This window comes from Mesorhizobium sp. M5C.F.Ca.ET.164.01.1.1, assembly GCF_004792125.1.
Lineage (GTDB): Bacteria > Pseudomonadota > Alphaproteobacteria > Rhizobiales > Rhizobiaceae > Mesorhizobium > Mesorhizobium wenxiniae.
The window spans coordinates 114,388-328,974 of sequence record NZ_SRTG01000004.1 but is presented as its reverse complement, the minus strand read 5'-3'; the positions used below and the strand labels follow the sequence as shown (position 1 = coordinate 328,974).

Genomic DNA, 214,587 nt, shown 5'->3' with positions numbered 1-214,587 from the left:
CGATAAAGGACTGGGTCACGCCCTCGCCCTCGTTGAGCCAGACCATAGCCTTCATGCCATCCGGCAGCTCGTTGACCTGGTCGATGTATTGAACGTCGACCAGATTGAAACCGGCGCTTGCGACTTCTGTGGCGGACCCACCTGCTGCGAAATGAAGTGCCATTGATAATCCTTTTTTTCTTAGCGCCCCGCGGTGCCTGCCTACTCGACGGCGTATATTAGCGCCAAATCACATACCCACACCCCTCTGATAGAATTTTTGAGATTTTTGGTATTGCATCGAGTGCCGCAGGCCGGACTTCACCGCACAAAGTTCGCGCTCCTGCCAAGGTCGAATTCGTGAAAAACAATCCGTAGACAGTCTTGAAGAACTACCAGAACATTCTTTTTTTGTTCCTGGGCGTGCCGATCCGTTCGACGCGCTTGGTAACGCAAATATCAACATTTGTTTGTTTCTGGCTGCTGCCTTCACTGTTTCCTGCCGCCGCATTTGCTCGATTTTTGCGCTCTGGCGTGGCAGTGACAATGGAGGCGACGCGCTGGCCGCCTCATAGCCAGTTTGGACTATTTGTTTGAACAATCTTGCCGCGGGCGATCGCAGTTTGCGATTTCTCGCCGCCGACGGTCCCCATCCGCGTTTGAGTTCGACGCAACTCATCTTGTCGTATTTCGCGGCATCAACGGGTGTGCACAAGGCAGATGAGCAACTCGGAAGAGGCTGTCCGTTTCGCCTGGTGCAATAATGCCTTCCACGGGCAGCGACAAACCGATACAGCCCGCGCCGACTCTGATCGTTGCGAGGTTCGTTGTCTCCCCTGCCCGCGGCAAGCCGCTCAAACAAACTCAGCGCCGCCTCGTTATGGAGCCGGTTGGGGCCAGCGCTGTAACGCAGCACGGCCAACGTCCGTAAGCGCATAGACGCCGCGCTCGGCCCTGGCGAACCAGCCATAGACATTGTGAAGCAGGATCTTGGCGGCGCGTGGTGAAATGGTTTTCAAGTCGCGCGGGCGCTTCGGGCCGTCGACCATCGCAGCGGCGCAGGCCAGCGCATCCTGCCGGTAAGCGGTCATTATCGGTGTACGCGAGCCACCGCCGACCACAGGGTCGCCGCGCCGGCGACGATGCTCGTCCACGAGGCGCGATCTTCGTCTCGGGTCTCGCCGGGGCGGCAAGGCGGCCGGGCTGAGCAGCAATTCGACGTTGCCGGCGCAACCAACCCCCAGAAGTCCGAACCCGAGCCGCCGGCAGAGTGCGCGGAACCGGCGATCATGCTCGCGGCCTTTGCCGCGGGCAGACATCCGCGCCGCGAGCCAGACCTCATCGCATGAAGCAGCACGATCGACACCTTGAAGTATGAGTTCGAGGTTGAACTGCAATTTCAATTCGCAGATAACGACCACAGGCGGCTCGCCGTCACGCAGTCCCACGACATCGCAGCCGTCGACTTCGCCTTTGACGGTGAATTCCAGGCTCTCAAGAAACCGCTTCACCGGGATGTAGAGAGACGTTTCCTGCATGCCGGAGCCATAACCGATTCGTGACTGGCTGGCACAGCATCACCGAAGGGCATGCCGCTCTGGGGCAGATTTGCCGCTCGTCGAACGCATGGAAGTGTGGGATGCATTAAGCAGTTCGCTGGGGACTGCCCGGCTCGGCCGCTAAGCCCTCAGCACCCTTGCCTCGCCTCCGCGCTTGCGCGGAACCAGCATGTCCCTGGCCAGGAGGCGGCTTACCCGGCAGAACGCCATGAACGCCCGGCAGGCATCCTCGGTCTCGACCAGGTCGACCGTGGCGCCAAAGCAGGCATTGAACGCGGCCTGATAGACCGGGCCCTGCCGGCGAACCGGCCAGCCTTGCAGGAAATCCAGCGCCTGTTCGACGCTGTAGATTTCCTCGACCGGCAGGCCAGGCGCTGTCGTGATGCGCACCGGCACCTCGAATTGCAATCTGTCCATTCGTGTCTCTCCAAAACGCGTTCCCCACTTGTTGCTCAGAAATATGTCGTCAGTGCGGACGAACACCCCGGCACAGGCTGGACAGGCACAGGATGAAGCCGCAAGACATGAATATCGGCGGCTTGAGCCCATCGCCGGCAGTTCGTCCTTGAACCTGGCGCCGTCCGGTGCCAAATCTGAGAGACTTTTCGCGCGGGCTCATCAGAAGCCCTTTCTTCCGGCAAGACGGACACAATGGTCACCTATCTCGACGCCGCCGCGGCACCACTCAGAAACACCGGCCAGATCCGCCTCTACGGCGAAGAGGGCTTTGCCGGCATGCGCAAGGCATGCGACCTCACCGCACGCTGCCTCGACGAACTGGTGTCGATCGTCGCGCCGGGCGTTACCACTGAAACCATCGACCGCTTCGTCTTCGAATTCGGCATGGATCACGGCGCATTGCCGGCGACGCTCAACTATCGCGGCTACACGAAGTCATCCTGCACCTCGATCAACCACGTCGTCTGCCACGGCATTCCCGACAACAAGCCGTTGAAGGACGGCGACATCGTCAACATCGACGTCACCTACATCCTCGATGGCTGGCATGGCGATTCCTCGCGCATGTATCCGGTTGGCACGATCAAGCGCGCCGCCGAGCGCCTGCTCGAGGTCACGCATGAATGCCTGATGCGCGGCATCGCCGCGATCAGGCCCGGCGCCCGCACCGGCGCCATCGGCGCCGCCATCCAGACCTATGCCGAAGGCGAGCGCTGCTCGGTGGTGCGCGATTTCTGCGGCCACGGCGTCGGCCAGCTCTTTCACGATGCGCCGAACATCCTGCACTATGGCAGCGCCAGCGAGGGCGTCGAGATGCGGCCGGGCATGATCTTCACCGTCGAACCGATGATCAATCTCGGCCGGCCGCACGTAAAAGTGCTGTCGGACGGCTGGACAGCGGTGACGCGCGACCGCTCGCTGTCGGCGCAATATGAGCACACGATCGGCGTCACCGAGACCGGATGCGAGATTTTCACGCTGTCGCCGAAAAACCTCGACCGCCCCGGCCTGCCGGCCTAGTGTTTCTCTCGGCGCCGGACCTTTCCGGTCAAGGGGATGCAGGCGGTCTATGGGGACAAAGAGCGACGAGCGGAGTTTCTTCTCCGAAAATCAGATCCAGCCTCCAGTAAAAACCAAGGCGACCGAAGAAAAACCGCATTATCTCGGTCTTCGCGACCGCTTGCGCCAACGGTTCGCGGCCGCGGGTTCCGACGCCCTCCCCGACTACGAATTGCTGGAGCTCTTGCTCTTCCGCCTGATCCCCCGCGCCGACACCAAGCCCGTCGCCAAGGCGCTGCTGGCGCGTTTCGGCACGCTTGCCGAGGTGCTTGGCGCGCCTGTCGCGCGACTTGAGGAGGTCAGGGGTATCGGCCCGGCAGTGGCGCTCGATCTGAAGATCGTTGCCGCGGCCGCCCAACGCGCGGCACTTAGCGAGATCAAAGGCCGCGAGGTCTTGTCGTCCTGGACGCAGGTTCTCGGATACTGCCGGTCGGTAATGGCCTTCGAGGAGCGCGAGCAGTTCCGTATCCTGTTTCTCGACAAGAAGAACGCGCTGATCGCCGACGAGGTGCAGCAGGTCGGCACCGTCGACCACACGCCGGTCTATCCGCGCGAAGTGGTCAAGCGCGCGCTCGAACTCTCCGCCACGGCGATCATACTGGCGCATAACCATCCGTCAGGCGATCCGACGCCGTCGCGCGCCGACATCGAGATGACCAAGCTGGTCATCGAGACGGCCAAACCGCTCGGCATTGCCGTCCATGATCACATCATCATCGGCAAGAAGGGGCATGCCAGCATGAAGGGCCTGCTGCTGATCTGACGCCCTGCTTGAAGATGCGTCGGCTTCTCGCCGAAAGCGTCCCGTCTCGTGTCATGACACGCCAGGCAGCGAGGGGCGCGCCGCGAGAGCGCGGCTTCCAATCGCGATGGCGAGCGCGACGACGATCAGTATAGCCGCGACCGCAAACGTGATCCGCATGCCGGCGGCAACGGCCTCGGGGCGCGCCGTTGCAATGTCGATCGCGACTGAGGGGAATGCGAACACGGCGCCCATAGCGGATGCACCGGTGATGAGCCCGAGATTGCGCGACAAATTGAGCAAGCCGGAAACGACGCCCCGCTGATCCGGGCGGATATCCGACATCACAGCGGTGTTGTTGGCGGTTTGGAACAGCGCATAGCCCGATGTGATGACTGCGATCGGGGCGATGTAGCCGGGGATGCCTGATATTGCCGGCATCACGGATAGAATGAAGCAACCGGCGGCTATCGCGATGAGCCCAATGATGGTCATGCGCCCAGCGCCAAAACGGTCGGCTATGCGACCAGCTGGCACACCGGTCAGTGCGGCGATAAGCGGACCGACCGACATGACAGTGCCAACGAGAGCCGCGTCGAGCCCGAGCGCACGAGACAGATAGAACGGCCCGACCACCAGTGTCGCCATCATCACCGTCGCGACGAGTGCGCTCGTGGCGAGGCTCGTACTCAGCGTCGCATTGCGGAATGCGGCCAATCGGATCAAAGGCGACGCCACTCTTGCCTCCACAAGCACAAAGAAGCCGGCTCCGAAAACGGCTGCCACCAACAGAGCCATATTGAGCGGACCAAAACTGCCACGCCCGATCGTCATCGCGAGCGCATAGGCGCCAAGCGCCAAGGCAAGCAGCAGCGTGCCCACAACGTCGAAGCCGATCCGATCCGTCTTCGGCCCCCGGCGATCAGCCGGCAGGTAGCGATAGGCGAGAACAAGGCCCAGCAAACCCAGCGGCACGTTGACGAGGAAGATCGCCCGCCAACCCGCTCCGGCAATCAGAAGACCGCCGAGCGACGGACCGAGAGCGGTGCCGATCGCCGACATCGTTCCGAGCAGCCCCATAGCGCTGCCGGTCCTTGCCTTCGGAACGGTATCACCGACGAAAGCCATGGTGAGGGCCATCATGATTGCCGCCCCCAAGCCCTGCACCGCCCGGGCGGCAATCAGCAGCCAGAGCGTCGGCGCGACACCACATAGGACCGAAGCCGTCGTGAACAGGAACAGTCCGGCCAGCAGCAGGCGCCGGCGGCTGGTGACGTCACCGAGCCGTCCGACGCTGACGATCAGGGTGGTGATGGCGAGGAGATAAGCCAGCACGATCCACTGGACTTCCTGGAATGAGGCGTTGAACGCCTGCGCCAAGGTCGGCAAGGCAACATTGGCGATGCTGATGCCAAGTGAGGACAGCAACATCGACAGCGAAAGGCTGGCGAGCGCCCACCGAACTGAGGGTGCCCGTTCCATATTTTCGGCGTCGATTGGCTTCAACGTGAACTCCGTTTTCTGGCGGCTCCCGAAACGGAGCTGACAGACAGGTAGCCCCTTGCTTGATGTGGCGTAAGGCGCGTCATTTGCACTTGATCATTGCGTTTGACGCTATGTCAGGGCGGCCCGACCATGGTACGATCCGTTGATGTCGCATCCCGATCTCAATCTGCTTGTCACCCTTGATGTGCTGCTGACGGAAGGCAGTGTGGCACGCGCCGCCAGAAGGCTGCGGCTAAGCCCGTCGGCGATGAGCCGGGCGCTGGCGCGATTGCGTGAGACGACGGGCGATCCGCTGCTGGTCAGGGCTGGACGCGGTCTCGTTCCCACACCCCGAGCCCTCGAGCTCCGCGAGCGCGTCGGTCAGCTTGTGCAGGACGCCGAAGCCGTTCTGCGTCCTGTTGAAACGCTCGAGCTGAAACGGCTTGTGCGGACCTTCACGCTCAGAAACCTGGACGGCTTCGTTGAGAATTTCGGACCGTATCTCATTGCGCGCGTCGGCCAACAGGCACCGGGCGTGCGGCTGCGGTTTGTCCTGAAGCCGGACAAGGACAATACGCCCCTGCGCGACGGCAGCGTAGATCTTGAAACGGGCGTCGTCGGAAAGACCACGGGACCTGAGGTGCGCGCGCAAGCGCTGTTCCGTGATCGTTTCGTCGGTGTCGTCCGCATGGGGCATCCATTGTGCAAGCTGACGATCACCCCTGCCCTTTACGCAGCAGGCCGGCACATCCTCATCTCCCGTCGCGGGCTCGACAGGGGGCCGATCGACGATGCCTTTGAGCCACTAGGGTTGAAACGAGAGATCGTGACGGTCGTCGGCGGTTTTTCGGAAGCTCTGGCTCTGGCGCGCGCCTCGGACCTGATCGCCAGCGTTCCCGAACGATATACGGGGAACCTGCGCGACGGAATGTACTGTTTCCCTCTGCCGGTTCCCCTGCCGGAAATCACGGTTTCACTTTTGTGGCACCCGCGGCTCGATCCCGATCAGGCGCACCGCTGGCTGCGCGGGTGCGTTCGAGACGTTTGCGCCGGAATAACTCACTGGATTTCTTAGTGGTTGAGGCGAGCGTTGCTGATCCGATCACGGCAACTCGGTGTTGCAGGTGCCGGCGATCTGGCCGACCGCCTCGCTGAATCCGGCAAGGTCGAAATCGGCCTCGCCTCGCCCCGACAGCAGCCCGAACCGCCAGGACAGCTGGAGCCGGTCTGCGGAAACCAATCGCCTGATCCCGTCGGCACCATCCCGAACCAGCCTCCTCCCCCGCGGGCCGACCGACCAGCTTTCGTTGACCTTGCTGCCCTTGTCGACGGTCACCGACACGGTGATGGTCCGGCTGGCGGAGACGGCATCGTTCAACTGCAGCCATTCGCTCCAGCGCGGTTCGCCATTCGCCCGACAGGCAATGGTCAGGATCGGGCTGTAGCTTAAGGCGCCGCCGCCCGTGATGAGCTTGTTGGTAGCATGGAGCGAGGCCGTGACCAGGCCATCGCTGCCGGTGTCGAACCGCCAATTGTCAAGGACGCTGTCGGCCCGGGCGATACCGCAGACCGAGGCGAAGAGGAACGCCGTGGCGACCGCGCCTCCGATGCCGACGAATAGTTTCAACGATCCCTCCAACGACCCTGCACTTTGCAACTCGGCGCAGATAATGATCAAAACATCGTATCGCCAGCCGGCAACCGCTGCTTGGGCGCGAATCTGTCGCTTATCGCATCGGCCCGAGAATCGGGATCGATTCTCGGACGCACGATGCGCAGATAGTGAAAGTTCGTTCAGAGTTTCTGCGTCCAAGTGGACGCACGTCGCTTTACGGCGACTATGAAAAAGGATGCATTGATGGCGGTCTTTCATAATTCGGCGCAATGCCGTGTTGTTCGGCGCCCTTGGCAGCTTTTTCTTCGCTGCAGCCTTCTTCTTGGGTTCTTCCGCATCATCGCCATTGCGTTTTCGGCTGACCGGAAGACCGCACTAGAATTTCGACGGGAAATCGAGCTATGATGCATTTGGCATTTCCCGGGGCGGCTTCGCGCCCTTGGAATGCCGGGAGGAAACGGGATATGGCCATCGCGCTTGTACTCGTTTTGGTAGTCGTGGGCTCAGTGTTGTTTCACTTCCTGAGCCCATGGTGGTGGACGCCGATTGCCTCTAACTGGGACTATATCGACAACACCATCATCATAACCTTCTGGATCACCGGCGTCGTCTTCGCCGCCGTCGTCCTATTCATGGCCTATTGCGTCTTCCGCTTCCGTCATCGGGAAGGGAACCAGGCGGCATACGAACCCGAGAACAAGCGGCTCGAATGGTGGCTGACGATCGTCACCGCAATCGGGGTCACGGCCATGCTGGTTCCCGGCCTGTTCGTCTGGAACCAGTTCGTCAGCGTCCCAAGCGACGCAACAGTGGTCGAAGTCGTCGGCCAGCAATGGCAATGGAGTTTCCGCCTGCCCGGCAAGGACGGCAAGCTCGGCACATCCGACAGCCGCAACGTCAGCCCTGAAAATCCCCTGGGCGTGAACGCCAGTGATGCCAACGGCCAGGACGATGTCGTCGTCGAAGCCGCCGATCTGCATCTGCCGGTCGGCAAGCCGGTCAAGATGCTGCTCCGCTCGATCGACGTGCTGCATGATTTCTATGTCCCTGAATTCCGCGCCAAGATGGACATGATCCCGGGCTCGGTCACCTATTTCTGGTTCACCCCGACCAAGACCGGAACCTTCCAGGTCCTGTGCGCCGAACTTTGCGGCCAGGGGCACCCGTTGATGAATGGCGTGGTCATGGTCGACACGCAGGAAGATTATCTGGCGTGGCTCGGCGAACAGCAGACTTTCGCGCAATTGTCGGCCCCCCAGCAGGTGGGCTCGGCAGAGTAGACGCCGGGAAAGACGGCGACGTGGGTTGAAAATTGCGGCAGGGCTCGAAACTGTCGAGTCTGCCGAAAAGGGCACGGAGTGTTCTTATGGTCGATATCACACCTGCAGATGCGGTACCGCCGGCCGAAGTCGCGGAGATGGAACTCTACCATCCGCACAGCTGGTGGACCAAATACGTCTTCTCGCAGGACGCCAAGGTCATCGCCATTCAGTATTCGGCGACGGCCACGGCAATCGGCATGGTGGCGCTGGTGCTGTCGTGGATGATGCGGCTGCAGCTCGGCTTCCCCGGCACGTTCGACTTCATCACCCCGGAAGCCTACTACCAGTTTATCACCATGCACGGCATGATCATGGTGATCTACCTGCTCACGGCACTCTTCCTGGGTGGCTTCGGCAACTACCTGATCCCACTGATGGTCGGCGCACGCGACATGGTCTTTCCCTATGTCAACATGCTGAGCTACTGGATTTACCTGCTTGCCGTACTCGTTTTGGTGTCGAGCTTCTTTGCGCCCGGCGGACCGACGGGTGCCGGCTGGACGCTCTACCCGCCGCAGGCGATCATGACCGGCACACCAGGCGGCCAGGACTGGGGCATCATCCTGATGCTCGTCTCGCTGATCCTGTTCATCATCGGCTTCACGATGGGCGGCTTGAACTATGTCGTGACGGTGCTGCAGGCCCGCACACGCGGCATGACGCTGATGCGCCTGCCGCTGACCGTCTGGGGTATCTTCACCGCGACCGTCATGGCGCTGCTCGCCTTCCCGGCGCTGTTTGTCGCCTGCGTGATGATGCTGTTCGACCGTGCGCTCGGCACCAGCTTCTTCATGCCGGCGATCGTCGAGATGGGTGAACAATTGCAGCACGGCGGCGGCAGCCCGATCCTGTTCCAGCATCTGTTCTGGTTCTTCGGCCACCCCGAGGTCTACATCGTGGCGCTGCCGGCCTTCGGCATCGTATCCGACCTGATCAGCACCCATGCGCGCAAGAACATCTTCGGCTACCGGATGATGGTCTGGGCCATCGTCGGCATCGGCGCGCTGAGCTTCGTGGTCTGGGCGCACCACATGTATGTCAGCGGCATGCATCCCTATTTCGGCTTCTTCTTCGCCACCACGACATTGATCATTGCCGTCCCGACCGCGATCAAGGTCTACAATTGGGTGCTGACGCTGTGGCGCGGCGATATCCACCTCACCGTGCCGATGCTTTTTGCCCTGGCCTTCATCGTCACCTTCGTCAATGGCGGGCTGACCGGATTGTTTCTCGGCAACGTCGTCGTCGACGTTCCGCTATCGGACACGATGTTCGTCGTTGCCCACTTCCACATGGTCATGGGCGTCGCCCCGATTCTCGTGATCTTCGGGGCGATTTATCACTGGTATCCGAAGGTCACCGGCCGGATGCTGAACGAGGCAATGGGCCAGTTCCATTTCTGGGTCACCTTCCTCGGTGCCTATCTGATTTTCTTTCCCATGCACTACATCGGCCTGATGGGCGTGCCGCGCCGCTACCACGAACTGACCAGCACGGCGGTGATGACCGAGTCGGCCCACGATCTGAACGCGTTCATCAGCATCATGGCGTTCCTCGTCGGCTTTGCCCAGGTCGTGTTCCTGTTCAATCTGATCTGGAGCATCCGCCACGGCCGCGAGGCCGGCGGCAATCCGTGGCGCGCCACGACGCTGGAATGGCAGACGTCGGAAACACCGCCCGCCCATGGCAATTTCGGCAAGGAACTGCCGATCGTCTATCGCTGGGCCTATGACTACAGCGTGCCGGGCGCCAAGGAGGATTTTATCCCGCAAAACGTGCCGGGCTCCTTCGGATCCTCCAGGGAGCCGGCATGAGTGTCATTCTGGTCTTCCTCCTCGTCATCGCCGGCTTTGCCGGATGGTGGCTTTCCCACCAGCGGCTGATGGCCAAGCCATGGCTCGAGCAAGGTATGATCGGTGATGTCATCGGCCTCGAAGGATCGCCGCTGCCGACCGCCAAGATCGGCCTCGGCGTCTTCCTCGCCGTCGTCGGCTGCCTGTTTGCACTCTTCACCAGCGCCTATTTCATGCGCATGGCGCTGTCGGACTGGCAGGCGCTGCCGCTGCCGCGCGTGCTCTGGTTCAACACCGGCGTGCTGGTCCTGAGCAGCATCGCGCTGCAATGCGCCTCGGTCGCTGCGCGCCGGGGCCAGATCGACACGGTCAGGCTCGGCCTCGTCACGGCAGGGCTCACCGCGCTTGCCTTCCTGATCGGACAGCTTGTGGCATGGCGGGAACTGACCGCCGACGGCTACTTGCTGACCGCCAATCCGGCCAACAGTTTTTTCTACCTGATAACCGGGATGCATGGCCTGCACATCCTGGGAGGGCTGGTGGGTCTGAGCCGAACAACTGCCGGTGCCTGGAACGGAGCACGGCCGGAGCGGCTTCGCCTCAGCGTCGAATTGTGCGCCATGTACTGGCATTTCCTGCTTTTCGTCTGGCTCGCCATTTTCGCGCTTCTGGCCGGCTGGGCCGCGACTTTCATCGAGATTTGCCGACAGTTGCTGACCTAGGAGGGCCGGACGGATGGCAGACACGACACTGACGCATACTGGCCAAGCACAGCCGCGGCCGGCGGGCTTGCAAGGCGTCGCCGCCGACTGGTCTTCGGATCAGCGCGCGTTCAAAAACGTGTCCTGGGGCAAGGCCATGATGTGGATCTTCCTGCTCAGCGACACCTTCGTCTTCGGCTGCTTCCTGCTCTCCTACATGACCGCGCGCATGTCTACCCGAGTGCCGTGGCCCAATCCGAGCGAGGTCTTTGCCCTTCACATTGGCGGCTCGAATATTCCACTGATCCTGATCGCCATCATGACCTTCGTGCTGATCTCGAGCAGCGGAACGATGGCCATGGCGGTGAATTTCGGCTATCGCCACGACCGCCGCAAGACTGCGATCCTCATGCTCTTGACCGCAGCACTCGGCGCGACCTTCGTCGGCATGCAGGCCTTCGAATGGACCAAACTGATCACCGAAGGGGTACGGCCCTGGGGCAATCCGTGGGGTGCGGCGCAGTTCGGATCATCCTTCTTCATGATCACCGGCTTTCACGGCACCCATGTGACGTTCGGGGTGATCTTCCTGATCGTCGTGGCGCGAAAGGTCTGGCGCGGCGATTACGACACGGGGCGGCCTGGTTTCTTCACCAGCCGCAAGGGCCGCTACGAGCACGTCGAGATCATGGGGCTCTACTGGCATTTCGTCGACCTGGTCTGGGTGTTCATTTTCGCATTCTTCTATCTTTGGTGAGAAGCAGCATCTTTGAGAGGCAGATATGGCTGAGGTAACCGCAAACGGCCTGGCGCAACACACGCTTCACGGAGCTCAAGCGCATGATCCGGCGGCAACCGGCACCGCCCCCGCGGAAGTTCATCAGGAGCACCCGATCAAGCTCTATCTGGTGGTCTGGGCATGGCTGTTCATCCTCAGCGCCTGCTCCTATCTGGTCGATTATGTCGGCCTCCAGGGCTATCTCAGATGGTCGCTGATCCTGATCTTCATGATGCTCAAGGCCGGGCTGATCGTCGCGGTCTTCATGCACATGGCCTGGGAACGGCTGGCGCTGACATATGCGATCATATTGCCGCCGATATTGGTGCTGGTGTTCGTGGCGATGATGGTCTTCGAATCGGATTACACGCTTCTCACCCGGACCGTGTTTTTTGGGTCCGAGCCCTGACGCGCAATCCACGTACAGGGTTTGTCGACGGCGTCGCCCGTCAAGAGCAGGAAGCGCTATTTTGGGGCCGCTCCTGTGCGCCTTGAAACAATCGACAGCTGGCCCATTTTTGTTGGTAGGGGAAACGACAGAAGCAGAATGATTGTCCTCGTTTCCACATGCGTCGCGAACTCCAGCGAGGGAGGCTCAAGATGACGATCGCAAACAGACTGAAGGACTTTATCGACGAGAAAGGAATTTCTTACGACACCGTCGAGCACCACCGCACCTCGACAAGCAGGCAGTCCGCCATAGCGGCGCATGTGCCCGGCAGCATAATGGCCAAATCGGTGGTCGTTCACCACGACGGTGGCTATGCGCTGGCCGTGGTGCCCAGCACGCACAGGATCGAGCTCGGCACGTTGCAGGACGTCATGGACCAGCGAATCGGACTCGCCTCCGAAGACGAGGTGGTTTCGCTCTTCGAGGATTGCGACACCGGCGCCATCCCGCCGATCGGCGCGGCCTACGATGTGCCGGTGATCCTCGATGAAAGCCTCGGCAATGCCGCCGACATCTATTTCGAGGGCGGTGACCACAGGACGCTCGTGCATGTCAGCGGCAAGGATTTCCGCAACCTGACCAGCGACGCACAGCAAGCCCGCTTTAGCTACCCGGCTTACTGAAGGCTCAGCCCTTGCCGTACCGGCGCGCTCGCCGGTGCGGCAAGGCAGGATTTTTTCAGCTCGCCGGTTTGGTGGAAGCCGGCGATTCCACTACTTTGCGATAGACGTGCCAGGTGGCGTGACCGAGGATTGGCAGCACGACCGCCAACCCGGCAAACACCGGCAGCGAGCCTATGATCAGGGCGACGGCGACGATCAGGCCCCACACTGCCATCACGATCGGGTTCGCCAGGACCACGCGCACCGAGGTGTGGATGGCTTCATAGGCGCCGACGTCGCGGTCGAGCAACAACGGGAACGCGACGACCGTGGTGCACAATACGACCGCGGCGAAGACGAAGCCGATGGCGTGGCCCAGGATAATCAGCGTCCAGCCGCGTCCGGTGGCGAATATATCACTGATGAAGCTGGAGAGCGATTCCGGCGGGGCCGGGCCGAACACCTGCTGGTAAAATATCTGCGCGGTCAAAAGCCAGGCGATGAAGATCGCAAGCAGCATAATCCCGACCGCCGCGATGGCCGGCAGCGCCGGAGAATTCCTGACCTCGAAAGCGTGGCCCCAGGAGGCGTCGAGCCCGGCTTCCCGCCTGCGGCTGATCTCATACAGGCCGATCGCCGCGAATGGACCGATCAGCGCAAAACCTGACACCAGCGGAAACAACAGCGGCAGCGCATTGTTGCCCGACGTCCAGACCGCGAGCACGACGCCGACAAGCGGATAGATCAGGCAGAGGAAAACGATATGCGACGGTTTGACCATAAAATCGTCGACCCCTCGCTTAAGCGCGTCGAAAAGGTCGGAAACGCCGATCTTTCGTATTCTGGTGTGCTCCAGCGTCTCGCTGGCGCCTGCAATCACGTGAAAACTTGCCATGACCATTCCTCCAGACCAGGTCCGGTAAGGTCGCGATTCAACGGTGCTGCCGTTCAGCGTAACTGGCCACGCAAAACCGCGACCTGCACCATGGTCAACATACGCTCTTGCATGGGATTTGTCGCCGCCCTTTGTCTGAGGGGACGGCTCCGGTGATCCGGCTAGCTCTAACGGCCTTCCTTCGATATCCTCCAAGCCGGGTTGAAGGGTGAAGGTCATGGATGGAAAGACCGTTCTCATGCTCGGCCTTGGCGTAGTTATCCTGCTGTTGCTGGGGTTCTGCGCAGTGCCAACGTGAGGTTTGAGCAGGTTCGGGGCGGACCTCGTTCAGCAATCGCCGATTGGTTGTCTCAATCCGGCAGGCAATCCGAAAACATCAGGATTCGATGCAGCAACGAGGCAGGTCACGCCGTCAATTTCCGGCTGACGTGAGGATACGCATGGCAATGGTATCGGCAAGCAGCACGGCAAAGATCGCGAAAAGATAGAAAATCGAATAGGCAAACAGCGCCTTTGCGCGTTTCATCTCCCACCCTTCAATACACCTTTTGTCGATCAGAAGCTTCCAGGCATGCCAGATGAAACCCGCGCCCAATGCGGCCGAAACGAGCCCGTACGATCCGCTCGCGAATCCAAAAACCCAAGGGAGCACGCCGATTGGTGCCAGGATCAGTGAATAGACGAAGATTTGTTTTCTGGTCGAAGCCTGACCGGCCACGTTCGGCATCATGGGAATGCCGGCGGCAGCATAGTCGCCGATCTTGAACAGCGCTAGCGCCCAGAAATGCGGCGGCGTCCAGAGGAAAATGATCAGAAACAGGATGAGACTTTCAACCCCGACGGCGCCGGCGGCCGCCGCCCACCCGATCACCGGAGGAAGGGCACCCGCGGCGCCGCCTATGACAATATTCTGCGGCGTCGAGCGTTTCAGCCACATCGTGTAGATGACGACGTAGAAGAAGATGGTGAAGGCCAGCAGCGATGCGGCAAGCCACCCCACCAGCACGCCGAGCGTCATGACCGAAAGTACGGAAAGCACCAGGCCGAAGCCGAGAGCTTCGCCTGGCATGACCCGGCCTGACGGGACCGGCCGCTTTGATGTGCGCGACATCAGCGCATCAATATCGGCATCGTACCACATGTTGAGTGCCCCGGCCGCTCCCGCTCCAACCGCAATTGCGCCAATTGCAATCACGGCGATGACCGGATTCATCACCCCAGGCGCCACCAACAGGCCGACGAAGGCGGTAAAAACAGCAAGCGCCATGACGCGTGGTTTCAGAAGCGCGAAGAAATCACTGACCGTCGCTTCAGATATCTGGATACCGGTATCCTTGAGGCCTCTTTCCCGCGCCGACATTTCAGGCGACCACCGATGGGGACAGGCAATCTGGCCGCGCCATTGGCCGGCGGAAGAGCCAGGTTACTTCCTGGCGGAAGAACCGGGTTACTTCCTGGCGGAAGAACCGGGTCATTTGGAAAATTGCTTCAGATAGGCGATGACGTTGGCGAGATCTTCATCCTTCTTGAGGCCGGGAAACGCCATCTTCGTACCTTTGATCATGGCCTTCGGGTCGCGAAGGTAGGCCGTCAGCGTGGCGTCATCCCATTTGACGCCGGATTTACCCGCCTCGGTCATCGGCTTGGAGTATTTGAACCCCGGATGCGTGCCGGCCGTCCGGCCGATAACGCCGCTCAACGACGGACCGATCTTGTTCTTGTCCTCGTCGACGACGTGGCAGGCCTTGCATTTGGCGAAGACCTTCTCACCCGCGGCGGCATCCTGTGCCTGAGATTGGCTCGTGATAAACGTCGCAACGGACACGACGGCGAAAAACGCGATTGCACGCATGGCATTCCTCCCCGATCGCCAAATCTGTCTTGGACGATCTGCGCGTGCCGACACGGCATGCGCCCCTTGCACGACAGCGCGGAACATCCACGTCTCCCGCATGGAATTGCGGCATCTACGTACCACAGAATCTGGCCCTCAGATAGAAGAAGTCGACCAGCAGGATTGCTGCCGGGGTGACGAGGCAGATCGATTGGCGTCGAGCGCAACCGGAACGCATACGGGGTAAAGGCGTTAGACCAGCTACGGTAAACATCTGGAAGATCAAAAATCAGAGAAGCGTCAATGAACGACGGGAGCGTCCTGGAGGTGCGCCACGGCACCCGCACGATCGACGGCGACACGGTCTTTTACAGAGAGGCAGGCCCTGAAGCCGCGCCGGTGTTGCTGCTTCCGCATGGTTATCCCTGTTCATCCTTCCAATATCGCCGGCTGATGCCGGCGCTCGCCGATCGGTGGCGGACGGTCGCGCCGGACTTCCCCGGCTTTGGCTACAGTGGAACCCCCGATCCGGCACGGTTCGGTTATGATTTTGACGCTTACGCGACTTTTCTGGAGCGGTTCACCGACGCGCTGGGGCTCGGCAGCTACGCGCTGTGGCTGCACGACTACGGCTCGCAGATCGGCCTGCGGCACGCCATAGCGCAGCCATCGCGGATCAGGGCCCTCATCATCCAGAATGGCGACATCTACGCGGATGCTCTTGGCCCCAAATACGAAACGATCCGGCGTTTCTGCCGGGATCCTTCACCAGCGAACCGCGCGCCGCTCGAAAAGGCGGTGAGCGAGGACGGCTTTCGCGCCGAGTTCGTAGGCGAAGTCAATGGCGATGTCGCTCGACGTGTGCCGCCCGATCTGTGGAAATTGCATTGGCCGCTGATGGATACGCCTGTGCGCCGTGCGCTTTCAGTCGGACTGATGGAGAAGCTCAAGGCTAATCTCGACTGGTTCCCTCGTTACCAGGGATACCTGCGCGAGCAGCGGCCGCCGGCAATGATCCTTTGGGGACCGAAGGACGAATACATGCCTGAGCCGGCAGCGCGGGCCTATCTGCGCGATATCCCCCAGGCCGAGCTGCATTTGCTGAACGACGCCGGACACTGGCTGCTGGAGACCCATTTCGAAGTCGCCCTGCCGCTTGTGCGACGGTTTCTCGGCGAGGTCCTGCATTCCCCCGCACAGAGGAGCACTTCATGACCGACAACGCCACAATTGCCCGGATCTGGCGGGGAAGGACACGCCGTGACCTGGCAGACGCCTACGAGCCCTATCTACGCCGCGAAGGCATTCCGCCGCTTCAGGAGAAGGCACTTGGCTTGCAATTGTTTCGCGAAGATCGCGAAGAAGAAACAGAGTTCGTGACAATCTCGTACTGGCCAAACGTCGAAGCCATGGCGAGCTTCACCGGCGGCGACCCGCACAAGATCCACCACCTGCCGCGTGACGAAGAGTTTCTCATTGAACTGCCCAGGCGAGTGACCGTGATGCGGATCCTCGTCAGTCAATTGCCTCGCGATTAGGGGGGGCGGCCTTACGACGTCGACGGCAACGAAAAAGGCCGCCTTCGTGGGCGGCCTTTCACAATTCGCAGAATGCCGTGTCATTCCGCGTCCTTGGCAGCTTTCTTCTTCGGCGCGGCCTTCTTCTTGGGCTCTTCCGCATCGTCGGCCTGCTTGGCGTCGGCCTTCTTCGCAGCGGCTTTCTTCGCCGGCTTCGCCTTGGCCGTCTCGGTGTCCTCGTCGTCGGCCATCAGCTCTTCCTTGCTAACCTTGACGTCGGTGACCGAGATCTGGCCGAGCAGATGGTCGACCACCTTCTCCTCGAATAGCGGCGCGCGCAGCGTGTTCAGCGCTTCGGGGTTGCTGCGGTAGAATTCGAAGGCTTCCTGCTGCTGGTTGGCCGGGTAGCGGCGCACCTGCTCGAACAGGCCACGCTGCAATTCGTCGTCCGACACCGTCACGCCGGCCTTCTCGCCGATTTCGGCGAGAACCAGGCCGAGACGCACGCGGCGCTCGGCAAGCCGCATATATTCGGCGCGCGCCTCTTCTTCCGTCGTCTCCTCGTCGGCGAAGGTGCGGCCGGCGGCTTCCAGATCGCGATTGACCTGGTTCCAGATGTTGTTGAACTCGGCCTCGACGAGCTTCGACGGTGCCTCGAACGAGTAGGCGGCATCGAGCTGGTCGAGCAGCTGGCGCTTGATCTTCTGGCGCGTCATCGAACCGAACTGGTTCTCGATCTGGCCGCGCACCACTTCACGCAGGCGCTCCAGCGACTCCAGGCCGAGATTCTTGGCCATTTCGTCGTTGATTTCCAACGCACCGGGCTTGGACACTTCCTTGACGGTGACGTCGAAGGTCGCTTCCTTGCCGGCCAGATGCGCCGCCTGGTAGTTTTCCGGGAACGTGACCGTGACCTGCGTCTCGTCGCCGGTCTTGCTGCCGATGAGCTGATCCTCGAAGCCGGGAATGAATTCCTTGGAGCCGAGCACCAGCGGCTGGTCCGTGCCGGCGCCGCCGCTGAAGGCTTCGCCGTCGATCTTGCCGACATAGTCGATCGTCACTCGGTCGCCTTCGGCGGCCTTGCCGGCCTTCGGCTCATAGGTGCGCGCCGATTCGGCGACACGCTGGACCTGCTCGTCGATTTCCGAATCCGGCACGTCGAACACCTGACGCGTCACCTTGATGTCGGAGAAATCCTTGATCTCGATCGGCGGGATGATCTCGTAGTTCAGGCGGAACTCGAAGTCTGCGCCGCCGGCCAGGATCTTCTCGGCCTCCTTCTCGTCCTCGGTCATGATCACTTCGGGCTGCATGGCGGCCTTTTCGCCGCGCCCGGTAATGATCGAACGGGTCGAATCGTTGAGGATCTCGTTGACCACCTCGGCCATGAACGACTTGCCGTAGACCTTGCGCAGGTGCTGCACGGGCACCTTGCCGGGGCGGAAGCCGTTGATACGGACCTTGTTCCTGGCATCGGAAAGCCGCGCCATCAGCTTGGCTTCCATGTCACCGGCCGGCACGGTGATCTTGATCTCGCGCTTGAGACCGGAGTTGAGCGTTTCGGTGACCTGCATCATAGAACCTTTGTTTCCACCAATGAGGCAGCCAAACGGCTCCTGCCGTTTACAGCCTGCCGGTATTATCTTGCCGGGAATGGCTTTTGGTGCGGGACTTGGCGATCTGTCCGCCCAACGCGGCTCAAATCCTTCAGAAATACGCTCCAAAATGTGAATAAGTCTTTGTTTATCCTACTTCTTATCACATTCTGCAGAAGCGGATCGTCGCATCCCGTCACATTCGACACGCCTTTTGTCACAGGCGCGGCTAATTTTCAACCATCTTCGCGTCTACAGCGCCGCGCGTCCTCTTGGACGCGCAAAGGACGTTGTAGCACCTTGATTTTGACGCGTGATCCTTTCCGAAAATCGATTTTCGATTTTCGGGATCATGCGCCGGCGAACGGCCCTATTTTGACCGCGACATTGACAGAACGATGGCCCAGCGCAGCGATCCTGACGCAGAGAAGCCCGCCACGTTGCGAGTGGCGGGCCGGCCGCGAGGCCAGGAGAGTATTGTCAAAGCCTCCACGGCGGATGCGATACTCGCGTTTGCGCAGTCTTCTCAGCGGCGTGCGATCAGCAAGCAAAGCTCACGTAGGTCGCGATCGTATGTGCCGCCGCTCCCGAGCACGTCGACGCAGCGCTTCTTCATCCGTATCAACTGGCTGCTGGACATCTGCGCGACCAGGCTCACGCCGTGAGTGCCGGGTGTTCCAGGAATCCCGGCTGTGCTAAGAAGGGTTCCGCCGCCCACGCGGACACCGCTCGTCCCACTAACATTGTCACCCACACCCGCTGTAATGCCGGTGCCGCCCACATTGGCGCCTGCACCGGCAGTGATACTACCAGAGCCACCGACATTGGCACCCCCACCAGCGGTAATGCCTCTGCTGCCGCCAATCGATGCCCCGGCGCCGGCATCCACTCCGCTGCTACCGCCGATCGAGGCGCCGGCTCCCGCGTTAACACCGCCGCTATCCCCGATCGAGGCGCCGAGACCGGCAGTAATGCCCTTGCTGCCGGCAATCGATGCACTGACGCCGGTATCCACCCCGCTCCTACCGCCGATGGAGGCGCCGAGACCAGCGGTAACGCGCCTGATGCCGCCAATCGATGCACCGGCGCCGGCATTCACCCCGCTACCACCGCCGATCGAGGCGCCAGCTCCCGCGATGCCGCCACTGCCGCCGATCGAGGCGCCGAGACCGGCATTTACGCCGTCTCGGCCGCCAACTGATGCGCCGGCTCCGACGCTAACGCCGCCTGCGCTGGAAGGAAAAGACAGAGATAAAATAAGTGCACCACCGGCCAAAGCTGTGGCGAAACACTTAACGACATTTGCCATGACACTCTCCTTTGGTAGTTACCTCAGCAGCAGTTTCAAAGCCTGCAACTTTGGCGACAACGAACTCAGAGAGTTTTTGAATTGCTGACCCGGAATTTGTTTACGATCGTGACTTACGGGTAGCAAAAAATTCCGAATCAATTTGAAAGAATTGTGAATACATTCCCAGGCAGAAAAACCTGACCGCCGATGAGTTCGTTCGCGCCGCCGTCGCCTACTTTGGACGGGAGATCCGCGCCGTGGCCGCCGATGGCACCATCTGGTGCTTATCTTGGCCGACAGCTTTGCAAGAAACCCTAAATATGATCCGTCAGTTCGAGGCGATGCCAGCGCGTGGCGCGGCGTGATGTCCACGGTCCACCGACAGGGGACTTGCCCAGGCGACTGGCATAGACGGCACGCGGGGGCCGAAAAACCTCGAAAATCTAAGTCTTGAACTTATGACACAGCTTGTGACATAGACGTGTTACGGTGACACAAAGCCAGCGGGTATGGCGGAATTGGTAGACGCACCAGATTTAGGTTCTGGCGTGAGAACGTGGGGGTTCGAGTCCCTCTACCCGCACCACGATTTTGCGTGTATCTCTCATTAATTCTTGTTATCATCCAACAGCGCATCGGCTTCCCCGCGTTTTTGTAGCTCCAGCTCCAGGCGGCGCCAGATCGGCAGATAGAGATCGGCCTTGTCCATCAGGCGCGCGACCGTGTCAGCGAGTCGGCTGCGTTTAATGGGTATTACGTTGGAACCTAGCTTAGCTAGGCACGCGCCCCCGTGTCTCTAGCTTGGAGCATTTAAGTGCAGACGAACAACTCGCCGGTCGTCAGGTGATTCAGCCCATACCTGCCAACGTCGCGTGGGTCGAAATCGCGAGCAGTGATCATTTCGACATTGAAACCGGCCGCCTTCAAGCGGTCCTCTATGTCGAACCCATATAGCCTTACGTGATCGATCTGGCCAAACTTTTCAATCCGAGATTCTGGCGTTGTGACCGTGGGGTCCTCGTAGGTCTTTCTGCGCCATATCGGGACAGCCACGACGCATGTTCCGCCTTTCGTCAGTACCCGGCGCAACTCCGAGAACGCCGCGCGATCGTCTGGGACATGTTCCAGAACGTTTGAGCACCAAATGAATTCGAAGCTCTCGTCCGAGTAGGATAATTTTGTGATGTCCTCGACCTCCATCGCCAATCCCGGTTCAAGGTCACAACTGACATACCTGCGGGAGATGCTTCTGAGCCATTTTTCAATTGGCTTCTCTGGGGCGAAATGAAGGGTGCTTTGAAGGTCCTTCAGCTTCGACCGAAGAGCAAAATAGCCAAGACGGTGACGCTCCAGGCTACCGCATTTCGGACAGTATGAATCGGCTGACGGCTTGCGCGGATTAAGCCGTGGCCGGAACTCACTTCCCTCCCAGCCGCAGAATAGACATTCACGTCCCTTTCCAAGGTCCGAGAGAGCGTAAACCAAGCGCCGTCGTACGAAATCTACTATCGTCACGTTCACTGCCCTTACCTGCGATCGATGGCTGACCGCATAGAGCACGATTGTTGGAATCGCAAGTGTATCGGGAAGAGCCGGCTGGCCGTTCAACTTACAAGCGATTGCCGTCCGGCCTCTGCTTGTTCGACCACCAAATCAGGCATATCGAGCCTATCTTCACGACCGGGACGCGCCGATCCCGATGGCGCGAGCCCACCATCGTGCAAAGCCGGAAAACTCGACCTTCCGGCGGTCCAAGAATGGTATCGGATCAAAAACGGCCGAGGCTCTAATCGCCACTGGATGAAAGTTCAGTGGCAGGTCAGAAGCTATCGTTGACGGATCTCGGTATTTTCACCGGCCTGTCACGCCGGAGGTCTAACCGAAAAAAGTTTTACAATCTTCTCCTAACCCATTGAAATCAAACGAACGGATTTTCGCCGGTTTCACACAGAAGCCCTTGGAATCCAAAGGAATGGGCTAGCTAGTCGGCAGTTCCGAAATCGCGTGTGCTTTCAAAGGGGTCAAAAATCTCAGGTGCACTCTACCCGCAGCACTGCTCCCCTAGAAAAGTGGATTAAGGTTCCAGTGCCGAAAGCGTAGGGTTCGTGTCCCTTCATCGCACCAAGTTTTTCGCCAGAAGGCCTGGAAACGCCGCGTTCTCCCAGGTGCGATCTGTTCGGCAGAGCATCAAATGGCCCTTGCGAAAGCTGATCCTGCTCAAGATGACTGCCGGGAACCAGCCTCGGCAAAACACGTTGCTAAGTCATCGACCTTCACAAAAAGGATCCGTGCGATGGCGAAAGACCTATCTCGCGAGGAAGAGAAACGCGGCACCGGAAAGGTCTTCATGTGGGGCGCCGTGATCATCGCTCTGCTTTTTGTTGCCCTAATGGCCGTGTTCATCCTTGGGCCGTTCTGGTCTTAGCCGCCATTTTTGGGCATCGTGAAACTGCAGGCCGCTTACTCCTCAAAGACCTGGCGCGTGAACCACTCGGTCAAATTCGCAAGTTCAGGTCCCAGCACGCGATCGTCGCCGACCGGCGGCACGATGCTTCTGATATCCGCGACGAACGACAGAAGCGCCGGAGGCGCCACACGCTCGGTTACGTGCAGCGCCTGCGAGGCGATCACCGCCAGCATCGCCATCGCGGCATCGATGCAGCGGCCGGCGCGTGCTTCCTTCGTCCAGGCGAGGAACACCGTCGTCGCTACATCGTCCTGGCCGGCGCCGGCCGATTCCGTTCCCGGGATGAAGGTGCGCTGCGCCGCGAGTTTCGCCTGCTCCAGATAGCCCGTGATCGCCATCGGCACATAGCCGACATTGCCGTGACCATCGCTGTCACTCCAGTCCCGCCCCGTCAAAAGCAGATCGGGCAGGAGCGATACCTTGCCGTTCAAAAGCTTCGAGGCGTGGCGGTCGCATAAGAGGCAGATATCGGCCCATATCGCTGCCAGATCATCCAGGGCGGGTGTTGCCATGAGCCGCCCGTGCTGATGCAGCGCCCGAGCGGGTGCCCGTCGTCAGGCGGGATGTAGACCGGGTTGTCCGATACCGAAGCGAGCGACACAGTGGCCGCCCGCTCTGCCGACGCCAGCGCGCGATGCGCCTGCCCCAGGATGCGAGGAACGATTCGGTAGCTGACCGGTGCCTGATAATTGCGGCGCCCGGTTCCGGCGCCTGCAAGAAACTCTCTCAATCCGCGCAGGGCCGTTGCTTCGTGTTCATCGCCCCAAAGCGCGTCGAGCGCCGGATCGTAATGTTCGAGCGGCGCGCGAAACGCCTCGATGGAAAGTGCAAAGACTTCTTCGGCAAGGCGAATGCGGCGGCGAGCCGCCAAGGCCGCGTCGGCCACGAGCGCGGCAGCGCAAGGCGAGCCATTGATCAAAGATCCCCGTTCCTTGATTTCCAGTTCGAAGCGCGTCGAAAGTTCCGCAAAGAGCGGATAGAGGGCGAGGATTTCACCGGCGCCACCTTGGCCGGAGGACGGCACCATGGGCATGGGTTTGCCGCCCAGCATCGCGGCGACGGCGAGCGCCATGCGCGGTGTCGTCGCGGCGTTTCCTTCGAGGAAATTGGCCAGGCGGGCGAGCACGATCGCCCGTACCACGCGATCTGGTAAAGGCTCGCCGAACGATGTGGCGGCTGCGAACGCCTTGATGCGCGCATGGCGACCCCGCTCGCCAGGTTCGAGCCGCCTGCTCGCCAGTTCTCCCATAGCGGTGGTTACGCCATAGATGACCGGTACAGGGTCGGTTTCAATAAGACGTAGGAACGACGCGCGACACTCTGCGATGCGCTGCAAGGCCTCGCCGCTGATTTGCACCGTGTCTTTCTTCCAGGCGACGCGGAAAACGGAGCTGAGATTTATGTCTTCGCGTGTCGTCAGGATAGTTGTCATGTTTGATGCTGTCCGAGCGGCCACGCTTTCCCAATTCTAATCCGGGCCAATTCTAATAAAGTGGTTCCTCAAACAGCGTCTTGTCGCCGTCCATCAGCGCCTTGATCTGCCCGGCGCCATCGGCTGCGATTGCGACGCGGATGCCGAACGGCCGCACCCGCATATCGTTCTGGATCGCTATTCCCTCGCCTTCCGGCAGGTAGAAACGTTCGATGCCGTAATCCGGCGCGATCGTCGTGGCTGCGCTGAGATCCCACCCCGCGGACACATGCCCGACGATATCGGTTTCGTCGGATGCTGCCGGCGCCGGCGCTTGCCCGAACCAGGCCGCGGTCGCCTCCCAATAGCCGTCGGCGCCCTGCTTCAGCCTGACGACGATCGGCGTGTCGTCGCTCGTGAGCTTGCCGGCTGGAATGTTGGCGATCAGCTTCACCGGTATGCGGGAAATATCGTAGCCAAGGCGAATGAAGTCGCCGCGCAGCAGATCGCGCGGATCGATCGGTTCGACCCTAAGCAGCACTTGCTTGCCGTCGCGCAGGATCGCCGCCCGACCAGCGATGATCCAGCTCAGGAAGCCGGTCTGGACGAGCGCCAGCACCACCGCCGAGATGATCAGTCTTTTACCGGTCATCATGCCGCCGCTCCTTCTCCGCTCGGGGACCTCATGCGCTTTTCAATGCGGAGGATGACAAAGGCAAGGATGCCGAGAAGCACTGCTGCCGCGAGAAAGAAGCCTGCCGTGTCGAGCATCGACTGCAACATCACCATGTAGATGATGGCGAGTTCGAAGGCGAAGCCGGCATAGGCAACCCAGCGCAAGCCCCTGCTGTCGCGTCCGCCCAGCACGATTGCCGCGACAATGCCGGCAAGTGCAACGGCCGAGGCAATGGCGAAGCCGCTGTTGTAGCTGCTTAAATCGGCTAATTCGAACTGGATCATCGCCAGGCCGGTGAGAAATCCGACCAGCGCGTGCAAGGGCAGCCGGCCGCCCAGCTGCAGTATCCAGTCGACGGGCTCAGCAGCGAAGATCGCAGCCGAGAAAAGCAGCACCGACGCGACGACGAGCGGCACAGCGACCTGCAGTGTTTCGTATTCCGTAAACAACAGCACGAGATAGAAGATGGCCGACAAGATGATCAGGTGGCGCGCCGCCTGGCTGCGGCTCCAGAACGAAATGGCGAACAACACGCTCGCCATGACGACGAAGAGGTGCGGAAATTCCGCACGCCCGAAATAGTCGAACCCTCTCAGGAACAGCCAAGCGTCGGCAATGCCGACAGAAGCGACGGTCAGCGGGTTCGAGCGCAGCGCTACCGCCGCCAAGGTCGTGCCAGCGCCCCAGGTGATCAAGGCCGATGTCTCGTCGCCGGATAAATGATACATTTGGCCGATCAGCGCGATCGATCCGCCGAATGCCGCCGCGGCGACCATCCAAAGTGCCTCGCCGAGCGCAGGATGGTCGCGCGTCTTCAGCACCGCGCCGCCGACATAGCAGGCGAGGATGATGGCGAAGAGCGCCGCCACCCGCGCCAGCCGCGGGATGGCTTCCCAATTAGCGGCGACGAAGATCAGGATGGCGGCGCCAAACAGCAGCGCCGCCATCATAGCCAGGATCGAACCGAAGCTCAGCGATGTCCGTTGATTGGCCTCGACGTCGCGCGTCAGCGCGCCGGCCGTCGAGGCATCGATCAGGCCAGCCTGCAGCCATCGTGCGATATCGGCCCTGACGCGTGACGAATAGCTCGCCATACCTTCTCCCCCAGCTCGGTCTTTTTTTCAGCCGATCCGGCCAAACCGTTGACGCAACGGCATTTTCCGATTCGGGTTTATCTATGTCGAAGAAGCGAGCGCGCGTTGATTGTGCATTGCACAATTTGCATTGCTGCCATGCACCAATAGCGCTTTTAAATCGATATGACCCCACCTATCTTCACGGCGTACACAAAGACGGAATGATCCGAAAGAAAGACGAAACGAGAATACCATGAACCTGATCCGCAACTATCGCAACTGGCGCCGCTACCGAGACACCGTTTCCGAGCTGAGCCGCCTGAGCAACCGCGAACTGACCGACCTCGGCATCAGCCGCAGCGACATTCACTACGTCGCCCGCAAGGCGGTCTAATCCTCTTCGGACCGCAAATGGTCCGAACCAGTTTGAATTGAAAAGAGAACGACAATGAACCTGATCCGCAACTATCGTAACTGGCGCGTTTATCGCTCGACGGTTACCGAGCTGGGTCGCCTTTCGAACCGCCAGCTGCATGATCTCGGCATCGTCCGCGAAGAGATCAAGAGCATCGCCCGCAAGGCGATCTAGTCAAGGAATTTCGCCAGGGTCGACCTCCTCCCCGACCCTGACGAATACGGTCAGCCTTCACCTCCTCCCGAGGGTTGACCACAAAAACGGCGCCCGCCGCACCTCCTCCCGCGGCGGGCGCTGTTTCCAAGAGCGAAACGTTCGTCCGCGAGGCGAAACGAATTTCGTCCCAAAAGGGTTTCGCCCCCTTCACCAGGCGAAAGGAATTTCGTCAAAGCCGACCTCCTCCCCGGCGATGACGAATACGGTCGATCTTCACCTCCTCCCGGGGATCGGCCAGCAAAACGACACCCGCCGGACCTCCTCCCCCGGCGGGTGTTGTTGTTTTCAGAGTCGAAGCAGTCCGAGAGCCGTTTGGCGGGAGACTGTCGTCAGTCCAGCGCACCGCTTTCCAGCACGCCCCGTTTCTTCCACTGGCTCAGCGGAAAAATGTCCGGTGCGCCGCCCATCGGCGCATACCAGGAATCCACCACCCATTCGGTGCCCCCGCGGTCGCTGATCACCGCCGTCCAATGGGGATAGCGCCCGTCGACAAACAAGCCTCGCGAGGCGTTGTCCTCGACCTTGTGAAACCTGAGCAATTTTCGCTCGGCAAGATAGACCAGCAGCGCATGCGTATTGGTCGATTCGTCGACACAATCCATCTGGCCCCTGATGCGCGATGCACCGAATTCCGACTGCGGCAGATCGCGAATGCCGATGGCCCGGAAAATGCGCTGCTCGAAATAGCGGACCGCCTTCGAAATAGCTGAGCGCTCGGCTTGGGGCGAACCCGCACCCGCACGCAGGATAGAGCGGAAACGCGCGCCGTCACCGGGGCCAAGCGCCAGCATCGTGCGATAGTTGCAGCTGTAGCCGTGGCATATGGGGATCCGCTTGGAAGCCGTCGCGGCCAGTTCGCCGGCGGCCGCTGATCCGCTCATGGCGATCACGACTGTCAAAAAGGTAGCTCCGGCAAAGATCCCGAGACTCCCGTCCATTCTCCGATAGTAGACGATTGCAGCACTTGGCGCCAACAGTGCGACGAACTCATGCAATTGCAATCGCAGCTACAAGGGATTATTTCGGCGCTCATGAACAAGAATCCCATTCACGTCATCGGCGGCGGTCTCGCCGGCTCCGAAGCCGCTTGGCAGGCGGCCGAAGCCGGCGTTCCTGTTGTTCTGCATGAAATGCGTCCCGTGCGCGGCACCGATGCGCACAAGACGGATGGGCTGGCCGAGCTCGTCTGTTCCAATTCCTTCCGTTCCGACGATGCGCAAACCAACGCCGTCGGTCTGCTGCACGCCGAAATGCGGCTGGCCGGTTCGCTGATCATGAGCGCTGGCGATGCCAACCAGGTGCCCGCCGGCGGTGCGCTTGCCGTCGACCGCGACGGATTTTCCGAAGCGGTGACCAAAAAGCTCGAAGCGCACCCGCTCATCACCATCCAGCGCGAGGAAGTGCCCGGCCTGCCGCCGGCGGATTGGGACCAGGCGATCATCGCCACCGGCCCGCTGACCGCACCGTCGCTCGCCCAATCGATCGCGGAAGTGACCGGCGCCGATGCGCTCGCCTTCTTCGATGCCATCGCGCCGATCGTCCATTTCGACACGATCGACATGGACGTTTGCTGGTTCCAGTCACGCTACGACAAGGTCGGGCCTGGCGGCACCGGCAAGGACTACATCAACTGTCCGATGGATAAGGAGCAGTACCTTGCCTTCGTGCGGGCACTCGTCGACGGTCAGAAAACCGAATTCAAGCAATGGGAAGGCACGCCATATTTCGACGGCTGTCTGCCGGTCGAGATCATGGCCGAGCGCGGCGTCGAGACGCTGCGTCATGGGCCGATGAAGCCGATGGGGCTGACCAATGCGCACAACCCATCGGTGAAGGCCTATGCCATCGTGCAACTTCGCCAGGACAATGCGCTGGGCACGCTCTACAACATGGTCGGCTTCCAGACCAAGCTGAAGCATGCCGAGCAGGTGCGCGTGTTCCGCACCATCCCGGGCCTCGAAAACGCCGAGTTCGCTCGCCTCGGCGGCCTGCACCGCAACACCTATATCAATTCGCCGACGCTGCTCGACCATTCGCTGCAGTTGAAATCGCGGCCCGGCCTGCGCTTCGCCGGCCAGATCACCGGCTGCGAAGGCTATGTCGAAAGTGCGGCCATCGGCCTGCTTGCCGGGCGCTTTGCCGCCGCCGAGCGGCTGGGCCACGCGCCGGCGCTGCCGCCGATGACCACAGCCTTTGGCGCGCTGCTCAACCATATCACCGGCGGTCACATCGTTTCCGACGACGAGCCGGGAAAGCGCTCCTTCCAGCCGATGAATATCAATTTCGGCCTGTTTCCCCCTGTGGAAGCGCCGAAAGCCGAGGGAAAGCGCCTGCGCGGCAAGGATAAGACCGTCGTCAAGCGACGTGCGGTGACGTCACGCGCGCTGGCCGACTGCCGCCAATGGCTGGGATTGCCTTCGCGGGCGGAAGCAGCGGAGTAGCAGTTACGGAGTTCGTGTCAGCCTTCAGGCGTCCGGCCAGCCTCGCGTCGCGCGACGCAAGAGCAGCCAATGGCGGCGCCAGGCCGAGAGCTGCGCCACGCGCTTCAGAGGTGAATGAGGAGAACTTCCCATCTTGCCGAGATACGCGCGCGACAAGGCCAGCGGCAAAAATGCCGGTCGCAGCGAAACCGGCAAAGCCGATGCACCGCTTTCGAAAGCGGCAAGATGTTCTTGCGCCAGCGCGATCATCGCGGCGACGGCGCGTTGCGCTCCAGGGCCACCATCGCCCGCAACGAACTCTTCCGGCGAGGACCCTGCGGCCGCCAGAATGTCGGCCGGAACAAAGCATTGCCCGCGCTTGCGATGCAGCGGCAGCAGCAGCAAAAAGCCGGTCATCGCCTGTGCACAACCGGCCCTGCCGGCAAGTTCGGCAAACCGTGGTGCTTCGACGGGATCAAGCACCATCGCTGCAAGCTGGATGAGCGCCGCTGCGGTCTCGCCGCAATAGCCTTCCAGATCGGTCCGCGACGGCATAGGGTCGTCATAGAGATCGAAGATACGGGCTTCGAGCATGTTCTCGAAGGCAGATTTCGGCAGGCGGTGGGCGGAAATCGTGGCCGTCAACGCGTCCGCAACCGGATGGCCGGTGCCTGCCCCGGCGTCCTCGGCTGCGATGACATCGCGCCACCATTGCAGCCGCACTTCGCCGGGCAGCGCCTCGCGGACACGGTCGCGGATGCCTGATATCTCGGCATTGAAGGCATAAAGCGAAAAAAGTGCCTCACGCTTGTCTTCAGGCGCATAGAGCGCGGAAACATAGCGGTCATGGTCGGCGCCTCGCACCGTTTGCATGACGATTTTGGCGTTCTCGCTCACGTCACTCGACGGCAATCAGTGCGGCGGCCACCGCACGGTTTTCCGCCAGAAGAACATTGTAGGTCCGCACGGCCGCGCCGGTCGACATCGAATCGGCCGCAATGCCCGCCGCTTTCAGCGCGGTACGCAACGCGGCCGGCAACGGCTTGAGATCCTTGCCGGCGCCGACCAGCAGGATCTCGACCTTGTCAGCTTCATTGAGCAGCTTGGCGAAATCCGCCGCCGTCAGTGCCAGGGGATCGGCCGGCTCCCAACCGTAGATGCCCGACGGCAGGCACAGAAGCGAGCCGCGATGCGACATGTCGGCGAAACGAAACCCGCCATTGCCATAGGCGTCGATCGGCGCGCGGCCGGGGAAATGCGCTTCGCGGATGACGATGCCTTTGATCACCCCGTTGGCCGCCCGTCAGGTCGCCAGGGCTTTGCCGCCGCTCACCGGCTTCTCCTCATCGGCCGTCGCGGCCTGCGGCCGCAGCTTGAACAGGATGAGGAGTGGTGCGGCGATAAAGATCGACGAATAGGTTCCGAAGACCACGCCGAACAGCATCGCCAGCGTGAACGAGCGGATCACCTCGCCGCCGAACAGCACCAGCGCCAGCAGCGCTAGCATCGTAGTCACCGAGGTCAGCGTCGTTCTGGACAGCGTCTCGTTGATGGCGTTATTCAACAATTGCGGCAGCGGCATTCTCTTGTATTTTCGTAGGTCTTCGCGAACACGGTCATAGACGACGATCGTGTCATTGAGCGAATAGCCGATGATGGTGAGTATCGCCGCAAGCGACGACTGGTTGAATTCGAGACCGGTGATGACGAAGAAGCCGATTGTCATGACCACATCGTGGACTGTGGCGATGATGGCGCCGACCGCAAACTGCCATTCGAAACGGAACCAGACATAGATCAGGATTCCGAGCAGTGCGATCAGCATGGCAATGGTGCCTTGCTTGGCGAGTTCGCCGGAAACCGTCGGTCCCACCACCTCGACGCGGCGGAAATCGTAATGGTCCTGCAACTCGCCGCGCACCTTGTCGATGACGGTCTGTTCGGCGTTCTCGCCGCCCTCCTGCGTGCCGACGCGAATCAAGACGTCATTCGGGTCGCCGAACTGCTGCACCTGCACTTCGCCGATGTTGAGTTCCGAAAGCCTGCCGCGGATGTCGGCGATATCAGCGGTGCCATCCTTGGCCTGGACCTCGATCAGCGAACCGCCCTTGAAGTCGATGCCGTAATTGATGTCGACAGTCATGAACAGCACGACCGCCAGGATCGACAGCACGCTGGACAGCGCGAATGTCCAGCGGCGGATGCCCATGAACGGAATTCTCGTGCCCGGCGGGACGAAGGTCACCGGCGCGCGCGGTAACTCCTTCGGGCGGGCGCGGCGAAGCCAGATCGACACCAGTAGCCGGGTGAAAGTGAACGCGGTGAAGACGGTGGTCAGAATGCCGATGGCGAAGGTTACGGCAAAGCCCTTCACCGGTCCGGTCCCGAGCCAGAACAGCACCACGGTCGCGATCAGCGAGGTGACGTTCGAATCGACGATGGTCGCCAGCGCTTTCGAAAAGCCGGTATCGATCGCCTGGATGACCGAGCGACCGTTTCGCCGTTCCTCGCGAATGCGCTCGTAGATGAGAACGTTTGAATCGACCGCCATGCCGATGGTCAGCACGATACCGGCGATGCCCGGCAATGTCAGTGTCGCGCCAAGCAACGACAACAACGCGATGATCATCGCCACATGCACCGCCAGCGCGATGTTGGCAATGAAGCCGAGGAAGCCATAGGCCACGAACATGAAAACGACGACGAGGATGGAGCCGATCACGCCGGCGACCTTGCCGGCGTGAATGGAATCCTCGCCGAGCCCAGGCCCTACCGTGCGCTCTTCGATCACCGTCAGCGTCGCCGGCAGCGCGCCGGCACGCAACAGCACGGCGAGGTCGTTGGCGCTCTCGGCGGTGAAGTTGCCCGAGATCTGGCCGCTGCCGCCAAGGATCGGTTCGCGGATCTGCGGCGCCGAAATCACCTGATTGTCCAGAATGATGGCAAACAGCTTGCCGACGTTTTGTGAGGTCGCCTGGCCGAAGCGCGCCGCTCCCTTGGAATCGAAGGTGAACGAAACCACCGGCTCGTTGGTCTGGGAATTGTACGTCGCCTGCGCATCGACGAGATTTTCACCCGAAACGATGACGCGGTTCTCGATCAGATACGGAACCGGTGGATCATCCTGCGAATACAGAACCGAGGATCCCGCCGGCGGACGACCGTTGAGCGCGTCCTGCACCGGCATGGTCTGATCGACCATCTGGAAGGTCAGCTTGGCGGTCTGGCCAAGAATATCCTTCAGCCTTTGCGGATCCTGCAGGCCCGGCACCTGGACCAGAATGCGGTCTTCGCCTTGGCGTTGCACGATCGGCTCGGTGGTGCCGAGTTCGTTGACGCGGCGCTCGACGACCTCAAGCGACTGCGCCAGCGCCGTGGACGTGCGGTATTTGATGCCGGCATCGGTGACGGTGAATTTGAGCAGGCCGGGCTCGGAATCATCCAGCGACATCTCCTGGACCGAGCCGCCGCTGAACAGGCCGGCGGCCACCGGGTCAGTCAGTGTCTTCAGCGCCGTCTTGGCGGCATCGACCTGGCCGGGATCAGTGATGCGGACCTGCACGGTCCGGCCTGATCCGGCAAGGCCGGTATAACCGATCTTGGCATCGCGCAGCAGCGTCCTGATTTGGTCGCGCGTCGTCTCCAGCCGATCCTTGGTCAGATCGTTCGGATCCATCCTGAGCAGGATATGCGAGCCGCCCTGCAGATCGAGGCCGAGCGTCATCTGGCGCTTCGGCACCCAGTTAGGAAGCTGGGCCAGCGTGCTGGCAGAGAAAAGATTGGGCGCGGCGAGGATCACTGTGGCGGCCACGGCCAGCCAGATCAGGATCATCTTGAAGCGCGAGAAATAAAGCATATGGCGTCGTCCGTCAGGGCATTCTGGCGGATCGTTCCGCCTGGAATCGGGTTATATCTTGGCGTTCTGGTTCGCCAGCGGCTCGTCGTTGGTCCGCACATGGGCAATTATCGAGCACGGGTCAGTCACTTTGGTGCTGCCATCGGGCCTTCTTCAACTATTGTCAATCTTGCCGGCAAGGGGCCGGCGCGCAATGGCATCACGATATCGTTGGCGCCCTGTGACGAGTGGCCAGCCAAGATTTTCGGTCAGGGCGTTCCTGGCGGATCGTTCCGCCGACAATTCGGTTATTTCTTGGCGTTCTGGTTCGCCACCGGCTCGCCCTTGACGCGCACATCGGCGATCGTCGAGCGCAGCGCCGTTACCTTGGTGCCACCGCCGAGATCGATCTCGAGTTCGTTGTCGTCGATCACCTTGGTCACCTTGCCGACGAAACCGCCGCCAGTGATGACCGTGTCGCCGCGACGAACCGCCGCCAGCATCTCGCCGCGCTTCTTCAACTGCGTGCGCTGCGGCCGGATGATCAGAAAATACATGATCACGAAAATCAGAACAAACGGCAAAATGCTGATGAACATATCCGGGGAGGTGCCGACGCCTTGGGCATATGCCGGTGTCACGAACATCGAGGTACTCCTGAATTTTGAAAAACAGCCGCCAAACCGTCCTGGGGAAATTTGGCGGCCCCGTGAAATTTGGCCGGAATATAGTCGGTAAAGTTACCAATGCAACTGCGGCCAGGCATTTCAGCTGCTTTTCCGGCTGGTTGAGCCGTGTTAGAGCATGATCCCAAAAAATGGAGTGCGGTTTCGGAAAAGATCATGCTCTAACAAAAGGTTGGAGCCGGTTCCGAAACCGCCGGAATCAAATAGGTTCCGTTGTCACACTCCTGAATGCAAAAACAAAAAGACAAGAGATGAGCGACAGCACCATTGAAGCCCTGAACAAGAAGCTAGACCGTCTAATCGAGGCGGTCGCCCGCCTCGCCCCGCCGCCGGTGCCGGAAACCGACCTCGGCGAGGCCGATTGCTTCGTCTGGCAGGCTGATCCCGGCTATATGGAGTCGGTGCTCAAGGTCAACCGCGTCGACATCGGCCTGATCCGCGGCGTCGACCGCGTCCGCGACATACTGGTCGACAACACCGAGCGCTTCGCCTCCGGTTACGCAGCCAACAACGTGCTGTTGTGGGGCGCACGGGGCATGGGCAAGTCCTCGCTGGTCAAGGCCGTGCATGCGGCGGTCAATGCCTCGGCAAAGCTGGACCTGCCGCTCAAGCTCATCGAGATCCATCGCGAGGACATCGACACGCTGCCGAAGCTGATGAATTTGCTGAAGGCAGCACCTTACCGGTTCATCCTGTTTTGCGACGATCTCTCCTTCGACCACGACGACACGTCCTACAAGTCGCTGAAGGCGGCGCTGGAAGGCGGCGTTGAGGGCCGCCCGGCCAATGTTATCTTCTACGCCACTTCAAACCGGCGGCACCTACTGCCGCGCGACATGATCGACAATGAGCGCTCGACCGCCATCAACCCGTCAGAGGCGGTCGAGGAAAAAGTCTCGCTGTCCGACCGTTTCGGCCTCTGGCTCGGCTTCCACAAATGCTCGCAGGACGAGTATCTCGACATGGTCGACGGCTATGTCCGCCACCACGGCCTTGCCATCGATCCCGAGACGCTGCGCGCCGAGGCGCTGGAATGGGCGACGACGCGCGGCAGCCGTTCGGGCCGCGTTGCCTGGCAATTCACCCAGAATCTGGCAGGCCGGCTCGGCAAATCGCTCAAAGATTAGGGACGAAGACGGAAAAAACCCGCCCCTTGCGGAGCGGGCTGAGCCGGCGGGCCGGACTGGAGGTCAGGCGGCGCGCAATTGCTTTTCTTGTTCTAATCGAGATAGGTCGACGGATCGACTTTCTTTTGTAGGTCGAAGGATCGACTTTCTTTTATTCAAGATAGGTCGAAGGATCGACCGGCGCTGAATTCTTGCGCACTTCGAAATGCAGTTTCGGCGAGTCGGTGGTACCGCTCATGCCGGACTGCGCGATTTCCTGGCCGCGCTTGACCTTCTGGCCGCGCTGGACCTCGATCGAGCGGGTGTGGCCATAGACAGTGACCAACCCGTTCTCGTGGCGTACCAGCACCGTATTGCCGAATTCCTTGAGGCCATCGCCGGCGTAAATGACGACACCGTTCTCGGCCGCCTTGACCGGGGTTCCTTCCGGCACCGCGATGTCGACACCATCCTTGCCGCCGCCAAAGCTGGAGATCACGCGGCCGCGTACCGGCCAGCGCATCTTGCCGATACCGGTGGCGTTTGGCGCCACCGCGTCGTCGTCCTCGGCCTGCTGGATGACCTTGGCATCCTTCCTCGGCGGCGTGTAGGCGGCGAGCGTCTCCGACGGCGTGGTCTTTGCCGCAGGCGGGGTGGTGGCAGTCGTTACCGGATCGACCTTTGCCGGCTTGGCACCGGCAACCGTCGCGGTTCCGCCGGCCGGCACCTTCAGGGTCTGGCCGATCTTGAGCAGACCGTCTTGCATGCCGTTCGCCTGCTTCAACGCAACCACGCCGACGCCGGTCTTCCTGGCGATCGCCGACAGCGTATCGCCCTGCTGGACCGTATAGGTGCCGCCGGCACTAGTCGTCTTGGGGGCGGCTTTTCCGTCCTTCGGCTGGCTTGCTGCGGCCGATGCATCCACCTGCGCGGCGGACTTGCCCTCCTTGAGCTTCGGCTGCTGCGGCAGCACGGCCACCATCTCCGGCGCCTTGGCCGGCAAATCGTGCTTGGTGTCGTTCGCAGGCTTGGCGTCCGCAAGCTTCGGCGCCGGTTTCTTGCCCGAATAGGCATAGGCCGGGATGACGAGCTTTTGGCCGGTCTTCAGCCCGTTGGTCGCGCTTAGCCCATTGACCTTCATGAGGGCATCGGCGGGCACGCCGTAGCGCCGCGACAGGCCGGAAATGGTCTCGCCGTCCTTGACGACGATCTCGGTAGCACGCGGTGCGCCGCCTGCCGTCGCCATGCGCGGAGCATCAGACTGTGCGTCCTTGAACGGCTTTGCCGCTGTCCCCGTTGCGATCCGGTCGACCTGGGGGGCGGCTGGCGCAGAAGCGGTGCGAGCCGGACTGGCGGCGGGCGCCGGCTGCGACTGGCTGACCGGCGGCAATTGCTGCGTCGTAACCGGCTCGAGGCTTGAGCGGCTGACCGACTGGGTATGGCTGCCGTCGAGCGGCGCGGCCGACACCGGCGCATCGCCAGGATAAGGCTGTGCAGCGTCCTGCTTGTCGATGATGGCGCGCTGGTTGTTGGTCGAGGAGGTAAAGACGTCATCGACGCTGTTGAACCGCGAGACCTGGGAACTGCATCCCGCCGCGGTGCCCGCAACCATGAGGACAGCGAAACCACGCGCCAGGTTGCGTCCGTTTGCCTTCAAAATACTGAATTGCATCGCTTTTACCCGCAGATACCCGGTACAGACTGACCGTGATTAAAGCGCGTTAATGTTACTGGTCGGTTAAACCTCTAGAATCAGACGCAAATTTTCTTAAAATATTTAAGGCTGGACCTGTCGGGCTGAGGTTCAGGTAAGGCCCCGGTCGCGGACGGGCGCGAAGCGACCAGACCGGTCGGTTGCGGCCATCACCTGAACTATCGACAGATCCCTAGATGACCGCGGCTACGCTGCGCAGGATCGGCTGCAGGCGGACGAGGCCGATGTCCTCGCGTTCGAAGCGGCTGCCGACCTTGGTCAATTTGGCCAGCACCTGCTCGCCCTCCTCGGGTCCGATCGGGGCGATGACGATGCCGCCGCTCGACAATTGGTCGAGCAGGAACCGCGGCAGGCTGTCGAAGGCCGCCCACGCGACAATACGGTCGAACGGCGCTTCATTGGCCAGTCCGTTGGAGCCGTCCGCTTGGCGCACGATGACGTTGCCGATGCCGAGCGCCTCGAAGCGCTGTTTGGCCTGCTCGGCCAGCGTCTTGTAGCGGTCGATGGTGACGACCCGCGCGGCAAGTCGCGACATCACCGCCGCCGTGTAGCCCGACCCGGTGCCGATCTCGAGCACCCGGTTGCCCGGCTCGACTGCAAGCGCTGCGATCACCGCGGCTTGCAGATCGGCGCCCTCGATCGCCTCGCCGCATTCGATCGGCAGCATACGGTCCGACCAGGCGATCGGATGGAACTGCGCGGAAAGGAAGCCGCGCCGCGGCGTCGCCTCGAAGGCGGCGATCAGCGCCTTCGGCACCACGCCCTTGCCACGCAGGCGGAGCAGGAAAGCGGCGAAGCCTTCGCGGTCGTCGAGCGTCGGACCGTGGTTCAGGTTCATGCGAGCGCCTTGGTCAGTTGATCGCGGATTTCATGAGCGGTGAGATCGAGCTGCAGCGGCGTTACTGACACCAGCCGGTTGCGCATGGCATAGAGGTCGGTGCCTTGCTTGCCCTCGACCGGCTCGCGGCCGAAGCGCAGCCAATAATAGGGAAGTCCGCGGCCGTCGCGGCGCTCGTCGACCCACAGGCTGTGGACGAGCTTGCCTTGCGAGGTGACCACCGTGCCGGCGATCTCTTCGGGAAGGCAATTGGGAAAATTGACGTTGAGCAGCACGCCGTCCGGCAGCGGCATGGCGACAAGCTTCTTGAGCAGCGCCGGCGCCAGCGCCTCGGTGGTCTCGTAGGGTACGACGCGATCCTCGCCGACATAGGAATAGGCCTGGCTGAAGGCGATCGAGCGCACGCCGAGCAGCGCGCCTTCCATGGCGCCGGCGACGGTGCCCGAATAGGTAACGTCGTCGGCGATGTTGGCGCCGGAATTGACGCCGGACAGTATCAGGTCGGGGGCTGCCGGCAGGATCTTCTTCACGCCCATGATGACGCAGTCGGTCGGCGTGCCGCGCACGGCGAAGTGTTTTTCGCCGATCTTGCGCAGGCGCAGCGGCTCCGAGATCGACAGCGAATGCGCGTAGCCGGACTGGTCCTGCTCCGGCGCCACCACCCAGACGTCGTCCGACAGCGTGCGGGTGATGCGTTCAAGCGATGCAAGGCCCTCGGCATGGATGCCGTCATCATTGGTCAGGAGGATGCGCATTATTTCGATTCGATCTTTTCCAGACCGCCCATGTAAGGCCGAAGCGCTTCAGGAATGGTTACGCTGCCATCCTCATTCTGGTAGTTTTCGATGACAGCAATCAGAGCGCGGCCGACGGCGGTGCCGGAGCCGTTCAGCGTGTGAACGAAGCGATTGGCCTTGCCGTCCTTGTCCTTGTAGCGGGCGTCCATGCGCCGCGCCTGGAAATCGCCGCAGACCGAGCAGGACGAAATCTCGCGATAGGCGTTCTGGCCCGGCAGCCAGACCTCGATGTCATAGGTCTTGCGCGCGCCAAAGCCCATGTCGCCGGTGCACAGTGTCACGGTGCGGAACGGCAGACCGAGACGCTTCAGCACGGTCTCGGCGCATTCGGTCATCCGCTCGTGCTCGGCAAGCGACGAGTCCTGGTCGGTGATCGACACCAGTTCGACCTTGTAGAACTGGTGCTGGCGCAGCATGCCGCGGGTGTCGCGCCCGGCCGAGCCGGCTTCCGAGCGGAAGCACGGCGTCAGCGCCGTGTAGCGCAGCGGCAGCTTTTCGTGAGGCGTGATGTCCTCGCGCACGAGGTTTGTAAGCGGCACTTCGGCGGTCGGGATGAGCCAAAACTGTTCATGAGTCTCGGCACGTTCAAATATTTCATCCACCAAGTCCGGCAGGGGGACCCTTCCCTCGCAAAGTTTTCGGACATCCTCAGCGGTCGTGTACTCGACCAAGGTCTCCTTGCCCAATTTTGAACGGCCCGGAATATCCGCACCGATAAAGAGATCCTCTCCAAATTTCGGCAGTTGCCCGGTGCCGTACATCACCTCGTCCCGCACCATCAGCGGCGGTTGGACCTCCTCATAGCCATGCTCGGTCGTGTGCAGGTCCAGCATGAACTGGCCGAGCGCGCGCTCCATCCGCGCCAGTCCGCCCTTCAGCACGGTGAAGCGCGAGCCGGACAGCTTCGCCGCCCGCTCGAAATCCATCATGCCGAGCGCTTCGCCGATTTCGAAATGCTCCTTCACCCAGTTCGGGCGCGTCGGCACCTTGCCGACGATGCGCTTGACGACATTATCGTGCTCGTCCTTGCCGATCGGCACGTCGTCGAGCGGCACATTGGGCAGCACCGCCAACGCGTCGTTCAGCGCCTTGTCGAGTTCGCGTTCGCGCGCCTCGCCGTTCTGGATGAAGGCCTTGATCTCGCCGACCTCGGCTTTGAGTTTCTCGGCAAGGGCGGCGTCGCCCGAACGCATGGCGTTGCCGATCTCCTTCGAGGCGGCGTTGCGGCGCTTCTGCCTGGTCTGCAGCTCGGTCAGATGTTCGCGCCGCGCCTCGTCCCTGGCGATCAGATCATCGACCGCGGACTGCGCGTCATCGCTGGACCACGAGCGCTTCTTGAGCGCCTCGACAAGGGCCTTCGGGTTGTCGCGAATCCATTTGATGTCAAGCATGGTCTTGAACGCTCCTGAGCTAGGCCAGAGGGCGTAAACCGCATCCTTGACCGATGCAAGACGTCAAAGTCGAGTTCCTTCACGCCCCTGTCCGGCAGGGCAGAGGTGGGCGCTGTCCCGCAAATTTTTGAAGATAAAGCTACCCGCCTCAAGCAGCCTACGTCGACGACGCGTCCGCTGCCTTTTCGGCCGCCGCTTCCGCAGCCTCCCGCTTCTCGCGCGCCAGACGTTCCCGTTCCTTGCTGCGCTCGATCAGCCGGGCCGACCAGATTGAGACCTCGTAGAGAATGATCGTGGGGATGGCGAGGCCAATCTGGCTTATCGGGTCGGGCGGTGTCAGCACAGCAGCCACCACGAAGGCGATGACGATCGCCCATTTGCGCTTTTCAACCAGCGCCTCGGACGACAGCATGCCCACCCGCGCCATCAGGCTGGTCACCACCGGCAACTGGAACACCAGCCCGAAGGAGAAGATCAGCGTCATGATCAGGCTGAGATATTCCGACACTTTCGGCAGCAGCGAAATCTGCACCTGGTCGTCGGTGCCGGCCTGCTGCATGGCGAGGAAGAACCACATCACCATCGGCGTGAAGAAGAAATAGACCAGCGACGCGCCTATCAGGAACAGGATCGGCGAAGCGATAAGGAACGGCAGGAAAGCGCTGCGTTCATTCTTGTAGAGGCCGGGCGCGATGAATTTATAGATCTGCGTGGCGATCAGCGGAAAGGCGATCACCATGCCGCCGAACATCGCCAGCTTGACCTGGGTGAAGAAGAATTCCTGCGGCGCCGTGTAAATCAGCTCGACTTTGTGCGGGTCGAGCCCTGCCCATTGGGTCGCCCATTTGAACGGGATAACCAACAGGTTGAACAGTTGCTTGGCGAAGAAGAAGCAGAACAGGAAGGCGACGAAGAACCCGGCGATCGACCACATCAGCCGCCGGCGCAACTCGATCAGATGCTCCATCAGCGGAGCCGCCGATTTATCGATCTCGTCCTTTTCCGAAATGCTCACTTGGCGGCTCCCGCCATCTTTTTGGCGGCTGCAGTCGGCTTCTTCACTGCTGCCGGTGCAGGCTTCGGCTCGGCCTTTTTAGCTGCGTTCTTCGTCGCGGCAGGTTTTGCGGCTGCTGCCGCTGGCCTCGCTGCGGCCTTGGAGGCCGGCATCGCTTTCGCTGGCGCGGCCTTCTTCTTCGCTGCCGCGGCCTTTTGCGGTGCAGCCGGCGTCGCCGTCGCGACAGGCGGTGTCACCACCGACTCATCTGTCATCGCCGGGAAGGTCGGCGCCGCCGGCGCCGCTTCCGGGGCGTTGACGCCCGGCAGCACCGTCGCGCCATTCTTCAGCTCGGTATCCTGCGGCGTCGAAGCAGCTGGCGTGACCGGGTCGACTGCTGGCTTCGGCTTCATCACCGCGTCGACGCCTGAACGGACATCGGCTGCCGCCTGCTCGAACGGGTTGAGCTGTTTCCTGATCTCGGCGGCCGGGTTGAGGCTTCTGAGTGAGTCGACCGACTTCTTGACGTCGTCAAGCTCGGCCTCCTTCAGCGCGTCGTTGAACTGTTTCTGGAAGTCGGCTGCCATACCGCGCATCTTCGCCGTCGTGCGGCCGAAAGTGCGCAGCATCTTTGGCAAATCCTTGGGCCCGACGACCACGATCATGACGATCGCGATCACCAGCATCTCGGTCCAGCCGATGTCGAACATGGCGATGCGTTCCGACTAAAGTTTTGGGCTCAGCTCTTGCTGGCCTTTTCCTTCACTGCCGAAACGGTTTCGTCGGCACGGTGTTCAACGGTGCGCTTGTCCTCGGCAACCTCGTCGTCGGCCATGCCCTTCTTGAAGCTCTTGATACCCTTGGCCATGTCACCCATCAGCTCGGGAATCTTGCCGCGGCCGAACACCAGCAGCACGATCACCAGCACGATCAGCCAGTGCCAAATCGAAAATGAACCCATAACAATCTCTCTCGAAAGTTTTCTCTGACGATGATCTATGCGCTTTCGCGTCGGGATTCAAACACAACCGCGACAGAGTTTTATAAATCAGTGGCCGAAGTCACGCACTTTCGGCGCCATAGCCCGCTACCAATCGGCGCAGCCGCGAAATACCAACGGCTTTCGGCACGTCGTTTGGGTCAATCTTCCTCGACGCGCGGCGTCAACAGGCCGAGTTCCTCAAGGTCGATGTCGGTCAGCGGATCCTCGTCGTCGGTCAGCGCATCCGGATCGGCCGGTGGCAGCGGAATGGTAAAATTCGACGGCATGCGGCCCGAAAGCAGCCCTGCACCCTTCAATTCCTCCATGCCGGGAAGGTCGCGGATCTCCTCCAGCGCGAAGTGGTCGAGGAAGATGTCGGAGGTGCCGTAGGTGACGGGACGGCCGGGCGTGCGGCGCCGGCCGCGCATCTTCACCCATTCGGTCTCCATCAGTGTGTCCAGCGTACCCTTCGAGGTCTCGACGCCTCTGATGTCCTCGATCTCGGCGCGCGTCACCGGCTGGTGGTAAGCGATGATCGCCAGCACTTCGAGCGCCGCGCGGGAGAGCTTCCTCTGCTGGACCGTGTCGCGGCTCATCAGGAAGGCGAGATCGCCGGCGGTACGGAACGCCCAGGCATCGGAGACGCGCACCAGATTGACGCCCCGCCGCGCATAAATCTGCTGCAGCTCGGCCATCGCCGCGGCAATGTTGATGCCGTCAGGCAGGCGTGCGGCAAGCTGCTTTTCGCTGACCGGCTCGGCGCTGGCGAAAACGATCGCCTCGGCCATACGCACGGCTTCCGCCATATGCAGCCGCTCGCCAGGGTTCAGGGACAAGTTCTGGGTCTGGCTTTCTGCCGATGCCCCGGCGAGCACGCCCTCTTCGGTCTCGTCGTCGACCTTGAACGGAATGACCGAAGCGTTGGCGCGTTCACTCATGATGCCACCTCGACTGCCCTGATACCTTGCGCACGGCCGCGCAGATAGAGCGGCGCGAACACCTCGTCCTGCCGCATTTCCATTTTGCCTTCGCGCACCAGTTCCAGCGTCGCCGCAAACGAACTGGCAATCGCGGTACGCCGCTCGTCCGGGTCGATCAGGTATTCGACCAGGAAACTGTCCAGCGCCCTCCAATCGGCAAGCGAGCCGATCAGCCTGTTCAGGATGTCGCGTGCATCCTTGAGTGACCACACACCGCGCTTGGCGATCGTCACATTGGTGATCGCCTGCTTCTGGCGTTGCGCCGCATAGGCGGTCAGCAGATCGTAGAGCGAGGCCGAATAAGCGTTGCGCTTCTCGACGATGACCATTTCCGGCATGCCGCGGGCGAACACGTCGCGCCCGAGCCGGTTGCGGTTGACCAGCCGTGCCGCCGCGTCGCGCATCGCTTCCAGCCGCTTCAAACGGAATTGCAGCACCGCCGCCAGTTCCTCGCCGCTTTCGCCGTCGTCGCCGGGTTGCTTTGGGATCAAAAGCTTCGACTTGAGAAACGCCAGCCACGCCGCCATCACCAGATAGTCGGCGGCAAGCTCCAGCCTGAGCGCCCTCACCTTCTCGACGAAGGCCAGATATTGCTCGGCCAGCGCCAGGATCGAGATGCGCGACAGATCGACCTTCTGGTTGCGGGCAAGATGCAGCAGAAGATCGAGCGGGCCCTCGAAACCGTCGACATCGACGACCAGCGCGGGATCGCCGGTCAGCCGCGAATCGTCGTTCTCGGCCCACAGACGGTCCATCGGTGCGGCCTTGCCGGCCTTGTTGTCCAATGTTTCCGCCACTTCCTGTTGCTTTCCTTTGCTTCTATCTTCTTGTTTGACCATGATCTGTTCCGAACAACCGGCTCCGATTTTTCGGGATCATGGTCTAGGCCACCGCATCGAAATAGGTGGCGAATTCGGCGCGTATCTCGGCTTCATCAGCCCGATCGCGGTTCTTGATATAGGTCAGCGCCCGTTGCGCGCGTTGCAGCGACGTGCCTTCAAGCCCCGTTGTGCGCGACGCAATGCCGGCCATCTCCTCGAAAACGCCATTGCAGTGAAGGACCAGATCGCAGCCCGCCGCAAGGATCGCGGCCGCCTTTGTCGGGAAATCCCCAGAAAGTGCCTTCATCGAGGTGTCGTCGCTCATCAGCAGCCCGTCGAAGCCGATTTCGCCGCGGATGATCTCATCGATGACCTTGCCGGATGTCGTGGCCGGGTTCTTCGGGTCGATCGCGCTGTAGACGACATGCGCCGTCATCGCCATCGGCAAATGATTGAGCTCCCTGAACGGGGCGAAATCATGCCGCTGCAAGTCGCTCATCGAGGCATCGACGGTCGGCAGTTCGAAATGCGTGTCGGCAAAGGCCCGCCCATGCCCGGGAATATGCTTCATCACCGGCAGCACGCCGCCCGACATCAGGCCCTCCGCCGCTGCGCGACCCAGTTCGATGACGGAACGAGGCTCCTTGCCATATGCGCGCGCGCCGATGACGTCGCTGGCGCCCTCGATCGGAACGTCGAGCACCGGCAGGCAATCCGCCGTGATGCCGTAGCGCAGCAGGTCGAAGGCATGCAGCCGTGCCATCAGCCAGGCGGCGCGGTTGCCGGCGTCGTGGTCGTTGCGCCACAGGGCCCCGAGCGCGCCACCGGCCGGATAATTCGGCGCCAACGGCGGGCGCAGGCGCTGCACCCGGCCGCCTTCCTGGTCGATGAACACCGGGGCGTCCGGGCGCTCGATACAGTCGCGCATCGCGGCGACCAGATCGCGGATCTGCTCGGTCTCGGCGATGTTGCGCGCAAACAGGATGAATCCCCACGGGCATTCATTGCGATAGAAATTGATTTCTTCGCGTGTGAGCGATTTCCCGGCGCAGCCGAGGATCATGGATTTTGATTCGGTCATGGGCAGGAGTTTAGAGCTTCACGCGGACAAAGGGAATCGCATCGAACCACATGCGGCCAAGACCCCTTCCACACAAAGAAGTCCCTTCCACAAAGAAACCGGCGCGGTTCGTGACCGCGCCGGTTCTTTCCGCCCAAGGGCGGGAGACTTGAAATGGCTAGCGCGACACGAAGCAGTTGCCGCCGGCAGCCTTGTAGCTGGTGCACAGGTTGATCGCATCGTTGCGCGACTTCGCCGGGACGCGGACGCGATAGAAAGTTCCCTTGCCGGCGATCTCCGCCTTGACGATGTTGGCGGTATGGCCGGAAAGCACGCTGCCATAGCGGCGCTGCAGATCCTGATAGGTCGACTGGGCGCTTTCGACGGTCGGCTGCGAGGCGATCTGCATCGACCATGAGCCACCGCCGGTCGAGCCCGCCGCCGGATTGATGGACGCAACCTGGTCGGGCTTGACCTCGCCGACGACGTCGACCGGCTGGTCGGACGGACGCTGCGGCGCGACCGGAACCGAGGCCGGCGTATTGGCAGGCTGGGCGGTTTGGGCCTCAGCCTCAGGCGCAGCTGCCGGCGCGGCCGTCGGATTGACTATTTCCGGCTTGGCTGTTTCCGGCTTGGCGGCTTCGGTCTGGTCGCCGCCCACTGGGTCGCCACCCAGTAGGTCGTCACTTGCCTGGTCGGTAACAGGCGGTACCGTACCGGTCTGTTGTTCTGCGTCGTCGGCCTGACCCGTCGGGGCCACATGCTGGGGCGCCGGATCGACAGGCTCGACGGCAGCCATCTGCGGTGCCGCAGGCGCCGGATCCTCGCGCGCAACCAGCGAGCCATCGGGTTTAACGACCATGGTTCTCACCTTGCGCGGCGCAACCGCGACGAGGTCGGGGTCGATGCCCTGGTCGGCCTCTTGCAGAACCTGGGCGATACGATCCTCGGATTTGGATGCCGGCACGGCGGCGACGTCGGCATTCCCGGCCGCTTGCGTGCCGCCGGCCGCTTGCGTGCCGCGGATCGCGTTGGCGCCTTCAGCGGCGGCGGATTCGGCATTGCGGGTCGCATCGGCGGCTTCAGCCGTGTCGATATCGTCAGGCGAAAGATCGACCACACGGCTCTGCGGCGGCTCCTTGGCCGCCACGTCCACCGGCTCTTCGGTGTTGGTGACCAGTTTTTCCTGGACCGGTTCGGCAGGCTTTGCGCCACCCTTGGCCACGGCGTCATAGACCTTATTGTCCTGGTTCGGCACGACGGTGCCGCCCGGATTTTCCGGCCTGACCTTGATCGGTGCGTTGTCCGCCTTCACGATGACCGGCGCATCGGTGCCGCCGGCGCCGCCGAAAGACAGCGCAAAGGCGCCGAGACCGCCGGCGAGCGCCACGGCGCCGACCACTGCGGCGACCAGCAAGCCGCGGCTCCGCGGCCTCGCGGCATTGTGATCAGCCAAGCCGGGCACCGACATGGCCTCATCCAGTTCGGGGTCGTAGTCGAGTTCGTCCAATCCAAAGTCGTCGGCCTGCGAGGCCGGCCGGCCGTTGGGCAAGTCGGCCAGATCGAAGCCGCTGGCGGCATCGGCATAAGGCGCACTGACAGACGCTTGTGCGGGTCTCGCCGCATAGGTGCGCGTTTCAACGCGGTCGGGCTCATAGCCTGACTGGAACCCGGCCGCCGACTGGAACCCGGCCGCTGACTGGAACCCGGCCCCTGGCTGAAATCCGGCATTGTAGGATTCGTCGTCATAGGCCGCGCTGCGCGCCGGGGCGGCAGCGACGTCTACGGCATTCATTTCCGTGAGAAGGCTGGCGAATTCGGTGTCGAGATCGTCATAGGCAGGCGCCGCCGGTTCGTCGTCATTGAAGTCGAGGTCCGGAATATCGAGGTCGTCCGCCAGCGCCACCACGCGCTCGGGCACATCGACCGTCTCGACATCGGGCATCTCGTCATACGCCGAAGACTGTTCGCCTTGCGCCGGCGCAAATGCCGCATCGGCGGCACCGTCTTCGGCCGGCTCATCCTGATAGGACGGTGCCGTAGCTATTGGCGGAGTCGCATCCGTGGTCTTCACCGAAGTCGTGGGCTGGGCTGCAAAGGCGGGCTGCGACTGTGCGACCGGCGTTACGCGGCTCCACGAACGGGCCGGCGTCGGCGGGGCGGAGGGTGCCGCCATCCAGCTTAGCGCATCAGCCGGATCCTGCTGGGGAGCGGCGGCAGCAACGTCATCGCCGTCGCCATGATCCAGACCGATGTCCTTGGCGAACGCGGTATGCAATGCGTCATCGTCGAAATCGACATCGGCCTGCCCGGCGGCATCTTCAGCGCTGAAATCCTGGCCCTCGAGCTCATCGAGGAGAACGCTATCGAGATCGGCGTCGGCGGCGTGAACCGCGCTACTATCCGGCGACCCCAAAGGGTCTTGCTCGTCGAGGCTCCAGTCCAGTTCTTCGACGGGATTCGCTGGTTTGTCGGCGACCTTTTCAGTCGCGGCTACAGGGTGCTGAACCTTAGCGGGTTCGTTGGCCGCGGAGGCCGCCACGGGGGCAGCCCGTGTGCGCATGGTGCCCAACAGCGCGTTCAGCTCGTCTTCGAGGCTCCGCTCGTCAGCGATGGGGGCTGGCGCCGCCGGCTGGACTACGGCGGCCGGCGCCGTCGGTTGGGCAGCAACGCCGGAGGCCTGCGCAACCGGCTTTTCGGCTTCCTCGGCAAGCGCATCCTCGAAGCTCAGGTCAAAATCGGCGTCGAACGCATCTTCCGGGGTCTCGGCGGAAGGCTCGTGCTTGGCGACGATAGCCTCCGGTTCGTCAATTTCTGGCTCGTCAATTTCGACCGGTTCAGCCGTGCGAACGTCGAAATCCATGTCGACATCGACCATGATATCGTCGAAATGGCCGGCAAAGTCCTCATCGGACTCGTCCGAAACAGCCCGAACAGGCGCAGCAGGAGCTTCAACAGCGGCCTGCTCCATCGGCCCATGTTCGTCGAGCATCAACTCGTCTTCGAGCGAGCTTGCGACGGCATTGTCGAATTCGTCGTCGAAGGCGGGTTCGGCGGCCGGCGCGGAAACGTCGGCGGGTTCGGCAGCCTGCTCCATCGGCACGTGTTCTTCAAGCATCAGCTCGCCTTCGAGCGAGCTTGCGACCGCATTGTCGAATTCATCGTCGAAGGCGGGGTCGGCGGCCGGCGCGGGGATTTCGGCGGCTTCGCCAACCTGCTGCATCGGCACCTGCTCGTCGAGCATCAGCTCGTCTTCGAGCGAGCTTGCGACTGCGTTGTCGAATTCATCGTCGAAGGCGGGTTCGGCGGCCGGCGCGGATGCATCGATGGCGGCAGTATTCTGTTCGGACTCGTCCGTCGCCTCGTCGTCGACCAGTAAATCCTGTTCGAGCGACGCGGCAAGCTCGTCGTTCCCAAGCTTGTCGTTCACTGGCAAATCGTCGTCGAATGGCGACACATCTTCGAGCGAACTTGCGAGCCCATCGTTGGAATCGTCATCGAAAGCCGCTTCAGCAGCCGGCGCGGATGCTTCGGCAACGACAGAACGAATGTCGTCGGCAGCAACGGCATGGGCAGTCTCGTCCGTCGCATCGTCGTCCAGCAGTAAATCCTGTTCGAGCGACGCGGCAAGCTCGTCGTCCCCGAGCTTGTCGTTCCCAAGCTTGTCGTTCCCTGCCAAATCGTCTTCGAAAGGCGACACGTCTTCGAGCGAACTGGCAAGCGCATCGTCGAAATCGTCATAGAACGCAGCTTCAACAGCCGGCGCGGATGCTTCGGCAACACCAGAACGCGCGTGGTCGGCAGCAACGGCATGGGCGGTTTCGTCCGCCGCATCATCGTCCAGCAGGAAATCCTGTTCGAGCGACGCGGCAAGCTCGTCGTCCACGGCGTCGGTGGCCTCGAAAGCCGGCTCGCGAATCTCGGTTGCGCCGTCGTTGTCGTCGGCGCCGAATTCGCCCATCAACTCCTTCTCGAGATCGATGTCGAAATCGCCCTCGTCCGCCGGCTGGCTGGCGGGGGCCGCCTTCGGCTGGGCCTGCGGCTTGACCGGCTGGCGCGGGTCGAACCCCATGATCCTGGTCAGTTCCGCGAACGGATCATCGTCGGCGATATCGTTTTGGGCGGCTGCTCTCAGCTGGGTTCTGTCTGCCATTATTGTTCCCGAACTCGCACTCATTCGGACGCCATGGACGTCGCGCAGGGTTGGCCCTTACCAGCGCAATGTGGGCAAAAGGTGACAGGTTTTTTAGTCAAACCTAACGCATTTCGGTGGGCGCATCGGCCCCGATCAGCATCAGGCCGGACGTCAAAACGTCCGAAACAGCCTGCACCAGCCCTAGTCTGGCATGCGTCAATTGTCGGTCGTTAACCTTAACAAAACGTAAGTCCGGATTCTCGGTGCCGCGGTTCCAATGTCCGTGGAAGCTGGAGGCGAGATCGTAGAGGTAGAATGCCAGCCGGTGCGGCTCGAGCGCAAGTGCCGCGGATTCAATCAGCCGCGGATATTCGGCAAGCTTCCTGATCAGGCCGATCTCGCCTTCGTCGGTCAGCGAAGCGGTGGCGGCGGCCATCCGATTGCGGTCGAAGTTGGCTTCGCCCAACTGTTCGCTCGCCTGCCGGAACACCGAATGGCAGCGCGCCGAGGCGTACTGCACGTAGAACACCGGATTGTCCTTCGACTGCTCGGTCACCTTGGCGAAGTCGAAATCGAGCGGCGCATCGTTCTTGCGGTAGAGCATCATGAAGCGAACTGCATCTCGACCGACTTCTTCAATGACTTCGCGAAGAGTGACAAAATTGCCGGTCCGCTTTCCCATCCTGACCGGTTCGCCCTCGCGAAAAAGCCTCACCAACTGGCAAAGCAGCACTGTAAGCTTCACCTCGTCGCCGGAAATTGCCCGGGCGAGCGCTTCCAGGCGCTTCACATAGCCGCCGTGATCGGCGCCAAGCACATAGATCAGCTCGACGAAACCGCGATCGACCTTGTCCTTCAAATAGGCGACGTCCGCGGCGAAATAGGTGAAGGTGCCGTCGGACTTGACCAGCGCCCGGTCCATGTCGTCGCCGACCGCTGTCGAGCGGAACAGCGTCTGCTCGCGATCCTCCCAGTCGTCCGGCTTCTCGCCCTTGGGCGGCGGCAGCTTGCCCTTGTAGATATGGCCCTTGAGCGTCAGGTCGTTGATGGCCGAACGGATTTTCCGGGCGTTGTCGGCGTGCAGCGTGCGCTCCGAGAAGAAGACGTCGTGATGCACATTGAGCAGCGCCAGATCCTCACGGATCATCGCCATCATCGCATCGATCGTCCTGTCCTTGACGATCGCAAGCGCTTCCTCGTCGGGCATCTGCAGCAGGGAGCGGTCGAATTCGCTGGCCAGCGCCTGCCCGACCGGCACCAGATAGTCGCCCGGATAAAGCCCGGCAGGAATCTCGCCGATATCGTCGCCGAGCGCCTCGCGGTAACGCAGCATGGCAGAACGGCCGAGCACGTCGATCTGCGAACCAGCATCGTTGATGACATATTCCTTGGTCACGTCATAACCTGCGAAGGCCATCAGATTGGCGAGCGCATCACCCACCACGGCGCCACGGCAATGGCCGACATGCATCGGTCCGGTAGGGTTAGCCGAGACATATTCGACATTGGCTTTCTTGCCGCCGCCGACCGTCGAGCGGCCGTAATTGCGGCCTTCGCCGAGCATCGCGGTCAGATGCAGCTGCCAGAACGCATCCTTGAGTCTGAGATTGACGAAGCCCGGACCGGCAACGTCCGCAGCGGCGATGTCGGAGTCGGCGCGCAGCGCCTGCGCCAGCCTTTCAGCCAGTGCGCGTGGCGACTGGCCGGTCGGCTTGGCCAGCACCATTGCAGCATTGGTCGCAAGGTCGCCATGGCTGGCGTCGCGCGGCGGCTCGACGGCGATGCGCGACAGGTCCAGCGAACCGCCGTCTTTGTCTTTTAAATCAAGCGCTTTGACAGCTCTGGTGATTCGCGCGTTGAAATCGGCGAAGATGTTCATTGGGATGGCTCTGGGGTGTGGCTCTGGCAGCTTTGCAGGGATCCGGCTTATTGGCCGGCAAAATCGAGCTCGGCCTAGCTTAATTCAGGCGTATGGTCAAACAAACGGCGGTGTTCTTTCAAAGCGTAGGTATCCGTCATGCCCGCCAGGAAATCGGCGACGCTGCGCGCCTTGATGCGATCGTCGGCCCGGTCGAGCCCTTCGCGCCAGCCGTCGGGCATGGCGCGCGGATCGGCGAAATAGACCTCGAACAGGTCGTTGACGATCTGCTCGGCCTCGTTACGCACGCGCATGACCTCGCTGTGCCGGTAGAGATGCTTGTAGAGAAAGGCCTTCAATTCCTTTTCGAACGCGGCCATTTCGGCTGAAAAGGTCACCATCGTCTCGCCCGCCGCCCTTACCGCGTCGGCGCTGTCCGGCTTGATGCGGGCCAGATTGGCGGTGGTGGAAACGATGACATCCTCGACCATCATCGTGATCTGCCGCCGCATCAGTTCGTGCCCTGTCCTCACATCGTCCAGCGCCGGATAGCGCTGGCGCACGCCTTCGAGAATCGAGCCGGGCAGCGAGACCATTTCCAGCATGTTCAGCGTCAGGAAGCCGGATCTCAGGCCGTCGTCGATGTCATGGGTGTTGTAGGCGATGTCGTCGGCGATCGCTGCGCACTGCGCCTCGATGCCGGCGAAGCGGTCGAGTTCGAGGTCGTGCAGCTCCGAATAGTCGCGGATCGCTGGCGGCACCGGCCCCTTCAGACCCTTTCCGCTGGCGTCAGTCAGCGGTCCGTTGTGTTTTACCAGGCCCTCCAGCGTTTCCCAGGTGAGGTTCAGCCCGTCGAATTCGGCATAGCGGCTCTCCAGCCGCGTCACCACGCGCAGCGACTGCGCATTGTGATCGAAGCCGCCCCAGGCGATCATTTTCTCGTTCAGCGCGTCCTCGCCGGTATGGCCGAAGGGCGTGTGGCCGAAATCGTGCACCAGCGCCACCGCCTCGGCCAGGTCCTCGTCGCCGCGCAGCGCCCGCGCCAGGGCACGCGCTATCTGCGCCACCTCGATCGAATGCGTCAGCCGGGTGCGGTAATGGTCGCCCTCATGCGCGACGAACACCTGCGTCTTGTGCTTCAGCCGGCGGAATGCCGTCGAATGGATGATGCGGTCGCGGTCGCGCTGGAATGGTGTGCGGGTCGGGCTCTCCACCTCGTCGAACAGCCGCCCGCGCGACTTCGCCGGATCGCAGGCATAGGCCGCGCGCGGCCGATAACCAAATCCGATGTCGCCCAACTCATTTGTCATCGCCGCTGCCGCAGTTGACTTGCCCCCTCGCGCTTCATACCTATCATGTGAAACCGAAAGCAAGGTGACGCCCATGGGCGCTGACGCCAAGACCGCTATGAAAGTCGAGATGACCGACGCCGCCGCAAGGCGGATCGCCAAGATTGTATCTGGCGAAGCCGGTAAGACGGCGTTGCGCGTTTCGGTCGAGGGCGGCGGCTGCTCCGGTTTTTCCTACAAGTTCGACCTGGTCGACACGCGCAACGATGACGACGTCGCCATCGAGAAAGACGGCGCAACCGTACTGATCGACGACCTCTCGCTGGTCTATATGGGTGGCTCGGTGATCGATTTCGTCGACGACTTGATGGGCCAGTCGTTCCAGATCAGGAACCCGAATGCGGTCGCCTCGTGCGGCTGCGGCACTAGTTTCAGTATTTAGAAATGCCTGCCATCGGCGCGGTCCGTCAGGTCGCGCTTTCAGCCGGGCGCGATCTCGATGCAACGCTGGCGTTCTGGCACGACGTGCTTGGCATGACGGTGCACGCGCGCTTCGATCCGCCCGGCATCGCCTTCATCATGGCCGGCGACGTGCGGCTGCTGTTCACCGATGGCCTGCCGGCCGGCACCGTCTATCTCGACATATCGGGCCTCGACGATTTCTACGCCTCAGCAAAAGCCGCCGGTGTCCCCTTCACCGCGCCGCCGATGCTCGTCCATCGCGACACCGAGGGCCTGTTCGGGCCGGCGGGCGAAAGCGAATGGATGGCCTTCCTAAAGGACCCGGCAGGCAATACGATCGGCCTCGTCGAAGGTCATCCGCCGGAACAGCAATGAGGCCGTCATGAAAATCGTCACCTGGAACATCAACGGCGTTCGGGCCCGCATCGGCAATTTGACCCATTGGCTGACGGAAAGCGCGCCTGATATCGCCTGCCTGCAGGAGATCAAGACTGTCGACGAGCAGTTTCCGCGCGCGGAGATCGAGGCGCTCGGCTACAACGTTGAAATATATGGCCAAAAAGGTTTTAACGGCGTCGCCATCCTGTCGAAGCTGCGCTTCGACGAGGTCATCAGAGGCTTGCCGGGTGACGACACCGACGAGCAGGCGCGTTTCATCGAGGGCGTGTTCTCGACCGACGAGGGCGCGTTGCGCGTTGCCTCGCTCTACTTGCCGAACGGCAACCCGATCAATGACGAAAAGAAGTTCTCCTACAAGCTTTCCTGGATGGCGCGGCTGGAGCGCTGGGCCGAGGAACGGCTCATGCTCGAAGAGGCGCTGGTGCTGGCCGGGGATTACAATGTCATCCCCGAATACATCGACGCGAAATTCCCGGAGAACTGGCTGAGCGACGCGCTGTTCCAGCCGCAGACGAGACAGGCGTTCCGCCGGCTGAAGAATCTCGGCTTCACCGAAGCCGTGCGCGCGGTCACCGACGCGCCGGACATCTTTACTTTCTGGGATTATCAGGCCGGCGCCTGGCAGAAGAACAACGGCATCCGCATCGATCACTTGCTGCTCTCGCCCGAAGCCGCCAACCGCTTTTCCTCGGCCTCGATCGAAAAGCATGTGCGTGCCTGGGAAAAACCCTCCGACCATGTGCCGGTGGCCGTCGAACTGGCTTTCGCGCCAATCTGATCATTTCGAGGCTCGGACCGCCGGATTCCCGGTTGATGGACCGTCATATCGCCACAATCGGGGTTTCCGCTGCAATCCGGGTTCGGCCGGGGTTTCAAGATGACGATCAGATTTGCGCTTTGCCCATGTGCCGCCGCGCTCGCCCTCGCGGCGACGCCGGCTTTTGCCGATCCTGAATGCCTGGCCAACGGAAAATCCTTCCAGATCGGCCAAGTCGCCTGTCTGACGCTGTCCGGCCGGAGCCATCTCGCCCGCTGCGACATGGTGCTCAACAACACGTCATGGACAAAGATTCGGGACGAATGCCCGCGAACGACGCTGGCGCCGTCGGCCACGCCAATTTCAACACCTGAGTCCGGTCTCGTTCCGACGGAACCCACCGAGAACTGATCTTCCGACTTGATTTTTCGAAGTAGCCAGTCCTCCGACTTATTGCCTTCCTCACTATCGGCTTCGTGGCTACTGGCTTCTTGGCTACTGGTCGCCGCCGCCCTTGGTGAGGATGTCGTCGGCCAGCGAAATCGCGGTGCGGCGGTCGGCCTCGCCCGCGGCGGCAAACGCCTCTTCCTGCATGCCGCGTATCCATGGCTGGTCGGAAGGTGAGGCCCGTTCGAGCGCCGCGGTCATCATCGCCAGCCCCCGAACGATCTTACCGCTCTGGAAAAGCAGATGGCCGAGCGTTGCCTGCGCGCCGGCATGGCCCTTTTCCGCGGCGAGTTGGAACCAGCGTCCGGCCTGCTTGATGCTGGCCTTGACGCCGCCCTTGCCATTCAGGAAGATCTGGCCCATCTCGAACTGGGCATTCGGGTTGCGGTAATTGGCGGCGGCGCGCATGTAATATTCCTGGGCCGCCACCTCGTTCTCTGTGATAGGGCTGCCGGGGATGCCCTTCCTCAAATAGTCGCCGAGCGCCACGAGCGCGTCCGACACATAGCTCTCTTCCGGCGAACCGGGCTCGACGTCCTGGTCGGCAATCTCGCTGAAGAACTTGAACGCCGCGTAGTCGTCGCGCTCCACGCCGTCACCCTCGGCATACATACGCGCAAGCTTCCAGGTGGCGCCGATCTGGCCGTTTTCGGCCGCGTATTTGTAGGCCTCCGCGGCCTGTTCCTTGCGGCCGTTCTTATAGGCGGAGAAGCCGAACTGAAACACCGCCCACGGGCTGGACTGCGGCTTCACGCCGGTCTTGTCGTCGAACACCTTGTCGTCGAAGGCCATGGCCTGGCCCGCGGCGCCCAAGGTCGCGCCAAAAGTGGCGATAGCGACCAGTGCCGAAAAGACAGACAACCTCAGCAACTCAGATATCCGCATAACAATGTGTTTCTTTCGCACCTCCGGGATGGGTGACCGCGCCGTCGCGGGCAGGCCCCACCGTTTGTGCATATTTCCAGATCGCGCCCGACTGATAGTCGGTCGCGCGGGCCTTCCAGGCCTTTGCCCTAGCCGCCAGTTCGGTGTCGGACAGCGCCACCTCGATTGTGCCGTTCACCGCGTCGATCGAGATCAAATCGCCATCCCTGAGCAGCCCGATCGGACCACCCACGGCGGCTTCCGGCCCGACATGGCCGATGCAGAAGCCGCGTGTCGCGCCCGAAAAACGTCCGTCGGTGATGAGAGCCACCTTGCCGCCCATGCCCTGGCCATAGAGCGCCGCCGTCGTCGATAGCATTTCGCGCATGCCCGGACCGCCGCGCGGACCCTCGTAGCGGATGACGAGGACCTCGCCTTCGCTGTAGCTGCGATCCGTAACCGCCTCGAAACATTCCTCCTCCGAATCGAAACAGCGCGCCGGACCAGAGAATTTCAGCTCCGACATGCCCGCGACCTTCACGATCGCGCCTTCGGGGGCAAGGTTTCCCTTCAAGCCCACGACGCCACCCGTTTGGGTGATCGGTCGGTTGGCGGGACGGACCACATCCTGGCTATCATTCCAGGCTACGTGCTCCATATTTTCGGCTAAAGTGCGGCCGGTCACCGTCAGGCAGTCGCCGTGCAGATAGCCGTGGTCGAGCAACGTCTTCATCAAGAGCGGAATGCCGCCGGCCTCGAACATGTCCTTGGCGACATATTTGCCGCCCGGCTTCAGGTCGGCGATGTAGGGCGTCTTCTCGAAGATCCTGGCTACATCGAAGAGGTCGAACTTTATCCCGGCCTCATGCGCGATCGCCGGCAAATGCAGCGCTGCGTTGGTCGAGCCGCCGGTGGCCGAGACCACGGTCGCCGCATTCTCCAGCGCCTTCAGCGTGACGATGTCGCGCGGGCGGATATTCTTTGCGATCAGCTCCATGATCTTTTCGCCGGAGGCGAAGTTGAAGCGGTCGCGCATCTCGTAGGGCGCCGGTGCCCCGCAGGAATATGGCAGCGCCAGACCGATGGCCTCGGCGACGGTGGCCATGGTGTTGGCGGTGAACTGGGCGCCGCAAGAGCCGGCCGACGGACAAGCGGCTTGTTCGATTTCGAGGAGCTCGGCGTCGCCGATCGTGCCGACCGAGTGCTGGCCGACGGCCTCGAACACATCCTGCACGGTGATCTGCCGGCCCTTGTAGGAACCGGGCAATATCGAGCCGCCATAGATGAAGATCGACGGCACGTTGAGCCGCACCATGGCCATCATCATGCCGGGCAGCGACTTGTCGCAACCGGCAAGGCCGACCAGCGCATCGTAGCAATGGCCGCGCATGGTGAGTTCGACCGAATCGGCTATGACCTCGCGCGACACCAGTGACGATTTCATGCCCTGGTGGCCCATGGCGATGCCGTCCGTGACGGTGATGGTGCAGAATTCGCGCGGCGTGCCGTTCGCCGCGGCGACGCCCTTCTTGACCACCTGCGCCTGGCGCATCAGCGAGATGTTGCACGGTGCCGCCTCGTTCCAGCAGCTCGCGACACCGACCAGCGGCTGCGCGATCTCGGCCGCCGACAATCCCATCGCATAGAGATAAGAGCGGTGCGGCGCGCGCGCCGGACCGACGGTCACATAGCGGCTGGGCAGCTTGGCCTTGGAGATGACTCTGGCGTTCATACTCTTCCTTGCCGCGGGCGGTGCGACCTGCCCCATTGCCGAGCCTCTTTGGGCACGTGTTCCGGGACAAATTCGAGTGCGCCGGGTTTATGGCGGGAAATAGGCAATCTCCCCGGGCGTCCTTGTGGTGCGAGGGTTGCTCAGAAACTGTTGCCAAAACGTCACAATCGCGGGAGGCAGAGGGGTGCCGCGTTTTTGTAACGCCGCCTGCGTGTCAGGAAGCCGCTCGAACAAAAAAGCCGGGCAATGCCCGGCCTTTTTGCTATTGAAAACTTATGTTTAGAACTTGACCTTAACGGAAGCTGAGCCGGCAAGGAGCAGATCGTCGTCGTATGTGTAGGTGATGGCATTTGCCGTGTCGCCAACACCGGTGAAGGTCGACGACCCACTGGTCAGAACACCGATCGAACCACCAAGTCTGACCTCGATCTTGTCGTTCGGCGAATAAGAAATGCCGCTGGCCACGGACCAGGTGTCCGACTGATAGCCGGAGGTCGTCGAGGTTCCACGATCCCAGGTCAGCGAAACCGCGCCAGACAATTGGTCGGAAAACTTGTGAGCTATGCCACCCGAAACCGTCCAGCCGTCGCGATAAAGCAGGTCGAAAGAAACGGGCGAGGGAGCGCCGGTCACCGGACTGCGCACGCCATTGATGGGAATGACGCCAAGCCTGCTCCATTCCTGCCAGCGGATGGAACCAAAGGCCAGCCAGCCAGGCGCTATACCGCTCTGCAGCTTAAGTTCCACAGCTTGGGGTATCTCGGCCGAGGCGGAGACAGGGAAGACCCCGGTAGCGCCTGGAATCAGATCCGCCGGAAAGGCGCCCCTAAAACCGGTGGTGTCGACAGTTCCCGACAGCTCGTCATATTTGTAGCTCGAAGAGTACATCAGGCTTCCGCGCAAGGCGATTTCGGGAATTTCATAGGCGGCACCAACACGCCAGCCCCACGCCTCGTCAGAAAGCTTGAACTCGCCGATGCCGGTATTGCCGAAGGCCAGCAGTGTCTGGCGGGACAGAAACGCATCGACCTCCTGGTAGGAGACGCCGCCGATGAACCGCATGGAGCCCTTGCCGACATTTACCTTGTAGGAGCAGGTAAGGCCGAAATCATTTGTTTTGACGAAGTATTCAACCGCCGTTGGCGAATAGGCGTTGTTCATTCCGAAGTCTGCCTCCGCACCATACGGTTCCGTATAGGTGGCAAGGCAATCCACCGGTTCAAAGATGTTGGCCTTGATACCGATGCGCGGCACCGCATAGTCGCCACCAACATCCACTGACGAAGACGACAACGCAACCGGGTTCGGCGGGGAATCCAAGCGCTGCACATTCTTCAATTTGCGCTGTGGCGAAACATATGTGACGCCAGCATCGAACGAATATGGCGCGGCATCAAACAACTGGTCGATGTTGACACCGCCCCGGTCGAAGCCGCCGGCGTTCGCAACGCCCGAAGTCAATAGAGAAAAGCACCCCGCCCCCAGCAGCGCTTTCCGACGCAAATTGTTCATGAATCTCCTCCCGAATACGAATGGGATTAAGCTAGAACCAATTCAGGTTAACGGCGCAACAATGAATTCCCGATGCGGTACATGTACACCTTCGCCGACCGCATTTTAGACAAAGTGACAGCTTTCGCCGCAAAGCCGGAAAACGGCCCGTTTGGTTGCAAATCGACAAAAAATTCAGAAAACTCGCGTGGAACGACGCCAAAACGGCCGGTTTTGCGAAGACAAGGCCACATTGTTACATTATGGCAACAATGGGGCTAAAACATTCCGTTTACGTCAAGATTTACGCTGCGGAATGCCTATTTCGCGTCAGGAAGCCGTCCGAAAACCAAGGTCGCAGGACTCGCGAATCCTGAGCATCGGACCCAAAAGCGGAAGCGGGTTTTGGTCAATCCGACCCTCAGCCAATTCGATTCTCAAACACCAGAATAAGTCAACCGGCTTCGCGCACTCGTGTCAGCGCCACCGAAAGCTTTTCTTGCGCCTCGCGATACTCGGCGAGTTTGTCGCGCTCGGCTTCCACGACATCTTCCGGCGCGTTGGCGACGAATTTCTCGTTGGACAGTTTCTTGTGCAGGCGGGCGATCTCTTCGGTCACCTTGACCAGTTCCTTCTGCAGCCGCGCCGCCTCGGCGGTAAGGTCGATCAGGCTGCCGAGCGGCAGACAGATGGTCGCCTCGTTGAGCACGATCTGGGCGGAGCCCTTAGGCGTCGTATCGACCAGCGAGATGTCGCCGACCCGCGCCAGTCGCTTGATGGCCGTTGCCTGGCGCTCAAGCCTTTCGTGGGTCGCGGTATTGGCGCCGATCAGCATCAGGGGCGCGATCGCGGCCGGCGGCACATTCATTTCCGAGCGCACGGAGCGGATGCCTGAGACGAGCTCCACCAGCCAGTTGATGTCGGCGGCCGCTGCCTCATCCTCAAAGTCTGGCGACGGCCACGCGGCATGGCAAAGCAGCGACGGCCGTTCCTTGCCCTTGCCTGATGTCTCAGCCCACAGCTCTTCGGTCATGAATGGCATCATCGGATGCAGCAGCTTATAGATCTCGTCGAGCACGAAGGCGACACAAGCCCGGCTTTCGGCCTTGGCAGCCTCGTCCGGACCTGTGAACACCGGCTTCAGCAGTTCCAGATACCAGTCGCAGAACAAGTTCCACACGAAGCGGTAGGCCGCACCTGCAGCCTCGTTGAACCGGTATGAGGTGATTCCTTCGGTGATTTCGCGCGCGGCGCGTGTCAGTTCGGTCAGGATCCAGCGGTTGACCGCCAGCTTGGCGTCGTTCAGCCAGAACTCGTCGTTCCTCGCGACGTCGTTCATCTCGGCAAAGCGCGTCGCGTTCCACAGCTTGGTGCCGAAGTTGCGGTAGCCGGCGATGCGGGCCGGATCGAGCTTCACGTCGCGCCCTTGCGCGGCCATCACCGTCAGGGTGAAGCGCAGCGCGTCGGCGCCATATTCGTCGATGAGATCGAGCGGGTCGATGACGTTGCCTTTCGACTTCGACATCTTCTGCCCGTTCTTGTCGCGCACCAGCGCATGGACATAGACGGTGTGGAACGGCTCTTCGTCCATGAAGTGCAGGCCCATCATCATCATGCGGGCGACCCAGAAGAAGATGATGTCGAAGCCGGTCACCAGCACGTCGGTCTGGTAGTAGGTTTTCAGCTCCGGCGTCTGGTCCGGCCAGCCAAGCGTCGAGAACGGCCACAGCGCCGACGAGAACCATGTGTCGAGCACATCCTCGTCGCGGGTCAGGATCTCGCCCGGCTTGAAGTTCTCGAGCTTGTCCTCAACCCAGGCCTTCCATGGCCCTTCCAGCGCCAGATAATATTCGACGGCGGCTGCGAGCGCCTCCTCCTCGGTCTTCTCGACGAAGACGCGTCCATCCGGTCCGTACCAGGCCGGGATCTGGTGACCCCACCAGAGCTGGCGCGAAATGCACCAGGGCTGGATGTTCTCCATCCAGTCGAAATAGATCTTTTCCCAGTTTTTCGGCACGAAATTGGTACGGCCCTCGCGCACCGCACGAATAGCCGGTTTGGCGAGCTCCGCCGCGTTCGCATACCATTGTTCGGTCAGGAACGGTTCGATCGGCACGCCGCCGCGATCGCCATGCGGCACGGCATGGCGATGCGGCTCGACCTTTTCGAGGAAACCGCCCGCCTCCATCAGCTCGACGATCTTCTTGCGCGCGACGAAACGATCGAGGCCGTTGAGTTCATCCCAGACGGCCTGGCGCTCGGGCGTCACCTCCAGCCCGGCGAGAAAGTCGTCATTGTCCGTGAGGGAGACCGCCGCCTCTACGGTGAGGACATTGATCGCCGGCAGCTTATGGCGCCTGCCGACCTCGAAGTCGTTGAAGTCATGCGCCGGCGTGATCTTGACCGCGCCGCTGCCTTTCTCCGGATCGGAATATTGGTCCGCCACCACCGGGATATTGCGGCCGACGATCGGCAGGACGAGGTTCTTGCCGACCAGATGCCGAAAACGCTCGTCGTCGGGATGCACCGCCACCGCCGTATCGCCCAGCATCGTCTCGGGGCGTGTCGTTGCCACCGTGATGAAGGTTTTAGGATTTTCCGGATCGAAAACCTCGCCCTCGACGGGGTAGCGGAAATGCCAGAGGGTGCCGTTGACCTCCTGCTGTTCGACCTCGAGGTCGGAAATCGCAGTCAAGAGCTTCGGGTCCCAGTTGACAAGGCGCTTGTCCTTGTAGATCAGGCCTTCCTTGTAGAGCGTGACGAACACTTCGAGCACCGCCTTGGATAGGCCCTCGTCCATGGTGAAACGTTCTCGGCTCCAGTCGGCCGAGGCCCCCAGCCGCTTCAACTGGTTGAAGATCGCGCCGCCGGATTCAGCCTTCCACTCCCAGACTTTCTCGATGAACTCGTCGCGCGTCAGGTCGCGGCGGTGGATCTGCTGCTCCATAAGCTGGCGCTCGACCACCATCTGCGTAGCGATGCCGGCGTGATCCATGCCGGGCTGCCACAGCACGTTCTTGCCGCGCATACGCTCGAAGCGCACCAGAATGTCCTGCAGCGTGTTGTTGAGTGCATGGCCCATATGCAGCGAGCCGGTGACGTTCGGTGGCGGGATGACGATGGTGAAGGCTTCCGCGCCCTCCTCGGCGCCTGCGCCGGCACGAAACGCGTCGGCCTCCTCCCAGATTTTGGCGATCTTCGGCTCGACGATTTTAGCGTCGTAGGTTTTTTCGAGCATAGGGAAATGGTCCGAGCTGTCGAATTTTTGCTGGTCCGGTGTAAATCGGAAGGTCTTGGCCAAGTCAACCGCGAGGCGGCAGGCGAGCGGGCTCGCCTGCCATACAGATAGATCTGACAAGATCACAGGCAATGCCACTGCCGAGGCCGTAGGCATTAAATCGCACATCAACAAAACGCCGCCAGCGGCGGCGTTCCCCATCCGCCAACCGTCGGAATTGTTACTGCGCGCCGCGCGCTACGCGCTCGATTTCCTCGCGCACCAGCCGCTCGACCAGCGTCGGCAGATTGTTGTCCAGCCAGTCCTGCAGCATGGGCCTGAGCATCTCCTCGGCCATCTCGTCGAAGGTTTTCTTGCTGCGGCTGGCGAACGCATCGGAAAGCTCGCCGAAGGCGGCGGCGACCTGCCGGCCCGTATGTTCGGAAAGGATCGCCGGACGAGTGGACGGTGCCTCGCTTGTCGCCGGGCCCGCCAACCCGCTTCGCGGCGGGGCCGGCTCGAAAGCAGGTTCGGCCGCGTCCTCGAAAACCTCGGCCTTCGGTTCGGCGTCCGGCGTCCGTCGCACCTCGGCCCTGTCCGGCTTGGCCGCGGTCATCGCTTCGCCTACTGAGGCGATCTCACGCCGCCAATCGGCGACGATGCTGTCGGTCGTCTCCGCAACCCTTCCCGTCGCAGGCGCATCCGGCTCCGGCTTGGCGGCCGGGGCCGGTTCGGCTGCAATCCTGGCACCAGCAAGCGTCACGGGCGCTTTGACCGGAGTCGGGTCGGAACGCAGCGGCGGCTCCATACGTGCGAGGACCGGCTCGGCGGCCGACGGTGGCGCCTGCACCTCGGTCAGCGTGACCGGCCTCCTGGCGTCCAATCCCGGACGCAACTCGGCGCGAAACGCACCCGCCTCCGGCGGCGCCCCGCCAGCCTCCGGTGGCGCCCCGCCTGGCGCCGGTGGCGCCCCGCCTACCGCCGGTGCCGGCACGGCAACCGACGCTAAATCCTGCAGCAGGTCGTCCGCTTCGTCCGGCTGCTTGCGGCCGGTATCGTTGTCTTCGATGATCCTCCTGATGGAAGCCAGTATCTCCTCCATGGAAGGTTCGCGCTGTACGCTGCTTGCTGTCGCCATCGTCACATCCGCCGCCCTTGTGACTCGTTGCAGATTTCCAGTCCGGCCAAAGCCGGATTCGAATCATGGCAACAGCGTAACCGACGGATCGCCTTACGAGAATCCCCAATCTGAGGGCGCGTTGGATTTCAACAGATTAGAGCCCGCGCGTTCCTTTGAACGGCGGGCTCTAATGCCTTGAAACTGGACGGAATTGAAACTGGTGGAGCGATCAGCGGCCGTCTGGCGTGCGCAGGCCGATCCACTTGTCCTTGACCGCATTGTAATGCTCTTCGGGTCTGTATTTCGTCACCTGAAGGGCGAGACGATCGACCGAAAGACGACCGATCGCCGAGAGGATGGCATAGCTCGCCACCACCAAATCGCGTTCGGAACTGGCCTGGTTGATCTTGGCGGTGATGAGGGTAGCTTGGGCGTTGAGAACGTCGAGCGTGGTGCGCTGGCCGACATTGCGCTCCTCGATGACGCCGCTCAAGGCAAGCTGCGCGGCGGCGATCACCTGCCTGTTGGCCACCACGGTTTGCTGGGCGGCGATGTATTGCGTCCACGCCGAGGTCACGGCTTGCCGCACGGTGTCGCGGCTTACATCGACCTCGATCCGGGCTTGGCTGAGCGATTCCTTGTTCTGGCGCACTATCGCCGACGTCCGCCCGCCCGAATAGATCGGTATAGTCAACGTCGCACCGATGCTGGCCGAATTGGTCTTACCATCCTGCCCAGTATCGGCAGAGCCCGGGGCCGTCCTGCGAAAGGCGCTGGAAACGCCGGCGGAAGCCGAAAGCTGCGGCAGCAGCGCGCCTTCGGCCGATTTCACCGTAAACGCCGCCGCGTCAACCAGATGCTGGGTGGAGAGGATGGCCGGGTGCTCGCTGGATGCGATCGCGATCGCCGCATCGAGGTTCGACGGCAACAGCTTCGACAACGGCGAAGCGCCCCTGAGCCTGCCCGGCTCGTCGCCGACGATCTGGCGATAGGTCGCAGCGCTTGCCAGCGCCTGGGCGCGGGCGGCGGCCAGTTCCGCCACGGCAGAGGAGCGCTCGGCATCGGCCTGTGCGACGTCCGTGCGGGTGCCTTCGCCGACTTCGAAGCGCGAGCGCGCGGCGCGCGCCTGCTCGGTCAGGAACTGCAGGTTCTGCTCCGTCAGCACCGCCACTTGGCGGTCGCGAATCACGTCCATGTAGGCGCTTGCCGCGTTGAACAGAATATTCTCTTCGGTGTTGCGCAGGCTCTCGACCGAGGCGCGGACCCGCGATTCGGCGGCGGCGACGTTGTTCCTGGTCTGAAAGCCGTCGAACAGGGTCTGGTCGATCTGGACGCCGAAGTTGCCGGTGGTTAACGAGATGCCCCGGTTCGAGCCGAGATTGGTACGGGCATCGAAATGGCTTCTGGAGAAGTCGATATCCGCAGAACCGGTGATGGTCGGGCGCCAGCCGGACTTGGCGATGGCAACGCTCTCATCGGTGACGCGGACGCCGGCACGAGCCGAATTGAGCTGGGAATTGTTCTGGTAGGCTTTTGAAAGTGCACCGAGAATAGTTTCCGCCGAGGCGGCCAGCGGAGAAAGCGCGGTCGCCGAAACGAGGACGGCGGCAAAAAGGCTCTTGCGTAAAGACGGCACGTTATTCCCTCATTCGTTTTGCATGGGAACCACACCGCGCCGGCTTCTCCCATTTGAGCAGCCGGCGCGGTGCGTTTCAGGTTCCCTGCTGTCAGCCCCCAAAAGAACACCCCGGTTATGCGGATCAGCAACGATTGTTCAAGCGCAAGCGAACATGACATCGCCTTTGCTGCAAGCCAAAATCATTCAGAACTCAAACGCACGAATACGTTCGAATCCCGGTAGTGGCTTAATTGCCGCATTAAATGCGCCTCTTCCGGTTACACCCCCCCCTGTTTTCAGAAACAATCGGGCCACACCCGAATTCCCCTGCCCTTCGACGGTGACGAGCCGGCCGCCTTCCGCAAGCTGGTCGAGCAGCGACTCCGGCACTTTCTCCACGCTGCCGCCGATGAAAATGACGTCGTAGGGTGCTCCCGCGGCATGGCCTTCCGGCAGCGGTCCCGTGACCACGCTGACATTGTCGCAGCCAAGCGCCGAAAGAGTCGACATGGCGGTCTCGGCCAATGCCGGATCGCTTTCCAGCGCAACGACGGACTTTGCCAGCCGCGACAGGATCGCCGCCGCATAGCCGGTGCCGCAGCCGACATCCAGCGCCGAATCGCCAGGGCCGATCTCGGCCAGCTGTATCAGCTTGGCCAGCGGCGAAGGCTCCATGAGGTAGCGGGGGCCATCCGCTGCATTGGCAATGCGGATGTCCTCGTCGATATAGGCCAGATCGCGCTGGCCGGGGGCGACAAAGGCCTCGCGCGGCACGACAAGCATCGCCTCGAGCAGCGGCGCGCTGGTCACGTCGGTGGTGCGGATCTGGCCATCGACCATCTTCACCCGACGTTCGGCAAAATCAGCGCTCATGTTCCAACCAATCCGCCCAAAACCAATCTGCTTGCCGCGCCAAGACCGCGGCTCATTTCGACCGGAACTCAAGCCCCCTGGCGCTGGTGCGCGGGAGCTTGGGCATTTGGAGGCCTCGCCCGGAATCGAACCGGGGTGCAAGGATTTGCAGTCCTCTGCGTAACCACTCCGCCACGAGGCCTCATTGCTCCCGGCGTTCCACCCGGTTCCAATAGGTTGCGGCGAAAATGCCGTCAAGCGGCCATGGTGCATTCCGGACGGTTTCCCCTCGGCCATGATGCCACGCATCGCGTCGTCGATACGCATGCTGCAATCAAAATATTAGTTAACTGTTAAGTACGGAATTTTGCTAAGGGAAGCCCGGGGCCTGGAACCTCGCGTCGGGTAAGCAGAAGGTCCGCCATTTTGAAGGAGTTGCAAGGGCCGGAAAAAAGCGTGCCGGGCATCAGCCGGGTTGAGTCGAGCCGGAAAGACCGCCCCTTCACAGAGGCTTGCCACGCGGTGCAAACCGTCAGTTCGGCCGCCGCCGCCGTTCCCACCACACGACGAGCCGGCGCCGGTGGCGGCGCACCAAGGCGAACTCGTAGGAGAGCACCAGCAATCCGATCGGTATCATCCAGAATCCCAGGATCGGTAGGAAGCCGAGAATGCCGCCGAAGATCAGCACGACGCCGATCGCAATTCTGAGGCCGCGCGAGCGCGGCATGGTGAACTGACGGCCGAAGACCGATATTTTCCGTGCCGGTGGATGGTTGTGGCTTGCTGCGCTCATGTCTGGTCGGTGGTCCGTGCGGGCAAAGTAAAAGCACCAGCTGACGAAAGCCGCAACCACGGTTTCGGTTCCGCGCACCCCGTCAGACGGCTCATATGAGGACGCGCGCACATGATTGCCAGAAATCGTCGCGCGAAAAAGCGCCGAAAAATACGAAATGCTTCTTTGCAAAGCCGAAACGGGTTTGCTATAGGCTGCGCCACTCACATGAGAGCCTCTGTTCCCCGGTAGCTCAGTGGTAGAGCAACCGGCTGTTAACCGGTTGGTCGCTGGTTCGAATCCGGCCCGGGGAGCCACCGCCCCTTCTACGCCATGGCGCGATGCTGCGCGCCAGCGTGCAATTTCTCCCATACTCTTCGATCTCGATAGTCCTGCTTCCAGAGTGTCAGAACATCGAGGATCCTCGTCTAGGCTATCCGCCCGCGTGGTCGTTGCCACCGTGCGCGGCGACGAACATGGCGACGGCCGACCGGCAATAGGATTCGATTTCGTTGTCGTCCTCTGCTCTCGCCTCATCGAAGCGTGCGGTAATCAGGAGATCGGATCCTTTGAAAAGCGCGGCAAACAAGCGGGCGGACCGGAGAGGGTCGGGCACGTTCAGAACCGCCTTCGCGTGCAACTGACGCAACAGGGCCTCGATTTGGGCGATGACATGGGCAGGGCCGGCTTCGTAATGGAGCTTGCTTAACGACTTTTGATTCGTCTTGTCGGCCATTACCATGGCTTCGACACTGCGGACGTCTGATCTCAACAGGGTGCGAAGCAGTGATGATCCCACCGCCATGAGTTGATCTTCGACCGAACCGTCGACGCCGTTAAGAAGGGTCTGTGGTGCAAACAACTGATGGCAGCCGGCCGCGATGGCCGCGCTGAACAGCGCCTCCTTGTTCTCGAAGTGCCGATAGATGCTGAGCTTGGATACCTTCGCTTGCTGCGCGACCTTGTCCAATGTCGTTGCTTGAAAACCCAATTCCACAAAGAGTTCGGACGCGGCGGCGGCTATCGTTTGGCCAAGCGCCTCGTTGGCGGGCCGGCCGCGCCGCCCCCGGCTGTTTTCGGTCATCTTAATTTCTGTCCTTGACAGTATCCTAATTCTTGAATTACGATACCACGCAGTTTCATAAATACGCAAGCCAAAGAATGGATTTTACCATGGATGACGTGATCATCATCGGCGGCAGCTTTGCCGGTCTCGCTGCCGCCCTGCAGCTCGGCCGTGCCCGCCGCAAGGTCACCGTTCTCGATACCGGCCGGCCGCGCAACCGCTTTGCCGGCCATTCGCATGGTCTGCTTGGCCACGATCACAAGCCTCCACTGGACATCCTGGCCGAGGCGCGGCAGCAACTGACGCGCTATCCAACGATCCGGCTGGTCGATGCCCGGGCCGAGAGCGTGTCTGGCGCAATCGACGATTTCAGCGTCGTCACTGACGATAACGAAAGCCTTGGCGCGCGCCGCCTGATCCTAAGCTACGGCGTCGTCGACCAGATGCCTGATGTTCCGGACTTTGCCGAAGGCTGGGGCACGTCCATCGTGCCCTGCCCCTATTGCGACGGCTTTGAAGTCGCCGACCAGCATTGGGGCCTCGTCTGGTCCGGTCCGCAGTCGCACAATCAGGTCAGGCTGTTCCGCGATTGGACCGACACGTTGACGGTCTTGACCGATGGTCACGACATTCCGCCCGATATCCGGGCCGATCTGGCGCGTCGCAACATACCTGTCGTCGATAGCCGGATCACCGAGATCGCGCATCACGAGGGCCATAGCGCCACCGTCAATCTCGACACCGGCCGCAATGTCGCAGTCGACATCCTGTTCGCGCATCCGCGCAACAAGCCGTCCGCAAGCCTGCATGAATCACTGGGCCTCGCCACGGTCGACACGCCCCTCGGCATCGCCCTCAAGGTCGATGAGCGCCGCGAAACCAGCATGCCCGGCATCTACGCCGCCGGCGACCTCGCCAACCCCGGAATGCCCTCGGTCACCGTTGCATCATCGCAAGGTGCGCTGGCGGGTATCTCCGCCCAGCAGTCGATGCTGGTTTGAGAGCACAGATTGGAGATGAGCATGGCCGTCGAACCGGACAGCGCGGGTGTGCGCTTCCCTCCGCCCTTCGTCTATCTGGGAGCGCTGCTGTTAGGGCTGGCGGTGGAGCGGTTCGTCACTGCGCTCTTTCGGCATCGACTGGCGGTTGCTGGCGGCGACGGGCGCTCTGCTGTTCGCTGCCGGCGCGGCGATAATGCTTGCAGCGGCGGGGCTGTTCCGGCGGCTGGGCACCAACGTTCCCCCGTCGCAGCCAACGACCCTCATAGCAACGACCGGTCCCTATCGGTGGACCCGCAATCCCATGTATCTCGGCATGGCGCTTATCTATAGCGGCCTTGCCATCGGCCTCGACGGGCCGATCGCCTTCGCCTTGCTCCCGTTGGTGCTGATCGCGATCCAGACGCAGGTGATCGCCCGCGAGGAGCGTTATCTCGAAGCGAAGTTCGGCGACGACTACCGCCGCTACAAGGCCGAGGTTCGCCGCTGGCTCTGACCGTCGCGAGATCACCGCACAAGACGGCGACGGGATACGCATCAAGCAGCATCACGTTTGGCGGCGCGATATACTCCATAACCGACTTTGATGAGCAAGCCCTCATCGCACATCCGGGCTAGGTAGCAGCGGGGAATGCCGATTGCTGTCAGTTCAGCCGTTCGCACCTCGCCACGCTCGCGAGCGAGGGCCGCAACTCGGTCTCTCAGCGTCGGCTTTGGCCCGCCAGCAAGGCGTAGGGCTTCTGCGCGGTCACGATCACGTTTGCGCATCTTCGTCACCGAGGGCGCATTCTGGCGTAGGGGAATCGCGAATTCGAATTTCTCAGCTTCGTCGATCCCGGGGAGCCACCGTCTTTTGTACGCCAAGGCTCGATATTGCGCGCCGACGCGCGATTTTTCCCTACGCATCGATCCGATTCGTTCGGCTGGAATGGCGCAAACAGCAGAGATGCAGATCGAAGTCAGTGGTAATCTAGCGTAGCACCCTCCCCTCGCCTAGGCCTTCAAAGCCCCCATCGTAGAGTCGGCGGCGACATCGGGAAAAGACATGCACCCGGCGCCATTGCGCCGAGACGATCCGTTTCAGAGATTTGGCCAACGACCGAGTCCGGCGCAAACCTTCCCGTTCGAGAACCGGAAGCGTTGATCGAAACAGTTCTCACAGCTAGGACGCGGCTGGCTGTTTTGCGCCCCCATGGCGCCGTTCGAGCTGCGTCGACCGCCTTCCAAAAGCAGGCATAGATATGCCGCCGAAGTTCAGCTGAAACCTCATCATCAATGCCGCAACGCATGGCCGAAGCGCCAAGATGAGCCTTGGACAGGAAGGCGGCTATTCCGTGGTCACGATCCGCGATGAAGGGCCGGGTATTCCCGAGGAACTTATTGACCAGGTGTTCGAGCCTTTCTTTCGGGTCGATGCTGCGCGCCGCAAGATCATGCCGGGCGCCGGGCTCGGCCTTGCCATCGCCAAGGAGATCATCGAGCGCTTCGGCGGGACCATCACGATCGCAAATTGCAAAAAGCCAAAAGGTCTGGTTCAAACTGTGAAATTGCCACTCACTTCATCTCAGGATCGCCTATAGCCTGCCGGCCGCAACCTATCGCTATGTGGGCGGACCAATACTGGACATGAGCGCGTGCGCTTATCCGATGATCTCAGCGACCGTATTCTTGCTGATACGAGCAGCCTGTTTGGGAATCTCTAGTGTGACCGCCAAGCCGCCGGTGGCCGCCGGCGAAGCTGTAACCCGGCCGCCATGTTGCTCGACCGCCTGCTTGGTGATGGCTAAACCAAGGCCAAAGCCGTACGGCGCAGCCGCTTCGTTTCCGCGCGCAAACGGCTGGAAGATACGGTCGAGCTCACGCCCAGGAACACCAGGCCCTTCATCCGTGACGGTCACGCGAAGCGCACCAGCAACAATCTCGGAACGAATGAGGACGCAGGAGTTGTCGGGCGAATATTTCAAGGCGTTGCGGATGACATTCTCGAAGGCGCGGTAGATCAGCTCCCCGTCGACCTCGGCGACGAAGGCTGCGGCGCCGTCATGGGACACGGCAATCCCACGCGCCTGGGCCTCAAAAGATGCATCGTCGACGATCTCGTTCAGCAGATCCATGACGTCGAGTGTCTGCACGGCGCGATCGCCAGAGCCGGCAGTCAGGCGCGCGAGCGTAAGGATCTCGCCGACCAGCCCGTCGATGCGTTCGATCTCGCGGTCCATGCGATCCATGATGGCTTCAAGCTTCGCCGGATTCTGCCGAAGCACGCCAATAGCCGCCTGAAGCCGGGACAGTGGCGAGCGCAGTTCATGCGACACGTCGTGGAACAGTCGCTGCTGGACCTCCTGGAGCTCCTGCAGGCGCGCAGCGCTGGCATCGAAGTCATGGGCGAGAGCCGTCACCTCGTCCTTCCGGCCATCCATTCTATCGCCGATGCGGACGTCGAACCGGCCATGGGCAAGAGCGCTCAGGCCATGGCGAAGATGGGCTACGGGACGGATGAGATAGCGGGCGAGCCAAAACGCGGACACGGCACTGGCGACGAGGGCCGATATCCATGGCACCAACTTTGGCCAAGTTCCGGCAACGACACCGGGCTCCGGGGTGGTGGATATCACGCGGATGCATCTGCCATCGGCAACGACGCCGCGCATATTCCTGGCATCGATACCGGTGCAAGCGGTCTCCGGACCGGCCTCGGTTATGGACAGTTCGACAGGCCGAGGCGTTGCTCTTGCGGCCCGCGCGAACGCCTGGGCGGCCTCTTTCCCGTCTTGCTCGATCAGCCGTTCGGCCACGTCAAGGGCGAAGGCCCGCTGCTGGCGCGCGATGTCCTGGGACAGTGGGCCCACATCGAGCAAGGCACTGATCGCGAACACACCTGCAATCGATGCTGCCATCATCAACCAGGTGATGGTGAAGAATTTCCAGAACAGGCCGCGCATCATCGGTCCTGCAGGAGCTGATAGCCCTGTCCCCGCACGGACTGTATCCAGGACTGGCCGTCTTCTCTGGTACCGAGCTTCTGTCTGACGCTGCTCAAATGAACGTCGATCCGCCGGTCAAAAGGCGTCAGTGGCCGCCCGAAGGCATGCTTCGATATCTCCTGCTTGGAGACGAGCTGGCCGGCATTGCGGGCCAGCACCTCGAGCAGGCTGAACTCGGTGCCTGTCAGCTCCAGATGCTCGCCGCCCCATTCCGCGGTCCGGTTTCCCGGATGCATGACGAGCTCGCCCACCCGTATGACATCCTGCGAGATGCCGCCACCAGAGGAGCCGACACGGCGCAATATGGCCTTCAGCCGTGCCGCGAGCTCGCCGGGCGAGCACGGCTTCGGCACATAATCGTCGGCGCCGAGATTAAGCCCGGCGATCCGGTCCGCATCATCGCCCTTGGCCGTCAGCATCAGGACGGGCACCTGACTCAGTCGCCTGATCCGCTGGAGGACGTCGATGCCGTTCATGTGCGGCATCATGATGTCAAGGACGATGATGTCGACGGCGCTCGACGCAGCCTGGGCGATCGCGGCGCGCCCGTCCTGCGCTGTCGCGACCTCGAAACCCTCTTCGGAGAGATATTCCTTCAGGAGCGTCGTGAGATCGACGTCGTCGTCGATGAGGAGCACCTTTGCCATCCTGGAAGCCTGTCGTTCCTTCAGGACACAGCCATACAAGACAAATGCCTGTCGGACAGTGGATTTTACCTATCTTAACACTGGCTTGACCCTACTTAACATTCGACCTGCTACGGACGTCAGAAATCGTCGGCTGTCCGGACAGGTCAATGAAAACTGCACTCGAAAAGAAACTTCTGCCGTGCGTGTCAGTCGCACTCAGTCTGCTTCTGTCCGGCTGCGCCACATTTGCAGAGCTTCAACCCGCAGACCTCAAAATCGCGAATGTCTGGCACGCGACAGTGCCGCATGGCGGCAAGACATCCAGCCTCGTGTCGTGGTGGTCGACCTTCAACGATCCGTCGCTGACCTCTCTCATCGGCTATGCCGAGGAGGAGAACCCCAGCCTAGCTTCGGCCGCCGCCGACATCGATAAGGCGCGCGCGACACTGGCTTCCGCACGGGCGAGCCTGTTTCCGGGGCTGGACGGCTCGGCCTCCGTCACGCGTTCCGGCACGGACGGCGATGCCTACAACCGCATTGCCGCCTCGACGACCTCGAGCGGCGGCCTGGACGCGTCGTGGGAAATCGATCTGTTCGGCAAGACGCGGCGAAAGAGCGAAGCGGCGCAGCTTCGGGTCCATGAACAGATCGCCAATTGGCACGAGGCGCGGGTCTCTCTCGCCGCCGAAGTGGCCGACTACTATGTGCAGTACCGGGCCTGCCGGCAGCTCGAGAACGCTTACAGCGTCGAGCTCGCCTCGCAACGGGAAACGATTCGTGCCACGGAAACGGCCGCCACCTCCGGCCTCACATCCACCGCCGATCTCGCGCTGGCGCGGGCAAGTGCTGCCGCCTCTTCCTCGACGCTGACGGCGCAGCGGGCCGAATGCGAGGTGCTGGTCAAATCGCTCGCCCAGGTCACCGGCGGTGACGAGGCAAGGGTTCGGCAGTTACTGGCCAAGGGCAAGGCGGACATTCCGACACCCAAAAACCTCAAGCTTGCGGCGGTGCCCGCGGACACGTTGCGACAGCGCCCGGACATCGGAGCGCTCGAACTGGAGGTTGCCGCGTCGATCGCCGATGTCGGCGCGGCGAAAGCCGATCTCTATCCTAGCCTGAGCCTCGGCGGCTCGGTGACGATCAGCGCTTCATCGCTGACAGGTGAATCTCTCCCCTGGTCCTTCGGCCCCGCGCTGACTATTCCCTTGATTGACGGTGGATCGCGCCGCGCCGTCGTCAAGGGCGCGATCGCCGACTACGATACGGCGGTCGCGAACTACAAGTCCGGTGTGCTGAGCGCGGTCGCAGAGGTGGAAACCGCGCTCGTGCGGGTGGACGGCGCCCGCAGGCGCATCGGCGATGCCAGCAGCGCGGCCCGTAACTACCGGACCTACTTCAACTCGATCGATTCGAACTGGCGGGCGGGCGGCGTCAGCCTGCTCGACCGGGAGGAAGCCCGTCGCTCGGCGCAGTCGGCGGAGATCTCGCTCATCGAAATCAGGCGCGATGCGGTCCGCTACTGGATCGCGCTCTACAAGGCACTCGGCGGAGGCTGGGACGCCGGCGTCGCCTCGCCGCAGCGCCAGACAAAGACACAAGGACTTTATTGATGCAGCCTGCCCATCTCCTGGTTGCCCTGCTCGCCGGGGCAAACCTTGCTCTCGCCGCCACGCCCTCGCATGCGCAGCAGCAGGAAACCGCGGCTCTGACCGTGGCCGTCGTGAAGCCGGCGGAACGCCAATGGGCGGAGACCGTGCCGGCGAGCGGCTGGCTGAAGCCCTGGCACGAGGCGATCATCGCCTCGGAGATCGGCGGTCTTCGCATCACGGATGTCCTCGTCGATGTCGGGTCGATGGTCTCGAAGGGCCAGCCGCTCGTCCGGCTGGCGGACGAGACCGTGCTTGCGGATTTGCGCAAGGAAGAAGCGGCGCTCGAAACGGCAAAAGCCGATCTCGCCAAGGCGAAGGCGAATGCGGACCGTGCGCGTAAGGTGCAGGGCAGCGGCGCGCTTTCGGACGAGAAAGTCACGGAATACCTGATTGCCGAGCAGACTGCCGAAGCCAGCCTCAAATCAGCGCATGCCACGCTGGAAAGCCAGAAGATCAAGGTCGATCAGACCACAATCGTCGCGGTCGACGACGGACTGATCAGCTCCCGTTCCGCACAGCTCGGCGCCGTGGTTTCGTCCGGCACCGAGCTATTCCGGCTTGTGCGGCAGCAACGCATCGAGTGGCAGGCCGAGGTCTCTGCGCGCTATCTACCGCACATTAGCCAGGGCCTTGAGGCTGCAATTGAAAGCCCCGGTGATGGGCGGATCGAAGGGAAGGTCAGGCTGGTCGGCCCGACCGTCAGCACCGATACGGGCCGCGCTATCGTCTATGTCACACTGCCGCCCGAGGATCACCCTCCTGTCGGCATCTATGTCACCGGGCAGATCGAGTTGCAGTCGACGAGCGCCCTCACGGTGCCCGAGACGGCGCTCGTCTTCCGCGATGGCATCAATTACGTCTTCACGGTCGATGCGGACCGCCGCGCCGCGCGGGTACGGGTCGAGACCGGACGGCGCAATGGCGCAGAGGTGGAAATCCTGTCCGGAATCGATCGATCCGCCTCGGTTGTGAAGTCCGGTGGCGCCTTCCTTTCGGACAAGGCTCTGGTGCGGGTCGAGGGAGAAGCCCAATGAACTTCTCCGCCTGGTCGATCCGCAATCCCATACCCTCGATTCTGCTCTTTGTGCTGCTGACCGTGGGCGGCCTGCTCGCCTTCGAGCGGCTCGCCGTCCAGAATTTTCCCGACATGGACCTGCCGACGGTCAAAATCACCGCGACGCTAGAGGGTGCTGCCCCGTCGCAACTGGAGACCGAGGTCGCCCGCAAGATCGAAGACAATCTCGCCTCGCTCAGCCTGCTCGATCACATCACCACGACCATCACCGACGGGTCCGTGTCGATCAGCGTGTCCTTCGAACTGGAGAAGGACAGCGAGGCCGCCCTCAACGAGGTCCGCAACGCCGTGGACAGCACGACGGACCTGCCGGCAGACATGGAATCGCCGAGCGTCACCAAGGTCACGGTGCAAAGCTCGCCGCTGATCACCTATGCCGTGCGTTCGACCCGGCTCAACGAGACGGAGCTGTCCTGGTTCGTCGACAATGACATGACCAAGGCACTGCTGTCCGTGTCCGGGGTCGGTGAGGTGAGCCGCATAGGCGGGATCGACCGCGAGGTGCATGTCGATCTCAACCCGCAGATCATGGGATCGCTCGGCATCACGGCCGCCACGGTCTCTTCCCGCCTGAAATCCGTCCAGGCGGACAGTTCGGGCGGCCGTGGCGAGATCGGCGGCAACAGGCAGACCATCCGCACGCTCGGCACCGTCGCGTCGGTCGAGGATCTGAAGGCCCTCGCGATACCGTTGCCGAACGGCAAGCTGGTGCGCCTCGACGAGATCGGCACGGTGACAGACAGTTTCGCCGACCGCTCTTCGCTTGCCTATCTCGATGGACAACCGGTGATCGGCGTCGAGATAAAGCGGTCCAACGGCTTTTCGGATACCGGCGTCGCAGCTGCAATCCAGGCCGCGATGCAGGACTTTGCGGCCGCCAATCCCGACGTGGAAATTATCGAGGCCTATAGCACGGTCGGGCCGATCATCGAGAACTATGACGGTTCGATGCACATGCTTTACGAGGGCGCCATTCTCGCCGTCGTCGTGGTCTGGCTGTTCCTGCGCGACTGGCGGGCAACCTTCCTGTCGGCGATAGCACTCCCCCTGTCGGTCATCCCGACCTTCCTGGCGATGTATCTGGCGGATTTCAGCCTGAACACGGTGACGCTGCTCGCGCTCTCCCTGGTTGTCGGCATCCTCGTCGACGACGCCATCGTGGAAGTCGAGAATATCGCCCGTCACCTGAACATGGGAAAATCGCCGATGGATGCGGCGCTGGAGGCTGCAGACGAGATCGGCCTTGCCGTCATCGCCACGACCTTCACGCTGGTCGCCGTGTTCCTGCCGACCGCCTTTATGAGTGGCATTCCAGGCCTCATCTTCCGCCAGTTCGGCGTGACCGTGGCCGTGGCGGTGCTGGCTTCGCTTCTGGTTGCGCGCCTGCTCACCCCGATGATGGCCGCCTACATGATGAAGGTGCATTCGTCCGAAGAGGAGAACGGGCGTATCATGCGCGCCTACATGGCCGTCATGAAAGCGTGCCTCAACCACCGAAAGCTGACTGTCCTCGGCGTCTGCGTCTTCCTCGGCCTCTCGTTATCGACGATTCCTCTTCTCAAATCGGGATTCCTGCCGGCGTCCGACGATGCGCAAACCAAGGTCACGCTCACACTGCAGCCCGGAAGCACCATCGAACAGACAGACGCGTTGACTCGCCAGGCCGCAGACATCGTCGGGAAACTGCCGAATGTCACCCGCGTGTTCTCAACAGTCGGCACCGCGTCCTCGGGAGGGGGACTCGATGCCTCCACGACAAACGACGTCAGTTCGGCGACGCTCGTCGTCAACCTGACCCCGATCGGCGACCGCGACCGGAAACAATCCGAGATCGAGAACGACATCCGGCAGGCGCTTGCCGTGCTGCCGGGCGTGCGGGTCGAAGTAGGGACGGGCGGAAACGGGACGACGCTGGAAATCACGCTCGCCAGCGACGATGCCGATGCCCTCGATCAGGCCGGCAGCGCGCTCGAGGAGCAGTTGCGCACCCTGGAAGCCATCGGGGCCGTCACGTCCAGCGCCTCCCTCAAGGCGCCCGAGGTCCAGATCGTGCCTGATTTTACGCGAGCGGCGGCACTCGGCGTCACATCGGAGGCAATTTCCGAAGCGGTCCGCGTCGCGACCAACGGCGATTACTCCACGTCCATGGCGAAGCTCAACCTCCCGCAGCGCCAGATCTCGATCCGGGTGCGGCTCGACCCCAAAAACAGAATGACGCTGGACGATATCGCCAACCTTCGCGTGAGCGGTACGAACGGCAATGTCGACCTTGGTTCCATCGCCGAGATCCGCATCGGCGGCAGCCCGTCCGAAATCAACCGCATCGACCGTTCGCGCAACATCACCCTTTCGGTCGAGCTCAACGGCCGCATCCTCGGCGACGTCTACCGCGAAGCACAGGCGCTGACCGCGCTCAAGAACCTGCCGCAGGGTGTGAGGCTTGTCGAACAGGGCGAGGTCCAGCGCAGCTCTGAATTGTTTGAAAGCTTCGGCATCGCCATGGCGATCGGTGTGTTCTGCATCTATGCCGTGCTGGTTCTGCTCTTCCACGATTTCCTGCAGCCCCTCACCATCCTCATGGCGCTGCCGCTGTCGCTCGGCGGAGCGCTTCTGCCGCTCATCGTCACCGACACGAGCTTCTCCCTGCCGGCGGTCATCGGACTGCTCATGCTGATGGGCGTGGTGACGAAGAACTCCATCTTGCTGGTCGAATACGCCATCATGGCACGGCGTGGCGGCATGGCGCGCTTCGATGCCCTGGTGGATGCCTGCCACAAGCGGGCACGCCCTATTATCATGACCACGATCGCCATGGGATGCGGCATGCTGCCGGCGGCCTTGAGTCTCAGCGGCGGCGATGGAAGTTTCCGCCAGCCCATGGCGATCGTCGTGATCGGCGGGCTGCTGACCTCCACATTCCTCAGCCTGCTCGTCATCCCGGTCATCTTCACCTTCGTCGACGACTTCCTCGAATTCCTCCAGCGGCCATTCCGCGGGAGACAAGGGAAAAAAACGCAACCGATGCCTGCGGAAGCTGGCTGACTGGTTGTGCGATCGGAGGTGGCGCGGCGGGTGTGCGCCGGCCAGGTCAACGTCAACGGCGGAGCTTCGACGCGCCTTTCGGTAGCTGCGGGATGTCCGGATCGGCCGTGAGAACGGTCGGTACGGCCTTGATGATTTTCTCGAATATCGGTCGCTGTAGCAGCCGCAGCGCAAGGTATGAGCGCGATGGAATTCACGCAGGTGAAGCTGCAGGTCGAGCCTGGCGTTGCAGCGGTCTCGTTAGATGGCCCGGACAGAATGAACGGCGTTACCGTCGTCATGGAGCGTGAGTTCTAGGCAGCCATGAGGCAAGTCGACGCTGACCCCCAAGTGCGCATCACTGTCCTGACTGGCGAGGGGCGGGCTTCTACGCCGGCATGGACGTGACGAAACTTGAGGCCCTTGCTGAGGCAAGCGCGGCACCGGTATCGGAAGTCGCCGTCAGTTCCGGCACGGCTCGGAGGAGGTTTTCAGCCGCGCCTTCCGTCCGCTTGCTGATGACTTCAGCCTAGAAGCTGTCCATCCGAAACCGGCCCCAATCGAGACATTCGATCTGTCGATCCCGGGCGCCAGCTTTCTCTGGCGCTACTTGCCAGTTCCAGAGCACAAGTCCCACCTCTTCTGCGCCAGCGTACCTAATCCCACTCCGGCTCTCGTCAGCATCTTGCACCCTCAAGAGCCGTTCGTATCATGCCATCAAGCCGCTTTGGGAACGGCCGCACGATAGCGGCCGTAACGCACCTTCACGAGCAACCCTTCCTCGCGCAACGAGGAACACCGATGTCGGTCAGGTCTCTTGTCCGGACTTCACCCTTCTCAAGAGCGAGCCGGACGGCGCGTTCCCTCAATGTCGGCTTCGGACCACCGGCAAGCCGGATCCGCTCGGCGCGATCGCGATCACGCTTCCGAAACTTGATAGTGGGCTGTGGCGTAGTTTCGAGGGGAATCGGCAACTCATAGTTCGCATCTTCGTCGATCCCGGGGAGCCAACGCCATTTCTACGCCAAGGCGAGTTATTGCGCGCAAGCGTGCGATTTTTCCCAAGCTCGATCCGCTTCGCTTCTGCTGGCTGGCCCCCAAGCGGCAGGGAAGCCGGTCAAAGTCAGTGGTAAGCTAGCAGAGCCCCCTGCCCTGACCAGGCGCGCTCTCTCCGGCAGACCTTGGGGAACCTGGCCGGCCCGAGCACGTTGTGGCCGGTCAGCCCGGGTTACGCATGCAACAGCTTTTCCAAGAATTCGGCCATCCGACATACCTCCCGTTTCCGGTTATTGCGGCGAGGCTTCTGCTGGCGTCGATCTTCGGTGCTGCGATCGGTTTCGAACGCGAATGGCGAAATCGGCCCGCCGGGCTTCGCACCCATATCCTGGTCTGCGTGGCAGCGGCTACTTTCGGTATTCTGACGATTGAAATCGTTCACGCGCCGATGTTTCTGCAGGATTCCGTGAGGGTCGATCCGATCCGTGTCGTCGAAGCGGTTACCGCTGGCGTAGCGTTCCTTGCTGCCGGATCGATTTTGTTTTCGAGAGGCGAGGTCCACGGGCTGACGACCGGTGCAGGCATGTGGCTGTCTGGGGCAATTGGCGTGGCGTGCGGGCTAGGTCTGTGGCAGGTGGCGGCACTCGGCACGCTATTGGTGCTTGTCGTGGCAGGCCTTCTTTATAGTTTTGCGGCCAAGTCCGGGATTCGCGAGAACACCGGACAAGAAAAGCCCATTTCGGAAGAGTCCAAGCGGCGCAAAGGCTGAGGACAAATGCCCGCGCGCAAGGGGCCGAACGGCGGCGTGCGTGGCGGACCCCAATCCGCCAGGCTGGCGCCTGGGCATTCTACCTCACCCCTTAGCGGCGCCGGCCTTCCCCCTTGTCTGGCGCGTCGGACTGACAAGGAGAAGCCCGCGCTCCTCCTCCGAGCGCGGGCCGACCGGGTTACAGCCCGACCTGCAGCGGGCTAAAGTTGGGGGGAAGGCCCGCTGGTCCCGGAAAAGCATTAGCGCACGCTAATGTCACCCTTAACGAACACAAACGGAGACGGAATCCCAGTCATTCTTCCTCCCAAAAATCCTGCAGCGAAGCAGGGCTATAGGTTGCGGATTTTTCCCAAGAAGGCGTCCCTTCAGCCGCCGTCAGCAGGTGCTGCCGGAGCGGGTGCTGCCGGAGCAGGTGCGGCCGGCTCTGCCGGAGCGGGCGCGGCTGGCGCTTCGACCTTGGGCGCTTCGACCGTAGGCGCTTCAACCCTGGGCGCTTCAACCTTTACGTCGACGTCCTTTCCGGTGCCCCCGCCGTTTATGTTGATAACGCCGGTGAACAACAGCAGCATCACGATTGCGATAACTGCGAGAACGACGGCGACAGCGGTGCCGGCGCCATTTCCGCCTGAGTTAACAACGGTGGGACCGTCAGCCATGACTATCTCTCCCATTCTGAATTATCACTGGTCGGCAACGGAACCGGCGGGCACTTAGTTCCGCCGCCGGGCTATGGTCCATGATGCAGTAAGACTGAAGTCTTTGCGTTAAAGACAGAGGGCTGAGGCTGGCAACCAAGATCTTACCAACGGATTGGTATTGGCCGCCGAGCAAAGTCCCTTCATCGGTGGTTCCGGGTGCCCGCTGTATCCCTCATCGGCGGGCGCCCGATATGACTCTAACAGCGGAAACAACTGTGCCCCTTCCCCAGAGCAGACAGAATGTCGATGAGGTCGCAAGCCGACCCGCAAATGACAATCAAACGCCTGAGCCAACAGATTTCTCGGTGGTTGATCTCATTCCGTCGAGCGACAACGAGGTCGCTGCAATCGCCAGGCGAACAGAGCGCCTGGCCCTTGTCGTTATTATAGCGATGGCGATCTTCCTGATCTTTGCACCGGTGATCTTCATTGCCCTGATGTGACGTATGGGATTTGAGATGTCCCGCTTTAGCCCTCGTCCCAGACTCCTGCAGCGAAGCGTGGCGTACGTCCTCCTCGCCGCGCAAGTGCTTCACGCGGGCTTTGATCCCCGGCTTGACCCATTGCGTTGCCGGCCGCCTATCTGCCGATCCGGGCGATTGATGAGCAAGCGAGACGGAAGCAGCGCGTAGGCTGGGAGGCGACCTGTATCTAGCAGACCCGCCGCTGCATTTGCGAAGCGACGGGCCTCCACCCCATTCCCCCAGACCTGACCAAGCAATTGCGGTGCCAGACGTGTTGACCCATTGCGGCGCACCTTATGACCTTTGCGCAGCGGAATTACCAATACGTACTTCGTTCGAATGTTTCGACTCCATTAGCTTGAGCGCATGTATTCCGCCAGCCAGGTGAGCGCCCCCCGAAGGCTCGCTGGTCAGGCCCAGCGGCCTCCCCCCACAACCAAAGCCGCTGGGCCGCCCGGCTTAGAGCGAAGAGCGCTGTCTCGCATATTAGCAACCCTCTTGACACAAGACCTCGCCTGCAACGGTCAAACGAATGGCAACTTTCTGTCTGAATGTGTTTACGGTCCATTCTCGGAGATCCACGCATGTTTTCGCGCGGGAGACACAGTAACTTCCCTTTTAAAGGCGTCGAGATGCTACGAGCACCGCAAAGCCAGTTCCTGAAGCCTGAAGATCGGGCGATCTGCCAGCGGGTGGTCGACCAGATAACCGCCGACGCTAAATGGTACAGCAGCTCGATAGACGGCCAGATTCTGGCCTCGACCACGCTGACTCTCTTTCAATCCGGGGTCGTCAATGAAACTAATTTGCTGGCGCATGTTCGCGCGCGCCGCCACGACTTCACTAAGCTGACCGGTTAGCGCTTCCCCTTCGGCGTGATCTCTTCGATCTGGCCTTATCGCCGATCTCTTCGCCATAGCTTCCGCCTTGGCCTTGTCCTTCGTGGTCAGCACCGTTCGCCAGTGCGGTTTCTCGAAGACACTCACGATGTAAGTTGTCGCCGGTTTGTCGGCCATCGCGCTAACATAGCTGGATAGGAATATACGCCAAGCACGGCACTTCCGCGATCACGCCATATCCACGGCCGCAAGCTCTGTTAGCTTCTTGGTGCGGCGGACCCCAATCCGCCAGGCCGGCGCCCTACAGGCAATCTACCCCAACGCCCCCCAAGCGGCGCCGGCCACCTTCCCGGGAGCCACGATCAGCCGTTCATCCCCGGAATCTTTCCGTGAACCAGTGGATCTTGCCGTCCGGGCCTTTCATCGGCTTGTGGATCATCAATCGCTTGGGCAGGTGCTCGGGATGCGCTTCGAGCAGGGATGGGGCTTTGCGAAGCCGAGTCAGACGCCCCACTGGTTCTGTTTCGAGCACCGTGCCGAGGGGGAGCGTTTCCTCTGACTAGAGCTCCTAGTCGTCTGGTAAGGACCCCAGTCCGAAAGGAATAGCATCTTGCCCTCCTTTGGCCGCAGCTTCTAAAGCTTTCATCTATTCGGCTGATGCGCCGATCCGCTGGAAATTGACAATCTGCCCCAGCTCTAAGACCGCTTCATGCTGGCGGTGGCGTCTCCAAACTTCGGATGAAGGGCTGTCCTATTTTGTTGCGCGCAGGCTCATATCCGATCGTGGCAAGGGTTGCTTTCCTTGCCGCGTTGGCCGGCGTTCTCCTGCTGCTCGCCCTTTTTCCGGAGTGGCTCCTGCGGAATTTGGGAGTAACCTTCACGCATCATCGCAAGCTCATCCACGTCGCCGCATTCACCGTTTTGGCGGCCTTGGCAAGTGTCGGCTGGACGAAACACAAGGCAAAGCTGTTTGTTCTCCTCGCTTTTTCGGGCGTGGCGATTGAAGTTGTTCAGGGCGCGCAACTGATAGGGCGCGGTCCGGATGTATTCGACTGGATTGCCGACTGTGCTGGCATGGCCTGCGGGATCACAATCGCAAGCTGGACAAAACGGCACCGGGTGAGAAACCCGCCGAAACGACCCGGCGAATATCCCGATCGCGAGATCGATTGTCAGAAGGCCATGGAGCCAAGCTTTCAGGCGATCGTCGATTGCATGCTGGAAGCGGGCTGGGCCCGCGGAGAGATCATGCGCTCGCTACGCCGGCTGATCTCCGCAGACAACATGACGCAAAAGGAAAATGCCAAGGTCGAGGCGCAGCTTGCGATCGCACGCGCCATGAGCCGCGCCGGCCGGCCTCTCTAGGATCAGCAACTCAATGAATTGCCTACAGACAATGGCCGAAATGGCGGCGAGCCTAACTGTCCGCAATCAGACAGAGCGTTGAAGGCCGCCACGTTTGGCCGGAAATCGTGTTCGTCAGGGTTTCAGGGAGGAATTCTCGATGACTCACTCTTTTCCCACAGTCACGGTTGATACAGTCGCCGAAATCTACGTTCTTTCCAGAGGCAAGGCCCGCTTCCTATCGATCGGACAGGCAATCTGCGCCCTTCGGAAACTCATGCCGGCTTGCAAGGCGACCGACCACGAGTTGGAGGAGATATTGGCAGCAGCGTGCGTGATTCACGGCGTGCCCGTAGCTTTCGACGCCAAAACAGCCGATGGCGCATGGCTCCATTCGTAGGGCCGGAGATGCGCTCGCAAGCGCAGTGGCCTCCGCATCGGACGATCATGAGGGATTGTCCTACTCAACGAACGGCGAGATGACGACCGAAGGGGAACAAAGCCATCTGCTGTCGAAACTGCCGGAGAGGAATTAGGGTAAGCTGAGCGTGGGCTGTGGTGATCGGCCTCGGCTTTGATTGTAACGTGGCATGTGTTCCGAGTTGTTGCTTTCTTTCTCGCCGTCATCACCGGAAACTTCGCTCCATAAGCTGTTCCAAAGAAGAAGCCCGCCGCTCCTTCCGGCACGGCGGGCTGTCCCTTCCAGTCGCTTAGGTCATTCGATGACTTTGATGATCTTGCGTGTGCCTGAGTCAACGACAACGGTCCGGTTGTCGACCACCACGTACCTGTATTTGGTGTCGGGAACTTCATGAAGCTCGACCGTCTCGGGCAGGGTTGAGCCGATATTGAGCTCCACTCCAGGGATTTTCACCGACGCGAGCGGCTGCTTCTTCACATATTCTCTGATGACGGTTTCCTGTTCAGGCTCGATGATTACGTCCTGAGCAGCAGCAGCGCCGATACCTGCCAGCATTAGAAATCCCGCGGCTGCAGTGGAAAGATGCATTCTCATGAGTGCCTCCTTTATGTGAGATCTGTTCCGCTGAACGCGTCTTCGCGCCAGGCTCACCAAACCTCAGGCAGCCGCAAATGTTCCTTTTGCGGGCTTTGGTCTGATTGCGTGACAGGACCTAAGTCTCGCCTGTTTTGGCGTGATAGGACGGACATCGCGCCACCGGAACCGCCCCTGCGCATAGTCGTTGCTCGCTGCTTATGTTCCGCTTGACGAACACTCCCGAAACCGAGGCGGAATCCGGTTATTCTCCCTCCCAAAAATCCTGCAGCGACGCGTGGCGGAGGTCCTCCTCGCCGCGCAAGTGCCTCACGCGAGCTTTGATCCCCGGCTTGACCCATTGCGTTGCCGGCCGCTTCTTCATGTCCTTCGGCGCCTCGCCAGCGTGTTTCTGGACGCGCTTCCACAGCCGCTCCCGCATCTCACGATTGACGCTGACAAAGGCACTGCCGACATATTTGCGGGTGCCAGGCTCGGCCATCAGCGCGAATGCCGGCTTTCCAGCCTCACGCTCGACGCCGAGCAGCTCAAATTCCCCGACGGTGTAGCATTTCGTCTTCAGCCAGTTGGTCGAAGGGCCGCTGCGATACTTGCTGTCCCGACGCTTGGACACCATTCCCTCAAGGCCGGCCTGGTCGACCAGGTGATAGATCGCCTTGGCGTCGCCCGGCAGCGCCTGGCTGAACTGGATGCGGATGTCAGGCGGGATGATGCCGGCAAGGATATCGCGGCGCTCTTGCAGCGCCATGTCGCGCAGGTCGTGGCCGTTAAGGTGCAGCAGATCGAAGGCGACGAAATAGAGGTCATGCTGTCGCCGCGTGATGGCCTTGCGCAAAGCCGCGAAATCCGACAGGCCGGCATCATTGAGCACGATGATCTCACCGTCGATGATGGCGCTGTCCACGGCGAGCGACTTCGATGCGGCGACCAGGTCGCGGTATTTCGCCGTCCAGTCCAGGCCACGGCGGGTGAAAATGCGCGTTCCGCATTCGTCAATGATCATTTGCGACCGATAGCCGTCGAACTTGAGCTCATGAAGCCACACGCCGCTTTCGGGAGGCTTCTCCACCAAAGTCGGCATTAGTGGCGGGACAAACTTCAAACGCATGCACTGACTCGCAAAACTGCGATTCAATTAGCATACGCTTAAATTAGTTCCCATTTTAACGAATCGTTGACCGCGCTGTCCCAGAATAGGACGGCGCGGTCAAACCCAACCGGACTGCGCAGGCGGCTCCGGCAACTCAGCACCCCGCCTCACATTGCCGGAGCCGCTACCACACTCCTCTAGAATACCCGCAATGGTTGAATTAACTGTTACCGCACGTGCTTTCCAGTGCGCTTTCCCAGTCGTTAGACTTTGATGGAACCGGGCCTCGTTCGGCCCCTGCCTTCACGGATGACGCTGAGACAGTCCATCTGGTGAAGAAGCATGGACGGCCACGATGACATCAGCAACGCCTGGGCCGCCCTCAAGCCCGTGCGTAAGGCTATTGAACAGCCATGCCCCTGCCGGCGTGCTGCCGAGCGAAGAGCCGTCCTGTTGCTTTACCGCCCCGAGCCGATCCACGAGGGCGAGGCTCTTGCGAAAGCCATCATTGAGACGGTCGAAAGCAACGACGGTCCTGTCGACGTCGCCGACGACAGCGACGCGGAATGCGTCGCGCGCGCCGGCATCGTGCCAGTCACCCGCTTGGCCAAGAGGACGCCATCCTGCTCGTCGCCATTAATGGCGAACTCCATGCTGATCCTTCTCGCGAGGTCAGCATCAATGCCCGACGCGGTCAGATTTGCGAATGTCCCGCGCTGTGCCCTCCTCTGCCGCTACCCACTCGGCAGCCCGCAGAGGCCGGGGCCGGTTTCGTCTCCTCGATATTGTCGACGTTGGCTGCGTTCATAGCGGATTCGCGCGGGGCTGTTCGACCCAGCGTGGCCCCGCTCTCCGGGCTCTGACCTAGTAAGACCCATCTGTCGAATTGGACAGGTCCTCGAATGCGCGAATTTCCTCAAGCCGTGCCTCAAGCGCCGCCCTTGTCGCAGTAACGGCATCGCTGCCGGCCAGGAACTGCTTGGCGGATTGTCCATGCCGGCGATTTTCACAAGGGCGTCGCCAAGTACTACATTGGTTACGCCGTCACGCCACCACGACCGGTTTTCGGTGCCGTCATCCAGGGCATGGCTGCAGAGACGTCCTCGAGAATCTTGGCCGATCTCGCGAAGCCGGCGAAAGCCTCGCGTGCAACTGAAATGGGAACTTGGCCATCGTAGGCGCGCTGGCAAGCTCGGGACGCAGTGTCAAAGATTGGCCCTCTGCGATTCTTCGGCCATTCCTGCAGGAACTCGAAAGCGTCAGCTAAGCATTCGATTTCCTCTACCATAACTCCCCTCTCTTGACGAAAACAGGCCGGTCGAAAGTCCTGTCGTTCATTAGAACCTCCATTCAACTGAACGAGTGTTTGAGCTTCCACGAGAGCCGTGAGCGACGGCTGCGAGGAAATATGTGAAGACCGCTTTTTGCTGTCAAGGAAGGACCAATTCGGGACTGAAGCAAAACGCATCGCAGGACTGGGACCGCATGCGGAATGTCGCTGTGTACCGCTGTGACCTGCAGCCGGGACGCTCTGAACTCCATTGCTCCCGATGAAAACCGAACTCTCGCAAAGACCGCCTGGTGGCACCATTCGCGGCGCCGGAAAGACGCAACAGCAGAAAGCCCGCGCCCTCCGGGAGAGGACGCGGGCTCGTCGGGGCCACCGATCTCGCAGCATTTGTATGAGGGACAATACTACGCTGCTGGCACTAAACTTTTGTCGCAGGACAGTGTTCCACCCTCTAAGGAAAAAACCGCAGGTTTGGGTTGGCCGCTATAGAAACTCCTCCCGACGAAGGACCGCGTACACTGCCCCGCCCACCATCGAGAGTATAGAAAGAACCAGGGGCGAGGCGACCGGCTATGGCTCGCCGACGACGGCGTCAGCTTCGTCTTGTTTCTCGTTCAAATTCTCGTTTCGATCGCCTTCCTGACGCTGCAAGATGGCCCGGTCCGACCATTTCGGCTGCTTTCGGTTTCAAGGCTCAGTAGCAACGCCCTGGTCCTTGGACCGCTTCAGCAGCGCACGCGACGCTCGTACCAAGCGTTGTGACAGGGCCAGTGTGTAGCGAAGGTCCTCAACGAGCGCCCTCCGCGTTCGGCGGTCTGCCGAACGCGCGCCGCATGGATTTTGTTGGTTTCCCAGATGGGTTCTTCCACGGTGTCTGAACTCCCAGGGCTGCGTCGTGGAATGGAGCGCTGGCCATTTGCATGGTCTGCGTAAGAACATGCTGTGCTGATTACAACAAGTTCTGCCCAGGCAAAAAAAGCCCGCCGTACCTCAGGTGCGACGGGGCGATCAAGCGGTCACCAAGCACGGCTTGGGAGGCTGGGATGTGCCCGGTGCGCGCGGACGGAAAAACCATACGCGCCGGCTGCCCGGCGTCTACCAACCGGCGGTTGGAAGAGATTTGTCCAGCAGCGAGCGCAGATTTTTCAATCTCCACCCTACCAGGACGTCGCGTCGGCCGAATAACAACCCGCGCCTCTGCTGGAACAAAGACACGAACCCTATTCGGCGCGCGCACCATGGCTCAGTACAGCGCGCATGAACGCGGACTGTTTGTTCCAACAGGCTCCGATCGCTTCCGCCCGGTCAATTCGCCCGGAACAAAATTTTTCCAGAGGTGGTTTTCCCCGTGAAGGGACAGACTTTTCGAAGGAGACGTCTCGTGAAGAAAGTTCTGATCACCAGTATGCTGGCCATCGGCGTTGGCTGTGGAGCAGCGCTCGCTCAGGAACAGCCGGCGCAAACCCAGTCGGGCGCCGACACCAACTGCCCGGCCGGTTCTGCCGGTTGCCCGGAAGGTGCGATGGACGAACAGTCCCAAGGTAAGGCCGGCGCCACCACCGAGGAGCAGGCTCAAGGCAAGGCCAAGATGCAGACCGATGAGCAAGCCCAAGGCAAAGCCGGTGTAACCACCGAGCAGCAGACTCAGGGCGAGACTGGCACCACAACCGACCAACAGGCGCAGGATAAGGCCAAGGTCCAGACCGAGCAGCAGACCCAGGGCGAGGCCGGTGCCACCACCGAGCAGCAGACTCAGGGCATGACCTCTACTCAGGACGAGACTTCGACCGGCGCGATCAGCAGTGTGACCGTTGAACAGAAGACGGAAATCACCCAAATCCTCAAGCAGGAAAAGGTCGAACCGGTTGCCAGCGTCGATTTTGACATCTCAGTGGGTGTCGAGGTTCCGCGGCAGAAGGTCAAACTGCGCCGCCTGCCACCGCGAATCGTCGAGATCGTCCCGGCTTACGAATCCTATGAGTATTTCGTGTTGGCCGATGGCCGAATCGTCATCGTCGACCCGGATACGCTCACGATCGTCCTTATTTTGACCTAACGGCCTTGTACGGCGTGAAGGGGCTCGCCGCACTAGCGGCGGATCCCTCCACATGCATCGATTGAGGTTTGAGAGCAGTCTCCATTCATCGGACGGCAAGGGCTATTTACGTCGCCGGTACATCCCGCTGTCCAAGCTGACGGCTTTGCGTGTTGAGGATCCTTCCAGCCTTTACCCCATGGATTACCCCTCGACGGCGCCTTTCATGCTCAAAAAGGCCTGAGATAGGGCTTCAGTCTGACCGCTGGCAGACTATGGGCTGGCACAGGCAGTGCTTTAGTCCGGGACCGCTATCGCAAAAGCCTGAGATGGGAGAGTTTTCAGGAACCGAGCTCCTGCAGGCCTCGTTGCGATGCCAAGCCGTGACATGAGGCTGCAATGGACCCCAGCATTCACCAGGCACGTTGGCTGCTTTTTCCGGTATTGGCTTGGTGTTCGGGGTCGCGGCCGTCGGGCTTATTATCGGCTGATGGGCCCGATCAATGAAGGCAACACACTTGCGCAGTAATGAGTCCCTTCCTGCGCTAGCGAGACCCACCGGTTTCTCCCCGTGAGACTGGTGGGTCTTGACACCGCCTGATGATGGCGAAAGCGTGATAGATGGTGCAGAGTACAGAGGATTGGCTCGGGCGAATTCGAAACAGGTGGAAATGCAACGCAGACCGTGACGGTCAGAGGATTATTCTGGCGTGCTATTGGCAAATTCATTGACCACAGACGCGATACGGCCGCAACGCCGGAGGCTTCGTGAGACAAGAGTTCTCGCCATTATGAATGTGCGGCCTGCGTGCTCTCAATCCCAGCGCAGGCTCAAATCTCTTCGAAGGCTTCGCGTCGCCATCTGCCTCACCGCATCGACCTTGATTCTCGTCGTGAGCCCCTACCGTGTGGCACAGGACGGCCTGTCCCTGATGCTTAGCCCGCAGGCCGCCCAGGCACAAGGGAACTCTGGGAACTCGGGGAACTCCGGGAACTCCGGGAACTCCGGGAACTCTGGGAACGCAGGGAACGCTGGAAACTCCGGGAACGCTGGAACTCCCGGGAGCTCGAACTCCAATGCCAACGCGGGCAAGGGCAAATCAAAATCATCGAAAGGCAATCCCCCCGCAAATCCAGTTGCCGCGGTAAATCCCGCCAACAAGCCAAAAGTATATGTCAACGCGACTACTGGAGACCGGATCGAAGTGCGCGGGGCAAGTGTGGGTGTGGTGCATTCCAACGGGCTCAGCGAGCGCATCGACGGCGGCCATTATGAAATGCGGGATGCCATGGGCCGCACCATCATTCGGCGGCAGGCAACGAACTCCGATCGGGCAAGACTGCTCGGCATGATCGAGTGATGGCGAGTTCACAGGCCGCAAGGCTACCTTGCTTCACGCAGGATGGCGGGCAGGCGGCTCGGTCGCGTCGCGCAGTGTCATCGCGGCTTCGGTCCGGTTGCTCACATTGAGCTTGGCGAGAATTCGCGTCATGTGATGCTTTATGGTTTTCTCGTGCAGGTTCAGCTGAAGACCGATCCGCTTGTTGCTCAATCCGGCGGCAACGAGCGTGAGGATCTCTCTTTCGCGACTGGTGAGTTCGGCCAGCACGTCGGGTTTCGCGGTCGCGGTTGATTTGCTAGACAAGTCGACCAACAAACGCGCCGACAATTGCGGGCAAACATACCGTTCGCCCATCGCCACCGTGCGCAGTATCGCGGCCAGAGTTCTAGACCCGACACCCTTCAGGACATAGCCTCTTGCCCCGCTCTGCAAGGCGGTCATGACGTGCTGGTTTTCCTCCGAAACGGTCAGCATCACGATTTTCAGATCCGGGTGCCGCTCCAGAGCCGGTTCGATCGCGTTGAGGCCCCCTCCAGGCACCGAGATGTCCATCAGGAGAATATCGAGCTGCTGGTCTTCCGATATCCGCAAGGCGTCATCTCTATTGCCGCCTTGGGCAACGATCTCGAACCCGCCGATCTGCTCGAGAGTGCGCACCACGCCTTCCCTGAACAGCGGATGGTCGTCGATAATGGCGAGCTTTATGGCCGCTGCCATCACGCCTGTCCTATTTCGACTATGTTGAGAACCATTTTCACCACCGTGCCATTCTGTGAAGATGTTACACCAAATTGGCCGCCGAGGCTTTCTACCCGCTCACGCAGCCCGATGAGCCCAAGCCTTTCAGGGTGGATGATCTTCGGGTCGAAACCTGGGCCGGTGTCGGAAACCTCGATAGAAACGCGCTCCCCGTCGAAATGTTTCGCGACCGATTGACCGGCACCCCCGGCGTGGCGGAAGCCGTTGTTCAGCGCCTCCTGAATGAAGCGAAAGATGCAGATCTTGGCCGCTGGTGACAAGGGTGCGTGCCCCCCGGTCATGGACAGCATCACTTTGACGCCGGTTCGCTCTTCGTGCGCTCGCACGGCAAGCTCGAGGATTTCCGGCAACTCGGCATTCTCGACATGCGGCAGCATGAGGCCCTTGCTGACATTCCTGATTTCTCGCATCGCATCGTCCAAATTCGCTTTGACCACCTGCAATTCCCGTGCGCGCGCCGCAGCCGGCGTGGCAGAATCGGCAAGTACGGGGCTGTCGATCCCCAGCGCCGCGAGGGCAACCAGTTGCGCCGGCCCGTCGTGTAGGTCCGCGCCGATCCGCCTGAGGTAACGTTCGTTAAGCGCCGTGGCGCGCTGCGAAGCACGCTGCACCCGCAGTCTCAACATTCTGTTTTGAACAACCAGATCGGAAAGTTCGGCAATGCGCTGCTTCAATGAGCGGCTCTGGGAACGAATCGTGCGGCTGCCACGAACAACGATCACCGAAAGCCCGAGGAAAAAAACCGCGGTGACGGCTGCGACATCGAACCAGGTCCGAACGAGTGCCTGCCGGAGGTCCTTTTCAAAATCGGTGGCGATCTCGTCGAATTCCAAAACAGCCACGACTTCGCCCGACCACGGCTGAAGCATCGGATTAAAGATTTCAAGAAGATGCAAGCCGCTGTCCCTCTCAGCCTGGTTATCATAGTGCCTGTCCAATTCAGCAACTATGTCGCCTGCGAATGCGGCCCGGAGATTGTCGCTGAGTGGAAAGCGCTTCCCGACCAAATTTTTATTGGTTGAATAGAGGATGGTGCCGTCGCGGCGCCAGAGCTTGAAGGATTCGAGCCTTGTGCCGAGTGCGCCTTGTCCCAGCGTTTCATCCAGCGCGTGGGCAACGCTCTCCTCGAGCACTTCGCTCCTGCGCATGTCGGGGAGCAGCGGCGCGATAACGCTGTCGACGTAAAGAGCGGTCGCAGAAGCCGAGTTCCGGGTGACCGCGGCTTCTATCTGGCTTGTCACGGAAATTCCCACCACGATCATTGCCGACAGCGAGAACAGCCCGCCGGCGAGCAGAAACTGAGTGGCCAGCGACAGTGCATTCCATCGATCGATCAGTCTTGTCGCTCTGTATGGCGCCATATCCCCAACGGCCCGGTCGGCGGCGCGTCGCGCCAGCGGCACGATTCGAGAGAACCGGCCAATCTGTTGTCGAACGACGCTAAGCGACGCCATCTTTGATCTGCAACCGATCAATCGCAAGGGAACTTAGGGCTTACAGACGGGACGGAAACCGCAGCCAGCGGTTTTTTTGAGTAAGCGCCACGGTCTCGTCGAGCGAGGCAGCAAGTCATGACGCGCAAACTCCGATCCTTTCGATCTCCCCCGGGCACAAGGTGCGGCGTAATTTTCACTTCCGGTCGCGCAATGCTCTCACCGCTTGAGTAAGGGTCATTCGATCGTTACCGTTCTTTTTGATCAGCTTACTGACCTGGCTGGGCGAAACGCCATTTTCTCGCGCGAAATGTTCCACCTCGTAGTACTCGTCGACCGACAGGCGGTCGTGGTCGAGTAAGTCTCGGTTGCACTTGTTGTCGGCCATTTCCTTTCTCCTGGCGAAGCCTAACACGGGGTCTGAATGTCGGTTGGAAACAGGCTGAATGAGGGTGGTGGACACTCCTCTCCATGAGTTCCTCCTGTGAGCTTGCGGCGAACGAATGCGAGCGGTCGTGGTTCCGGGCGGCTCGATAGCCGGACCCATTGCGCGCGGCAGGTCAGACTTAAGTCCAACGGCAAGGCCTCTCGGATCGGACCGAAGCCCAGCCAAGGAACGTTTGCAGCGGTCTCATGTTTGAGCAAGTCTAGCGCGAAGATGGATGAGGGGAGGAGACGCCCGCCGCTTCGAATGAGCGGCGGGCGACGACTATGCTATGGGCTGTGTCAAATGCGAACAATCAGCAGACTTTTCGATTCCCGCGACCAGGCAGCGCGTGCAGTTGCCGCGCTTCAGGCGGCAGGAGTTTCTCACGAACAGATCAGCGTCATCGGACCATACGACGACGAAATCAGCGCTGTCCTGCGCGGTCCGGGCGGTGTCGCATTTGGCGCGGCCGCCGGTCTGTTAATCGGCCTGGTTGCTTTTGGAGCCACCGGCATTGATCCTGTCGGAGCGGTGGCTGGCATGGTCCTCGTCGGTGGGGTCTGCGGCGGCTTTGCTGGTGGGCTTCTCCAGGCATCTGCCGATGTTGCCAAAAAGCCGGGTGAGCCGAACGTTGCACAAGGCGTCATCTTTGTGATGGCGCATGTCGATGAAGAGCAGGCCGATACCGCGCAGGCAGTGCTAGAAAATCCCGTTCGCGTAACGCAACTCGTGGCCACAGTCGGGTGAGATGCGTCGGGTTAGTTCGCGTAGGTACGAAACGCATTCAGATCGGCACTTCCCGCTGAGCCGTCAGTTTTCGCTCTGATAGTTCACGAGGTGGGAAGCGTCTGCTCGACCAGATTGACGTAGTAGCGCAGCACGGTCGGCACGATCTCGTCATTGAAGACGTAGCGGTCGCCGTGCAGGCCCTCGCCGGGCCCGACATCGCCGACGCCGATCCACGCGTAGCAGCCGCCTGCCTCGCGGATCATGAAGGCGAAATCTTCGCAGCCCAGGCTCGGGCTGAACTCGGTCGTGACGTTCTCCCTCCCGACGGTGGCGGCGGCCGCTTCGACGGCGCGGGCCGTGGCAATCGCCGTGTTGATGAGCGGAGGATAGCCCTTGTGGTAGTCGAGCGTGGCTCTGAGCGCATGGGCTGCGGCAATGCCCCCAGCGATCTCGCCGATCAGCTTCTCGCAATGATCGGAATGACCGGGCTCGAAAAACCGGCAGGTGCCTTGCAGCCAGACCTTCCCAGGCACGATGTTGCCGACATTGCCGCCATGGATTTGGGTGAGGCTGACGACCAGCGCGCTTTGCGGATCAACCGAGCGGCTGACAATGCGCTGGACGGCCTGGACAAAGGCGCCCGCGGCCAGGATCGGGTCGTCGCCGAGCTGCGGCATGGCGGCATGTGCGCCAAGACCCTCGAAGGTCACCTCGAAATTGTCGACGGCGGCCATCTGCGCTCCAACGCGAGCGGCGATGGTCCCCAGTCTGACGCCCGGCCAGTTGTGGACGGCATACATCGCCTCGACTGGAAAACGCCTAAACAGGCCGTCTTCGATCATGCGCAAGCTGCCGCCTTCATTTTCTTCGGCTGGCTGGAAGATGAAGTAGACGATGCCGTCGAAGGCGCGGGATTGGCTGAGCAACCTGGCGGCGCCGAGCAACATGGCTGTGTGGCCGTCGTGGCCGCAGGCGTGCATCACGCCCTCGTTCCTGGAGGCATAGGGCAAGCCAGTCCTCTCGACGACCGGAAGCGCGTCCAGCTCGGCGCGGAGACCGATGGCGCGCGCGCCCGCGCCGTTGCGCAGGACGCCGACAACCCCGGTTCCGCCGATCCCCTCATGCACCTCATCGAAGCCGAAGGCGCGCAGTTTCTCGGCAATGAAACGTGCCGTTTCGTTCTCATCGAATCCGAGTTCGGGATTGGAATGGATATGGTGGCGCCAGGCTATGACCTCTGGTGTCAGAGCGGCGATGGGTTCATTATGCAGCATGATGCTCCTTCCACGCCGGCAAAGGCGGTCATGGTTTGATCCGGGATCACGATTAGAAGGTCGCGCAAGAGGCGTCTTGAACCAGATTGACCGCAGCGGGGACGAAATACGTGGACGCGACAGAGATCAGGAAATACTGGCGCCATCCCTGCTTCCCGGACCTTGGCCTGTTCAAGGCGCGCTTCACGCAGCATCGCTACGAGCTGCACACGCACCCAACCTATGTGATCGCACTGATTACTTCTGGCTGCGAACGTATTCGCATCGGGCGCCACAGCGTTCTCGCTCCGGCAGGCGCAATTGCCGTCGTCAATCCCGAGGAGTGGCATGATGGCGAACGAGGTGCCGATGAAGGCTGGGCCTACCGGACGTTTTATCCCTCGGTGCCGCTGCTGACGGCCGTCGCCCGCGAGTTGGGCGGGGCTGACGCTCCGGTTTTTTCACGCGCGATCATCGACGACAGCAACCTCGCCCCAGCGTTGGCGGCGGCGCATGAGGGCTCGACGTCCCAGGACTCAACGCAGGCCGAGGCGTCGCTGCTCGTCGCCTTGAGGCATCTCATCGTTCGGCATGGCGATTGGGGCGGGCGAACCGAAGAGGTCGAAAGTTCGGGATCGCGACAAAGGTTCTCGATCTACGAGGACGTTATTGAATGCGAACTTGGCTCGCAGCTCGACCTACAGCGGCTTGCCGACGCCGCGTGTGTCACCCGGTTCCAGGTCATCCGGGATTTCAAGAAGGCGATTGGCCTGACGCCCGCGGCCTATATCCGCGACCGGAGATTGCGTCGCGCAAGCACCTTGATAGAACAGGGGCTCGGCCTCGCCGATGCCGCCATCGCGGCAGGTTTCGCCGACCAGAGCCACCTTTCCCGCACGTTCCGGACGACGCACGGCATGACGCCTGGCATGTTCAGGAGAGGCGGCTGGAGTGCTCCCGAAAGGAGACGCTTGCGCGCGGAAATTTGCTGAGCGATGGTGAAGTTGGGCTTGGGGGGAATCATGCGAAAAATTCTGATATCGACGACGCTGCTGCTAACGGCAGCCCTGTCCGCAACCGCCGCGCACGCGCTGGACGCCAGCGAGACCCCGGTTGTCGTGACCCCGCTTGCCTCGCGCACCGAGACGGCGTCCGGCCAGCCGATCACGCTGCCGCAGAAGAACGTGCAGGTCCTGGTGTCGTCCTATGAGATCGCGCCGGGCGCGACGTTACCGGTCCACAAGCACCCGTTTCCCCGCTATGCCTATGTCCAGGGTGGGACGCTTCAGGTCACCAATGTCGAGACCGGCAAGAGCACCACGTACAAATCAGGCGATTTCATCATCGAAATGATCGGGCAGTGGCATCAGGCTACTAATGTCGGCGCCGATCCGGTCAAGCTGCTGGTCATCGACCAGGTCGAAGAAGGCACCAAGAACACGGTGTTGCGCCAGTAGCTGGCAACAGTGGCCACCAGCCGGCTGCTCACTTCGCCGCCGCGTTCACCCGATCAGCGGCGGCGGCCAGCACGGCGCGGTCGCCTTCTTCGTACAAGCGGCGGATAGCGATGGCGCTGACGCGCCAGCCTTCGGGCGTTCGCACCAGCCGGTGTAGATAGCTGGCGCCGACTGTCCAGAACCGGGTGTCGAACCAGTGGGTGGCGCGGACGTGGCTGCGCGCAACCGCATCGTTGCCGGCGCCTTCGACAACGATGTTGGTGATGAGGTGCTGGGTGGCGTCGAAACCCGGCAGAAGGCCTTGCCACTGGGCAATCAGCGCGTCGCGGTCGCTGGTCGCAACCTCACCACCGAAAAGGTTGGTATAATTGGTCGTGATGCGGGCCGCGAAATAGGACCTGACCCGGTTCCATTCGCGCAAATCGGCATAGAGGCCGATCCCCGCCACTGCCTCGGCGATGGCGGTCTTGCTTCGATTGTCAGCGCAGCCGTGGACTGCGTGCTCAAGGCCGGCAAGGAAGTAGCTGCTAGCGTCGCGGCGAAGACTGCCGAGGCCACGACCTGCCGGCGGGTAACGGGGCTCATTGTCCTGCCTCCCCTGCATCGCCCAGCGTGGCGCTGAAATGCGCAGCAACGGCGTCACTCGCGGCCTTCACCGGCGCAGCGCGGTCGTAGAAATCGAACTGGGTGACGTTGTCGAGCCACAGCTCCTGCTTCGGCCCGGTCAGCCGTGCGTAGAATTTGTGCGCGCCCTGCGGGATGGCAGCCGCCTCGCTATGCACCATCAGAAATGGCTGATGCAGACGCGGAGCAGCCCGGATCGCATCGAATGTCAGCCAGCCGCGCCAGAAGGCCGGATCGGCCTCGTTGCGCCAGGCCGGGATCATCCCGCGATCGGCCTCGGTGTAGTAAGGCACCTTGAACATGATCGCACGCTCGTCGGTCGGGCTGGCGGCGGGCAGCAAGGCCTGCTTGCCGGTGCGGCGATACGCAGCCTCGGCCGCATCGCCCGCGGCTTCAAGCCTGGCGACGCCTTCCTTGCCGCCATAGGTCTCCTCGACCACCTTGGCATCATGCAGCCACGGCGCAACGAGGGCGACCGATTTGATCGCGGCATCTTCAGCGGCGGCAGTGACCATGTAGCCGGAGCTGGCGCAAATGCCGAGCCCGCCGATGCGGTCCTTGTCGGTCTCGGGCCGGGTCGCGAGATAGGCGACCGCCGCTTCGATATCGGCGATCTTGGCGCTGGGATCCTCGTATTGGCGACGTGCACCGCCGCTTTCGCCCCAGCCGCGGAAGTCGAAGGTCAAGGCTGCGAATCCGCGGTCGGCCATCTCGCGGGCATAACGGGCCGGCATCTGTTCCTTCACCGTCATCCAGGCGCCGGTCACGACCAGCGCGGGCCGAGGTCTCGCCGGGTCCAGATCCTCGGGCAGATAGAGGTCGCCGACGATCTGCTCACCGTGCGAGGCGAAAGTGACGCGCTCGACCCGCGGTGCGGCGAAGGCGCTGGAGCCGAGCGCGACGGCGGTTGCTGCCGCTAGCGCCAGGTTTTTCAGCATTGCAAGTCTCCTTGGCTTGGCGCCGGAGCGCGGCGGGTTGAGGCAAGCCGCCGTCTAAAGCGCGTCGCGTTTGACCGGCCTCATGCGACGCGCTTTAGGTTGTTGTTTTATGCATGTCGTTATCGCAAAACCGCTGCGCACTTTTGCGCGACATGCACTAGCGGTCACCCGCCAGTCGGCCGGGCAGTGGCTTCAGCGGGTAGTGCGTCCAGTAGAAGGCGTCCGACTGGTACATGTCGGTCAAAAAATTCTGTGCCTCGGCGATCTTGCCGTCCTTGATGCGAAACATCAGGGCATAGAGCTGGTCGATCTCGGGACCTGAGCCGACGTTCGACCAGCCGCGATGGATGTCGACGACGAGATCGCCCTGCGCCTGGAAGAAAATCGGCTCAGCCCTAAATTTGCCGTCGGCCAGACCACGGAAGAAGGCGACCACTTCCTCCGGTCCGCGCTTGTCGCCGGCCAGCGGATGATGGCCGGGAATGCGCCATACGATGTCGGGCGCGAGGAAGGGCCGGACGGCCTCCGGGTTCCCGGTCGCATAAGCTGCGTAATAGTCCTTGATCAGCTGGATGTTGCGGTCTTCGTGCGGACCGCCGTTCGCGGGAGCGGCAGACACCGCGAGGAGAGCGCCGGCGGCAAGCGAAGCGAGCCTGGTCATCGATCCTGTCTCCTTGCCTTTCGAGTTGCCTTTCGAGCCGTCGCAACGGCGAGGCTAAATCCAGCATGAGGCTTTTTCTTCCCCGGAAAAACCCGTATAGTTCGACAAGGCTATTTGGAATAACCTAATAATGCGCCTCGACCAGTTCAGCGGCATCGTCGCCTTCGTGAAGGTTGCGGAGGCCAGGAGCTTCACCCGCGCCGCAGCCGAACTCGGCGTCGCTCCGGCCTCGTTGAGCGAGGCGGTCAAGGGGCTCGAGGAGCGTCTGGGGGTGCGGCTTCTCAACCGCACGACCCGCAGCGTTGGCCTGACCGAAGCCGGCGCCCACTACCTCGACCACGTGCGCCCAGCGGCCGAAGAGATCCGGGCGGCTGGCGCGGCGCTGCGCGAGGCTCGCGACCGCCCCGCCGGAACATTGCGCCTGAGCCTGCCGTGGATTGCCGCACCACTGCTGATCGAGCCGCTGATGGGGCCGTTCATGGACGCTTACCCGGAAGTGCGGCTTAACCTGATCTTCGACGACAATTTCGTCGACATCGCCGCTCAGGGCTTCGATGCCGGTCTGCGGATCGGCGAGCTTCTCGAGAAGGATATGATCGGCGCGCGTCTGGGCGGGCCGCTGCAGACGGTCGTGTTGGGGAGCCCGGACTATCTGGCGCGTAACGGCACACCGAAGCGACCCGCCGACCTCGCCGCCCACTGCTGCATCGCCTTCGCCTTCACCCGCACCCGCGCCATCTCACCCTGGGAGTTCGTCGTGGACGGACGCCAAGTCGAGTTCACGCCCGACGCACGTCTGGTCGTGAACACACTTCCGCTCTGCATCACCGCCGCCGCGCAAGGGCTTGGCCTAGCCTTTGCCGTCGAAGGCCTCGCTGCGCCGCTTCTCGCCTCAGGCGCGCTGGTCAAGGTGCTGGAGCCTTTCTGTCCCACCTACGAACCGCTCCACCTCTATTATCCCAGCCGCCGCCTCGTCCCGCCGAAGCTGCGGGCCTTCATCGACTTCGTGCGCGCGAACGCGCACAATTTGCGGATCTGATGCGCCGCCGCGAAACCAGCCACGGCGCATATCGGCGAGCCGGTCCGCCTGACCCCCATGTGGTCTCCTTCAGACGCGTGTTTTGGGTGGGTGCGTTCTGCCGAGCCGGATGTCGCTCCGTCTATGCCAAACAATAACTGTTCGGTTATTAACTTGTCCATAACTAACTAGTTATGAATGTGTCGAGTGAAGAATTGGCAGCAAGCAAACGGCAACGACCTGTCGCGCCTTGACCCAACAGTTCCGGCTTTCGCGGCAAGGAGCCCGATGCTAGGGCATGACCAACTCGATTTCGCCAACGGATGCTCCGTGACCAACACCGAACGCCCTCGCCTGCCGCTGATCGAAATCTGTGTCGAAGGCATAGACGGCCTGCTGGCGGCGCAAGCAGCCGGCGCCGACCGGGTCGAGCTGTGCGCCAGCCTCATTGAGGGCGGCATCACGCCGAGTTTTGGCACCGTGCGCGCGGCCCTTGAGCTGGCGACGATCCCATTCCACGTCATCGTGCGGCCGCGCGGCGGCGACTTTCTCTACAGTGAAGCCGAGTACCGTTCGATGCTCACCGATGTGCGCGCGCTGAGCGAGCTTGGCGTAGCCGGTATCGTCGTCGGCTGCCTGAACGCCGACGGCACCATCGACGAAAAGCGCATGAGCGAATTGGTGCAGGCGGCAGGACCCTTGAACGTCACCTGCCACCGTGCCTTCGACATGACACGCGATCCGGCCGAAGCGCTGGAAGCGCTGATCCGCAGCAAGGTCGGCCGCGTGCTGACCAGCGGCCAGCGCGATACCGCATTGGAGGGCGTAACCCTGCTGGCGGACCTCGTCCGGCAGGCGGGGAAGCGCATCATCATTCTCGGCTGCGGCGGGCTCGACCCCAGGAACATCGCCGAAGTGCGGGAAAGAACCGGACTGACGGAAATGCATTTCGCCGCGCTCAAGGACGTGCCGAGCGCGATGCGCTACCGTAATCCCCAGGTTGGCATGGGCGGCACCGACCTCGACCGCGAGTACCGCAACACCGTGACCGACGCGGCGCTGGTGGCGGCGACGATTGCGGCGGCGAGAGCATGATCCCGAAGAAAGAAAACACGTGACGCAAGCACGCCTGCCGATCGACCAGGTCTCGCCGCAGGACGAGCCCGCCGTCCTCGCCCTCAACAACGAGCACGCGGCCGAGTTGTCCTGGCTCGAACCCGAGCGCCTGTCCTTCCTGCTCGGCGAAGCGTTTTATGCGCGCCGCATCGGTGGGCTCGAAGCCTTCATCATGACCTTCGACCAGAACGCCCGCTACGACAGCCCGAACTTCCTGTGGTTCCGCGAGCGCTATCCGCGCTTCGTCTATGTCGACCGCATCGTCGTTGCAGGAGAAGCGCGTGGTCGCGGCCATGCCCGCAGGCTCTATGAGGATCTGTTCGACCATGTATTGCATGCCGGCCAGACCATCGTCACTTGCGAGGTGAATGCCGAGCCGCCCAATCCGGCGTCGGATGCGTTTCACGCAGCGCTCGGCTTTGTCGAAGTCGGCGACGCGGTGATCCACAGCGGCAAGAAGGCGGTCCGCTACTATACCAGGCAGATCACCGGCTGAGGCGACAGCCCTACCAATTGCGGTTCAGCCAGCCACGGGCCGGCTTTTCGACGATGTAATAGCTGCACAAAGCGCAAGCGAACGCCCCGGCCAGCATCAGCAGCGGCGCACTGCCCTGTGAATAGAGGAATTTGTAGAACGGCTGCTGCCACAGATAGAGCGAATACGACCACAGTCCCAGCGTCGCCATCGGCCAGCAGGACAAAAATCCGGTCAGGTACCGTGTGCTGAAATCGAGCGAGTTGACGGCGAGCGCCAACAGCGGCACCGCGACCAGATAATGGATCGGCGTCGGCACCGCATCCATGAACAGAAGAACCGCCCCGACGGACGCCGCGACGGCGACATGCGGCCCCTTGAACAAGGCTGGCAGCCTGTCGTCGGCCTTGAGCAGGCATATCACCGCCGACAGCAGGATCGAGGCGATGTGCACGTCGGTCCGCCAGTAGGTGGTCTCGTAGTCCATTGCGAAGACCCAGTACGAAATCGCGCCGTTTGCCATGGCCAGCACCGACAGCGCGCTGAGCAGCATGACGACGCGGGCACGCCCTGAAACGAAAAAACTGATCAGTGCCAGGATGACATAGGCATGTTCTTCGACGCATAGCGACCAGATATGGTCAAGCGCGCCGGCGCGGCTGACGAGAATCCCGGCATAATTGTAGGTGAATGTCAGCGCCGTCAGCGCCGCCTTCCATTTGAAGGCGACAAACGTGCCGGACAAGGCAACCATCGAAGCGACGACGAAAATTAGCAGCGCCGGATAAATGCGGGAGAACCGGCGCTTGAAGAACGCCTTGAGCGGATAGCGTTCGACAAAGAGAATCTCGGCCATGAGCCGGCCGCTGAGCACGAAGAAGAACTCGACGCCCATGACACCGAGGTTGATTCCGGGAACGGGAAAGAAGTGGCCGATCAGCACCAGTGCGATCGACAGGCCGCGCCATCCGTCGAGATAGGCCAGCCTTGTTCTCGACGACGTGTCGGCGGCGGAGCGGGACACGACAAGCTGCGCCGCGGAGATATCCGTCATGCCGGTCCTTTCGCATTTGAATGATGCGAAAGGGCTGCAGGCTGTAACCGTGCGCTCCGAGCCCCGGCTCGCATTCCTCCATGCATATTGCAGTGCAATAGAGCACTGTGCAAGTGCGAGATGGCCACACTTTGGCTGTACGGCCGTAATGCCCGAGAGCGACGAGAAAGGGGCCGCGATGGCCCCTTCCCCAAAGCTGACAAACCCAAGACCCGGCGATCGGTATCTTCAGGCGTTGGCGGCAGCCACCGCGCGCTTGGCCATCACCACGATCAGATTGGCGCGATAATCGGCCGACGCATGGATATCAGTCATCAAATCATTCGCCGGCACTTTCACTCCGTTGAGGGCAGCGGCGTCGAAATTCGTGGCAAGTGCCGCCTCGATTTCCTTCGAACGAAAGACGCCGTTGTCGCCGGCCCCGGTGACGGCGACGCGGACTCCGTCCGCGCCCTTGGCCACGAACACACCGACGATCGCATAGCGCGATGCCGGATTGCGGAATTTTTCATAGGCCGCCTTGGCCGGCGCTGTGAAGGTCACCGCGGTGACGATCTCGCCGTCCTCCAGCGCCGTCTCGAACAGGCCGGTGAAGAACGCGTCGGCGGCGATCTCGCGCCTGTTGGTGACGATAGTGGCGTCAAGCGCAAGAAGTGCTGCCGGATAATCGGCCGCCGGGTCATTATTGGCGATCGAGCCGCCGATCGTCCCCTTGTAGCGTACGGCCGGATCGCCGATCAGAGAAGCCATGTGGGCCAAAGCCGGACAGGCCGTCTTCAGCCTCTCGTCGCGGGCGACGTCGTAATGCGTGGTGCCGGCGCGGATGGTGATGGTGCTGCCCGACACCTCGATGCCTTTCAATTCCTCGATATGCGAAAGGTCGACGAGATCGGACGGTGCGGCAAGCCGCGTCTTCATCGCCGGGATCAGTGTCATGCCGCCCGACAGCAGCTTCGCATCGCCGCTCTCTAGCAGCTTGACGGCATCAGCGACCGAGGCGGCACGGTGATAGTTGACTGAGTACATGGGATGCTCCCGCGAAGTGAATTGGTGAGTAGTCAGTAGTGAGTAGTTTCAGTGTTTCTCTACTGACTGCTCACTACTGACCATTCACCCCTTTTTCAGTGTTTCGTCGTCGCCCGGATCGCTGCCCAGACCGTGGACGGCGATGCCGGCATGGCGATATCGGTGATGCCGATGGCGTCGGTGATGGCGTTGATGACTGCCGGCGGTGAGCCGATGGCGCCGGCCTCGCCGCAGCCCTTGATGCCGAGCGGATTGCCCGGGCACGGCGTGTTCGAGGTCGAGACCTTGAACGACGGCAGGTCGTCGGCGCGCGGCATGGTGTAATCCATGTAGCTCGCAGTCAAAAGCTGCCCGCTGGCGTCGTAGCGGGTGCCCTCCAGCAAGGCCTGGCCGATGCCCTGGGCGACGCCGCCATGCACCTGGCCTTCGACGATCATCGGGTTGATGATGTTGCCGAAATCGTCGGCGGCGACGAACTGGACGATCTCGGTGACGCCGGTTTCCGGATCGATCTCGACCTCGCAGACATAGCAACCGGCGGGGAAGGTGAAGTTCGACGGATCGTAGAATGAGGTCTCCTTCAGCCCCGGCTCCATGCCGCCCGGCAGGTTGTGTGCGGTGTAGGCGGCAAGCGCCATTTGGAACCACGGCACTTGTCTGTCGGTTCCGGTGACCTTCAATGCACCGTTTTCGATGACGATGTCGCCCTCGTCGGCCTCGAGCAGATGGGCGGCGATCTTCTTGGCCTTGGCCTCGACCTTGTCGAGCGCCTTGGCAACGGCCGACATGCCGACGGCGCCCGAGCGCGAGCCATAGGTGCCCATGCCCATCTGGACCTTGTCGGTATCGCCATGGACGATGGAGACGCTGTCGATCGGCACGCCGAAGCGCTGGTTGACCAGTTGCGCGAAAGTCGTCTCATGGCCCTGGCCATGGCTGTGCGAGCCGGTCAATACTTCGATCGTTCCGGCGGCGTTGACGCGTACCTCGGCTGATTCCCACAGGCCGACGCCGGCACCGAGCGAGCCGACCGCCGCCGACGGCGCCAGCCCGCAGGCCTCGATATAGCAGCTCATGCCGATGCCGCGCAGCTTGCCATTCGCCCTGGCGGCCGCCTTGCGCTGGGCAAAACCGGCATAATCGGCAGCCTCCATCGCCGCGTCCAGCGAAGCGGCATAATGGCCGGCGTCGTAGTTCATGATGACCGGCGTCTGATGCGGGAACGACGTGATGAAGTTCGTCCGACGCAGCTCCGCCGGCGACACGCCCAACTCGCGTGCGGCGGTTTCGATCGTGCGTTCGAGCAGATACGTGGCCTCCGGCCGCCCTGCCCCGCGATAGGCATCGACCGGCGCGGTGTTGGTGTAGACGGCGCGCACATTGGCGTGGATCGCCGGAATATCATACTGGCCCGACAACAGCGTCGCGTAGAGATAGGTCGGCACACAGGACGAGAACAGCGACATGTAGGCGCCGAGATTGGCGATCGTGTCGACCTTCAGCCCGGTGATCCTGTTGTCCTTGTCGAAGGCCATTTCGACCGTCGAGACATGGTCGCGGCCATGGGCGTCGGTGAGGAAGCTCTCGGTGCGGTCGGCGACCCATTTGACCGGCACGCCGGTCTTCTTCGAGGCCCACAGGCAGATGATTTCTTCCGGATAGATATAGATCTTCGAGCCGAAGCCGCCGCCGACATCCGGCGCGATGACGCGCAGCTTGTTTTCGGGCGCGACATTGTAGAAGGCGCTCATCACCAGACGCGCAAGATGCGGGTTCTGCGAGGTCGTCCAGCACGTGTAGTGGTCCTCGGCCTTGTCGTAATAGCCTAGTGCCGCACGCGGCTCCATGGCGTTGGGCACCAGCCGGTTGTTGACAATCGTCATGCGGGTGACGTGGGCTGCGGCCTTGATTGCCGCGTTGGTCGCCGTGCTGTCGCCGAGCTCCCAGTCGAAAATCAGATTGCCGTCGGCTTCCGGGTGGATCTGTGGTGCGCTCCTTTCGAGCGCCTTCGGAGCATTGACGACCGCCTTCAGTTCTTCGTAGGTGATGTCGACCGCTTCGGCCGCGTCGCGCGCCTGCCCCTTGGTTTCGGCAACCACGACGACCACCGCGTCGCCGACATAGCGGACCCTGTCGAAGGCCAGCGGCGACCACGCCCCCATCTTCATCGGCGAGCCGTCCTTGGAATGGATCATCCACCCGCAGATGAGATTGCCGATGCCGTCGGCCTTGAGCTCCTTGCCGGTCAGCACGCCGATGACGCCCGGCATGGCCTGGGCCTTTTTGACATCGATCTTCTTGATCTCAGCATGCGCGTGCGGGCTGCGCACGAAGGCCGCATGCTTCATGCCGGGAACCACCATGTCGTCGACATAGCGCCCTGCGCCGGTGATGAACCGCTTGTCTTCCTTGCGCGCTACACGAGCGCCAACACCTTCAATGCCCATAAGAATTCCTCCGGAATTTAGGGGAGTAGGTGAATAGGCAGTAGGCAGTAGGGAAATTTTTGCTCCTGGTTCCCTACTGCCTACTGCCTACTGTCTATTGCCCTGTTCATGCCGCCTGCTTGGCACTGCCCTTCGCCCCCTTCGACATCGTCTCCGATGCAGCGAGGATCGCCTTCACGATGTTGTGGTAGCCGGTGCAGCGGCAGATATTGCCTTCGAGCTCGGCCCGCACCGTGGCCTCGTCGAGGCCTTCGGGGTGACGGTTGATCATGTCGGTCGCCGTCATGATCATGCCCGGCGTGCAGAAACCGCACTGCAGTCCGTGATGCTCCTTAAACGCCGCCTGCACCGGATGCAGGTCGGCTCCGTCCGCCAAGCCTTCGATGGTCACGACGTTCGACCCGGAGGCTTGGACCGCAAGCATTGTGCAGGACTTTACCGCCTTGCCGTCGACATGGATCACACAGGCGCCGCATTGCGAAGTGTCGCAACCGACATGCGTGCCGGTGAGTCCAAGATTCTCCCGCAAGAAATGAACCAGCAACGTGCGGTCTTCGGCAGTGCCGCTTACCCGCTTTCCGTTCACCGTCAACGATATGTCCGACATGAAACCTCCCTGGGTGCTACCTTGGTCGTTCTGGCGTCGGTGGCGCCGAGCCCTCCATCTGTCCGCTATTTTCTTAATACCGCATGAAGCACCGGGAAAAAGTGCCGCGGAATGCCGAGATTGCGAGAATGCAGTTCGTCCCAGAAACCGCATATTGTACTTTCGGTCACGCAAAGACAGGGACACGGCGGAACGCAGCGAAACCATGATCGCCGTGCGATGCTGCCTTCCGCGCATGAGCGGCTGGGGCTGGCCAAGCCGATTTCAGCCGATGCCGTGTTTTCTGAGAACCTCCTGCTCGTCGCCTGACACCCACCCAAATATTTTAGGATCTCCGCCCAGCTTCTGGACGAGGTAGTGGACGTCGAAATCGATCGTGACGTCCGGTCGGTCTTTGCGAGCGTAGGACGACGTCCAGGCGACGTGGGCAACGCAGTGATGCTCGTCTATCGGCGAGATGCGCACATCCCGTATCCGCATCTCCTTCGTGCCGATCGCTCGATAATGAGCATAACCTTGCTCCATAACTTGCTTGAGCTCGTCGTCGTTCTTCCCGACCATGACGCCGGCAGGCGACGCCGCAATGAAGGCGGAGGCATAGACTGATGTGACTTCGTCCATGTCGGCATCGCCGGCGAGAGATTTCCGGAAAAGCTGCTCGTACCTTTCGAACACCTTCCTGACCTGCGCTTCCATGGATCACGCTCCCTCCAGTGTGGTTTTGGATTTGAAGTTTGAACCTGATGCCGTCAAAGATACAGAAACTTCAAATCCATCGTGTTGGCTCATTGCCAAAGCAGCACTTGAAGACAACAATGACTTCGACGCCGGCGCGCCAAACGCACAAAAAAGAGCCGCGCACAAAAAGAGCGTCGGAGGAATCGAGGAGGAAGCCGCTGGCCAGTTCACGGACGCGCTATGCATGCGGCCTATCGGTGCTCACCACGGATGAGCCCGACGCCAATCTGTTCACCCAGGCGATCGCGGCCGAAGCCGCAGCCATCGGTGCCGGTTTCGCCCTGCTGTTTTTCTCCCAGAGCCTTGTCGATGCGGCGGCCCTGTCGGACGCGCTGAAGATCAACGCACCGGCACTTGCCTATGCCGGCTGCTCCACCGCCGGCGAAATCACGCCGCGCGGTCTGGAGGAAGGCCAGATCCTCGCCTTGCTGCTTCCGTCAGCATCGTTTTCGGTCGCAAGCACTATGGTCGACAGTCTCTCTTCGTCGGGCATGGACAGGATCACCGGTGAAGTCGGGGCACTGCGGCGCTCGCTGCAGGGCCGCCTCGGGTACGAACGGACCAACACCACCTTCGCGCTCTGCTTCATCGACGGGCTTTCCTATGCCGAAGAAGCGGTGACCTCCGCCATCCACTGGGGGCTCGATGACATTCCACTGATCGGCGGTTCGGCGGGCGACGATCTGAAATTCGAGACGACGCGGCTGATCTCGAACGGCAAGGTTGCCTCCGACTGTGCCATCATCGTGCTGATCACCACGGAAATTCCTTTCCGCGTGTTCAAGACCGACAATTTCGTTCCCACCGACGAGAAGCTTGTGGTGACCGCATCCGATCCCGATCACCGCACCGTGCGCGAATTCAACGCCACCAATGCCGCGGAGGAATACGCCGCCTCGGTCGGCGTCATCCCGCAGATGCTGACGCCGCTGAGTTTTGCCTCGCACCCCGTGGTGGTGAAAGTGGGCGGCGAATTTTACTGCCGCTCGATCCAGAGGATGCACGCGGACGGCTCGCTGTCGTTCTTCTGCGCCATCGACGATGGCGTCGTCCTTTCGATCGCCCAGCCCAAGAACATGGTTGAATCGACACGTGCCGCCTTTAGGGATGTCGAGGAAAGGCTTGGCGGCATCGACATGATCCTCGGTTTCGACTGCGTGCTGCGCAGGCTCGACGCGCTCAACCGCCAGGTCTTTCGGGAGATTTCGGAACTCTACAAAGTCAACAATGTCATCGGCTTCGGCACCTATGGCGAACAGTACCGGTCGATGCATCTGAACCAGACTTTCACCGGCATCGCCTTCGGAGAGCGGCAGGCGGCGGAGTAGGAGGTTCTCATGCCGCTCAGGAACATCAACGACCTGGAGAAGCTGAAGAAGATCAACGCAGCCCTTGTCAGCCGCGTCGAGCGCTCGATGGACCAGCAGGCCAATGCGTTCTCGCTGTTCCAGACCGCGATTTCGCTGGAGAATCGAGTGCGTACGCGCACCGAGGAACTGCACTCGACGCTGCGTAGATTGGAACAATCCAACATCGATCTCAGTGCCGCCAAGGAAAACGCCGAACTGGCGAACCTGTCCAAGACCAGGTTCCTGGCAGCCGCCAGCCACGACGTGCTGCAACCGCTGAACGCCGCGCATCTCTCCGTCTCAGCGCTGGCCGAAGTGCAGACCAGCGACGAGGGCAAGAAACTCGTCCGGCAGGTCGAGCGGTCGCTGGAAACGATGGAGGACCTGCTCCGCACCCTGCTCGACATTTCCAAGCTCGACGCCGGCGTCGTGCAGCCCGATATCGGCGACGTCAGCCTGGAGATGCTGTTTTCGTCGCTGCGCTCGGATTTCCTGCCGGTCGCCGAAATGAAGGGCCTGACGCTAAAATTCCGGCCAGTCAATGCTGTCGTGCGTTCGGACCGCACCTTGCTGCGCCGCATCCTGCAGAACATTCTTTCCAACGCGCTGCGCTACACCCGCTCCGGCGGGGTGCTGGTCGGCACCAGGCATCGCGGCGACACGATCCGTATCGATGTCGCCGATACCGGCTGCGGTATCCCCAACGACCAGCGCGAGGCGGTGTTCGAGGAATTCCACCGCGGCACGATCCCGACCGATGCCGGGCTTGCCGGCGGCGGGCTGGGATTGGGCCTGGCGATCGTGCGCCGCATTGCTGCCGCACTCGGCCATCCCGTGACGTTTTCGTCGAAGGTCGGACACGGCACGATCTTCCATATCGACGTTCCGGTCGGGATCGGCGCCACCGCCGACGCCATCGCCGGCACCGCCGACATGGAGCGGCCGCGCGGCTACGGGCTGTTCGGCACAAAGGTGCTGCTGGTCGAGAACGACATCGAGGTGCTGCAGGCGATGACGTCCCTGCTCGAACGCTGGCAATGCCTGGTGCGCCCCGCCACCTCGACCGGTGAGGCGCTCGACATGCTTGGCGATACGGACTGGGTGCCGGACATCGTCATAGCCGACCAGCATCTCGACGGCGGCGATCTCGGCACCACGACCATCGCCGAGGTCCGCGATCATCTCGGCCGTGCCGTGCCGGCGCTGATCGTCACCGCCGACGGTTCGGAGACGGTTGCCAAAGCTGCCCGCGCCGCCGGCATCGAGCTGATGCGCAAGCCGCTGAAACCGGCACAACTGCGCGCGCTGCTGGCGCATCTCTTGGCTTGAGAAGTGGCCACCGGAGAGAAAATGACCAGGATTACTGCATTTCTGTCAGTGACATCGAAGACGCTGGCTCCGCATGAGATATCCGACTTCCTGGAAATTGACGCCGACAGGGAAGTCGTGAAGGGCAGTCAGAGGACGCCTCCTCGGTCACGGCCTAAGAACAATGGCTGGAACATCGGCTGCAGATTCCAAGAGTATGTAGATCTCGACTTCGCCATTGGTGAACTGGCTAAGCGGCTTGGTGAAAAGGTAGAAAATTTATCTCGACTGCGTCACCACGAATATCTGAATGAGATATCCGTGAAGATAGCGATAGCTCCGGAACATGGGGAAGTCCCCCTGTTTTTCTCCAGAGAGACGATTGCCTTTCTAAGTAAAATCGGAGCATCGCTTGATATCGAATATTTTCCGGAATAGATCCGTGCGGCATGATCGCTGATCCTACGGGCCGGTCCAGTTAAATCAAAATGATAGTACAATTCTACGGCATCACCTTCGACCTTCCCGACGGATGGGAAGACATAACTGACGACCTCCCCGAGGGATCGCCGCCTACCTTAGTTAAAGAATCAGATGCCGGCGGCGCCCTTCAATTCTCTATTGCGAAATATCGAAGCGGGGAAAAGCCAAACGCAGATTTCGATGTTCTTAGAACGTTTATGATCGAGTTTTGTCGAAACAATTTCATAGATGTCGAGCGGATTTTTGAAAGAAAATTTGGCGACGTAATGTATGTTGGCGTTTCGTCGCGGACTACAGATCAAACCTTATCGGCCTGGTATTTGTCGAATGGAAACGATTTTGCATTCGTGACCTACCTCGCGCTAGGCGAGGAATACGATCTCATCGATGAGGAATTAGGCGAAACGAGAGAAATCATTTCGTCTATATCGTTCGAATAGGGACCAGCAGATCAAACGCCTTTGAGACATTCACCTGATCGCAGCGCCTTGCTGCTTCGTTTGCAGGGGCATCGGCACCGACCCCTCAAAACCCCGCCTGGCCGCGAAACAGCTCGGCACTGTCGAGCTTCGAGACCTCGATGACGGCTTGTGTGCGGCTGTAGACGTTGAGCTTGCGCAGGATCTCGGAAACATGCGCCTTGACGGTGGTTTCACCGACCTGCAGCTCGTAGGCGATCTGCTTGTTTAGCAGGCCCTGGCGCAGCATCTGCAGCACCCGCAATTGCTGCGGCGTCAGTTTGGCAAGGCGCTGCACCATCTCGGCGCGGTCGGTGCTGTCGGCGTCCGGCGGCTGGCCTTCATAGGTTTCGGGCACGTAGATCGCACCTTCCATCACCGAGCGGATGGCGGCGGCCAGATCGCTCTTGCGCGCCGATTTCGGGATGAAGCCGGCCGCGCCATAGGACAGCGCCTCGGAAATGATCTTGGGCTCCTCATGCCCCGAAACGATGACCACCGGCAGGCGCGGATAGCGCGTCCGAAGCTGCAGCAGCCCGTCGAAGCCATGCACGTCAGGCATGCTGAGGTCGAGCAGCGCGAGATCGAAAGGCTTCGCATCCGCCAGAAGCTCGAATGCCTCGGTGATCGAACGCGCCTCGACAGTGTCGACGTCCGGATAGGCCATTTGCACAGCGCTGTGCAGCGCCTCGCGAAACAGCGGGTGGTCGTCGATGATCAGAAACCTGGCGCTATCGTTGACTGCGGTCATTGGCGTTCGTTTCACTTCAAGGCAGGATAGAATAGCCCAGCAACCATGGCCAGATTATTGGCAAATAGTACATCGCCATCCCTGGCCGAAGGCGGAGATGGCAATTTCCGGACCACCATGCCTTGCCCGGTCGGCCAAATCGGCCGAATGTGCAGAAATGAGCGACCTCGTCCTTCACAACTACTACCGCTCCTCCACCTCCTACCGGGTGCGGATTGCGCTGGAGATGAAGGGACTGACCTACCAATACGTGCCGCATCATCTGCGCCACGGCGAGCATCTGGAGCCCGCCTACCTCGCGGTCAATCCGCAAGGGCTGGTGCCGGCGCTGATCCTCGACGACGGCACGCTGCTGACGCAATCGCTGGCGATCATCGAATTTCTCGACGAGACCCGGCCCGAACCGCCGCTTTTGCCGCAGGACGCGCTTGGCCGGGCCCGCGTCAGGATGCTGGCGCAGATGATCGCCTGCGACATCCATCCGGTGAACAATCTGCGCGTGCTGACCTCGCTGCGCACCCTGTTCGGCGCCGGCGACGCGGATGTCGCCAACTGGTTCCGGCACTGGGTGAACGAAGGTTTCCAGCCGCTTGAAAAGATTCTGGCTTCCTCGTCCGAAACCGGGACATTCTGCCACGGCGACACGCCGGGGCTGGCTGACATCTGCCTGGTGGCTCAGGTCGCCAGCAATGCGCGTTTCGGCGTCGACCTGACGCCCTACCCGACGATCACACGTGTCCACGCCGCCTGCATGGCGGTGCCGGCCTTTCAAAAGGCAGCACCGGCGAACCAGATCGATGCCGAATAGAGCGAGTTGGATTAAAGCGTGAGGAATTGCCGATGAAAGCCGTTGTCTTCGAAAAATTCGGCGAAACGCCGACGATCCAGACCGTTCCCGATCCGGAGCCGGCACTGGGCGGCGTTGTCATCAAGGTCGAGGCGACCGGGCTCTGCCGCAGCGACTGGCATGGCTGGATGGGCCATGACGACGGCATCCGCCTGCCGCATGTGCCGGGCCACGAGCTTGCCGGCGTCGTGGTGGCCGCCGGCCGGCAGGTGACCCGCTGGAAGATGGGCGAGCGCGTCACCGTGCCGTTCGCCGTCGGCTGCGGCCGCTGCTTCGAATGCAGCTCCGGCAACCATCAGGTCTGCGAGCATCAGTCCCAGCCCGGCTTCACCGGCTGGGGATCGTTCGCCGAATATGTCGCCATCGACCATGCCGACACCAATCTGGTCCGCTTGCCGGACGAGATGGAATTCGCCACCGCCGCCAGCCTCGGCTGTCGTTTCGTCACCTCGTTCCGCGCCATTGTCGACCAGGGCCGGGTGACGCCCGGCGAATGGGTGGCCGTGCATGGCTGCGGCGGCGTCGGCCTGTCGGCGATCATGATCGCCAGCGCCATGGGCGCCAACGTGATTGCCATCGACCTGACCGACGAGAAGTTGGACTTCGCCAAAAAAATCGGTGCGGTGGCGACGATCAACGCCGCGAAGACGCCGAACGTGGTCAAGGCGGTCAAGCAGATCACCAATGGCGGCGCGCATATGTCGATGGACGCGCTCGGCCATCCCAGTACCTCATTCAACTCGATCGCGAATCTGCGCCGGCGCGGTCGCCATGTGCAGGTCGGGCTGATGCTCGGCGATCACGCCAGGCCGCAGATCCCGATGGACAAGGTGATTGCCTTCGAGCTCGAAATCCGTGGCAGCCACGGCATGCAGGCCTACCGCTACCAGGCGATGATGGAGATGATCCGCACCGGCAAGCTGAGGCCCGATCTTCTGGTCGGCAAGAAGATCAGCCTCGACGAGGCGCCCGCGGCCTTGATGGCGATGGGCGGTTTCGAAGGCATCGGCATTGGCGTGGTGACGAAGTTCTAGCCAAGTCGGCTCTCCCTTCTCCCCCTGTGGGCGAAGGTGGCCGCGAAGCGGTCGGATGAGGGGTGTTCCAGCTTGGCACGTGGGCGTTCCGGCCAGCACCCCTCAACCGTTGGCGCTGCGCGCCAATCCACCTTCTCCCACAAGGGGAGAAGGAAGAAGGGCCGGCGCCTACCGCGCATATTTCTTCGCACCGATCACGCAAAGCACGACGGCAGCAGTGACCGCGATCATGGCAGGACTGACCTGTTCGTGCAGCAGCATTGCTGCCAGCCCAAGGCCGAAGAAAGGCTGGAGAAGCTGCAACTGTCCGACCGCAGCGATGCCGCCTTGCGCCAGTCCGCGATACCAGAACACAAAACCGATCAGCATGCTGAACAGCGAGACATAGGCCAGGCCGATCCAGGCGGCCTTGCCGACGCTTTCGAGCGACAGCGGCATGGTGATGAGCGTCAGAGCCAGCATGACCGGCAGCGACAGCACCAGCGCCCACGAGATCACCTGCCAGCCGCCTAGCTTGCGGGACAGCGTGGCGCCTTCCGCATAGCCCAGTCCGCACAGGATGATTGCGGCCAGCATCAGCATATCGCCAACCGGCGAGGCCGAAACGCCATGCGTCACCGCAAAACCGGCAACAAGGGCGCTGCCAAGGCACGAAAACAGCCAGAAGGCCGGTTTGGGGCGATCGCCGCCGCGAATGACGCCGAAGATCGCGGTCGCCAGCGGCAACAGGCCGACGAAAATGATGGAATGGGCCGAGGTGATGTGCTTGAGCGCCAACGCGGTCAGCAACGGAAAGCCGACCACGACGCCGAGCGCCACAATGGCCAGCGACAACAGGTCCCCGCGCTCCGGACGCTTCTGGCGAAAAATGAGCAGAAGCGCGAGGCCGAGGATGCCTGCCGTGGCAGCGCGGGCGACGGTTAGGAAAGCCGGATCGAAATCCATCACCGCCACGCGCGTTGCCGGAAGCGATCCGCTGAAAATCAGAACGCCCACAAATCCGTTGATCCAGCCACCCGCCGTCTTGTCCATCGCATGCTCCTGATGTTCTCGCCCTCTATCGGGCCGGACGTATGGCGCTACCAGAGACAATGAGGTACAGTTTGATAAAACTGTCATGGTAGGGCGAGCAGTACGGATGGACGAGCAGGCGACGGCAAGTGAGGGCAGCGTGACGCTTGTTGAAAGTGTCATGTCGACGATCAGGCACAGGATCGCCGCGCGCAGCCTCACACCGGGAACACGACTGCCTTCGCTCCGGGCTTTCGCGAGAACCATGCAGGTTTCCAAATCCACCGTGGTCGAAGCCTATGAGCGCCTTGCGGCGGAGGGAATCATCCGCTCGCGTCCAGGTTCGGGTTTTTATGCCGCCGGACCGCTGGCTCCCTTGTCACTGGCCGAGATCGGCCCCAGGCTTGACCGTGCTGTCGATCCGCTCTGGGTTTCGCGCCAGTCGCTGGAAGCCGGCGACGGCGTGCTCAAACCCGGCTGCGGCTGGCTGCCTACCTCGTGGATGCCGGAGGCTGGATTGCGCCGGGCACTGCGGACAATGGCACGCGGCGATGATGTCACGCTGACGGATTACGGCACCCCGCTCGGGCTGGCGCCGCTGCGTCATCTGCTCGCACGGCGCATGGCAGAGCACGGCATCGAAGCCTCTCCCGACCAGATCATGCTGACGGAATCGGGCACCCAGGCCATCGACCTCCTCTGCCGGTTCCTGCTCGAGCCGGGCGACACGGTGCTGGTGGACGACCCCTGCTATTTCAACTTCCATGCCCTGTTGCGCGCTCACCGGGCCAACGTGGTCGGCGTTCCCTATACGCCGTCGGGGCCGGATATCGAGCTATTTGCGCAGGCGCTGCTCGAGCACCGGCCGCGCCTCTACATCACCAATTCTGCGCTTCACAATCCAACGGGTGCAATTCTGTCGCCGGTCGTCGCCCATCGATTGCTCAAGCTCGCCGACCAATCGGATCTGACGATCATCGAAGACGATATCTTTGCCGACTTCGAACACACGCCCGCACCCAGGCTGGCGGCGTTCGACGGCCTTGGTCGCGTCGTCCATATCGGCAGCTTCTCCAAGACGCTTTCGGCGTCGGTGCGCTGCGGCTTCATCGCGGCTCCGCGCGACTGGATGGAAGGGCTGACCGACCTGAAGATCGCCACGTCCTTCGGCGGCGGACGGCTTGCCTCCGAACTGGTGCTGACGCTGCTGAAGGACGGCAGCTATCGCAAGCACGTGGATTTGCTGCGCACGCGGCTTTCACGCGCCATGGCTGAGACAAGCACCCGCCTGAAGGCAATCGGCATCACGCCGTGGATCGACCAGCCGGCCGGCATGTTTTTGTGGTGCAGCCTGCCGGAAGACGTGGATGCAGCTGAAATGGCCCGCCGCGCCTTGTCGGCCAATGTCGTTCTGGCGCCCGGCAATGCGTTCAGCCTGTCCCAAACTGCCAGTCGTTTCCTGCGCTTCAACGCCGCGCAGTCCGCAGACGAGAGAATTTTCAGGACGCTCGAAGTGGCGATGTCGCGTTGATTTTCGCTGTCACGAAAATGCAGCGCTTCGCCCCTCACGCCCCTGCCCGCCTGCGCCGCCGCTCATAGAGCATAACCAGCGTTTCGGCGGTCAGCGCCGGCTTCTGCTCACCTTCGATCTCAACGATGTTGGCGGCCTTCATTAGATACTGGCCGGGGCCTTTGTCCTCCATGGACAAAAGCGTGATGCGCAGCCTGATGCGTGCGCCGGCCCTGACCGGCGCCAGGAACCGCACCTTGTCAAAACCATAGTTGAAGACGGCTTGCGTGTTTTCGGGCACGATGCCCATATCGAGCGCCAGCGCGCCGATGATCGACAGCGTTAGATAGCCATGCGCGATGGTGGCGCGAAACGGGCTCTGCCGCTTCGCCCGCTCTGGATCGACATGGATCCATTGGCGATCGCCCGTACATTCGGCGAACTGGTCGATGCGGCTCTGGTCGACCGTCGTCCAGTCCGACACGCCAAGCTCCTGCCCTGTCATCGTCCTGAGCTGTTCGTAGGTCGGCGGCGTCCTCAGCCGTGTTTGCGTCATTCCTGCTTTCCCGATCGCTTGCCCTGCCTCCGGACCACGAACCGGCCGCCTCTGTCAATTCGCTCCGCGCCTTCCGCTGCGGTATCCCAGACCGGATCGCGTCGGTGCCGGTGTCCAGCGCCGGAAACAGGTTCATCCGGGCAAGAGGACACTTGTGAGCCCCGCCTGGGCCAAGGACCAACAATACGGCTTTCAGGAGCCGGACATGACGGGAGAAAAATCCGCCTGCTTTGGTGTGGGAACAGCTTACTTCTTATCGTAGCTGCTGCGGATTTCCGCCATCGCCTCCTTGATGCGGTCGCGCAGGATCTCGACCGATTCGGTGCCGGATTTCCTGGTCAGTTCGGCCACCTCGCCGGCATTCTTCAATGCGGTCTCGAAGGATTTCCTGGCGAACGCGGCTTGCTTGGCCATCAACTCCCGAGGATCGCCCGGCGCCCTGTAGCTCTGCGCCATGTCGGCGATCTCGTGCAGTGTGTCCTGCAGCATCTCGCGCTGTCTGGAGAGCAGCGACGACGCTCCGGCGGCACTCGCCCTGGCTGATTTTTCCAGTGCCTCGAGGTTCTTGCGATGATGGTTGAGGATCGCCTCGACATCGACGTTCGGCAGCTTCAGGTCGCGGCCGAACCTGCCGAATATGTCCATGAAGGTGTCGGATTCCGGTCGCTTTGCCATGCTGGTTTCTCCCCTGTTGCTGCGAATGCGGCACCTGAAGAGAACAATAGGGCACTGGAGCTTCGCGGTCCAATCGGAGGCGCAACACATCGCAGCTCAGTCGACGAGGAACAGCCGTTCCGCGGTATGGAGCACGACTCCGGCAATGCCGCCGATGACCATGCCGTTGAAGCGGATATATTGCAGGTCCCTGCTGATGTTCATCTCGATCAGCCCGGTGAGCTGGGAGCTTGACCTGATCGGCGGCGTGTCAGTCGCTAGAGGGTCTTCGGATTTCGATTCGTCCGATTGGCTGGCGCTTGCATTTCGGGGCTGGAGCCGGACAGCTGCCTGACGACGAACGCATAGAAGAGGAGGGATGATGCCGATCCCGCCCATCGGCCCGTTGTCAATTGCAGAATTCCAAGGCCGCCAAAGACCAGCGCAATATATGGATTCTTGAGAATTCGTAGCGCACCGAACGCATTCCAGAAGTTTTCGGTGGCGGGACCCAATCCATGGCCTCGCGTCGCCTGATAGGCGGCCAAACCCAACAGGCCGATTACGGTCGCTATGTCCCCTTCCAACGCGAGGGTCCTGTCGTCCGCCATGTTTCCCCTCGGAGGCGGCGGCCCTTGGCGAGGCGGCGGCGAAGATGTCTCCTGCAGGTCGAACACTTCGCAGTCGGCCGCAATTTTGCGAATCGAGGGCAAATCCGTCTTGTGCACGATGATAAAGCTTCCGGTCATCGGGTTCGCCCTCAAACCGGCAATCTCCGGATAGTTCGAGAGCTTGTCGATTGCCGAGCGGAAATAGGACACGTCGCCGCGGAAATCGGAAACTCTAACCCGAAGGCGCCCCGACATGGTGTGTTCGACTCTTGCTTTCGGAAGCATGACTCGCCTGCTCGTTGGAATCCTGTCTGCGCCCCGATGCCAGCTGGTCTTTTCGCCGCACTCCTTTGTATTGCCTTCAGCCTCGCATATCGAGGAGTCTTGCACCAGAGTACTCTGCTCACTGATTATCCAGGAATCTCGCTATGCCGGCAGTTTCGTCTTCTCCCCTTTCAGTTCCCGAACAACTCACTGATGCGAGCGCCGGGGACGACCAAATCGCCATCCGGCGTCAGCGTCGCAACCGCGCCTTCGCTAACGGTCTCCTTGGAGCAATGGCAGGAATCGTAGTAGGCACCCATTGGGTAGACGATCCGGGATTCGCGACATTGCTGCTGCGTGCAGGCGCGGAGGCGGGCGTGGTCGGGGGACTGGCGGACTGGTTTGCCGTCACGGCGCTGTTTCGCCACCCTTTGGGTGTCCCGATTCCGCATACCGCTATCATCCCGAATAGCAGGGATCGCATTGCCAGAACGCTCGGGCGCTTCATCGAGCGGCACTTCCTCACGGCGGACGTTGTCCTTGCCAAGTTGCGCAGTATTGGTGTCGGACACCGCTTCGCCACCTGGGTTGCTCTTCCTTCCAGTGCCGATGCGATCGCCGATACGATCGTGGACGCACTTCCATACCTGATCCGATCCGCGGGAAGCCCTGACCTGCTGAACTTCGCCCATCGCACGCTTGGCGAGCAGCTTCGGCAAGCTGACTTTACGCCTGTCCTCGGCCGTGTTCTTCACGCGCTGACGGTCAGCGGAGAAGCCGACGTCGTATTCGACCGGGCCATCCAAGCTGCCGAAAAATTACTCCGGGAGAACAGCGGCCAGATCGAAAAACTTGTGCAGGAACGCAGTCGCTGGTGGATACCGAAGGCCATAGACCGCCGGATAGCTGCTGCGCTTATTTCAGGTGTGATCGAAGTATTGCACAAGCTGCAGGAGCCCGAAGGTGACGCGCGGCTGAAATTCCGGGAAGCAATTTTGGACCTTATCCACACCCTGCAAACGTCTCCCGAGCAGCGGGAGCAGATAAACGCAGCCAAAAACCGTTTGCTCGAGCACCCCGGAATTCAGGCATGGCTCGGTTCAATCTGGGCCGACCTGTCGGAGCTTGCTCTACAGGATTTGCAAGCGCCTTCGTCGAAGACGCGCGCCAGCCTTCATCGTGGGCTTTCACTTTTCGGACAGGCGCTTGCAACCGATGAGGCAATGCAGAAACACCTCGACTCTGCACTGGAACGCTTGGCGCTTTATATCGTCTCGTGGCGCGGCGAGATCAGCTCCTTCTTCAGCGACGTCGTCAGGAACTGGGACACGAAAGCTCTATCGGATCGCCTCGAGTTGGTGGTCGGGAGCGATCTTCAATACATCCGCATGAATGGAACCATCGTAGGCGCGCTCGTCGGATGCCTCCTCTACCTCGGAACATGGGCAATTTCCTGAGAGAATCGTGCTGCCTTCAAAGCTTTCGACTGTCATCAAGCCTTCGTGCGAATCTCCTATTCAACTCGCGAAAGGCCGCCCTGGCGGCATCAAAGCGAGCGAACGAGAATGCATCTTCAAAGAAGCGCACATGTCGTCCACTGCGTGCCGGGCCGTCTGCGGATCAAGATTCCCGCTGCACGCAATCAGATCGAGTTTTTCGCCAATCTGCAGCGACAGCTTCTCGGTGCCGAAGGCGTATCCAGCGTGACAGTCAATCCCACGGCTGCAAGCCTGGTGATCATGCATGAGCGTGGTGTCGATCCGTTGGCTGTTTGCCGCGGCATTCCATATCTGGCGTTTGGATCGTCTGTTCGTTCTGTCGTGACGAATGGTCGCGCCGACGCTGCTAACGGGCACGAACTGGACCTGGTGTTCCTGCTGGCAAAGCTTCTGCCCTTCGTTTTCGCGAGGCATCCCGCTGCCCAATTGGCAGAGGTCTTCGCCGAGCCGGTACTTCGTGCGGTTGTTGGCGCAGTGACGCGTCCGCAGTCCCACCAATTGCCGAGCGCAGTGTACGAGGAATCCCAACAACCTATGCGGATCGCAGCGTAAGGTCGGGTACAACTACACGCGTGCCGGCAGGCAGTTACACTCTTACTCGCGGGTCCATACCAGTTCGCCCTCGGCGGTATCACGCCGTGATTTCATCCATTCCATGACAAGGAATGGGAGAGTTCCGCCGGCGAGGGTAATTATGGCGTCTGTTCCGGTCATCGGCGCTATCCCGAGAAGGCGTCTCACAAACGGCATTAAGAGGCAGCCGGCCTGAACGGCCATCGATCCGCCCAGGATCAGTGAGAGCGCATGATTGGGCTGGCGCGGGCTACGGTCAAAGATACTGTGCGACTCGGAACGGGACGTGATGGCGTGAAGAAGTTGTGCCATCACCAGGCTTTCGAAAGTCATGGTCCTCGTGGTTGGAGAATCCAATCCATGGCGCGAGGCTCCGAAAAGGCTCACCGCAATCGCTCCGCCGCTCATGATCGCAGACTGCGCGGCAAGCCGCCCGATTTCCTTCCGTCGCAATATTGCCGTGTCACCTTCTTTCGGAGCATGTCGAAGGATGTCGGATTCAGGCGCTTCCATCGCCAGTCCGATGCCGGGAAGCACGTCCGAAATCAGGTTTATCCAGAGAAGCTGCATCGGCGAGAGCGGTGCTCCGATTCCGACCGAAGTACCCGCCAAAACCAGCAGTACCTCGCTGAGATTGGTGCTGACCAGGTAGCGAATGGTCTTCCGGATGTTGCGGTGGGTCGTGCGACCCGTTTCGATGGCGGTGGCGAGTCCGCCGAGACCACCGGTGTGGATGATGACGTCCGCGATTTCCCTGGCGGCATTCATGCTCTGCTGCTCGCCGATTGCTATGCCCACATCCGCAGCCTTCAAGGCAGGGCCGTCATTCACCCCGTCGCCGACCATCGCCACCGTGATGCCGGCTTCCTGAAGGGAGCGAACGATTTGCAGCTTTTGCGCCGGGCTGACGCGACTGAACGCCTGCGCGCGCCGAGCGGACCGGGCAAGCTCGTCCGAAGTCATTGCTTCGAGGTCCGGGCCATCGACAATTTCCACCTTGCCTCGACCGTTCAGCCCGATACGCTCGCTGACGGCAGCAGCCGTTGCCTTCTGATCACCCGTGAGCATGATGGTCTGGATACCGGCCTCGTGCAGTTGGCCCATCAGTTCGCTGGTACCTGGACGCACTTGATCAGCCATCCCAACCAGCCCAAGCCAGGCGAGGTCTCGAGCATCATGCCCATTCGGCTCGGAACCTTTGGCCTGCCCACGCGCGACGCCCAGTACGCGAAGAGCCTGAGATGCCATTTCCAGATTTATTTTCCCGATGGCGGCGCGCCGTCCCGGGGTGAGTTCTCGCTCGGTGCCGCCCGGCAGGATTTCGGTGCGGCAACGCGCCAGAACCTCGTGCGGGCTCCCCTTCATGGCGGTCAGCGTGCCATCTTCCGTCGCATGTTGCGTTACCATGAAGCGATACGTTTCGGTCCTGCGCTGAATCGATATCCGGACAAAGCGGTTGCGCAGAGACGCAACGTCCACGCCAACGTCGAGAGCAGCCTGGACGAGGCATCTGTCGGTCGGCGAGCCGTTCAAACGCAATCCTTCTTCCGTCTGAACAATCTCGGTATCATTGCACAGGCAGCATGCTTCCAGCAGGTTGCGCAACGCGTTCTGCGCGCCCCTATCCCCATTGATCGAGTAAGCAACGTCGCCAATCCTGATCGTATCGACATCGATGCGGCCGAGGGTCAGCGTTCCCGTCTTGTCGAAGCAAACAACCCGCGCCGCCGCCAGCGTCTCGATGGCATCTAGCTTGCGGATGAAAACACCTTCACGTCGCAGCTTCTCGATGCCAAGAGCAAAGGTGGTCGTTGCCACCATCGGCAGACCTTCAGGGACTGCTGCGACGGCAACAGACATTGCCGAGCGGGCCATCTGGAAAAGACCGATGCCGCGCAGCCAGCCTACAGAGAAAAGACATGCGCAAGCACCCAACGTCAGCCAGCCGAGCCGCTGTCCGAGGTCCTTGAGCTCCCTTTGGAGAGGCGTTTCAGGGGTGAGCGTGGCACCGACCAGCCGCTGTATTCGTCCCACCTGGGTGAGCGAACCTGTCGCCACCACGATCGCGCGCCCGCTGCCTCCAGTCACGATAGTTCCGCGATAGATCATGTTTGAACGGGCCCCAAGAGGTACGTTCACCCATTCGATGGCACCCGCAGCCTTCTGAATGGGTGCGCTTTCGCCCGTCAGCAGGGCTTCACTAATGGTCAATGCCTCTTCACTCAGCAGACGCGCATCGGCCGGGACAACATCTCCGCGTTGCACCGCGAGCAGGTCCCCAGGAACGATCTCGCGAACCGGGATAGCGACCTTGACTCCGTCGCGCACAATCTGTGCGGTTTGGGGCCCCTTCGCTCCCAAACTTTGGATCGTCCGTTCCGCACGACTTTCGGTTTGGTAGCCGATGACAGCGTTCAAGCCGACAACTGCGAGAATCACGGCGGCTTCGAATGCGCCGCCGGTGAGAATGGAGATCGATGCGGCACCAAGAAGCATTGCAACCGGCAAGCTTTGAAATTGGTCCGCAAGAATGCTCGCGCTTGACCGTGGCTGAATGTTTTCGAGGAAATTGGGACCGGTGCCTGCCAACCGCCGCAGGGCTTCATCTCCCGGCAGGCCAGTGTCTGCCGAAGCCTCCAGCTTGAAACACGACTGTTTTGGCGAAAGCGTATGCCACTCGGGGCCGGCATCGGGCATTTCGCCCGGTGCAATGATCTCACCTCGCAATAAAGCTTCGAGATACTCAATGATGGAATCGAGGCCTGACGTTACTTCAAATTGGATGACGACATTTCCGGTCACGTCGCTCGCGCTGATGCTGGACACGCCAGGCGCCGCGTGGCCTCCCCGCTCCAACAGAGTCTTGATGGAACTTGAGCCTTGCAATCCGCCGAGTTTCAGCCTGGCCCGACCCGGGACTGATGTATGGATCCGGGTTATAGACACGGCGCTTCGACCATTGGACGCCTCGGGATTCCCCGACTCGGCATGCATCCCACGGCATCCTTGAGCTGACGGTTGTACCGAAATCCACCGCGTGGGCTGACTGGGCAAAACCACTGTGCCCGCGGTGGATTCCTTTTAGGCAACGAGTAGATGGCCTGGCGTATTGCAAAGCCCTCACGCCGGCCTTGACCCGTTCAGACGAGTGTTGATGCCTAGCTGCCAGGAGACTTTTCTGCAGCTTCGCTCTTACGGGCGCGACGCGCGCCGGTTTCGCTGCTGCCTCCATTTTCCTTGGTCGCTTCGGCCATCTCTGTTCTGGCTTCAGCAACCAGGTCGGACGTCATTTCATTCATCTCAGCAACGGCAACTCGGCCTTGGTCGTAGGCAATCAGACCGGCCTTGAGTACCGCTTTGGAAACAGGACGCAACACGGATACGGCAAGCGGCGCCAAGAAAGCCGCGCCCACTCCGAAGGCCAGACCCGTTGCTATGTTGCCGCCTTTAAATGCGTCTTCGAGTATCGCCATTGAACTTGCTCCTTTGTTAGTGCCCCATTCTTCCTACAGGTACAAACGAACTCCCAAGACTCGCGAACCTCCCAAGACTCGACCCCCCAAGACTTCAATTCGACAGCCGCATGTGGATGTCAGGATTGGTCCGCGGATTTCGGTTGCTCAGCCGCGGCTTTACGCGCTTCTTCCACTTCAGCCCGAGCCTCGGCCATGACGTCGCCGGTTCTCTCATTGAGTTCGGCGAAGGCAACTCGTGCTTGATCGTAAGCCACCAATCCAGCCTTGATGGCCGATTTGGCAAATGGCTTGAGAATAGGGGCAAGCATGGGGGCAATGACGCCTGCTCCAATGCCAATCGCCAAACCCGTGACGATATTGGTTCCCTTCAACAACGCCATAGTCCTACTCCCCTTGAAAGCTTTATCGCGACGCGACTGAAGCGCGTAGGATCATCACAACGATTTGCCGCTGGGCCGGTTCCGCGTGAACGTCGAAATTTGTCGCTAAATTTGTCACTAATTGTCATCCTCCAGTTCCATTCAAGAGGGTCTCTGCAACGAAAGCGGCGACAAACCCCAGCCACGCAAAACGGCCCCCGAACGACTTGGCCACCGCAAGACGAGGACCCAGGAGCGCGAGCGCTGCGGTGGCGACGAACTTGGTGCGCCGAAGCGCCGAAAGCTTGGCCTCCGCGTCGGCATCGAACCGGGCGGATGCCAAAGCCGGTGCTGATTGTGACATGGCTCCTGGTCGATCTCGCGGACTTAACTTAGTAATCCGCCCACCCGAATGCGCGCCGTATTAGGATTATGGTTTGCACGACCGCCCACACAAACTTGACAAAACTGTTCATCTATCATGAGGTGCCTGTCTGGAATTATTCCAAGGTATAGGCCATATTAGGCCTGAGCTACTGCTTCGTGAGGACAAAATGCGGCTGACACGCCAGACCAACTACGCCATGCGCATTCTGATGTATTGCGCGGCAAATACCGACCGGCTGAGCCGCATCCCAGAGATCGCTGCCGCCTACTCGGTGTCCGAACTCTTTCTTTTCAAGATCCTGCAGCCTTTGGTCGAGCATGGTCTGGTCGAGACGGTCCGCGGCAGGAACGGCGGTGTCAGGCTCGGCCGCCCGGCCGAATCGATCACACTGTTCGAGGTCGTGCGCGTGACCGAAGAGAGCTTCGCCATGGCTGAATGCTTCGAGAACGACGCCGCCGAATGTCCGCTGGTCGACAGTTGCGCACTGAATTCAGCGCTGCGCGAGGCGCTCAACGCCTTCTTCGCCGTGCTCGAGCGCTATACGATCGCCGACATGGTGGCGGCGCGCCCGAATGTGCGGCACCTGCTCGGCATCGACATGCTGGTGCAAAGGGCGCCGGCCGCCTGATTTTCGATCGCCGCAGACCAAGGGATCGCTTCAGGTTGAATTCGCCCCTCTTTCCGAGCGCTTGCGCTGCCCCTCACCTGCCTGTCGGCATCCTCTCTCCGTATAGCGACGGGGAGAGGGACGCTCTCGTCAATGATTTCGCCAATCGCAGCGTTGCAAAAGGGCGCGGCTTTGCGGCCTTCTCCCCGTCACTATACGGGGAGAAGTGCCCGGCAGGGCGATGAGGGGCAGCGCGGACGTTGGCAATTCATATGCAAGGCACCGAACACGCGCGGAAAACCGCATTTGCAGGCCGGCGACCAGCCCTACGCCGCGGACTGCGGCAGGACGAACGGCATGTCTCCGGCCGGCAGCACGCCGACCCTCAGCCGGCAATCGAACACTTTTTCGATCAGATCGTCGCTCAGCACGTCCTGCGGTGAGCCGGTGGCGGCAAGCCTGCCGCGATGCATGACGAAAATCCGGTCGGCATACATGGCCGTCAAATTGAGGTCGTGCAGGATGGCGACCACGCCGCCGCCCCTTGTGGCGAATTCGCGGGCGATGTTCATGATGATCAATTGGTGCTTGATGTCGAGGCTGGAAACCGGCTCGTCGAGGAAGAGATAGCGCGGTTTGCCGTCGAGGACCGGCGCCCAGACCTGGCAGAGCACACGGGCCAACTGCACGCGCTGCTGCTCGCCGCCCGAAAGCTCCTGGTAGAACCGGCCGGCAAAGCCGTCGAGATCGACGCGCGCCAGCGCCCGTTCGGGCAGGCGCTCCTCCTCGCCGGGAAGCGCGCCCGAGCGCCCGCCGAGCAGGCCGAGCCTGACGATCTCGCGCACAGTGAACGGAAAGGACAGCGTCGTCGCCTGAGGCAGCACGGCGCGCATCGTCGCTGCCTCGACCGGCTTCATCACCGACAGGTCGCGCCCGTTGATGGTGACCTCTCCCGAATAGGCAAGATCGCCGGACAACGCCCTCAAGAAAGTCGTCTTGCCCGAACCGTTAGGACCGACGATGGCCGCGATTTCGCCGGGCCGCATGTCGAAATCGACATTGGCGACGATACGCTTGCCGCCGATCGCCACCGAGACATCCCGCGCTTGGATCATGCCCGCACTTCGATCATGAAAAGCCCTCTCACAGCTCCCCCTCTCACAGATCAATGACCCCACGCTTGCGCAGCAGGATCCAGAGGAAGAACGGAGCGCCGGCGATCGCGGTGACGATGCCGATCGGCAGCTCGGCCGGCGCCACGATGGTGCGGGCGACGGCGTCGGCCAGAAGCAGCAGGCAAGCGCCGAGCAGGGCCGACGCCGGCAGCAAATAACGATTGTCCGGGCCGATAGCCAGGCGCAGCAAATGCGGCACGACGATGCCGACAAATCCGATGCCGCCGCTGACGGCGACAGATGCCCCAACTGCCGCCGAAACGCCGATGATGGCGGTGTATTTCAGCCGCTGCACCGGGATGCCGAGATGGCCGGCGGTGGCTTCGCCCAGCGCCAGCGCGTTGAGGCCGCGCGCCAGAAACGGCATCGCCGCCAGCGCCAGCACTATGATCGATCCGACGGAGCCGATCTTCTGCCAGGTCGCGCCGGCGAGCGAGCCAAGCTGCCAGAAGGTCAAGTCGCGCAACTGCCGGTCGTCGGCCATGAAGATCAGGATACCGGTCAGCGCCATGGCAAGGGCCGCCAGCGCAATGCCGGCGAGCAGCATGGTGGCTACCGAGGTTTGGCCGTGCCGGGTGGCGACCTGATAAAGCACCAATGTCGTCGCCAGCCCGCCGCAGAACGCCGCCAGCGGCAGAGCGAGTGTGCCCAGCGCCGAGGTTATCGGTGCCAGCGCCGTGGCGCCAAGCACGATGACGGCCACCGCGCCGAGGCTCGATCCAGCTGAAACGCCGATGAGACCCGGGTCTGCCAGCGGATTGCGGAACAGCCCTTGCATGACCGCGCCGGAGACGGCGAGTGCGGCGCCGATCAGCACGCCGAGGAAGACGCGCGGCAGGCGGATGTCGTAGACGATCAGGCGGTCGCGGGCGCTCAGCGCCGCATTGCCGGGTGCTGCACCCAACAGCCAGTCGCCGACGACGCTGACGGCCGATGCATCGGATGCGCCTGAGGTCAGCGACAGCAGCACGGCAACGACAAGCCCCAGGCACAAAAGCAGGATGACGATGCGCGCGCGCCCCGAACGGTCGCCGTCGGATGCTGTCGCCAAAGTGCCCGCACCAGCGATCGATTGATCCACCATTGGGTGCCCGCTCAGTCCGCGGCCTGCCCGCCATAAAGCGAGGCGGCAAGGTCGTGGATGACGTCGGCCGTGCGCGGCCCGAAGCCGAGCAGATAGCCGCCATCCATGCGGACCACCTTGCGCGCGGCACCCGCCGGTGTCGACAGGATGGACGGGTTCGCGAACAATTCGTCATCCGATGCGGCAGGACCGGCATTGTTCATCATCAGGATCACGTCGGGCCTGGCGGTGATAACAGCCTCGTCGGACAATTGCTTGTAGCCGGAGAAGCCGTCAACCGCGTTGACACCGCCGGAAAGCTTGATAATGCCGTCGGCGGCAGTGTCGCTGCCGGAAGCGAGGATCTTGCCGCCCTGCATCGACAGCACGAACAGGACGCGCTTGCGGTCGTTGATCGAAGCGGTCTGCTTTTCGGCGGCCTTCAACTTGGCATCGATCTCGGCTGCCAGCGCATCGGCCTTGGCGTCCACGCCAAGCGCCTTACCGACGATGCGGATCTTTTCGAGAATGCCTTCATGGCCGTAGCGCTCGGGCACCTCGATGAACGGAATGCTCGTTTTCTTCAGCACGTCGACGGCTTGCTTAGGCCCACTGCCGTGCAGCGCCAGGATGCCCGACGGATTGACCGACAGGACACCTTCCGGCGACAGTTGGCGCATGTAACCGACGTCAGGCAGCTTGAGCGCCGCCTCGGGATAACGGCTGGTCGAATCGCGAGCGACCAGCCGATCCTGCTCGCCGAGCGCAAAGACGATCTCGGTGATCGAACCGCCGATGGCCGCTATCTTCGACGGGTCCGCAAAGACCTCCGTCCCTTCGGCGGCACGGACCGGCAGCAATGCGGCAAAGGCCAGGGCAAGGCCGATGGTGGCCCCAAGCGCCATACTGAAAAAACCCGCCCGTCTAAGCAAAGGAGCCATTGTCGTTGTCCTCAGGCTGCGGTCGGGCTTGGAATGCGCGGCAGGTTCTCTGCCAGAAACCGCCAGTCCCCGCGCTCGCTTTCGCCTTCATGGCGCTTGCCGAAGAACTGGATGACCAACTTGCCGTCGGCGCCATAGGCTTCGAGCGACGTGACATGGCCGTCCTTGGTCGGTTTGCGCACGGCCCAGACCTCATGGATGTGGTCGGTTCGCAGATGCAGGTGAAAGGTTTCGTCCAGCACGTTGAGCCAAGGCCCCATCGGCTTGATCGACTTGATCGGGCCCGAATGGATCTGGATGCAGCCGCGATTGCCGACAAAGCACATGATCGGCATTTCGCCCTCGGCGGCATGATGGAACATGGTGCTGACGGCATCCTTGTCGAGCAGCCAGGCGTAATCCTGGCCGACCATGCGCATCGCCTGGCGGCGGTCGAGCTTCAGCGTCTTCAGCATGCCGAAGAACTGATGCACGTCCGTCAGGCGGCTCCAGCGGTCGCGCAGATCATCGACATCAGCGGAAGCGTCGGAAGCCTCGGCCTCGTCGGTAAATCCGCCGTCTGAAACCGTGACCGTCGGCTCCTGGTTCGGCGATTCGAGTTCGGCCACCAGCTTCTGGTAGGCATAGAGGTTGGACGCGGGCCGCAGATGCACCTTGTGCACCGCCCCACCTGCCGCATCGAAGAACTGCAGACTGCGCCTGATATCGCCGCCGTCGCGCTTTTCGACGGCAAAGCCGTGCGCCCAGACTTTCGGGAAGATGCGCAGGTCGATGTTCTCGCCAAGCACCATGGCATTGTGGGTGCCGGTAACGACCTTGTCGTAGACGCCGATCTTCTCGTGCACAGCGCTTTCGTTGCGGGTCAGCGCCATGACCTCGCCGACGGCTTCGAGGCCGGTCAGAAGGTCGTTGACGCGCGGCTCGACGCGGACGACTCCGTCGCCGCAATGCGCAGCGATCAGCTCGGCTTCCGAAATGCCAAGCTGGGCGGCGAGATCGCGCTCGCGCGTCTTCGGATTGTCTGCCCGCGCCCGCCGGATCTCGTGCGGAGCGGGTTTTACGCGCTGGTCCATGTCTTAAACACCTGCTTGTCTTAACACTCACTCGCCTTACAGCCACTCGCCTTGCAGCTACTTGTTGAGGATCAGCTTGCCCTGGCGGGTAATCTTCAACCGATAGAGCGCACCATGGTGCTCGATGCCGATCTCGTGCTCGCCCTGGAACAGTGTGTTGCTGGACAGGGTCCTCACGGTCAACGGGACCCGATCGAAACGAGCCGAATTGTCGTCGGAACGGCGGACGCGATAGCGAAAGTCATTGGGATTGTGCGTGTTCATCTGGTTCGATCCCTTTCCTGGGCCGGGCTTGGTCGGCTGGCTCGACGCTTGCGTGAAATGCCGATTCATTTCTTGACTTGAATAATCATGTTTATTAGTCAGTGCAATACCGGACTAAGTTAGTCAAGATTTAAGACGCCGGACACGACGAAAAATGCCAGCAAGCGCCACGCCAGCCAGCATCGAACCTGGAATTTTGGAGTTGGGGCATGGGGTTGGCGAATTGGGGACGGCTGGGTCTGGCGAATGGCAGCCCAGGTAGGGCGCATCGAAGTCCGGCGCATCGATCAATGGCAAAGGGCATGGCGGCATTGCTGGCGGGTGCTGCGGCGATCGCTCTGCTCACGCCATCGGCAAACGCTCAACAGGCCGCCCAACCGACAGCAGACCAGCAGCAGGCCGAGCAAGCGCAGACGCCTGAAGAGGCTGCCCCGGCAGGCGCAACGCTGCTCGACCAAATCCTGGTCATCAGCCGCACCGGCGAGACGGCGATCGATTCCCTGGCTTCGGTCAGCCATGTCGATCAGGAGCAATTGGAACGCCGCATGGCGACTACGCCAAACGAAATGCTGTTGGGTGTGCCGGGTGTAGCGGTCCAGGCAGACGCAAGGCGCGTCAGCTCCAGCATCAATATCCGTGGCTTGCAGGATTTCGGCCGCGTCGCGGTGATCGTCGACGGTGCGCGGCAGAATTTCCAGCGCTCCGACCACGGCACGCAATCGACCTTCTACATCGACCCGGAGCTCATCAAATCCGTCGACGTGATCCGCGGCCCGGTCGCCAACACCTACGGCTCGGGCGCCATCGGCGGCGTCGCCTTGTTTGAGACCAAGGACGCTGAAGACTATCTTCGCGACGGCGAGACATGGGCCGCGTCCGCGACCGGGCGCTACGAGAGCAACGGCGAAGGCTGGACGACCAGCGCCGCCGGCGCCTACCGTTTCAACGAAAACTGGGATGTCCTCGGCAACATCGTCTATCGCGACTATGACGACTACAAGGATGGCGGCGGCGATACGGTGAACGGCACCGGCTTCGACGTTTTAAGCGGTCTTCTCAAGACGACCATCCGCCCTAGTGAAAACAGCGAATTGAAGCTGGGCTGGAATGGCACGAGCGACGGCTGGAACGAGGTCAGCGGCGGCTCGCCGGTGAATGACGTCGACGTGGAGGCGAATACTTTCACGGCGCGCTACAACATCACCGATGAGGACAAGAGCTGGCTCGATCTTCACGTCAACGCTTCCTACAATAAGACCAAGCTGGAGATGACAAGCCTCGTTCCGCAAAACCGGTTTGATCCGGTCACCGGTCTTCCCATCGTCCTGCCGGTGGGTTCGATGTCGACTTTCGATATCGCCACTTCGGGTATCGACATCTGGAACACCTCGCGTTTCGAGACCGCCGGCGTTGCCCACGAGCTGACCTACGGTGGCGACTGGGTTGGCGACGACGTCGAGACGGGTGGCGCCGCAGGCGGCGCCAGTTTCTACACCCCTTCGGGCAAGCGAAACGTTTCCGGCGCCTACATCCAGGACAAGCTCACCTGGGACTGGCTCGAAGTCATCGCCGGGCTGCGTTACGATAGCTACAAGCTCGAAAGCGATGTCGGCGAAACTTCCGGCGACCGGCTGTCGCCGCGCATCACCGTCGGCGTCTCGCCGTTCGAAACCGCCAGCCTTTCGGGGCTGCAATTCTACGGCACCTATGCGGAGGGATATCGCTCTCCGTCGCTGTCGGAAACCCTCATCAGTGGCAATCATCCGGCAGGCGTCAGCTTTCCGTTTCTCCCCAATCCCGATCTGAAACCTGAAATCGGCAAGACCGTCGAATTCGGTGTCAACCACAAGCTGGACGACATCCTCGAAGCCGGCGACGCGTTTCGTTTCAAGGCGGCCTACTTCAACAACGATGTCGAAGACTACATCGACGGCGTCACCCTGTCGGCATTCGACCCGACCAGCGGCTGCCCGTTCGGCCCCGGCATCCCGATCTGCTTCCAGTACCAGAACTTTGCAGAAGCCAAGATTCGCGGCTTTGAAATGGAAGGCGTCTATGACGCCAGCTGGGGTTTCGCCGGGCTTTCGGCGTCGATAATCGATGGCCACACCATCTCCTATGACGGCGAGCGGGCAGACCTCGTCACCGTGCCGTCTTCCCAGGTTACCGCGCAGCTCGGCTTCCGCTTTCTGGAGGACAAGCTGACCGTCGGTGGCGAGGTGCAGTACAATGGCAAGCCGAAGGGCAACCCAGTGGCCAAGGACTACACGCTGGTCAATGCCTTCGCCAGCTACCAGGCGACCGACAATTTCAAGGTTGACTTCCGCGCCGACAATTTGTTCGACGTGAAATACACCAACCCGTTGAACGCATCGGCCACGAGTGTAATTTACGAGCCCGGCGTCACGCTCAAGCTGGCGGCGACAATGCGATTTGGAGGCTGACGACAATGATAAGCTTGACGGCATCGCTTCGCCTGCTGACCTCGGTGCTGGCGATGCCGCTTGTGATGGGTCCGGCGTGGGCGCAAGAGTCCGCGCCGGTCCCTGCTCTCACGCTTGAGCTCAATGGTGCGCAGGCCTCCGAAAAGGGCTGCCGTTTGACGTTCGTGGTCAACAACACTCTCGGCGCCGACCTCTCGAAAGCAGCGTTCGAGATCGCGCTGTTCAACGAGGCCGGCGTCGTCGACCGGCTGACCGTGCTCGACTTCAAGGACCTGCCGGCGGGCAAGACCAAGGTGACGCGTTTCGATCTTGCCGGCGCCGATTGCGCCAAGGTCAGCCGCGTGCTGATCAACAGCGCGACCGAATGCGCGGGCACCGGCATCCAGCCGGACGCTTGCATGCGGGGACTGAAGACCGAGACCAAGACCGGCATCGCCTTCGGGGTCTGAGAAGACAGTGGGACTGGAGCCCGCACTCGGACGGAACATCGTGGCATGGCCTTTGGCCACCTCCGTTCTGTGGCCGCTAGATGCCAACGATCTTGATTTGACAAGCCCGCACCGGTCGCGGCAGGTCTCGTTGCGACCATGCAGGAAATCAGTCCCCTCCCCGACGCCAATGGCGAACTGGCGATTGCGCCGACCGAACCGCTTGCGCCGGCCCGGCCGTCAGCCATGAGCCGCAAATGGACGGCGGCGATCATCGCCTCGTGCCTGTTTCATGCCGCGGTGGCGGCCGCTTTTCTCATCACACCTGCCGGCACATTCGATTCGAAGGACGCAATCCAGTTGGAAGGCACCGATCAAACCGGCACCAACGTAGTCGGCAGCGCGTTGGATGGTCAGGTCCCGGGCGCGATGAACGTTACCTTGGTGCCCGACCCGCAGCCGGCCAAACCTGAGGTCAAGCCCAAGCCGCCTGCCGACCGGCCCGCCAGGGAAATGGCCGCGCAGCCCCACGCGCCCTTGCCGCAGGTTGCCAAAAAACCCACCACCCCAGATATACTGATGGCCGACGCCCCACGGCTGGACGAACAGAGTGTGGCTCCGAAGGTTGAAACGCCGGCAGAGCCGGCTGCTCAGGCCGAAAGCACCGAGGCGCCTCCTACCGATGTCGTACAACCGCCGATCCCGACCGCAAGGCCAAGCGCGACAGCAGGTCTTGGCGGAGCGGGCGAAACGAACGATGCCCGCGGCGCGGCGGATGGCGAGGAACGCGACGCGGTGACTTCCAGCACGGGCAAGAAGCAGGCAGTGGCAGGCAATGCGATAGAATCCCGCTACAGCGGTGAAGTCCAGAAGAAGCTTGCCCGCGCCAACCGTCGTGTCTCGAAATCGATACAAGCGAGCGCTCGCAACAATGCCAGGGTCGTATTCGTTGTCATGGCCGACGGCAGCATCAGCGACATCCAGCTTGCCGAAAGCTCAGGTTCTGCGGAACTTGATCAATTCGCTTTGACGCTAGTGCGCAAGCAAGCACCGTTCCCTCCCATTCCAACCGAAACTGGCAAGTCAAGTTGGGTATTTAAAGCGCGGATCGGTCCATTTTAACAGCCTGCGCCTCAGCGCTTCAGGCAATCCAACAAGGATCATAATCCGCAATCCCGAAAGGAACCACCAATGTACATAGCCATGAACCGCTTCAAGGTACAAAACGGCTCTGAGGATGCCTTTGAGGACGTCTGGAAAAACCGTGATTCGAGCCTTTCGGAGATGAAAGGTTTCAAGGAATTTCACCTGCTGCGCGGTCCGGTCGACGAGGCCGAAGGCTACACGCTGTTCGCCTCGCACACCGTGTGGGCAAGCCATGAGGACTTTGTTGCCTGGACCAAATCCGAGAACTTTCGCGCGGCGCACCGCAACGCCGGCTCCAGCAAGGTTCACTATCTCGGTCATCCGCAGTTCGAGGGCTTTTCGGTCGTCGAGGGCGCGTGAGGTGACCTCGCCTAACAGATAGAAGCAGCCGCCTTAAGCCGCGGCCAGCAGGCTGGCATTGCCACCAGCAGCCGTAGTGTCGACGCAGACGGCGCGCTCATGCGCATAGGCCGCCGGGTTGAGCACTTCGCTGACCAGCGGCACGATCGGGCCGGCGCGGTCGGCGATCACCTTGCGCACGATGCGCGCGGCCTCGGGCGTGCCGGAAAAGGCGACGAGGTCGACACGCAGCGCGCGTGCCTCGACCGGGTCGGGCCGGCCGTCGATTGCCGCCAGCGGCAGGCCCTTGCCGGTCAGTGACGACAGTGCCGCCGGCGCATCGGGCGCGACGGCCAGCACCGCATTGCCGGCCGCCAGCGCCTGGATGGTCTGGGCAAGCAGCGTGTCGGCATCCGGTCCGAGGCAGAGCACGCGGCCGCGCGGCGACAGCGACAGCGTGTTCGCCTCGCCGGTCGGGCCGGGCAAATCGACCTGGCCGAAATCGATGCCGGCGGCGGCACCGATGGCCGCCGCACCTTTGCCGCGCAAATGTTTCCTCAGCACCGCAATGCGGTCCGCCCGCGTCGACCAGCCGCCCAGCGTCGGGTCTGGCAGATTGTCGGCGAGTTCGGTCGCCGTCACCTTGCGGCCGTCAAGAATAGGCGTGCCCGCCTCCGGCCCCTTGCGGAACCGCCTGAGATAGTGCGGTCCGCCGGCCTTCGGCCCGGTGCCGGAAAGCCCTTCGCCGCCGAACGGCTGCGAGCCGACCACGGCGCCGATCTGGTTGCGGTTGACATAGATGTTGCCGGCATGGATGCCGTCGACGAAATGCTGGGCGCGGTCTTCGATGCGGGTATGCAGGCCGAAGGTCAGGCCATAACCCTTGCGGTTGATCGCGGCGATGACCCCGTCGATATCGTCGGCGTCGAAAGTGGCGACGTGCAGCACCGGTCCGAACACCTCGCGCTCGATGTCCTCGATGCCCTTGACCCGAAAGACATGCGGCGCGACGAAGCGGCCATCCTTCGGCGCTTCGAGCTTGGCGATCAGCCGGCCCTGCAGGCCCATGTCAGTGCAATAGTCGCGGATCGATTTTTGTGCCTCCTCGTCGATGACCGGGCCGACATCGGTCGAAATCCGCCAGGGATCGCCGAGGCTGAGCGCTTCCATCGCGCCCTTCAGCATCTCCAGCATCTTCTTCTCGACGTCCTTCTGCACATAGAGCACGCGCAGCGCCGAGCAGCGCTGGCCGGCACTCTGGAAGGCAGAGGCAAGGATGTCGCGTACTGCTTGTTCGGGAAGCGCGGTGGAATCAACGATCATGGCATTCAACCCGCCAGTCTCGGCGATCAGCATCGCGTCGGGCGCGGCGGTCTCGGCCAACTGCTTTTCGATCAGCTTGGCGACCTCGGTCGAGCCGGTGAAGCAGACGCCGGCAATGCGCGGATCGGCGGTCAGTGGGCCGCCGACCGAGGGGCCATCGCCGGGCAGAAGCTGGATGACGTCTTCCGGCACCCCGGCTTCGCGCAGCAATTCGACGGCGCGGAAGGCGATCAGCGGCGTCTGCTCGGCCGGCTTGGCGATGACCGAATTGCCGGTAACGAGAGCTGCCGCAATCTGGCCGGTGAAGATGGCGAGCGGAAAATTCCATGGCGAGATACACGCGATCACGCCGCGCGCCTCGGTTCCAGGTTCGGCATTGGCCGCCTCGGTTGCGTAATAGCGCAGGAAATCGACCGCCTCGCGCACTTCGGCGACGCCGTCGGCCAGTGATTTGCCGGCCTCGCGGGCGGCGAGCGCGAAGAATTCGACGGCATTGGCCTCATAGAGATCGGCGGCGCGGTTGAGGATGGCGGCGCGCGCGGCGACGGCGCGCCTTGCCCATGCCGGCTGCGCCTCCACCGCGATGCGCACGGCGGTCGCGACCTGCTTGGCGGTGGCCTCGCTGACCGTGCCGACCACTTCGTCCGGCTTTGCCGGATTGACCACCGGACGCTGCTTGCCGTAGCCGGCGGCCCGGGTGATCGGCTTGGCGTGCCAGCGGTCCGGCCCGGCAAACTCGGCCTTCGCCTTGTCGATCGCGGCCAGCGTCACCGGATCGGTGATGTCGAACCCCTTCGAATTGCGGCGCCCAGCACCGAAGATCGCCAACGGTCTGGGGATCGCCGGATTAGTGGCCGGACCCTGTTTCTCGACGGTTTCGAGTGGGTCGCGAGCGATATCCTCCGGCTCGACCTCCTCGTCGGTGAGCTGGTGGACGAAGGAGGAGTTGGCGCCGTTTTCGAGCAGCCGGCGGACCAGATAGGCAAGCAGGTCGGAATGCGCGCCGACCGGCGCATAGATGCGGCAGCGCGTATCCTCGGCCCGCCGCACCGTCTCATGTAACGCCTCGCCCATGCCGTGCAGGCGCTGGAACTCGAATGAGTCACGATCCCCAGCCATCGACAGGATGGCGGCGACGGTGTGGGCGTTGTGGGTGGCGAATTGCGGATAGATGCGGTCGGTCATCGATAGAAGCTTTTTCGCGCAGGCGAGGTAGGACACGTCGGTGTTGGCCTTGCGGGTGAAGACCGGATATCCGTCGAGCCCGAGCGTCTGCGCCCGCTTGATCTCGGTGTCCCAATAGGCGCCCTTGACCAGCCGCACCATGATGGTGCGGTCGTACTTCTTCGCCAGCGCATAGAGCCAATCGATGACGAAGGCGGCGCGCGGACCATAGGCCTGGACGACGACGCCAAAACCGTTCCAGCCGGCAAGCTCCGGCTCGGCCAGCACCCGCTCGATGATTTCGAGCGACAGGTCGAGGCGGTCGGCCTCCTCGGCGTCGATGTTGAGGCCCATGCGCGAATGGCGCGCCGCCAGCGCCAGCGACAAAAGCCGCTCGGCCATCACAGGCAGCATCTTTTCCTTTTGCGACACTTCATAGCGCGGGTGCAGCGCCGAGAGCTTGACCGAGATGCCGTGGTTCTGGCGGATGTCGGGACCATTGGCGCCGGCATCGAGCGAGGAGATGGCCTCGGCATAGGCCTTGAGATAGCGCAACGCGTCCGCCTCGGTGCGAGCCGCTTCGCCCAGCATATCGAAGGAATAGAGATAGCCTTTCTGGGTCATCGGCCGGCCGCGCTTGACGGCCTCGGCAATCGTGCGGCCGAGCACGAACTGCTCGCCCATTTCGCGCATGGCGGCGGCGACCGCCTTGCGGATGACCGGCTCGCCCAGCCGGCGCACCATGGCGCGCAGCGTGCCTTCGATGCCGCCCTCGCCCTCGTCGAGCACCCGGCCGGTCAGCATCAGCGCCCAGGTCGACGCATTGACGAAGATCGAGCTCGAGCCCCCTGAATGCGCTGACCAGTCGTGCGGCGCGATCTTGTCGGCGATGAGGTCGTCCATCGTTTCGGTGTCGGGCACCCGCAGCAGCGCTTCGGCCAGGCACATCAGCGCGACGCCCTCCTTGGTGGAAAGGCCGTAAGCGGACAGAAAGACTTCCATCAGCCGCGGATCGGACGAGCCGCGCACCGCCCGCACCAGGTCGGCGGCGCGGGCCGAAATTGCCTTCCGCTCTTTCGTCGAAAGCCCTGTCGCCTCGGCCAGCCACTTCACGGCCTCGTCTTCATCGGGCAAGTAATTGGCACGGATCTGCTGGCGGATGGCATCGAGCGCTGGCATGACGGTCCTATAGAGCAAGCATCAGGGAGCGGTCCGGCGGTCATCGGACCGAATGGCGCAAGCTAACACAAAGCTTGGTTTCGATCGGTCCAAAGAAATCGACAGGAGAGGCCGATTGGATTATCGTGTGGCCTGATTTTCTCCAATTTGACCACAAATTCGATGACAGAAGACCAATTAGACCGCATCGACAGGAACATCCTGTCGGCGCTGGGCAGCAATGGCCGGCTTTCCATGTCGGAACTCGCGGCCAAGGTCGGCCTGTCGAAGACGCCGGTGCAGGCGCGGGTCAAGCGGCTGGAGAAGGACGGCATCATCCGCGGCTACCAGGCGATCATCGACCGTGAGCGCATGGGCGAAGGCCATGTCGCCTTCGTCCAGGTGAAGTTGTCCGACACCCGCTCGGCCGCGCTCGACGCCTTCAACCGCGCCGTGCAGGCGGTGCCGGAGATCGAGCAATGCCACATGATGGCGTCGAGCTTCGATTACCTCCTGAAAGTCCGCACCACCGACATCGCCACCTATCGCCGCGTGCTCGGCGAGCGCATCTCCGCCCTGCCCCACGTCGCCCAGACTTCGACCTTTGTGGCGATGGAGACGGTCAAGGATCGGTAGTGCCTCTGCGTAGAGACCGACCTCCAGCTGCCGATCCCAACCTCTGCGATTAGCCAAATCCCCACGTGTTCGTCATCCCAGGGCGGAGCAGGAGCGAAGCGACGTCGCGCAGACCCTGGGATCCATGCCGTGACATCAGCCGAAGAATGCAGCGGCTCAGAACGGCGCTTGCATCCGCAACGGTGCGGGCTACCCTTCAACCATGACCGGCTATGCCTACATGACCGTGAGCCAGAAGCGTGGCACGATCTACATCGGTGTCACCAACGATCTCGGCCGTCGCATGCCAGAGCACAAATCCGGCCAAGGCTCGCGCTTCACCAGCCGCTACGGCGTGCAGCGTCTGGTCTGGTACGAAGAACATTTCGACATTCGTGACGCCATCCAGCGCGAGAAGTCGCTGAAGCGCTGGCCGCGCCAGTGGAAGATCGACCTGATCGAGAAGACCAATCCGGATTGGTTCGAGCTCCTTCCCGGAACGGGGTGGTAGCGTTCGGTTCTGGTCCGCAGGAGCACTGTCGCGAGGTAGCGGCATGGATCACAGGGTCTGCGCCGCGTCGCTCCGCTCCTTGCTCCGCCCTGGGATGACGAAGGGAGGGGTGTTTCGGCTAATCTCGAAGTTTGCGATTTGCCACTAAGCGTAATTGTCGCAAATTTCTCCTCCAAAACCTTGGCCGCGTCCTCACGATCTCGCTTCGCAACGTCTTCTCATAGAGACATGTCGCAAACAAACCCGGCCTCACTCCGCCAATGTCTTCAAAAACGCCACCAGCGCGGCGCGCTCGCGGTCCGAAAGCTGCAGCGGATGGATCTCGGATATGCCCTCGACACTCGCCGGCGCCGTCGAATAATGCGCCACCACTTCGTCGAGCGACGAGAACTGCCCGGCATGCATGTAGGGCGGACGGGTGGCGGCACCGCGCAGCGACGGCGTCTTGTAGGCGCGGGCGAGTTCCGGTCCGGCCTTGACCATGAAGCGCAGCTCGCCGCAGGCGCTGGCGTCGCCATCGCGAAACGCGCCGAAACAGTTGAACGGGTCAGCCTCGACCTGCGCCACCGCATCTATGCGGCCGCGATCCGCAGGCAGATTTGCAACCGGCGGCACGCCGGTGTTGTGAAAGCTGCCGTCGGTGAAACGCGGCCCGGTGTGGCACGTCACGCAATTGGCCTTGCCGATGAACAGCTTTAGCCCGAGGATTTCCTCGGGCGAAAAAGCATCGTCGCCTTGCGGCAACTGTATACCGGTAGCCAGGGCGGCAGCGAACCGGTCGAAGCGCGTCTGCGGCGGCGCGATCGACCGCTCGAAGGCGGCGATCGCCTTGCCGATATTGGCGAAGACGCGATTGACGCCGTCGGCCTGCGCTTCGGTCATCGTGCTCCACGCCGCCTTCTCGGCATCGCTGCCGAGCGGGCTGGCATTGGCCGGCACAGTCGAAAGGTCGGGCAGCGGCCCGAAGATGCGCTCATAGCGCTCGCCGAATCGCGCCTTGATATAATGCGCGTAGGCGGCGCGATTGCCGGCCTGCTCCAGCGGATTCTCCAGCGGCGCCAGCGCCTGCGCCCAAAGGCTGTCGCGCCGCCCGTCCCAGAAGAAGAATGGATCATGCACGACGCCGGCCAGCGGCATGGTGCGCCGGTTGGTGCGGCCGACGCCGACCGCTTGCGGCAGGTCGTCCTGGAATTGCCGGTCGATCTTGTGGCAGGTCGAGCAGGAAACCTTGCCGTCGCCGCTCATCCCGACGTCGAAAAACAGCGTCGCGCCGAGGGCGGCGGCGGCCGGCACGTCGGCGAAGCGGTTGGTGGTGTCGGTTTTCGGCGGCGGTAGCGCCGACAGCGCCAGTGAGGCGATGGTCTTCTTTTCGGCATCGGAAAACTCCGGCTTGCCGCAGCCGGCAAGCACGCCCATCGCCAGCAGCGCGAAAAGACGCGAAAAGCGGTTCATCTTGCTCCAGCGCTCAGAGCAACACATTGAAGACCACCGTATCGGATCCGGCCGCCGCGGAAATGGCGAAATGCAATTGCCACAATCCGCTCATCGTGAATTTCACCCCATCGATGCGATAGCAGCCGTCGCCCAGATAGTCGGTCGCCTGCGGGCTGGTCGGCAGACCGTGCCTGTGCCGCGGCATGCCCCCGGAAATCGTGATCGCAGCGCCCTCTACCGAGGTTCCCGCACCTGTCTTCAGGATCAGCAGCCAGGATTGGAGCTCGCCTTGCCTGATGACACCCCGCTCCGGCTCGAAACTGGCCACAAACAGCCCGTTCGTCGTCTTCTTCGAGCGGGCGACTTCGGAGCTCGCAAGCTGAGGCGCTTGCGGCGCGGTCAGATAGACGGCAGCGAGAATGCCGGCCAGCAAGGCAGCCAGACCAAGACCTGCCAGAACATAACGCCATAACGATGCCAAACCGTTGCCTCTTCCGGAGATAACGTCTCGCTGGGCAGATTGCGTCCCGCCTTCCGCGTGAGAAAACGCCGTTGGCGCAAAATCCGCCATGCCCAAGCATGGCGCTGCCGCTCGCAAAAAGCTACAGCACCGGGTCTTGGTTTTGTGCATGTCGTTATCCCAAAACCGCTGCGCAAGGTTTTGGGCGACATGCACCAGGAGAGAGATTCATGACAGGAAACGGCGTCGCCTCGATCGGTGAATGCATGCTCGAACTTTCAGGCCAGGCGGGGCCGAACTGGCGCATGGGTTTTGCCGGCGACACATTCAATACGCTGTGGGCGCTGCATGCGCTGAGCGGCGATCGGCCAGCGACCTATGTGTCGGCCTTCGGCGACGACCCGTTCTCGCGCGACCAGATCGGTTTCTTCGCGCAAAACGGCATCGGCGTCGGCGCCAGCCCGATCATATCAGGCGCCCGGCCCGGCCTCTATGCGATCACGCTGACCGGAGCCGAACGCTCCTTCACCTACTGGCGCGGCGATGCGGCTGCAAGGCAGCTTGCCTCCGACCCCTCTGCTTTGGCAAAAAGCCTTGAAAATCAGGCCCTTGTTTATTTTTCCGGAATCACTTTGGCAATTCTGGATGGCGCCGCGCGCAAGACATTGCTGGCAGCGGTGGCCAAGGCACGCGCCACCGGCTCGCTTGTCGCCTTCGACCCCAACTACCGGCCGCGGTTGTGGCGCCAGCGCGAGGAAGCGCAGGCCGCGATCCTCGATGCGTTCGCAGTCACCGACCTAGCGCTACCGACCTTTCCCGACGAGCAGATGCTGTTCGGCGACGCGGCGCCGCAAGCAACCGCGGAACGGCTGCGAAAGCTGGTCGGCGAAGTCGTCGTCAAGAACGGCGAGGAGCCGGCGCTGATCGCCGCAAACAGAACCCTGCAACCCGTTCCGGCCGTGCATGTCGCCGCCCCCGTCGACACGACCGGCGCTGGCGATTCTTTCAATGGCGCCTATCTCGCCGCCCGGCTCGCCGGGCACGCTCCGACTGAGGCCATGCTGCGCGCGCACCGCGTCGCCGCGGCCGTCGTGCAGGTGCGCGGCGCGCTGGCGCCATTCGAGACGTTAAGGGCAGCGTTCGAAGATTAATGCATGTCGCGCAAAAGTGCGCAGCGGTTTTGCGATGAGGACATGCATATAACAGCAACCTAAAGTAAAGCGTGTCGCGTGAGGCCGATCAAGCGCAACACGCTTTGCTTTAGGGTCAAACCGCAATCAGACTGGCCGCCGCCAACGGCCGGCAAGCTTGCAGCCCAAGGCGGTCGCTATCCGCGCTTTTCGATGACGCCGTACAGGACGTTGCGGTTCTCGCCAAAGAACACCTGCGCCTCGACGGTGTTGCGGTCGACGCTGGCATTGATGATGTTCCACATGTCGGCCTCCGACCGCAGCAGCAACACCCAGTTCATGAACGTCTCCCGGTAGCCGGCGTCAGGGTTGCCCTCTGCGTAATTCGCGAAGAGGAATGTCCCGTTCGGCTTCAACATCTGCAGGCAGGTTTTCGTCAGCTTCACGGCGACGTTGTGCGCAAGGTAGTCGTAAAGGCCAGAGGCGTAGATGAAGTCGAACTTGCCAAGCTTGTGGCCCCGCGTGAGCATGGTTCGTACCGAACCGTCGATGGCCTCTACCGCGGTGCCCTGGAAGTCGCGCGTGATCAATCCAACGCTCTGAGGATCCTGATCGAGCGCAACCCAGCGCTTGAGACGGCCCTCCTGTAAGGCGGTCGAACGATTGGCCTCCCTTAAATGGCCGGCCGCAATCGCCAGGACCTCGGCCTCCGGTCCATTCTTGGTCGCAATCTCATCGACATATCGGGTTAAAAGATCGCGTCGTTCCCGTGCCGCGATGCACGACGGTACATCCTTGGTATGGCTATAGAGCGCCTTGCCGATTTCCGAGGCGTTTGCCACGCTCTCGGCCACGTGCGGATCACAATAGATATAGTCGAGCAACTGCGCGTCGCCAGAATAACCTCTGGGCTTGTCATGGGACCACCGCGTGAGCGGATCCTCAAGAAAGTACTCCAGGATCGGGTGGTTCTGCACCACCGGTATCAATGCTTGCCAAACGTCTGGATGAACCTTGGAACGGGTTGCTTCGAGGTACGACATCAGACGATGAATGATCTCCGCGGGATCCTTTCGTTGCTCGATTTGCTGGTGTGTCGTGTGGAGAATGAGCGCAAGCTCTACGCGAGCAGTTTCGAACGCTTCGCTATGAGGCTCGAGCTTTCCTCGAGGGAGACTGGCGGCGATCATCTCGGCAGTAATCAGACTTTTGCCATCAAGGATGGTTGCCACCACATAACCCCATAGTTACAATTAGCTAGATAATAGTTAGATATTGCGTAAAATTTTACCTTTGCCAAGCCACATCCCCGGCATTTTAGCGGTGTCGTTAATTTCCCGCCAACCATGCTGGTTCTTTGGACGCCTTGCGGGTGGGATTCCGGATACGAGTTAACGAAAACCTATTTGCGCGACGCATATTGTTTGCGAGGCGCCGCAATCGCTGTCGCGCCTGAGGAGTCGGCCGGCATTGGGGGCAGAAGCTAGAAATGAGTTCGGAATACAAAGTCCCGTTCAGATGGGGTTTGTGGTGACGAACGAATGCGCGTCATCCGCATTGGCCGATATAGCCCATGCGGAACCGTTCGAACCGCGCTACGAGCCGCGGTCCGACGAGCTCCGCAACCTCTACCGAGAGGAAGGCCAAGCGAAGCGAAGAATGGACGCCAGGCCAGGGCTTTGGATCGCCGTTGTCATCTATCTGCTGTTTTCGGCAACTGATCTGCTGCTGATTCCGGATGTGGCACTCTATACGATCATGGCACGCTTCGCGGTCGGAGTGACTGCACTCCTGATCTTGGAGGCACAACTTCGCCGAGGCGTCGGAACGGAATGGATTGACGTCACTTGCGCCGGAGCCATCATCTTTGGCTATGTTGGCTGGCTGGGCCCAGCGGTCATGGGTGCAGACAAGGAAAGCGTCTCTTATTACATGGTGTTCGGCACCATCTTCATGATGAGCGCCAATCTCTTCTTCACGTTTAAGTTCAGCCTGTCTATTGTAACGTCTGCAATAATTTTAGTGATACTGTATGCCGTAAACTACTTTGTACCTTCCACATTAATGTACAAAATGGTATTTGGAACTTTTTACATTTCATGCTTCACATTTACGTCTTACGTTAATTGGAAGCTGAACGAGGAGCGCTACAACGTCTTCCTGAATGCCCTCGAAGCCAAAATCCAGCACAAGGAAGCCACCGAGCGCGGACAGGCGCTGTTGAATCTGTCGAGAACCGATCCGCTTACGGGTCTGGAGAATCGGCGGGCGATTGACGAGAAGCTGAGGGACTACTGGAGCGACTGGCAAAGGTCTGGCAGCAGTTTTGTGGCGATCCTAATCGACGTGGACTTTTTCAAAAGGTTCAATGACTATTACGGACATCAAGAAGGCGACCGCTGCCTGATTCTCGTCGCCAATGCCCTTGCCGAAATGATTAAGCAGCACAATGGCTCAATCGGCCGCTACGGCGGTGAGGAATTCATTGTCCTGGCTCGCATGGAGAAAAGAGAACAGATCGCAGATATTGCCGAAGCCATTCGAAGCACGGTGGAGAACCTCGCGCTTCCCCACGAGCAGCGCAGAGACGGTATCTCGGTTGTGACGGTGAGCGTTGGCGCTGCATTCACCAGGCCGCAGATTGGCGCCAAGCTGGAAAAAATCATCCATGAGGCTGATCGCGCACTCTATCTGGCAAAAGCAGGCGGTCGAAATTGTACCTGGCTGTTCGATCCAAACGATCCCCAGAGCAGTGACGAGAGCGAGAATATTGCGGCTTTGCTGAAGATCGCGATCGGCCAGGATCTCGTTTCACTCGTCTATCAGCCTATCCAGAATGTCACGTCCGGCCGAGTTGAAGCCGTCGAGGCTCTGATGCGCCTCAAAATGCTGGACGGTACATCGGTTCCACCGAGCCTGTTCATTCCCGTCGCGGAACGAACTGGCGCGGTCCTGGCGCTTGGGCGCTGGGCAATAAGGACAGTGTGCACTGAGCTTCTGGCGGACGATCACGTCCGTGTCGTCAGCGTCAACGTTTCTCCGATTCAGCTCAAGACGCCCGGCTTCGCAACCTCTGTTGCGGCCATTTTGAGCGAGACTGGCGTAGCCGGCAGCAGACTGGCCCTCGAAATCACCGAAGGGCTGGAGATGGAGATGCACTCCGACGTTCTCCGCTGCATCAGCGACCTGAAACTGCTAGGGATCAGGATATGGCTCGATGACTTCGGGACGGGCTTCGCCGGCCTCTCATGGCTTCGTCTGATCGATTTCGATACGGTGAAGATCGACCGCTCGTTTCTACACGACTGCGGCACCCCGAGGGGCAAGGCGATGCTGCAAGACATTATTGCCCTGGTCCGAAATCGCGGTCATAAAATCCTGCTCGAAGGGGTCGAAACCGACGAGCAGATGGCCCTCGTACGCGAATTTGACATAGATAAAATCCAAGGGTTTCACGTCGGCCGTCCTGCTCCCGCCGCTAGTTTCCGGACGAGACCGGTCACCTACAAACGCCCATTTTCGGTGGTCAAGTCCGCATGAATGGCGGCGGAGCGACCTGCGCTCCTGCAAGCCGTCGCCGCTTCCCTCAGCAATAGTCCAGCGGCTTTGTCTTAGCCGACCGACCGTCGCCGCCTGTCGGACCCACCGGACCAGGCCTGGCTCATGGCTTCGTGTTCGCTTCCCGGAACGCCTTCTCGCCGGCGTCTGACACCTCGGCCCACTTCTTGTCGGCTGCTGGATCCGCGGCGTAGCTGTCGTGCCAGTTCCACCATTTGTAGGCCGGGGTCTGAGGATAGCCCTCGGGCGAATCCTCCCAGACCTCCTGCCGGCCCAGCGGGGTGATGTCGAGGTAGTTCCAGGTGCCGCCCATCTGCTCGTCACCGCGGTTGTCGATGAAGTAGGTGCGGAACACGCGTTCGCCCTCGCGGATGAACACGTTGTGGCCGTGCCATTCGTCCACGCCGAAGTCGGTGTCGAAGCTGTCTGTGATGGTGAACCACGGCATCTCCCAGCCCATCCGCGCCTTCAGCCGCGCGATGTCCGCCTGCGGCGCCCGCGAGACGAAGACGAGCGTGGTGTCACGGGCATTCAGGTGGGCGACGTGGGCGACCTGGTCGGCCACCAGAGAGCAGCCGCGGCAGGCATGGTCGGGCCAGCCGAACACTCCCGGCTCGAAGAAGGCGCGGTAGACGATCAGCTGACGCCGGCCGTCGAACAGGTCGAGCAGGCTGGCCTTTCCGTCAGGTCCCTCGAACGCATACGTCTTCTCCACCGCCATCCACGGCATCCGCCGGCGCTCGGCGGCCAGTGCGTCACGGGCGCGGGTCTGGGCCTTTTCCTTCACGAGCAGCTGCTCGCGGGCCGACTCCCACGCCTCAGGCGACACCACCGGTGGTGTGCGCATGACAGGCTGTCCGCTTTTCCGTCCGCTCTCGGCTGATGAAGTCATGCTTTGATACCTCCTGATTTGGGCGAATTCCCGCGCCTCACGGCTGAAGCGCGGTTCCATTCGCTGCTCATCGCTCGTTGTTGGGCGTGAGATAGTTTGGCACCGGAAAGCGAAGAGTGGGAGTAACAAGTGTGGCGCTATTCCGAGGGAGCCGTTGGTTACAGCCGCGGCGGGTGCGCCGAAGCGCGTGATCCTTTGGCGTTTTGAATCGCGTGCGTTGCCCGACGTTGCTCCTCCGCTCGCGCTTTCTTGGCTGGTTTGCGCCTCCGGGGGTATCGGCGCCTCAAGCGGCGGCTAAGGTTCTGCCTCTCGCTACTTTGGCATCCCGAACAGGCGTCCGGCCGAACAGACGACCGTATTCCCGGGTGAACTGCGACACGCTTTCGTAGCCGACCGCGAACGCCGCGCTGCTCGCAGTCTTTCCCTCCGACAGCATCAGCCGCCTCGCCTCAATCAGGCGCAACTGTTTCCGGAATTGCAGGGGAGAGAGCGAGGTTACTGCGCGAAAGTGCTGGTGGAATGACGACGTACTCATCCCGGCCACAGCCGCCAGGCGCTCGACCGTTAAAGGCCGCGCGAACTCTGCCCGAAGCACTGCGACCGCGCGCGCCACTCGCTGCACGTGACCGTCTGGCCACCCCAGACGTCGGATCGCCGACCCGTGCCGTCCGGCCAGCAACCAATAGTGCATCTCGCGCACAAGCTGGGCCTGCAGCACCGGGACCGATGCCGGGCGATCTAGCAGCCGCATCAAACGCAGGGCCGCGTCGGCGACCTCAGCGTCAGTCGGGTCAACCCGCACGGGCGCGTGATCGGCCATATGCTGGGTGCCCATTTGCACACTCAGCTCCGCGATGACCGCCGGGTCGAGTTCCAGAACAAGCGAGTAGTAGGGGGCAGCGATGCTGGCACGGGTGATCTGGCTCACCGTCGGCACGTCCGCGGTGATCAGCAGCGAATCTCCGCCTGAGAAGGCGAAGCCTTGAGTACCCATTGTGACGTGCTTGCTCCCCTGGACCACCAGACAGGCAAGCGGTCGGGAGATGTCGTAGACCAGATCGCTGGGCGCCGTCGCCCGCACCGTGTTGAGACCCGGTATCGGGGTGTGCGCCATGCCGTCTGGGTCGGCATTGGTGTCTGCATAGCGGCGCACGGCATTGAGGAGCGCGGTCATGGACGGAAGCTATTCCTTTGCTGCCCGACACGCAAAGCATTTTGGAGGATTAGGCAAAAACGGCCGAGCTTCCGGCAACAAAAGCCTGCCCACCGGGCCGATATCGGCGTGGCCACAGCAGTGGTGCAAACAAAGGAGCAGGCCATGACCAAGATCACCCTCGTCACTGGCGCCAGCCGCGGGCTCGGGCGCAACACCGCACTCAACATCGCACGCCGCGGCGGTGACGTTGCCCTCACCTACCATAGCCGGAGCGAGGACGCTCGGGCCGTTGTCGCGGAGATTCAGGCAACCGGTCGCAGGGCGGTCGCCCTGCAACTTGACACCGGCGACGTCGCCACCTTCGCTTCCTTCACTGAGCGCCTGCAGGCGGCGTTGCGCGAGACCTGGCAGCGCGAGACGTTCGATCATCTGGTGAACAATGCCGGCCATGGCGACATGGCAATGATGGCAGAGACGACAGAGGCGCAGTTTGACCGGCTGGTCAATGTCCACTTCAAGGGCGTGTTCTTCCTCACCCAGAAGCTGCTGCCGCTGATCGCGGACGGCGGACGTATCGTAAACCTCTCCTCGGGCCTCACCAGGATGTCCTACCCGGGCTTTGCCGCCTACTCCGCGGTGAAGGGCGCGGTCGAGGTGCTCAGCGTTTACATGGCGAAGGAGTTAGGCGCCCGCGGAATCGCGGTCAACACGGTGGCGCCGGGCGCGATCGAAACCGATTTCCTTGGCGGCGCTGTCCGTGACATGCCCGACCTCAAAAAGGTGTTCGCGGATATGATCGCGCTCGGCCGCGTCGGCATGCCGGACGATATCGGGCCGATGATCGCCAGCTTGTTATCCGAGGATAATCGCTGGGTGAATGCCCAGCGGATCGAAGTGTCCGGCGGCCAGGCCATCTAACGAAGCAGGTACGGCATCGTTGAAAAACTGATACCGGGTCCGAGTTAAGGCAATCGGAACCGGTATTCCGTCACATGATGGTAGATCTGGCCCGGCCATAGCGTGGCCTGCGGGAAATACGGCCGGTTCGGCGCATCCGGCCAGACCTGCGGCTCCAGGCAGAAGCCCGAAAAAGCCTTGTAACGACGTCCTTCGAGCCCCGGCGAAGGCGGCGCCAGATACTGGCCGGTATAGAGCTGAACGCCCGGCTCGGTGGTCCAGAGCTCCATCTCGACGCCGGAATTTGCGCCTTGCGCCCATGATGCCAGCTTGAGCGGCCCACGCATCGAGGCAAGGCAGAAATTCTGGTCGTAGGCGACCTGCTTGCCCTCGCTCTCCATGCGCAGCGGCCGCGCCTGGCGGAAATCGAACGGCGTGCCATCGACCGGCTTCACGACGCCGGTCGGGATAAGGTCGCCATCGACCGGAAGATAGGCGCCGGCGTTCAGCATCAGCCGGTGGTCGAGGATATCGCCGGCGCCGCCGTCATCCAGGTTGAAATAAAATGCTGGGTGAGGTTGCATAGCGTCGGCTCCTCGCAGGTGGCGGTCATCTCGACGCTGAGCGTGCCGGGGATTTTCAGCCTGTAGGTGCAGGTCACGTCGAGCGCCCCGGGAAAGCCCATCGTGCCGTCGTGTCTCGATCCCAAAGAACACGTGGCCGACAGGCATACCTGGCTGTGGGCTGGTCGACGAGGTGAGCGCTGGAGAATTCAGGTACGGGCCCTACTACCTAGGCTTGTGACAAAGTTGATCGAGCACGTCTCGAAGCGCAGTGGCGGCTTGGTCACGCTCGTCAGCAGACATCAGCTCGGGCTCAGCTTCTAGTCTGAGATGCGGCAGTTCGGTTCGAACGGAGCGATGGGCAGCGACAAGATTGGCCTTCAGATCGATGACGCGATAGGTGGCGACCGGATAGGCGATCCCCTTGACGTGGATGTGCCCCAGTTCGTCGCAGTCGATCATGTCCTTCACTTGCGCAAACGTCTCATAAGAAATGAGCACGGTCCCTGGCTGCGCCTCCTGCTCGAGACGTGAGGCGAGATTCACAGCGCCGCCGATTATCGTGTAATCCATCCGGTCCTCGCTGCCGAAGTTGCCGACAGTGCAGTAGTCGGTGTGGATGCCGATGCGGCAGCGCAGCGGTGTTTCAATTCCAATGTCGCGCCAGATTTCGGCAAGTTCGTTCATCCGCTTCTGCATGGCGAGAGCCATCTGCACGCAGGCGAACGCGTCCTCCTTGACGCCGCGAGTCTCCGGATCGCCGAAAAACATCAGGATCGCGTCGCCGACATACTTGTCGATCGTCGCGCCGTGATCCGAAGCAATTTTCGACATTTCCGTCAGATAGTGATTGAGGAGCTGGGTGAGAACTTCGGACTCCATTTTGTCAGTGGTCTCGGTAAAGCCGGCGATATCCGAGAAGCATATCGTCAGCTTCTTCCGCTGGCTGGCGATCCTGACGTCCTGACGGCCAGTGAATATCGAGTTGTAGACCTGCGGCGCCAGGTACTTCGCCAGCTTGCTGGAAAGCGCCTCGAGAGCTGCGGATTTCTCGGCGAGGTTCTCCTCCCGTTGCTTCAGCTCGGTGATGTCCGAGTAGACCGCGACTGTGCCGCCGCCGGTGATCCGCCGCTCGCTAATCATAATCCATCGCCCGTCGCCTCGCCGCTGCAGCCATGGTTCGCCAGGGTTGCGGTGCCGGGAGAGGCGCTCGGCGACCCATTCCTCTAACCTTCCCTCAGCATCCCTGATATAGCCGCGCTCAGCGGATCGGCGAATGATGTACTCGAAGGCCGTGCCGGGCGTCAGTTCGATCGCAAGGTCGCTGTAGAGCAGTTCGCGGTAGCGGCTATTGCTAAGGGCGAGCCGGTCCTCCGCGTCGTAGAGAGCGAATCCCTCGGAGATGCTTTCGATGGCATCAATGAGCCGCTGACGCGCTTCGGCGACCTCGCGCAGGTTCTTCTCCTCCACCTCGACTGCGGTATCCCGGAAGAGCCTGAGCGCCTCGGCCATGCGGCCGATTTCGTCGTGGCCCGCGGCAGGCAATGGCGCACGAAGATCGCCGCCGGCGATCGCGAGCATGCTTTGGCTCAACCCTCCCAGCCGCGCGAGGAGGCTACGATCGACATAGAGCCACACAAACAGAACGGAACTCAAGAGGCTGAGAACGGCGGAGCCAAGAACAACTCCGGTCCCGTAGCGCTGGACGACCGCGGCTTCGAGACCGGACGCCGCGATCGCGCGGTCTGCCGCGGCGACCAGGCGATCGACGGCAGCGGTAAGACTGCGCGACAGCTGATGGTTTTCGGCCAGAAGCTTTTCGCCCTGCGCAAGGACGGCGAACTCGTCCTGCCGCGTCTTCGGGATGCTGTTTCCACCGTCGATCAATGCCTTGAACTCGTTGACCCGCTGCTGGAAACGGGTTCGCAGCCTCTCGTCGATCTCGTTGGAAATCGTATCTAGAACGGCGAACGACCGGCGCAGCGGAAACATGATCAACGCCAGATCGCCTGGCGTAGGCGCGTCCGCCGTGTTGACCAGCGCGTCATTGACCGCCGAGATCTCCTGCTGCGCCTTCTGCTGCGGGATGTAGGCCGCGATCGCTTGAACCAGGTCGGCCGTCGCCTCCGTGCCTCGATCCGACGCAAGCGACGTGCCGGCTGTGACCGCCCGCCATTGCTGGAGTTTGGAATTCATCACGAGCATACCGGGCGCCACAAGGCGCTGGCTTGCATTTGTCGTAGCCGACAGGCGGCGTAATAGTTCCTCTTTGTGCGCCACCACGGAGAGGCGGGCGGCGACAAGGTCATCGAGGGCATTGAGATTGCGGCGCAGACCAAGCACCGCAGCCTCGATCTCAGCCACCACCGCCGTGCCAGGCTTGGCGCCTTTGAGAGCGGCAAGCAGTTCCTCTAGGCGCGTCATCTCGGCCGCGATCGCAGCCGACACCTCGTAGTGCTGAGCCTTGCTGGTCGAAGCAAGTACGGCGGGCGCAGTGGCGGCGACCCGCTCGGCCTGCCGCGACAGCTGGAGGGATGCGAGCGCCGACGGCACTCGGTCCTTGGTGATGCGGTCGACAACCTCCCCCACCTCGAGAAAGGCATAAAGAGCGGCTACTGTCGCGAGCACCGCGAAGGTGCTGATACCAAAAAAAGCGAGCAACAGGCGGCCGCGTATGCCGAGACGCTTAAGCATCGCGGCGACGCGTTGATTCAGCTGGCGCGGCCAATAAGATCTGCACAGATTGGCTCAATGCGATCCGCCAGCTCGGTGGTCCGTTACTCCAACGGCACGTATTCGCCGCCCTTCCAAACATACCATACCCAACTCTGAACAGTGAGGTCGCCCTTGTCATCAAAGTCCATACGGCCCAGCACAGTATCAAATTGATTGCTCCGCAGCGACGCAATCACGGCTTGGAGTTCTAGTGAGCCTGCCTTCTCGACCGCCTGCGCCCAAGTCTGGGCGGCACCGTAACTATGCAGCGTCCAGGAATCTGGTTCGAAGTTCTCGGCACGGAATCGTTCGACGACTTGCGCCGCTTCGGCATTTCGACGTGGGTCGGGGACAAAGGTGAAGAGCGTGCCCTCGGCGGCAGGGCCGGCAATGAGCCCAAACGCCTCGGTCGCCGTATCGTCACCCGAGATCAGCTGAAGCGAGTAGCCCCGGTCGCGCGCCGCACGAACCATAAGCGCAGCCTCGGTATGATACCCTCCCATATAAAGCACGGCGATATCCGCCCCCTGTAGCCTACTGATCTCGGCCGAGTAGTCGTCTTTCCCGGGAGCGTAGCCATCATAGATTGTCTCGGTCACGCCCCGCTTGTTCAACTGCTTTCTTGTCTCATCGGCGAGACCCTTCCCATAGGTCGTGTTGTCGTGAAGGATCGCGATCTTCTTGTCGCTCCAATGATCGGCCAAGTAGTTGCCGGCCTCGAAGCCCTGCGCATCGTCGCGACTGCAGACGCGGAAAACGTTGGCGCGACCTTGCTCGGTCAACATCGGATTGGTCGAGGATGGCGAAATCTGCAGAATTCCCGCCGTCTCGTACACCTTCGAAGCTGGGATCGAGGCTCCAGAGCAGTAGTGCCCGACGACGAACACTACACCGTCAGCCACCAGCTTTTGGGCAGCAGCCACTGCTTGCTCGGGATCGCAGAAGTCGTCGACCGTGATGAGCCGCACCTGTTGGCCTAGAACGCCGCCCGCTGCATTGATGTCGGCCACAGCTACCTCTGCGCCGCGCTTCAATTGCGTGCCAGTCCACTCAAGCTTTCCGGTCATCGGGCCTGCGACCCCGATCAGCACCTCCGCCTGCGCAGGACAGTTAAGCGCGACCGCGAGCGCCACAAAAGCCACTGTGATGATACGGTGCATGGATGACACCCCAAGCGAGTAGTTTACGCCAATCCCGTCAACGCCGACAGTCCTTTCCGCGAGCGTAGATATCTTGGCTGGTCATACAGCGCACTCGTCTCGTCGTTGATTAGGCTTCTACCTGGATTTGCCATATCCCTGCGCGGGTTAGTTGATGGCTAAAGCGCTCGCGCTTGCCGAGGTTCTCAACAAAATTGGGTGCTAAGTGGTTGTTGCCATCGCGTGCTACAAATTGGATTATCCCTTTTGCAGACGTTCCGGCCCGACCTACGAAGGTCGCTTTCGGTTCAACTTGCCTCGTCCCGGCCATCGGCTTCAAATGTTCGAGAACGGTCCGAACTCGATCGCTGACAGTGATTGGGTTCCGATCCGAGAGCGTCGCGCGTCCAATCGGAACGCAAACGACGGCCTTTGAACTTGCGCACGATCCTGTCCGAACCGGAGGTAGCGCAGCAAGAATCGGTACCACCCGACTTCCGTGTCAGGCGCCAGGCAGTCGGAACCGGTATTCCGTCACATGGTGGTAGATCTGGCCTGGCCATAGCGTGGCCTGTGGGAAATACGGCCGGTTCGGCGCGTCCGGCCAGACCTGCGGCTCCAGGCAAAAGCCCGAAAAAGCCTTGTAACGACGTCCTTCGAGCCCCGGCGACGGCGGCGCCAGATACTGGCCGGTATAGAGCTGAACGCCCGGCTCGGTGGTCCAGAGCTCCATCTCGACGCCGGAATTTGCGCCTTGCGCCCATGATGCCAGCTTGAGCGGCCCACGCGTCGCGGCAAGGCAGAAATTCTGGTCGTAGGGGAGCTGCTTGCCCTCGCTCTCCATGCGCAGCGGCCGCGCCTGGCGGAAATCGAACGGCGTGCCATCGACCGGCTTCACGACGCCGGTCGGGATCAGGTCGCCATCGACCGGAAGATAGGCGCCGGCGTTCAGCATCAGCCGGTGGTCGAGAATATCGCCGGCGCCGCCGTCATCCAGGTTGAAATAGGAATGCTGGGTGAGGTTGCATAGCGTCGGCTCCTCGCAGGTGGCGGTCATCTCGACGCTGAGCGTGCCGGGGATTTTCAACCTGTAGGTGCAGGTCACTTCGAGCGCCCCGGGAAAGCCCATCGTGCCGTCGGGATCATGCAGTGTCAGCGTGACAAAATCCCTGCCATGCAGCGAAACCTCCCATGGCCGGTGCGAAAAACCTTGCGAGCCGCCATGCAGCGTGTGCTTGTCGAGGAAGTTGCGCTCGGTCTGGTAGCGCTGGCCCGCGATGGTGAAGCGGCCGTCGCGGATGCGGTTGGCATAGCGTCCGACGACGGTTCCAAAGAAGGCCGTGTCCGTCTCGTAGGGCTCGAAACTGTCATAGCCGAGCACCAGCGGCGCATCGTGCCCGGCCAGGCGCAGATCCTGGACGATGGCGCCCAGCCCGACGATGTTGGCGGTGAGGCCGCCGCCGCGGATGGTGAAGCGGCGGACGGCCTCGCCCGCTTGCGTCGTGCCGAAGACCTCGCCGTCCTTCATCGCCATGCCCGAAACGCCAGTTGGTCGATCCCCGCCTGGCCCCTCGGGCCGGCTTGGGTCTGTTGACGGTCAACAGGCCCTGCCAAATCAGAGGCCGAGGCCGCCGATGCAGACATATTTGGTGTCGAGATAATCCTCGATGCCCTGATGTCCGCCTTCCTTGCCGAGGCCCGATTCCTTGACGCCGCCGAACGGCGCCTCAGGCGTGGTGATGAGGCCTTCATTGACGCCGACCATGCCGTATTTCAGCCCTTCCATGACCCGGAAGGCGCGGCCGAGATCGCCGGTGTAGAAATAGCAGGCGAGGCCGAATTCGGTGTCGTTGGCAAGCGCCACGGCTTCCTCTTCGGTTTCAAACTTGAACACTGGCGCGACCGGGCCAAAAATCTCTTCCTTCATGAAGCGCATCTTCGGCGTCGCGTCGGCGATCACCGTCGGCTGGAAGAACGAACCGCCGAGCGCATGTCGCTTGCCGCCGGCGACGACCTTGCCGCCCTTGGCGGTGGCGTCGGCGATTAGTTCCTCGACCTTCTCGACTGCCTTCTCGTCGATCAGCGGCCCCTGCTGCACGCCATCTTCGAGGCCGGAACCGACCTTCAGCTCGTTGCTGGCAGCGGCGAGCTCTTCGACGAACTTGTCATAGACGCCGGCCTGAACCAGGAAGCGGTTGGTGCAGACGCAGGTCTGGCCGGAATTGCGGTACTTGGCGGTGATCGCGCCGGCGACGGCACGTTCGATGTCGGCGTCGTCGAAGACGAGGAACGGCGCGTTGCCGCCGAGCTCCATCGAGACCTTTTTGACGGTGACGGACGACTTCTGGATCAGGATCTTGCCGACCTCGGTCGAGCCGGTGAAGGTGATCTTCTTGACCAGCGGGTTGGCGCAGATCTCGTCGCCGATCTCGCCGGCGGCGCCGGTCAGGATGTTGATGACGCCTTTGGGGAAGCCGACTTCCTCGGCGAGCGCGCCCCAGGCGAGGCCGGAATAAGGCGTCTGCGAGGCCGGTTTGACCACCGCGGTGCAGCCGGCGGCAAGCGCCGGGCCGAGCTTGCGGGCCAGCATCGAGGACGGGAAATTCCACGGCGTGATGGCGGCGATGACGCCGACCGGCTCCTTGGTCACCAAAATGCGGCGGTCCGCCCAGGGCGACGGCACGACATCGCCATAGGTGCGGCGGCCTTCTTCGGCGAACCACAGGATGTAGGACGCGGCCGAACCGATCTCGCCCTTCGATTCGAACAGCGACTTGCCCTGCTCGATGGTCAGCAGTTCGGCCAGCACATCCTGATTGTCCATCATCGCGTCATGCAGCTTGCGCAACAGCTTCGAACGCTCGAGCGCAGTGGTCTTGCGCCATGTCTTGAAAGCGGCGTCGGCGGCTTCGATGGCGCGGCGCGTCTCGACCCTGCCCGACTTCGGCACAGTGCCGATCTTGAGGCCGGTGGCCGGATTGTTGACGTCGACCGTTTGGCCGCTGTCGGCCTGCACCCACTCGCCATTGATGAGATTGGCCTGGCGCATGAAATGGCTGGTTTTCTGAAGCATGGTCTAGCCTCCGTTCGGCGCGCTGACGGGCCGGTATCTGGATTTCTTCGATGGGCGTGCGCAATGGCATCGATGCCGACACGCCTGGAGCCACTGCTCTTTACCTAGGGCAAGCCCCGCAATCAATCGCAAGATGGCATATAGGGTTTGGGCCAGCGCAAGGCGAGGCCAACTTGCGCCCAAATTGCTATCCAGACACGTTGCTATCCAAACACGTGGACGACGACCGTCAGCCAGAACGCCGTGGTGACGACTGCGCAGGCGGTGGCGATGGTCATCTGGTTCGATGCCAATGCCTGGCCGGTGTTGAACTGCGTCGCAATCAGGTAGGAATTGACCCCGGATGGCAGCGCGGCGGCCACGACCGCGACCTTCGCTGACAGGGGCGGCAGCCCGAACAGCCAGACCAGGCCGAGTGCAACGGCCGGCATCAGCAACAGCTTCAGCGCCGACAGCGCCAGCGCCGGCCGCACGTTGCCGGAGATGCCGAAACGGCACAGGCCAAGCCCCATGGCAAACAGCGCGACCGGTCCGGCGATGTTGGCCAATGCGTCGACCAGCCGGACGGCCAGCCCCGGCAATGGCAGGCCGGTGATACGCCATACCCATCCAGCCAGGATGCCGACGATCAGCGGATTGGAAAGCATCTTGTAAAGGAAGCGCCGGATGATGCGCAGCGGATGCACGTGCTCGTCACCGCGGCCAAAAATTTCAAACAGGATGATCGACGCCATGATCATCGTCGGCAGATGCACGGAAATCAGCAGCGACAGCACTTCGAATCCACTCGGCCCGAATGTGCCGAGGACGAACGGGATACCGAGCAGGACGAGATTGGAAAAAGCCGACGACACGCCGCCGACGACCCCCGCACGCGCGTCGCGCCCGAACACCCGCGTGATCACCAGATGGCCTGCAGCCCAGGTGACTGCGGCAGCCGTGAAATAGGCTCCCCAGAACGACCAGGGCGCGGCACCATGGAAATCGGCATTGACCATGGTGCGGAACAGAAGCAGCGGCATCGCCACCCCGACGGCGAATTCGGCGATGGCCTCGCCCGCCTCGGCCTTCAGATAGCCGGTGAGCCCGGCCAGATAGCCGAGCGCGACAAGGCCGAAGACAAAAAGGACGGTTTCGATGAGTGGAGACATTTTTCTCCTGATAGGCGAGCCGGGATTGCAGCGCAATCACCCCGCCTTACGAAGCGATCTGTTTCGCAAACAACCAGGGCTTGGTCATGCCTTGTCTTTCAACTGAGTTTGCCGTCCCTATATGCCGATCACCGGAACCCACTGCCGGTTACCGGAAAAGGACGTCTGATGTTTCGATCTGCCTTGGCGCTGTTTCTCCTTGTCATTCCCGCCGCGGCCCATGCGACTGAAGCCGGTTGGGCGTTGTTGCGCGATGGCGGACATGTGGTGCTGCTTCGTAATGCCATGGTCACCGGCACCACCGATCCGGCGAATTTCGACATCGAGAAATGCGCGACCCAGGTCAATCTCTCGACGCGCGGCAAGCAGCAGGCGCGTAAGATCGGCGCGCTGTTCGGCGCCCGGGCGGCACCGGTCGAGCGTGTGCTGTCCAGCCGCTATTGCCGCTGCCTCGACACCGCTCGCATCGCATTCCGAGCAGAGCCCGAACCCTTCGCGCCGCTTGACCTGCTGAAGACCGACGCGAGCGAGAAAGCCGCTCAGCTCGAGGCGGTCCTGACCGAGATCCGCGGTTATTCCGGCTCCGATAATCTGGTCATGGTAACCCATCTGGAGAATATCATGGCCCTCACCGGCATCTCGCCGCGCGAAGGCGAAGCCGTGATCGTCGAGCTGCAAGGCGACGGCCTGCGCGTGCTCGGCCGCGTCACCTTCTAATCTGCGCTGGAGACGGTTGAAGCGTTCGCTAGTGGTGAAAATCTAGCGCTGGTACCCTAAGCGGAATACCGGTTCCGACCCTTCTTGCCATTGTTCGGAGAAAGTTGAAGGGGAAGCCGTGACCCGTTGCGGTCTTTCAGTTGGGAGCGTCGCTTGCTGGAGCTGCGTTAGTCAGTCGGGGGCCAATGGTATTTTTAATGGAACGCTAATATACATAGACGCTCGAACGAGCAGCGGCTGCCAAATACTTGAGGAATGCCATGCGAACATTAATTTTCACGGCAATGTGTATCGCCACAGCGACAGCCGCTAGCGCCCACGATTGGTACGAGGACAAGGTTGACCCACAGACGAAATTCAAGTGTTGCGGTGGTTCTGATTGCCGCGCCATACCACGGTCTTCGGTGCGGTCCAGGATAGACGGTGGTTACACTTACTTGCCGCATAATTTCATCATCCCACGGGACCGTGTACAGGAATCCCCGGACGGCCAATACCATATCTGCGAGAGTACCTACGTCGTAACTAATCAGCTGTATTGGCGTTGCTTTTTCGCACCTCGTGTCAATGTCTCTCTACTTCTCCCACGTTAATGATACTGCGCGTCGTGGCCGGAATCGACATCGGCAAGGTGCGTAGCTGTGGCAAATCGCGCCGCTCGCTGCCCTGAACGGACGTTCGCGTTCGCTACACCGGAAAGCATCCGGCCCCGAAAGCACGATGCTGTGGCTGCGCTCAAGGTGGTTCGTCGTCCCCTCCCCGCAAGTTTCCGCCAGACCTTGGCTGTCCGCTGCGCCAAGCTCCAGCCCGTAGACGCGCTTCAATTGGCCGACCGTATTCCAGGGTCGCCGGGGAAAACGGCGTCTGGCCTTCGAAAGCACGATGCCCTCGATGACGTCACCCAGGCTCATGTCGCGATGTTCGGCCAAGGCCCTGAGCACCTTCACGCAATGACCAGAGATGGGATAGTTGCGGCAGATCGCCGGGAGGTTCCCGCGACCCTATTGCCTTGGCAGAACAGCCACCCCATCTGCGCCCGGCGTATCAGGCCCTTTTCCTGCCCGGAAAAACCGATTAGACAGCGCCCAAACACATGCGGACAGATTCCGCCCGCAACCGAAGGAAAAGCCCTTGTCCACCACGTTCGACAAAGTCGCCAAGATCATCGCCGACACCAGTGAGATCGATATCGACACGATCACCCCTGAAAGCCACACTATCGACGATCTCGGCATCGACAGCCTCGACTTCCTCGACATCGTCTTTGCCATCGACAAGGAATTCGGCATCAAGGTGCCGCTGGAAAAGTGGACGCAAGAGGTCAATGACGGCAAGGCCTCGACCGACGATTACTTCGTCATGAAGAACCTGTGCGCCAAGATCGACGCTCTGGTCGCGGCCAAGAACGCCTGAAATGGTTCAGCCCGCGATCTTGATGCGTCTTCAAGCCTGACCCACAACAGCCGCCCATGAGCCCCCACCACGTCGTCATATCAGGCATCGGCCTTGTCTCTTCGCTGGGCGAAGGTCCGGATGCGCATTGGCGCAAACTCGCCCAGCCCGGCCTGGAACCCGTGCTCGAAGCATCGCGCTTCTCGCCCTACACCGTTCACCCGCTGACGGAGATCGACTGGAACCTGCAGATCGCCAAGCGCGGCGACCAGCGGCAGATGGAAACCTGGCAAAGGCTCGGCACCTACGCCGCCGGCATGGCGCTGGACGACGCCGGCATTAAGGGCAATGACGAACTCTGCACGACCATGGACATGGTGGTGGCTGCCGGCGGCGGCGAGCGCGACGAAACGGTCGACGCCGAAATTCTCGCCGCCTCGGAAAGCCGCAACGACCGCGACGTGCTGCTCAACGAGAAGCTGACCACCGAATTGCGGCCGACTCTGTTTCTGGCGCAGCTTTCCAACCTGCTCGCCGGCAACATCTCGATCGTCCACAAGGTGACCGGCTCGTCGCGCACCTTCATGGGCGAGGAAGGTGCCGGCGTCGCCGCCGTCGAGACGGCCGCCGCGCGCATCCGCTCCGGCCAGTCGACGCATATACTGGTCGGCGGCGCCTTCCAGACCGAGCATTCCGACATGCTGCTTGGCTATGAACTGGCCGGCTATCTGCATCGCGGCCCCTGGAGGCCGGTCTGGCAGAGACAAGGCCTGGAAGGCGGTGGCGTGGTGACCGGATCAGGCGGCGCGTTTCTCGTCCTGGAACAGCGCGAACATGCGATCAGCCGCGGGCGAAAGATCTATGCCGAACTCGGCCCGGTCATATCCGGACGCGCAAAACGCCGGCAGGGCGAACTCGATGCCGAGATTGCCGCGCTGCTCAGGCAGGCGGCATTGCCGAACGGCGAGTTGCTGACGATTTCGGGCGCTTCGGGTGCCCATACCGCTACTGCTGCCGAGAAATCGGCGCTCGACGCCAATCCGGCGATTGCCGCACGCGGCTTTTCGACGCTGACCGGCCACATGAAGGAAGCACAGTTTCCCTTCGCCGTGGCGCTGGCGGCACTGGCTGTCGAACGCAAGGCCGCGTACCCGGCTTTTGACCCCGCTACCGAGAAGCCGTTCAACGGCATTCCCAGGACCGTCCTTGCAACGGCGGTCGGCTATCACCAATTCGAGGGCTTGGCGTTGGTCAACGCCGCCGATTAAAGGTCCGGGACAAGTCATGGCCAATCTGAACGACCACATGGGCAGGCCGATCGTTGCCGTCACCGGCATCGGCGTGGTGACGTCGCTGGGTGTCGGCAAGGCCGACAATTGGGCAGCGCTCACCGCGGGCAAGTCCGGCATCCATCCGATCACCCGCTTTCCGGTTGACCATCTGAACACCCGCATCTCCGGCATGGTCGATTTCCTGCCGTCGAGCTCCAAGGGCGCCAGTCTTCTTACCTACGATCTCGCCGAGATCGCCGCGCAGGAAGCCGTGGCCGAAGCCGGCCTTGATTCGGGCGATTTCGGCGGGCCGCTTTTCCTCGCCTCGCCGCCCGTCGAACTCGACTGGAGCGAGCGCTTTTCGCTCTACAATTCCGACAAGCACGACATCGGCGCCGAACGGCTGCTTCGCGTGGCGCGCGGCTTGAAGGAACTCGATGTCTTCGAAACCACCCAGTTCGGTTCGATCGCCGACCGGCTCGCCGACCGTTTTGGGACGCGCGGCCTGCCGATCACGCTGTCGACGGCCTGCGCCTCGGGCGCCACCTCGATCCAGCTCGGCGTCGAGGCGATCCGCCGCGGCGAATGCGACAGGGCGCTGTCGATCGGCGCCGACGGCTCGGCAACGGCTGAGGCGCTGATCCGTTTCTCCTTGCTTTCGGCGCTCTCCACGCATAACGACATCCCCGAAAGGGCGTCCAAGCCGTTCTCCAAGGATCGCGACGGCTTCGTGCTGGCCGAGGGCTCGGGCGCGCTCGTGCTGGAATCGCTGCAGGCCGCACTGGCCCGCGGCGCGACCATCCTCGGCATCCTGCGCGGCTGCGGCGAGAAGGCCGACGATTTCCACCGCACCCGCTCGAAGCCGGACGGTTCGCCGGCGATCGCCGCGGTTCGCGCCGCCCTCGCCGATGCCGGCTTGGGCGAGGACGAGATCGATTATGTCAACGCTCATGGCACCTCGACGCCGGAAAACGACAAGATGGAGCATCTGTCGCTGTCAACCGTGTTCGGCGAGCGGATCGGCTCGATGCCGATCTCGTCGAACAAGTCGATGATCGGCCACACGCTGTCGGCCGCCGGCGCCGTCGAGGCCGCGTTCTCGCTGATGACCATGCGCGAGAGCGTGATCCCGCCGACCATCAATTACGACAATCCCGATCCGGCGATCGTCCTCGACGTGGTACCGAACAAGAAGCGCAACGCCGAGGTCGGCACGGTGCTGTCGAACTCCTTCGGCTTCGGCGGCCAGAACACCTGCCTTGTCATGGCGCGGGAACCAGTCTAAGCGAGCCTTTTCCCGCTCAACAGAACCGACAGGCTCAATGCGCGCATTGCAACTTATCGAGGACCGCCGCCTTGAAACGGTGGACCTGCCGCCTCCACCGCAGCCTGCGCTGGGCGAAGTGACGCTGCGCATCAAGGCCGTGGCGCTCAATCATATCGACGTCTGGGGCTGGCGCGGCATGGCCTTCGCCAAGCGCAAGCTGCCGCTGGTCGTCGGCGCCGAAGCTTCCGGCGAGGTCGAGGCGGTCGGCCCCGGCGTCTCCAGCCTTGTACCCGGACAGCTTGTGTCGATCTACGGCGCGCGCACCTGCGGGCTTTGCCGCGCCTGCCGCGAAGGCCGCGACAATCTCTGCGAGCATGTCTCGGGCGTTCACGGCTTCCATCTCGATGGCTTTGCGCAAGAGAAGATCAACCTGCCGGCGCGCCTGCTGGTCCCCGCCCCGCCCGGCGTGACGGACATCGGCGCGGCCGTCGCGCCCGTCACCTTCGGCACGGTCGAACACATGCTGTTCGACAATGCCAGGCTGCAGCCCGGGGAGATCATCCTTATCCATGCCGGCGGCTCGGGCATCGGCTCCGCCGCGATCCAGCTGGCAAAGAAAATGGGCTGCACTGTGATCACCACGGTCGGCTCGAACGACAAGATCGACAAGGCGAAGGCGCTTGGCGCCGACCACGTCATCAACTATCGCGAGGACCGCTTCGAAGGCATCGTGCGCAAACTGACGAAAAAGAAGGGCATCGATGTCGTCTTTGAGCATGTCGGCGCCGACACCTTTGCCGCCTCGATGCTGTGCCTGAAACGCGGCGGTCGCCTGGTGACCTGCGGCTCGACCTCGGGCGTGTCGACGCAGATCAATCTGATGCAATTGTTCCAGCAGCAGCTGAAGCTGCTCGGCTCCTTCGGCTGCCGTATGCAAAACATGGCCGACGCCATGCAGAAAATGGCGGCGGGGCTGGTTTCTCCGGTTATCGACACCGAAGTCGGCTTCGACGGCATCGACGCCGCGCTGAAGCGCATGGAAGGCCGCGACGTGTTCGGCAAGATCATCCTGCGCGTCGGCTGACCATAAAAACATCATAGGCTAGGAATGGTCGGCAACGCCTTCAAGAAGCACCGCAGGGACTTGGCGTTCCGCCACGGCAGGCGGCTGCGCCAGTTCAACTACTGGCTGCTTGCACGCGCCGCGATGACGATAATTTGGCTGCTGCGTCTGCTGCCGGTCGACAGCGCGCTCAATTTCGCCGACCGGGCCGCCCGCCGCATTGGTCCGTGGGTGGGACGCCACAACGTCGCCATCGCCAATCTGCGCAACGCCTACCCGCAAAAGAGCGACAGCGAGATCCAGGCCATCGCGTCCGACATGTGGGGCAACATGGCCCGCCTCGCCGCGGAGTACATCTTTCTCGACGCCCTGTTCGACTATGATCCCAACGCGACGAAACCGGGCCGGGTCGAGGTCCGCGGCGTCGATCATTTCGTCGAGATCGCCGGCGAGCAAAAACCGCATATCATCTTCACGGGGCATCTCGGCAACTTCGAACTGCTTCCGGTGGCGGCAGCCACTTTCGGCATGAACATCACGGCGCTGTTTCGCCCGCCCAACAACCCTTACCTTGCCGACTACATCCTCTCGACTCGCCGCTCGACCATGGGGTCGCTTCTGCCCTCCTCGACCGGCGCTTCATTCGCGCTGGCGGCCATTCTGGAGAAAGGCGGCAATATCGGCGTGCTCGTCGACCAGAAATTCTCGAGCGGGCTCGAAACGACATTCTTCGGCCGCCCATGCGAGAGCAACCGGGTTCTGGGCACCCTGGCGCGGCACTATGATTGCGATGTCTATCCGGCGCGCTGCGTGCGCTTGCCGGGCAACCGCTTCCGGCTCGAGATCGAGGACAAACTGACCTTGCCGCGCACCGCCGGCGGCAGTGTCGACGTCCACGGCACCACACAGCTGCTCAACGACGTGGTCGAGCGCTGGGTGCGCGAGGATCCAGGCCAGTGGATGTGGTTCCACAAAAGATGGGAGATCAGCGGTCCGCGCAGAAAGCGTCAACGGGCGAGACAGCGCGGCGAAGCCGCCTGAGCGGCAGGACAATGAGAGGCCGCGCAGGTGTGAGGCGATTGCCATGCAACTGTCGGTAGTTTCGACTTGACAGGGGACGGCAGCTAGGAATTTAAGCATAATGCTGATCTGCGCCAACGACCCGCCCGCTGAGGCGGGTTTTTTGTTTCGGCCGGATCGCTCGATGGCGGCCTTGTTTAAAGTTTCGGTCTTTCGGCGCGGCAAGTTTCACCGCCAATCCCTAAGCACGTCCGAAATGAAAGGGCTGTTTGACAGCCACGCCTGGAGAAAAGTGAACCTGATCGGTCAAAGCCTCGCCTCATCGGCCGTAAGTGCGTGCTCTCGCGTGCCGGAGACGATGATCTCCAGGACCTCATGCTCGTCGGTGTTTTTGATGTAACGATCGCCGACGTTCTCGCCGCGTTTCAGCACCATCACGCGGTCGCCCACAGCGAAAATGTCAACGAGGCGGTGGGAGATGATGATCTGGGCAACGCCCTGCTTTTTCAGTTCCAGCATGGTCTCGAGCAGCCGCTCGGTCGCCATCACCGAGAGATTGGCGGTCGGCTCGTCGAGGATCACCACGCGCGGCTGGAAGGAGATAGCGCGGGCAATCGCCACAGATTGCTGGCGTCCGCCTGACAGGCTCTCGACCTTTTGATAGACGGAGTTCACGTCGACCTTGAGCCGCTTCAGCACGCTGTCGGCTTCCGCGTACATTTTCCGCCGATTGACGAAAAGGCCCTTGCGCGGCCAACGGCCAAGAAAGATGTTCTGACCGACATCCATATTCCCGCAAAGAGCGAAATCCTGGTAGATCATCTCGATGCCGGCGTCGCGGCTTTCGTGCGGGCTCTTGAAGTGCACTGGCTGCCCGGCGACGAAAGCCTCGCCCGCGTCGCGCTGGTAGGCACCGGTCAGGATCTTCATCAGCGTCGATTTGCCGGCCGAGTTGTCGCCGACGAGGCCCAGGATCTCGCCGGGATAGAGCACGAGGTCGACGCTGCGGAGCGCCTGCACCGCACCGAAGGCTTTTTCGATGCCCCGCATTTCTACGATCGGTGCAGGCATGGTCGGGTCACGCATGGGTGGTCTCCGCCGTTCTTGTGCGCCGTGCGAGGCGCGCCCGCAGGCGGCCGAAGATGTTGGCCTGGCGCACCCAGATGTCGATCAGCACCGCCACGATCAGGATGCCGCCGATGAAGACGTTGATCCAGTGCTGCGGCATGGTGAAGCCCTGGACGTTGAGCTGCAGCAGCGCCCGGATCAGGGTGATCACCGCCGCCCCGGCGAGCGCCCCGATCACGGTGCCGTAGCCGCCGAAGATCGAACCGCCGCCGATGATCACCGAAGCGATGGCGTCGAGCTCGCGGAACTGGCCGGCCACCGGGTTGAAGCTGCGGAAGTAGGCGACGTTGATGATCCCGGCCATTGTCGCGCAGAGCGCCGCCAGCATAAGCGCGAGGAACCGCACCCGGTTGGTGTTGATCCCGGCATAGGCGGCGGCGCGAATGTTGCCGCCGGTCGCATAGACCTTCTGCCCGAACGGCATATAGGCGAGCACGACGCCGGCAATGACGGCGACGAACAGCATCCAGATGGTCTGGACGCTCACCACCTCCGCGATCGAGCGCAGCAGCCCGTCCGGCAGCGAGATGCGGTAGTGCAGCAGGATGTCGTTCACCTTGCGGCCAAGCAGGTTGTAGCCCTCGGGCCAGCCGGTGAGCTGCTGCCCGGCGACGAACCAGGCGGCGAGGCCGCGGGCGATGTAGAACATGCCGAGTGTGGCAATGAAGGCCGGCAACTTGAAGCCGACGGTGACGATCGCGTTGATGAGGCCGGCGCACATGCCCGCGAGCAGGCCCATCGCCACCGCGGTCACGGGGTCGGCGCCGAGAACCTTGAGAAAATAGGCGGCGGTGCTGCCGGCGAGGGCGAGCACCGCCCCGACGGAGAGATCGATATCGCCGGCGGCGATGACGTATGTGAGCCCGATGGTGATCAGCGCAAGCTCAGTGTAGTTGAGCAGGATCGCGAAGCTGTTGGACAGGTTCCACCAGTAGTCCGGCCGGAGTGCGAGGCCGGTCAGCCACAGGAGCACGGTCAGGATGATGGCGAGCGCGTCGCGCCGGGCGAGGAACTTGCCGAACCCGGTGGCCGACAGCGCCATGTCGGTCGCCATTGCGCCCTTGGTCTGCACTCCCTCGATCGCGATGCCGCCGATCTCGTAAGCCGGTGGCGGCGGCCGGCCGCGGAGCCAGGCCCAGAGGCGCCCTGCCACCTGGCGGCGGATGAGATAGGGCTCGATGAGCACCGCGACGACGAGCAGCAGTCCGAGGAACACCGGCACCGCGCCGACCGGCAGCGAGAAGACGGCGTTGACCGTGATCTCCTCGTCGCCGATCTTGATGGTGCGCGTGATCGGCCAGCCCTCGCGTAACACCTTGTCGAGCAGCACTACCAGCAGGGCGCCAAGGCAGGATCCGGCGACCCGGCCGCGGCCGCCGAGGATCGAGGCGCCGCCGATGATCACGGCGGCAATGACGATCAGCTCACCACTGACGCCGTAGAGGGGCGTCACGCCCTTGTCCTGAGCAGCTGACATCAGGCCGGCTAGCGCCGCGCAGAGCGAGGAGATCAGGTAGGCTCGGATGCGCACCCAGTTGGTCGGGATGCCGGCATAGGACGCCGCCTGTTCGTTGCCGCCGGTGGCGAAGGTCTCGTAGCCCCAGCGCGTCTTGGCGAGCACATAGGCGCCGATCACGGCGACAACGACGAAGATCACAATCTGGTTGTTGAAGCCGAGGAAGTTAGTCTCGCCGAGGTGAAAAAAAAGTGGATAGCCGGTCGCCTTGGCAGGATAGTAGATCGCCTGGCCGTGAGTGAGCGCCAGCACGAAGCCGCGGCCGATGAAAAGTATCGTCAGGGTGGCGATGAATGCAGGCACTTTCAGGATGGTGACGAGCACGCCATTGACGAGACCGATCAACACACTGAGAAGCACGCAGAGGATCACCGACGTGACGACGCCGAGGTCAAGGAAGCTCGGCGCGAACAGCCTGGCGAAGACGACAGCGACTAGGCCGTAAGTTGAACCGACCGAAAGATCGAGGTCCTTGTTGACGATGACGAAGGTCACTCCGACCGCGATGATGGCAACCCGCGAGGTGTCGCGGAGCAGTGAGTGAAACGCCCCTGTTGACCCGAAGAACGCGGGATTGACGAGAGCGCCGCCGAAATAGAGCAGCAAAAGCAAGGCGACGAGCCCCACCTCCCAGCCGCCGACGATCTGGGACGGCGCACGGCCGAGTGATGTGGTCGCGGTAAGCGCCATGGTCTCTTCTGGTCGATTTCCCTGCTGCCGCATTGCGGGAGAGCTTGCGCCCTCCCGCAATGATTTCAGACCTTCCGAGCGAACTCAGTTCTCGAAGCGCTTGCCGACGTCCTCGACGGTCTCCTTCGTCACCAGTTGGGCACGTGTGTCGAGGTTGGCCGCCGCGATACCGCGATCGATCTCCAGATAGAGCTGCATGACCGGCCAGAAGCCCTGCAAGAAGGGCTGCTGCCCGAGCGCGCCGGTGAGATCGCCGCTCTTCATCGCATCCTGCTGGGCCGGGCCCAGGTCGAAACCGTAGGCGCAGATCTTGCCGGTCAGTCCGGTCTGAGCGACGGCCTTGGCAAGCGCCGGCGTGAACACGTTGTTGCCGGCGAACGCCCCAACGACGTCGCCTCGCGATTCGAACAGCGTCACGATGCCGTTCACCGGGTCATTCGGATTGGTGTCGATACCGGTGTTCTCCGGACCCGCGTCGACCTTGAAGGCATCAAGCTTGCCGGCATCCTTCAAGCCCTTGACGATGGCGTTGAAAGCCGAAGTGACGCGGTTGTTCACCTCGATGTTGCCCATTGCGGTCGACGACGGCAGGACGATCGAACCCTTCTCGATACCCTTGTCGGCGAGGCACTTGACGAGCGCCTCGCCGGCGATTGCGGCAGCGGAGGCGTCCTGGCCGGTGTGGCCGATGCCGCTGCGGTTGAGGAGCGTGCCGTCAAAGGAATTGGTAGTAGCGACCGGTATGCCCTTCGCCTCGGCGGCCTTGACGATGTCGTTATAGGCGCCGACCTGGGGCGTTGTCATGATCAGCCCGTCGATCGTCGGATCCTGCACGATCTGGTTCAGGATTTCGATCTCGCGGGCAGGGTCGTCGGTCGGCGATTCCGAGCCGAGCAGCAGGACCTTGGCGCCGATCAGGTTGCCGGCGACGGTCGCGCCGACGTAGACCGGATCGAAGAAACCATTGCCAGCAGTGTGTGTCACGATAGCGAAAGTGAGGTGACCATCGGCCGAATGGAAGTCCTTGGTACCGGGGGCCTCCTTTGCGGCTTCTTCGAAGCTGTAGCCGCCGACCGCCTTATCGACGCCGCCCGATTGTGCGTAGGCGTTCGATACGCCGAGCGATAACGCCGCGGCACCCGCCGCGAGCGAGAAAATACGTTTCATGATTATCCTCCCTTGCAACCAACGGTCGGAAGCCGTTCAGGCGCATTATCCAGGGATTCCGAATGCTTCCTCCCACCCCGTATATTCTGCCCAAAGCTCGCCCACGTAAATAGTGCTCCCACTTTCCCCGACGAATTGGTTCAGAGCGGAAAGCCGGCGTTGCTTCACAAGAAGCGCCCGTTCTGACTTCTTGTAGGAACCGCGAGCTTGCAACCACCTAAAGTTAGTTGGTCACGACGATCCGCGTGTTGCGGAAGCCAGCTTGCCTCACCATCGAATAGAAGGCGGCGGCATTGGCGGGATGCAGCCGCACGCAGCCATGCGACGCGGGGCGCCCGAGAGACTTCACCGCGCCCGTACCGTGGATGGCATAGCCGCCGCGGTAGAATACCGAATGAGGCATCGGCGACATGTCGTATTTGCGCGAATACCACATCCGTGCCGTTCGTTGCGGCCGGTAGCTGCCGCGCGGCGTGATATAACCTTTGCGCGCCGTGGATACGCGCCATCGGTAAACCGCCTGACCGTATCTTACAGTCATCGTCTGGGATGACACGTCGATCCTTGCAACCAGCTTGGCTGCCCAGCCCTCGACCGAAGAACCGAACAGCATCGTTACCAGTAACGCTGCCATGAGAACGGTCTTTTTCATGTCTTCAAACCCCTTTGATTGCCCTTGCCTGTCTGCCATCACGCTATTCTTGATTTTTTAAATGGCAAGTGAGGTAACCACATACTCCTTGACGAATTCGCCAATCCAAAGCAGCGAATTTGAACGATTTCCCGCGATAGTTGCCGCAACAACACGCAGCAGCGGCGCGGTCCGCTAACAGGCTTGCCAAACCGCATCGTTGGCTGCTCAATTCGCCGAATGAACGAAATGAACGAACAGCTCCTGAAAGCAGTCGATGATCGGGTCGACGACCTGGTCGCGCTGGCCGCGGATCTGATCCGTTTTCCGACCATCAATCCGCCAGGCGAAGCCTATCGGCCATGCGCCGAATACGTCGGAGCGCGGCTGAAGAAACGCGGTTTCGAAGTCGAATTCATCCGCGCCGAAGGCACGCCCGGCGACACCGACCGCTACCCGCGCGTCAATGTCGTCGCCCGCTTCGATGGCCGCTCGCCCGGCGCCTGCGTGCATTTCAACTCGCATATCGACGTGGTCGAAGCCGGCGACGGCTGGAGCCTCGATCCCTTCGCCGGCATTGTCAGGGATGGCAAGGTCTATGGCCGCGGCGCCTGCGACATGAAGGGCGGCCTGGCCTCCTCGATCATCGCCGCCGAGGCCTTCTTGGAGGTCTTCCCCGATTTTCCGGGCGCCATCGAAATATCAGGCACGGTCGACGAGGAGTCCGGCGGCTTTGGCGGCGTCGCCCATCTGGCAAAGCTCGGCTATTTTTCCAAGCCGAAGGTCGACCACGTCATCATCCCCGAGCCATTGAACAAGGACCGCATCTGCCTTGGCCATCGCGGCGTCTGGTGGGCGGAGATCGAGACCAAGGGCGAGATCGCGCACGGCTCGATGCCGTTCCTCGGCGACAACGCGGTGCGCCATATGGGCGCCGTGCTATGGGCTTTCGAGGACGAGCTGTTCCCGGTGCTCGACCGCAAGGTGACGCGCATGCCGGTCGTGCCCGAAGGGGCAAAGCGCTCGACCATGAACATCAACTCGATCCACGGCGGCCAGACCGAGGATTTCCGGCCCGGCCTGCCCTCGCCCAACGTGCCCGATTCCTGCCGGCTGACCATCGACCGCCGCTTCCTGCTCGAAGAGGACCTCGGCACGGTCAAAAGCGAGGTAACTGATATCCTCGACCGGCTGAAGCGCGAACGCAAGAAATTCGACTACGAGATCCGCGATCTCATGGAGGTGCTGCCGCTGATGACCGAGCGCGATGCGCCGGTGGTGAAGGCGGTGGCGCAAGGTATCATGGAGATATTCGACCGCGAGCCAGACTACGTGATTTCGCCCGGCACCTACGACCAGAAGCACATTGCCCGCATCGGCCACATCTATGACTGCATTGCCTATGGCCCGGGCATTCTCGACCTCGCCCATAGGCCCGACGAATGGGTCGGGATATCGGACATGGTAGAATCTGCCAAGGTGATGGCGATCGGGCTGAACATACTGCTCAGTGGCGCAGGCGCACGGTAGTCCGGCAGCGACGGCGCAAGCTTCAATCGCTTGAGCTAGCCGCTAACGGAAAAACATTCCTGCCTGCGCTGTCGGAAAGCACGAAACGCAATTTACTCCTTGGCGAAATCACGCTTCTATCCACCGGGTTTTGAGCATTTTTTTGAGCATATCGGAGTTGCACGATGAAATTGTGGAAAACCATTCTCACCGCTGCGGGCCTGGTGCTGGCTGCCGGAACATCGGCATTTGCCGCGCGGACCGATCTGGTCATCGGCGTTACGCTCGAACCTCCGCATCTCGATCCGACCGCGGGTGCCGCGGCAGCGATCGACGAGGTGCTTTACGCCAATGTATTCGAGGGACTGACCCGCATCGGTCCCAACGGCGAGGTGCTGCCGGATCTCGCCGAAAGCTGGACCATTTCCGATGACGGCAAGGCCTACAATTTTAAGCTGCATACCGGCGTCAAGTTTCACGACGGCACCGACTTCAATGCCGACGACGTGAAATTCTCACTCGACCGCGCCCGTGCCGACAACTCCGTCAACGCACAAAAGGGCCTTTTCGCCGCCATCGATACGGTCGAGGTGGTCGATCCGGCGACGGTCAGGATCACGCTGAAGAACCCGCAAAGTTCCTTCCTCTACAATATGGGCTGGGGCGACGCGGTCATCGTCGCGCCGGAGACAGCCGACACCAACAAGGAAAAGCCTGTCGGCACCGGCCCGTTCAGGTTCCAGAACTGGGCCAAGGGCTCATCGATCACGCTGATCAAGTCCGATACTTACTGGGGCGCCCCGGTGTCCCTCGACAAGGCGGAGTTCCGCATCGTTCCCGATGCCGCCGCCGCGATACCGGCGCTGCTTTCCGGCGACGTTCAGGCCTTTCCCTTCTTCCCCGATCCCGACAGTGTCGCCCAGGTCAAGGACGACCCGCGCTTCAAGGTGGTGATCGGCGCGACCGAGGGTGAAACCATTCTCTCGATCAACAACAAGAAACCGCCTTTCGACAAGCTGCAGGTCAGGCAGGCGATTTCGTTTGCGCTCGACCGCAAGGCGATCATCGACGGCGCCTCGGCCGGCCTTGGCGTGCCGATCGGCTCGCACATGTCGCCCGCCAACAAGGCCTATGTCGACCTCACCGGCCTCTATCCGCACAATGTCGAGAAGGCCAGGGAACTGCTGAAGGAAGCCGGTCTGGAGAACGGCTTCAAGGCGACGCTGAAACTGCCGCCGCCCCCCTATGCGCGGCTTGGCGGCGAGATCATCGCGTCGCAGCTTCGCAATGTCGGCATCGATTTGCAGATCGTGCCCGTGGAATGGGCGCAGTGGCTGGACCAGGTCTTCACCAAGAAGGATTACGACCTGACCATCGTCTCCCACACCGAGCCCAACGACATCGATATCTATTCGCGCAAGGATTACTACTTCAACTACGACAACCCGACCTTCGACAAGATCATCGCCGATCTGAACCTCACCTCCGATGAGGCCAAGCGCATGACGCTGCTCGGCGAGGCGCAGAAGATACTGGCCGACGATGCCGTGGTCGGCTTCCTCTACGAACTGCCGAAAGCCGGCGTTTGGGACGCCAAGCTTGAAGGTTTTTGGGAAAACGCCCCGATCCAGGCCAACGACCTGACCAAGGTGAAGTGGACGGAGTGAGGCAGCGCAGCGGTCCTCCTCCCATGGCCACCTATCTTCTCAAGCGTCTTGCCATCGCCGTCATCACGCTGGTTCTGGCCTCGATGATGGTCTTCGCCGTGCTGGAGATCATTCCCGGTGACCCGGCGCGGCTGATGCTTGGCATGAACGCCAGCGCGGACCAGGTCGAGCTGCTGCGCAACCAGATGGGCCTCAACGCGCCCCTCGCTCTGCGCTATCTGCACTGGGCCGGCGGCTTGCTGAGCCTCGATTTCGGCCGTTCCTACACCTATTCGGTGCCGGTCATCGACCTGGTCCGCGAGCGCGTCGTCGTCTCGCTGCCGCTGGCACTGATCGCGCTGGCGCTGTCCACCGTCATTGCCATTCCGGTCGGGCTGTTTTCCGCCGGCAGGCACGGACGGGCCGGCGACACGATTGCGATGGGCGCCGCCCAGCTTGGCGTCGCCGTGCCGAACTTCTGGTTTGCGCTGATGCTGATCTACCTGTTTGCGGTTTGGCTGCGGCTGGTGCCGGCCGGCGGTTTTCCGGGTTGGAGCGCTGGCGTCTGGCCGGCGCTGAAATCGCTGGTCCTGCCGGCGATCGCGCTCGCTCTGCCGCAAGCGGCGATCCTCGCCCGCGTCACCCGCTCGGCGCTGATCGAAGTGCTGAACGACGACTATATCCGCACCGCCCGCGCCAAGGGCCTGCCTTATCGCGCGGTGCTGTGGCGGCACGCGCTGCGCAACGCCATGATCCCGGTGCTCACCATTCTCGGCCTGCAGTTCGCCTTCCTGCTCGCCGGCACCATCATCATCGAGAGCGTCTTTTACCTGCCCGGCCTTGGCCGGCTGGTGTTCCAGGCGATCACCCAGCGCGACCTGATCGTCGTCGAAAGCGTCGTCATGCTGCTGGTGGCCGCCGTCATCGCGGTCAACCTGCTTGTCGATCTGTCCTATGCGGTCGTCGATCCGCGCCTGAGAAGCCGCCAATGACGCTGCGCTTCGACATTCCAGAGGAAAATTTTGCCGACATCCTCGTCAAGGCCTTCACCAACCGCTCGTTCCTCGCTGGCTTCGTCATCACCGCGCTGGTGGCAGCGGTCGCCATCGTCTCGTTCTTCTGGACGCCTTTTGACGTCACCAGGCTGATCGTCGCCGACAAGACCCAGGCACCCTCGCCGGCGCACTGGTTCGGCACCGATCATTTCGGCCGCGACATTCTTTCCATGATCATGGTCGGCGCCCGCAATTCGATCGCCGTGGCGCTGGTGGCGGTCGGCATCGGCATGGGCATCGGCGTGCCGCTCGGTGCCTTCGCTGCGGCGCGCGGCGGCATCGCCGACGAAGCGGTGATGCGGCTGAACGATCTCGTCTTCGCCTTCCCTGCCCTGCTGTCGGCGATCATGATCACCGCCATCTTCGGGCCGGGCGCGCTCAACGCCATCATCGCCATCGGCATTTTCAACATCCCGGTCTTCGCCCGCGTCGCCCGGGCCGGCGCGCTGGCGATATGGCCGCGCGAATTCATCCTCGCCGCGCGCGCCGCCGGCAAAGGCAAAACACTGATCACACTGGAACATGTGCTGCCCAACATCGTCACCTTGCTTCTGGTGCAAGGCACCATCCAGTTCGCGCTCGGCATCCTGGCCGAAGCCGGGCTTTCCTATGTCGGGCTCGGCACACAGCCACCGATGCCGAGCTGGGGCCGGATGCTGTTCGATGCGCAGACCCGCATGGTGGCGGCGCCCTGGATGGCGATCTTTCCAGGCATGGCGATCGTCGTCACCGTGCTTGGCCTGAACCTGCTCGGCGACGGTATTGCCGACATCCTCGATCCCCGGTCGCGGCGCCAGCGATGAGCCTGCTCGAAATCGAGAACCTTTCGCTGAGCATCGGCGACACGCCGATCCTGAGGGATGTCGAGTTCTCCGTCGCGCCCGGCGAGGTGATGGGGCTGGTCGGCGAATCCGGCTCGGGCAAATCGATCACGGCGCTGACGGTGATGCGGCTTCTGCCCTGGTCGGCACGCGCCACCGGGCGCGTCGTCTTCGACGGCATCGACATCCTTGCAGCCAGCGAAGACCAGATGTGCGCGCTGCGCGGCGACGACATCGGCATGGTGTTCCAGGAGCCGATGACGGCGCTGAACCCGGTCAAGACCATTGGCGAGCAAGTCGCCGAAGGCATCCGCTGGCATACGAAGGCAAGCCGCGCCGACGCCGAGGATCGCGCGCGAAAGATGCTCGACCGGGTCGGCTTGCCCTCAGCCAAATTCCCGCTATCGCGCTATCCGCACGAGCTTTCCGGCGGCCAGCGCCAGCGTGTCGTCATCGCCATTGCCTGCGCGCTGAAACCCAAGCTGCTGATCGCCGATGAGCCGACGACGGCGCTCGACGTCGTGCTGCAGGCGCAGATCCTCGACCTGTTGCGCGACCTGGTCGCGGAAAATCGCATGGGCCTGCTCCTGATCTCGCACGACCTCGCGGTGGTGACGGAGATGGCGGATCGCATCACCATCCTGCGCCACGGCGAAGTGATGGAGGCCGGCGACACGGCGCGCACCTTGTCAGAACAGCTTCATCCCTACACGCGACAACTGGCGCAGGCCTCGATGCATGTGCCGGCGCGTGCCAGGACACATGAGGTCGGCCAAGACACCCCCCTGCCCCAGGGTGCCAAACCTCTTCTTCAGGTGGACAGCGTGACGCGGGATTATCCGGGACGTCGACCGTCGCTGCTGAAGCGGGCGGCTCCGATCCGCGCCGTCGACGATGTCTCGTTCTCGATTGATCCCGGCCAGTCGGTGGCGCTGGTCGGGCGTTCCGGCTGCGGTAAGTCCACGCTTGCCCGCATGATCCTGGCGCTGGACGGGCCGACATCGGGAACGATCCGGTTTCGCGGCGAGGTCATCACCGGCAAGAGCGAGGCGGAGCTCAAGCCGGCGCGCCGCGACATGCAGGTGGTGTTCCAGGACCCTTACGGCTCTTTCGACCCGCGCCAGAAAGTCGAAAAACTGGTCGCCGAGCCGCTGCATGTCCTGGACAAGAAGCCGACGAATACGGAGCGGCGCGAGATGGTGGCAAAGGCCCTGCACGAGGTCGGTCTCAGCCCACGCGACATGGACAAATATCCGCACGAATTTTCAGGCGGCCAGCGCCAGCGCCTGTCGATCGCCCGCGCCATCATCACCCGCCCCAAACTGGTCGTCGCCGACGAGCCGGTCTCGGCGCTCGACGTCTCGATCCGTGCCCAGATTCTCGATCTGTTCGCCGAGCTCAACCAGAAGCTCGGCGTTGCCTATCTATTCATCACTCACGATCTGACCGTCGCTCGCGCCATCACCGATCAGGTGATGGTCATGTATGACGGCAGGATCGTCGAGCGCGGCAGGACGAGCGAGGTTCTCGACCATCCGCAGTCCGAAGCCGCCAAGGCGCTGGTCGCTGCGGCCCCAGACCTGCACCGCGCGATTGCTCGGCGGTTACAGGAACAGGGGTGAGCCGCCGACCGTTCCGAAGGGCTTACTCTTCGGCCTTCACCACATCGGCCGGGCTGATGTCGAGCAAGTCGAGCGTGCGGCGCAAGAGCTGCATCTCGGTCCCGGCAAGTTGCGAATCGGCCTTGGCGATCTCGGCCATATGGCGGGCAAGCAGGCTGCGCCTCTCGACGTCGAGGTCACGAAACTGCGCGATGGCTTGCGAGCTGTTGGTCTCGTAGCCGAACTCGTTGAGATATTCGATGACGCTGTCGATGCTGGCTTCCGGAATGCCGAAGGCTTCCCGGCAGATGCGCCTGAAGGCGGCCATTTCGCTCTCGCTGACCGTGCCGTCGGCCAGGATCATGCGAAACAGCATCAGCAGTTCCGCCGACAGCACAGGATCGTCCGCAACCTTGCGCACGCCGGGGTCGCCGTCGAAGATCGAGCGTATCTGGTCAAGCAATGCGAATGCCATCAGCGTCCCTTTCCGATTCGTCAAATGCATGTCGCTCAAAAGTGCGCAGCGGTTTTGAGATAACGACATGCATAAACAAAAGAGCCAAGCGCGTCGCCGCGCGCTTGGCATAGGTAGCGCGGAATCGGTCTTGCGCAAACGGGTCGGCTGTGGTTCGAACGCGCCATATTTTCCCGCTGGTCGGAACCCCTTCCCGCAACCATCCGATGTTCGATTTTTTCACCCAGACCGTCGTCATTCTCGGCGCCGCCGCCTTCGCTGCCGGCTTCGTCGATTCGATTGCCGGCGGCGGCGGCTTGATTACCATTCCAGCACTGCTGCTCGCCGGCTTCTCGCCGGTCGAGGCGCTGGGAACCAACAAGCTGCAGGGCATGTTCGGCTCAGGCTCGGCGACCATCCACTACGCCGCGAAGGGCCATGTCGATTTGCGCCGGCAATTGCCTTCGGCCCTGTTGGCGCTTGCCGGCAGTGCTCTCGGCGCCTTGCTGGCGACATTCGTGCCGGGCGACCTGTTGCGCGCTCTTCTGCCGGTCCTGCTGATCGCCATCGCCCTTTACTTCGCCCTGAAGCCCAACATGGGTGATGTCGACCGCGCCCGGCGCCTGTCGCCGTTCCTGTTCGGGCTGATCCTGGTGCCGATTGTCGGCTTCTATGACGGCCTGTTCGGGCCGGGGGCCGGTTCCTTCTACATGCTGGCCTTCGTCACCCTAGCCGGCTACGGCGTGCTCAAGGCGACGGCGCACACCAAGCTGCTCAACTTCGCCTCCAACATCGGCGGCTTCATCGTCTTCGCTGCTGCCGGGGTCGTCTACTGGAAGATCGGCCTGATGATGGGTGTCGCCCAGTTCCTCGGCGCCCGCGTCGGCGCCAGCCTCGCCATCCGCAATGGCGCAAAACTGATCAAGCCGCTGCTGGTGATGGTCTGTCTGGCGCTGGCCATCAAGCTGCTGGCCGATCCGGCGAACCCGCTGCGCACGCTGATTGGTGTGTGAACGGCGCGCCTGATACTATGCGGTTGTACGAATCATGTCGGAGGAGCCACACATGAATCTCAGTGCGCCTACGCAGCTTGTTTTCATCATATCTCTTGTTATCGCCATCATCGGCCTTCTCGCCGCTCTCGGCGTTTTTGCGTTCATTCCCCTGGCCGCGGTGTGGATCGTCCTCATCGCTTATATTGTGCTTGCTGGCGGCTGCTTGGTTCGCGGCGCTTAAGTATTCAAATCTCAGGCAACTCGAAGCGCCCGGCCACAAGCCGGGCGCTTTTGATTTTGAGGGCTGCTCTGTTAGACTCCTTGGGCGGAAGGAAAGCTCATGCCCGCCAAGAGCGAAGACGGCAGCCGACATGAAAATCCCGGTCTCGACCGGTTCGAGATGGTGCGGCGTACGTCCGGCCCTTGCCTCCGGGGCGCGGTCACCGACATCTGCGGCTATCGCGAAACGGCACCGGGCCGTTTCCGCAACGTCGAATATGCATCGCTGACCGTGCCGCTGGTCATCAGCTTTGCCGAACCCTTCGCCATCGGACTCGGCAAGGATCCGGGCGACAACGACCGCTTCGCCAGTTTCGCCGCCGGCCTTTTTGCCGGTCCGGTGGTGATCGAATCCTTCGGTGGCGCCTGCTGCGTCCAGGTCAATTTCACCCCGCTCGGCGCCCGCCGCTTCTTCGGCCTTGCGATGCGCGAACTCACCGACCGCATGGTCGGCCTCGACGATGTGCTCGGACTTGAAGGCATCGCGCTGCGGGAAAGACTTGGCAATGCGCACGGTTGGAGCGCACGCTTTGCCATCGTCGAGACGTTCGTCGCAGCACGGCTGGACAAAGCCCGGGAAACGCAGGCCGAAATCGCCTGGGCCTATGACCGGATCATCGTCTCGGGCGGCCGCATTCGCGTCTCATCGCTCGCCGACAGGCTGGGCTGGAGCCGCAAGCATCTCGCAGGAAAATTCTCCAACGCGATCGGCGTCGGCCCTAAGACGCTGTCGCGCATCGTCCGCTTCAATCGGGCGCTCGGGCTGTCAAGGCAGGACAAATCCGATTGGGCTGATATCGCCGCCGATTGCGGCTATGCCGACCAGGCGCATCTTGTTCGCGAATTCCGCGACCTTGCCGGCGAAACGCCGACGACGCTTGCCGCCCAGGCATAGGTTCTGAAACGCCTCTTGCGACGCCCAATGGGCGCGCGCGTGGTAACATTTCTTCAAGACGTGCGAACAGCCTTCGCCCAGACTGGGTTATCGACAATCCAATTGAAGGAGATCGCCATGACAATAAATGTCGAACCGCCCAGGCTCTATCCCACGTTGCGCTACCGCAATGCAGCCAAGATGATCGAGTGGCTGGGCGAAGCCTTCGGCTTTGCCGTTCATGCCCGCTACGGCGAACGCGACATTGTCCATCACGCCGAACTGACTTTTGGCTCCTCGATGATCATGCTGGGCACTGCACGCGACGACAAGTTTGGCCAGATGATCGGTGCACCGGGCCCGGGTGGCGGCAGATCGATCTATGTTGCCGTCGACGATGCCGATGCTGCTTATGCCAGAGCCAAAAAGGCCGGCGCCGAAATACTGGAAGAACTGACGGACCGCGATTACGGCAGCCGCGAATTCATCTGCCGCGATCCGGAAGGCAATGTCTGGTCGTTTGGCACCTATTGGCCCAAGGCCACCGAACCCGCCAGCTAACGCGCCAGGCCAAAGATGGCGTCGCAGTCGAGGTGAGTTTCCAGCTCGGCTGCGACCTCGTCCAGCGCCCGTTCGACCTCGGCGCGATAATCGATGCCGCCGCCTTTCACGCCGAGGTTTTCCAGGAATTTCGCCCGAAAAGCGTCGGCGGAAAACAGCCCGTGCAGATAGGTGCCCGATACCTTGCCGTCGGCGGAGATGGCCCCGTCATCAATGCCGTTGATGACGGCGGACGGCCGCAGCGTATCCGGACCGGTGGTGCGGCCGAGATGGATTTCATAGCCTTCGAGCGGCAGGTCGAACTGCACCGAGCGCGCGCTGACATTGCGCACCGTCTTTTCCGGCTCCATCACCGTTTCAACATCGAGCAGGCCAAGCCCTGTGGTCTCGGTCACGCTGCCCTCGATGCCGTCGGGATCGCGCACGACATGGCCGAGCATCTGGAAGCCGCCGCAAATGCCGACGACGTGGCCGCCGCGCTTGCGGTGGGCGGCAAGGTCGCGGTCCCAGCCGTTCTCGCGGAATCTTAGGAGATCGCCGATCGTCGACTTCGAGCCGGGAATGATCACCAGCCCGGCATCTTCGGGGAGGTGCTGGCCGGGCGGCACAAATACCACCTCGATCTGCGGTTCGGCCTTGAGCGGGTCGAGGTCGTCGAAATTGGCGATGCGCGAAAGCATCGGCACGGCTACCTTCAGCGCGCGTTTCTCGCCGGACGCCAGGCGTTCGAGTACCACGGAATCTTCAGATGGCAACCGCGCCGCCGCCTTCAGCCACGGCACGACCCCGAAGCAGCGCCAGCCGGTGAATGTCTCGATCGCCTTGATGCCGTCATCGAACAGCGAGACATCGCCGCGGAACTTGTTGATGAGATAGCCGACGATCATGCGCCGGTCTTCTTCCGGCAGGATCAGATGCGTGCCGGCGACCGAGGCGATGACGCCGCCGCGATCGATGTCGCCGACCAGAATCACCGGCACATTGGCGCGCGTCGCAAAGCCCATATTGGCAATGTCTCGGCTCCTGAGATTGATCTCGGCCGGCGAGCCGGCGCCTTCGACGATGACCAGATCGGCGCCCTCGCCGACCTTTGCCCAGGAGTCCAGCACGGCATCCATCAGCCGGCCCTTCAGCGCCTGGTAGTCGCGTGCCCTCGCCTCCCCGAACACCTTGCCCTGCACCACTACCTGCGCACCGATATCGGTCTGCGGCTTGAGCAGCACCGGGTTCATGTGGATGGAGGGCGCAACGCCACAGGCGATCGCCTGCAGCCATTGGGCGCGGCCGATCTCACCGCCGAGTTTGTCGCCCGGAATATCGGCAACGGCGGCGTTGTTCGACATGTTCTGCGGTTTGAACGGCCGCACCTGCAGCCCGCGTTTCCTGGCCGCGCGGCAGAGGCCCGCAACCAGCACTGTTTTGCCGACATCGGAGCCCGTGCCTTGCAGCATGATCGCCTTGGCCATCAGTCCTTGCCCTGTACCGTCGTTCCGGTGATCGTGGATTTTGCCGCCAGCGGCCCGCCACGCCAGATGTAGAGCGCCAGCAGCGGCTCCTTGCCGGTGCGCATGGCGTGGCTGACATCAGAGGCGTGGTGGATCACCTCACCCGCCTCGCGCGTGCGAAAACCGCCTTCGCCGATGCGCCATTCGGTGCCGCCGGTCAACGGAACGTAGATCTCCTCGGCGACATGATGATGGTCGGGATAGACGATATCAGGTCCAAGGATCAGCAGACCGGCCGCGACCTCGTCGTTGACGAAATGGCCACGCGTGCCGAATACCTCCAGCCAGCCGTAATTGTCGATGAAAGTCTTGCCGAAATCCGCTTCGCTGTAGGTCTGCCCCCAGCGCAGTTCGCCGCGACGCTCCGCAAGCAGCCGCGCCAGCGGCTTGGCGTTTGCCGGAGCGAGCTCGGCGATACGGTCGAGCTGGCGCAGGCAGGCGAGCGGATGCGGCTCGAGCCGACGCGCCGGCATGGCCCAGCCGATCCGGGCCACGGCATCGCGCACCAGCGCATCATCGAACCTTTCGAGATAGGCATGGAAACACTCGAGCACTTCATCGAAATCTGTCGTCACGCCTTGCTCCACACAGGCATTCGCGCACGGCCGCTCCCAGATGGTTGGATGCAGACGGTCGGCTTGCGCGGCGGCATCATTGGTCTAGATTGAACCGCGCGCAAAGCCAAAAACGACAGGCCAGCCGGCCGACAACATCAGGGAGCACGCCATGGACGCCGCTGTCGATGCGGGCACCAGCCAGTTCGAACTCAACGAGGACCAGCGCGCCATCCAGGAGATGGCCGAGGCCTTCGCCGCCGACCGCGTCGCGCCGAACGCGCTCGACTGGGACCGCAACAAGCATTTTCCGGCAGACGTGATCCGCGCGACAGGCCCGCTCGGCCTCGGCGGCATCTATATCAGCGACGATGTCGGCGGCTCGGCGCTCGGTCGGCTCGACGCCGTGCTGATCTTCGAGGCGCTTTCGCGCGCCGATCCGGCCTTTTCCTCCTTCATCTCGATCCACAACATGGTGGCCTCGATGATCGACCGCTTCGGCAGTGACGAGCAGCGCCAACGCTTCCTGCCGAAGCTGACTTCGATGGAATGGCTGGCCAGCTATTGCCTGACCGAGCCAGGCTCGGGATCGGATGCTGCGGCGCTGAAGACGCGCGCGGTGAAAAGCGGCGGCGACTATGTGCTGAACGGCGTCAAGCAGTTCATCTCAGGCGCCGGCGACAGCGACCTCTATATCGTCATGGCGCGCACCGGCGCCGACGGGCCGAAGGGCATTTCCACCTTCGTCGTGCCGAAGGATGCGTCCGGCCTGTCTTTTGGCGCCAACGAGCACAAGATGGGCTGGCACATGCAGTCGACGCGCCAGGTCATCTTCGAGGACTGCAAGGTGCCGGCGCAAAACCTGCTCTCGGTCGAAGGCGCCGGCTTCGGCATCGCCATGGCCGGACTCGACGGCGGCCGGCTCAACATCGCCGCCTGTTCGCTGGGCGGCGCGCAATCGGCGCTCGACAAGGCACTGGCCTACACCGCGGAGCGTAAGGCCTTCGGCTCCAAGATCAACCAGCTCCAGGCGCTGCAGTTCAAGCTCGCCGACATGGAGACCGAGCTGCAGGCGGCACGGATCTTCCTCTACGCCGCCGCCTCGAAGCTCGACCGCAAATCTCCCGATGCCTCGAAATGGTCGGCGATGGCCAAGCGCTTCGTCACCGACATCGGCTTCAATGTCGCCAACGACGCGCTGCAACTGCATGGCGGCTACGGCTATTTGCACGACTACGGCATCGAGAAGCTGGTCCGCGATTTGCGCGTTCACCAGATTCTCGAAGGCACCAACGAGATCATGCGCGTCATCATCGCACGCGCTCTGATTGGGCGGTAAGAATGCGGGCAGTAGGCAGTAGGCAAAAGATGGCCGGCAAGATCAATTCGTACAAGGATCTAATCGTATGGCAGCAGGCGATGGATCTGGCCGTCGCCACCTCCTCCTTGACCAAGGCATGGCCAAAGGAGGAATTGTATGGGTTGACTAGCCAAATCCGCCGCTCGGCAAATTCTATCCCGGCGAACATCGCGGAAGGTTATGGCCGAGACAACACAGGCTCTTATCAGCAATTTCTCAGGATAGCCCAAGGCTCGCTGAAGGAGTTCGAGACACACCTCCAGATTGCTGAACGCATTGGCCTTGCCACGCACAATTAAGCTTATCACATGCTGCTAGCGACCGAGGGCATCGGAAAAATGCTTCGCCAACTTATTATCAAACTTGCGCCCGAATAGACTGCCTACCGCCTACCGCCTACCGCCTACCGCCTACTGCCCTATTGCCTAACCCAGATCATGGAGCGCCATTATGACCACCATCGCCTTCATCGGCCTCGGCAATATGGGCAACCCGATGGCCGCCAATCTCGTCAAGGCTGGATATGCCGTGCACGGCTTCGACCTGATGCCGGAGAATCTCGTCATCGCCAAGGAGCATGGCGTCGTCGTCATGGCCAATGCTGTTGCCGCAGTGAAAGAGGCCGATGTGGTCATCACTATGCTGCCGGCCGGCAGGCATGTCCTGTCGGTCTATGAGGACATCGCGCCCAAGGCGAAAAAAGGCGCGCTGTTCATCGATTCCTCGACCATCGACGTCGAATCGGCACGAAAAGCCCACGCCATTGCCGCCAAACATAAGCTGCTGTCGATCGACGCGCCGGTTTCCGGCGGCACCGGCGGCGCCGCAGCCGGCACGCTGACCTTCATGGCCGGGGGCTCGAAGGACGCATTCGCCAAGGCCGAACCCATCCTGAAGCCGATGGCCGGCCGCATCGTCCATTGCGGCGATGACGGCGCCGGACAGGCGGCAAAGATCTGCAACAACATGATCCTCGGCATTTCGATGATCGGCGTCGCCGAAGCCTTCGTTCTGGCGGAAAAGCTCGGCCTGTCGCATCAGGCGCTGTTCGACGTCGCCTCGAACTCGTCGGGCCAGTGCTGGTCGCTGACCACCTATTGCCCGGTGCCCGGCCCGGTGCCGACATCGCCGGCCAACAATGGCTACAGGCCGGGATTTGCCGCAGCACTGATGCTGAAGGACCTGAAACTGTCGCAGGAAGCCGCGCAAAGTGCCGGTGCGGTGACGCCGCTGGGCGCCGAGGCCGCCCAGCTTTATGCGCTGTTCAACGCCCAGGGACATGCCGGTGCCGATTTTTCCGGCATCATAAATTTCCTGCGCGGTATCCCGGCGTAATTTTAAGCCTCGACGGGCTTTTCCGTTCCCGGCAAAGAGAAACATCGGAAATTTAGATTTGCTTAAACTATCGATAACCACCCGGTAACGATGTCCCTGTAGAACGGAGTGCGAGGCGGCATATCGCATCCGCCCGGCGCTCCGGATCAGGTCTCGCGTCCCGGAGCCCGTAAGTTTCGCAAGTGTTCTGTTGGCGAAGCGCCATGCGTATCTGGCAAAGCCGCGTTCCCGATGGAGCGCGGTTTTTGCGTTTCGGAACGGCATCGCGCAAGAGCTGGCACAGATGTGAAAAGGGCCGCTGATGCGGCCCTTCGATAGTGCAAGTCATGACCCTGTACGGCCAATCGGGGAGAGGACTATGCTAGCCTCTTCTCAAGTTGCTCCATCCAATCGAGTTGCGACCAGTTTGCCGTCCATCATCATCGGGATGATTGCCAGCTTCTTTTCTTCCAGGAATTCCAGATCGGCGCTGCCTTGATTGAGGTCCATCAGCTGCTCGACTTTTCCATCCGGATGAATGCGAAAGAGCGCCCCTGCGACCCAATCCGTAACGAGCCAATTTCCTGTTCCGTCCGGTTCTAGACCATCTAGATTTCCAACAGGCTCGCCGGACCCGATGTCAGAGATAGCCTTCGTGTTCAGGTCGATCGCGATCAGATGGCCGGGTGTCTTGGACGAAAAATCCGGCTGGATATCGCGACCCCAGCCGGCGACGAGGAGGCGACCGTCTTCGACGCGCAGACCGTTCGGATGCAGGAGATCCTCGCTCTCAAGCCAGACGGTGAGAGCATCATTGTCCAGAACATAAATCCTGTTCGCCAGCATGTCGGAAGCAAAGACGCGACCCGCCTCGTCGACGGCGGGGTCATTGAGGAACTGAGCGCCTTCTGCGGGCCACGTTCCGGTGATCTGACCGCTCTCGACGTTGACGGCCATAAGCCGATCGATGTCGGTGACGAAAAGCGTATCGCCTTGCATCACCAATCCCTTGGGCGCATTAAACCCGGTCACCCATTCGGCTGTCTGCAACTTTCCGTCAGGCGAAACTTTCGAAAGGTATCCGACTCCATCCTTGCCGGCGGGCTCGCCAACAATGTTGGAAACGTAGAAGACGTTCCGCTTGGTGTCGAAAAGTACGCTCTCGGGGGCCTTTAAGCCGTCAAGCGACCAGACCTCCTCCGCTGTCGCGGGTGAGCCTGCCACTCCTAGTAGGAGAATAGAAAATAGAACTGACTGAATCCTGATCATGATAGCCTCCCTAGGTTGTTTTTTTGACCTATTATGTAAAGCGCAACCGAAAATTGCGCAGGCGATCTTGAAAAGCTTACGGTTGACGCTTCGATTGCTCTGACAGGTTCGTTTGCCAAGCAATTTCTGCTTAGCCTCGCCAACTTTACAATTCCCCAGATGAATGGCAGTTCCAACGTCAACTGTTCTTGGAGCCGTAATGCGGATGAAAAGCACTCCGCACATCCCATGACGCTGTACTCGGGCGGCGCGCGAGAGGCTGGTGTTCGAAAGCGACGCCTAATCGAAACGCCAGCCTGTCGCTTGCGCGGACGGCCGATGCGGTTCGCCGAAGGCATCATCGGCTCGAGGCTCGGATCGTCGATATTGCCGAAATCGGGCAAGCCATACCGTACGGCCGGGGATGTGCAGGTGCTGCCCCTTAATCAATTTCATTCCAAGCTGCCCTTCACACAGCCTGGATGGGCTCTATCTGCATCTTGGTTTCAATACCGGAGGACAGCACAATGAAGCACGTTCTCGCATTTGCGCTCTTCATCGGCGCCGGATCGGTGTTTGCCACGGCAGCCTATGCCGAACCGCCGGACCATGCCCGCAACGACGACGCAGGGCTCCATCCCGCTCATCAAGGGCACCTGTCGAGCGGCCGCGAATACCCAGGAAGACCTGCCAATGAATTCCACGAGAGCCTAGAGGCGGAAGGAGAGCCGAGCTTTCCGACCGGTCCGGGCGGGTGGGCCGAACAACAGAGCGACGGCGCTAACGCCCAGCGTAGCAGCACCGACGCAACGGCCGACAACCAGGGCAGGTAAACACAGGTCCTGACGGACAAGGTAAATCGCGGCGATGGACGAAGCGATCGCCTCGTAGCAGCCCTTGGTGAGCGGCTCCTCCAGGGTGTAGGAGACCTGCCGCGCTCACGACCGACCTCGCCTGGCGAACTCTTCGGCAGAATGCGGCATTCAAACGCCGGGCGTCCGACTGGAGGATGCCCGGCGATCGGTCTATCTTACCGCTCGCGCAAATCCGCTTGCGCCAGATCAAGCGCCTTGGCGATGCGGTCGCAGGCCATGTCGATCGTCTCGCGCGTCCAGATCAGCGGCGGCGACAGGATCATCGTGTCGCCGGTGGCGCGCAGCATCATGCCCTGGGCAATTGCGTGGTCGCGGACGATCACGGCCGCGCTCCCGGCCGGCAGGAAGCGCTCCTTGGTCGCCTTGTCCCTGACAATCTCGATTGCCCCCATCAGCCCGATCGAGCGCACCTCGCCGACCAGATTGTGACCGCCAATGTGCTCCTGCAACGCCTTGGCGAAATAGGGTCCGGTGTCGTTCTTGACCCGATCGACCAGACCTTCACGCTCCATGATCTCGAGGTTCTTCAGCGCCACGGCGCAGGCCACAGGGTGCCCGGAGTAAGTGTAACCGTGGTTGAACTCGCCGCCCTTCTCGACCAGCGTCGCCGCGACGCGGTCGCCGACCAGCAGGGCCGACAGCGGCTGATAACCGGAGGTCAACGCCTTGGCGGTGGTGATGGTATTGGGCTCGATGCCGAAGGTCTGAGCTGCGAACCACTCGCCGGTGCGGCCATAGCCGGTGATGACCTCGTCCAGCATCAGGAGGACATCGTATTTGCGGCAGATGCGCTGCACTTCCGGCCAATAGCTCATCGGCGGTATTTTCACGCCGCCTGCCCCCATCACCGGCTCGCCGATGAAGGCGGCGACCTTGTCGGCGCCGGCTTCGAGGATGGTATCCTCGACGGCCTTGGCCGCGCGCAGGCCGAAGTCATGGTCGCTTTCGCCGGGCAGAGCCAGCTCATAGGCATAAGGCATCATCACATGGACGATGTTGGGAACCGCGCCGTTGAGCTGTTTGTGCATCGGCTCCATGCCGCCCAGCGAGGTGCCGGCGATGGTCGAGCCGTGATACGCCGTCCTGCGCGAGATGATGCGGTTCTTCTCCGGCTTGCCTTCCAGCGCCCAATAGTGGCGGACCAACCGCAGCGCCGTGTCATTGGCCTCCGAACCGGACGAGCCGTAGATGACCTGATTGACGTGCTTCGGCGCCAGTTCCGCCAGCTTTTTGGCCAGCAGCACCGGTGTCGGTGTCGAGCATTTGAAGAAGGAATTGTAGTAGGGCAGTTCCTTCATTTGGGCGTAAGCTGCGTCGGCCAGTTCATCGCGGCCGTAACCGACATTGACGCACCACAGCCCGGCCATGCCGTCGAGGATTTCCGTCCCTTCGGAATCGTAGATGAACGGCCCGTTGGCGTGGGTGATGATGCGTGAGCCGGCCTCGCGCATCTCCTTGTGATCGGTGAACGGATGAAGGTGATGCGCAGCATCGATCTGCTGAAGCTGCTTCAGCGAATAATTCTGATAGGTCATGTCTGATCTTTCCTCTTGAACCAATCCGGCAATTGTTGCCGGGGCGGATTCGCTAGGGGAAAGTGGGCGGCGAATAGCCGATGCGGGCGCAAAGCCGCAAAAGCTCGGCGCGAAGCGTGCGCGGCGACGGCGTCACCGCCACCCCAAATGCGCGACATGTCTTCATCCGAGCCATGGGCTGCACCTTATGCCGCCTGATGCGATCAGTTCAAGCCGTTCCGTTCAAGCCGTTCCGTTCAGCGCCCGTTGCAAGAAGACATACTTCATCGCCGCCTGTGCTGCTTGGGGCCGGCGATCACCACGCCCGCCATGGCCGCCCTCGGTCTCCTCGAAGAACAGCGTCTTCGCGTGGCCGGCAGCCTGCAGCCGCCCGGCCATCTTGCGCGCATGGCCGGGATGGACCCGGTCGTCGGCGGTCGACGTCGTCAGCAGGACCGGCGGGTAGGCCGCATCGGTCTCGACATGCTGATAAGGTGAGTAGGCGGCCAGCCACGCGGCCTCTTCCGGCTTCGCCGGATCGCCATACTCGGCCATCCAGGATGCGCCAGGCGGCAGCTCGGTGTAGCGCAGCATGTCGAGCAGCGGCACGTCGATGATCACCGCACCGAAAAGCTCCGGGTGCTGGGTCAGCGAAACGCCGGTCAGCAGGCCGCCATTCGAGCCGCCCTGGATGCCGAGCATCGCCGGCGTGGCGATGCCGCGTTTCACCAAGTCTTGCGCGACCGCGGCGAAATCGTCGAAGGCATTCTGGCGATTGGCCTTGAGCGCGGCCTGGTGCCAGTTCGGGCCGAACTCGCCGCCGCCGCGGATATTGGCCTGCACATAGGCATTGCCTTTTTCCAGCCACAGCCGGCCGCGCACGCCGGCATAGCCTGGCAACAGCGGCACTTCGAAGCCGCCATAGCCGTAAAGCAGCGTCGGCACCGGCCCGTTCTGATCACGTCGCCTGACGACGAAGTAAGGGATCATGGTGCCGTCTTTCGAGCGCGCCTCGAACTGTTCCGAGACAAGCGACGACGCGTCGAAGCGCGCCGGCTGCGATTTCACCGTTGCCAGCGTGGCAGCATTGTCGTCCGACCAGATGATCGAGCTCGGCGTCAGGAAGTCGGTGAAGGAGAAGGAGACGCTGGAGCCGAAACGCTCGGCGTGGCTGATGCCGACATTGCCGTTTTCAGGTAAGGCTACCGGCTCCAGTGACCAGCCGCTGCCGCTGCGATCGCAGGCGACGACCTCGCCGCGCACATTGTCCATCAGATTGATGAACAACCGGTCCTGCGTGCGGGCGATGCCAGCGATCGAGACACGATCCGCCGGCTCGAGCACGGTTTCGACAGGTCCCAATGCACTGGTTTCGATCCAGCGCGCGAAGTCCAGCGAATAGAGGCCATCAGGTTTGCACAGCGTGCCGTCCGGCGCCGTCCACGAGCTGCGCACCCCAAAGACAAACTGATCCCTGAACAGCGCCGTGTCGGTGACGTCGTCCGGCAGCGGGACGCGCCGGTTTTCGCCGGATGGCATACGCAGAAAGCTGTGCGAGGCGAAGAAATCGAGCGTCCGGGTCAGGAACAGATGCCGCTTGTCGCCGTCGAACTCGAGGGAACCGCCGGCGGCGAGATCCTGCTTCTGCGCCTCGAAGATCGGCGTCGCATCCTCCAGCCTGGTGCCGCGCTGCCAAAGCTTAACCACGCGCGGATAACCGGACTGGGTTTTTTCGTCCTCTTCGAAGGCAGCCGAGACGATGACCGTGTCCTTGTCCAGCCAGCTGAAGCCCGACTTCGAGGCAGGAGCACGAAAGCCGCCCTCGACAAAGGACTTGGTGTCGATGTCGAATTCGCGCATCTCACTGGCGTCGCCGCCATCCGGCGACAGGCTGAGCAGGCAGCGGCTGAAGTCGGGGTAAAGCCGGCTGGCGCCGCTGAACACCCATTTCACGCCCTCTTTGGCCGAAAGACGGTCGAAGTCGATGACCGTGTCCCAATCCGGCTTTTCGGTCTTGTAGGAAGCGACCGTCGTGCGCCGCCAGAGGCCAAGCACGTTGGTCTTGTCCTGCCAGAAATTGTAGACGTGGCCGTTGAGCGCAGAGCCGACCGCAATGTTGTCTTCGGCCGTCATCAGGTCGAGCGCGGTTTGGAAGTAGGCCTGGTAGGACGGATCACCCTGCAATTCACCTGTTGTAGCCTCGTTCTGACGGTGAACCCAGTCGAGCGCTTGCTTGCCTGTCCTGTCCTCCAGCCAGAGAAAGGGATCTTCGTCCGCCGAATTCGCCTGCGTCTTTGTGTTCGACATCGTCAAATGGTCTCCGATAAATTCATCAAGGCTCGGTGTCGCAAACATCGTCTTGCCACGACCCATATTCAACTTGGAACGCGCAAAACGAGCCGTTGCGCTGTTGGCCGCTCTAAGGTGGGGCCTCCTGCCGCCCGCAGGCCACGAGGGAACTCATGCAACATCTGTACATTGCGAAAGAGAAGTTCGGTCCTTTCAGCGGCACTGCGTGGACCATGTACATCAACTGGTCCGGCCTCACCCAATTAAGCGAGGTCATTTCACTCGATGGAATGCTCGGGCCGGTCGCCCTGGGAGAGGTAAAGGACAGCTACTGGCCCCATATTGTTAACGAGGACTACATGCTCGATTTCTTTGTGGACCTGGACTTCCTCCTTTCGGAGTTGGCGGATCCGGGCGACTTGAATGTCCTCAATGTGATCCGAAGACCATCGGTTGACGTGCGTTCACTCGACTGGAACGGATTTACCTTCCTGGGCTACGACTTGTTGGATCAAGACGTCTCCATAAGCGCTTTGACCAACTGCGGAGGATTTCCTGACGTGTTTGCGAACACGGAACTGTCTGACGTTGGATTGATACCCGACTTTGATCGTGCCGTTGAAATTCGAGACCATCTACGGGGGATGCATCCCTCTGAATACCACGCCAATTGTGATTTATGGGCGATTTCCAGATGGCAAGGAAATGAAGGCACCCCGCAATTGGATTAGACTGCTCGCCCCCGCAATACGGTTGTGACCGCCAACGCCAGGCAAATGGCGCCGAGCGTGATCGGCAGGCCGTCCGCACCGAGAATATCCATGGCACCGCCCGCCAGCGGCGGTACGGCGATGCCGCCGACGCCCCACATCAGCGAGAAGGCGGCGTTGCCGGCGACCAGTGCCGAGCCGGTGAACCGCTCGCCAAGCTCGATGATCGACATCGTGTATATGCCGTAGGAGACCGCACCCCAGATAAAGACGCATGGCCAGATCAGCGGCGTCTCGATGAGAACCGGCAGCAGCACGCATCCGAGCAGCGTTAGCGATACACAGATGAATCGGACCAGACGCGCCGTCAGCCGTTCCGCCAGCAGGCCGAGCGGCACCTGCATGGCGATATTGCCGGCGATCATCATCGACAGCAGCGCCGACATGCGGGTTTCCTCAATGCTGTAATGCGCTCCGTAGACCGGCAGCAGTGCCAGCACCGCCTGTTCGAAACCGGCGGCCACGACGACCGCCGACAACAGCAGCCATGCCAGAGGCATGAATCCCATGACCGAAACCTGGTGCCCGGCCTCGTCAACCTTCGGCAGCCGCCCCAGCACCAGCGCCAGGCAGGCGCCGCAAAAGACGAATGCGGCGATGCCGACGAGAAACGGCGGCCAGCCTTCGGTGCCGACCGCTAGCAGGCACAGCGGGCCGGCGGCGAAACCAGCCGAAATGACTGTGGAATAGACCCCCATCACGCGGCCGCGGCGCAACGGCGGCGCCAACGCGATCACCCAGATCTCGCTCAGCACATAGAGTGGATTGGTCACTACGCCGATCAGGAAGCGCAGCGGGAACCATAGATAGACATTTTGCGTCCAGCCGATCAGCGCCAGCATGATCGCGGAAAGAGCTGCGCAGGTGAGCGCCGTGCGCCCCGCCCCGAACCGGCGCGCCAGCGCCGGGATCAGCGGCGACGAGACGATAAAGCCGACCGGCGTCATTGCCGCCGAGAGGCCGATCATGGCCGGCGAGACGCCCTGGCGCTGCAGGATGAAGCTCAACAGCGGATAGCTCAGCCCCTGCGCGATGGCGAACACCGAAACGGTGGCGATCACGCCGGTGATCGCCGCCCACTGCATTGTCTCGCCGCTGTTCTCTTCCGCCAGGTCCATGATCCGCACCAATAGGGAAACCTGCACGATTAGCGTTTCAGCAGCGCGCCGGGAAGCACCGGTAACGAAAACCGCTTGCGCCAGCCTGAGGAGATCAAAAGCCGGTGATCCAGTCGGCTGCCTTCAGCCCGGGAGCTGTCATGTCGCTTCCCTCGTCCTAGTGGTCGCCGCCTCCGCAATGGCGGGACGGCCGGCGGTCCATTATGCCGCCGCACTTATCGCAGCTACGAGGACTATCATGACCGCCGCCCTTCATCCCGCCGAACCGGCATTGGCAAACGACCGCGCCCGTCGCGGCGGCCGCGCGGGAAAGCGCGCCAGCGGATCGGCAGCGTTCGAGCAGCCGCCTTTCCGTCAGCTGAAAATCCCGCTGACGCCGACGAAGCTGGTCTCCGACGACGAGCTGGAATCGATCCACCTCGCCTCGCTGCGCGTGCTGCGGGAAATCGGCGTCGACGTGCTGCACGAAGAGGCAAGGCGCATCATGAAGGCGCACGGCGCGGATGTCCGCGAAGGCAGCGAGCGGGTGCGCTTCGACAGCGACATGATCCTCGAGCTGGTTTCCCACTGCCCGTCGGAATTCACCCTCCATGCCCGCAATCCGGCGCACAATGTCCGCTTCGGCGGTGACAATCTGATCATCTCGATGATGGCGTCGGCGCCCAATTGTTCCGACATCGACCGCGGCCGCCGGCCGGGCAATCAGCAGGACTACCGCAACTTCCTCAAGCTTGCGCAGATGCACAACATCCTGAACTGCACGGGCGGCTATCCGGTCGAGCCGATCGACATCCATCCGTCCGTCCGGCACCTCGAATGCATCCGCGATCTGAGCGTGCTAACCGACAAGGTGTTCCACATCTATTCGCTCGGCAAGGAGCGCAATGTCGACGGCATCGAGATCACCAGGATCGCGCGCGGCATCAGCGACCAACAGCTTCTCGAGGAGCCATCGGTGTTCACGATCATCAACACCAATTCGCCGCTCAAGCTCGACGTACCGATGATGGAAGGCATCATCCAGATGTCGAGCAAGGGCCAGGTCGTCATCGTGACGCCGTTCACCCTGTCGGGCGCCATGGCGCCGGTGACCATCGCCGGCGCGCTGGTGCAGCAGAATGCCGAAGCGCTGTCCGGCATTGCCTTCGCTCAGATGGTGCGCAAGGGCGCGCCCGTCGGCTATGGCGGTTTCACCTCCAACGTCGACATGAAGTCCGGCGCGCCGGCCTTCGGCACGCCGGAATATATGAAGGCGCAATTGGTCGGCGGCCAGCTCGCCCGCCGCTACAACATCCCTTACCGCACCTCCAACACCTGCGCCGCCAACACGGTCGACGCGCAGGCGGCCTATGAAAGCGTGTTCTCGCTGTGGGGCGCCATCCAGGGCGGCGGCAATCTGATGATGCATGCGGCCGGCTGGCTGGAAGGCGGCCTGCGCTGCTCCTACGAGAAGACCATTCTGGACATCGATCTGCTGCAGATGGTGGCCGAGTTCCTGACGCCGCTCGACTTCTCCGAGGAGGCCCTCGGCTTCGACGCAATCCAGTCCGTCGGTCCGGGCGGCCATTTCTTCGGCACCCAGCATACCCAGGACCGCTACAAGACCGCTTTCTATTCGCCTATCATCTCCGACTGGCGCAATTTCGAGACCTGGGCGGAAGCCGGATCGCCGACGGCTCTCGAAAAGGCCAATCGGGTCTGGAAAGAGCGGTTGGCCTCCTATGAAGAGCCGTATATGGACCCGGCTGTCCGCGAGGAGCTCAACGCCTTCGTCGACAAACGCCGGTCCGAAGGCGGCGCGCCGACCGATTTTTAAATATCCGTATTGGTTTGATGAACAGTCGACCGCCACTCCGTCGAGCGTCACCCGACACCTCTCCCCCGGTCGACAGGGTAGAGGGAGGGCGTGAGATCATTCCAGCCGGCGCCCTTCTCCGCTTTGTGTTCACCCCCCGCTCACTCGATTCAATCTCTTCAAAAACGGAACTATCTTCATGAAATCTCATGCAAAAGCGGTTGTCATCGGCGGCGGCGTCGTCGGCTGCTCGGTGCTCTACCATCTGGCCAAGGCCGGCTGGACCGACATCATGCTGATCGAGCGCTCGGAGCTCACCTCCGGCTCGTCCTGGCATGCGGCGGGCGGTTTCCATACGCTCAACGGCGATCCCAACGTCGCCAAGCTGCAGGCCTATACGGTGCAGCTCTACAGGGAGATCGAAGAACTTTCCGGCCAGTCCTGTTCGCTGCACCTGACCGGCGGCGTGATGATGGCCGACACGCCCGAGCGCATGGACTTCCTGCGCCTTGCTCACGCCAAGGGCCGCTATCTCGGCATGGACACCGAGCTGATCACGCCGTCAGAGGCCAAGGCGATGTTCCCGCTGATGGACGAGACGAATTTCGTCGGCGCCATGTGGGATCCGGTCGAAGGCCATCTCGACCCTTCCGGCACCACCCACGCCTACGCCAAGGCGGCCAGGAAGCTCGGCGCCGAGATCGTGCTGCGCAACCGCGTCGTCGAGCTGACGCAGGAAATCGACGGCACTTGGAACGTCGTCACCGAACAAGGCACGGTCCAGGCCGAGCATGTCGTCAACTGCGGCGGCCTGTGGGCGCGCGAGATCGGCCGCATGGTCGGTGTCGAGCTGCCGCTGCTGGCCATGGAGCACATGTACCTCCTGACCGAGCCGATGCCGGAGGTCGAGGAATTCAACAGGTCGACCGGCCGCGAGATGATCGGCGTGATGGACTTCAAGGGCGAAATCTACACCCGCCAGGAACGCAACGGCATCCTGCTCGGCACCTATGAAAAGGCCTGTAAGCCGTGGTCTCCGGTCAACACGCCGTGGGATTTCGGCCATGAGCTGCTGCAGCCCGACATCGACCGCATCGCGCCGTCGCTGGAGATCGGCTTCAAGCATTTTCCCGGCATTGAGAAGGCCGGCATCAAGCAGATCATCAACGGTCCCTTCACCTTCGCGCTGGACGGCAACCCGCTGGTCGGCCCGGTGCAGGGCCTGACCAATTTCTGGTGCGCCTGCGCCGTCATGGCCGGTTTCTCGCAGGGCGGCGGCGTCGGGCTGGCATTGTCGAACTGGATGGTTCATGGCGATCCCGGCTTCGACGTCTGGGGCATGGACGTCGCGCGCTTCGGCGAATGGGCGACGCTGCGCTACACCAATGCCAAGGTGCGCGAAAACTATTCGCGCCGTTTCTCCATCCGCTTTCCCAACGAGGAATTGCCGGCCGCGCGCCCGGCGCAAACGACGCCACTCTACGACACGATGCTGGCCAAAAACGCCGTCATGGGCGATAGCTGGGGCCTCGAAACCCCGCTCTGGTTCGCACCGAAAGGCACGGAGCCGAAGGACATCGTTTCCTTCCATCGCTCCAACGATTTCGGCCCGATCGGCGAGGAAGTGCGTGCGACCCGCGAGAAGGTCGGCGTCACCGAGATCGCCAACTTCGCCAAATACGAAGTCTCCGGGCCGGCAGCAGAGGATTTCCTCAACCGGCTGATGACCAACCGCATGCCGAAGACCGGCCGCATCGTGCTGACCCCGATGCTCAACGAGTTCGGCAGGCTGATCGGCGACTTCACCATCGCCAAGGCCGGAGACGACCGCTTCATGATCTGGAGCTCGTCGGCGGCGCAGAAATATCATATGCGCTGGTTCGAGAAGCACCTTCCGAAGGATGGTAGCGTCCGCATCCACCGCTTCGACCAGACGCTGGTCGGCCTCTCGATCGCCGGGCCGAAATCGCGCGATCTGCTGCAGAAGCTTGTTGACGTGGACGTTTCGACCAAGGCTTTCCGCTTCATGGACTTCCGCGAGATGGCGGTTGGCGGTGCGCCCTGCATGGTCAATCGCATCACCTATACCGGCGATCTCGGTTACGAAATCTGGATGGCGCCGGCATACCAGCGCCTCGTCTACAAGGCGATCAAGGATGCCGGCGAAGAGTTTGGCCTCGTCGATTTCGGCATGCGCGCCCTGCTGTCGATGCGACTGGAGAAGAATTTCCCGACCTGGTTCCGCGAACTGCGCCCAATCTACGGGCCGTTCGAAGGCGCGATGGACCGCTTCGTCAAGCTGGAGAAGAACGACTTCATCGGACGCGAAGCGGCAGCCAGGGAGCAGGCAGAAGGGCCAAAACTGCGCCGTGTCTCTTTCATCGTCGATGCCGCGGACGCCGATGTCATGGGCGACGAACCGATCTGGGCCAAGGTCGGCGGCAGGGACTACGGCACGGTGGAAAAGCCGCACGGCTATGGTGCGCCGCGTTTCGATACGGACGGCAAGGAAGTGCGCGGCTCCAGGGCCGCGGAAGGCGCTTCGGCCGTGCGCGGCATCGTCGATGGCGACTGGCGCGTGGTCGGCTGGGTCACCTCCGGCGGCTATGCCCATTACGTCCAGAAATCGATGGCGCAAGGCTATGTGCCAGCCGCGTTAGCCGGGGAAGAGAGCGCCGGACTGTTCGAGATCGAAATCCTCGGAAGCCGGCGCCCGGCCCGCATCAATGTTGAGCCGCCTTTCGACCCGAGCGGCGAAAAGATGCGGACCTAGAGCACCGCACCCAAAGGCCTGCCCTCCGGCCCGACCCGGGGTGCGATCGATTTTGGAGAAGTCCGATGCTTAACCAAGAAGCTGGAGGGGCGGTACGATTCGAGTTGAAGCCCGCCGCCCCGGAAGCGATCAGGGCTGCCACATTGTGCGGGGCATGGCCTTCGTGCTAGCGGAGCCGGCGGCAACTGGCACGGGCGATGAGAACTCGTTGAAGTATTCCATGAAATGGGACGAATGGCTTGCCGAGAGCAGGATCGGCCCCTTCCCGGCGGCGATCGTCATGGTCGCCGCTTATCTGGCCTTGCAAACCGTCATATTATCCATTCTGGCCACTTGGGCAGGAACTGGCGTCGGCGTCGATGACGCGGAGCAACTGATTTATCTTCCATATCTTTGGGCTGGATATGGCGGCTCGCAACCGCCTCTCTATACATGGATCAACTGGTTGGCCGCGCAACTTTTCGGCACCAATATTTTCACGCTGAAGCTCGTCAAATACTCCGTGCTGTTCCTCGCCGCCTGCAGTGTGTTCGCCGCCATGCGGCGGTTTGGCTACACGAAAGCGACGGCAGCGGCGGCCATGCTCGGGCTTTTCACAATCCCGCAAATCGCCTGGGAATCGCAGCGGGCCTTGTCGCATTCGGTCGCCGTTGTCGGCTTTTGCGCACTGCTCCTGCTCGCGATGGCTAATCTGATCGAGCGGCGAAGCGTGATCGCCTATGCGCTGTTTGGATTGGCAACGGCTGCGGCAATTCTTGCCAAATACAACGACGTATTCCTGGTGTTAGCCCTTGTTGCGGCGGTGTTGTCGCTGCGCGAGTTGCGCGGCGCGATCCTCGATCCGAAATTCGCAATCAGCGTTGCCGTCGCGATATTGGTGCTGGCGCCAACCACATATTGGAGCCTCATGCATCCTGCGGATTTGCTGGCGAGAGGCGAGAAGTTCGGAATAGACCTACAGCAGCGGCGCATGACGGCCGCGGCCACCGGCGCCGGCAAGTTTATCATGGCGACCTTCAATTTCGCTGTCTTGCCGGTGTTGGTTTCCGCGCTGGCTTTCGCGCTGACGGGGTTTCGTTTCTCCGAGCGTCACCCCAAAGCTCCGACCAGGGAAGTTCTCTTGTGGCGCACCTTGGCGCTCGGCCTGGCCATGCTGGCGACACTTGTGCTGGCCACCGGCGTGACCGAGGTCAAGGCCCGTTGGCTGGTGCCGGTTCTGGTCATCTTGCCGCTGGCGATGGCCGCCTATATGGAACGACTTTCACCACGCGGCAGGGACGCCCAGCTCCTGGTGATCGCGGCCGGAGCGATCATCGCCGTTCTGCTCGCGCCCGCCACTTGGTACTTCCAGATAAACGGGACCAGTGGTCTCTCGCGGATGATCCGGGTGGATTACCCGGCCCTCTATCGCCAGCTGACTGCCGACGGGCCGGTGAAAACCGCAATATCCGACGGTGCATGGGTCGGAAATCTGCGGTTGGTCGACGAAAAATTGGTCGCGCTTGACCAGGAAGTGCCGAATTTCGACAGGTTGGTGCAAGAGCCGGCTGTACTCGTCTGGCTCGACCGCGACGATCCGCGGCCGGTCATTTTGGAGCAGCTCAAAAAAGCCGGCTATGAGCCGGATGGCCAGACAAGGCAAATCATGGTTCCGCTATTGCCTGGCACGGACAGGCCTGCCCGGCCCGGCGCCTACATAAGATTGAAGAAAACGGCTGCGGAAAAAGCCACAGCGCCCGACGAAGGCGTTAGCAAAGGAGCCGAGGGTGGACAGGAACCCGACTGATCGACCTCCTCGTCATCGCAAGATCATGCCGTTCGAGCCGGACGAAGAAGGCTCCATCGATGCGTTGCGCCTGAAGTCGCGGCAAAAGGCCGCTGAGCTCAACCAGCATGTGCTTGGCTATGGCGCACTGGCGGAAGCCGAGTGGCACGCCGCCGGCATTGCTGCCCCCAACCTGCCTGCCATGCGTCAATACCGGCTCGACCGCATCCGCGCCGAGCTGAAGCGCCGCGACTATGCGGGAGCCCTGCTCTACGATCCGATTAACATCCGCTATGCGACCGACTCGACCAACATGCAGCTCTGGGTCGCGCACAACCCGACAAGGCATTGTTTCGTTGCCACCGAAGGCCCGGTGGTGCTGTTCGACTATTTTTCCTGCGGGCACCTTTCCGACCACTCCGGCATCGTCGACGAGGTTCGGCCGGCAGTGTCGTGGATGTATCTCTACAGCGGCGAGTTGACCGAGCAAAAGGCCCGCCGCTGGGCTGCCGGCATCGCCGATCTGGTGAAAGAGCATGGCGGCGGTATCAGTCGTATCGCCGTCGATCACATCAATCCCGAGGGTGTCGAAGAGCTCGCCCGCCTCGGCATCTCGATCGGCAATGGCGAAGCGCTGATGGAAAATGCGCGTGTAATCAAATCGCCCGACGAAATCCTGGCCATGCGCCGGTCGATCGTCGCTTGCCAGGCGGCAATGGGCGAGATGGAAGCAGCATTGAGGCCAGGCATTTCCGAAAACGAATTGTGGGCCGAACTCCACCGCGGCAACATTGCGCGTGGCGGCGAATGGGTCGAAACCCGGCTTTTGACGTCAGGCCCGCGCACCAATCCGTGGTTCCAGGAATGCTCGTCGAGAACGATCGAAGCCGGCGATCTCGTCGCTTTCGATACCGACCTGATCGGCCCTTATGGTTTCTGCGCCGACCTGTCGCGCACCTGGCTCTGCGGCGACACCGAGCCGTCCAACGAGCAACGCGACCTGTTTCGCATCGCCGCCGACCAGATCGCCCACAACACCCGCCTGATGCAGCCGGGCATGTCCTTCCGCGACCTTGTCGAACGCTCGGCGGTGCCGCCCGGCGATTGTTTCCCGACGCGCTACGGCGTGCTCTATCACGGCGTCGGCCTGGCCGACGAATACCCGACGCTGCCGCATGCGATCGACTGGACTGAAGACACGCCCGACGGCGTGCTTGTGTCAGGCATGGTGCTTTGCGTCGAGAGCTATATCGGCCGGCTTGGCGGACGCGAGGGCGTCAAGATCGAGGAGCAGATCCTGATCACCGAAACCGGCAACGAGCAGCTTTCGACCTATCCGCTCGACGAGCGGCTGCTCGGCGGCTGATTGTTTTTACGCGAGCGCCGCGACAGCCTCGCGCAACGCCACCACGATTTTCTTCGGTGTCGCCTTGGCGGTGATGAACGGCAGGCCCTTGCGCCGCGTTGTCCAACCGACGACCGTCACCGCTTCCGCTACAGGCTCGAAGCGCCGCGCCAGCGCCCAGCTCTGGCAGTCGATGGCCGCGACATCGGCCTTGCCCTCGGCGATCGCGACGATCGACGCTCGGTGGCCACCGCTTTCACTGCGCTCTGAGAAGATGTCAAGGCTATCGCCCAGCGCCTTTAGGTCACGCGTCAGCGCGATGATGCCCGACATGGAATCGAGGCTGTTGAAGGTAAAGTGCTTGCCACGCAGGATATCAATCGGGATGAATGGGCTTCCATCGGACGGTGAGCCGACCGTTGGCGCTTCACCTACCCGCATCACGATGGCGCTAGAATACAGCTCGCCCTGCCCGCCCTCGAAGGCGTCGTAATTCGGCTGGCCGATCACCTGGACATGCTTCGACAGGCCGAGTTCCATCGGACCCCAGCAGGTCTGTGCGAACAGCAGCGCCGGATGCACCCAGAGGCCGTGAAAATCCAATTCGTCCGGCGGCAGCGTCGCCGGATCGGGCGCGATAACCGCTCCGGCGGCGTCGCGGATGCCGCCTTCTACGGGCCGCAAATCGGCATTGACGCGAGCGATGGTCTGCGGCGCGTCTATGCCTTTTTGCCGGAAGGCATCACGCAGCCGTGCCCATTGGGCATCAACCTCGCTCCGCATTTCGGGCCAGTCGTACATCGGCAAGGCGGCAACGAAATCGCTCATGCCGGGATTTTGATCGTAACGCTGAGAAACTGACGAGACCATTCGACGCGCACCTAGGCATCGCCGCCGGCGATGCCACAAAATTCATTCTTTCGGCGGCTCGGCGGGCACCGGCGCACTGCCGAGCCCATTGAGGCTACGCGCTCTGACGCGCGGCTTGAACGCCCGGCCCGGTTCCGGCGTGCGCCGCAGCACCGGGTGGACGATCGGCTCCTTCGCCTTGAACGCATAAGCCTTGAGAAGCGCCAAATAATTCGGATAAGCGTAGCCATTGTTCATCCGCAGCCACTCGTCACGGCGCTCGCGAAACAGCTTCGGCAGCCGGTACCAAGCCACCGTCGGGCTCTTGTGATGGACGAAATGCAGATTGTTGTTGAGAAACAGGAACGACAGCGGCGAACGCTCGACGATCACCGTGCGGCCTTCCGGATGCTCCGACCATTGGTGCTCTGCGAAGGTGCGGATCGAGATCAGCGATTGGCCCAGCCACACCGGAACCAGGATGTAGAGCCATAGCGGGACGCCGAAGCCGAACTGTACGACCGGCAGCACCACGGCGAGGCCGACGGCGTGCAGCAGCCATGCCTTTCGGATCATCTTGTCGCCGGCGAGCACCTGCTTGGCATCGTCGATGAAGAAGCCGGTGCACGACAGCCATGGGCCGAGAATGAGACGGCCGATCATGGTGTTGTTGATCTTCAGCAGGAACTTCATCGCCGGCGGCAATTCTTCATGGTGCCACAGCGCCTTATAGTAGCTTTCAGGATCGTCAAGCGGATCGGTCAGCCGTTCGTCGGCATGATGGCGCAAATGAATGGTCTTGAACCGACGGAACGGCCAGACGAGACCGATCGGCAGGAAGACGAAAGCTTCGTTGAGCTGCGCATTGCGAGTCGGATGGCCGTGCAGGACTTCGTGGGCCAGCGAGGATTGCAGCGCGGCCATCAAGGCCAGAACGACGAGCGCTAGCAGCGGATAGGACGGCCACAGGAATAGGCCGGCTGCAAGCCAGGTGCCGTAACAGAAAAACGCGAGAGCCACGGTCGGCCATTCGATGGCCGGCGCATTGCGTCGTCTGTTATTCATGCTCGTCATGGATCGACCACTGCCCTTCCAGTCGCCGGAATCGATTTGATTCCTGACAGCATTGTGTCAGGAGCATCGAGATGCTGCAACGCGACAAGGCGCACAAAATGTTGCGATTGCGCATTTTCAGCCGCAGATGTTATATTTTGTAAACGAATTGGAGGATTCATTTACGCCTAAACTGCCACTTTCACGGATTCGGCGGATTTTTTTCCTCCCAACGGCCGGAATGACGATATGGACAAACGCGACCTATCGACGATCTTCCGGGAGCGCCTGAAAATGCTCCTGACACGATCCGACTTGAACCAGTCCGCTTTCGCGACGGCGGTGGGCATCGATCGTTCGGCGCTTTCGCAGCTGCTGTCCGGCGCCTCGACACGCCTTCCCCGCGCCGAAACGCTGCTCAACATTGCCGCCGAATTCAAAGTGTCGCTCGACTGGCTGCTCGGCCTCAGCCAGGACGAAGGCGTCACCGGTGAAATCCGCGAGAGCCTGGAGATCGAGGAAGCGCCCGACGGTTTCGACCGCACGCTGCTGGCCAGATGGCATGCCGAGGCCGCCGGTACGAAAATCCGTTACGTGCCGGCCGGCATTCCCGACCTTCTGCGCACCGAGGCGCTCGTCGACTACGAGGCTGGTATCGCCAACAAGAGCCGGGAGGCCCAGGCCGGTGAGACGCAGTACCGCATCGACTACAACCGGCGGCCGGAAACCGACATGGAAGTCTGCATGCCGCGCCACACGCTGGAGATCTTTGCGCGCGGACTGGGCGTCTGGGACCGTTTTCCTGAGGCCGACCGCCACCAGCAGCTTCTTCACATGGCGACGCTGCTCGACGACCTTTATCCCACCTTCCGCCTGTTTCTCTATGACGGACGGATGCGCTACTCGATTCCCTACACCATATTCGGGCCCTATCGTGCCGCCATCTATGTCGGCGACATGTATCTGGTGCTGAACGCGACCCAGCCAGTCCGCACGCTGACCAGCCATTTCGACAATCTGATCCGCGCCGCCGACATCAACGCGCATGAGGCGGCCAGCTTCACGCAAAGGCTGGCGGAGATGCGATTTTGACGGCTTGTTTATCGCGCCGACATTGACGCCATATAAAGATTTCTTTATATCCTTATCTCGACAAAGAATCCCCGGAAGGCGTATTTCCAATGACCAATCCAATTGACGCGCTGCTTGCTGAAAAGGGCGTTCTGCTTGCCGATGGCGCTACCGGCACCAATCTGTTCGCCATGGGGCTAGAGGCCGGCGAGGCTCCAGAGTTGCTGAACGAGACGGCGCCGGACACCATCACCGGTCTGCACCAGAACTTCGTCGATGCCGGCGCTGACATCATCCTGACCAACTCCTTCGGCGGCACCCGCCACCGGCTGAAGCTGCACCATGCGCAAGGCCGCGTGCATGCGCTGAACAAGCGCGCCGCCGAGATCGCCCGCGCTGTCGCCGATAAAGCCGGCCGCAAGGTCATCGTGGCGGGCTCGGTCGGCCCGACCGGCGAGTTGCTGGTGCCGCTCGGCGCGATGACCTATGACGAGGCGGTCGAGGCCTTTGCCGAACAGATCGAGGGCCTGAAAGCCGGCGGCGCCGAAGTCGCCTGGATCGAGACCATGTCGGCGCCGGACGAAATCCGCGCGGCAGCCGAAGCCGCGATCCGCGTCGGCTTGCCCTATACCTACACCGGCTCCTTCGACACCGCCGGCCGCACCATGATGGGGCTGTTGCCGAAGGACATCCACGGCGTCGCCGATGGCTTGTCGCAGGCTCCGCTCGGTGTCGGCGCCAACTGCGGCGTCGGCGCCTCCGACATCCTCGCTTCGCTGCTCGACATGACGGAGGCGAAGCCGGAGGCAACGGTGATCGTCAAGGGCAATTGCGGCATTCCGGAATTTCGCGGCGCCGAGATCCATTATTCCGGCACGCCCGAGCTGATGGCCGACTATGTCAGGCTGGCCGTCGATGCCGGCGCAAAGATCGTCGGCGGTTGCTGCGGCACCTCGTTCGCCCACCTCGCCGCCATGCGCAAGGCGCTCGATGCGCATACCCGGTCGGATCGCCCGAGCATCGAAAAAATCGTCGAGCGCATTGGCCCGATGCGCAACAAGCAGGCCACAGTCAACACCGTCGAGACCAGCGAAGCCCGCCGCGAGCGCCGGCGCAGCCGCGCCTGACAAATGTTGAAAAAGGCCGGTAAGGTTTCCCCTGCCGGCCTGCCTCACCTGCCCGTGGGTCGGTTTCCACTATCCGAACGATCCCATCTGACGAAAATCGGACGTCATCACCATTACCGGTTACCGCCAAGCGCCGAGGCAAGGCGTACCAGCGAGAGGAACTCGGACCGGTACCCAAACGGGTCGGCTCCCCGGGCGGCAGTGGCAATCTCCATGATCTTGTCATAGCCGAACTTCGCGGTCGCATCCTCGTCGCGCAGCTTCTGGCCGAAGGCAGCGACGGCAATGGAGAACCGCTGGTCGGTGCTGGCCTGGTCGAAATCAGCCACTTCGTTGGCTGATGTCACCGGCGTGGTGATCAGCGTCGAGGCATCCTCGTTCGGCAGCTTATAGCGGATTTTCACGAAGGCATATTCGTCGGCGTTGGCGACGCCGCCATTGTTCACCGAAGCCTGGCCGTAGCGCAGCGGATCGATCTGCTCGCCGCCGCTGCGCTGCGGCGTGATCTCGTAGATCGCGGTGACCGAATGGCCGGAGCCGATCTCGCCGGCATCGACGCGGTCGTTGTTGAAATCCTCGCGATTCAAGGCCCGGGTCTCGTAGCCGATCAGCCGGTATTCCGAGACCCTGTTCGGATTGAACTCGACCTGGATCTTCACGTCCTTGGCGATGGTGAACAATGTCGAGGACGCATCCTCGACCAGCACCTTCTCGGCCTCGGCCAAAGTGTCGATATAGGCGGCGGTACCGTTGCCGTTCTGGGCGATGGTCTGCATCATCTGATCGTTCAGATTGCCGCGACCGAAACCGAACACCGACAGAAACACCCCGATCTTGCGCTCTTTTTCGATCAACCGCTTCAGATCGTCGTCGTCGGTCTGGCCGACATTGAAATCGCCGTCCGTGGCCAGCATTACGCGATTGATCCCGTCGTTGACGAAGGATTTCTGCGCCAGCCGATAGGCTTCCTTGATGCCCGCCTCGCCGGCCGTGCTGCCGCCGGGCGTCAAAGTGTCGATGGCATTGAGGATCTTGTCTTTCTCCGAAACTTTCGTCGGCTCGAGGACGGTGCCGGCATCACCCGCATAAGTGACGATCGAAACCGTGTCGTCGGGCCTCAGCCTGTTGACCAGAAGCCGGAAGGCCGATTGCAAGAGCGGCAGCTTGTCCTGCTCGTTCATCGAGCCCGACACGTCGATCAGAAACACCAGATTGGCCTTGGGCTGCTCGGCCGGCTTGGCGTCGAAACCCTTGATAGCGACATGCATCAGCCTGGTGTGCTCGTTCCACGGCGTCGGCATGACGCTGACGGTCGAGTTGAACGGGGTCGAGGCAGAGTCCGGTCCTTTCCAGTCATAGGGGAAGTAGTTGATCATCTCCTCGACGCGGACGGTGTCGGCTCGCGGCACAATACCTGCCCTGAGCGAACGCCGCACGAAGGAATAGGAAGCGGTGTCGACATCGATCGAAAAGGTCGAGACCGGGTCTTCGAGCGCGGCACGCACCGGATTGCTCTTGAAATCCTCGACGCGGTCGCGATTTTGCTCCGGCAACGGCATCTGGTCGGCCGGCATAGGCGGTTGTACCATCAGTTTGGACTCGGCTGTTGTGCCGGCCATACCCTTGACCGCTGGGGCGCTTGCGCCGCCGTCCTGTGCGAACTCGCCGCCCGGCGCCGGCGGAGGCGCATTGCTGGTCAGCGCACCTTGCCTTGCCAGGCCGCCGGCGCCAGCCGACTCTGGCTTCGGCGGCGATGCCGGCGCAAGCGCCTCGGCTGCGTCGCGGCTTTCGGCGTCGGCATCGGCTTTCTTCCTAGCCACTGGTTTGTCGGCCAGCGTTTCGGTGATCTTCTCGTCGCCACCGGAATGGAATGGCTGCTCCTGCAGCATGTAGATGGTGGCGTATCCGGCTATCGGTAGGGCGACGAGCCCGGCAATGGCCGGAGTGACGAAGAGTTTCTTTTGCATGATTTCGCTCCAGAGCTTTTGTGCTCGCTCTGTAAGACGAAGCCCTTTCGCCGATCCTTGGGCGGCGCGTGAGGTTTTTTCGTCCAGGTCGTAAGCCCGCATGGCGGCCTCGAAGGCACGCGCCTTCGCGTCGGTACCCGGTGCCGGTGCTGCGATGTCGCGCAGTCTGTTGAGTTCGTTGTCGTCGACCATGATCACACTTCCCCGGCTGAACGCATGAGCGTCTTCAACCGTTTCTTCGCTTCATGGATGTGCCAGGAAACCGTCGTCTCCGAGATGCCTATCGCCTCGGCGGCGGCTGCGTGGCTGAGCCCTTCGCCATAGACGAGCAGCACCGCGTCGCGCTGCTTGTCCGGCAGCATCCGCACCGCCGCCCAAAGCGCCTCGGCCGGATCTTCGGGCTCGGCCGGGGCTTCTCCCGTGATCAGCTCGTAAGCTCCGTAGGCTTCGATCTTGATCGTCTCGCGGACCGTCTTGCGCATCACGTCGCGTGCCGCATTCAGCGTCATGGTGTAGAGCCAGGTGGTGAAGGCGCCGCTGCCATGATAGTCGCGGATCGCCCGGCCGAGCCGGACGCAGACTTCCTGGGCGATATCCTCGGCGTCGGTCTTCTTCCCGCACCAGCGATATGCGGCGCGATAGACGAAATCATAGTGCCTTTCGAGCAATGTGCCGAAAGCCCGCCTGTCTCCGCCCTTCGCCCGCCCGATCAACTCGGCGTCGGAGGCTTCGCTTTCATCCAGCATCATCGCCATCATTTGCCTGTTGGACGAAGGCTGGTGGCGATTCCTTGGGGTGGTGGAAAGAAAAGGACAAACCGCCTTCGAGAACACCAACCATGGGTGCTCCTCACTCTCCGGGACAGACCAGGCGCACGGTGACCGTGTGCTTGCCGCTGACCGACATGCCGCCCTGTGTCACGATCTTGGCAAACGGCATCGTGCTGACATCTTGCGAGATGTCCGCCTCGCTCGCAAAGCGTTCTGCTGCAAACACCTCGCCGCTGCCGACTTCGCCTTGAGGACGCATCGACATGCCGTAGCCGCCCATGCAGCGAAGCTTTACGTCGCCGGGCCTGCCTTTCGACTTGCTCTTGAGGCTCATAACAAAGCCATCCGTATCCAGAGCCATATCGATGTCGTCGTTGAGTTGCCCGCTCGATTTGCACGTCATGCCGCCAATCTTCGCGTTCTTGATCTTGCCGGATTGTTTGCCCTTTCCGTTCACCGTCCAACTGTCCGACCCGGGCGAGCTCTTGCCCTCCATCTCGATCGACGGCATCACAAAGGAATAGGTGACATCGAACTGTGGACCCTTGATGCGGGGTTCCATCTTCGCTGCCACGGTGATTGTCCCCTCATCCACGATGCGCTTGAGCTGCGCCCGCATGGCGTTGGCCTGCTCCCGATAGCGTTCGGCTTCTTCGGCGGCGATCTGACTGGGCAACCTGTCCCAATAGACCCCAGCGGTTTCCCTTGCGCATCTCTCCCTGTGCGCGGCCTCGTGAGCCAACGTGATGTCCGCGATTTCCTTGCACTGCGAGCCGGCGCGCAGTGCCTCAAGATCGGCCGGCTTCTGCTCGCAGCTGCCAAACTTCATGTCCACCGTCAAAGGACCCAAATAGCCGTAGGCCGGGTTGTGAGGGAGCTTGAACGTGCGCATGACGTCGGCGCGCGCCCTGGACGATCGGTCCTGGATGTTAACGTCCGAATCGGGATGGATCGGGTTCTTGTGCGCCTCGATCAGCGGATCCTCGACCGCCTTGAGCTTCGCCGCCATTTCGGCGAAGAACATCGCCTCATACTCGGCGTTCTTCAATTCTTCCTGAACGCTGCGCAGGTTCCGGCAGGAACATTTTGCTTGATCGGCAAAGGCTGGCTGGACCATCGCACTGGTCAACAGGCAAAGGCCTAGAATCTTGCTCCCGAGAGAAACCCGCATCATACCCCCTGCTCAAACGACTGCCGCCGGTATTCAGGAGCTATGTTTCGAGACTATGTCGCCGGCCCCGGCGAGCTAGCCCAACGTTTCACTGAACAGCGTCGCCATTCGCTTCGAGTGGCGCTCGGCGCCCGTTGCGTCGAAGGCGCTGTGGTCCGGCACGCACCAGCCATGCACCATGCCGGCATAGTTCTCGATGACATGGTCGACTTCAGCCGTGCGCAGCGCTTCGGCCAGCCGTGCCGACTGCTCCGGCGGAAAACTTCTGTCAACACCCGCCGTGCCGACATAGACCCGCGCCTTGATCGACGTAGCGTTTCGGTGCGGGCTGTCGGCGGCGTCGCTCGCCAGATTGCCGCCATGGAAACTGGCCGCGGCAACGATCCGGCCGGGATAGGTCGCGGCGGCGTTCAGCGCCCGCGCTCCGCCCATGCAATAGCCGACGGTGCCGACCGGTCCGGTCACGCCTTCGGCATCGAGCGCATCTAGGAAAGCGCCGCTGTCGCGGATGGTCATGTCTTGTGTCGTGCCGCTGAGGAGACCCGTGATGACGTTGTCGCGCGATACCTATCCACCCTGGCCAACAGGGCAAGTCGCAATGAGGCAACCTCCTTCAAGATTTCGTGCGGCATTCGGCGATGCTACAGACCCGCGAACGCGGCCATGTGAAAGGCTTGAACCTGTGGCGGATAGCGGTAGTCGGCGCCATAGGGACAGGCGTTGCGGTCGAGACAGCCGCCGGTTCGGCAAGGCGCGCCGTTTTGCCCACGCACATGCGCCAGACAAGTTTCATACGTGAAACCATCCGCAGAATACGCGTTGACGGGACAGGATTTCAGGCAAGGTTTGTCGACACATGTGTCGCAAAGGTGAATCGCGCCGCGGGGTTCGTGAAGCGCTATTTCGACCTCGAACAGCAGCGCGCCGCGATAGGCGTGCCAGAGTCCGTATTGCGGATGCATGAGGATGCCGAGCGGCGACGGCCGCAATCCCTCCGCCCGCATCGCCCATTGCTGGAACGGCAGATACGGTCTGTCGGACGGAGACACGGCACGCGCGCCGAAGTCGTTCGCCACCCCGCCGATCACTTCGCGAGACCATGTATCGAGCGGATTGGCGACGGCCTGTGATTGGCTTTCTTTCCAGCGCAGGAAATGCGGCCATGGCGCGGCGCCCGCCTGCCCCACCAGCAGCACGGATCTGGCGGCACCGCCAGAGAGGCCGGAAAGTGTTTCCTCGCCCCCTGCAAAATTGAAACCGCCGCGAAGCATGAGACCATGGGCGGAAAGTGCCGCCGCGATGGGTTCCGTCATGCTGCGCTCAAGGATCATCCCTTCCTGTCCGGGTCGGAGAAGGCGCTCCGCCAGACTTCCTTATGGATGATGTTGGCGACTTTAGCCCCGCCTGACTCGGGCTCCTTTCAGGTGAAGGCGTCGGCCATCGACGCCTTCTTCGTGGCGATGAACTCCTTCAGCCCATCGTCGATACCCTGATCGAGATGCGGCGCCTCGTAGCTTTCCAGCCAGCGGCGGGCGAGTTCGTTGGCGCGCTGCGGTGCGGTTTTTTCACCCTCGGCCAGCCACTGCTCGTACGAATTGTTGTCGGCAATGCTGGAACGGTAGAAGGCGGTCTGGAAATTGGCCTGGGTGTGGTCACAGCCGAGATAGTGGCTGCCCGGGCCGACCTGGCGGATGGCGTCCATCGCCTGGCCGTTCTCCGACAGGTCGACGCCTTCGGAGAATTTCTGCGTCATGCCGAGCTGGTCGATGTCCATCATGAATTTTTCGTAGCAGGAGGCGAGTCCGCCTTCGAGCCAGCCGGCCGAATGCAGCACGAAATTGGTGCCGGCGAGAATCGTTGAGTTCAGCGTGTTGGCGCTCTCATAGGCCGCCTGCGCGTCCGGTATCTTTGAAGCGCAGAGCGAGCCGCCGGTGCGGAACGGCAGGCCGAGCCGGCGGGCGAGCTGCGCCGCGCCATAGGAAACCAGCGACGGCTCCGGCGTGCCGAAGGTCGGCGCGCCCGACTGCATCGAAATCGACGAGGCGAAGGTGCCGAACAGCACTGGCGCGCCCGGCCGGATCAGCTGCGTGAACGACGCGCCGGCCAGCACTTCGGCCAGAACCTGGGTCAGCGTGCCCGCGACCGTCACCGGGCTCATTGCGCCGGCGAGAATGAACGGCGTGACGATGCAGGCCTGGTTGTGACGCGAATAGACTTTCAGCGCACCCAGCATGGTCTCGTCGAACACCATCGGCGAATTGGCGTTGATCAGGCTGGTTAGCACCGTGTTGTTTTCGACGAAATCGTCGCCGAACACGATCTTGGCCATCGCCACCGTGTCTTCGGCGCGCTCGGGCGCGGTGACCGAGCCCATAAACGGCTTGTCCGAATATTTGATGTGGCTGTAGATCATGTCGAGATGGCGCTTGTTGACCGGCACGTCAACCGGCTCGCACACCGTGCCGCCCGAATGATGGATCGACGGCGCCATATAGGCGAGCTTCACGAAATTCCGGAAATCCTCGATCGTCGCATAGCGCCTGACGCCATCGAGGTCGCGCACGAAGGGTGGGCCGTAGACCGGCGCGAAGACGGTGGCGTTGCCACCGATCTGCACCGAACGTTCGGCATTGCGGGCATGCTGGGTATAGACGGACGGCGCGGTTTTCAAAAGCGAGCGACAGAGCCCCTTCGGAAAATGCACGCGCTCGCCCTTGACGTCGGCGCCGGCCTCTTTCCACAGCTGCAGCGCCTCGGCGTCGTCGCGAAAGATGATGCCGATCTCTTCGAGCACCGTGTCGGTGTTTTTCTCGACCAGCGCCAGCCCTTCCTCGTCCAGCACCTCATAGACGTTGATCTTGCGCTTGATGTAGGTGAGCTGGGTGCCGGGGCCGCCACCCGAGCGCGCCGCCCGTCGGGCAGCGGCACCACCGCTGGCGGCGCGTCCGCGCCGCGGGTTTGACGCTTCCTGGTCGACCGGCGCGTTCTCACTCATGATCGTTCTTCCCTGACTTTTGTTCTAGCCTGATTATTACGGCCGCATATCGCGGCTTCTGGCCGGATCGTAGCCATGCACCCTATTCGAAACGGCCCGCCAGCGCCAACGCCTGTCGCAAAATCGACAAGAATTCCAATAGATTTGCAGTCGCTTTCCTTTTGCGGGAAGTCGCAAATCAGCTATGGACGTACGCCTGTAGCGGGTTAGGTATTGGCGTGATATTTGAGGCCCCGCAATTGCATCTGTGCGGCAAGGAGCTGGATTAAAAATGGCCGACGACGAGATCATCCTTTCCGAGCTTTCCGACGACGAACTCGTGCAGCAGATGCACGACGACCTTTATGACGGGCTGAAGGAAGAGATCGAGGAAGGCACTCAGATCCTGCTCGAACGCGGCTGGGCGCCCTACAAGGTGCTGACGGAGGCGCTGGTCGAAGGCATGCGCATCGTCGGCGAGGATTTTCGCGACGGCATCCTGTTCGTTCCCGAAGTGCTGCTGTCGGCCAACGCGATGAAGGCCGGCATGTTCATCCTGCGTCCGCTGCTCGCCGCCACCGGCGCACCGAAGCAGGGCAAGATGGTGATCGGCACCGTCAAGGGCGACATCCACGACATCGGCAAGAACCTCGTCGGCATGATGATGGAGGGCGCCGGCTTCGACGTCATCGACCTCGGCATCAACAATGCGGTGGAAAAATATCTCGACGCCATCGAACAGCACCAGCCTGACATCATCGGCATGTCGGCGCTGCTGACGACGACCATGCCCTATATGAAGGTCGTCATCGACACGATGAAGGAAAAGGGCATCCGCGACGACTATGTCGTGCTGGTCGGCGGCGCGCCACTCAACGAGGAATTCGGCAAAGCCGTCGGCGCCGACGCGTATTGCCGCGACGCGGCCGTGGCGGTCGAAACCGCCAAGGACTTCATGAAGCGCAAGCACAACGTCCGCGCGTCGGCCTGAGCTTTTTAGCCAATTTCCCGAGGGACTGGCGCGGTGCCCTCGGCGCCTTTGTCCCATTGACCTCGGCGGCAAGCTCGCCACTGGATTTCTCGATCGGCATAGGCATTGCCGTCGACATGGCGCCGGCCGGCTAGCTATTGGACGCAGGGTACTTCCGCGATCACGCCATGCCCACGGTCCCAACCTCTGTTAGCTTACTCGTGCGCCAGATCCCAACGCCGCCCGGCCGGCGCCCTACAAGGCAATCTATCCCAACGCCTCCCCAAGCGGCGCCGGCCTTCCCTAATCTGGCGCATCGGACCGACAAGGAGAAGCCCGCGCTCCTCCTCTGAGCGGGGCCGATCGGGTCCGATCTGCAGTGGGGGCTAAGCGCGGGAATAGGCCCACTGCTCCCGGCGAACGGGCCCAATTGCCCGCCGGTTGGCCCGGCGGCCCGCTGGTCACCCCCGATTGGCTGTCGGGCTGTTCTACCTGCCCCCGTTTGTGGCCAGACGTTCGACAAGCGGAACCTTAGCGAGGTGCTGCTCCTCGACCATGAGCCGCTGCCGACCGAACAATAGATTCCGCCAGCCTCTCGACATGGCGGCAAAATGCGGCTGCTCATCGTCCGCTGCCTGCCGTTGAGCAGATTGAGCGCCCCCGATGTTCGGCATGAGGAACATACTTACGAAGAGTGTTCGTTCGAATGATGCTATTCCGTTGCCTTGAGCGCAAGTTTTGGTCAGCCAGCACAGCGCCTCCTCTTAAGCTCGCTGGTGGTCAAGGCCCAGCGGCCTCCAGCTGCCAGTCCCCCTCGCAACCAAGCCGCTGGGCCGGCCCCGCTAGAGCGAAGAGCTGCCCCGCATATTAGCAACATCTTGACCAAGCCCTAGCGCGCTCCAGACTCAATTTCATGGCGCGGGGCACAGGGGTATTGGTGACGTGGTGGCGGTCACCGCTACAGTGCGAAAGCGGGTACGCGAGAACCAGACGGGTGGAGAAATACCGGCCCCAGAAGCGCAACAAGCCGCTGCGTGACATGGCGGGCTAGCATAGAGTCCAAGAGAACATCCGCAGCGCCTGGGCCGCCCTCAAACTGGTTCGCATGACTATTGAACAGACCCGCCCAGCCGGGGTGTTGCCGAGCGAGGAAGCAGTTTTGTGCTATTCGGTTCCGAGCCTGTCCATGAAGGCGAAGCCCTTGCCAAAGCCATCATTGAGGCGGTTGAAAGGCTGGCCCGATGATTCGCCTTGTGTCAGTGCCGCGACAAGCAGCGAGCAATCGAGCTCCTCCGGGAACGAAACCGTCAGGTCACCCTGAGTTGCCATGCGAAGCGATTTCAATCTTGCCGTCTTTACGGCGCGTTCGGCGCACTCAGCCTCGGCGATTGCCTTCGCGGAGCGCCTAATTGTGCTATTTCCCAGCCAACACATCTATTCGATCCAGCAGAATTCCGATGCGCCGGTCATGCCCTGACTCTTTGAGATTGTCGCCGTTCATTGTGATGAAGTCGGTTTCGATCAGTGAGGTTAAAACCTGCACTCCCGCCATGAGGCCCGGGCAGATCGGCTTTAGAATAGCCGTTGGCTTGGCAGCGCCAGCTAAAACCGACCTTGGCCGCGCGTCTGCACTCCAACAAACGTATTGAAGGCAAGTCGCGGGCTAAAAAATGCGGAAAGTGGTCGTCTCTCTGGGGATGCTAACAGTTCTAGCGGCGGGGGCGATTGGCGGGTTGCTGATTACGTCAACCGCAGTTCTCTACCACGATGAAAAGGATCCAACGGACGGGTTAATCTGCCATTATTTCACGGGTGTAGGGACGTTCACTACGCCAAGCTATGCGGTGACTGGGTGCCCGCAGTTTATCAGAATTGGGTTCTAGGCGGGCTCTAGTCCCTCGTTCGAATGATGCTATTGCATTAGCTCCTGCGCATTTTGCTGGACCGACGTCGACACGTCGGGTCTAAAAGGGGAACTCCATGGACACACTCATGACGACGGCCCGGCAGTTTTGCCAAGACGATTCAGGCGCTGCCATGGTCGAATATTCGATCCTTGTCGGCATCATTGCCGCAGCAGCGATACTTGCGATCCTGGCGATTGGTGGCTGGGTCACCGGGCGTTTCACCGGCCTGTGCGCCGCGTTGGAAGCCTCGCCGCTCGGCACCTGCAACGAGGGAACGGGCGTCGGAACCTGAGGCGCTAAAACTCAGCGCTCTTACCGCCTGAGAAGGGTCGGCGTTCGTCGCGCCGGACCTTTTTTTTACGAATTTCTGTACGACACCGCCACCCAAGCCTGTACGCTGTAGGTGTTTGTTGCATTAACGCCAGTTGCATGGCCGCAACCATTGCGCATGCTTGCCAGCCACTCGACTGGCCTTCGGCATCCAGTGTCACGCCAAAGAACAACTTAGTAGACGGTTTAACGTCCTGGCTGCCGCGATGACAGCCTCCCGCGCTAGCGGCTAGGGTGCTTATGGTAGGATCGGGCGGGTTGAAGCGCCTATTCTGATTCTTTCGCCTCTTCCTTTTTCAGGATCGGCGTCTCGGCAGTTGTCGGCGTGTTCGCGACGCTTGCGACTTTGGTCTGCTGATCTGCGCTTGCCGTCTTGGTCTGCTGATCTACGGAAGCCGTCGTTTTACTGTGGCCGACACATTCCGCTGCGGCGCCGGACACCGAAAGGCCCAGAGCGGCGACAACTAAGAGAGCGGTCTTCATCCTATGGCTCCTGCTTCATTGGTGAGGGTACCGAAAAAGATTAACGGCATATCCCACGCTCGAAAAGTCAACTTTTCGTGCCCGCCCCAACGAAAATAATTGCAATAGACGGACACGACGTCCGCGTTTCGGCCTCATCTGGGCGAATTCGGCATGGACAATAAACCGACCCACGCCTTGCAGCACGACTTTCTCATTCCCAGATGTTACAAGGACTTAACGCGCATCGCTTGAACTATCTTGAGAGCGATGGGCTTTGGCGAGACTGCGGATCAGGGGTTCTCGACCGTGTCCTCAACCGCGTTGGCTGTCGATTTGACGTCCCTGCCGACGCCACGGACGGTGTTGGCGCAGGCCGAAAGAGCCAGGGCGCACACAAGAAGGGCGATCGGCGCAATGCGTAGCGGTTTCATGAATGGTATCTCCCTCAACAAATAGATTCGTGGGACAGCAACGAAAATCGGTTAGACTGGTTCCATGAGCATTGCGCGAAAACTACAACCCGATCAACGCGACAGGCTGCTTGTCATCGCCTGCGGGATGATTGCGCGCGAAGTTCTGGCCGTCAAGGAGCAGCTGGGGCTCGACCATCTCGACCTGACCTGCCTGCCGGCGGAATTCCATTTCTACCCGGACCGCATCGCGCCAGCCATGGACAAGGCAATCGAAAGGGCCAAGGCAGACGGCTACAGTAACATCTTCGTCGGCTACGCCGATTGCGGCACCGGCGGCCTGCTTGACCGTGTCTGCGAGAAGCATGGGGTCGAGCGCATGGCCGGGCCGCATTGCTTTGCCTTCTATCAGGGCATGGATGCCTATGCGAAGGTCGCCGACGACGACATGATGTCGTTCTACATGACCGATTTCCTGTGCCGGCAATTCGACGCCTTCTTCATGAAGCCGCTCGGCCTCGACAGGCATCCGGAGCTGATCAAGGACTATTTCGGGAATTACGAGAAGCTGGTCTATATCGCCCAGTCCGACGACCCGGAACTCGACAAGGTCGCCGAGAAGGCCGCAAGAATGCTCGGCCTCGCCTATGAGCGCCGCTCCACCGGCTATGGCGACCTGACGACGGAGCTGGCCAGCGCCGCGGCACACGCCTGACGGTTCGATCAGGCGGCCCCTTCGTCCGCTGCAAGCGCGGCAAGCACATCGGCAAAGCTAGTCTTGCAGACGAAGCCCAGCCTGTCCCGCGCCCGCGAGGCGTCGTAGACACGGTCGATCGAGGAAAACATCGTCCAGCCCTTTCGCGCATAGAGCGCCGGAAATTCCGGAAAATAGTGCGCGACGACGGACGACGCATCGGCAATCAATGCCTCGCAATCATCGGGCCGGAACGGCGTTGGCGCCGAGACGATGAAGATGTCGAAGCCCAGTCGTGGCGCCTTCTCCAGCGCCGCGACATGGGCCTCGGCGGCATCTTCCACGGTCAGCCGGCGGAACAACAGCTCATTGGCCTTAGTGTTGGCGTCCGACTGCTCGATCGCATGCGCCATGTCGTCTGCCTCGGGAAAGAACCGCGCAGTGCGCAGCACGATCACCGGCAGGCCGGACTGGATGTGATAGAGGCGGCAAAGATGTTCGGCCGAAAGCTTGGTGACGCCGTAGATGTTGCGCGGCTCGGGCGACATGTCTTCCGTCAGCCAGGCGGCCTTGCGCGCACCGCCGATCAAGCCGGCGCGTATGGCTTTCGAGATCATCAGCGAGGTCGTCGACGTGAAAACGAAACGCTGAACGCCTGATACCACTGCCGCGTCGAGCAGGTTGAGCGTGCCGCGCACATTCGTCTCGATGAAATCCTCATTTCGTTGGTGTTCGATGTCAGGCTTATGAAGCGCGCCGCTGTGGACAATCGCCTCGATGCGGTTTTCCCTGACTGTCCGCATGACCAGGTCACGGTCGCCGACCGAGCCGATCACCTGGGTTTGCGCCGATGGGACAGGATCGAGGCCGATGACGCCATGGCCAAGGGCTCGCAAGCGAGGCGCGAGGGCGCTGCCCAGCCAGCCTGACGATCCCGTAAGCAATATCCGCATCGGCGAAACCACGATTTTAACCTGACCGCTGTTAAGCACGGATGACAGGCCGCCGCGAACGGGTAAGTTCTATGCCAAACGAGAAAACAGGCTGTTCCAGCCGTCGACCGGGAAACGCACCGATGATCGCTCGCCTCTTGATTGCCGCAGGCGTTGTCTGCTTCGCACTGCCCGCGCTCGCCGATGGCGAGGTGCAGAACCTGATCACGCCCGCCGACAAGGTGCGGCTCGACAAATATGACGAGACGCGCAACGCGGCCCTTGATGAAGCCAAGGCTGGCGACGCTGCCGAGGTCAAGCAGCTCGACGCCTTGCTGGCAAAGCCGTTGGTCTCGTTTTCCGACAAGGACCTGACCGGCAACTGGCAGTGCCGCACCATCAAGGCCGGCGGGCTGAGCCCGCTCGTCATCTATGGCTGGTTCAAGTGCAAGGTAAGCGACGACGGTGACGGTTCGGGCTGGATGCTGGAAAAAATCACCGGTTCGCAGCGCACCAAAGGCCGTTTCTTCGACGACGGCGAAAAGCGCTCGATCTATCTCGGCTCCCTTTCTGTCAACGACGATCCTGCTAAACCTTATGGCAGCGGCCCGCAAAGCGATCAGGTCGGCTATGCCTTTCGCAACAGCGTCAACGAATGGCGCATCGAGTTCCCGGCGCCCTACTACGAATCGAAGCTCGACATCCTTGAATTCAAGCGCTGAGCCCGCGGCCCTGACCCAAGCCGATCATCAAGATCAACCTGGTGGTCTAACATCCCACGCTACGACTAGGTCTTTACGGGCACGTCGCGGCCTGCCGGCGTCTGTTGACGAGCACCGATTTACCGGACAGCGCCCTGGCGATAAGCTTGCCGGTATGAGCGAAATCGACCACCGCACCATCATCGCCAGCCTTTCGGTCGAGGATCGTCGCGATCTCACCGCCAAACTGGACAGGCCCGGCATAGTCCGGCTGGCCGTTCATGGCCGGCTGGTTGTCGTGCTCGGTGCGCTGATCGCCGCCCGCATTTCGTTCTGGCCCATTCTCATGCTGCCGCAGGGAATCCTGATCGTCTTCCTCTTCACGCTGTTGCACGAGACCATTCACGAAACGGCCTTCAGGACGCCGTGGCTCAATCGCGCCATCGCCGCAGTGTCCGGTTTCCTGATCCTGCTGCCGCCGGCGTGGTTTCGCTATTTCCATTTCGCGCACCATCGCTACACGCACGATCCGGACAATGATCCCGAACTGATGGCCCCGAAACCGAAGACCATTGCCCAGTACCTGCGCTATCTCTCCGGCGTCCCCTACTGGAGCGGCATGGCGCGCGTCGTCGTTACCAACGCCGCCGGCCGCAACCGCGACGTCTTCGTGCCGGAAAAGGGCCGCGACAAGGTGACTTCGGAAGCACGTTGGTTTCTGATCGCCTATGCGGTGCTGCTGGCGGCTTCCCTTGCCGTGCAGTCGGCGCTGCTGCTGTGGGGCTGGATTGTGCCGGTGCTCGTCGGCCAGCCCTTTTTGCGGGCCTATTTGTTGGCCGAGCACGCGCTTTGCCCGCATGTCGCCAACATGCTCGAAAACACCCGCACCACCTTTACCACGCGGCTGGTGCGCTTCGTGGCGTGGAACATGCCGTACCACTCCGAGCACCATTCCTATCCGGCCGTTCCCTTTCACCGCCTGCCGCGTTTCCATCAGATCGTCGCCGAACACCTGCGAACAACCGAGCGAGGCTATATCCGCTTCCACAGGAAGCTTGTCGGCAGCTTCGATCGTCGCACCGGCTGATCCAAACCAAGCCAAATATCGAAAACTCTCACCT

At 61.8% G+C, this 214,587-nt stretch carries 194 protein-coding genes, 3 tRNA genes and 7 pseudogenes; 91 read left to right on the top strand and 113 right to left on the bottom strand.

Features of this window, described 5'->3' with window-relative positions:
- The first annotated feature begins 363 nt into the window (after nt 1-363).
- A complete protein-coding gene (locus EN807_RS35690; RefSeq protein ID WP_189522564.1) occupies nt 364-576 on the top strand; it encodes a hypothetical protein in 213 nt (70 codons plus the stop codon).
- A gap of 281 nt (nt 577-857) precedes the next feature.
- Here the strand turns inward: EN807_RS35690 and EN807_RS24265 are convergent, their stop codons facing one another.
- The gene (locus EN807_RS24265) at nt 858-1,517 is read right to left on the bottom strand and encodes a DUF2161 family putative PD-(D/E)XK-type phosphodiesterase (RefSeq protein ID WP_135936966.1); all 660 of its coding nucleotides are present in this window, start codon (nt 1,515-1,517) and stop codon (nt 858-860) included.
- A gap of 141 nt (nt 1,518-1,658) precedes the next feature.
- On the bottom strand, nt 1,659-1,955 hold the full coding sequence (locus tag EN807_RS24260; protein ID WP_127319114.1) for a DUF982 domain-containing protein: 297 nt from the start codon (nt 1,953-1,955) through the stop codon (nt 1,659-1,661).
- Nucleotides 1,956-2,189: 234 nt separating this feature from the next.
- Here EN807_RS24260 and map point away from each other — a divergent pair, with 234 nt between their 5' ends.
- Nucleotides 2,190-3,017, top strand: coding sequence for a type I methionyl aminopeptidase (gene map / locus EN807_RS24255; RefSeq protein ID WP_127319112.1), 828 nt, complete (start codon nt 2,190-2,192; stop codon nt 3,015-3,017).
- A 49-nt stretch (nt 3,018-3,066) separates the two neighbouring features.
- Nucleotides 3,067-3,819: a DNA repair protein RadC gene (gene radC, locus EN807_RS24250; RefSeq protein WP_135936965.1), complete on the top strand. Its 753-nt coding sequence runs from the start codon at nt 3,067-3,069 to the stop codon at nt 3,817-3,819.
- Between the two features lie 51 nt (nt 3,820-3,870).
- Here radC and EN807_RS24245 read toward each other — a convergent pair whose 3' ends face one another.
- On the bottom strand, nt 3,871-5,280 hold the full coding sequence (locus tag EN807_RS24245) for an MFS transporter (protein ID WP_135936990.1): 1,410 nt from the start codon (nt 5,278-5,280) through the stop codon (nt 3,871-3,873).
- Between the two features lie 169 nt (nt 5,281-5,449).
- On the opposite strand from EN807_RS24245, the gene EN807_RS24240 reads away from it, so the two are divergent.
- Nucleotides 5,450-6,358: a LysR family transcriptional regulator gene (locus EN807_RS24240; protein WP_135936964.1), complete on the top strand. Its 909-nt coding sequence runs from the start codon at nt 5,450-5,452 to the stop codon at nt 6,356-6,358.
- Nucleotides 6,359-6,385: 27 nt separating this feature from the next.
- Here the strand turns inward: EN807_RS24240 and EN807_RS24235 are convergent, their stop codons facing one another.
- Nucleotides 6,386-6,910: a hypothetical protein gene (locus EN807_RS24235; protein ID WP_135936963.1), complete on the bottom strand. Its 525-nt coding sequence runs from the start codon at nt 6,908-6,910 to the stop codon at nt 6,386-6,388.
- A gap of 452 nt (nt 6,911-7,362) precedes the next feature.
- Here EN807_RS24235 and coxB point away from each other — a divergent pair, with 452 nt between their 5' ends.
- The 6 genes from coxB (at nt 7,363) to EN807_RS24205 (ending at nt 12,566) form a co-directional block, all read left to right on the top strand.
- Nucleotides 7,363-8,178: a cytochrome c oxidase subunit II gene (gene coxB / locus EN807_RS24230; RefSeq protein WP_135936962.1), complete on the top strand. Its 816-nt coding sequence runs from the start codon at nt 7,363-7,365 to the stop codon at nt 8,176-8,178.
- Between the two features lie 86 nt (nt 8,179-8,264).
- Nucleotides 8,265-10,034 carry a cytochrome c oxidase subunit I gene (gene ctaD / locus EN807_RS24225; RefSeq protein ID WP_135936961.1) on the top strand — a complete coding sequence of 590 codons (1,770 nt, stop codon included), beginning with the start codon at nt 8,265-8,267 and terminating at the stop codon, nt 10,032-10,034.
- Complete coding sequence (locus EN807_RS24220; protein WP_135936960.1) at nt 10,031-10,735, top strand: cytochrome c oxidase subunit 3; 705 nt, start codon at nt 10,031-10,033, stop codon at nt 10,733-10,735. The genes ctaD and EN807_RS24220 overlap by 4 nt, the downstream gene beginning before the upstream one ends.
- Nucleotides 10,736-10,748: 13 nt before the next feature.
- On the top strand, nt 10,749-11,471 hold the full coding sequence (locus tag EN807_RS24215; protein ID WP_135936959.1) for a heme-copper oxidase subunit III family protein: 723 nt from the start codon (nt 10,749-10,751) through the stop codon (nt 11,469-11,471).
- Between the two features lie 25 nt (nt 11,472-11,496).
- Nucleotides 11,497-11,901, top strand: a complete 405-nt coding sequence (locus tag EN807_RS24210) for a cytochrome C oxidase subunit IV family protein (RefSeq protein WP_127319096.1) — start codon at nt 11,497-11,499, stop codon at nt 11,899-11,901.
- A 191-nt stretch (nt 11,902-12,092) separates the two neighbouring features.
- Nucleotides 12,093-12,566: an aminoacyl-tRNA deacylase gene (locus EN807_RS24205; RefSeq protein WP_065007814.1), complete on the top strand. Its 474-nt coding sequence runs from the start codon at nt 12,093-12,095 to the stop codon at nt 12,564-12,566.
- A 55-nt stretch (nt 12,567-12,621) separates the two neighbouring features.
- On the opposite strand, the gene EN807_RS24200 is transcribed toward EN807_RS24205, so the two are convergent.
- The 3 genes from EN807_RS24200 to EN807_RS24190 form a co-directional block, all read right to left on the bottom strand.
- Nucleotides 12,622-13,440, bottom strand: a complete 819-nt coding sequence (locus tag EN807_RS24200) for a DUF2189 domain-containing protein (protein ID WP_135936958.1) — start codon at nt 13,438-13,440, stop codon at nt 12,622-12,624.
- 412 nt (nt 13,441-13,852) lie between these two features.
- Nucleotides 13,853-14,800: a heme o synthase gene (locus EN807_RS24195; protein WP_135936957.1), complete on the bottom strand. Its 948-nt coding sequence runs from the start codon at nt 14,798-14,800 to the stop codon at nt 13,853-13,855.
- Nucleotides 14,801-14,911: 111 nt separating this feature from the next.
- Nucleotides 14,912-15,292: a cytochrome c family protein gene (locus EN807_RS24190; RefSeq protein ID WP_135936956.1), complete on the bottom strand. Its 381-nt coding sequence runs from the start codon at nt 15,290-15,292 to the stop codon at nt 14,912-14,914.
- A gap of 285 nt (nt 15,293-15,577) precedes the next feature.
- On the opposite strand from EN807_RS24190, the gene EN807_RS24185 reads away from it, so the two are divergent.
- Both EN807_RS24185 and EN807_RS24180 read left to right on the top strand, forming a co-directional pair.
- Nucleotides 15,578-16,489, top strand: a complete 912-nt coding sequence (locus EN807_RS24185) for an alpha/beta hydrolase (protein ID WP_135936955.1) — start codon at nt 15,578-15,580, stop codon at nt 16,487-16,489.
- Nucleotides 16,486-16,812, top strand: coding sequence for a hypothetical protein (locus EN807_RS24180; RefSeq protein ID WP_127320340.1), 327 nt, complete (start codon nt 16,486-16,488; stop codon nt 16,810-16,812). The genes EN807_RS24185 and EN807_RS24180 overlap by 4 nt, the downstream gene beginning before the upstream one ends.
- 80 nt (nt 16,813-16,892) lie before the next feature.
- Here the strand turns inward: EN807_RS24180 and tig are convergent, their stop codons facing one another.
- Together tig and EN807_RS24170 are read right to left on the bottom strand one after the other, a co-directional pair.
- The gene (tig, locus tag EN807_RS24175) at nt 16,893-18,365 is read right to left on the bottom strand and encodes a trigger factor (RefSeq protein WP_135936989.1); all 1,473 of its coding nucleotides are present in this window, start codon (nt 18,363-18,365) and stop codon (nt 16,893-16,895) included.
- Nucleotides 18,366-18,912: 547 nt separating this feature from the next.
- Nucleotides 18,913-19,695, bottom strand: coding sequence for a hypothetical protein (locus tag EN807_RS24170; protein WP_135936954.1), 783 nt, complete (start codon nt 19,693-19,695; stop codon nt 18,913-18,915).
- A 485-nt stretch (nt 19,696-20,180) separates the two neighbouring features.
- On the opposite strand from EN807_RS24170, the gene EN807_RS24165 reads away from it, so the two are divergent.
- A tRNA-Leu gene (locus tag EN807_RS24165) sits at nt 20,181-20,263 on the top strand.
- A 224-nt stretch (nt 20,264-20,487) separates the two neighbouring features.
- On the opposite strand, the gene EN807_RS24160 is transcribed toward EN807_RS24165, so the two are convergent.
- Nucleotides 20,488-21,285 carry a class I SAM-dependent methyltransferase gene (locus EN807_RS24160; protein WP_135936953.1) on the bottom strand — a complete coding sequence of 266 codons (798 nt, stop codon included), beginning with the start codon at nt 21,283-21,285 and terminating at the stop codon, nt 20,488-20,490.
- 583 nt (nt 21,286-21,868) lie between these two features.
- On the opposite strand from EN807_RS24160, the gene EN807_RS24155 reads away from it, so the two are divergent.
- Complete coding sequence (locus EN807_RS24155) at nt 21,869-22,102, top strand: hypothetical protein (protein ID WP_135936952.1); 234 nt, start codon at nt 21,869-21,871, stop codon at nt 22,100-22,102.
- A 35-nt stretch (nt 22,103-22,137) separates the two neighbouring features.
- On the opposite strand, the gene EN807_RS36750 is transcribed toward EN807_RS24155, so the two are convergent.
- The 4 genes from EN807_RS36750 to EN807_RS24140 are packed head-to-tail and all read right to left on the bottom strand — an operon-like array spanning nt 22,138 to nt 25,325.
- Nucleotides 22,138-22,575: a hypothetical protein gene (locus EN807_RS36750; RefSeq protein ID WP_246684313.1), complete on the bottom strand. Its 438-nt coding sequence runs from the start codon at nt 22,573-22,575 to the stop codon at nt 22,138-22,140.
- Entirely contained in the window at nt 22,572-23,576 is a 1,005-nt protein-coding gene (locus EN807_RS24150) for an aromatic amino acid lyase (protein WP_246684312.1), read from the bottom strand. The genes EN807_RS36750 and EN807_RS24150 overlap by 4 nt, the downstream gene beginning before the upstream one ends.
- Before the next feature lie 52 nt (nt 23,577-23,628).
- Nucleotides 23,629-24,210 carry a GDYXXLXY domain-containing protein gene (locus EN807_RS24145; RefSeq protein WP_135936951.1) on the bottom strand — a complete coding sequence of 194 codons (582 nt, stop codon included), beginning with the start codon at nt 24,208-24,210 and terminating at the stop codon, nt 23,629-23,631.
- Entirely contained in the window at nt 24,207-25,325 is a 1,119-nt protein-coding gene (locus EN807_RS24140) for a DUF2157 domain-containing protein (RefSeq protein ID WP_135936950.1), read from the bottom strand. The genes EN807_RS24145 and EN807_RS24140 overlap by 4 nt, the downstream gene beginning before the upstream one ends.
- A 235-nt stretch (nt 25,326-25,560) precedes the next feature.
- On the opposite strand from EN807_RS24140, the gene EN807_RS24135 reads away from it, so the two are divergent.
- Entirely contained in the window at nt 25,561-25,701 is a 141-nt protein-coding gene (locus EN807_RS24135; protein WP_006335194.1) for a DUF1127 domain-containing protein, read from the top strand.
- Nucleotides 25,702-25,755: 54 nt separating this feature from the next.
- Nucleotides 25,756-25,896 (top strand): DUF1127 domain-containing protein, encoded by a 141-nt coding sequence (locus EN807_RS24130; RefSeq protein WP_023802557.1) that lies wholly within the window; start codon nt 25,756-25,758, stop codon nt 25,894-25,896.
- 371 nt (nt 25,897-26,267) lie between these two features.
- On the opposite strand, the gene EN807_RS24125 is transcribed toward EN807_RS24130, so the two are convergent.
- On the bottom strand, nt 26,268-26,828 hold the full coding sequence (locus tag EN807_RS24125) for a hypothetical protein (RefSeq protein ID WP_246684316.1): 561 nt from the start codon (nt 26,826-26,828) through the stop codon (nt 26,268-26,270).
- A gap of 141 nt (nt 26,829-26,969) precedes the next feature.
- Here EN807_RS24125 and trmFO point away from each other — a divergent pair, with 141 nt between their 5' ends.
- Nucleotides 26,970-28,379 (top strand): methylenetetrahydrofolate--tRNA-(uracil(54)-C(5))-methyltransferase (FADH(2)-oxidizing) TrmFO, encoded by a 1,410-nt coding sequence (gene trmFO, locus EN807_RS24120; protein WP_135936949.1) that lies wholly within the window; start codon nt 26,970-26,972, stop codon nt 28,377-28,379.
- A 24-nt stretch (nt 28,380-28,403) separates the two neighbouring features.
- Here the strand turns inward: trmFO and EN807_RS24115 are convergent, their stop codons facing one another.
- From EN807_RS24115 to yajC, 4 genes are all read right to left on the bottom strand, one after another.
- The gene (locus EN807_RS24115) at nt 28,404-29,255 is read right to left on the bottom strand and encodes a phytoene/squalene synthase family protein (RefSeq protein WP_189522563.1); all 852 of its coding nucleotides are present in this window, start codon (nt 29,253-29,255) and stop codon (nt 28,404-28,406) included.
- 1 nt (nt 29,256) lies between these two features.
- Nucleotides 29,257-29,646, bottom strand: coding sequence for an Mth938-like domain-containing protein (locus tag EN807_RS24110; RefSeq protein ID WP_135936948.1), 390 nt, complete (start codon nt 29,644-29,646; stop codon nt 29,257-29,259).
- Nucleotides 29,647-29,661: 15 nt separating this feature from the next.
- Nucleotides 29,662-32,214, bottom strand: a complete 2,553-nt coding sequence (secDF, locus tag EN807_RS24105) for a protein translocase subunit SecDF (protein WP_127317602.1) — start codon at nt 32,212-32,214, stop codon at nt 29,662-29,664.
- A gap of 287 nt (nt 32,215-32,501) precedes the next feature.
- Nucleotides 32,502-32,840: a preprotein translocase subunit YajC gene (gene yajC, locus EN807_RS24100; RefSeq protein ID WP_065007771.1), complete on the bottom strand. Its 339-nt coding sequence runs from the start codon at nt 32,838-32,840 to the stop codon at nt 32,502-32,504.
- 290 nt (nt 32,841-33,130) lie between these two features.
- On the opposite strand from yajC, the gene EN807_RS24095 reads away from it, so the two are divergent.
- On the top strand, nt 33,131-34,006 hold the full coding sequence (locus tag EN807_RS24095) for an ATP-binding protein (protein WP_135936947.1): 876 nt from the start codon (nt 33,131-33,133) through the stop codon (nt 34,004-34,006).
- A 151-nt stretch (nt 34,007-34,157) separates the two neighbouring features.
- Here the strand turns inward: EN807_RS24095 and EN807_RS24090 are convergent, their stop codons facing one another.
- From EN807_RS24090 to EN807_RS24030, 13 genes are all read right to left on the bottom strand, one after another.
- Nucleotides 34,158-35,657, bottom strand: coding sequence for a peptidoglycan DD-metalloendopeptidase family protein (locus EN807_RS24090; RefSeq protein ID WP_135936946.1), 1,500 nt, complete (start codon nt 35,655-35,657; stop codon nt 34,158-34,160).
- Between the two features lie 214 nt (nt 35,658-35,871).
- Complete coding sequence (locus tag EN807_RS24085; RefSeq protein ID WP_189522562.1) at nt 35,872-36,537, bottom strand: protein-L-isoaspartate(D-aspartate) O-methyltransferase; 666 nt, start codon at nt 36,535-36,537, stop codon at nt 35,872-35,874.
- Nucleotides 36,534-37,292: a 5'/3'-nucleotidase SurE gene (gene surE / locus EN807_RS24080; RefSeq protein ID WP_135936945.1), complete on the bottom strand. Its 759-nt coding sequence runs from the start codon at nt 37,290-37,292 to the stop codon at nt 36,534-36,536. Before surE ends, EN807_RS24085 begins: the two co-directional genes overlap by 4 nt.
- Nucleotides 37,292-38,725, bottom strand: coding sequence for a serine--tRNA ligase (serS, locus tag EN807_RS24075; protein WP_135936944.1), 1,434 nt, complete (start codon nt 38,723-38,725; stop codon nt 37,292-37,294). The genes surE and serS overlap by 1 nt, the downstream gene beginning before the upstream one ends.
- A gap of 157 nt (nt 38,726-38,882) precedes the next feature.
- Complete coding sequence (gene tatC, locus EN807_RS24070; RefSeq protein WP_135936985.1) at nt 38,883-39,692, bottom strand: twin-arginine translocase subunit TatC; 810 nt, start codon at nt 39,690-39,692, stop codon at nt 38,883-38,885.
- Nucleotides 39,693-39,736: 44 nt separating this feature from the next.
- Complete coding sequence (tatB, locus tag EN807_RS24065; RefSeq protein ID WP_135936943.1) at nt 39,737-40,429, bottom strand: Sec-independent protein translocase protein TatB; 693 nt, start codon at nt 40,427-40,429, stop codon at nt 39,737-39,739.
- Nucleotides 40,430-40,458: 29 nt separating this feature from the next.
- The gene (locus EN807_RS24060) at nt 40,459-40,680 is read right to left on the bottom strand and encodes a twin-arginine translocase TatA/TatE family subunit (RefSeq protein WP_029353164.1); all 222 of its coding nucleotides are present in this window, start codon (nt 40,678-40,680) and stop codon (nt 40,459-40,461) included.
- A 179-nt stretch (nt 40,681-40,859) separates the two neighbouring features.
- The gene (gene scpB, locus EN807_RS24055; protein WP_135936942.1) at nt 40,860-41,639 is read right to left on the bottom strand and encodes an SMC-Scp complex subunit ScpB; all 780 of its coding nucleotides are present in this window, start codon (nt 41,637-41,639) and stop codon (nt 40,860-40,862) included.
- Nucleotides 41,636-42,436 carry a ScpA family protein gene (locus tag EN807_RS24050; protein ID WP_135936984.1) on the bottom strand — a complete coding sequence of 267 codons (801 nt, stop codon included), beginning with the start codon at nt 42,434-42,436 and terminating at the stop codon, nt 41,636-41,638. The genes scpB and EN807_RS24050 overlap by 4 nt, the downstream gene beginning before the upstream one ends.
- A 127-nt stretch (nt 42,437-42,563) precedes the next feature.
- Nucleotides 42,564-43,583 (bottom strand): beta-N-acetylhexosaminidase, encoded by a 1,020-nt coding sequence (nagZ, locus tag EN807_RS24045; protein ID WP_135936941.1) that lies wholly within the window; start codon nt 43,581-43,583, stop codon nt 42,564-42,566.
- 157 nt (nt 43,584-43,740) lie between these two features.
- A complete protein-coding gene (locus tag EN807_RS24040; protein WP_246684311.1) occupies nt 43,741-47,715 on the bottom strand; it encodes an SPOR domain-containing protein in 3,975 nt (1,324 codons plus the stop codon).
- Nucleotides 47,716-47,818: 103 nt separating this feature from the next.
- Nucleotides 47,819-49,576, bottom strand: coding sequence for an arginine--tRNA ligase (argS, locus tag EN807_RS24035; RefSeq protein WP_135936940.1), 1,758 nt, complete (start codon nt 49,574-49,576; stop codon nt 47,819-47,821).
- Nucleotides 49,577-49,650: 74 nt separating this feature from the next.
- Nucleotides 49,651-50,865, bottom strand: a complete 1,215-nt coding sequence (locus EN807_RS24030; RefSeq protein WP_135936939.1) for a deoxyguanosinetriphosphate triphosphohydrolase — start codon at nt 50,863-50,865, stop codon at nt 49,651-49,653.
- Between the two features lie 73 nt (nt 50,866-50,938).
- Here EN807_RS24030 and erpA point away from each other — a divergent pair, with 73 nt between their 5' ends.
- The 4 genes from erpA to EN807_RS24010 all read left to right on the top strand — a co-directional run bounded on the left by erpA (nt 50,939) and on the right by EN807_RS24010 (nt 52,873).
- On the top strand, nt 50,939-51,286 hold the full coding sequence (gene erpA / locus EN807_RS24025; RefSeq protein ID WP_006335221.1) for an iron-sulfur cluster insertion protein ErpA: 348 nt from the start codon (nt 50,939-50,941) through the stop codon (nt 51,284-51,286).
- Nucleotides 51,287-51,288: 2 nt separating this feature from the next.
- Nucleotides 51,289-51,681, top strand: a complete 393-nt coding sequence (locus EN807_RS24020) for a VOC family protein (protein ID WP_135936938.1) — start codon at nt 51,289-51,291, stop codon at nt 51,679-51,681.
- Nucleotides 51,682-51,688: 7 nt separating this feature from the next.
- Complete coding sequence (gene xth, locus EN807_RS24015; protein ID WP_135936937.1) at nt 51,689-52,483, top strand: exodeoxyribonuclease III; 795 nt, start codon at nt 51,689-51,691, stop codon at nt 52,481-52,483.
- Nucleotides 52,484-52,582: 99 nt separating this feature from the next.
- Nucleotides 52,583-52,873 (top strand): hypothetical protein, encoded by a 291-nt coding sequence (locus tag EN807_RS24010; RefSeq protein ID WP_095521532.1) that lies wholly within the window; start codon nt 52,583-52,585, stop codon nt 52,871-52,873.
- An 84-nt stretch (nt 52,874-52,957) separates the two neighbouring features.
- Here EN807_RS24010 and EN807_RS24005 read toward each other — a convergent pair whose 3' ends face one another.
- From EN807_RS24005 to EN807_RS23965, 9 genes are all read right to left on the bottom strand, one after another.
- Nucleotides 52,958-53,794 carry a tetratricopeptide repeat protein gene (locus tag EN807_RS24005; RefSeq protein ID WP_029353183.1) on the bottom strand — a complete coding sequence of 279 codons (837 nt, stop codon included), beginning with the start codon at nt 53,792-53,794 and terminating at the stop codon, nt 52,958-52,960.
- Nucleotides 53,781-55,505, bottom strand: a complete 1,725-nt coding sequence (ilvD, locus tag EN807_RS24000) for a dihydroxy-acid dehydratase (RefSeq protein WP_095521448.1) — start codon at nt 55,503-55,505, stop codon at nt 53,781-53,783. The genes EN807_RS24005 and ilvD overlap by 14 nt, the downstream gene beginning before the upstream one ends.
- A gap of 279 nt (nt 55,506-55,784) precedes the next feature.
- A complete protein-coding gene (locus EN807_RS23995; protein WP_128341499.1) occupies nt 55,785-57,017 on the bottom strand; it encodes an OmpP1/FadL family transporter in 1,233 nt (410 codons plus the stop codon).
- Between the two features lie 433 nt (nt 57,018-57,450).
- A complete protein-coding gene (locus EN807_RS23990) occupies nt 57,451-60,234 on the bottom strand; it encodes a valine--tRNA ligase (protein ID WP_135936936.1) in 2,784 nt (927 codons plus the stop codon).
- Nucleotides 60,235-60,454: 220 nt separating this feature from the next.
- Nucleotides 60,455-61,351: a PopZ family protein gene (locus tag EN807_RS23985; protein WP_135936935.1), complete on the bottom strand. Its 897-nt coding sequence runs from the start codon at nt 61,349-61,351 to the stop codon at nt 60,455-60,457.
- Nucleotides 61,352-61,562: 211 nt separating this feature from the next.
- Nucleotides 61,563-62,969 carry a TolC family outer membrane protein gene (locus EN807_RS23980; protein WP_135936934.1) on the bottom strand — a complete coding sequence of 469 codons (1,407 nt, stop codon included), beginning with the start codon at nt 62,967-62,969 and terminating at the stop codon, nt 61,563-61,565.
- 186 nt (nt 62,970-63,155) lie between these two features.
- Entirely contained in the window at nt 63,156-63,824 is a 669-nt protein-coding gene (locus EN807_RS23975; RefSeq protein WP_135936982.1) for a protein-L-isoaspartate O-methyltransferase, read from the bottom strand.
- Between the two features lie 107 nt (nt 63,825-63,931).
- Nucleotides 63,932-64,005, bottom strand: a tRNA-Cys gene (locus tag EN807_RS23970).
- A gap of 330 nt (nt 64,006-64,335) precedes the next feature.
- Nucleotides 64,336-64,596: a hypothetical protein gene (locus tag EN807_RS23965; RefSeq protein ID WP_029353198.1), complete on the bottom strand. Its 261-nt coding sequence runs from the start codon at nt 64,594-64,596 to the stop codon at nt 64,336-64,338.
- A 221-nt stretch (nt 64,597-64,817) separates the two neighbouring features.
- Here EN807_RS23965 and EN807_RS23960 point away from each other — a divergent pair.
- Nucleotides 64,818-64,892: transfer RNA gene (locus EN807_RS23960), tRNA-Asn, on the top strand.
- A 116-nt stretch (nt 64,893-65,008) separates the two neighbouring features.
- Here the strand turns inward: EN807_RS23960 and EN807_RS23955 are convergent.
- Complete coding sequence (locus EN807_RS23955) at nt 65,009-65,659, bottom strand: TetR/AcrR family transcriptional regulator (RefSeq protein ID WP_135936933.1); 651 nt, start codon at nt 65,657-65,659, stop codon at nt 65,009-65,011.
- An 89-nt stretch (nt 65,660-65,748) separates the two neighbouring features.
- Between EN807_RS23955 and EN807_RS23950 the strand changes: the two genes are divergently transcribed.
- Nucleotides 65,749-66,642: an NAD(P)/FAD-dependent oxidoreductase gene (locus EN807_RS23950; protein WP_135936932.1), complete on the top strand. Its 894-nt coding sequence runs from the start codon at nt 65,749-65,751 to the stop codon at nt 66,640-66,642.
- A gap of 21 nt (nt 66,643-66,663) precedes the next feature.
- A pseudogene (locus tag EN807_RS23945) lies at nt 66,664-67,135 on the top strand (isoprenylcysteine carboxylmethyltransferase family protein).
- Nucleotides 67,136-67,176: 41 nt separating this feature from the next.
- Here the strand turns inward: EN807_RS23945 and EN807_RS36745 are convergent.
- Entirely contained in the window at nt 67,177-67,545 is a 369-nt protein-coding gene (locus EN807_RS36745; protein WP_246684309.1) for a type IV toxin-antitoxin system AbiEi family antitoxin domain-containing protein, read from the bottom strand.
- Nucleotides 67,546-67,901: 356 nt separating this feature from the next.
- Here EN807_RS36745 and EN807_RS23935 point away from each other — a divergent pair.
- Nucleotides 67,902-68,219, top strand: a pseudogene (locus tag EN807_RS23935) (ATP-binding protein); the annotation flags it as partial.
- 60 nt (nt 68,220-68,279) lie between these two features.
- Here EN807_RS23935 and EN807_RS23930 read toward each other — a convergent pair.
- Both EN807_RS23930 and EN807_RS23925 read right to left on the bottom strand, forming a co-directional pair.
- Nucleotides 68,280-69,581, bottom strand: a complete 1,302-nt coding sequence (locus EN807_RS23930) for a HAMP domain-containing sensor histidine kinase (protein WP_135936980.1) — start codon at nt 69,579-69,581, stop codon at nt 68,280-68,282.
- Entirely contained in the window at nt 69,581-70,270 is a 690-nt protein-coding gene (locus EN807_RS23925) for a response regulator transcription factor (RefSeq protein ID WP_135936930.1), read from the bottom strand. Before EN807_RS23925 ends, EN807_RS23930 begins: the two co-directional genes overlap by 1 nt.
- A gap of 149 nt (nt 70,271-70,419) precedes the next feature.
- Between EN807_RS23925 and EN807_RS23920 the strand changes: the two genes are divergently transcribed.
- The 4 genes from EN807_RS23920 to EN807_RS23900 all read left to right on the top strand — a co-directional run bounded on the left by EN807_RS23920 (nt 70,420) and on the right by EN807_RS23900 (nt 77,762).
- Nucleotides 70,420-71,862 carry an efflux transporter outer membrane subunit gene (locus EN807_RS23920; RefSeq protein ID WP_135936929.1) on the top strand — a complete coding sequence of 481 codons (1,443 nt, stop codon included), beginning with the start codon at nt 70,420-70,422 and terminating at the stop codon, nt 71,860-71,862.
- Nucleotides 71,862-72,935 carry an efflux RND transporter periplasmic adaptor subunit gene (locus EN807_RS23915; RefSeq protein WP_135936928.1) on the top strand — a complete coding sequence of 358 codons (1,074 nt, stop codon included), beginning with the start codon at nt 71,862-71,864 and terminating at the stop codon, nt 72,933-72,935. Before EN807_RS23920 ends, EN807_RS23915 begins: the two co-directional genes overlap by 1 nt.
- A complete protein-coding gene (locus tag EN807_RS23910) occupies nt 72,932-76,018 on the top strand; it encodes an efflux RND transporter permease subunit (protein WP_135936927.1) in 3,087 nt (1,028 codons plus the stop codon). The genes EN807_RS23915 and EN807_RS23910 overlap by 4 nt, the downstream gene beginning before the upstream one ends.
- A 1,213-nt stretch (nt 76,019-77,231) precedes the next feature.
- The gene (locus tag EN807_RS23900) at nt 77,232-77,762 is read left to right on the top strand and encodes an MgtC/SapB family protein (protein WP_135936979.1); all 531 of its coding nucleotides are present in this window, start codon (nt 77,232-77,234) and stop codon (nt 77,760-77,762) included.
- A gap of 365 nt (nt 77,763-78,127) precedes the next feature.
- On the opposite strand, the gene EN807_RS23895 is transcribed toward EN807_RS23900, so the two are convergent.
- A complete protein-coding gene (locus tag EN807_RS23895; RefSeq protein WP_135936926.1) occupies nt 78,128-78,418 on the bottom strand; it encodes a hypothetical protein in 291 nt (96 codons plus the stop codon).
- Nucleotides 78,419-78,651: 233 nt separating this feature from the next.
- Between EN807_RS23895 and EN807_RS23890 the strand changes: the two genes are divergently transcribed.
- Nucleotides 78,652-78,903, top strand: coding sequence for a hypothetical protein (locus EN807_RS23890; protein WP_135936925.1), 252 nt, complete (start codon nt 78,652-78,654; stop codon nt 78,901-78,903).
- 656 nt (nt 78,904-79,559) lie between these two features.
- On the opposite strand, the gene EN807_RS35685 is transcribed toward EN807_RS23890, so the two are convergent.
- On the bottom strand, nt 79,560-79,940 hold the full coding sequence (locus EN807_RS35685) for a hypothetical protein (protein ID WP_189522568.1): 381 nt from the start codon (nt 79,938-79,940) through the stop codon (nt 79,560-79,562).
- 606 nt (nt 79,941-80,546) lie between these two features.
- Between EN807_RS35685 and EN807_RS36740 the strand changes: the two genes are divergently transcribed.
- Complete coding sequence (locus tag EN807_RS36740) at nt 80,547-81,128, top strand: VanZ family protein (protein WP_246684307.1); 582 nt, start codon at nt 80,547-80,549, stop codon at nt 81,126-81,128.
- Nucleotides 81,129-81,822: 694 nt separating this feature from the next.
- On the opposite strand, the gene EN807_RS23860 is transcribed toward EN807_RS36740, so the two are convergent.
- The 4 genes from EN807_RS23860 to EN807_RS23845 all read right to left on the bottom strand — a co-directional run bounded on the left by EN807_RS23860 (nt 81,823) and on the right by EN807_RS23845 (nt 84,500).
- A complete protein-coding gene (locus EN807_RS23860; protein ID WP_135936923.1) occupies nt 81,823-82,122 on the bottom strand; it encodes a DUF1236 domain-containing protein in 300 nt (99 codons plus the stop codon).
- A 244-nt stretch (nt 82,123-82,366) separates the two neighbouring features.
- Nucleotides 82,367-83,230 (bottom strand): ATP-dependent DNA ligase, encoded by an 864-nt coding sequence (locus tag EN807_RS23855; protein WP_135936922.1) that lies wholly within the window; start codon nt 83,228-83,230, stop codon nt 82,367-82,369.
- 440 nt (nt 83,231-83,670) lie between these two features.
- The gene (locus tag EN807_RS35680; protein WP_189522561.1) at nt 83,671-83,865 is read right to left on the bottom strand and encodes a hypothetical protein; all 195 of its coding nucleotides are present in this window, start codon (nt 83,863-83,865) and stop codon (nt 83,671-83,673) included.
- 383 nt (nt 83,866-84,248) lie between these two features.
- Nucleotides 84,249-84,500 carry a DUF982 domain-containing protein gene (locus EN807_RS23845; RefSeq protein ID WP_348640262.1) on the bottom strand — a complete coding sequence of 84 codons (252 nt, stop codon included), beginning with the start codon at nt 84,498-84,500 and terminating at the stop codon, nt 84,249-84,251.
- 1,384 nt (nt 84,501-85,884) lie between these two features.
- Here EN807_RS23845 and EN807_RS23840 point away from each other — a divergent pair.
- Nucleotides 85,885-86,559 (top strand): DUF1236 domain-containing protein, encoded by a 675-nt coding sequence (locus tag EN807_RS23840; protein WP_135936921.1) that lies wholly within the window; start codon nt 85,885-85,887, stop codon nt 86,557-86,559.
- Nucleotides 86,560-87,743: 1,184 nt separating this feature from the next.
- Entirely contained in the window at nt 87,744-87,899 is a 156-nt protein-coding gene (locus tag EN807_RS35675) for a hypothetical protein (RefSeq protein WP_189522560.1), read from the top strand.
- A 33-nt stretch (nt 87,900-87,932) separates the two neighbouring features.
- Here the strand turns inward: EN807_RS35675 and EN807_RS23830 are convergent, their stop codons facing one another.
- From EN807_RS23830 to EN807_RS23820, 3 genes are all read right to left on the bottom strand, one after another.
- Nucleotides 87,933-88,598, bottom strand: coding sequence for a response regulator transcription factor (locus EN807_RS23830; RefSeq protein ID WP_135936920.1), 666 nt, complete (start codon nt 88,596-88,598; stop codon nt 87,933-87,935).
- A complete protein-coding gene (locus EN807_RS23825; protein ID WP_135936977.1) occupies nt 88,598-90,001 on the bottom strand; it encodes a sensor histidine kinase in 1,404 nt (467 codons plus the stop codon). Before EN807_RS23825 ends, EN807_RS23830 begins: the two co-directional genes overlap by 1 nt.
- A gap of 268 nt (nt 90,002-90,269) precedes the next feature.
- Nucleotides 90,270-90,461, bottom strand: coding sequence for a DUF3606 domain-containing protein (locus EN807_RS23820; RefSeq protein ID WP_135936919.1), 192 nt, complete (start codon nt 90,459-90,461; stop codon nt 90,270-90,272).
- A gap of 303 nt (nt 90,462-90,764) precedes the next feature.
- Here EN807_RS23820 and EN807_RS23815 point away from each other — a divergent pair, with 303 nt between their 5' ends.
- A complete protein-coding gene (locus EN807_RS23815; RefSeq protein WP_135936918.1) occupies nt 90,765-91,247 on the top strand; it encodes a hypothetical protein in 483 nt (160 codons plus the stop codon).
- A gap of 83 nt (nt 91,248-91,330) precedes the next feature.
- Here the strand turns inward: EN807_RS23815 and EN807_RS23810 are convergent, their stop codons facing one another.
- Entirely contained in the window at nt 91,331-92,503 is a 1,173-nt protein-coding gene (locus tag EN807_RS23810) for an amidohydrolase (protein ID WP_135936917.1), read from the bottom strand.
- Between the two features lie 110 nt (nt 92,504-92,613).
- On the opposite strand from EN807_RS23810, the gene EN807_RS23805 reads away from it, so the two are divergent.
- Nucleotides 92,614-93,474 carry an AraC family transcriptional regulator gene (locus EN807_RS23805; RefSeq protein WP_135936916.1) on the top strand — a complete coding sequence of 287 codons (861 nt, stop codon included), beginning with the start codon at nt 92,614-92,616 and terminating at the stop codon, nt 93,472-93,474.
- A 30-nt stretch (nt 93,475-93,504) separates the two neighbouring features.
- A complete protein-coding gene (locus tag EN807_RS23800; RefSeq protein ID WP_135936915.1) occupies nt 93,505-93,939 on the top strand; it encodes a cupin domain-containing protein in 435 nt (144 codons plus the stop codon).
- Nucleotides 93,940-93,967: 28 nt separating this feature from the next.
- On the opposite strand, the gene EN807_RS23795 is transcribed toward EN807_RS23800, so the two are convergent.
- The 3 genes from EN807_RS23795 to EN807_RS23785 all read right to left on the bottom strand — a co-directional run bounded on the left by EN807_RS23795 (nt 93,968) and on the right by EN807_RS23785 (nt 96,162).
- Complete coding sequence (locus EN807_RS23795) at nt 93,968-94,573, bottom strand: nuclear transport factor 2 family protein (protein ID WP_135936914.1); 606 nt, start codon at nt 94,571-94,573, stop codon at nt 93,968-93,970.
- Nucleotides 94,521-95,501, bottom strand: coding sequence for a CocE/NonD family hydrolase (locus EN807_RS23790; protein WP_135936913.1), 981 nt, complete (start codon nt 95,499-95,501; stop codon nt 94,521-94,523). Before EN807_RS23790 ends, EN807_RS23795 begins: the two co-directional genes overlap by 53 nt.
- A gap of 157 nt (nt 95,502-95,658) precedes the next feature.
- The gene (locus EN807_RS23785) at nt 95,659-96,162 is read right to left on the bottom strand and encodes a nuclear transport factor 2 family protein (RefSeq protein WP_135936912.1); all 504 of its coding nucleotides are present in this window, start codon (nt 96,160-96,162) and stop codon (nt 95,659-95,661) included.
- A 130-nt stretch (nt 96,163-96,292) separates the two neighbouring features.
- Here EN807_RS23785 and EN807_RS23780 point away from each other — a divergent pair, with 130 nt between their 5' ends.
- From EN807_RS23780 to EN807_RS23770, 3 genes are all read left to right on the top strand, one after another.
- A complete protein-coding gene (locus tag EN807_RS23780) occupies nt 96,293-97,201 on the top strand; it encodes a LysR family transcriptional regulator (protein ID WP_135936911.1) in 909 nt (302 codons plus the stop codon).
- Nucleotides 97,202-97,510: 309 nt separating this feature from the next.
- Nucleotides 97,511-98,275: a copper homeostasis protein CutC gene (locus EN807_RS23775; RefSeq protein ID WP_246684305.1), complete on the top strand. Its 765-nt coding sequence runs from the start codon at nt 97,511-97,513 to the stop codon at nt 98,273-98,275.
- A 19-nt stretch (nt 98,276-98,294) separates the two neighbouring features.
- Entirely contained in the window at nt 98,295-98,792 is a 498-nt protein-coding gene (locus EN807_RS23770) for a GNAT family N-acetyltransferase (protein WP_135936909.1), read from the top strand.
- Nucleotides 98,793-98,802: 10 nt separating this feature from the next.
- Here the strand turns inward: EN807_RS23770 and EN807_RS23765 are convergent, their stop codons facing one another.
- The 5 genes from EN807_RS23765 to EN807_RS23745 form a co-directional block, all read right to left on the bottom strand.
- Entirely contained in the window at nt 98,803-99,825 is a 1,023-nt protein-coding gene (locus tag EN807_RS23765) for an acyltransferase (RefSeq protein ID WP_135936908.1), read from the bottom strand.
- 228 nt (nt 99,826-100,053) lie between these two features.
- A complete protein-coding gene (locus tag EN807_RS23760) occupies nt 100,054-100,851 on the bottom strand; it encodes a xanthine dehydrogenase family protein subunit M (RefSeq protein WP_135936907.1) in 798 nt (265 codons plus the stop codon).
- Between the two features lie 95 nt (nt 100,852-100,946).
- Nucleotides 100,947-103,298, bottom strand: coding sequence for a xanthine dehydrogenase family protein molybdopterin-binding subunit (locus EN807_RS23755; RefSeq protein WP_135936906.1), 2,352 nt, complete (start codon nt 103,296-103,298; stop codon nt 100,947-100,949).
- 106 nt (nt 103,299-103,404) lie between these two features.
- Entirely contained in the window at nt 103,405-103,905 is a 501-nt protein-coding gene (locus EN807_RS23750) for a (2Fe-2S)-binding protein (protein WP_135936905.1), read from the bottom strand.
- Between the two features lie 264 nt (nt 103,906-104,169).
- Nucleotides 104,170-104,601, bottom strand: a complete 432-nt coding sequence (locus tag EN807_RS23745; RefSeq protein ID WP_135936904.1) for a nuclear transport factor 2 family protein — start codon at nt 104,599-104,601, stop codon at nt 104,170-104,172.
- On the opposite strand from EN807_RS23745, the gene EN807_RS36735 reads away from it, so the two are divergent.
- Genes EN807_RS36735 through EN807_RS23725 form a run of 5 tightly spaced genes read left to right on the top strand, consistent with a single transcriptional unit; the run spans nt 104,600 to nt 108,223 of the window.
- Nucleotides 104,600-104,857 (top strand): hypothetical protein, encoded by a 258-nt coding sequence (locus tag EN807_RS36735; RefSeq protein ID WP_245477689.1) that lies wholly within the window; start codon nt 104,600-104,602, stop codon nt 104,855-104,857. The genes EN807_RS23745 and EN807_RS36735 overlap by 2 nt on opposite strands.
- Nucleotides 104,841-105,971 carry an FIST N-terminal domain-containing protein gene (locus EN807_RS23740; RefSeq protein ID WP_246684303.1) on the top strand — a complete coding sequence of 377 codons (1,131 nt, stop codon included), beginning with the start codon at nt 104,841-104,843 and terminating at the stop codon, nt 105,969-105,971. The genes EN807_RS36735 and EN807_RS23740 overlap by 17 nt, the downstream gene beginning before the upstream one ends.
- Nucleotides 105,972-105,980: 9 nt before the next feature.
- Nucleotides 105,981-107,321 (top strand): hybrid sensor histidine kinase/response regulator, encoded by a 1,341-nt coding sequence (locus tag EN807_RS23735; RefSeq protein ID WP_135936902.1) that lies wholly within the window; start codon nt 105,981-105,983, stop codon nt 107,319-107,321.
- A gap of 21 nt (nt 107,322-107,342) precedes the next feature.
- Nucleotides 107,343-107,738: a DUF4279 domain-containing protein gene (locus tag EN807_RS23730; RefSeq protein WP_135936901.1), complete on the top strand. Its 396-nt coding sequence runs from the start codon at nt 107,343-107,345 to the stop codon at nt 107,736-107,738.
- Between the two features lie 50 nt (nt 107,739-107,788).
- Entirely contained in the window at nt 107,789-108,223 is a 435-nt protein-coding gene (locus tag EN807_RS23725) for a hypothetical protein (RefSeq protein WP_135936900.1), read from the top strand.
- 85 nt (nt 108,224-108,308) lie between these two features.
- On the opposite strand, the gene EN807_RS23720 is transcribed toward EN807_RS23725, so the two are convergent.
- Nucleotides 108,309-108,992: a response regulator transcription factor gene (locus EN807_RS23720; protein ID WP_029353323.1), complete on the bottom strand. Its 684-nt coding sequence runs from the start codon at nt 108,990-108,992 to the stop codon at nt 108,309-108,311.
- 157 nt (nt 108,993-109,149) lie between these two features.
- Here EN807_RS23720 and maiA point away from each other — a divergent pair, with 157 nt between their 5' ends.
- Complete coding sequence (maiA, locus tag EN807_RS23715) at nt 109,150-109,800, top strand: maleylacetoacetate isomerase (RefSeq protein ID WP_135936899.1); 651 nt, start codon at nt 109,150-109,152, stop codon at nt 109,798-109,800.
- 32 nt (nt 109,801-109,832) lie between these two features.
- A complete protein-coding gene (locus EN807_RS23710) occupies nt 109,833-110,873 on the top strand; it encodes a zinc-dependent alcohol dehydrogenase family protein (protein WP_135936898.1) in 1,041 nt (346 codons plus the stop codon).
- A 168-nt stretch (nt 110,874-111,041) separates the two neighbouring features.
- Here the strand turns inward: EN807_RS23710 and EN807_RS23705 are convergent, their stop codons facing one another.
- Nucleotides 111,042-111,905, bottom strand: a complete 864-nt coding sequence (locus tag EN807_RS23705) for a DMT family transporter (RefSeq protein WP_135936897.1) — start codon at nt 111,903-111,905, stop codon at nt 111,042-111,044.
- Between the two features lie 106 nt (nt 111,906-112,011).
- On the opposite strand from EN807_RS23705, the gene EN807_RS23700 reads away from it, so the two are divergent.
- Complete coding sequence (locus EN807_RS23700; RefSeq protein ID WP_135936896.1) at nt 112,012-113,415, top strand: PLP-dependent aminotransferase family protein; 1,404 nt, start codon at nt 112,012-112,014, stop codon at nt 113,413-113,415.
- 34 nt (nt 113,416-113,449) lie between these two features.
- On the opposite strand, the gene EN807_RS23695 is transcribed toward EN807_RS23700, so the two are convergent.
- The 4 genes and pseudogenes from EN807_RS23695 to EN807_RS35670 form a co-directional block, all read right to left on the bottom strand.
- The gene (locus EN807_RS23695; protein ID WP_095521987.1) at nt 113,450-113,950 is read right to left on the bottom strand and encodes a MaoC family dehydratase; all 501 of its coding nucleotides are present in this window, start codon (nt 113,948-113,950) and stop codon (nt 113,450-113,452) included.
- 246 nt (nt 113,951-114,196) lie between these two features.
- Complete coding sequence (locus EN807_RS23690) at nt 114,197-114,625, bottom strand: phasin family protein (protein ID WP_095521986.1); 429 nt, start codon at nt 114,623-114,625, stop codon at nt 114,197-114,199.
- A 96-nt stretch (nt 114,626-114,721) separates the two neighbouring features.
- A pseudogene (locus tag EN807_RS23685) lies at nt 114,722-114,853 on the bottom strand (DUF445 family protein); the annotation flags it as partial.
- Nucleotides 114,854-114,882: 29 nt separating this feature from the next.
- Nucleotides 114,883-115,500 carry a hypothetical protein gene (locus EN807_RS35670; protein ID WP_189522567.1) on the bottom strand — a complete coding sequence of 206 codons (618 nt, stop codon included), beginning with the start codon at nt 115,498-115,500 and terminating at the stop codon, nt 114,883-114,885.
- A gap of 143 nt (nt 115,501-115,643) precedes the next feature.
- On the opposite strand from EN807_RS35670, the gene EN807_RS23680 reads away from it, so the two are divergent.
- Nucleotides 115,644-116,936: a DUF445 domain-containing protein gene (locus EN807_RS23680; protein WP_082982228.1), complete on the top strand. Its 1,293-nt coding sequence runs from the start codon at nt 115,644-115,646 to the stop codon at nt 116,934-116,936.
- A 108-nt stretch (nt 116,937-117,044) separates the two neighbouring features.
- Nucleotides 117,045-117,530: an HMA2 domain-containing protein gene (locus EN807_RS23675; RefSeq protein WP_135936895.1), complete on the top strand. Its 486-nt coding sequence runs from the start codon at nt 117,045-117,047 to the stop codon at nt 117,528-117,530.
- 42 nt (nt 117,531-117,572) lie between these two features.
- Here EN807_RS23675 and EN807_RS23670 read toward each other — a convergent pair whose 3' ends face one another.
- The 4 genes and pseudogenes from EN807_RS23670 to EN807_RS37690 form a co-directional block, all read right to left on the bottom strand.
- Complete coding sequence (locus tag EN807_RS23670) at nt 117,573-120,377, bottom strand: cation-transporting P-type ATPase (RefSeq protein ID WP_189522558.1); 2,805 nt, start codon at nt 120,375-120,377, stop codon at nt 117,573-117,575.
- 332 nt (nt 120,378-120,709) lie between these two features.
- A complete protein-coding gene (locus EN807_RS23665) occupies nt 120,710-121,024 on the bottom strand; it encodes a DUF5132 domain-containing protein (RefSeq protein ID WP_065006966.1) in 315 nt (104 codons plus the stop codon).
- 119 nt (nt 121,025-121,143) lie between these two features.
- A complete protein-coding gene (locus EN807_RS23660) occupies nt 121,144-121,407 on the bottom strand; it encodes a DUF5132 domain-containing protein (RefSeq protein WP_065006965.1) in 264 nt (87 codons plus the stop codon).
- 160 nt (nt 121,408-121,567) lie between these two features.
- Nucleotides 121,568-121,750: pseudogene (locus EN807_RS37690) on the bottom strand (DUF445 domain-containing protein); the annotation flags it as partial.
- Between the two features lie 190 nt (nt 121,751-121,940).
- On the opposite strand from EN807_RS37690, the gene rirA reads away from it, so the two are divergent.
- Complete coding sequence (rirA, locus tag EN807_RS23650; RefSeq protein WP_135936893.1) at nt 121,941-122,402, top strand: iron-responsive transcriptional regulator RirA; 462 nt, start codon at nt 121,941-121,943, stop codon at nt 122,400-122,402.
- Between the two features lie 305 nt (nt 122,403-122,707).
- Here the strand turns inward: rirA and EN807_RS23640 are convergent, their stop codons facing one another.
- From EN807_RS23640 to hemP, 5 genes are read right to left on the bottom strand one after another with little or no spacing between them, the layout of a single operon-like run.
- Entirely contained in the window at nt 122,708-123,496 is a 789-nt protein-coding gene (locus tag EN807_RS23640; protein WP_135936892.1) for a heme ABC transporter ATP-binding protein, read from the bottom strand.
- 43 nt (nt 123,497-123,539) lie between these two features.
- On the bottom strand, nt 123,540-124,640 hold the full coding sequence (locus tag EN807_RS23635) for an iron ABC transporter permease (RefSeq protein ID WP_135936891.1): 1,101 nt from the start codon (nt 124,638-124,640) through the stop codon (nt 123,540-123,542).
- Nucleotides 124,641-124,651: 11 nt separating this feature from the next.
- Nucleotides 124,652-125,560 carry a hemin ABC transporter substrate-binding protein gene (locus EN807_RS23630; protein ID WP_135936890.1) on the bottom strand — a complete coding sequence of 303 codons (909 nt, stop codon included), beginning with the start codon at nt 125,558-125,560 and terminating at the stop codon, nt 124,652-124,654.
- 11 nt (nt 125,561-125,571) lie between these two features.
- Complete coding sequence (locus tag EN807_RS23625) at nt 125,572-126,633, bottom strand: hemin-degrading factor (RefSeq protein WP_135936889.1); 1,062 nt, start codon at nt 126,631-126,633, stop codon at nt 125,572-125,574.
- Nucleotides 126,634-126,690: 57 nt separating this feature from the next.
- Nucleotides 126,691-126,897: a hemin uptake protein HemP gene (gene hemP / locus EN807_RS23620; protein WP_095494491.1), complete on the bottom strand. Its 207-nt coding sequence runs from the start codon at nt 126,895-126,897 to the stop codon at nt 126,691-126,693.
- 290 nt (nt 126,898-127,187) lie between these two features.
- On the opposite strand from hemP, the gene EN807_RS23615 reads away from it, so the two are divergent.
- The 4 genes from EN807_RS23615 to EN807_RS23600 all read left to right on the top strand — a co-directional run bounded on the left by EN807_RS23615 (nt 127,188) and on the right by EN807_RS23600 (nt 131,275).
- On the top strand, nt 127,188-129,341 hold the full coding sequence (locus EN807_RS23615) for a TonB-dependent hemoglobin/transferrin/lactoferrin family receptor (RefSeq protein WP_246684301.1): 2,154 nt from the start codon (nt 127,188-127,190) through the stop codon (nt 129,339-129,341).
- A 5-nt stretch (nt 129,342-129,346) separates the two neighbouring features.
- Nucleotides 129,347-129,790, top strand: coding sequence for a hypothetical protein (locus EN807_RS23610; RefSeq protein WP_135936887.1), 444 nt, complete (start codon nt 129,347-129,349; stop codon nt 129,788-129,790).
- 138 nt (nt 129,791-129,928) lie between these two features.
- Entirely contained in the window at nt 129,929-130,891 is a 963-nt protein-coding gene (locus EN807_RS23605) for a TonB family protein (protein ID WP_135936886.1), read from the top strand.
- 69 nt (nt 130,892-130,960) lie between these two features.
- Nucleotides 130,961-131,275: an antibiotic biosynthesis monooxygenase gene (locus tag EN807_RS23600; RefSeq protein WP_135936885.1), complete on the top strand. Its 315-nt coding sequence runs from the start codon at nt 130,961-130,963 to the stop codon at nt 131,273-131,275.
- Between the two features lie 33 nt (nt 131,276-131,308).
- On the opposite strand, the gene putA is transcribed toward EN807_RS23600, so the two are convergent.
- Nucleotides 131,309-134,920 (bottom strand): bifunctional proline dehydrogenase/L-glutamate gamma-semialdehyde dehydrogenase PutA, encoded by a 3,612-nt coding sequence (gene putA, locus EN807_RS23595; RefSeq protein WP_135936884.1) that lies wholly within the window; start codon nt 134,918-134,920, stop codon nt 131,309-131,311.
- A 162-nt stretch (nt 134,921-135,082) separates the two neighbouring features.
- Between putA and EN807_RS23590 the strand changes: the two genes are divergently transcribed.
- Nucleotides 135,083-135,535: an Lrp/AsnC ligand binding domain-containing protein gene (locus EN807_RS23590; RefSeq protein ID WP_029353359.1), complete on the top strand. Its 453-nt coding sequence runs from the start codon at nt 135,083-135,085 to the stop codon at nt 135,533-135,535.
- A 202-nt stretch (nt 135,536-135,737) separates the two neighbouring features.
- Entirely contained in the window at nt 135,738-136,025 is a 288-nt protein-coding gene (locus tag EN807_RS23585) for a GIY-YIG nuclease family protein (protein ID WP_135936883.1), read from the top strand.
- A gap of 249 nt (nt 136,026-136,274) precedes the next feature.
- On the opposite strand, the gene EN807_RS23580 is transcribed toward EN807_RS23585, so the two are convergent.
- Both EN807_RS23580 and EN807_RS23575 read right to left on the bottom strand, forming a co-directional pair.
- Nucleotides 136,275-137,477 (bottom strand): cytochrome c peroxidase, encoded by a 1,203-nt coding sequence (locus EN807_RS23580; RefSeq protein WP_135936882.1) that lies wholly within the window; start codon nt 137,475-137,477, stop codon nt 136,275-136,277.
- Nucleotides 137,478-137,490: 13 nt separating this feature from the next.
- Nucleotides 137,491-137,940: a FixH family protein gene (locus EN807_RS23575; protein WP_135936881.1), complete on the bottom strand. Its 450-nt coding sequence runs from the start codon at nt 137,938-137,940 to the stop codon at nt 137,491-137,493.
- A 209-nt stretch (nt 137,941-138,149) separates the two neighbouring features.
- On the opposite strand from EN807_RS23575, the gene EN807_RS23570 reads away from it, so the two are divergent.
- On the top strand, nt 138,150-139,070 hold the full coding sequence (locus EN807_RS23570; RefSeq protein ID WP_135936880.1) for a sugar kinase: 921 nt from the start codon (nt 138,150-138,152) through the stop codon (nt 139,068-139,070).
- 176 nt (nt 139,071-139,246) lie between these two features.
- Here EN807_RS23570 and EN807_RS23565 read toward each other — a convergent pair whose 3' ends face one another.
- Nucleotides 139,247-140,281, bottom strand: a complete 1,035-nt coding sequence (locus tag EN807_RS23565) for a class I SAM-dependent methyltransferase (protein ID WP_135936879.1) — start codon at nt 140,279-140,281, stop codon at nt 139,247-139,249.
- Nucleotides 140,282-140,567: 286 nt separating this feature from the next.
- Here EN807_RS23565 and EN807_RS23560 point away from each other — a divergent pair, with 286 nt between their 5' ends.
- Complete coding sequence (locus EN807_RS23560; RefSeq protein ID WP_135936976.1) at nt 140,568-142,589, top strand: EAL domain-containing protein; 2,022 nt, start codon at nt 140,568-140,570, stop codon at nt 142,587-142,589.
- 121 nt (nt 142,590-142,710) lie between these two features.
- On the opposite strand, the gene EN807_RS23555 is transcribed toward EN807_RS23560, so the two are convergent.
- Together EN807_RS23555 and EN807_RS23550 are read right to left on the bottom strand one after the other, a co-directional pair.
- The gene (locus EN807_RS23555) at nt 142,711-143,499 is read right to left on the bottom strand and encodes a thioredoxin family protein (protein WP_135936975.1); all 789 of its coding nucleotides are present in this window, start codon (nt 143,497-143,499) and stop codon (nt 142,711-142,713) included.
- Nucleotides 143,500-143,782: 283 nt separating this feature from the next.
- The gene (locus tag EN807_RS23550) at nt 143,783-144,673 is read right to left on the bottom strand and encodes an AraC family transcriptional regulator (protein ID WP_135936878.1); all 891 of its coding nucleotides are present in this window, start codon (nt 144,671-144,673) and stop codon (nt 143,783-143,785) included.
- Nucleotides 144,674-144,817: 144 nt separating this feature from the next.
- Here EN807_RS23550 and EN807_RS23545 point away from each other — a divergent pair, with 144 nt between their 5' ends.
- On the top strand, nt 144,818-145,573 hold the full coding sequence (locus tag EN807_RS23545) for an SDR family oxidoreductase (protein ID WP_135936877.1): 756 nt from the start codon (nt 144,818-144,820) through the stop codon (nt 145,571-145,573).
- A 44-nt stretch (nt 145,574-145,617) separates the two neighbouring features.
- Here EN807_RS23545 and EN807_RS23540 read toward each other — a convergent pair.
- The 6 genes and pseudogenes from EN807_RS23540 to EN807_RS23515 all read right to left on the bottom strand — a co-directional run.
- Nucleotides 145,618-146,246 (bottom strand): annotated as a pseudogene (locus EN807_RS23540) (aldose epimerase family protein); the annotation flags it as partial.
- Between the two features lie 94 nt (nt 146,247-146,340).
- Nucleotides 146,341-148,809 (bottom strand): adenylate/guanylate cyclase domain-containing protein, encoded by a 2,469-nt coding sequence (locus tag EN807_RS23535; protein ID WP_135936876.1) that lies wholly within the window; start codon nt 148,807-148,809, stop codon nt 146,341-146,343.
- 83 nt (nt 148,810-148,892) lie between these two features.
- On the bottom strand, nt 148,893-149,990 hold the full coding sequence (locus EN807_RS23530; RefSeq protein ID WP_135936875.1) for a branched-chain amino acid ABC transporter substrate-binding protein: 1,098 nt from the start codon (nt 149,988-149,990) through the stop codon (nt 148,893-148,895).
- 481 nt (nt 149,991-150,471) lie between these two features.
- Nucleotides 150,472-151,503: an aldose epimerase family protein gene (locus EN807_RS23525; protein ID WP_135936874.1), complete on the bottom strand. Its 1,032-nt coding sequence runs from the start codon at nt 151,501-151,503 to the stop codon at nt 150,472-150,474.
- Between the two features lie 81 nt (nt 151,504-151,584).
- Nucleotides 151,585-153,042: an NAD-dependent succinate-semialdehyde dehydrogenase gene (locus EN807_RS23520; RefSeq protein WP_135936873.1), complete on the bottom strand. Its 1,458-nt coding sequence runs from the start codon at nt 153,040-153,042 to the stop codon at nt 151,585-151,587.
- A 203-nt stretch (nt 153,043-153,245) separates the two neighbouring features.
- Entirely contained in the window at nt 153,246-154,193 is a 948-nt protein-coding gene (locus EN807_RS23515; RefSeq protein WP_128204355.1) for an AEC family transporter, read from the bottom strand.
- A 168-nt stretch (nt 154,194-154,361) separates the two neighbouring features.
- Here EN807_RS23515 and EN807_RS23510 point away from each other — a divergent pair, with 168 nt between their 5' ends.
- The 6 genes from EN807_RS23510 to EN807_RS23480 all read left to right on the top strand — a co-directional run bounded on the left by EN807_RS23510 (nt 154,362) and on the right by EN807_RS23480 (nt 160,944).
- Nucleotides 154,362-154,910 carry a histidine phosphatase family protein gene (locus tag EN807_RS23510; protein WP_135936872.1) on the top strand — a complete coding sequence of 183 codons (549 nt, stop codon included), beginning with the start codon at nt 154,362-154,364 and terminating at the stop codon, nt 154,908-154,910.
- 1,131 nt (nt 154,911-156,041) lie between these two features.
- The gene (locus tag EN807_RS23500) at nt 156,042-156,323 is read left to right on the top strand and encodes an acyl carrier protein (protein WP_006335407.1); all 282 of its coding nucleotides are present in this window, start codon (nt 156,042-156,044) and stop codon (nt 156,321-156,323) included.
- 56 nt (nt 156,324-156,379) lie between these two features.
- Nucleotides 156,380-157,570 carry a beta-ketoacyl-ACP synthase gene (locus EN807_RS23495; protein ID WP_135936871.1) on the top strand — a complete coding sequence of 397 codons (1,191 nt, stop codon included), beginning with the start codon at nt 156,380-156,382 and terminating at the stop codon, nt 157,568-157,570.
- Between the two features lie 16 nt (nt 157,571-157,586).
- A complete protein-coding gene (locus EN807_RS23490; RefSeq protein ID WP_029351831.1) occupies nt 157,587-158,858 on the top strand; it encodes a beta-ketoacyl-ACP synthase in 1,272 nt (423 codons plus the stop codon).
- Between the two features lie 37 nt (nt 158,859-158,895).
- Nucleotides 158,896-159,924: a zinc-binding dehydrogenase gene (locus tag EN807_RS23485; RefSeq protein ID WP_135936870.1), complete on the top strand. Its 1,029-nt coding sequence runs from the start codon at nt 158,896-158,898 to the stop codon at nt 159,922-159,924.
- A 24-nt stretch (nt 159,925-159,948) separates the two neighbouring features.
- Nucleotides 159,949-160,944 carry a lipid A biosynthesis lauroyl acyltransferase gene (locus EN807_RS23480; RefSeq protein ID WP_135936869.1) on the top strand — a complete coding sequence of 332 codons (996 nt, stop codon included), beginning with the start codon at nt 159,949-159,951 and terminating at the stop codon, nt 160,942-160,944.
- Nucleotides 160,945-161,229: 285 nt separating this feature from the next.
- On the opposite strand, the gene EN807_RS23475 is transcribed toward EN807_RS23480, so the two are convergent.
- The 4 genes from EN807_RS23475 to EN807_RS23460 all read right to left on the bottom strand — a co-directional run bounded on the left by EN807_RS23475 (nt 161,230) and on the right by EN807_RS23460 (nt 166,076).
- Nucleotides 161,230-162,009 (bottom strand): ATP-binding cassette domain-containing protein, encoded by a 780-nt coding sequence (locus tag EN807_RS23475; protein ID WP_128204356.1) that lies wholly within the window; start codon nt 162,007-162,009, stop codon nt 161,230-161,232.
- Nucleotides 162,002-164,257, bottom strand: coding sequence for an ABC transporter permease (locus tag EN807_RS23470; RefSeq protein ID WP_135936868.1), 2,256 nt, complete (start codon nt 164,255-164,257; stop codon nt 162,002-162,004). Before EN807_RS23470 ends, EN807_RS23475 begins: the two co-directional genes overlap by 8 nt.
- Before the next feature lie 84 nt (nt 164,258-164,341).
- Complete coding sequence (locus tag EN807_RS23465; protein WP_127319058.1) at nt 164,342-165,424, bottom strand: substrate-binding domain-containing protein; 1,083 nt, start codon at nt 165,422-165,424, stop codon at nt 164,342-164,344.
- A 223-nt stretch (nt 165,425-165,647) separates the two neighbouring features.
- Entirely contained in the window at nt 165,648-166,076 is a 429-nt protein-coding gene (locus EN807_RS23460) for a L,D-transpeptidase (RefSeq protein WP_029351843.1), read from the bottom strand.
- Nucleotides 166,077-166,304: 228 nt separating this feature from the next.
- Between EN807_RS23460 and EN807_RS23455 the strand changes: the two genes are divergently transcribed.
- The 5 genes from EN807_RS23455 (at nt 166,305) to EN807_RS23435 (ending at nt 172,708) form a co-directional block, all read left to right on the top strand.
- A complete protein-coding gene (locus EN807_RS23455; RefSeq protein ID WP_135936867.1) occupies nt 166,305-167,585 on the top strand; it encodes an acetylornithine deacetylase/succinyl-diaminopimelate desuccinylase family protein in 1,281 nt (426 codons plus the stop codon).
- Between the two features lie 164 nt (nt 167,586-167,749).
- Complete coding sequence (locus EN807_RS23450) at nt 167,750-169,231, top strand: ABC transporter substrate-binding protein (RefSeq protein WP_135936866.1); 1,482 nt, start codon at nt 167,750-167,752, stop codon at nt 169,229-169,231.
- 23 nt (nt 169,232-169,254) lie between these two features.
- Entirely contained in the window at nt 169,255-170,202 is a 948-nt protein-coding gene (locus EN807_RS23445; RefSeq protein ID WP_135936865.1) for an ABC transporter permease, read from the top strand.
- Nucleotides 170,199-171,068, top strand: a complete 870-nt coding sequence (locus tag EN807_RS23440; protein WP_135936864.1) for an ABC transporter permease — start codon at nt 170,199-170,201, stop codon at nt 171,066-171,068. The genes EN807_RS23445 and EN807_RS23440 overlap by 4 nt, the downstream gene beginning before the upstream one ends.
- Nucleotides 171,065-172,708 (top strand): dipeptide ABC transporter ATP-binding protein, encoded by a 1,644-nt coding sequence (locus EN807_RS23435; RefSeq protein ID WP_135936863.1) that lies wholly within the window; start codon nt 171,065-171,067, stop codon nt 172,706-172,708. The genes EN807_RS23440 and EN807_RS23435 overlap by 4 nt, the downstream gene beginning before the upstream one ends.
- Before the next feature lie 22 nt (nt 172,709-172,730).
- Here EN807_RS23435 and EN807_RS23430 read toward each other — a convergent pair whose 3' ends face one another.
- On the bottom strand, nt 172,731-173,162 hold the full coding sequence (locus tag EN807_RS23430; RefSeq protein WP_127316806.1) for a TerB family tellurite resistance protein: 432 nt from the start codon (nt 173,160-173,162) through the stop codon (nt 172,731-172,733).
- Between the two features lie 206 nt (nt 173,163-173,368).
- On the opposite strand from EN807_RS23430, the gene EN807_RS23425 reads away from it, so the two are divergent.
- The 4 genes from EN807_RS23425 to EN807_RS23410 all read left to right on the top strand — a co-directional run bounded on the left by EN807_RS23425 (nt 173,369) and on the right by EN807_RS23410 (nt 175,850).
- Nucleotides 173,369-174,154 (top strand): TSUP family transporter, encoded by a 786-nt coding sequence (locus EN807_RS23425; RefSeq protein WP_029351857.1) that lies wholly within the window; start codon nt 173,369-173,371, stop codon nt 174,152-174,154.
- A 52-nt stretch (nt 174,155-174,206) separates the two neighbouring features.
- Complete coding sequence (locus EN807_RS23420; RefSeq protein WP_084831397.1) at nt 174,207-174,377, top strand: hypothetical protein; 171 nt, start codon at nt 174,207-174,209, stop codon at nt 174,375-174,377.
- 99 nt (nt 174,378-174,476) lie between these two features.
- Nucleotides 174,477-175,310: an AraC family transcriptional regulator gene (locus EN807_RS23415; protein WP_135936862.1), complete on the top strand. Its 834-nt coding sequence runs from the start codon at nt 174,477-174,479 to the stop codon at nt 175,308-175,310.
- A gap of 117 nt (nt 175,311-175,427) precedes the next feature.
- On the top strand, nt 175,428-175,850 hold the full coding sequence (locus EN807_RS23410) for a VOC family protein (protein ID WP_135936861.1): 423 nt from the start codon (nt 175,428-175,430) through the stop codon (nt 175,848-175,850).
- Here the strand turns inward: EN807_RS23410 and EN807_RS23405 are convergent.
- Both EN807_RS23405 and EN807_RS23400 read right to left on the bottom strand, forming a co-directional pair.
- The gene (locus EN807_RS23405) at nt 175,847-177,316 is read right to left on the bottom strand and encodes a cobyric acid synthase (protein WP_135936860.1); all 1,470 of its coding nucleotides are present in this window, start codon (nt 177,314-177,316) and stop codon (nt 175,847-175,849) included. The two genes, EN807_RS23410 and EN807_RS23405, sit on opposite strands and share 4 nt — an antisense overlap.
- A complete protein-coding gene (locus EN807_RS23400) occupies nt 177,316-177,930 on the bottom strand; it encodes a dimethylsulfonioproprionate lyase family protein (RefSeq protein WP_135936859.1) in 615 nt (204 codons plus the stop codon). The genes EN807_RS23405 and EN807_RS23400 overlap by 1 nt, the downstream gene beginning before the upstream one ends.
- 151 nt (nt 177,931-178,081) lie before the next feature.
- Between EN807_RS23400 and EN807_RS23395 the strand changes: the two genes are divergently transcribed.
- The 3 genes and pseudogenes from EN807_RS23395 (at nt 178,082) to mmsB (ending at nt 180,604) form a co-directional block, all read left to right on the top strand.
- Complete coding sequence (locus EN807_RS23395) at nt 178,082-179,248, top strand: isobutyryl-CoA dehydrogenase (RefSeq protein WP_135936858.1); 1,167 nt, start codon at nt 178,082-178,084, stop codon at nt 179,246-179,248.
- 29 nt (nt 179,249-179,277) lie between these two features.
- A pseudogene (locus tag EN807_RS23390) lies at nt 179,278-179,646 on the top strand (four helix bundle protein).
- Between the two features lie 73 nt (nt 179,647-179,719).
- Nucleotides 179,720-180,604, top strand: a complete 885-nt coding sequence (gene mmsB / locus EN807_RS23385; RefSeq protein WP_135936857.1) for a 3-hydroxyisobutyrate dehydrogenase — start codon at nt 179,720-179,722, stop codon at nt 180,602-180,604.
- 372 nt (nt 180,605-180,976) lie between these two features.
- Here mmsB and EN807_RS23380 read toward each other — a convergent pair whose 3' ends face one another.
- On the bottom strand, nt 180,977-181,852 hold the full coding sequence (locus EN807_RS23380) for an SMP-30/gluconolactonase/LRE family protein (RefSeq protein WP_189522557.1): 876 nt from the start codon (nt 181,850-181,852) through the stop codon (nt 180,977-180,979).
- A gap of 506 nt (nt 181,853-182,358) precedes the next feature.
- Here EN807_RS23380 and EN807_RS23375 point away from each other — a divergent pair.
- On the top strand, nt 182,359-182,664 hold the full coding sequence (locus EN807_RS23375) for a hypothetical protein (protein WP_135936855.1): 306 nt from the start codon (nt 182,359-182,361) through the stop codon (nt 182,662-182,664).
- A gap of 197 nt (nt 182,665-182,861) precedes the next feature.
- Here the strand turns inward: EN807_RS23375 and EN807_RS23370 are convergent, their stop codons facing one another.
- Nucleotides 182,862-184,241 carry an aspartate aminotransferase family protein gene (locus EN807_RS23370; RefSeq protein WP_135936854.1) on the bottom strand — a complete coding sequence of 460 codons (1,380 nt, stop codon included), beginning with the start codon at nt 184,239-184,241 and terminating at the stop codon, nt 182,862-182,864.
- Nucleotides 184,242-184,463: 222 nt separating this feature from the next.
- On the bottom strand, nt 184,464-186,527 hold the full coding sequence (locus EN807_RS23360; protein ID WP_135936852.1) for a prolyl oligopeptidase family protein: 2,064 nt from the start codon (nt 186,525-186,527) through the stop codon (nt 184,464-184,466).
- A 155-nt stretch (nt 186,528-186,682) separates the two neighbouring features.
- On the opposite strand from EN807_RS23360, the gene EN807_RS23355 reads away from it, so the two are divergent.
- Nucleotides 186,683-187,240, top strand: coding sequence for a hypothetical protein (locus EN807_RS23355; RefSeq protein WP_135936851.1), 558 nt, complete (start codon nt 186,683-186,685; stop codon nt 187,238-187,240).
- Here the strand turns inward: EN807_RS23355 and EN807_RS23350 are convergent.
- Nucleotides 187,237-188,397, bottom strand: a complete 1,161-nt coding sequence (locus tag EN807_RS23350) for an MFS transporter (RefSeq protein ID WP_135936850.1) — start codon at nt 188,395-188,397, stop codon at nt 187,237-187,239. The genes EN807_RS23355 and EN807_RS23350 overlap by 4 nt on opposite strands.
- Before the next feature lie 238 nt (nt 188,398-188,635).
- On the opposite strand from EN807_RS23350, the gene EN807_RS23345 reads away from it, so the two are divergent.
- From EN807_RS23345 to EN807_RS23325, 4 genes are all read left to right on the top strand, one after another.
- Nucleotides 188,636-190,213, top strand: a complete 1,578-nt coding sequence (locus tag EN807_RS23345) for a trimethylamine methyltransferase family protein (protein ID WP_135936849.1) — start codon at nt 188,636-188,638, stop codon at nt 190,211-190,213.
- Between the two features lie 178 nt (nt 190,214-190,391).
- Nucleotides 190,392-192,965, top strand: a complete 2,574-nt coding sequence (locus tag EN807_RS23335; RefSeq protein WP_135936848.1) for an FAD-dependent oxidoreductase — start codon at nt 190,392-190,394, stop codon at nt 192,963-192,965.
- Between the two features lie 220 nt (nt 192,966-193,185).
- On the top strand, nt 193,186-194,751 hold the full coding sequence (locus EN807_RS23330) for a glycosyltransferase family 39 protein (protein WP_189522556.1): 1,566 nt from the start codon (nt 193,186-193,188) through the stop codon (nt 194,749-194,751).
- A 25-nt stretch (nt 194,752-194,776) separates the two neighbouring features.
- On the top strand, nt 194,777-196,096 hold the full coding sequence (locus EN807_RS23325; RefSeq protein WP_135936974.1) for a Xaa-Pro peptidase family protein: 1,320 nt from the start codon (nt 194,777-194,779) through the stop codon (nt 196,094-196,096).
- A gap of 6 nt (nt 196,097-196,102) precedes the next feature.
- Here EN807_RS23325 and EN807_RS23320 read toward each other — a convergent pair whose 3' ends face one another.
- Together EN807_RS23320 and EN807_RS23315 are read right to left on the bottom strand one after the other, a co-directional pair.
- On the bottom strand, nt 196,103-196,903 hold the full coding sequence (locus tag EN807_RS23320) for a PhnD/SsuA/transferrin family substrate-binding protein (RefSeq protein ID WP_135936846.1): 801 nt from the start codon (nt 196,901-196,903) through the stop codon (nt 196,103-196,105).
- 84 nt (nt 196,904-196,987) lie between these two features.
- Nucleotides 196,988-197,998, bottom strand: a complete 1,011-nt coding sequence (locus EN807_RS23315) for a fatty acid desaturase (protein WP_189522555.1) — start codon at nt 197,996-197,998, stop codon at nt 196,988-196,990.
- A gap of 228 nt (nt 197,999-198,226) precedes the next feature.
- Between EN807_RS23315 and EN807_RS23310 the strand changes: the two genes are divergently transcribed.
- Together EN807_RS23310 and bmt are read left to right on the top strand one after the other, a co-directional pair.
- A complete protein-coding gene (locus EN807_RS23310; RefSeq protein WP_029351899.1) occupies nt 198,227-199,069 on the top strand; it encodes a helix-turn-helix transcriptional regulator in 843 nt (280 codons plus the stop codon).
- 89 nt (nt 199,070-199,158) lie between these two features.
- Nucleotides 199,159-200,175 carry a betaine--homocysteine S-methyltransferase gene (bmt, locus tag EN807_RS23305; protein ID WP_135936845.1) on the top strand — a complete coding sequence of 339 codons (1,017 nt, stop codon included), beginning with the start codon at nt 199,159-199,161 and terminating at the stop codon, nt 200,173-200,175.
- Nucleotides 200,176-200,288: 113 nt separating this feature from the next.
- Here bmt and EN807_RS23300 read toward each other — a convergent pair whose 3' ends face one another.
- From EN807_RS23300 to EN807_RS23275, 6 genes and pseudogenes are all read right to left on the bottom strand, one after another.
- The gene (locus tag EN807_RS23300) at nt 200,289-202,334 is read right to left on the bottom strand and encodes a VWA domain-containing protein (protein ID WP_135936844.1); all 2,046 of its coding nucleotides are present in this window, start codon (nt 202,332-202,334) and stop codon (nt 200,289-200,291) included.
- Nucleotides 202,335-202,336: 2 nt separating this feature from the next.
- Complete coding sequence (locus tag EN807_RS23295) at nt 202,337-202,897, bottom strand: RNA polymerase sigma factor (protein ID WP_135936843.1); 561 nt, start codon at nt 202,895-202,897, stop codon at nt 202,337-202,339.
- A gap of 94 nt (nt 202,898-202,991) precedes the next feature.
- Entirely contained in the window at nt 202,992-203,936 is a 945-nt protein-coding gene (locus EN807_RS23290) for a hypothetical protein (RefSeq protein WP_135936842.1), read from the bottom strand.
- Between the two features lie 222 nt (nt 203,937-204,158).
- Nucleotides 204,159-204,623: pseudogene (locus EN807_RS23285) on the bottom strand (dienelactone hydrolase family protein); the annotation flags it as partial.
- Nucleotides 204,624-204,724: 101 nt separating this feature from the next.
- On the bottom strand, nt 204,725-205,396 hold the full coding sequence (locus tag EN807_RS23280) for a hypothetical protein (protein ID WP_246684298.1): 672 nt from the start codon (nt 205,394-205,396) through the stop codon (nt 204,725-204,727).
- A 107-nt stretch (nt 205,397-205,503) separates the two neighbouring features.
- Nucleotides 205,504-207,078 (bottom strand): trimethylamine methyltransferase family protein, encoded by a 1,575-nt coding sequence (locus EN807_RS23275; RefSeq protein ID WP_135936840.1) that lies wholly within the window; start codon nt 207,076-207,078, stop codon nt 205,504-205,506.
- Between the two features lie 271 nt (nt 207,079-207,349).
- On the opposite strand from EN807_RS23275, the gene EN807_RS23270 reads away from it, so the two are divergent.
- On the top strand, nt 207,350-208,048 hold the full coding sequence (locus EN807_RS23270) for a cobalamin-binding protein (RefSeq protein WP_008876431.1): 699 nt from the start codon (nt 207,350-207,352) through the stop codon (nt 208,046-208,048).
- A gap of 1,143 nt (nt 208,049-209,191) precedes the next feature.
- Here the strand turns inward: EN807_RS23270 and EN807_RS35665 are convergent.
- Nucleotides 209,192-209,356, bottom strand: a complete 165-nt coding sequence (locus tag EN807_RS35665; RefSeq protein WP_189522554.1) for a hypothetical protein — start codon at nt 209,354-209,356, stop codon at nt 209,192-209,194.
- 651 nt (nt 209,357-210,007) lie between these two features.
- On the opposite strand from EN807_RS35665, the gene EN807_RS23260 reads away from it, so the two are divergent.
- Complete coding sequence (locus EN807_RS23260; RefSeq protein ID WP_029351922.1) at nt 210,008-210,226, top strand: Flp family type IVb pilin; 219 nt, start codon at nt 210,008-210,010, stop codon at nt 210,224-210,226.
- Nucleotides 210,227-210,531: 305 nt separating this feature from the next.
- On the opposite strand, the gene EN807_RS23255 is transcribed toward EN807_RS23260, so the two are convergent.
- A complete protein-coding gene (locus EN807_RS23255; protein WP_135936838.1) occupies nt 210,532-210,747 on the bottom strand; it encodes a hypothetical protein in 216 nt (71 codons plus the stop codon).
- A 272-nt stretch (nt 210,748-211,019) separates the two neighbouring features.
- The gene (locus EN807_RS23250) at nt 211,020-211,160 is read right to left on the bottom strand and encodes an entericidin A/B family lipoprotein (protein ID WP_135936837.1); all 141 of its coding nucleotides are present in this window, start codon (nt 211,158-211,160) and stop codon (nt 211,020-211,022) included.
- 64 nt (nt 211,161-211,224) lie between these two features.
- On the opposite strand from EN807_RS23250, the gene EN807_RS23245 reads away from it, so the two are divergent.
- Nucleotides 211,225-211,854: a DUF1638 domain-containing protein gene (locus EN807_RS23245; RefSeq protein ID WP_135936836.1), complete on the top strand. Its 630-nt coding sequence runs from the start codon at nt 211,225-211,227 to the stop codon at nt 211,852-211,854.
- 8 nt (nt 211,855-211,862) lie between these two features.
- Here the strand turns inward: EN807_RS23245 and EN807_RS23240 are convergent, their stop codons facing one another.
- Nucleotides 211,863-212,786, bottom strand: coding sequence for an NAD(P)-dependent oxidoreductase (locus tag EN807_RS23240; protein WP_135936835.1), 924 nt, complete (start codon nt 212,784-212,786; stop codon nt 211,863-211,865).
- Nucleotides 212,787-212,908: 122 nt separating this feature from the next.
- Here EN807_RS23240 and EN807_RS23235 point away from each other — a divergent pair, with 122 nt between their 5' ends.
- Nucleotides 212,909-213,487: a DUF4893 domain-containing protein gene (locus tag EN807_RS23235; RefSeq protein WP_135936834.1), complete on the top strand. Its 579-nt coding sequence runs from the start codon at nt 212,909-212,911 to the stop codon at nt 213,485-213,487.
- Nucleotides 213,488-213,641: 154 nt separating this feature from the next.
- A complete protein-coding gene (locus EN807_RS23230) occupies nt 213,642-214,553 on the top strand; it encodes a fatty acid desaturase (protein ID WP_246684296.1) in 912 nt (303 codons plus the stop codon).
- Nucleotides 214,554-214,587 lie beyond the last annotated feature (34 nt).

Bases quoted from the DNA above. Each gene is read 5' to 3' on its own strand.
- EN807_RS24265 (WP_135936966.1), bottom strand. From the start codon at position 1,517: ATGCAGGAAACGTCTCTCTACATCCCGGTGAAGCGGTTTCTTGAGAGC.
- EN807_RS24260 (WP_127319114.1), bottom strand. From the start codon at position 1,955: ATGGACAGATTGCAATTCGAGGTGCCGGTGCGCATCACGACAGCGCCT.
- map (WP_127319112.1), top strand. From the start codon at position 2,190: ATGGTCACCTATCTCGACGCCGCCGCGGCACCACTCAGAAACACCGGC.
- radC (WP_135936965.1), top strand. From the start codon at position 3,067: ATGGGGACAAAGAGCGACGAGCGGAGTTTCTTCTCCGAAAATCAGATC.
- EN807_RS24245 (WP_135936990.1), bottom strand. From the start codon at position 5,280: ATGGAACGGGCACCCTCAGTTCGGTGGGCGCTCGCCAGCCTTTCGCTG.
- EN807_RS24240 (WP_135936964.1), top strand. From the start codon at position 5,450: ATGTCGCATCCCGATCTCAATCTGCTTGTCACCCTTGATGTGCTGCTG.
- coxB (WP_135936962.1), top strand. From the start codon at position 7,363: ATGGCCATCGCGCTTGTACTCGTTTTGGTAGTCGTGGGCTCAGTGTTG.
- ctaD (WP_135936961.1), top strand. From the start codon at position 8,265: ATGGTCGATATCACACCTGCAGATGCGGTACCGCCGGCCGAAGTCGCG.
- EN807_RS24220 (WP_135936960.1), top strand. From the start codon at position 10,031: ATGAGTGTCATTCTGGTCTTCCTCCTCGTCATCGCCGGCTTTGCCGGA.
- EN807_RS24215 (WP_135936959.1), top strand. From the start codon at position 10,749: ATGGCAGACACGACACTGACGCATACTGGCCAAGCACAGCCGCGGCCG.
- EN807_RS24210 (WP_127319096.1), top strand. From the start codon at position 11,497: ATGGCTGAGGTAACCGCAAACGGCCTGGCGCAACACACGCTTCACGGA.
- EN807_RS24205 (WP_065007814.1), top strand. From the start codon at position 12,093: ATGACGATCGCAAACAGACTGAAGGACTTTATCGACGAGAAAGGAATT.
- EN807_RS24200 (WP_135936958.1), bottom strand. From the start codon at position 13,440: ATGGCAAGTTTTCACGTGATTGCAGGCGCCAGCGAGACGCTGGAGCAC.
- EN807_RS24195 (WP_135936957.1), bottom strand. From the start codon at position 14,800: ATGTCGGCGCGGGAAAGAGGCCTCAAGGATACCGGTATCCAGATATCT.
- EN807_RS24190 (WP_135936956.1), bottom strand. From the start codon at position 15,292: ATGCGTGCAATCGCGTTTTTCGCCGTCGTGTCCGTTGCGACGTTTATC.
- EN807_RS24185 (WP_135936955.1), top strand. From the start codon at position 15,578: ATGAACGACGGGAGCGTCCTGGAGGTGCGCCACGGCACCCGCACGATC.
- EN807_RS24180 (WP_127320340.1), top strand. From the start codon at position 16,486: ATGACCGACAACGCCACAATTGCCCGGATCTGGCGGGGAAGGACACGC.
- tig (WP_135936989.1), bottom strand. From the start codon at position 18,365: ATGCAGGTCACCGAAACGCTCAACTCCGGTCTCAAGCGCGAGATCAAG.
- EN807_RS24170 (WP_135936954.1), bottom strand. From the start codon at position 19,695: ATGGCAAATGTCGTTAAGTGTTTCGCCACAGCTTTGGCCGGTGGTGCA.
- EN807_RS24155 (WP_135936952.1), top strand. From the start codon at position 21,869: ATGGCCCTTGCGAAAGCTGATCCTGCTCAAGATGACTGCCGGGAACCA.
- EN807_RS24150 (WP_246684312.1), bottom strand. From the start codon at position 23,576: ATGACAACTATCCTGACGACACGCGAAGACATAAATCTCAGCTCCGTT.
- EN807_RS24145 (WP_135936951.1), bottom strand. From the start codon at position 24,210: ATGATGACCGGTAAAAGACTGATCATCTCGGCGGTGGTGCTGGCGCTC.
- EN807_RS24140 (WP_135936950.1), bottom strand. From the start codon at position 25,325: ATGGCGAGCTATTCGTCACGCGTCAGGGCCGATATCGCACGATGGCTG.
- EN807_RS24135 (WP_006335194.1), top strand. From the start codon at position 25,561: ATGAACCTGATCCGCAACTATCGCAACTGGCGCCGCTACCGAGACACC.
- EN807_RS24130 (WP_023802557.1), top strand. From the start codon at position 25,756: ATGAACCTGATCCGCAACTATCGTAACTGGCGCGTTTATCGCTCGACG.
- trmFO (WP_135936949.1), top strand. From the start codon at position 26,970: ATGAACAAGAATCCCATTCACGTCATCGGCGGCGGTCTCGCCGGCTCC.
- secDF (WP_127317602.1), bottom strand. From the start codon at position 32,214: ATGCTTTATTTCTCGCGCTTCAAGATGATCCTGATCTGGCTGGCCGTG.
- yajC (WP_065007771.1), bottom strand. From the start codon at position 32,840: ATGTTCGTGACACCGGCATATGCCCAAGGCGTCGGCACCTCCCCGGAT.
- EN807_RS24095 (WP_135936947.1), top strand. From the start codon at position 33,131: ATGAGCGACAGCACCATTGAAGCCCTGAACAAGAAGCTAGACCGTCTA.
- EN807_RS24090 (WP_135936946.1), bottom strand. From the start codon at position 35,657: ATGCAATTCAGTATTTTGAAGGCAAACGGACGCAACCTGGCGCGTGGT.
- EN807_RS24085 (WP_189522562.1), bottom strand. From the start codon at position 36,537: ATGAACCTGAACCACGGTCCGACGCTCGACGACCGCGAAGGCTTCGCC.
- surE (WP_135936945.1), bottom strand. From the start codon at position 37,292: ATGCGCATCCTCCTGACCAATGATGACGGCATCCATGCCGAGGGCCTT.
- serS (WP_135936944.1), bottom strand. From the start codon at position 38,725: ATGCTTGACATCAAATGGATTCGCGACAACCCGAAGGCCCTTGTCGAG.
- tatC (WP_135936985.1), bottom strand. From the start codon at position 39,692: ATGGAGCATCTGATCGAGTTGCGCCGGCGGCTGATGTGGTCGATCGCC.
- tatB (WP_135936943.1), bottom strand. From the start codon at position 40,429: ATGTTCGACATCGGCTGGACCGAGATGCTGGTGATCGCGATCGTCATG.
- EN807_RS24060 (WP_029353164.1), bottom strand. From the start codon at position 40,680: ATGGGTTCATTTTCGATTTGGCACTGGCTGATCGTGCTGGTGATCGTG.
- scpB (WP_135936942.1), bottom strand. From the start codon at position 41,639: ATGAGTGAACGCGCCAACGCTTCGGTCATTCCGTTCAAGGTCGACGAC.
- EN807_RS24050 (WP_135936984.1), bottom strand. From the start codon at position 42,436: ATGGACCGTCTGTGGGCCGAGAACGACGATTCGCGGCTGACCGGCGAT.
- nagZ (WP_135936941.1), bottom strand. From the start codon at position 43,583: ATGACCGAATCAAAATCCATGATCCTCGGCTGCGCCGGGAAATCGCTC.
- EN807_RS24040 (WP_246684311.1), bottom strand. From the start codon at position 47,715: ATGGCAGACAGAACCCAGCTGAGAGCAGCCGCCCAAAACGATATCGCC.
- argS (WP_135936940.1), bottom strand. From the start codon at position 49,576: ATGAACATCTTCGCCGATTTCAACGCGCGAATCACCAGAGCTGTCAAA.
- EN807_RS24030 (WP_135936939.1), bottom strand. From the start codon at position 50,865: ATGACAAATGAGTTGGGCGACATCGGATTTGGTTATCGGCCGCGCGCG.
- erpA (WP_006335221.1), top strand. From the start codon at position 50,939: ATGGGCGCTGACGCCAAGACCGCTATGAAAGTCGAGATGACCGACGCC.
- EN807_RS24020 (WP_135936938.1), top strand. From the start codon at position 51,289: ATGCCTGCCATCGGCGCGGTCCGTCAGGTCGCGCTTTCAGCCGGGCGC.
- xth (WP_135936937.1), top strand. From the start codon at position 51,689: ATGAAAATCGTCACCTGGAACATCAACGGCGTTCGGGCCCGCATCGGC.
- EN807_RS24010 (WP_095521532.1), top strand. From the start codon at position 52,583: ATGACGATCAGATTTGCGCTTTGCCCATGTGCCGCCGCGCTCGCCCTC.
- EN807_RS24005 (WP_029353183.1), bottom strand. From the start codon at position 53,794: ATGCGGATATCTGAGTTGCTGAGGTTGTCTGTCTTTTCGGCACTGGTC.
- ilvD (WP_095521448.1), bottom strand. From the start codon at position 55,505: ATGAACGCCAGAGTCATCTCCAAGGCCAAGCTGCCCAGCCGCTATGTG.
- EN807_RS23995 (WP_128341499.1), bottom strand. From the start codon at position 57,017: ATGAACAATTTGCGTCGGAAAGCGCTGCTGGGGGCGGGGTGCTTTTCT.
- EN807_RS23990 (WP_135936936.1), bottom strand. From the start codon at position 60,234: ATGCTCGAAAAAACCTACGACGCTAAAATCGTCGAGCCGAAGATCGCC.
- EN807_RS23985 (WP_135936935.1), bottom strand. From the start codon at position 61,351: ATGGCGACAGCAAGCAGCGTACAGCGCGAACCTTCCATGGAGGAGATA.
- EN807_RS23975 (WP_135936982.1), bottom strand. From the start codon at position 63,824: ATGAGCGCTGATTTTGCCGAACGTCGGGTGAAGATGGTCGATGGCCAG.
- EN807_RS23965 (WP_029353198.1), bottom strand. From the start codon at position 64,596: ATGAGCGCAGCAAGCCACAACCATCCACCGGCACGGAAAATATCGGTC.
- EN807_RS23955 (WP_135936933.1), bottom strand. From the start codon at position 65,659: ATGACCGAAAACAGCCGGGGGCGGCGCGGCCGGCCCGCCAACGAGGCG.
- EN807_RS23950 (WP_135936932.1), top strand. From the start codon at position 65,749: ATGGATGACGTGATCATCATCGGCGGCAGCTTTGCCGGTCTCGCTGCC.
- EN807_RS36745 (WP_246684309.1), bottom strand. From the start codon at position 67,545: ATGCGTAGGGAAAAATCGCGCGTCGGCGCGCAATATCGAGCCTTGGCG.
- EN807_RS23930 (WP_135936980.1), bottom strand. From the start codon at position 69,581: ATGCGCGGCCTGTTCTGGAAATTCTTCACCATCACCTGGTTGATGATG.
- EN807_RS23925 (WP_135936930.1), bottom strand. From the start codon at position 70,270: ATGGCAAAGGTGCTCCTCATCGACGACGACGTCGATCTCACGACGCTC.
- EN807_RS23920 (WP_135936929.1), top strand. From the start codon at position 70,420: ATGAAAACTGCACTCGAAAAGAAACTTCTGCCGTGCGTGTCAGTCGCA.
- EN807_RS23915 (WP_135936928.1), top strand. From the start codon at position 71,862: ATGCAGCCTGCCCATCTCCTGGTTGCCCTGCTCGCCGGGGCAAACCTT.
- EN807_RS23910 (WP_135936927.1), top strand. From the start codon at position 72,932: ATGAACTTCTCCGCCTGGTCGATCCGCAATCCCATACCCTCGATTCTG.
- EN807_RS23900 (WP_135936979.1), top strand. From the start codon at position 77,232: ATGCAACAGCTTTTCCAAGAATTCGGCCATCCGACATACCTCCCGTTT.
- EN807_RS23895 (WP_135936926.1), bottom strand. From the start codon at position 78,418: ATGGCTGACGGTCCCACCGTTGTTAACTCAGGCGGAAATGGCGCCGGC.
- EN807_RS23890 (WP_135936925.1), top strand. From the start codon at position 78,652: ATGACTCTAACAGCGGAAACAACTGTGCCCCTTCCCCAGAGCAGACAG.
- EN807_RS35685 (WP_189522568.1), bottom strand. From the start codon at position 79,940: ATGGCCGACAAACCGGCGACAACTTACATCGTGAGTGTCTTCGAGAAA.
- EN807_RS23860 (WP_135936923.1), bottom strand. From the start codon at position 82,122: ATGAGAATGCATCTTTCCACTGCAGCCGCGGGATTTCTAATGCTGGCA.
- EN807_RS23855 (WP_135936922.1), bottom strand. From the start codon at position 83,230: ATGCGTTTGAAGTTTGTCCCGCCACTAATGCCGACTTTGGTGGAGAAG.
- EN807_RS35680 (WP_189522561.1), bottom strand. From the start codon at position 83,865: ATGGAGTTCGCCATTAATGGCGACGAGCAGGATGGCGTCCTCTTGGCC.
- EN807_RS23845 (WP_348640262.1), bottom strand. From the start codon at position 84,500: ATGGTAGAGGAAATCGAATGCTTAGCTGACGCTTTCGAGTTCCTGCAG.
- EN807_RS23830 (WP_135936920.1), bottom strand. From the start codon at position 88,598: ATGGCAGCGGCCATAAAGCTCGCCATTATCGACGACCATCCGCTGTTC.
- EN807_RS23825 (WP_135936977.1), bottom strand. From the start codon at position 90,001: ATGGCGCCATACAGAGCGACAAGACTGATCGATCGATGGAATGCACTG.
- EN807_RS23820 (WP_135936919.1), bottom strand. From the start codon at position 90,461: ATGGCCGACAACAAGTGCAACCGAGACTTACTCGACCACGACCGCCTG.
- EN807_RS23815 (WP_135936918.1), top strand. From the start codon at position 90,765: ATGAGCGGCGGGCGACGACTATGCTATGGGCTGTGTCAAATGCGAACA.
- EN807_RS23810 (WP_135936917.1), bottom strand. From the start codon at position 92,503: ATGCTGCATAATGAACCCATCGCCGCTCTGACACCAGAGGTCATAGCC.
- EN807_RS23800 (WP_135936915.1), top strand. From the start codon at position 93,505: ATGCGAAAAATTCTGATATCGACGACGCTGCTGCTAACGGCAGCCCTG.
- EN807_RS23790 (WP_135936913.1), bottom strand. From the start codon at position 95,501: ATGCTGAAAAACCTGGCGCTAGCGGCAGCAACCGCCGTCGCGCTCGGC.
- EN807_RS23785 (WP_135936912.1), bottom strand. From the start codon at position 96,162: ATGACCAGGCTCGCTTCGCTTGCCGCCGGCGCTCTCCTCGCGGTGTCT.
- EN807_RS23780 (WP_135936911.1), top strand. From the start codon at position 96,293: ATGCGCCTCGACCAGTTCAGCGGCATCGTCGCCTTCGTGAAGGTTGCG.
- EN807_RS23765 (WP_135936908.1), bottom strand. From the start codon at position 99,825: ATGACGGATATCTCCGCGGCGCAGCTTGTCGTGTCCCGCTCCGCCGCC.
- EN807_RS23760 (WP_135936907.1), bottom strand. From the start codon at position 100,851: ATGTACTCAGTCAACTATCACCGTGCCGCCTCGGTCGCTGATGCCGTC.
- EN807_RS23755 (WP_135936906.1), bottom strand. From the start codon at position 103,298: ATGGGCATTGAAGGTGTTGGCGCTCGTGTAGCGCGCAAGGAAGACAAG.
- EN807_RS23750 (WP_135936905.1), bottom strand. From the start codon at position 103,905: ATGTCGGACATATCGTTGACGGTGAACGGAAAGCGGGTAAGCGGCACT.
- EN807_RS36735 (WP_245477689.1), top strand. From the start codon at position 104,600: ATGGATCACGCTCCCTCCAGTGTGGTTTTGGATTTGAAGTTTGAACCT.
- EN807_RS23745 (WP_135936904.1), bottom strand. From the start codon at position 104,601: ATGGAAGCGCAGGTCAGGAAGGTGTTCGAAAGGTACGAGCAGCTTTTC.
- EN807_RS23735 (WP_135936902.1), top strand. From the start codon at position 105,981: ATGCCGCTCAGGAACATCAACGACCTGGAGAAGCTGAAGAAGATCAAC.
- EN807_RS23730 (WP_135936901.1), top strand. From the start codon at position 107,343: ATGACCAGGATTACTGCATTTCTGTCAGTGACATCGAAGACGCTGGCT.
- EN807_RS23725 (WP_135936900.1), top strand. From the start codon at position 107,789: ATGATAGTACAATTCTACGGCATCACCTTCGACCTTCCCGACGGATGG.
- EN807_RS23720 (WP_029353323.1), bottom strand. From the start codon at position 108,992: ATGACCGCAGTCAACGATAGCGCCAGGTTTCTGATCATCGACGACCAC.
- maiA (WP_135936899.1), top strand. From the start codon at position 109,150: ATGAGCGACCTCGTCCTTCACAACTACTACCGCTCCTCCACCTCCTAC.
- EN807_RS23710 (WP_135936898.1), top strand. From the start codon at position 109,833: ATGAAAGCCGTTGTCTTCGAAAAATTCGGCGAAACGCCGACGATCCAG.
- EN807_RS23705 (WP_135936897.1), bottom strand. From the start codon at position 111,905: ATGGACAAGACGGCGGGTGGCTGGATCAACGGATTTGTGGGCGTTCTG.
- EN807_RS23700 (WP_135936896.1), top strand. From the start codon at position 112,012: ATGGACGAGCAGGCGACGGCAAGTGAGGGCAGCGTGACGCTTGTTGAA.
- EN807_RS23695 (WP_095521987.1), bottom strand. From the start codon at position 113,950: ATGACGCAAACACGGCTGAGGACGCCGCCGACCTACGAACAGCTCAGG.
- EN807_RS23690 (WP_095521986.1), bottom strand. From the start codon at position 114,625: ATGGCAAAGCGACCGGAATCCGACACCTTCATGGACATATTCGGCAGG.
- EN807_RS35670 (WP_189522567.1), bottom strand. From the start codon at position 115,500: ATGCTTCCGAAAGCAAGAGTCGAACACACCATGTCGGGGCGCCTTCGG.
- EN807_RS23680 (WP_082982228.1), top strand. From the start codon at position 115,644: ATGCCGGCAGTTTCGTCTTCTCCCCTTTCAGTTCCCGAACAACTCACT.
- EN807_RS23675 (WP_135936895.1), top strand. From the start codon at position 117,045: ATGCATCTTCAAAGAAGCGCACATGTCGTCCACTGCGTGCCGGGCCGT.
- EN807_RS23665 (WP_065006966.1), bottom strand. From the start codon at position 121,024: ATGGCGATACTCGAAGACGCATTTAAAGGCGGCAACATAGCAACGGGT.
- EN807_RS23660 (WP_065006965.1), bottom strand. From the start codon at position 121,407: ATGGCGTTGTTGAAGGGAACCAATATCGTCACGGGTTTGGCGATTGGC.
- rirA (WP_135936893.1), top strand. From the start codon at position 121,941: ATGCGGCTGACACGCCAGACCAACTACGCCATGCGCATTCTGATGTAT.
- EN807_RS23640 (WP_135936892.1), bottom strand. From the start codon at position 123,496: ATGATCCAAGCGCGGGATGTCTCGGTGGCGATCGGCGGCAAGCGTATC.
- EN807_RS23635 (WP_135936891.1), bottom strand. From the start codon at position 124,640: ATGGTGGATCAATCGATCGCTGGTGCGGGCACTTTGGCGACAGCATCC.
- EN807_RS23630 (WP_135936890.1), bottom strand. From the start codon at position 125,560: ATGGCTCCTTTGCTTAGACGGGCGGGTTTTTTCAGTATGGCGCTTGGG.
- EN807_RS23625 (WP_135936889.1), bottom strand. From the start codon at position 126,633: ATGGACCAGCGCGTAAAACCCGCTCCGCACGAGATCCGGCGGGCGCGG.
- hemP (WP_095494491.1), bottom strand. From the start codon at position 126,897: ATGAACACGCACAATCCCAATGACTTTCGCTATCGCGTCCGCCGTTCC.
- EN807_RS23615 (WP_246684301.1), top strand. From the start codon at position 127,188: ATGGCAAAGGGCATGGCGGCATTGCTGGCGGGTGCTGCGGCGATCGCT.
- EN807_RS23610 (WP_135936887.1), top strand. From the start codon at position 129,347: ATGATAAGCTTGACGGCATCGCTTCGCCTGCTGACCTCGGTGCTGGCG.
- EN807_RS23605 (WP_135936886.1), top strand. From the start codon at position 129,929: ATGCAGGAAATCAGTCCCCTCCCCGACGCCAATGGCGAACTGGCGATT.
- EN807_RS23600 (WP_135936885.1), top strand. From the start codon at position 130,961: ATGTACATAGCCATGAACCGCTTCAAGGTACAAAACGGCTCTGAGGAT.
- putA (WP_135936884.1), bottom strand. From the start codon at position 134,920: ATGCCAGCGCTCGATGCCATCCGCCAGCAGATCCGTGCCAATTACTTG.
- EN807_RS23590 (WP_029353359.1), top strand. From the start codon at position 135,083: ATGACAGAAGACCAATTAGACCGCATCGACAGGAACATCCTGTCGGCG.
- EN807_RS23585 (WP_135936883.1), top strand. From the start codon at position 135,738: ATGACCGGCTATGCCTACATGACCGTGAGCCAGAAGCGTGGCACGATC.
- EN807_RS23580 (WP_135936882.1), bottom strand. From the start codon at position 137,477: ATGAACCGCTTTTCGCGTCTTTTCGCGCTGCTGGCGATGGGCGTGCTT.
- EN807_RS23570 (WP_135936880.1), top strand. From the start codon at position 138,150: ATGACAGGAAACGGCGTCGCCTCGATCGGTGAATGCATGCTCGAACTT.
- EN807_RS23560 (WP_135936976.1), top strand. From the start codon at position 140,568: ATGGGGTTTGTGGTGACGAACGAATGCGCGTCATCCGCATTGGCCGAT.
- EN807_RS23555 (WP_135936975.1), bottom strand. From the start codon at position 143,499: ATGACTTCATCAGCCGAGAGCGGACGGAAAAGCGGACAGCCTGTCATG.
- EN807_RS23550 (WP_135936878.1), bottom strand. From the start codon at position 144,673: ATGACCGCGCTCCTCAATGCCGTGCGCCGCTATGCAGACACCAATGCC.
- EN807_RS23545 (WP_135936877.1), top strand. From the start codon at position 144,818: ATGACCAAGATCACCCTCGTCACTGGCGCCAGCCGCGGGCTCGGGCGC.
- EN807_RS23535 (WP_135936876.1), bottom strand. From the start codon at position 148,809: ATGCTTAAGCGTCTCGGCATACGCGGCCGCCTGTTGCTCGCTTTTTTT.
- EN807_RS23530 (WP_135936875.1), bottom strand. From the start codon at position 149,990: ATGCACCGTATCATCACAGTGGCTTTTGTGGCGCTCGCGGTCGCGCTT.
- EN807_RS23525 (WP_135936874.1), bottom strand. From the start codon at position 151,503: ATGGCGATGAAGGACGGCGAGGTCTTCGGCACGACGCAAGCGGGCGAG.
- EN807_RS23520 (WP_135936873.1), bottom strand. From the start codon at position 153,042: ATGCTTCAGAAAACCAGCCATTTCATGCGCCAGGCCAATCTCATCAAT.
- EN807_RS23515 (WP_128204355.1), bottom strand. From the start codon at position 154,193: ATGTCTCCACTCATCGAAACCGTCCTTTTTGTCTTCGGCCTTGTCGCG.
- EN807_RS23510 (WP_135936872.1), top strand. From the start codon at position 154,362: ATGTTTCGATCTGCCTTGGCGCTGTTTCTCCTTGTCATTCCCGCCGCG.
- EN807_RS23495 (WP_135936871.1), top strand. From the start codon at position 156,380: ATGAGCCCCCACCACGTCGTCATATCAGGCATCGGCCTTGTCTCTTCG.
- EN807_RS23490 (WP_029351831.1), top strand. From the start codon at position 157,587: ATGGCCAATCTGAACGACCACATGGGCAGGCCGATCGTTGCCGTCACC.
- EN807_RS23485 (WP_135936870.1), top strand. From the start codon at position 158,896: ATGCGCGCATTGCAACTTATCGAGGACCGCCGCCTTGAAACGGTGGAC.
- EN807_RS23480 (WP_135936869.1), top strand. From the start codon at position 159,949: ATGGTCGGCAACGCCTTCAAGAAGCACCGCAGGGACTTGGCGTTCCGC.
- EN807_RS23475 (WP_128204356.1), bottom strand. From the start codon at position 162,009: ATGCGTGACCCGACCATGCCTGCACCGATCGTAGAAATGCGGGGCATC.
- EN807_RS23470 (WP_135936868.1), bottom strand. From the start codon at position 164,257: ATGGCGCTTACCGCGACCACATCACTCGGCCGTGCGCCGTCCCAGATC.
- EN807_RS23465 (WP_127319058.1), bottom strand. From the start codon at position 165,424: ATGAAACGTATTTTCTCGCTCGCGGCGGGTGCCGCGGCGTTATCGCTC.
- EN807_RS23460 (WP_029351843.1), bottom strand. From the start codon at position 166,076: ATGAAAAAGACCGTTCTCATGGCAGCGTTACTGGTAACGATGCTGTTC.
- EN807_RS23455 (WP_135936867.1), top strand. From the start codon at position 166,305: ATGAACGAACAGCTCCTGAAAGCAGTCGATGATCGGGTCGACGACCTG.
- EN807_RS23450 (WP_135936866.1), top strand. From the start codon at position 167,750: ATGAAATTGTGGAAAACCATTCTCACCGCTGCGGGCCTGGTGCTGGCT.
- EN807_RS23445 (WP_135936865.1), top strand. From the start codon at position 169,255: ATGGCCACCTATCTTCTCAAGCGTCTTGCCATCGCCGTCATCACGCTG.
- EN807_RS23440 (WP_135936864.1), top strand. From the start codon at position 170,199: ATGACGCTGCGCTTCGACATTCCAGAGGAAAATTTTGCCGACATCCTC.
- EN807_RS23435 (WP_135936863.1), top strand. From the start codon at position 171,065: ATGAGCCTGCTCGAAATCGAGAACCTTTCGCTGAGCATCGGCGACACG.
- EN807_RS23430 (WP_127316806.1), bottom strand. From the start codon at position 173,162: ATGGCATTCGCATTGCTTGACCAGATACGCTCGATCTTCGACGGCGAC.
- EN807_RS23425 (WP_029351857.1), top strand. From the start codon at position 173,369: ATGTTCGATTTTTTCACCCAGACCGTCGTCATTCTCGGCGCCGCCGCC.
- EN807_RS23420 (WP_084831397.1), top strand. From the start codon at position 174,207: ATGAATCTCAGTGCGCCTACGCAGCTTGTTTTCATCATATCTCTTGTT.
- EN807_RS23415 (WP_135936862.1), top strand. From the start codon at position 174,477: ATGCCCGCCAAGAGCGAAGACGGCAGCCGACATGAAAATCCCGGTCTC.
- EN807_RS23410 (WP_135936861.1), top strand. From the start codon at position 175,428: ATGACAATAAATGTCGAACCGCCCAGGCTCTATCCCACGTTGCGCTAC.
- EN807_RS23405 (WP_135936860.1), bottom strand. From the start codon at position 177,316: ATGGCCAAGGCGATCATGCTGCAAGGCACGGGCTCCGATGTCGGCAAA.
- EN807_RS23395 (WP_135936858.1), top strand. From the start codon at position 178,082: ATGGACGCCGCTGTCGATGCGGGCACCAGCCAGTTCGAACTCAACGAG.
- mmsB (WP_135936857.1), top strand. From the start codon at position 179,720: ATGACCACCATCGCCTTCATCGGCCTCGGCAATATGGGCAACCCGATG.
- EN807_RS23380 (WP_189522557.1), bottom strand. From the start codon at position 181,852: ATGATCAGGATTCAGTCAGTTCTATTTTCTATTCTCCTACTAGGAGTG.
- EN807_RS23375 (WP_135936855.1), top strand. From the start codon at position 182,359: ATGAAGCACGTTCTCGCATTTGCGCTCTTCATCGGCGCCGGATCGGTG.
- EN807_RS23370 (WP_135936854.1), bottom strand. From the start codon at position 184,241: ATGACCTATCAGAATTATTCGCTGAAGCAGCTTCAGCAGATCGATGCT.
- EN807_RS23360 (WP_135936852.1), bottom strand. From the start codon at position 186,527: ATGTCGAACACAAAGACGCAGGCGAATTCGGCGGACGAAGATCCCTTT.
- EN807_RS23355 (WP_135936851.1), top strand. From the start codon at position 186,683: ATGCAACATCTGTACATTGCGAAAGAGAAGTTCGGTCCTTTCAGCGGC.
- EN807_RS23350 (WP_135936850.1), bottom strand. From the start codon at position 188,397: ATGGACCTGGCGGAAGAGAACAGCGGCGAGACAATGCAGTGGGCGGCG.
- EN807_RS23345 (WP_135936849.1), top strand. From the start codon at position 188,636: ATGACCGCCGCCCTTCATCCCGCCGAACCGGCATTGGCAAACGACCGC.
- EN807_RS23335 (WP_135936848.1), top strand. From the start codon at position 190,392: ATGAAATCTCATGCAAAAGCGGTTGTCATCGGCGGCGGCGTCGTCGGC.
- EN807_RS23330 (WP_189522556.1), top strand. From the start codon at position 193,186: ATGAAATGGGACGAATGGCTTGCCGAGAGCAGGATCGGCCCCTTCCCG.
- EN807_RS23325 (WP_135936974.1), top strand. From the start codon at position 194,777: ATGCCGTTCGAGCCGGACGAAGAAGGCTCCATCGATGCGTTGCGCCTG.
- EN807_RS23320 (WP_135936846.1), bottom strand. From the start codon at position 196,903: ATGAGCGATTTCGTTGCCGCCTTGCCGATGTACGACTGGCCCGAAATG.
- EN807_RS23315 (WP_189522555.1), bottom strand. From the start codon at position 197,998: ATGACGAGCATGAATAACAGACGACGCAATGCGCCGGCCATCGAATGG.
- EN807_RS23310 (WP_029351899.1), top strand. From the start codon at position 198,227: ATGGACAAACGCGACCTATCGACGATCTTCCGGGAGCGCCTGAAAATG.
- bmt (WP_135936845.1), top strand. From the start codon at position 199,159: ATGACCAATCCAATTGACGCGCTGCTTGCTGAAAAGGGCGTTCTGCTT.
- EN807_RS23300 (WP_135936844.1), bottom strand. From the start codon at position 202,334: ATGGTCGACGACAACGAACTCAACAGACTGCGCGACATCGCAGCACCG.
- EN807_RS23295 (WP_135936843.1), bottom strand. From the start codon at position 202,897: ATGGCGATGATGCTGGATGAAAGCGAAGCCTCCGACGCCGAGTTGATC.
- EN807_RS23290 (WP_135936842.1), bottom strand. From the start codon at position 203,936: ATGTTCTTCGCCGAAATGGCGGCGAAGCTCAAGGCGGTCGAGGATCCG.
- EN807_RS23280 (WP_246684298.1), bottom strand. From the start codon at position 205,396: ATGACGGAACCCATCGCGGCGGCACTTTCCGCCCATGGTCTCATGCTT.
- EN807_RS23275 (WP_135936840.1), bottom strand. From the start codon at position 207,078: ATGAGTGAGAACGCGCCGGTCGACCAGGAAGCGTCAAACCCGCGGCGC.
- EN807_RS23270 (WP_008876431.1), top strand. From the start codon at position 207,350: ATGGCCGACGACGAGATCATCCTTTCCGAGCTTTCCGACGACGAACTC.
- EN807_RS35665 (WP_189522554.1), bottom strand. From the start codon at position 209,356: ATGGCAACTCAGGGTGACCTGACGGTTTCGTTCCCGGAGGAGCTCGAT.
- EN807_RS23260 (WP_029351922.1), top strand. From the start codon at position 210,008: ATGGACACACTCATGACGACGGCCCGGCAGTTTTGCCAAGACGATTCA.
- EN807_RS23255 (WP_135936838.1), bottom strand. From the start codon at position 210,747: ATGAAGACCGCTCTCTTAGTTGTCGCCGCTCTGGGCCTTTCGGTGTCC.
- EN807_RS23250 (WP_135936837.1), bottom strand. From the start codon at position 211,160: ATGAAACCGCTACGCATTGCGCCGATCGCCCTTCTTGTGTGCGCCCTG.
- EN807_RS23245 (WP_135936836.1), top strand. From the start codon at position 211,225: ATGAGCATTGCGCGAAAACTACAACCCGATCAACGCGACAGGCTGCTT.
- EN807_RS23240 (WP_135936835.1), bottom strand. From the start codon at position 212,786: ATGCGGATATTGCTTACGGGATCGTCAGGCTGGCTGGGCAGCGCCCTC.
- EN807_RS23235 (WP_135936834.1), top strand. From the start codon at position 212,909: ATGATCGCTCGCCTCTTGATTGCCGCAGGCGTTGTCTGCTTCGCACTG.
- EN807_RS23230 (WP_246684296.1), top strand. From the start codon at position 213,642: ATGAGCGAAATCGACCACCGCACCATCATCGCCAGCCTTTCGGTCGAG.